The sequence below is a fragment of the Paenibacillus sp. GM2FR genome, assembly GCF_002803325.1.
In the GTDB taxonomy this organism is placed as follows: domain Bacteria; phylum Bacillota; class Bacilli; order Paenibacillales; family Paenibacillaceae; genus Paenibacillus_AQ; species Paenibacillus_AQ lautus.
Genome location: NZ_MKZM01000008.1, coordinates 2939435 through 3170120 on the forward strand (window position 1 = coordinate 2939435; position 230686 = coordinate 3170120).

Below are 230686 nucleotides of genomic sequence, written 5' to 3' on the forward strand. Positions count from 1 at the left end.
GTGAACGCTGCTTCATCGCCCGATTGATGGTCGGAACCACGAGAGCGATAATGACGATGATCGCGGTGATCAGTTTTAAATCCGAAGCTTCCAGCCATTCAATCTCGTACGCAGCAGCAACAACAATCCGATAGATAATCGAACCGCAGACTACAGCCAGCGTTGTCCTGAATACCGAACCGGTCCCAAGCACGGCTTCGCCAATAATTACGGATGCTAAACCAATAACAATCATCCCGATACCGGAGCTAATGTCGGCAAAACTGGATTGCTGGGCAACAACTGCGCCAGATAAGGCGACTAGACCGTTTGAAATGCTGAGCCCCAGAATGGTTGTGGTGTCCGTGTTCGCACCAAAGCTGCGGATCATCCGCTTGTTGTCCCCTGTCGCGCGCAGTGCAAGACCCAGATCCGTGCGGAAGAATGCATCGAGCAGCAGCTTGCCGATGATCACAATCACTAACATAATATAGATCGGATCAATCGATCCGAAGATATTCGCTTCCTGGCTCAACGAAATATTCGGCTTACCCATAATCCTCATATTAATCGAATACAGGGCAATCATCATAATAATGCCTGACAGCAAACCGTTGATCTTACCTTTGGTATGCAGCAGGCCTGTACAGATACCGGCTAACATACCTCCGGCAAACGCAGCCAGCGTAGCAAGCCATGGATTCACACCGTTGGTAATCAGAATCGCTGCAATCGCTGCGCCTGTCGTAAAACTTCCATCCACTGTTAAGTCCGGAAAATCCAAAATTCGGAACGTGATATATACGCCGAGTGCCATTAGCGCATACAGCAGCCCCAATTCAATCGGACCATCCAGCCTCATCACGAAATCCAGCATGTCATTGACCTCCTTAAGGATTAAGAAGTAAGGCGCGGGCTGTTATCTCCGCGCCTTACAGTTACTCGATGATGTTGTTGTCCGGGTCTTTGACTTCCTGTTTCATGGCGTCGGTCACTTCAATACCATAGTCAGCCGCAACCTTCGTGTTCAAGATCAGATCCAGCTTATCCGGCTTCGTCACTTCCATGTCCGCCGGATTCTTGCCGTTTTTCAGGATCTCTACAGCCATCTGTCCAACCTGATAGCCGTGGTCGTAATACTTGAATCCGACGGTTGCAAAAGCCCCCTTCTCCACCGTATCGCGGTCACTGGAGAAGAACGGAATTTTATTCTTTTGTGCCGTTTGGATAATCGCGTCAACGCCGCTGACCACAACGTTATCCAACGTGATATAGTACGCATCTACCTTCCCGACTAACGACTCTGCCGCCTGTTTCACTTCCGAAGTGTTTGTAACAGCCGCCTTAACCAGCTCGATGCCATGCTCGGCAAGCGCCTCTTCAGCCGTCTTTGCCATAACTACTGCATTGGCTTCCCCTTCATTAATAACAAGACCGATTTTCTTCACGTCCGGGAAGTTCGTGCTGATGAAATCCATCAGCTGTTTAGCTGCCTCCGGATTCGTATCCGATGCCCCGGTGACGTTGCCACCTGGCTTCTGCAAGTCGCTCACCAGCTTCGCGTCTAGCGGATCGGTCACCGCTGCGAACAGCACCGGCTTTTCCTTCACGTTCTCAGCCACTGCCTGCGCAGACGGGGTTGCGATAGCGACCACCAGATCCGACTTCGTATCCTTCAGCTTCTGGCCAATCGACAGGTTGTTCGCTTGATCGCCTTGCGCATTGTTGTAATCGATTTTCAGCGTATTGTCTTCCTCGGAAATTCCGGCTTCCTTTAAAGCTGCCAGAATGCCTTCCCGCGTTGCATCCAAGGATGGATGCTCTACGATCTGCGAAATAGCGATGCTATAGGATTTCTTCTCCGCTTCTCCGCCGCTTCCCGTTTGACTCGTACCGCCGCCTTCCGGCTTGTCCCCGCATCCTACAGCCGTAACCAGCAGTGCGGAGAGTGTAAGTGATAACCACATTTTTCTCTTCATCATGATTCCCCTCTCATTTGTTAACCGCTTCAATAATTTTCTACATAAAGCGACAACGCTTCCCCGCTTTCATAGACGAAAGCATTAAAGTTAAAAAATAAGTCGTTCCTATTGAACAACGGTCTATTATGAACATTTTATATGTACCCAATTGTTTTCGTCAATCAAGATTTTATAAAGCATGTAATGGTTTACATAAAGAACATCCCCGGACGTTACACGCTTCCGGGGATGTCAGCTAAACGAAATATGATATATATAGTAGAAAAAATCCGGAGCGTCTACAAAATGGACCGGCCCTGCATCGTCGCTAGCCACGCTTCAGCCATGAGCGCATGACCTGCCGGGGAAGGATGAACACCGTCAGATGCCCAATAACTCATCTCTATCTTGGAGCTGGCTGCAGCAAAAATGCCGTCGAGCGGAACGTACAGCGTCTCAAATTCTCGCGATAATTCGCGAACGGCCTGAATTTTGGGATCCAGATCCTCCCGCCATTCCTTCTTCGCTTCCGTAACAGGCAGCAAGAACGGCTCCATGAGAATAAAATTCGCGCCGGTTAACTCGCGGGTTTGGATAAGCAGCTCACGATACCCTTCATAGTAGGCTTCCACGGACGTTGCTTCACCACGGTTATACTTCCTGCCGGTCTCATTAATACCGACCAGAATGGATACCCATGTCGGATCCAGGTCAATGCAATCTTCCTCCCAGCGCCCCCGTAAATCGACAACCCGGTTACCGCTGATTCCGCGGTTTACAAAACGCAGCCTTTTCAAAGGCAGCTCCATACCAAGCCGGGCAGCAGCCATCAGCGCATATCCATGCCCCAAACTGTCCGACTCCTCGTAATTTCGCCCGCAATCGGTAATACTGTCGCCTTGAAACAATACGAGTGCATTTTGCTCGATATGTACCATGCTGTTCAACGCCTCCAATAATTGAAAGTGTTCTCAAGCTCACCCCTTCATCATAACCGCTTTCCTGCAATCGTGAAACCCCTTAAATTCACATATCATGGCAAACTTTCTATACATTTAAGTTGACTATGTGGAGTGAATTCACTACAATTCTATAGGTACACGTATGGCTGAATATATAAAAGAACAGGTGATTAAATCATGTCAGAGCAACAGAACTATCAGATCCTTCTCTATTATAAATTTGTTCAAATCCCGGACCCTGAAGCGTTCAAAGACGAGCATCTGCAATACTGCAAAGATCTTGGGCTCAAAGGACGTATCCTGGTTGCCTCCGAAGGCATCAATGGTACGGTATCCGGAACGATTGAACAAACTGAGCAATATATGCAGGATATGCACGCCAACCCGCTATTTGCGGACATGGTGTTTAAGATTGACCCATCCGAAGGGCACGCATTCAAGAAGATGTTTGTCCGTCACCGCGAAGAACTCGTTACCTTCCGGGTGGAGGATGAGCTGGACCCTAATGAAATCAGCGGAACCCGTTTGTCGCCTCAAGAATTCTATGAATACTTGCAGCGTGATGATGTGATCGTCATCGACGGTCGGAATGACTACGAATACGATATCGGCCACTTCCGCAATGCGATACGTCCAGAGGTTCAATCCTTCCGTGAGTTTCCGGAGTGGATTCGCGAGAACCTGAGCGAGCACAAGGATAAAACCATCCTGACTTACTGCACAGGGGGCATTCGCTGCGAGAAGCTGACCGGTTTCATGCTGAAGGAAGGCTTCAAAGACGTTGCCCAGCTTGAGGGCGGCATTGTCACCTACGGTAAAGACCCTGAAGTACAAGGCCGTCTGTTCGACGGGAAATGTTATGTATTTGATGAGCGTATTGCCGTACCGATCAATCAAACGGACGAGGATATCATCGTTGGTAAATGCCACCATTGCGGAAAGCCGGAAGACCGGTATATCAACTGCGATAATGACGCTTGCCATCTGCAGCATGTATGCTGCGAAGAGTGCGAGGAGCTTCATCATGGCTGCTGCTCTGCAGAGTGTGAAGAGATTGTTGCTGCAAGCCACAATGCTTCCTGAGCCAAACCCAGCCATAAATAGTTATCCCAAACGAAAGGGCAAGGTGCGATTCACTCGCACCTTGCCCTTTTACTATACGATCTCGTCTGCATTCAGACGTATTAAATATCATGGAAAACAGCCAATTCAGCTTCGATAGCAGCTTTGATCTTCTCGACGCATTCTTCCGTCGTTGCCGCGAATACACGTTTACCATTCACCAGTGCATATGGCCGCAGCTTGCACAGACCGCAAAGATTCATGCAATCCGCCCGCAGGACAGCGATTTCGGGATACAATTCCTCAAGATGCTCAAGCTCCAAAGCACTCATCAAGTTGCTGTCGCATATTTCCACAACGACAATCCCCATCCCCATCTTCATCACCACTATTCAATTTGACAATACGTTCATTCATTATGAGGAAAACGCCCGGTTTTGTCAAATCGGTCTTTGTTGAAGGTTAGTGAATGAGGGATTCCGCTCCGTCGATATAAATTTCAGTGCCGGTAATATGGGAAGCATCATCGGAGGCCAGAAATGCTACAAGCTGGGCAACCTGTGATGGCTGTCCCGGCCCGTCCGCCAACGGCTGGTCACCTTCCGGATATTCAATCGGGATCGTCACCTCGTCGAGCTCTGGCTTCTCGATGGTGCTCTCATCAATGTTGGTTGAAATCGCGCCGGGACAAATGGCATTTACCCGAATTTTATAACGTGCGAGCTCCAGAGCCGCCATCTTCATGAAAGCAACCTGTCCGGCCTTCGTGGTGCTGTATGCTGAAAAACCAAAGCCGGTAAACACCCGGTTACCGTTGATGGAGCTGGTAATGATGATGCTGCCTCCATGCTCCTTCAAATAGGGAATGGCGTATTTTACCGTGGCAAACGTTCCTCTTAGATTGGTATTGATCGTAGCATCCCATTCATCAAGCTCCATGATTTCGATTGGAGCCTTGGTCCCATTGATGCCGGCATTCGCAAACACGATATCCATCTTTCCCCACTTCTCGGCAGCTTGGCTGAAGCAATCCTTCAGCGATTCCGCCTTGGAAATATCGCAGTTGCCGGTCAGCGCTTCGCCCCCGCCTTGTTCAATCGTTTGTTTCACCTTCTCTACGCGTTCACGATCAATATCGATCAACAGCAGTTTAGCTCCTTGCTCCGCCAATAGAAGGGCTGCGGCCTGGCCGATTCCGGAACCAGCACCGGTAATGATGGCTACTTTACCATCCAAACGTTGATTTGTTGACATTGCCACAACCTCCTCGTTTAAGTTTTCCTGATTATAGATAACCCAACGAGTCCGTGTCTGAATCTTGGCTGCCTCGAGCTGTGTATGATGCGTATACGTAATTAATCTCCTCTCTGCCCAAAATCTTCAGTCCATAAAAAAGAAATCGCTCCCCGACTCATCATGGTAAACATACCAAGAGTCCGTGGGAACGATTTCTGAAATCATCCGCTATCGATGACTTGCATTTCCGATCCTATAGCTGGAATACCGCTGGTTTTACACACACCGGTTTGGATTGCGAGACTGTATATCCCGTAAAGGCAAGCTTGCCGTCTTCCGGATTCACATCAAACAATACAAGATTATTCCCGTCCCTATTGGCGACAACCAGGAACTTGCCCCCAGGCATGAGAGCAAAATGACGCGGGTGTCCGCCTTCTGTCGAAATATATTGAACCGGACTTAAGCGACCGGTATCTTCATGCACGGAGAATACAACAATGCTGTCATGTCCGCGGTTAGACCCGTATACCGTTTTGCCGTCCGCAGACACGGCAATCTCGGCGCAGTAACTCTCCCCGTCAAAATCCGCAGGCAGTGTCGATATCGTTTCCAGTATTTCTAAACGCCCCTCGTTCGGGATGTAGCGAAGCACCGTGACACTGGAATTCAACTCGTTGATGACATAAGCGTATGCACCGCTTGGATGGAACGCTAAATGACGGGGGCCTACGCCAGCTTCCAGCTGGGTTTCGCCATGAAAGCTCAATTCTTGGGTATTCTCATTTACCGTGTAAGCGAGAATTTTATCCAGTCCCAAGTCCTGTACGAACACGAATCTACCATCTGGACTGTAAAACGCCGAATGCGCTCTGCATTGCTGATCTTCCCGTACAGAAACGAGATCCGCGTGTTTCTTCTCATCCAGAAGTTCACCGGCTTGTCCATCCGTACCGATTGCATGAAGGCCTACCAAACCTCCATGATAACTCGAAACAATCAGATGCTTACTCGCTTCATCTCGCTGGATATGGCAAGTAGAGCTGCTCACACTGCGAACCCGGTTCCGTTCGGTCAGCTTGCCGGCAATAGGGTCTATCTCAAAGCTGATGACCTCGCCTGTCTTTCCGCCTTCCTCTGTAATTTCGCCAATGGCATATAAACGTCTGGCTTCCGGGTCTACGTTCAGAAAGGTCGGATTCTTAATGCCGGATACCTCATCAAGCAGCTTCAGTTCGCCGCTATTCCCGTTAAATTCATATACGCATACTCCGCTTTGGTTGTTTTCCGCATACGCACCTGTAAACAGCAGCGTACGTTGTGATGGATTCGCCATAATGCCTATCTCTCCTCTCATTTATCTATAATTTTCATGTTTTATGTAATGTACTTTCAGTTACCATGTTAACTTCAACCCTCATGAAAATCAAATGACTTGACGTCGTATGCCTGTTTGTCTTTTGTCATACCGGGTATGTATTATATCGACTGAAGGAGGTATTCCCATGAAACAACCGAACAGCGAGGAAGTACGCAATCAGCAGGACACGGAGAATGACTCTCAGGAACAAAGGGACAAGGTGAAGAAACATCAGGATGTGGAGCCTCAGGCTGAGAATTGGAACCCTCGGGATCTCCCCGATCCAAACGATAACCATAAATCAAAATCATAATCGCTTATATAAGAAGGCCGCATGGCAATGTCCATGCGGCCTTCTTATTATGAATATGTCGCAAAGCTGGGATGATTAACCTTCCAACAGCAGCGACTCTGGATCTTCAAGGAGCTCTTTAACCGTTACCAGGAAGCGAACCGCTTCGGAACCATCAACGATCCGATGATCATAGGACAGTGCGATATACATCATAGGACGATTCTCCATACGCTCTGCATCAATAGCTACCGGACGAAGCTGGATTTTGTGCATGCCGAGGATACCCACCTGAGGCGTATTCAGGATCGGCGTAGACAACAGCGAACCGAAGACACCGCCATTCGTGATCGTAAATGTACCGCCTTGCAGCTCAGACAAGGACAGCGCATTATTGCGAGCCTTCGCAGCAAGGTTGCCGATTTCTTTCTCAATCTCGGCAAAGCCAAGACGATCAGCATCGCGAACGACCGGAACAACAAGTCCTTCTTTCGCGGATACCGCAATACCGATATCATAGAATTTCTTCACAACAATATCATCGCCATCGATCTCGGCATTCAGATGCGGGAACCTCTTCAACGCACCTACAACCGCTTTGGTGAAGAAGGACATGAAACCGAGGCCTACGTCATGCTTCTCCTGGAAAGCTTGCTTACGACGTTTGCGCACATCCAGGATTGCTGTCATATCCACTTCATTGAAGGTCGTCAGCATGGCAGCCGTATGCTGCGCTTCGACCAAACGATTCGCAATCGTTTGACGACGGCGGGACATGCGTGTGCGTTCTACCGGCTTTCCATACTCAGCGGCCGGAGCTTGTGCTGCCGGTGCAGCTGTGGAAGCTGCTGGCTTGCTTGGTGCTGCAGGCTGCTTGGCTTCATTATGATTCTTCACATCATCATGGTAAATCCGACCGATCGGGTCGCGGCCCTGTACCTGGTCCAGATCAATCCCGCGTTCACGAGCCAGTTTGCGTGCGGATGGCGATGCAGTCAGACCCGCTCCTTCCTCGTTCTGAGCCGGTACCGGAGCTTGCGGCTTCGGTGCTTCTGCCGCCGGTGCCGGAGCAGCCGCCGTTTGCGCGGATGCAGGAGCTTCAGCTGCCTTCGGTGCCGGTGCGCTTGCAACGCCTTCCTGCGGAGAAATTTGACCGATCACTTCACCGATCGTTACATTCTCCCCTTCTTGACGAAGGATTTTTTCCACAACGCCTTCTGACTCTGCGCTAATTTCAAGATTAACCTTATCCGTTTCTAACTCGAGCAGCACATCACCGATGTTAACGCTATCCCCTTCTTTAACGTGCCATTTGAATATCGTTCCTTCGGTGATGGATTCGCCCATAGCTGGTACAGTAATTTCGCTCACAGCCGCTACCTCCCCAATGAGATCTCTTGATTTATAGTTTTACGATTAAGGGCAAAAGAAATGATGGTCTGTTGCTCATAAGCATGAACATCCTGATAGCCGCTAGCAGGGCTCGAACGCTCAGGACGTCCGCTGTAACGGACCTCTGTGCCTTTAGGTGCAATTTCACGAATTCTTGGTTCCATGAAGCTCCAGCTGCCCATGTTCTGAGGTTCTTCCTGAACCCACAGAATCTCTTTCAGGTTCGGATACTTCTGCAATACACGGGAAATTTCTTCTTTCGGGAACGGATACAGCTGTTCCACACGAAGAATATGAATCCAGGACTGATCCTGATCCTTCTGTTTATCCAGTGCGTCCTCCAAATCGATCGCAACTTTCCCCGAGCATAGCACCAGGCGTTCCACCTTCTTCGGTGATTGGCCAAGACCCGGCTGTTCCATCACTTTCTGGAAACCGCCCTCACTGAACGCGTTCACAGGCGATGCCACGCGTGGATTTCGGATCAAGCTCTTCGGAGCCATGATCACCAGCGGTCTAGCATCTTCCGTTTCGGTCAATGAAGCCTGTTTGCGCAGCAGATGGAAATACTGGGCAGCGGAAGTCAGATTCGCAACCGTCCAGTTGTCTTCTCCACTCAGCTGGAGGAAGCGTTCCAATCTTGCACTGGAGTGCTCAGGACCATTCCCTTCATACCCGTGAGGAAGCAGCATCACCAAGCTGGACTTCTGTCTCCATTTCGAGCGGCCGGCTGTGATGAACTGGTCAATGATGACCTGGGCACAGTTAACGAAATCGCCATACTGCGCTTCCCAGATAACCAAGGTCTCAGGAGAGTACACATTGTAGCCATATTCAAATCCAACAACGGCTGCTTCGGTTAACGGGCTGTTATGGATCGCGAACGAAGCCTTAGCTTGCGGCAACCGGTGCAGCGGGCAGAAGGTCTCCCCATTAACCGCATCATGAAGCACGAGGTTACGATGGGCAAATGTTGCACGTTCAGCATCCTGTCCCGTAATCCGGATCGGCTTGCCGTCTGCAAGAATCGTAGCGAATGCCAGCGTTTCGGCATGGCCCCAGTCCACCTTCTCGCCTTCGTCGAGCGAGTTGCTGCGGCGCTCGAGGATACGTTGAAGCTTCGGATATACCGTAAAGCCTTCCGGCCACTGCAGGAGCTCGCGATTAATCCCGCGCAGCACTTCTGCAGATACATTCGTAGCTGCTTCGGTCTTGGATTTACCGTCCGTAGCGTTCAATCCAAGCAGGATCTGATCAACAGGATCCTTCAACTTCACGCTCTCGTAAGAATTCTTCAGGACCTCCAGGACGCTATTCTTCAGACCATCCACTTGTTCTTGGGTCAGAATGTTTCCATCCACCAGCTTCTTCATATAAATCGTGCTGACGGTTGGATGATTCTTCACCTTCTGATAGATCAGCGGCTGGGTTGTTTCCGGATCATCGGTTTCGTTGTGGCCATATTTCCGGTAGCCCACAAGATCGATCAGAATGCTCTTCTTGAACTTGTTGCGATAATCGCTCGCAAGACGAGCAACCGCGATACATGCTTCCGGATCATCCGCGTTCACGTGGATAATCGGAATCTCATATCCTTTCGCCAAATCACTCGCATAATGAGTCGATCTGGAATCTCTGCCTTCCGTCGTGAATCCGATACGGTTATTCACGATAATGTGAATCGATCCGCCCGTACGGAACGCCGGCAGTTTATTAAAGTTCAAGGTTTCCGGCACGATCCCTTCGCCAGGGAACGCGGAATCACCATGAATCTGAATGCTAAGCGCTTTGTTTACATCCTGCTTCGGATATCCCGCTTCACTGCGATCCTCCTGAGCAGCACGAGCAAAGCCCTCTACCACCGGATTGACATATTCCAGGTGACTCGGATTGTTCGCGAGGGTAATGCGAACCTGCCGTGCTTCATCCTTCTTCAGATAACGGTCCGCACCCAAGTGATACTTCACGTCACCTGTCCAGCCGTAGTTAATGCCCATGGAGCCTTCGGATGGAACGAGATGTTTATTCGGAGAGTGCATGAACTCCGAGAAAATCTTGCTGTAATCCTTGCCCAGCACATGAGCCAGGACGTTCAAACGACCGCGGTGCGCCATTCCCACGAGGATGGAGTTAACATCCACTTCGGCCATTTGACGAACGATCTCGTCAAGCAGCGGAACGAGTGCTTCGTTGCCCTCAACCGAGAAGCGTTTCGCACCTACGAACGTACGGTGCAGGAATTCCTCGAATTGCTCGGCCTCAAGCAGCTTCTTCAAAAGCCCTTTGCGCTCGTCTACGCTCATGCCGGACAAATAACGTCCCGATTCGGCCTGCTGATTGAGCCATTTGCGTTCTTCTTCATCGTGAACGTGGCTAAATTCATAGGCAATGGAGCCTGTATATAGTTGTAACAGCCGCTGGATTGCCTCTAAGCCATTCTTGATATCGCTAGGAGCCTCCTCCCAGACGATCTCTGCAGGCAGGGCTGCCAAATCCGCTTGGCTGAGTTGGTAGCTTTCTGGTTGAAGCAGACGCGTGTCAGCTTCGTTTCCAATTCCAATCGGATCAATGTCGGCGGCCAGATGACCGTAGGTTCTAATGTTCCATACCAGTTTGCCGGCAGCTACCCCTTTTTTCAGTAATTGCGGGTCGTAGCTAACACCTTGTCCCTGCGAATCCGCTTTCTTTTCATTGTTTTCCAAAGATGGAGGCGGTCCCCAGCTGGAGAACAGCTCACGGTATCCTGGCTCCACAGATTGCGGGTCTTGCAAAAACTTCTCATACTGATCTTGAATGTACCCCAAGTTCGGACCGTGATATTTCTGCCAAGGTCCCTCTGTCATTCTGTCAAGGGTCTTCATCGCTGACTCCCTCCGTCAGATTATTTTGATTGCTCAAGGACGGAATTTCTAATTTTACATTTTACATTAAATAAACGTTTTCTTACGATTACATTATAATACACTTGGCCTCAATACCGAAAATACCCTTTATATATAATAATGATCTCAGAAACAGATGAATTTGCGTCAATTTTTTGACGATTTGTCCGTGACCCTCCCATTTCCCTGTACATGATTCCAATTAAAGTCATTTATCTGAAAAAATATCCACTTCCAGCCAGTCCATCTGCCGCAGCGGTTCGGGGCCGGTATCCATCCCCAGCAGCTGGAGAAGCTGTTTGGCGTTGTCGGAAGCATCGCCCCCCGAATTGTTGTTGAATATAATCCAGCACTGCTTCGACTTCTCAAGCAATTGCTCTATCCATTCCTTCCACTGCTCCAATTCCTCTAAGCTGTAACGATATAAATATCGCACCTCGCGCCAGTTGGGCTGACCGCTGGAGTGCCACCCTTCGGCGTTACGTCCATGCATCCGGATCATCACAGCCTCTGTACCCGATGTCTCAAGCACGACCGGTACGGATCCAATGCCTGCTTGCGGCTCGTCGGCAATGCTGTGGATCCAGCCCTCGCTTCGCATAAACTCAAGCGTCTTCTCCCGAAACTCCGGCGCATACCAGCTCTGATGCCGAAATTCCAGCGCTATCGGAACATCCTTCATCCACTCCCGCGTACGCTTCAGAATGTCCACATGTTTGCGTTCGCAACCGAACCATGGCGGATATTGAAAAAGAACGGTTCTTAATTTGCCCGCAGCCCGCAATTCCTCGACTGACGTGAGCAAATGATCAAACATCGTTTTGACGCTCGGGTATCTGTCCTTGCCCTGGCCGCGTGCATGACCCGTCATGCCTTGATAAGCTTTAACAATAAAACCAAAGTGGTCTGGGACGGCAGCTGCCCACTTATTCATTTGTTCCGGTGAAGGTATGGCATAGAACGAGTTGTCCATCTCCACGATGGGAAAATGTCGGCTGTACATTTCCAGCCTGTCCGAAGGCCTCGCCCCTTCATCATACAGCTTGTCATGATCTCCCCATCCGGACAGCCCAACCTGAATCACATGCTCATGCTTTTCTTCCTTTAACATAACAATCCTCTCATCCACATGATTTACCATATCGGGGACTTCTATTAATTAACCTCATACGGGATCTTTCAAAAGCAGGCAACCCCTTACTGATTTTACCAACGCCTTCATAAACGTTACTTCTGATCGTAAAAAATATGATGCGCCTCCAACGCTCCGTTTAGGATGAGAATCCTCCCATAGGAGTACCTGGGCTGGCGCCTTTTATCCGTGGCGGAACCGGGATTGAAGAGCAGCACCCCTTGTTCATGTTCTTTAAACGGGATATGGGAGTGACCGAACAAGATACAGTCCACCTCCGTGTCAGCAAAAGCTTTCCTTGCCCGGGAGGGGGTTGTTCCTCCTTGTCCGTGCCCATGCACAATACCGATGCGTTTGCCTTCGATTTCGACCAGCTTCTTGTAACCTAACCGTTCTATGATCCGCTCGTCGTCAACGTTTCCGGCTACTCCTTCCACCGGAGCGTATTGACTAAGCTGTTCATAGAGCTCCCAATTGGACCAGTCTCCTGCATGAAGAATAAGATCCGAATGTCTTACATCTTCAAGCAGCGAGGCTGGGAGCTCTTTCGCTTTTCTTGGCATATGGGTGTCTGACAATACCGTAATCCGAAATGGATGACTCATCTTGATTGACCCCTTCTTCATGATTTGAAATGCTGGGATATCTGCCTTCTGACACTAATTTATATCCTACCAAATAAACGAATTCAAATAAAACCGCGCAGGTGAACTGCGCGGTTTTGTTGGTCTGTTGCAGACAGAAAAAATTTCCAATCATAAGTTTTAGTTTGTCCTGGTGCTGAATACAATGTACGAGCATGAAGGTACAAGCTTTCTTATCTATGTTCATGACGAGAGGTGGAAGTCAATGAGTATTTTTATAAGCTACATGATTCTGGGACTTTCTCTATCAGCCCCCGTAGGCCCGGTCAATGCAGCGCAGCTCGACAAGGGGATCAAAAAAGGTTTTTGGCATGCATGGCTGTTCGGAATCGGTGCGGTCCTGGCGGACATCCTTTATATGATCCTGGTCTACCTGGGCGTTGTTCACTTTCTGAATACACCGTTCATGCAGACCTTCCTGTGGCTGTTCGGCGCCTTTGTTCTTATCTATTCCGGGCTGGAAAGCATCCTGAATGCCAATAAAGTGACGATCAGTCAAGACAGCAATGAAGATTCGTTGTGGAAAAGCATGCTCTCCGGGTTTCTCATGTCCGTGTCCAATCCGATGACGATCCTGTTCTGGCTGGGCATCTATGGCTCAATTCTCGTTAAAACCGCAGCGGACGACGGATCCGCCAATCTGTTTCTCTACAGCGTGGCCGTCATCGCCGGGGTTGTGATATGGGATTTGTTCATGGCTGCCCTCGGCAGTGTATTCCGCCGATATTTAAGCAATAGAGCGCTCTCCCTGGTCTCCATTCTTTCCGGAATCTCGTTGATCATCTTTGGCGTCTATTTTGGAATTCGGGCTCTCGCCCTGCTATATCCGCTCATATTCTAACGGGCTGGTTTGGGACGAAACTTGGGCTTGTCCGCCTCCCTGGCGTGGCCTTGGCCGGATTTCTTCCACACGGCGCGCATGCATAGGACAACCAGACCGATTACCAGGATAAACCCCAGACTGATCCAGAGCCCCGGGCGACTTGTGGGGTGCAGTGCGGTTCCACTGACCGCTCCCGCGATTAAAAGCATCCCGATGTATCTTTTGATCTTGCCCCAAACCGTAAGCTCTATGAGTCGGCCTGCCGATATGAGGATGAAGAACCAGTTATACAGCAGCATTAGTCCTGCACCCGTGGTCAGATACTCATAAATCTTGCCTGGCATGAGCAGAGACAACACAATCGATACAATCAATCCGATAGCTGTAAGGGATAGTGCGTATATGGGCGTATCCCGCTTAAATTTTTTCCTGGAAAAAAGCTTGGGAGCGTCCTTATCTTCAGATAACGTAACGAGCATCGTGGTCACAGCATACAGCGAAGCCACCATGGTTGAGAAACCGGCTATAATCAATACAGCATTAAATATATGCGGGATAAAAGGAAGCTGGTAGGAGCTTAGCGCCACAACAAAGGGACTTTTCGTCGTGGAGAATTGGTTCCAAGCCACCATAATCACCGCCATGCCAATCGAAAGTACGTATACGATGGATAGCAGCAGAATCATCACTCTACCCGCTTTGGGCGCTTCCTTCGGATTCTTCAAGCGAATCGCCATGACCCCCATGACTTCAATTCCGCCAAAGGCATAAAATGCAAAAATTAGAGACGACCACATGCCCATGCCACCTGCCGGAAAAAAGGCATTGAAACTGCCTGGAACGTGCGGCTTCGTCCCTCCTTTTAACCACCCCATCAAAGCGGCAGCAGCAATAACGAGAAACATGACAATCGCGGCGACTTTAATCACGGCCAATACATTCTCCAACCGGTCGAAGCCTTTGTTCCCGATCCATATGACAAACAGTCCCAATACGGCAAAACCTGACGCAAATATCCACATCGGAACGCCTGGAAACCAAAAACGCGAGAATATCGCAAGCGCCGTCATCTGGCTCCCCATAATCAACACTTCGGAACACCAGTACATCCACCCTGTAGAAAAGCCTGCCCATCGGCCATAGGCTTTTTTGGCATAGGTTCGGAACGAGCCCTTCTGCGGATCGTCGGCCGTCATTCGTGACAGCACATCAAACACAAAGAAGGTGGCTGTCGCCGCCAATATAATCGAAAGAAGAAAAGCCGGTCCTCCAAGCCGGATACCTAATGCGGATCCAAGAAAATAGCCTGTGCCGATCGTTGATGCAACCCCCAGCAGCGATAGCTGCCACCATCTCAAGTTCCCTGCCTCCGTCTTCGCCCCTTTGTTCACGGTTCAGTCCTCCAGATTATTGTTATGGGTTCGTTCAAAACTTTCCTTATTATGAAGGGAACCTTCGTGATTTATGTACCGCGGATCCCAACCTAAAAATGCCTTATGGCAAAGAGAAGCAATGGAATTAAGCACATATCCAGCCTGTGGCTGGGTGCTCTCGCATATTTTGGTTGTTCCCCGAGAAACCTAAACGAAAGAAAGCTGAATTGGGGGATCACAGATGTCAGGAGCTCGCGGTATTCCAACAAATCAGGCGTTTATGATTATGATGCTTACGGCCGGCTTGACCAATCATGTCATGATCATACCTGTGCTTCTGGAGAAATCCGGACGGGATGCCTGGATCACCATTATCGTGTCAGCCGTATTATTCATGCCCTGGATTCTGCTTATTTACCGGATCATTCAAAAGGTCGGCAATCGTTCTATCACGCAAGCGTTGGACGAAAGCAGCGGCAGAGGCGCTCGAATACTGGCGATGAGTATGTCCGGTCTGTATTTTTTCACCTTTGCCTTTTATACCTTAAAGGAAGTTATCGATTGGACAAAGTCGACCTATATGATCCAAACTCCCGTTATTGCTACCGCGTTGTTACTCGTGGTGTTATGTCTTGTCAGCGTAAATCACGGCATAAAGACCATCGGCGTTTCAGCCGGAATCTTGCTTCCTTTCGTTGTAATGCTAGGCATATTCGTATCCTTGTCCAACCTGAAAGTGAAAAATTACAGTTACTTGCTCCCTGTACTTGAGGGCGGCTTTATGCCGGTGCTGAGCGGAATCCCGACCATGTTGGGGGGGCTGTCCCAATTTATCTTGATCTTGTTTCTGCGGCCTCACCTGCAGAAAAAGCCCGGTTTCCTTACCATCCTGCTCATCCATCTTGTTCTCGTATTCCTCACGTTTGGACCCACGATCGGCGGCATTGCCGAATTTGGACCCGAAGAAATGAAGCTTCAGCGTTATCCTGCCTATGAACAGTGGCGTCTCGTAAAGTTAGGAAAATTCGTGGAGCATGTCGATTTTTTATCGATTTTCCAATGGCTTAGCGGAGCTTATGTCTCGATTTCGATTTCGATTTTTTTGCTCTGCGAAACCGTTCTTCCCAAGTCCAGGCAAAGTGTTGGCGTATTAGCCGTCTCCACGCTGCTGATCATTCTGTGTGCCTCACCGATCAGCAATTTGAAAATGTACTATGCCATGGCCGACTACTTCTTGCCCGCATCCGCTGTCTATATCACCGTCTTAAGTCTGCTCTTGTTCTTCTTGATCCGCAAGCCACAACAACAACAACAACAACAACAACAGACTTCAGCGAAAGGAGAATCTCAACAATGACCATAACAGAACAACAACTCCGAGAGCGTTATGCCGATTCCGATGACATCTATATCACGTCTTATCCGGGTGCGGAAGGCGATACGCTGCCATGGGCGATCATGGTTTACAATCCGATGATGTGCGATCCGCAGATGATGTCCAAGATTCTGCTGCCTGTTATCAGCAAAGAATGGAATTTATCCGTTCCCCAGAAGCAGCCGTTCGATCCAAATCTTCTGGATTATCATCTTACCCTGGACTCTTCGGAGTCCAACATGGAATCGTTCGATGATATTGTTTACTCTGGCTATGTTGCGTTGTATTTTCCTAAGGAGAACAAGCTGTATTCTTACAGCGCTAGTAAAAGTATTACACGTGCACCGGAAGAGAGTGCCTCCGTAACCTCTGTCAAAGGACCTCGCGACGGATTTGTCGAGGAATTGGATATCAATGTATCGCTTATACGGAAACGGTTGAAATCTCCCGAGCTTGTCTACTCCTCCTTTAAGCTGGGCGACAAGAGCAAAACCTCCGTCGGCATCATGTATTTAAAGGACAAGGTGATACCGGAGACCGTCAAGGAGGTCGTGGATAAACTAAATCATTTCACTGGGGACCCTCCCGTGGGCATCGGCGAGCTTGCAGAACATTTATCGCCTTATCGCTTCACGGTCCTCCCGATGTTCGATTATACGGGCAGAACGGATTTAGCATACGATTCTTTAACGCGCGGACGTTTAATCATTATTATGCAGGGAAGTCCCGTGATATTGATTGCGCCTGCCAGCTTCATGCAGCTGGTGTTTGCCGCGGAAGATCCCCAAATGCCGTTTTATTTCGTCATGCCTTGGAGAATTTTAAGGCTGGTTGGATTCTTGCTCTCCGTTCTGCTCCCAGGATTTTATATTACTTTGATGTCGTTTCATCAGGATCAAATTCCTTTTCCCTTGCTCGCAACCATTGCCAACACCCGGCTAGGAATGCCCATACCGACCGGAATCGAAATGCTGGTCATTCTGTTCCTGCTCACCTTGCTGCGGGAAGCTGGCATGCAAATGCCCTCACCCATTGCATCCACCATTACGGTTGTTTCGGGTATCATCATCGGTGACGCTGCGATTCGGGGCGGCTTTTTCTCGCCGACGATGACGGTAGTCGCTGCACTTGCCTTTGTTGCGGGCTCCACTCACTCCAATCAGGATTTTGTTGTCTCTCAGACGATTCTTCGCTTTTTTGTCCTTACCCTGTCCTCCCTGTTCGGGTTATTCGGCTTCTTCATATCGGTCTTCATCATCGTTCAGTATGCAGCCCACCATAACCCTTTCGGACAGCCATACCTTGCCCCCTTCTCCCCCTTCTCTAAATCCAAAATCTTGGGCAATCTCATGCGAGTCCCGGGGAAACGAAAAAAAGGCGGCGCGCTATGAAACGGGCATGGATTCTCGTATGTATAGTATCTTTGCTGCTCTCAGGCTGCTGGGACAACAAAGAAGTTCAGGATATCAACTATATTACGGCTATGGGCGTCGATTATAAGGACGACAAGTATATTATCTATGTGCAGATGCTGGACTTCGCAACGATTGCCAAACAAGAAAGCAGCAAGCCAACGGAGAAAGCGCCGATTTGGGTCGGCCGAGGAACCGGCACCACTTTGACTGAAGCCCTGATCGATTTATATACATCGAGTCAGCAGCGGATCTCTTGGGGCCATGTCACGGCCTTGGTCCTTTCGGAATCGGTGTTAAAACCTAAGCAGTTGTCCCAAGTGTTCGATTTGACCAACCGTTCGCAGGAAATCCGTTACACGAAATGGATTTATGGCACCCAGGATAAAATGGAGGATCTCTTTACGGTGTCGCCGTTCTTCCAGCTCTCACCCCTGCATTCGCTGCTTCATGAACCCAGAGAAAGCTATATCCAGTTCTCGTTTATACGTCCGATTCAATTCGTGAACTTTATTCGTCTCTACCGGGAAAAAGCCGCTACCGTCGTATTGCCCTCCCTTCATATTTCGGCTCAAAATTGGTCGGAAAATTTGAAGCAGCATCCGATTTTAGAAGTGAACGGCGGCTTTCTTATCAAGAACAAGGAATTGATGGGTTGGCTCAAACGATCCGATCTGCTGGGCATCCGCTGGTTAGCATCGCCTCAATCCCACGCTGCCATCATTGTTCGGGGCAACGACGAAGCCGTCGGGAGCATACGGCTGGAGAAGCCCCAATCCTCGATTGAAGTTATCCGTAAACCAAATGATGCGTCGTATCGGATCAAGCTGAATATCATCGGGACGGTACAGAATATGTACAAAAAGGTGGGAATTAAGGAGATGAAGCGCCTAACGGAAGATACTCTGCGAAAAGAATTGTATAATACCTTCCATAAAGCAGCATTGATCCACGCGGATCCCTACGAGCTATGTCTCCAATTGTACCGGATCGATCCGAAGCTCTGGAAGAAATTAGAGAAAGAGAAAAAGGATATCTACGACGAAACGTCGCTCGAGTTTGACATCGATGTCAATATCCGATACTGGGGACAACGCAAAAGCCTGAACCGATAAGGGGCTTCCTGGACTAGCTGCTGTTCCCCGAAATGTGATAACAACCAAAAGAAGCAGACCTTTATCGGCCTGCTTCTTTTGGTTGTTCATTTATTTCTTCATAATTTCCTTGATGTCGTCCTTAATGGATTCAGCCTGCGGTCCGAATACGACCTGAACCGCGCCTTGACCCAGACGCATGACACCGGATGCGCCTAATTTCTTTAACTCCGAATCCTTAACAGCCTTCTCGTCCTTAACCACGAGGCGCAGGCGTGTGATACAAGCATCGATGCTGGTAATATTATCCGCACCGCCGATGTTTTGCAGAACCTTGGCCGCCTTGGACTCATTGGATACTACGCCAGATGGGGACGGCGCTGCTGTATCAGCATCGTCAGAAACCGGATCCAAGTCGTCGTCATCCTCGCGTCCAGGCGTTTTCAAGTTCAGCTTGACGATCAGGATTCTGAACAGCAGATAGTAAACGACACCGAAAGCCAAGCCTACCGGCAAGAGCAGCCAAGCATTGGTAGACAGCTTCAGATTCACCAGGTAGTCGATCAGGCCTGCCGAGAACGAGAAGCCCAAATGCACATCAAGGACATACATGATCAATCCGGAAAGGCCTGTCAAAATCGCATGCACCACATACAATACCGGAGCAATGAACATGAACGCGAATTCAAGTGGTTCCGTGATCCCCGTCAGGAACGATGCCACTGCCGAACCGATAAAGATGGAGCCGACAAGCTTGCGTTTGGACGGCTTGGCGGTATGCATAAACGCCAGCGCCGCAGCCGGCATCGCAAACATCATGATCGGGAAGAAACCGGACATGAACATACCAGCCGTCGGGTCTCCCGCAAAGAAACGCCACAGGTCGCCGTGAACGACTTCGCCCGCGGCATTCGTGTAATCGCCGATCTGGAACCATGCGATGGAGTTTAATACGTGATGCAGACCCAGAGGGATCAGCAAGCGGTTGGCCGTACCGAAAATGAACGATCCGATGCCTCCAAGACCGACAACCCAGTTGCCGAAGGCGGAAATGCCGTCCTGGACTGGGCTCCAAATCATGCCGATCAGCACCGCGAGCACCATCGTGGAGGCTGCTGTGATAATTGGAACGAAGCGTTTACCCGCGAAGAAGCCCAACCAATCCGGCATTTTAATGTTGTGGAATTTGTTATACAGGTAGGCGGACCACAGACCGACAAAGAACCCGCCAAGAACGCCCATATTCAGCTTCACATCATCCGGTATAAACGGCATTTGCAGCGGCACTTGCTCCAGAACTCTTGTAAGCACCATGTACCCAATAAGGGCGGATAGACCCGCAACGGCGTCCCCGGCGAATCCGATCGCGACGCCGATCGCAAAGATAATCGGCAAATTATCCAGAATGGCAAGGGCGCCGGAAGTCATGAACGGAGTTACATATTGATTCAGAAAAGCTCCGAGAGCTCCCAAAGGTATATCCTTTTGATAGTCGATCAATCCAAGCCCCTGCAAGATTCCCGCCGCAGGCAAGGTGGCCACCGGCAGCATAAGGGACTTACCCAGCTTTTGCAATTTAGCCAGCATGTCAATCATCCTTTCAACTTCAATAATTTAGCTTTTACTGAAACCGTTTACATAATGCGTCGAATGAATAACCATTTATTCCCTTCCATCAAGGAACAAAAAGACTCAGAAAATCCTCCTCCTTGGTAGTACATGTATTCACCATTTTAAGGCGGCATGGATGCCATGAATGATTCTATACCAACAAAAAAAGCCAAGAAGCACGGTGACTATAAAAGTAATAGTCCGTTTCTTCTTGGCTCATGCCCATGTTTATGGTAACACGCCTTAAAACGTATTCTTTTGATGTTGTTATCTTAATTCACGTCTTCCTGTTTTGTCAATAACCAATATTTCAATCAATCGCCTATGGAATTGAACTACTTCAATTCAATGGTCATGACAGGATCCTGGCCGGACACGACACTGCCGGTCTGACCGTCAACCTTGGAAGCCACCTCATCCGCATTGGTCACAATAATCGGGGTAATCGTCGGATAACCTGCGGCTTGGATTGCAGCCATGTCGAATTCGATGAGCGTCTGACCCGACTTCACCTGATCGCCTGCTTGAACATGGCTTGTGAAACCTTCACCTTTCAAACCGACTGTATTAATCCCGATGTGGAATAAATACTGCAAACCGGTCGCCGGATCCTCCAGCATCACGGCATGCTTGGATTTGATGACATGCGCAACCGTCCCGTCAAAAGGCGCAATTAATTTGCCCTCGGAAGGCTCGATGGCAATGCCTTGGCCCATATGACCAGCAGCAAATGCCTCATCGGGCACTTGTGATAAAGGCACCGCTTTACCCGACAATGGTGCTGTAAGTTGAATGGCAGTAGCTGTTTTTTTCTTTTTCCAACGATCAAACATATTAAGATTCCTCCCTGGGTTGATTCTTTTGCTGTAGCCGGCCTGTGAAGAGCCGATATAGATGCATCGCTAGAAAGCAAACCTCCGCTTCAGGTACTTTCTTGCCGAGTTCTTTCTCCATCATGCCTGCGAGGCGTGTAGCCAGACCATACTCATTTGTGAACTTGGAGCGGATCTGGTCCGCGAACGGATTATCCACATGGATTTCTTGATTCAACATACGGTCTACCGAGAACCTCAAATGCATCAGAAGACGGACATAATCCATGCTTCCCCGGTCAAAAGCAACCTGCCGTTCCTCTTCAATATACCTTACCAGGCTTCCCACCACATTCGATGCCTTCACCAGATGGCCTACGGGCACATGGCTGACAGCAGAATACACATGATAGGTCAAAAAGCCGATCTCATCCTCCGGAACTTCGATATCGAAGGTCTGGCCGATCAATTCCGCTGCCTTGGCTGCGATATCATATTCTTTTGGGAAGCTGATCCGGGTTTCTTCAAGGAAAGGATTAATAATATCCATGCCTTTACGGATTCTGTATATCGTAAACTGGATATGGCTTGGAAGTGCCAGGTACACCTTGTCATTTAATGTGCCCGGAAATTCCTGTCCAATGATATTGAGTATCTGATCCGTGATCTCCATCACCTGTGGATCAAATTCTTCCAGCAGATGGTGAGCTTGACTCCACTGCTCCCGATCCTCCAGCCTGAAGAGCTTCTCAATCCGCTTATCATCCGAAGCGATCGTTCCGCCTGCTTTGGCGCCGAAGCCAATGCCTTTGCCTAAGATGACGTATTCCGATTCTTTCTTACCGCCGGTGACCATCACGACATTGTTACCAATAACACGTACGACTGTAAACAACTCGATCCCGCTCATAAACTTCCCCCTTTCCTTTAAGTTTAATCAGTGAAACGGCGAAGGATTCATGTCCAAAGAAATGCTGCTATACTTATTCCCCAAAACATTAAAAAAACCAAGAAAAGACCCCATGTGAAAGCTGTCTCTTCTTGGCTCATGCCCTGTTAAGGTAACACGCCGCTTTATGTTGCTGCTATGAATCCATCATAAAACAATTGTCTTGCATTCGTCAACATACGACATCACGACATCATCTTAAGCTACGCCACAGGAATAATATTCGGTCGATTTCCTTAAATCCCGATCCATTGTTGAAGCGTATGGATCACTTCTTGGATATGAATGGGTTTGTGAAGATATCCATTCGCGCCGTCTGCAAGAAACTGATCCGTATCCCTCATCGTGTTGGAGCTCATCACGATAATGGGAAGTTCCGCCCATTCCGGGTTCTCGCGAATCCGCTTCATCGTTTCGACTCCGTCCATTTCCGGCATGACCATATCCAGCAGCACCGCATCAATGGTTTGATGTTTGTATAACATCTCCAAGCATTCGAACCCGTTCTGGGCAGTATGCACGGTCATCTGGAGTTTCTCCAGCACATTGGTCAAACCGTACACGTTCCGAATATCATCATCAACAATCAATACGGTTTTGTACTCCAGACGGCTAGGTACTTCCATGTCGAACGCCTCCATTCGGAGATCACTCCAACTGGCACTGCTCGAAGTGGCAGCTACTTCAGGCAGCAAAAACAGACTTTCGCTGGTGCCATTTTCCGTAATGAGCGGTAAATATAAAACAAAGGTACTCCCGATTCCTTCCTCGCTCTCCACGGTAATATACCCGCCCAGCAGCTTCGCTAAATGCAGCGATATGGATAAGCCGAGGCCCGTTCCCCCGAATCTTCTGGCCGTGGTCTCTTCGCCTTGCTGGAACGCTTCGAAGATCGGTTGAAGATGTTCTGCGGCAATCCCGATGCCGGTATCCTCAACGGAAAAAGCAATAACGTCGCCACTGATCGCAAAATCCGAGGTTACAATCGAATTCATCTTCTTCACCCGTAATTTAACGCTGCCGCTCTCCGTGAACTTAATCGCATTCGAGAGCAAATTACGCAGAATTTGATGAAGCCGCATCCCGTCGCTGTACATCATGTCAGGTAAATCGTCGGCCATCTCAATTTCAAATTCCAGATTTTTGGATTCCGCGCTTTTGGAGAAGTATCCTTCCATCAGTTCTGGGAGCTCCGTCAAATTCACCAAGTCCATTTCGATCTGCATCTTTCCGGCCTCGACCTTGGACAGATCCAGAATATCATTGATTAAATTCAGCAATTCACTGCCTGAATTATGAATGACGGAAGCGTAATGCTGCTCTTCCTCTGTCAGGTTCCCCTGCTTGTTCTCAGCTAAAATCTGGGAAAGAATTAACATGCTGTTCAGCGGTGTCCGCAGTTCATGGGACATATTGGCCAGAAATTGAGACTTATATTTCGAACTCTTCTCCAGCTCTTTCGCATATTTTTCCAATTCGCCGGCTGCAATTAATGCGGCCTCCTTCTGGGCCCCTAATCGTTCGTTCAGCATATGCATTTCTGCGGAATGGGTTTGCAGCTCCTCGGTCTGTGCCTGCAGTTCTTCGGTCTGACTCTGAAGCTCCTCATTCAGCGTTTGGGATTCATGATACAATTGCTGGATTTCCATTTTGCTTTGAATCGAGTTCAAGGTTACCCCAAGCTGGAAATTCAGTTGTTCGATCAGCTGAATTTCCAGTTCATCGAAGGGCTTGAACTTGGCTAATTCAATCACACCAAGCACTTGTCCTTCAAACATAACGGGCGCCAGCAGCAGCGTGGTAGGCTCAGCATCACCCAGCCCTGATTCAATCCGCACATAGTTAGGTGGGATATCGTCCAGAATAATTATCCGCTGTTCCAGCATGCACTGTCCCACCAAACCTTCACCAGGCAAAAAGCGATCTCTGACCTTGTTCCAAGGCTCGCCATCCGGATCGGCAAAAGCAGCTGCCTTTACCAGTTCCGATCCCCCCCGGTTAATAAAAACAGCACCGTACGGCAGCTTCATGATCAATGCCAGCTTATGAATGAAAAACTGTACGGCCGTCTCCACGCGATCAGACGATTGAAGGAGCGTTGACATAACCGAAATATGATCCTTAGCCCAGTTCTGTCTGCCGACTTGTTCAAGAAGCTCGTTGGTTGTGTCCGCCAACTGGCGGACCTCATCATTGGATCGCACATGAATCCGTTGGGAGAGGTTACCGCCTTTGACAATATCGGAGATGATATGAGTTACCTGAGTGATCGGCCTTACGATGCTCTTCGATATCACCAAAGCCCCACATATGGTAATCAGCGCTGCTCCAGCCCACAGGAGATACATCGTATACAATAAATGGGTATTGCTATCCTTCATCTCTTCGATCCTGCTGGTTGTCAGTTCACGTTCCTTGCTTCTAAACGAAAGGAACAGCTCATGAATGGAGTTCATGGCTTGCTGGCCGGGATCGTTAATAAAGAAATGAAGAGCCTCCTCATCCTGTCCGAGCTGCTTCAATTGGACCGCAGGCTGACCGGCGTTGGTGATCCACTCCTTGATATTCTCCTTGATATTTTCCAGATGATTGGCTTGCTCCGAATTATCGCTAACAAGCTTGTACAGCTTGTTATAGTTAATCTGCCAAGACGACAGCGCTTGGTTGAACGGCTCCAGATAGGTATCATCCCCCGTAATGACATAACCCCTTTGGCCAGTTTCCATTTCAAGTAAATTCTTCTCGATTTCGTGCGTAAGATTATGTACTTCGATATCATGCTTCTCTATAAAATCCGCCTCTTGCTGCAGTGAAGAGATGCGGTCTGATACAATCCAGAGAAAAGCTCCAAGACATAATAATATCATTAAATATCCGACTACAATCTTGCTGCGGATGTTGAATTTCAGGTTGTTAGACAAATGGCTAACCTCCCTTGTCATCTATCAGTCTAAGTCTGCTCCTATCCTCATAGTAATTGTTATGAAAATGGTTTACAAGCAAAACCAGTTTGGATGACATCAATGATTCTTTAGTCGTAGGCAGTCAGATTTATACACGTTTGGGCATATATTATAGAGGATCAAGCATGGACAACATTATAGATCTCATTCTTAAAAAAGGAGGAGTCACTCATATGATGACCTTTAAAGCGCTTGCGGAGATACTGCATTGACGAGGCATGTTTATCATCCCAGGAAACAGGCTGAGCGTATAGCGGGCCTCGGAGTTGCGAATGTGTCGTCACTGGAGCTGCCCCTTCTTCAAGGCATGATGATGTCAGAAATTCACCTTGAACGCGGCAAGGGCCTCTCTCCCCATAGCCACCCGGACACGGACGAATTATGTTATGTCATTCACGGAGAAATCAGCTATTTCCTGGTTGATCCGCATACTCATCAGAATCTCGTGTATCAGTTAGTACCCGGTCAGGTGATACACGCCCCGATCGATTGGTGTCACTGGATAACAGCGTTAACCCCTGGAACGATCTTACTATTGATCTATAACACCGAGCGTCCACACCAAATGGACATTGCCCCGGTCTGGGCTTATACCCTCACGGGTCCAGAAGCGCTGCAATGTAATAGCACGATCGCGAAACCTCATTCGAAGGCGCTTATTGCACCTGTCCCGCTACACAAAAAGATGGAGAGTGACGCTTCGGACGAGCCTATGCCGGCGCCACCCTTACTCATGACCGGGTACCCAAACAACAAAACCACACGCAGCCGGTGATCGGCCATGTGTGGTTATTGTTATAGGGACGCTTCTTATGTAATGATTTCGCTCGCAACGTATAACATCAATCAATATAAAATCTTTGTTCAGGACGGATCTGCTTCTTAAGCAAACGCAAGTCAGCTTCCAGCTTCGCCACCGTCTCTTCAATCTCTTCCGGATTCAGTGCCGGGCGTTCTGCTTCCGGCTTAACGCCAGCTCTAAGATCGCGAATCGTGATTTGCTGCTCCTGCCATTTATCCATAAGATCGGAGATGGTGGCATAAAACCGCTCATAATCCTGAATCACTTCATCCAGAAAGGAATCCACTTCCTCCTGATCGTAACCCCGCAGTTTATTCGAAAAATTCTTTTCATGGATAGACAAAGCGTCCAGTTGAATGCCTAGTTGCCGAAATAGCTTTTTCTGTTTATCCAATCGGCGTTTCATGTGTTCATCCATAATGATTTACCTCCAAATATTGGTGCAGCCCTACTTTTTTAGCCTTCTCTCTCTATCTTTGTTTATATCATATTAAGCACCGGGATTAAAACACTCCGGGGCTTTTTTGGAGAATGTTCCAAAAACGATAGGCTGCCGTTCCCATGATTCATGTGATTGTTACCAATCGATTTCGGGTATTGATTTTACATAAGAAGCTTTATTTTGTACTTAGCGAAAGAGAGGAGCGACTTTTATATGACGACGATGACGAAACAACAATACAGTGAACTTAAACGACGGTTGCTCAGTGATAAAGAACGATTGGAAGAACAATTGAAGTCACGCGAAGAAACCAACAGGGACCATTCCCTTCGGGACTCCACGGGAGAACTAAGCGCAGCAGATAACCATCCCGCAGACGTAGGGACCGAGGTTTTCGAACGCGGACGGGACCTGGCCATTCAGGAAACGCTTGATCATGAATTGGAGCAGATCGTGTCAGCCTTGCAACGAATGGACCAGGGCGAATACGGAACCTGTGCCGAGTGCGGCCTAGAAATTCCGTACGAGCGGCTGGAAGCTTTGCCTTATACGGCCTATTGTCTCGAACATACGCCGCGGAAAGATATCAACGACAACCGGCCGGTTGAAGAAGATGTCATGACCCCGCCCCCTTCCGGAGCTGGCGTCAACCGCCAGGCGGCAGACGGTAAATTTGATGACGCTGGCGCGTGGGACGCCGTTGAGGATTACGGAACGTCGACTTCGCCCGGCATGTCCATTAAACCCGGACAAGACGATTATAAGAAGAATGTATGAATTGATTTTGCAAAATAGACGGGAAAGCTGGTACCTGACCTTGAGGTACCAGCTTTCTTTGCGTGATCAAGATTCTCTATGAGTCCGAACATTGGAAGCAAAAAACTCATATTCATCGTAACCTTCCCCGCGTTTCTTTTTATAAGGGGTCAGCATTTTATCCAGCTCAACAAAAAACTCACGCGCTTCATCTTCGCTCATATACAAGGTGGTATTGGTTAACATGGACGTTGTTTCGCCATCTTGACTCATATTTTTGAAGAAACGGTCTCTATTCTGGTCAAACAGCTCGGATAATAATTTGTTCGTTTCAGATCGAATTAATTCCTTGATGACCGGCTCGTCGGAATCTGCCCCGCGTTTGATCTTTACCGTCCCGACAAAAGGCTCATAATATTTAGCAATGATACCGTTGATCTCCTTCGTGGATACGATCTTGACCAATCCGATTCGCTCCAGCTTTTTCATATGATAATGAACTTTAGCAGGCACATCCCCGATCTTGTCCGCGACTTCCTTTACCGTTGCCGGACGGTCCATCTTATTCAATACATTCAAAATCTGGAGCCGATATGGATCTGAATATATTTTGATCTCTTCCAGTGTAGTCAGTTCCTTCGTTTCCACACCGTACACCTCAGCTTCATGTTATTTTTCGCTTCTTTCCATTATAGGCCGACAATGCCGAAATTACAAAACGCGAAGGATTTAAATGGCACGGAAACTCTTCTTCCGAATCAGGAATATCACGGGTAACATCATGATAATTCCCATGATCGAGAAGAGCAAAGGAGGGGATTGATGCTCCGCCACAAGTCCCGTTATCAAGCTCCCGACAGGAATGGCAGCCGTGCATACTACCGACATAAGGGCGCCAATTCTCCCCAGCATGTGCCTCGGCGTTACTTCCATCAGATACGTCGAGATAGGGGCACTAAGCAAAGAGACGGCAAATCCGGCAACAAACATGCAGACCGCTGCAGACTCCACGCGCCATGCCGGCAGATGCCCCGGAATCCCTAATGCAAAATATCCGATCCCGAGCATGATCGACCCTGACATGATCAAGGTGCTTTTTTTGAAGCTCTTGCCGTAACGTCCAATCCATAGCCCGCTGCAAATCATGCCGATCAGGAGGGCCGTTCCTAATACGCTCAAACCTCCGGCTCCGGCACCCAAGGTCTCCTTGACATAGACCGGCTGCAGTACATTCAGGGGAGCCAAACAGAAATTATTGATCATGGCGAGCATCGTTGTTATGAGGAGCAGCGTATGCTGCTTCACAAATAGCAGAGCCTCTTTAATGTCGCCCAGCACCGTTTTAGTCATCTCTGTCTGTGTGGAGGCATCCTTGGCCTCAGCCTGTTCGGCTGCCTCTGGATTCGGCATAAAAGCGATAATCGTGGAGGCAATGAGAAACGTTATGGCATCCATCAGGATCGTTCCCGAAATTCCGATCAGAGCGATAAGGGCTCCGGCGATGGATAAACCGATTAATTCTGCGCTCCGACTTACGGAAGTTGAGAAAGAATTGCCTGCAAGCAGTTTATCCTTGGGCAGCAACCGGGGGACGATGGAGGTCTCGGCGGGTCTGGAGAAGCATTCCAGGGTTGAATTTAGAAACGTGAACAGGAACAAATGCCAGACTTCAAGGGAACCCACAGCGTACAGAAAAGCTGTTATCGAAACCACAATACCGCGGCTAAGATAGGTTAAGGCAAGCACTAGTTTCTTCGGCCAGCGGTCTACATAGGCCCCGGTAAACAAACTAAAAAGTAACCCAGGCAAAAAATTAAAGGCGAACAATGTACCCATTAATAGTTCTGAACCTGTGAGCATATAGACCATCCAGCTGTAAGCGATGGAATCCAGGGAATCCCCGAATCGGGTAATGGCCTGGGCAGATAAATAAATCAGGTAGGGGCGGATTTTCAAGAGCTGACCAAATCCTTGCTTTTCTAAAACAGCGGCATTTTGCATGGTTTCCTACTCCTCTTCGTTAAATGGATAACAACATTAAACTTTTTCAACTCATTAAAATAATATTTACGTTAAAATTATTTTATCGTTAAGTTTATTTTAATGATTTCGAAGAGGAATGCAATAGGTAAAAAAAAAATAAACCGCCATGTTGGCGATTTATTGGGTCTAACGGATATTTTAACCGTGTTGCTTCTTTATTTAATGACCACTCGCGATGAGGATCTGGCTGCTTGAAGACACGCTTCAATGGCTCTGACATTGCTGATGGCATCTTCCGGACCATACGGCAGCGGCGTGCCGTCCATCACGGCTGCTGCCATAGCATCCGCTTGCAGTGCAAAGTGGTTGTATATCCCTACCTTCTCCTCACGGGATCCCTTAGCCGTATGAACGCAGATCTGGGCCATGTCCTCCATCCTCTCCCATCCAAAGGCTGAAGGTAGCTCAATCCTGCCATCGGTTCCCGCGATCTCTAAAGAGCATCGGGAATAAGTCCACATCCCGCACTCAAAGGTAAGCCCCAGTCCATCTTCAAATTCCACCATTCCGTGGACCATCATGTCCACTCCGTCATGCTCCTCAGAAAAAAAAGCATGGGCCGTTACAGCCTTGGGCTCCTGCCCATAAATCATTCGCGCCGCCGAGATGGGATAGCATCCCACGTCATAAATTGAGCCTCCGCCCATATCCTTGCTGTAACGAACATTGCTTTTATCCTCCGCATTGTTGAAGGTGAACGATCCGTGAATTCCGCGAAGCTGGCCGATTTCGCCGCTTTCGATAATTTCGCGTACACGTGCGTGTTTCGGATGATATCGGTACATAAAGGCTTCGGCAAACAGCACATTGTGTGCTTTAGCAGCCTCAGCCATTTCACGGACATCCGCTTCGGTCAGGGCTGCCGGTTTTTCGCATAGGATATGCTTGCCGGCCTGTGCCGCTTTGATGGTCCAAGGCTTATGCAGGTGATTCGGCAATGGAATATATACCGCATCGATGTCGGGGTCCTCCAGAAGCTCGTCATAGGATCCATAGTATTTCCCGATATGATATCGCTCGGCAAGCTCACTAGCTTTTTCTGCATTGCGGCTAGCGACCGCCCCGACTTCACAGCGTTCCGATTTCAATATGCCTGGTATCATTGAATTTCTTGCAATCCGAGCAGTACTCATAATTCCAAAGCGCAGTTTCTTGCTCACGAGGTCATTCCTCCTTTGGCTGCATTCCATTCCGATGGTTTTTTAAAAATTATCGTTTACCGCTTTATGAAGGATCCCCAAACATCGATCCAAATCTGTTTTAACCTGTTTTTTGTAGAGTTTAGCTTTCTCGGCACCGTCATCGGTAAAATGATAAAGAACGATTTCTTGAAAATCGACCCGCGGATCATTCCCTTTCAGCTGCTTGGTACGGTATAGTACACCCTCCTGCACCAATTCATGCAGCGCCCGGTAAATTTCGCTTTGCGGCGGTGAATACCCATGGCTCTTGAATTCTTGCCGCAGTTCTTCCAGCATCTGATATCCGTATCCGCGCTGCTGCTCCACCATGGTAATGAGATATACTTTGATAAAAGCACGCTGGGCGATCATAAATGCCATCTGGACGCCTCCTCCTTCACGAGCTACTTGTCCCATAATATACCTAATTATAACCCACAGTTTCCCAGTTTGCACAATAGGAAGCATTCCCCTCTTTTTAAACCAAGAAGGCGTAGCTTGAAACGTTGTCGGGTATTGGGTGAATAAAAGTGATGCGATGGCGTCTATATTTTTATTGTTGTGAATTTTTCATATGTTGAAATTATATAGTATGTGATTTTTCATCTGTTGCTTTTTGGGCTGTTGGCGTGGATCGAAGGGTTGGTATCACAAAAAACCCACCCTCAAGGGTGGGTTTAATTCTTCACATCCCGGTGGATGTACCGGTTGTGGGGTGTGATTTGCCGTATGGGCGAACACCGCCATTTTTTCTTGTTCCAGCGATTCCCACAAGCCACTTCCCGAACGGCAGCTTGGCGAGCAAGCGTGTGGCACCGTAAGCCAAGCCCACGCTGATGATCCATGAAGAGAGTATCCGAACCAGAGGGTGCATGCTGATCAGCAAAGATTCATCGACTGCATAGCTTATACGCAGTGTCAAAAGATGCATCAGGTAGGCACCATACGAATAGAGGCCAATGGAGGCAAGAAGCGCATTCGCTCCCGCCCCGGCATGACGACATATCCAGCCGGCCACATCGTACATGACCAATATAGAGATAATCAGGAAAAGTGCCATCATCGGACGAAGCAGTGATAAGGAATAGAACGTGATTGTGCCATTCGCAGTGGAACGAAGTTCATTAACGGCCTGCATGAGCATCCATCCGAACAAAAATGCGAAGATGAGCCATATAGCCGGCCGTGCCTTTTGAATCCATTTTTTCCAAGAGTCATGGTATAAACCGGCTGCCGCCCCCAGTGCAAAATAGAAGAAATAATAAAGTGCGTTCCGATCTGCGTAGGTTGTGAACAGCTCACTCCATACCGGGATATTCAAGCTCCCCATCCATTGGCCAATATCGCTAATCATTCCTGTCAAACCCACGTACAATAGTCCGGATAAGACCAATATCTTAAGCTGCGTCTTCCAGCCCCATCTTTCTTTGATTCCTAGTATAGCGGAGCGGAACAGCGGGTACAGCAGATAGAATTGAAACAGCATAATGATGTACCAAAAATGCGAGCTCGATTTCCCGGTTAGCCATACTTCTCCAAGATACTTCCAGTCCTCAATGACAGCAGGATGGAACCTATGATTGATCAATAAAGTAATCAAGGTCCAAACCGCAAACGGAACGTAGATGTCACCAAAACGCCTCTTGATGAACCTTCCGTAATGCAGCTGACCTTTATCGTTATAGAACAGCACCATGCCGGTAATAAAAATAAAGACGGGCACAGCATATTTCGTCGCCATCAGAAGAACTGCCATCATCAAACCATCACCTGTCGTCATTCCCGGCGCGACAGAATAATGCGCAATGGAGTGCTGTAAGACCACGGCTAGAAAAGCAATTCCCCGCAGGCGCTCGATTTCCGGTATTCTTTCTTTGGGCATACTGCTCCCCCTTCGTCTGACTTCGTGTGAACCCCCCTCATTGTAAGGGAGACTGCCCTTGATCGGGTAATCCAATTATTTACTGATCCTAATGTTATAAGCAAAACGAAGGTTGATCTATATGGTTATGTATCTTAAGAAACACATCGATCGAAGTACCTTAACAGAAGACAGAACGTTGTTGATAACTATATAAAAACCGGCTCCATTCGGAACCGGTTAATGTTTCCTTACAGCAGCGTTGTCCCTCGCGGCGGAAGCCTGTCGTCCCGATCCAGATCTACCGCTCCGGCACGGCCCTCGTTTCTGTAATCATAATCGCGGAATATATCGTAGATGCCTGTATTTTCTTGATCAGCATCAACCAATACCAGAATCCGTCCTTGCTCGATATGAGACTCGTACTCTTTCGCCTCGTCTTCCGGAATGCCAAGGCCGATAAAACCACCGACCAACCCGCCGGCTCCCGCACCGACTGCTGCGCCGGTAAGCGTCGCTGCTATAGGTCCTGCGGCAAGAATCGGGCCGATGCCGGGAATAGCCAAAGCCCCGAGTCCTGCCAGCAAACCTGCCGTACCTCCGAGTATGCCGCCTGTTGCTGCACCTGCAGCTACCCCTTCAGGTGCCATCGTCCCCGTCTGCTCGGCAATCATATCTGCTTCGCGTTGATCCTTCGCTATAATGGAAATGGCATCGTTCGGAATCCCATGCCGTTGAAGCTGCTCGATGGCTTGAGCCGCTTCCTGTTCCGAACGGAATACTCCAACAATTTTCTTCTCCATGATAAACCCTCCTTATCGGTGGTCGTTCATATTTAACATTACCCGACGGAGGGGGAAATTAAACGTGACACTGCTGTGTTAAGCCTTGGGCCGGGTCCGATGGGTTGCAGTCGCCTCCATGGGATCATCAGGCCAATAATGTTTAGGGTATCTCCCCTTTAAGTCTTTTTTCACCTCGAAATAGCCGCTGCGCCAGAAACTGGATAGATCCGAGGTCACCTGAACGGGCCTTTGGGCGGGTGACAATAAATGCAAGGTCAACGCAACCCGACCCTCGGCAATCCGCGGCGTATCCTGGAGTCCGAACATCTCCTGCAGGCGGACTGCCAGGAACGGTTGTTCAGGGTCACTGTAGTTAACTGGGATCAAGGACCCGCTCGGCACCCTGATATGAGTCGGCGCTTCCTTCTGAAGCTGCTGCTTTTGCTCCCAGCTAAGCATATGCTCCAAGAGCGTTCCCGGAGCAAGACGTCTTATATCATTTCGATTCCGCAGCCCTTCCAAATAAGGGAGCAGCCACTCCTCCGCTTGATTCAGCAGGCCCTCGTCCGAAACATCCGGCCAATTTCCCTCGGGATCATGCCGGAACATAAAGGCCAGCCGCTCTCTCAGCTGCAGTGCTGGCTTGCTCCACTGCAACAATCCAAGGCCCTCCTGCCTGATTCCTTGCAGCAGGGCTAGCGCTATTTCCTCCCCAGTCGGATTCGAATAGGCTTGTTCCTTGATAACGAGGGCTCCAAGCATCAGCTTCTGCCTCGCCCTGATGCTGCCGGAAGCAGAATCCCATACGACCTCTTTACGCTGTTCCATCTCGTCATAATAATACTTATCAAGCCATAATTCATCCATTTCAGAAGCAAGCTGAATATTCCCGTCTGCGCCTTGATCATCAACGGCAGCGACCACAATATACTGGGCACGGCTCATAGGCTGAACCGACACCAATTTCACACCTCTGCCGCTGCGCATCAGAAACCCGCTTCCTCCCCTGTTCTTCGCAATCCGTTCCGGGTAGGCAAACGACAGTAATAGGCCGCAGAAATTCAGGTTCCCGCTTATCGTATATGCGACATTTAGCTGTGTATGCAGTTTCCTGATCTCTTGTTTCATCCGCTGGAGCACGGCTTCACTTGTCATGTCTTGCTCAGCCGATCGCTGACCCTGGCGCTCAAACAACAGAAGACGCTCCACACGCGATCGCAAATCCTGATCCCGTATGGCCTTACCTCTGCTCATGATATCACGCTCCTGAAGCAGTACAGCGATTCGGATGGCCAGTGACGCCTCACCTATTTCCTGTGCCCTTATCAGCATATGAGCCAGCCTCGGATGGAGCCCAAGCAGCGCCATCTCACGGCCATGCTGGGTGATACTTCCCGAATCATCCAGAGCCGACAGCTGCCTCAATAAAGCTTGTCCTTGCGCAAGAGCTGGTCGCGGCGGCGCATCCAGCCAGGCAAGCTGCTCCGGATCACGCGTCCCCCATACCGCCAATTCCAAGGCCAGCGGCGTCAGGTCGGATTCACGGATCGCCGGAATGGTGCTTTCCGGCAGATGTCGATGCTCTTCCTCACTCCATAAGCGATAACATACACCAGCCGATACGCGCCCGGCCCTTCCCCTTCTCTGATCCGCGGATGCCCGGGATAACCGTCTCGTAATCAATTGCGGCAGTCCCGTTCTCGGCGAGAACACCTCTGTGCGCATATAACCGCTGTCAACGACGGTCTTGATTCCCTCGATCGTAATACTGCTCTCGGCAATGCTGGTAGAGAGTACAATTTTACGCCTGCCGTTCGAATCGCGTCTGATTGCTTCATCCTGCTTCTCGGCTGGAAGCGCGCTGTATAACTCCCGAATGACGACATCTTGGCTTAAACCCGTTCTTACTAATTCGTTAGCGGTTTTCCTGATTTCACGGGCGCCCGGTAAAAATACAAGGATATCGCCTTGCTGTTCGGAGAGTGCCCGCAAGATGGCATTCGCCGCACCTTTATGCAACTCGTCGAGAGAGAATGAGCGTACATAGTGAGTAGATACTGGAAAAGCACGCCCTTCGCTAACGATGACCGGTGCGTCGCCAAGAAGCCTCGCGACTGGCTCAGCCTCAAGGGTAGCGGACATGACGAGCAGCCTTAAATCTTCCCGCAGCACCGACTGGGATTCCATCGCAAAAGCCAGGCCGGTATCGGCCTGTAAATTTCGTTCATGGAATTCGTCGAATATAATCATACCGATGCCGGTCAATTCCGGATCATCCTGCAGCATGCGCGTCAGGATGCCTTCCGTCACGACTTCGATCCGAGTGTTCTGACCGATCTTGCTGTCCATTCGGACGCGATAACCGATCGTCTCACCAACTGCCTCTCCCAAAGAGGATGCCATATAACTCGCGGCCGAGCGCGCTGCAATTCTTCTGGGCTCCAGCATGATGATCCGCTTGCCTTCCAGCCAGCTTTCATTCAAAAATGCTAAGGGCACCTGGGTCGTCTTCCCTGCACCCGGTTCAGCAATCAAAACCGCATGGGTTCCAGTAGATAATGCCATTTTCAATTGTGGAAGTATGCGGTGAATCGGTAATTCAGTCATGGATACATCTCCGTTATCCTATCAAATATCAATATAATCCCTTAATTATATAAAACAGCCGATGTACGTCAAGGGGAGCTGCTTGTGCCACGGCTGGAAAGTATCGATATAATTGCGATACAATATGAATATCATTCCCATGTAAACATAAACATCAAGATTCATGTAATCGGAAGGTGAAATGTATGGAGTTGCATGCCACATTTCGCGGCCGCTTTGCCCCTACGCCATCAGGAAAGATGCACATCGGCAATGCGTTGACCGCTTTACTTGGATGGCTGCAAATCAGGAGTATGGACGGACAATATATACTTCGTATAGAAGATATCGATGTGCAGCGTTCTCGCCAGGAGCTTGCCGTGGAGATGATGAGAGATCTGGAATGGCTCGGCTTGGATTGGGATGAAGGTCCCGGTCTTGCCGAGGCCTACGGACCTTATCATCAGGCGGCACGCCAAGCGTTATACGAGCGGGAAATCACAAGGCTGAAGGAATCGAATAAACTGTACCCCTGCTATTGCAGTCGGGCCGACATAACGGCTGCAGCCAGCGCACCGCACGGCATTGCTTCGGAAGGCCTCCGCTACCCGGGAACCTGTAGAGATTTATCTCGGGAGGAAGCGGCGCTTAGAGCGCTTCATAAGAAGCCTTCGCTGCGGATGAAGGTACCGCAAACCATCGTTTCCTTTGTTGATGGCATCGCCGGAGAGCAGTCCTATTGGCTATCCGATGGGGGAGACTTTGTGGTTCGCAGAGCAGACGATATCATCTCCTATCAACTCGCGGTGGTCGTTGATGATGCGTTAATGGGCATAACCCATGTACTTCGAGGAGCCGATCTACTAGACTCCACCCCACGTCAGCTTCTCTTATACCAAGCGTTAGGCTACAAGCCGCCACAGTTTGCGCATACCCCATTGATGGTAGATGCGGAAGGCAGAAGGCTCGCCAAGAGAACCCGCGGACTTAGCCTCTCATTTCTTCGCGGCCAGGGCATCATGCCCGAGCGCATCATCGGCTGGCTGGCTTGGACCGCCGGTCTCCTGGAACATCCGGAATCCGTTCGCCCTGCGGATTTAATTCCTGTTTTTGACTTATCGAAAGTATCTTCTGCCCCGATAAAAATAACGGAACATGTCAAACGTCAGCTGTTTGAATCCTGATTGCGATTCATCGAAATCAGGGATTCATGAGCAATATTCAAATTACGTTCCTTCATATCCTGATAAACAATCAGCGCCAGCACTTTCATCCTCAATAAGAGAAGAAAGGCTGGCGCTGTTCTGTTATTCCTCATGGGTTAATCGTTCCCTGACCTTGGACTCATACTGCGTAAACGCGCTATTCCCGCTAAACCCCCGCTGTTCCATCAGCAATTGCAATCTAAGATGCTTTTCATTCAGCTTGCGTTGAAGCTGCTCCTGCTCACCGTCGTTCCGGGCAGCACCGAGCAAGTCATACAGCTGAACGCATTCCTTGCGAAGCGTAACTTCTTCAGGGACATAACCCGCATTTTTCATGATGCGGTAGGACATTCTCAGATCCTCCGGAATGTGCGAAAGATCGTCGATCGGAAGTTTCTTCCCGGCAAGAGGCAAATGATCGAGCTCTCCGTTGCGGATCGCTTCTTCGATCTTCTGCTCAGCCAATCTGGAAAAGATGCTCATGATTCCCCAGCCTCCTCCTTTTTTCCTTCGTCCTCCTCATCATATAGCAGCGCCTTGTATATTCCAAGTTCTAAACGCAGGGAACCCTCAGGGTGTTGCTCCTGATCCATTTACAAGAGCGATTCGGCTCCATCTATGAAGATTTGCGCCCCGGTAATGTGTCTGGATTGATCGGAAGCGAGAAACGCCACCAAATCCGCCACCTCTTCAGGTGTACCCGGACCGTCAGACAGCGGCTGACTCCCCTCGGGATATTCCACCGGAATCACGATCTCCTCCAAATCTCCCTGTTTCTTCGTGCTTTGATCAATGTTGGTGGATATCGCGCCGGGGCAGATGACATTCACCCTGATTTTGAATTTCGCCAGCTCCAGCGCGGCCATCTTCGCAAAAGCCACCTGTCCTGCTTTAGTTGTGCTGTAGGCGCTCATCCCAAAGTTAGAGAAGGTTCGGGTGCCATTGACGGAGCTGGTAATGATAATGCTGCCCTGTCCCCGTTTCTTGAGGTGCGGAATCGCATATTTGACCGTCAGAAACGTACCGTTCAAATTCACGTTCAGCGTCTTGGTCCATTCCTCCAGCTTCATTTCATCAATGGGCGTCATCACGCCGTTAATCCCTGCATTGGCGAATACGATATCGACGCCGCCAAAAATCTCCACCGTTTCGAGGACTGCCTTCTCTACCCGGTCAGGATCTGTGGTATCCACGTCAAAGGCTCTGGCGGAACCATCGCGAATCAAGTTGATCTCCGATTCCGCTTTATTCGTTCGGTCATCCAACAGATCGAATAAGGCAACATTTGCGCCTTCCTTTGCCAGCTGGATGGCCGCAGCCTTCCCAATGCCTGATCCGGCTCCGGTAATGATAGCTGTTCTCCCATGAAAACGTCCGTGTCCTTCATTCATTATTCACACGCTCCTTTTAATCGTAATCCGTTATGCATTCATCTGTCACAAGATTACCCAAAAGGAGTTGTTTTATAATCATGATTTCTAATTTTTTGCACAAAAAAGCCGGACCTTTGGGTCCGACTCAGCGTTTATTCTAAAAAACATTCTTAGAAACCTACCAAACAATCTCCAGAAAGGAAGCATCATCTTCCAGGCCGTCGGTATGGCGAGCATTCATTAATACTTGCACTTCCTCATCGGGAATCGGCTCCTTCATGGGATCTAGGTCGTTGAGCCCATCGCTGTACAGCTGAAGCCGATATTCGGTCTCCGGGTCTAATTTGCACGAAAACACATGAGGGCTGCCTCCGATCGGACCACTTCGGGAAGACCAGCGTTCCGACGTTCGGAAACGATCTCCGAATACCGAGGTGATCTCGTCTTCCTTGCGCCACAAGCGTACCCTGGAGTCACCCTGCCAGGCGAGCCACAACCTCCCTTTGCGACGAAAACCCGAAGAAAGCTCGATGCGACCGCAAATGTACATGGCTTCGCTTCCCTTGCGCTGCTTCTCTTCCAGTACTTCTCGAAGCAGCTTGGGCGTTTCGGAGCTCAGGGAATGAGTCCGCATTTCACGATCAGCTTCATGCGTAAGTTCTTTCAGTTTGCGTTCAAGCGATGCGGATGTGAGTTCCTCAACCGTTTCCAGCCAGTTCATCAACCCCTGACCTAACAGACGTGAGGCCACATCGCCTCGATAACTCAATCCGACACCATCACACAATACAAAATGGCACACATTTTCATTCATCTTTAATGCAATGAAATCCTGCCCCATCTCGGAGAGCATGACAGACTCCGCCGCTCTGCCATACGCATAACGACATGTGAACAAATCTTTAATCTTCGTAATCGGTTCTTCCACGGTCTGCTTGCTCTCATAATAAAACGATGCGGCTTGAGCCTTCCGCTTACGAATTCCCAACGATTCCATGCTTCTTGCGTATGATCGCTTCATCTGTGACCTCTTACCTTACCGGCGTGGCAGCTGACATCTGAAACCCGATGGACACCAGCTCAGAGCAAGTGCCTGGGAGCATCATCAAGGCTCCCGGGCTCAGTTGATAATCTGCCTCAAGCAGCATTTCTCGATAACTTTCGGGAAGAACCGAAGACATCATTTTAAGTTTACGCGCGTGTTCATCCTCAAGCGAAGTATCAGTCAAAATCCCTTTCCAGCGGCGCGGTTCCGATATCGGCTGATTCATCAGATGATCGGAAATGAAGATATTCTCCACAAGCACGTTGCCGTCCGGAACGCTCATGTTCATGATGCGGCGGGCAATCGGTTCCGGATCCTCTCCCGTTGCCACACCATCCGTCATGTGGCACACGAGCGGCGCAGGACAATCCTGCATATTCGGAATCTCCGATTGCAGGATTTTCTCGGCCTGAAGGAACGCTTTCGCCGAATCGGAGAACCGCTTAGGGGTCAAATCCGGAAGCGAGCCGATCGCCGCAATTTCATCAATGCCCTTAATCCCGTTTAACAAATCATAGACATCATCGCTGTATGCAAGGATTGCAATCCGGTACCGGGGCGTCAGGCGATTGCCTTTGGTGGAGCGAAATACCATTTGCCGAATGGCCAAGGACAATGCTTCGTAAACTACGTCGATCCGCCTGCGGTCCTCCATCAGCATATTCATGGACGCGCTGATATCAATCAGATATATAATGAGCGCTGGCGTGCGCTGTGATGCTTGAATGGTATAGTTCATCGTGAATAACATTCACCCCTGCATTTCGTCATGTTTAATTCTTTACAGTTTTGGTATCCAGTGGCTGTCGTCACTTATGAATTGCTGCAGATTGTTAAGGCGGGTGCTCATTTTACCAACCGTCTTATAATAAGCCTTATCCTTGTTAAACAGCTCTATGAATTCACGTGCGGCATTCTTAGCACGGTCTTTGTTGCCGGCTACCTGCGCATTATACGCCTTATTATATAGGGCAACCAGTTCTACAACGTTTTGGGAACGCTGCTTCTGGAGCATTGCGGCTTGGGCTTCTTGGGCCGCTCTTGCTTTCGCCTGGCGCTCTGCCTCAGCTTTGGCAGCCGCTGCTTCCTGGGCCGCTCTTTTCTTCTTCTCTTCCAGCTGAGCTAAGTACGCTTCATACTTGGCTTGATTGTCATATTTCTCTTGCAATGCCTGCTTCTTTTTTTTCTCTTCAAGCGATGCCAGATAAGCTTCATACTTCGCCTGCTTCTCATACTTCGTCTGAAGCTCGGCTTTCTCCTGTTCCTTCAGAGCCTGTTCGGCTTCTTCAGCCTTCTTGGCCTCTTCTGCCTTCAAGCGCTCCTCTTCCGCTTTCTTAGCCTCTGCTTCTTTCCGGGCAGCCTCTTCCTGCTGCTTCCGCGCTTCTTCCTCTTGCTTACGCGCAGCTTCCTCTTTCTCCTGCGCTTGCTGCTCGGCTAATCGCTGGGAATCCAACTGACGGTTCTCTGCTTTCTCCGCCAAAATCTGATTCACCGTAATCGCAGAACCTGCCAATATGACGATAGCCGCAGCGGTCGAGAGCATGAATTTACGGGATAATAACAGTGCTTTAAAGCCTTTGTTGGATGATTCTTCAGCCGGACGAAGCTGCTCCTCCAGCCCCTGTATAGCGGCGGCAAGCTCCACTTCAAGCGGACTGTCCTTCTTTACGAAATGATACGCGGAGCGGAATATTTCCAAAGCACCGGAAAGATTACCCGCATCCTCCAGATCACGCGCCTGATGAAACAAGCGTCCAACCACATTATCGTTGACCTCCCGGGTGCCTGGCTCAATTCCGAGCGATGCCATAATTTCGGCCGGCACCTCCTGGGGAGTTTCAGAACGGACTTCATCCGAATTGCCGTCATGGGCGGCGGCAGCGGCTATAACGGCTGGGACTTCCTCCACCACTTCTTCCTCACTTAAAGATGATAATGCAATCAGCCACTCACCAAAGGTAGGGCAGCTGCTCAAATCCTGACTGTCCCAGGTTCTGCCGAACAGATCCGAAATCCGTGTACCCCAACGCTGACCCAGCGACTTTTTCAGTAAAAAATAACGCTCGCACGGGGTCTGCATTTCATGCTGATCAAAATAGCTTTCACCCCATGCCCGATTAACGATTGCCGGATCGCTCCATCCCAGCATTTCCGCAATGATAACAGCACCTGCGAAACGATCGGCATAAGAACTCCATAACCCGCTATGCACCGTTCGATGAGCCGCATACCCAGGAGAGCCAGCAAGCAAAACATCAGGTCGATCCATTTTGGGGCTGTACATCTGCTCCACATCGACAAGCTCAACGGCGGCAGCGCCTTCCGGCAGCTTCACTTCCGAAAAAAACGGAAGCATGACATTAGGCGCAGACAGGTCACAGTGGGCTAATCCGCGCTGCTCCATGCTTGAGCCGATGGCTGCCAATGCCTTGGCAAGCATCAGACTTTCAGAACGTCCCAGATTACGCTGATCGCTTATAACGTCAAACCAAGTACATCCATGAATCCATGGCATGATGACCGCGTAGAGCAAATCCGGATATTCCGCTATCAAATCTCCGTTTCTTTCGGGAGTGAGCACCTCTCGACTGCTTACCTGCAAACCCGGTATCTCGCGATAATTCCCCATATGTTCGGATTGATACACCATAGCCGGAATTCTGAACTTAGGAAAAAAGACTTTTAGTGCTTTGGCTTCATGCAGCTCCCCATCCACAGGGATCAACTGGTAGACGATTCCCTGCCTCCCAGCTTGGGCATAGGCTACGCCTGGCGCTGCGGGATGCTGCCCTACTGTATAAGCCGTTCCATTTACAACAATCCCATCGCCCGGGTTTGGCTGAAATGTCATGAACGTCATCCTCTCTTAACTCCGTTACCTAACTCTATAACTCTATTAACCAGATTGTTATATTCTAAACATCCAAAATTGCAAGAAAACCGGGTTATCTTCCACCCGGTTTATTCTGCCTATTAAACTATTATAAAGCAAAAGTCTCCGAATGGATATTAACGGGATTCGTCAGCCATACGGAATTTCTGAGCGATCGCTTTCAGCTCATTGCTGATGCTGTCAAGCGTTTGTACGAAGGAGTTCATCAAGCGACTTGCTTCCTGGAATTCCTGGAAAAAGCGCTGCTTCGTCATACCATCCCATTGACCTTCCATTCCGTTGATCGATTGAGTCAGGCTGTTAACGATTTGCTGACTTTGATCACCGCTTTGTTTAAATTGGTTCGCTACTTGCTCGACTTGCTCTGGCGTAATTAAAATACGTCCTGCCATTTATGTAACCTCCTAGAAATTCGTTTTCTGGTGACACTTGACATCTTAGCCCAAGAGCCTCAGTTTATCAAAATGTCCTCAGACCTAATTTCCAGGTACCCTATACGTCCCAATTTGAAACATTTACCATCCCGATTATCCCGAAAGGAATAGGGTTTTAGTTGGCAATTCCAAACGAAGACGGATCGGTAAAGGTCCAGCCTTGCCCGGATAATGCGGCTTGTTTAGCCGAATCCCCGTTATCTCCACTGGTCATGCCCACGGCAGCGGCCACCGAACTCGGGTTCGATATAACCGTGGTGGAGTTTCCATATTCCGGAAGTATGGACGAGCGCCCATCCATTCCGGAAGCTGCAAACAGAGCCGTCGGTGATACGGTACTTACGATTGCATGCTCCAAAATCGTATGGTACTGATGATCCGTTTCTTGAAATTGGTCGGCTTTGCTTTGAAGATGCTTGCCCAGCTGAGCAAGAAGAGCTCCCAGATGCTCTCCAAGACTCCGGGCAGACTGCCACTCATCAATAACCGCCGCTTTGAGAGACGTCTCCCAAACGAGTGATTCCATAGCTTGGTTGAGCGTTCTCGTAATCGCTAAATATTCATCGCCACTATGCTGCAGCTGACGGCTTAACGTCCGGAGAGACTCCGGCTCGACAGAAATACGCATTGGTCCTCACCTTTCATACAGGCTCTGTTACTGTTTCAGCCACATGAGTAGCATATGACGAAACTGCTCTTTGGTCGCTGGCGCTGCGGTTAGCCAGTCCTGGTCTCCCTCCAGGCTCATACGCAGCAGCCAATTCATGGACTCGTTCACTATAAATGCTGCATTTTGACTTTCCCAGCTGATTCCGTTCCATATCGACAGCTGGAGTTCCCCCGAAGACACCTTGTTTTTCATACATTTCGCTAAAGCGATGGAACCCTCCGCATCATCCGTCAACCTGGCCAAGCGATCACCGATATCATCGCTGTTCTGTTCGGAAACGGAGGTGTAAATATCCCCGAACTCCTTCCGGCTAAGCAATAAAGCCGGAATATCCCCCCAGTTTTGATCGCTTAGGGCCAGATCCTGCACCAGCTGATCGCAGGTTTGTTCAATGGTACCGAGTTCGCTAAGCATGTAACACCGGTTGTCATCGCCGCTTCTGCATACTTGTATTACCCGTTCGTCAGTAACATGCAGATATCCTTCAAACGCCGAATCCTGATTTTCATATTTCAACCAGCACGCTCGTTCCGCAAGTCCGGCAATAGCCACTCGTGAGAAGACTTCGGGTGGAATCGACAATTCCCCGCCTTCCTCTTGAATCAAATATTGCTTGCTTAGGAGCGATTGTTTGGTTTTCTCCCACTCAACCGCGATTTCTTCCGTTAAATATCCTACAAAAGGATCTTCAACACCAAGTAATCGGTCCGATCCGATAATTCCAGCCAAGAAGAAAAATTCCTTGTCATTCAGCGTGATCGTTTCTTGTTTGGAAGCATGAATTGTCAACATTATGAGCCACCTCCCCTCAAACTACAACATGCCATCGGTCGCGAATTTCTGTGACCCATCTCTGGGCGTTCCATTCATCATCAAAAGGAACTGCGCCTTTTATTCTGGAAAATTTACGTTTTACGTAGTACCCCTGTCCTGGCGGAAGTATTTTTAGTCCTCCAGGACTATTAGAAGATTCGGAAAAAGGAATCCGGAAGAACGATAAATCGTTCGAATCCAATGTTCCGAATAAAAATCCGTTTTGTGCAGCCTTGATATCGGTAAACCAATCGACGCCATACGTCGGGAAATCCGCAGGCACGCCGGCAATGACCACATGTACCCTGCGGTCCCTTCCCTGTCTGACGATGGCTGACAGCTGGTCCTTCAAGGTGAAATCCGAAAGCTGCTTGCTGAGCACGTCAGCGTCATCAATCATAAGCAGGATAGCCGGATCCTCACTGTCCTTCGATCGGGTCTGAACCCGTTCATAAAGGCCTGAAATGAGCGGAGCCAGGTCTTCCTCATTCTCCGCATGCCCACGGACATGCGGAAGATGGTTCATCCGACTCAGACCGCTGCTTCCATAGCGCGTATCTACCGTATAGATTTCCAGCTCATCCGGCGATGTATGATATGCAAGTGATAACATCCAGCTTAGGAGGAATGACGTTTTACCGCCTTCCATCGGACTCGCAACGATAAAATGCGGCCCATCCTCCAGATTGATCGCAAAAGGAGTTAAATCATCCGTAGCCACACCGACAGGAACCTGATACTTCACCGTTACTGCCGCTTCATAAGGCTTTTGCACCTTAAGCAGCTGATGGAGCGGAATCTTATCCGGCAATGATTCGATCCGCGGCGCTTCTTCGCCATGCCATGATTCCCGGTATACGCGAATCATATCGCGAAGCGCGGCCGAACGGTCCCCCTCTTCCTGGCCGGAAGCCGGCAAGGCCGTTTGAAATTCAAGCGGCGGCACCTGGCCTTTGACCAGTCCTCTTCCTGGCGGAAGCTGGCTTGGGGCTCTTGTAGGACGACCCACCGCATAATAATAATCGGCCGGATCGGCAAGTTCGTACGATACCGCTTGTGAGATATTGCTCCGGACCTTTTCGAACATATCCGATATCCGGTTTGCCGTAATGATAAACGTGATCCCCAGACTGCCGCCTTCTCGCAGCAAGTATTCAAGCATATCGTTCTCATCCGGATAGGAATTCCTGAAATTCAGATAACCGTCAATAACGACAACCAGCTGCGGAACCGTCTCCGTGCTGCCACGGCGGTAGGATGCAACGGTCTTCACGCCAGCCTCGGCTATCATGTCCTTGCGAACCGCAGCCGTTTTCGTAAGAAAACGGAACAGGCGCTTGATACGGTCATCTTCCTCTGCCGTCATGACCCCACCGATGTGAGGCAATCCTGCGAAGTCCCGCATCATTCGGCCCATATCCACGATGTACCCATGCCAAAAGTCCGGGGTGTGCCGGCTGGCCAGCGACATCAGCATCGTTTGAATAAAGGTAGTCTTACCGAGTCCCGGCATCCCATATACGGCCCAGTGACCTTGCTCCAGATTGAGCACCAGTGGCTTCTGGCATTGGTTTGGCAAATCGTCAACCATCCCGACATAGGACACAAGTGCCGAATCGCCGTACGACACCGGCTGTTCGATGCCGGACTGTACTCCGTCCAGATCCAGACTCTCCGGAAGCGGTGGAAGCCAAGGACCCTGCAGCCGTTCGATCCCTTGCTCCTTGGCCACTTCCGCTACATGGTCAATAAACACCTGCAGCTGTTTGGGCACTTCCAGATGTGCCCCCAGGGATGGAGTGGACGCAAGCAGCGGCTCCGTCTTCCCATTGATCCGGACCTCGCGGATCGAGATTGCGCCAGGCGTATCCTTCTCTTCAACGTAAGGAGCGCCGCTCCAAGCAAACTGCATTTCTTCAAACACTTCATCGCTGCCCACCTGGAAGTAGCCTCGTCCGGGCTTGTTAATCCAGGCTGCATTCGGAATCTTCAGCATATCACGGCTGTCGCCCTCGCTTTGTACCCGAAGACAGATCCGGAAGCGCGAGTTACTCCAAATTTTATCGTCCACGACGCCTGCCGGTTTCTGAGTCGCAAGAATCAGATGGACACCCAGCGTTCGCCCGATTGCGGCAATGCTGATCAATTCATCCATAAATTCCGGCTGGTCTTTCTTCAGCTGTGCAAATTCATCAATGATAATCACGAGATGCGGGAGCGGTTCGCCATGCCGATTGCGCAGCAGCTTGTAATACTCGTCGATGTGCTGCAGGTTTCCCGCATCGTTCAATATTTTCTGGCGGCGGACCAGCTCGGCTTTCAGCGACACCTTCGCCCGCTCGATCAGATTGTTGTCCAAATTCGTTATGGTGCCTACGACGTGGGGAAGGTTGACAAACGTATTGGACATGCCGCCGCCCTTATAGTCGATAAGCATAAATGCCAGGTCATGAGGGTGAAACTCCGAAGCCAGGGAAGCAACGATGGATTGGATAACCTCACTTTTCCCCGAACCGGTCGTTCCCGCGATCAGACCATGCGGTCCATGACCTTGACGCTCTATTTTATCATGAAGATTCAAATTAATCTTCTTTCCGCCCGCCCGGACACCCATGGGAACGGGTAATGAATCCGGATATCGGTTCTGCTGCCAGCGTTTGGATACATCCAAATCGTTGATTTTCTGAATATCCATCATCTCGAAAAGCGCCAAAACGCTAGGGATGTCAGATGCAGAGGATCGCTTCAGCCGAATCGGCGCCATATACCGGGCCAATGCTTCGATCTGTTCTCTGCTGACGTGATGGGATTGGAAGGATTGCTTGGAGACGGTGCCGTCCGGTTTCTTAATCGTGTACGCCGCCTGCTCCCGATCAACCTCAACGATAAGCTGGCAGTGCATCGGCAAGCTTTCTTTCCGGTCGGACAAGATGATGGTGACGGCATCAGCCGCATCGGCATCTTCCATCAACAGAGGCAGCAGCGGTTCTTCCTCAATTAATTGGGCAGCGGATAGGATCACGACATAAGCCGGCGTCTCAATCGATTTTTTTCCATGTTCGGAACGATTGTTTTTACGCCGGTATAAATGGGTAAATATTTCATCAGCAAGCTGATGCGCATTGCTCCGTCGATCCGCAAGATAGCGGCTGGAACGGTCATCATCCCAAGTATGGGGCAGCCAGCGCAGCCACTGCCATTCGCTCGCTTCCTTCTCCTCGTAGAAAGCGGCGATTTTCACTTCGTCAGGCGAGTGCCTTACGGCGGTTTGGGCCATCATGACGCGAAGCATATTTAATACGCGTTCTCTTCCGCCGACGATCCCTATGACCTTGGATTCGAATAACGGCAATGCAATGGATGCATCGTCGACCGTCTGGAACTCGGCTGACAGCAATTCGGCTGCTTCGATTAACGGGTCCTTATCATACCCATCCGCACGAGGCGGCTTCACATTAATGTGAAACGGCACTTCCCCCTTGCCCACGCAAATTTCCAGAAAGTCCTTATCTTCCGGGGAACGTTCCCACAAGCTGCTGCTCCGGTTCTTCACAACGTTGTAGCAGACGTCCGGATCCCCATGGATATCAAACAGAATATGGACCTGATCCTCCTGCCGCTCCTTCAGCTCTTCCCGATGCAGATCAAGCTGAGCCCGGTACTTCTGATTGCGTTCGGCCAGATTCTTCTGATAGGTTTTCTTGTTGCTTAAATACATGAAGAATGGCAGCGTGTAGGATGTCAGCATCATAAAGATGGAGATCATCTGGAACATCATGTAATTGGAATTCCCCATCTTACCGCTCACGTTCATATAGACATAGAAACCGATCGTCACCGCCGTCATAATAATCGGGATAATGATGGCAATCATCGAAAACGACGGCTTGCTTGGCTCGGACGGCGGTCTCAGAATCTCCAAGTCTTCATTTGGTAAAGCCGGTCTAATACGCGGCGAACGTTGGTACAACACGTTCATGTGTCACTTCCTCCTAATCCAGAGCATCTGAAATGTACAATTATGTATTTTGCTGTTTCAATCAAAACCAATCGGTTATTTACCCAATCTTAGCTTTCTTGAAACAACGATCTTCTGCCGTAGACAGGAGCTTCCTCGGTTGTTGTTGAGAATGCCCGTTGTAAACGGATATAGGAGCCTTCCCTAAGTCCTGCTTCAACCAGATTAGAATGGCCCCCCACCGTAAACCACAAGCCTTCCGGGAACTTTGCTTCTAATATATATTGAATCCCTTCACCCGAGGGTTCACGAAAAAGACGTAGCCCCAGCAGCTCATTCAACCGTTCAATGGAGCACTCATCGGGTACGTCGATATCAAACCAATCCTCTTCATTTCGCCCGCTGATCACGGTGAGTATCATCTAAGTCGACCTACTTTCCCAAAAATGGTAATCCTTATGTTTATTCCATATGCGAAGTCCAATCACCTATTTCAATAGTTACAAAAAATAGTTACATTATTGTAATAATATCATTCCAAGGTTAGTTCTGTCAATTTGTGTCATATTTCCTATTTCCTATTTTTCACGCGGGTTTGTTTAGTCCGGAGGGACTATTTATGTATTGATTATAGGGTAAATCCGGGTTTTTCGTCGGTAAAATATCGTCGTTCACAAAAATGTCACGCTCAGAAAAATGATGCTGATTAATTCTATGAATTTAAGGTTATTTTAAGATTGGCAATTTATAATGCAAATATCATGAAAAATCTTTCGTGAGGTGATTGATATGAAAACACTAATCATGTTCCAAAATAAGCCGGTTCCCGTATACTTTACAACGGATAGCAAGCAGCCGGTACAGAAGGTACTAAAACTGCTAACCAGCGCGCTTGACCATAAAATTCAAACCGGCAAAAAGGCGCTGCAAAAATGCCTCAATTCCCTGATCAGCATTGAAATCGAGGGATCCGAGGCAATTCTTCACAGCAAAAGCGAAAACGACTCTCTTGCGCTATCTCTCTTTTAAAAGAGGGGTAGCCCTTTTTTTGTTTAACTCCATTATAACCCGTAATGACGATCCTCGGCTATCTGCGCTCTCTGAATTCGGATTTGAAACAACTTTACGAGATTTCTCCGCGTTGTGATCTCCTGGCAACTGTTCAATTTTTTTAATATAAACCGATCGATGGACATACTGTTCATCCCTCCATTCTTATCTTGGAAAAACGACCCTATGTTCTGATAACTTCTATTAACCGTGCCTTTTGAAGATTAAACGAGACTTCCTTTCGTTTAACAAAGCTTCTTATCATTCGACGATTTTCTGGCAACAACCCATTTTATAATCAGTACCTTGCATTATTCAGTACTAAATGATATCTTATTGTAGACCACTACTGAATATTAATCACTACCTCGTGATGAACAGCATGATCAAGGACTTATGAAAGGAGGTATTTGCCGTATGAATGTCAGTATTCAATTCAAAAAAGGCGTTCTCGAACTCTGCGTTCTGGTGTTAATCCATCGCAAGGACCAATATGGGTACGAGTTGGCTCAAGCGGTATCGAGGCATATTGAAGTTGCCGAAGGGGCATTGTACCCTCTCCTTCGCCGCCTCGTAAATGAAGGCTATTGTACGACGTACCTCCAGGAATCGACCGAGGGTCCGCCCCGTAAATATTATAAGCTGACGCCCAGCGGAGTAATCTATATGAAAGCCATGGTAAAGGAATGGCAAGCTTTTGTGGGCAATGTGACCAATCTGATAGAGGAAGGGAATTTGTATGACTAAAAAACAGTTTATTTCGATTTTGGAATCGCGGCTTGCCGCGCTTCCTCCCAACGAACGACAGGAATTCATTCAAGACGTGGAGTCCCATTTTATCATTGGCATGCAGAATGGACGAACCGAAGAGGAAATCGCCCGTGAGCTGGGAGATCCTTTTGAAATGGCAAAGGAAGCGTTAGGCGACCGGTATGTGGATATGGATAGGCCTGCTCCCGCAGCGATCCGAAGACCGTCTTCTTTTGGAAAATATGCGGCAGGAGTCGGTTTGTTCTTCTGTGCATTGGTGGCAGTCCCCTTCCTTGCGGCATTATGGTCCGGAGGCGTCGCTATTGCTCTCGGAGCCCTGGCAACCTTGCTGAGCCCGGTGCTCGTTCTGCTTGACTATATCGTAAACGGAACGTTTTATCCGGCCAAATTATTCTTATCCATCTCTTTGCTCGGAATCGGCATCTTCCTCGGATATGCCACACGCTCCGCCATGGTTGGATTGTTATCGTTAACCTTGAGGTACTCCAGATGGAATACGCGTTTGTTGAAGGGACGTGACGCACAGTGAACAGAAAATGGTTGTTCAGTTTAGCAATCGCACTTATATTGGTGGGAATCGTCGGCATGGCTGCGAACAAGTTTAAATTCGGTGAAGAGCTTGTCAGCTATCAGAATCGATGGGATCTGCAGGATGCCGAAAAACTGAAGAAATTAAAAATCAGCAGCAACATCGATATCAGCTTTTCTTTCGAGGAGAGCGGAGATTCAAGCGGGTACATCGCTTTTGACGGCAAATTAAAGCCGGAGTATGTCGATGTTCTCAAAAGTTTTAATCCATCGGGTCCTGAGGTGGGATTGGATCTGACCACACCTTCCACTTTACAGTTGATGAGTGTGGACTTTCGTTCACCGAAAGGAAAACTGACCATCGTGCTTCCATCAAGCACGCAACTGGAGGAACTCGATTTGTCGACGCTCTCCGATAATATCCAGGTAAGCGGAGCTTCCTCCAAGATGGTTGACATCTCCGTGAAGTCAGGCAACATCATCATGAGCGACATACGAGCCGATCAGTTGAACGTAGAGAATATTTCAGGCAATATTCGCGGCTCCGTCATTCAGGCCTCCACGCGAATCGTCAATCATTCGGGAAATGTCGTATTGAAAGATATGGAAGGCCCCGTGGACATCGAGGTCACTTCCGGCAATGTAAACGTAGGATTACTCGGCGTTTCATCGGTTAATATCCTGTGCAGATCCGGCAATGTGAAAGTACAGCCTGACCCGTCATTCCGGGGTTTCTATGACCTTAAGGCACTGTCGGGATCCGTCTCGGCGCCGGAGTCACGGAAAGAAACAACCGATACCATCCAAGTGGAAACGTACTCCGGTAATATCGATATCGTACATTAAGACGTTGTTGACAAACGATAAAAATGAAATATACTATACTTTATAAAGTAAACTATACAACAAGGAGAGTTTTCATACATGTCTAATGTACTATTCATCAAAGCAAACAACAGAGCGATCGAACAATCGGTAAGCGTCAAAATGTACCATGCGTTTTTGGAGTCCTTCAAAGCAAGCCATCCGGAAGACCAAATCACGGAGCTTGACCTTTTTGCAGAGAATCTTCCTTATTACGATAGCACTGCTATCAACGGTATGTTCAAAGCTGCCCAAGGATTGGAAGCTACACCGGAAGAGCAGGCGGCTGCTGCGAATGTGAGCAAATATCTTGACCAGTTTCTTGCTGCAGACAAAATCGTGCTTGCTTTCCCATTGTGGAACATGACCGTACCTGCCGTTCTTCATACCTATATCGATTACCTGAACCAAGCAGGCAAAACGTTCAAATATACCCCTCAAGGCGTTGTAGGTCTCGTGACTGGCAAAAAAGTCGTCATCCTGAATGCGCGCGGCGGTAACTATTCCGAGGGACCTATGGCTGCGGCTGAGATGGCTGTTAACTTCGTGATGGGCAATCTTCGTCAATGGGGCGTACAGGATATCGAAACCCTGATCATCGAAGGCCACAACCAATTCCCTAATGAAGCGGAAATGATCGTTCAAAACGGTCTTGAGCTTGTTAAAAAGGCTGCTGCCAGTTTCTAATCGAACTTATACGCAATAATAACACTGAACGTTATACACAAAAGCCACCTTCCACTGTCTTAGGCAGTGAAAGGTGGCTTTTTGTGATACTCCCATTTAAACCTTTTCCCATTGGGTCCATAACTCGCGCGGGTTACGTATATAGATTTCATGATCACGGCTCATATATTGATGAATGATAAATTCCCGCCGAATGGTCGCATAATCCGCATGATAACGCTTGATAAACGCATTGATATCCTTTTCCGGATATTCCTTCCCTGCTTCAAGCTGCTCTACCAGATATTCCAATATGACGAGTTTCTTCTTGTACTGGGCCGGAATGGAACGCAGCGTTCCGTCTTTCGTTATAAAATTCCGGAGAACGGATGTTTTATAGGCTTCAGTAGCAGTCGGTTCCATCATTTTTCTTCCTCCCTTCTACCATAATTTCGCAAACATCTAATTTAATATTCATCTAATTAGATGTTAATCGAATTTGAAATGTTTGTCAAACCCTTTCTGTTTTAGGTCAAGTCAGCCGGGCTCCATACCGTCAAATCTGGATTTATCCTTTTATTTGCTGTAGGATTATTATGCTGATCGATAACGCAAGGTTAATACATAAGGAGGTTCACCATGCTCGACGTCTTAATTATCGGCGCAGGCCCATGCGGTCTCTCAGCTGCCATTGAATGCCGCAACCAGGGCCTCAGCTGCGAGATCATCGATAAACACAATGTAGTTCATTCCATTTATCTCTATCCGACGCATATGCAGTTTTTCAGTACGGCTGAAATGCTTGAAATCGGAGATGTTCCGTTCGCGATATCGAATGATAAACCGTTTCGGCACGAGGCTCTGGCCTATTATCGCAGAGTTGCCAGTCACTTTAATCTGAAAATCTCTCCATACGAAGAAGCGCTCACCATAACCAAGCAGCCTGACGGCAGCTTCCAGGTAAAAACCCAGCGCCGCGGTGGTGTAGAGTCCATGCGAGAAGCCAAACACGTAGTCATTGCTACGGGTTATTTTGATCATCCGAATTATATTGGCATTCCTGGTGAAGACTTGGAGAAAGTAACCCATTATTTCCGGGAAGCCCATCCGTATGCAGGGATGAAAACCGCGATCATCGGCGGCAGTAATTCCGCTGTGGATGCTGCCATGGAGCTTATCCGTGTCGGAGCCGAGGTGACGATGGTATACCGGGGTGAGGAAGTTTCACAGAACATCAAACCTTGGGTACGTCCTCTGTTCGACAGCATGGTGCAGAAGGGACATATCCAGCTTCACCTGAACTCGCGTGTCGTCCAAATCGCGGAGTCTTCCATTACCGTTCTGTCGAATCAAGGCCAGGAAACGATCATTGAAAATGATTTTGTACTGGCATTGACCGGATTCCGTCCTGACCGCAAACTGCTCGCCTCCTCCGGCGTCGAACTGGATGAAGACATGGAGAAGCCCCTCTATCAACCGGAGACGATGGAGACCAACGTTCCGGGACTCTATGTCGCTGGCGTCATTGCATCCGGTCGGAATGCCAATGAGGTGTTCATTGAAACAGGCAGACTACACGGGCGTTTGATTGCCAAGCATCTGGTCTCGAACGCTTAACCAAAAAGTCTATCGACCTATATTCTTAGAAGACAGACTGCGTTTAGATGGAGTTTTTCTTGCGATATCAGGCAGGTTTACGCTTCGACGTTTATACTTTCTGATATCTTAAACATAAGGAGTGATTCCCCATGGACGTAACTTCACTCATCCTGCTGGCGATGGCGGGACTTGGTATTATCAGCAGCAATTCTGCAGTGACGATTGCGATGCTGGCACTGCTGCTCATCCGCGTAACCGGCTTTCAGCAAGCATTCCCATGGCTGGAGAAATACGGACTGACTCTCGGCATTATCATTCTCACCATAGGTGTCATGTCACCGCTGGCCAGCGGCAAAATGAGTCTGCAAACGATCGGCGAATCATTCCTGAACTGGAAATCGCTTTTGGCCATCGCCGTCGGCATGCTTGTCGCTTATCTGGGCGGTCGTGGTGCCACACTGATGGGAAGCAATCCTACCGTGGTTGCCGGTCTTCTCGTTGGCACGGTGCTTGGGGTCGCCCTGTTCCGCGGCGTACCCGTCGGGCCGCTCATTGCTGCCGGTCTATTGTCCCTGCTCATCGGCAAATCGTAAGGAACAGATGCAGCTCTTTTTTATCCATAACATAAATAGAACAATAACCTCCCTGCCGGTTCATGAACGTTTGGGGAGGTTTATTTGTTCTATATTCAAGCCTTGTATCAGACGGCTCATTACCATATATAGTCTATTTTATGGTATGATAGCTATCGTGTTTTAGCGTTTTTTTCCGTAATCCCTTATGAAATATGATGTATCAGGAGGTAACACACTTGTCTTCAACGAATACCGAATCGGCTGCTGCTCCCCTTAGGCAGCTTCCCATGCTGCTCTTCAGGCAGCTGCGGCCGAAGCAATGGACCAAAAACCTGCTCATATTTGCAGCCCCCCTCTTCTCGTTTGAAGGGGTAAATCCCGGCGTGCTCTTCGACACCTTGATCGGTTTTTTCCTGTTATCCTTCGTATCCGGCTGCGTCTATATTGTGAACGATTATGCCGATCGCGAAGCGGATCGCAACCATCCGGTGAAAAAATACCGTCCCATGGCCTCGGGTGCGCTGCCGCCTAAGCTGGCTATTGTATTCGGCGCGTTGCTGCTGATAGCTTCGCTGGCCGTATCTTATTTACTCAATCCGCTGTTTACCGTGTTATTGGTGCTCTATTTTGCCATGAACGTTGCCTACTCCTTCAGGCTGAAGCATGTTGTCATCATTGACATCATGATTATCGCGGCCGGGTTTGTGCTGCGCGCCATCGCAGGCGGACTGGTCATCCACGTCCCGTTCACGCCATGGTTCCTTCTCTGTACGATGCTGCTATCGCTCTTCCTGGCCATCGGCAAGAGACGGCATGAGCTTCATCTGCTGCAGCATGACAAGGGCTCGCACCGCAAGGTGCTCGATCAATATTCGTTCGATCTGCTGGACCAGATGAGCAGCATTGTCACCACAGCAACGATCATCAGTTATTCGCTGTTTACCTTTACCTCCGGCAGAACCGTTCACCTCATGTGGACCATACCATTCGTCATTTACGGAATGTTCCGCTATCTTTATCTGATTCATATCGAGAAAAAAGGCGGGGCTCCGGACCGGGTGCTCCTGGAGGACACACACATCCTGGTCACCGTGATCCTCTATGTCATCAGCGTTATCGGAATTTTGGTATACTTTGAATAATACAGAATGGGTAAATTGAGGGACATGATATGAATCAGAAATTCGCAATCTTTGACATCGACAAAACGGTCATCCATACGGACTCTATGTTTCGATTTTTAAAATATGGCATACGGAAAAAACCGTCCACGGCACCCATCATTCTGAAAGTCGTGCTGCATTCCGTACTGTACAAGCTCCGTCTTCTGGACGCTGAAAAGGCAAAGAGCGCTTATTTCCATGCGATGCGCCATATGGATGATGCCGACCTGAAACATTTTTATGAAACGGAATTGAAACCTGCCATCTTCCCGGCTGCGATGAAGGAAATGCAGCGAAAAAAAAGCGAGGGCTGCCATGTGCTGCTCGTAACGGCGTCCCCTGACGCTTACATGAGATACTTTGCAGAGCTTCCTTGCGTCGACACGGTGATCGCTACGAAACTTTCCGTACGGAACGGACGCTTTACGTCGATGATCGAAGGAAACAATTGTAAGGGGGAGGAAAAAGTGCACCGGATTCAGCAGTACTTGAACGAGCGGCAACTGACCATTGACTATGCTGCTTCCTGCGCTTACTCCGATTCCTTGTCCGACCTCCCGATGTTCGGGCTCGTCAAACACAAATATTTGATCAATCACAAATCCGCTCAGGGATGCGAGGGATTAACATGGAACAGATAAAAGCGCAGAGCGCCCCGCGCCATCTGGGCAAGCTGTTCATGGTCTTATCGGCTTTTTTGACGGCTACCGGCCAGCTGTTCTGGAAATGGGGCCACGCCAACTTGCTGTACATGGGAATCGGTTTTCTCTGCTACGGCCTCGGGGCCATTCTCATGATCAAATCATTTTCCCTGGAGAAGCTGTCCGTGGCCTATCCCCTGATGTGCATCAGCTATATTGTGGCTCTGTTTTATGGTGATTTTTTCCTGGATGAACCATTGACCCTGCAAAAACTGGCAGCCGTAGCCCTGCTTGGAATCGGGGTGACATTAACTTCCTATGAAAAATGACGGGTTCCTATACTTGCTCCTGCTCCTGATGACTTTGCTTGGCTCGCTGGGCAGCGTATTCTTCAAGGGGTATACCGCAAACAAACAAATCAAGCTGCTGCTGATCGGCTTTTTTAGTTACGGACTAGGTGCATTATTAAACATATACCTTCTGGGGGAGCTGCCCTACACGCTGGTTATGCCTGCCAATGCACTGACGTTCCTGTGGGCCTTGCTGTTTGCCAAATGGGTATTCAAGGAAACCATCGGGATCCGTAAAATCGCCGGCATCGCTTTTATTATATCCGGATTGCTTCTGCTGATCTGGTAAGCGAATGCAGCTAAAACCTACTCAGAGTACATATAATGGAAAGATTGGTGGAACGAAAAACATGACTTTTTTCAGTTATTTATTTCGACATAAAAAAGATAATTACACGGCGATCGGCCTAAGTATCTGTCTTGCCCTATGGTATGTTTTCATGAACCTTCCGTTCGTAGCCTACATCAAGGATCATGCAGCCGAGTTAATGCCGCACAGCCCGTTTTATGGTGCGCCTTTCACATTGAATCTGTTCAACTTCGATCCTTCGATGGAATATGGACCGGAAAATATCTCAATCATCCATCCGTTCATTAATTTCCTGACCAGTCCGTTAACGACGATGATCGGGAGCTCCAACCTCCCTTATCTTCTGATTCAATCGGTCTTGAATGCCTTTAGTGCAGCGCTGGTCTATTACATCGTCCGAAGAAGCGGCGCCGGCTGGCTGTTGTCCTTCGTAACGGCGGCTTTTTTCGGTATCAGCTCTTATACGCTGTTCACGGCGTTTATACCGGATTCCTACGCTTATGCGCAGTTTATGATCATTTTATCAGCCGCTTACTTGCACTATTGCCGATTGGAGAATCGGTTTGCCGTCATGCCGAATGCCTCCCTGGCCCTGATTAATTTCGGCATCACGTCTACGAATGTTGCAACGTTCGCAGGAGCGCTGCTGATCAGCCAGTTCGATAAAAGACAGAAGGGCACGTTTAAACGGTTTATCATGATCATGCTGGTTTTTCTGGGGATGGCAGTGATCGTAACCCTGCTTCAACACTTGCTGTTCTCAGGCAAATCGTGGATCACTAACGTGTTTTCAAGCGTGCAGAACGGTGCACTCAGCTACGTTTCTCCTTTTTCATTCGAGCACCATTCACGAGTCTTCTACATGCTGTTTGTAAGTCCCATCCTGTCGCCTGAGCTTGCCATGATCGATCCGGGAATCGCGGCATTTGTGACGAATTTGGCCAAGCCGTATCCGATTCATGTCCATATCGTCGGTATCGGGATGCTTGTCCTTGCGGTTCTATCCTTCATTAAGGGTATCCGCTCCCGCGATACCTGGGCATTTGGCATCTATATCCTGTTCGCGATTCTGCTGCACATCATCGTCGGGTTTGGATTGGCTACCTATGCTTACGATCTATACTTGTACGCAGGACATTATCTGTTTGCTCTGTTTGTGCTTGCAGCACGGTTTATTGCCAAAACGAAGAACCACCGGATTCAACAAGCTCTGACCGGCATCATGGTACTGTTCCTGCTGATCACCTTGGTCAACAATATCGTATTGCATGGACAGACGCTGGACTATATTCAGATGACCTATGACACGGTGTTCAAAAATATCGAGAAATAAGCCTTTAAACACATCAAAAGACCCGTCCCACTGAAGCATGGCTGAACACCATGCCTTGGAAGGACGGGTCTTTAATATTAATTCTCCAAATGCTGCACGTTGTATAGTCTGGCATAACTTCCATCCAGATTCATCAGCTCGCCGTGCGTGCCTTGCTCTGTAATTCTCCCATTCTCCAGCACCACGATTTGATCGGCATGCGTAATGGTTGAGAGGCGATGAGCCACGATCAAAGTGGTGCGGTTGTTGGACAAGGACTGCAGCGCCTGCTGTATCAGATGCTCGGACTCCAGGTCCAGCGCCGAAGTCGCCTCATCCAGTACCAGAATGTCCGGATCCTTGAGGAAGACACGGGCGATCGCAAGTCTCTGCTTCTGCCCACCCGAGAGCTTGACGCCACGTTCACCCACTTCCGTCTCATAGCCCTGCGGCAGCTGGGTGATGAAATCATGCGCATTGGCGGCTTTGGCAGCAGCGACGATTGCATCTTCATCCGCTTCCGGGTTGCCAAACAGAATATTTTCACGAACGGATCCGCTAAACAGGAAGTTGTCCTGCAGTACCATGCCAATCGATCCGCGCAAGCTGTCCAGCGTCAAATCCCTGACATCGTGACCATCCACCTTCACTGCTCCCTGCTGTACATCGTAAAATCTCGGTATCAATCCGATCAGGGACGATTTGCCGCCGCCGCTCATGCCGACAAATGCGACCGTTTGCCCCTGCTTGATGGTCAGGTTAATATCTTGCAGCACCCAGCCCGCGGCATCATTGTACTTGAAGCATACGCGGTCAAACTCGATCTGTCCCGCTGTCTTGAGCGTTTTGGCATCCGGACGGTCCACGATGTCATATGGCTCGTCCATGAGCTCCTTGACCCGCTCCAGCGACGCTGAGGCCTGCGTCAGCACCGTTGATGAGTTGATCAGGCGGCGCAGGGGTGCATACAGCCTGTCGAGATAGCCAAAGAAGGCAACAAACGTACCCAAGGTCAGATCTCCCTGAATCACCCGGTATCCCCCATAACCGATAACCAGAATAGGCGCAATATCGGTGAGCGTGTTGATAATGGAGAAGGTGAGCGCATTCCAGCGGGTTTGCGCCATCGCTTTTTTCAGAAAATTACCGTTGATGCCTTCGAACTTCTTCTGATCGTAACGCTCAAGGGTGAAACTCCGGATGACCGAGATCCCTTGAATTCGCTCATGCAGGTACGCTTGAATGCCGGCAAGAGCCTGCGACCGGTCCTTGGTCAGACGCTTAAGCCGCTTATACAGCAAATTCACCGCTAACCCGTAGAGAGGAAGGATCGAGATGGCAACCAGCGTCAGAACGGGATTCATGAAGAACATAACGATTAATACGAACAGCAATGTAAACATATCCAGCCAGATGTTCATCATACCGACTTCTACCAGGTTCTTGGATTGTTCCACATCATTGATAAAGCGCGATATCGCCTCGCCTACCTTGGTATTCTGATAGTAACGAAGGGATAGACGCTGCAGATGGGCATATAGCCGATTACGCATATCAAATAAAATACGGCTGGTAATGAATTGGGCAAAATACTGCCGCAAATATTCCACCGGACCACGCACAACGACAAACAGCACCAGTGTCCCGGCAAGAATCCACATCAGATCCTGGATTTTCTGTTCGATGGTCATCTGCTGGTTGATCAGCAGATCGTCCACGACATATTTCATGATCATGGGCAGCAATAACGGGATTGCAAATTTGATCATGCCGATAATAAGGGTCAGAATGATCCACTTCATATAGGGCTTAACGAATGGATAATAGATTTTCCATGATTTCAAAGGTGAGCACAGCCCCTTTCTTAAGCAACTTCCACGCGGATGTTAGGCGACGGGCAGTTGACATTTATGAACTTCAATGCTTTATTAGTTCTAAACTTATGAATTGTATCATGTCTTGCAGGAGGATTTAGTCATGACCAGAATTTTCGTGACGGAGGCCGTCATGCTGGCCATTTACGGTCAGCTGTTAGTACCACCTAAACCCGTCGAGTATATCATTCCGTACACTACCATTTTGGAATTATATGAGCTTCATACCACCGAAGAACATCTCATGAATAGCAGTGCTGATGACCAGCACGTCAAGATAAAGATCGGCGAATTGATTTCCTATTTTGAAGAGCCGCTGAACAAAAAGAAAATCGAGCGCGCCCTGCAGGTTCCCTGGTCCAAGAGCCCTACCATTCCCGTGAGTGAAAGTACCCGGGTCTCGGTCATGAACACCATGGACACCGCACCCTATGGGGAATCCTTCGATCCTGTCGAAACCGAGCTGCTGCTGGCATCCCAAAGAGCCGAGGCTCCCATACTGACTGATCAATACGAATTGATTCAGCGTATCGTCGAAAGCGCTCTTCCCGTTCAGGTATATGATATCGACGATTTTGACTTTGCTTTGGAGGTCCCGCTGTCCGAGCAGCCATAATGAATCATAGGTACACACCTTCGCATGGCAAAAGGAGTCCCTTCCCCCCGGTTTGAATGGGGCAGGGACTCCTCATGTTGACCGAAAAAAATTCCCCGTGCGGGGAATTTAAGGCGTATAAAACTGCCACCACTAACTTAGCCTCAGCTGTTCTTATTTATCTTGTCCAGCAGGCGGACCGTGATCGCATCCATAACGGGCAATGCTTGAAAATCAAAATATTTAAGAGACACTTCCGTATTAGGGGACAAATGAATGGCACTGTGCAGACCGGTTGCCGCGTACACACCTATCACATAATACACTTCATCTCCACCAATTTGCTTCTTCATATACTCCGGACCAGACACAAGGTCCAAGAGTCGCATATCATCCGCTGTCAGGCCGCTCTCCTCCCACAGCTCTCTGGACGCTGTGTCTTCAAGAGCTTCGCCGGGCTTCAGGTTTCCGATTGGAAGTCCCCACTCGTCCTTGTTCTGCCGCTTCAGGAGCAGGATCTCTCCATTATCGTTCAGCACAAGCACCGCCGCTTTTACGCGGACCACCGAACGTTTGCCGATGTATTGGCGAATATCACGGTGATATACGCTCATCTTGGGAACCTCCTTTCCCTAGATGGCGCTGCAGTCTCTCATCAGGTTAATTTACTGCGCCCTCTTCTTCATAAATATACGAAATGTCATCCAAGGATTCCTCATATTTCACGCGGAGCGTATACCCCTTCAAATACCATAAATCCTGTTCTTCCATAAAGAATGTTACCTCTTCGGAACGCTCCGTCAGTCCCGCTTCTCTTGGTTCTTCTACCGAGATACCGAGCGAAAAGCCGGGATGGAGGCCTCCGCCTGAGCTATATCGTGGAAAGAAGCGAACGAACGTGCCTGCCTGAAGGTCAAGTTCCTTCTTGTACCACCGTGCCGCCTGATCGCTGACTTGAATTTGCATGTGTCGTACACCCTCCTTAGACGTCATATGATGTTGACCCCTATCTGTTAGCAGACCGGAGATCTTAGGGACGGTATCCATATTTAGTTGCAATATTATCATAACGCATACGTACGTTAGGATACAAATCATTTTGATAATAAAATAGTGACATAAGGTTCTAACCTACCTTCACTATCGAATATCTTACGATGATCCTGAAAAATAAGTTTGACACATTCCAGTTCATGGTGATAAAATTCAGTAGATCGATTTGAATAAAATGTAAATTACGAAGAAAGGGTGAGTGACATGTTTAAATTGTTTGCGATGGATCAAGATCATCAGGATCATTATTTCCTACAATTAAATATGGATCGACTCCCCAATGGTGCTGTCTCATCATCATCAAGCCTCGTTCATTTATTGCCAGAATGATCAGAACGAAGCTGCTAACCGTTGCACGGAAGTCATGATCACCGTGCGTATGATAAGTTCAAAATTAATGAAGCATATCGTCCGTCGCCGGATGATGTGCTTTTTTTGGTTTTTACGGATGATATGATGCCAGAACGACCTACGAAAGGAAGGGATAATGTGTTTGCTGTACTTAAAAATTTAGGCTGGTTTTTCAAGCAAGAGAAAAAGCGTTACTTGATCGGCCTTGCGCTTCTCATCTTTTGCGGACTGGTAGAGCTACTGCCGCCGCTTCTGCTCGGAAACGCGATTGACGATATCGTCAGCAGTTCTATAACGTGGGCCTCCCTCGTCCAATATCTGCTCATGATTCTCGGTATCGTTGCTGTCGTGTACTGTGCCACTTACATATGGATGCACCGTTTATTCGGAGGAGCGAACCTCGTGGAACGCCTGCTCCGTACCCGGTACATGAACCATTTGCTGCGGATGCTTCCGCCGTTTTTCGAACGTAACCGTACCGGAGATCTTATGGCAAAAGCCACGAATGATCTTCGCTCCGTGGCAGCAACTGCCGGCTTCGGGATGCTCGTCATGACCGACTCCACCATCTACTTGATAGTCGTTCTCTTCGCTATGGGCTTCATTGTCAGCTGGCAGCTGACGCTGGCGGCCATTCTGCCCATGCCGATCATCGCCATTGGCATGGTCATCTACGGAAGAGCCATTCACAAACGCTACACACTGGCACAGGATGCCTTCGGTGACATGAACGACCAGGTTCTGGAGTCCGTAGCCGGTGTGCGTGTCGTCCGCGCTTATGTACAAGAACGCGCCGATCAGCAGCGCTTCCAGGACATTACGGATGACGTATATCGTAAAAATCTGGCGGTAGCCAAAGTGGACGCCTTATTTGAACCAACCATCAATTTCTCCATCGGTCTCAGTTACGTCATCGGTTTAGCCTACGGTGTGTACCTGGTGTTCCAGAATCAAATCACACTCGGAGATCTCGTATCGTTCAACATGTACCTCGGGATGATGATTTGGCCGATGTTCGCCATCGGGGAATTGATTAACATTATGCAGCGCGGAAACGCTTCGCTGGATCGGGTCAACGAAACCTTAAAGACCCCGCCGGATGTTACCGACGCCGCAAATCCTGCAGACGTGAAGGTACCGGATACGATTCAATTTAAGGATGTCACTTTCCGTTACCCGACCTCTACGATTGATAATTTGAAAAATATTAACTTTACGCTGCAAAAAGGCCAGACGCTCGGCGTCGTAGGACGCACGGGCAGCGGCAAATCGACGCTGCTGAAGCAGCTTCTTCATGAGTACCCTACCGGGACCGGCGATATCCTCATTTCCGATATCCCCATGGAGATGCTGGCAACCGACCAGCTCCACAGCTGGATCGGATATGTGCCGCAGGAGCAGATCTTGTTCTCCAAGACGGTACGTCAGAACATCCAATTCGGCAAAAAGGATGCCAGCGACGAACGGATTATGGAAGCCATCACCACCGCCGCCTTTGACCGCGATTTGGTTACCCTGTCCGATGGCCTTGATACCCTTGTAGGCGAAAAAGGCGTTGCGCTGTCCGGCGGGCAAAAACAAAGGGTCTCACTGGCCCGAGCTTTTATCGGCGACCCTGAAATCTTAATATTGGACGATTCCTTGTCCGCTGTGGACGCCCGGACGGAAGCCAGAATCATCGATAATATCCGGAGCAAACGCGCCGGTAAAACGACCCTGATCTCCACGCATCGACTCTCGGCCGTTCAGCATGCCGATATGATCGTGGTGCTGGAGGACGGTCGAATCACGGAGCAAGGAACCCATGATGAACTGCTGGAGCTCGGCGGCTGGTACCGTGAGCAATTCGAACGCCAGCAGGTAGAAAACAATCTGACCTCGGAGGAGGTGTCTTAATTGACTCCAAGCGATACAACCATATCGAATGAATCCGGAATTGCCAAACGGCTGTTCCGCTATGCTTTAACGGCCAAGGGCACCTTCATTACCGCCTTGATTCTGCTGGCCATCGGCGTTGCCGCAGAGCTTGCTGGCCCCTTCATCGCAAAAACGATGATCGATGAGCATATTCTGGGCATCGAGCGGCCTTATTACGAGACGACGAACGCCCAGGGCGCCGCATCCTATAACGGGACTTATTATAAACGCGAGGATCGCTTTCAAGAAGGCGAGACGCGAGGACAGGAAGTACGCCTGGTTCAGGCTGGCCGCAGCTTCTATTTCATTGATGAGCCGGTAACCCGAACCGAAGGAAACCGTTCCTTCCAGGATGGTGTATTGACAATTTCCTATGCCTCGGAAGAACTGCAATATCCGGCCATCAAATTAACCAAAGAACAGCTGTTTGAATTTTATAAACCCGAGCTGCCCAGCATTTACAAGCTCGTCGGCCTGTTCCTGATCTGTCTGCTGATCTCCATGATTACGGTATTCGGCAGAACCTACTGGCTGCAATCGGCAGCCAATCGGGTCATTCAAAAGCTGCGTACCGATGTATATGCCCATATTCAGCGGCTGCCCGTCAACTTCTTTGATAATCTGCCGGCAGGCAAAGTCGTTTCCCGGGTAACCAATGATACCGAAGCGGTAAAGGATCTGTTTGTTGCGGTATTATCCAACTTCAGCTCCGGTGCCGTGTATATTACGGGTGTCTATGTTGCCTTGTTCCTTCTGGACGTCAGACTGGGCTTGATCAGTTTGTTTGTTATCCCGATGTTGATTGTATGGACCATCCTGTACCGCAAATTTGCAACCAAATACAATACGGTCATCCGCTCCCGGCTGAGCGAGATCAACGCCATCATTAATGAATCCATTCAGGGTATGGCCATCATCCGTGTATTCCGCCGCCAAAAAGCGACCCAAGAAGAGTTCGAAGCGCTGAATGCGGACTATATGGCTCATCAGAACAAAATGCTCAATCTGAACTCCTTCACCACGCACAACCTGGTGAATGTGCTGCGTAACGTTTCCTTTGTGGTTGTTCTCTGGTATTTCGGTTCTGCATCATTGAACGGTGCCGGCATCGTCTCGATCGGCGTCCTCTACGCCTTCGTTGATCTGCTTGGCCGCATGTTCCAGCCGATAACGGGCATGGTTAACCAGCTGGCCGCGCTCGATACCTCCATCGTCTCCGCCAAACGGGTATTTGAGCTGATGGATGAAACAGGCGAGAAAGTAACGGACGGCAGCATGCCGCGATATTTAGGGAATGTGGAGTTCCAAAACGTATCCTTCGCGTACAAGAAGGACTATGTGCTTAAAGACATTTCATTTGAAGCGAGGCAGGGCCAAACCGTGGCGCTTGTGGGTCATACCGGCTCCGGCAAAAGCTCCATCATCAATCTGCTGTTCCGCTTCTATGATCCGCAGAAAGGCACGATTACCATTGATGGGCAGCCCGTTACCGATATTCCAAAGCAATGGCTCCGCAAGCATATGGGCATCGTGCTGCAAGACCCCTACCTGTTCACTGGCACGATTGCTTCGAATGTTAGCCTGGGTGATCCGGGCATTACACGGGACCAGGTGGAGCAGGCGCTGCGCGACGTAGGGGCCGACCGGCTGCTCGCTCATCTTCCTCAAGGCTTTGATGAGCCAGTGCTAGAGAAAGGCAGCACACTGTCCGCCGGGCAGCGCCAGTTAATCTCCTTTGCCCGGGCTCTTGCGTTCAATCCGGCCATACTGATTCTCGATGAAGCCACCGCTAACATCGATACGGAGACGGAAGCCTTAATTCAGGAAGCCCTTGAGGTGCTAAAGCGAGGACGCACGACCTTTATCATCGCCCACCGCTTATCCACGATCCGCAGCGCCGATCAGATTCTGGTCCTTCACCGCGGAGAAATTGTGGAACAAGGTTCCCATGACGAGTTGATGGCCCTGGGCGGAAGATATTTTAAAATGTACCAACTTCAGCAAGGAAGCTCGGCTTCGGTTCCAGAGACGAAGGAAACGGTGCTTACCGCTTCCAACAGCAAGCTGGCCGGGGGCCACGTGTAGACCAAGTTAGGTGAAACTAACGTAGTAGTATTAGAAAAACGTCTATCGACGTGCACAGAAGACAGACCTCTGCTTGAGGTAGTTTTCCTACGATATCAGGAAGGTCCCTGCTTCGAAGTTTATTCTTTCTGCATCTAAAAAAGGCTGTCCCCTATCGAATGTAACATTCGCTTGGGAACAGCCTTCTTTTTTACATTGTATTCTGGCGGTACATGACAAGCATCACTTTGCCGAATCAAGGGCAATTTCAGCTTTGACCGTGAATTTGGTGTACTTGGAAGGCACGAGCACGTCATCCGAAGATTTGGAGATGACTTGCGGGTACATTTTGTCCGGATCGGGTTGAAGAACTTTGTAGTAGATCACGGCTTCGGTATCGCTAACATAGTCGACCGACGTAATTTTAATGCCGTACCCCGGATTCGGTAGGTCTTCCTTAGTTACCGTGACCTTGTTCTGCGCATCATCCACCTTAACGACGCTTGTACTCACAGACGGGTCAGATTGTCCCGGCTCCTCGGGTATCATGTTCTTCTGATGCTCCTCAATGAATCGGATGGAATTGTACGCAAGCTCTGCCGCTTCAATTCGCGTTAAACTCTTCGTTGGGTGGAACTTGGCGTTAGCGTCGAGCTTAGCAATCTTCGTTAACAGCAGGAACTGCACCGCTCCTCTGCTCTCCTCTTTCATCAGATCCTCGTCGGCCACATGCAGATACATCATGACCACGGGATAATTTCCGGTCTTCTGAATCGCTTCCGAGAGCAATGTCGCAAACCCTTCACGGGTTATCGGCTCGTTCCATTTCATGTCTGCCGATACGGACAATCCGTTCTGAGCCGCTATATTCACAGCATCAGCGAACCAGGCATCCTTCGGCACACTGTCAAACGAACGGCCCGTAAAATTTGGTTGTACCTTCAGATCGGCAACATTCACAATCATCTGCACCGCTTGGGCAGTCGTTATTGTTTTGGCCGGAGCGAATTTGTCGGCACTAACTCCTTGAATAATTCCTTTCGATTGCAGCTCCTTCACCATTTGCAATGGCTTCTCCTCTTGAATATCGCTGAATGCAGAGGCGGCGCCGGCACCGAGCAATGACGAAGTGACAAGCATTGCAGTTAACAATTTCGTAGTTTTTTTCATAATTACACCTCCTAATCTTTCTGACGCAGAGGTGCTGGAATATGTTTCATCTCAGCCCTAATTTATTTTACACGCTTTTTTCGCTGTCCAGGCCAAGCTTTACATACATTTCACGGGAATAACCCTGCAGCTTCTGCTCCAGCGCCTGAGCCTGGTCCTTAAATGCGGTCAGCTCCCGAATCATTCGGGAACGGCCAGCCGGGCTGAACGTCTCATGAATCCGCTCTTTGAAATAATCATGAACGATATAGTTACGCTGCTTCCAGACCTCTTTTAACTGAACCGTTTCTTCTTCGGAGAATGGAAAGTAATGCTGGATCTCGTGTACCAGTTGGCCCAGAGAGCTGCTTAATTTCCGCTGATATAATTGGGTGAAATCTTCTTCTGAAGGCACATTCCCTTGGGAAAGCTTAATCAGCATCAACAGATTCGCGAGCTGCTGCTCCAGCGCTTGTGAATAATACACCGCTAATCCGAAATAGGCAAACAGCTCTTTGGAGTGGTCACTGTCCATCAGTCGAGATTGTTTCATGGTATCCTCCTCTAGTATTGGCTGTCTTTACCGTTTCTATTTGTGTATATCCCTATGGTAAAGGAAGATTACTCCTACTTCAACCTACTTTTCGGATCATGCTTGCCGCATCCTTACGGCAGGCGTTCCATAGATAAACAGCCAGCAAAATGAAGCTGTATATGAACGTATATGCAATCGTCATGAATAATACGGACCGGGAACGCTCGTCAGCATGAATGAGCATATCAATCATAACAGAGACAGGCGGCAGCACATAAGGAACCATTCTCAAATAGACAATATCATCCTGAACGATGGACTGCCCGGCTAATGAAATAACGATAACGATTAACAGCAAACCTGCCGCTCTTCCCTGATTCTCCATAAAGCCAAGCTGAAAAAATACGGAAAGTGAAATGCCGAGCAAGGACAATGCAGCATGGCCCAGAAAACCCAGAGCAAACTGAGATAATGTCATCGGCTTATCAAACATTCCAAATACGATCGGATAAAAGACAGCCAATAAACTGAATAGAATCGATAGAAGACTTACGGTTAAATATTGGGCGGCATAATATCGTATGGCCTTCCCGCTATGAACGATGAGGAGCATCGTTTGACGCCCTTGATCATGATTGAGAAAGTTCAAACCAAGCCAAGCTGAGCCGACAAACAGAAATGCAGCCGTTACGGCATAACTGTCCATGATCGGGTTGGGCCGGTAGGAGTAGATAAACACCACCGATATCAATATAAAAGCAATCGGCGCAAAATATCGATAGGATCTCGTGTAGCTGGCAAGCATGTAATGAATCAATGATCCCATTATGCTCCCTCCCCTTGCATTGATTGACCGGGGGTTGAGTGCACTTGCTCTGCCCTCTCTCCGCTCCAGGGCTCCAGCCGTGTCAGCGAACCGCCTGACTGTAAAATATCCAGCAGCATTTCATCCGCGACCTGCCGTGAGACTACCATCGATGCAGGATTACCTCTCGATATCCAATAGTGAAATCCTGAACGGCGTTCCAGTTCCAGCATTTTGTCCTGGGTAACACGCGTGAATTCCAACTTCATCCGTCCCGTCTCCGAACCGGTTTCCAGCATTCCGTCCCGTTCGATCCGCCCCCGGCGGAGTTGCGTTACCCGGTCGGCCAGCGAAGCAATAAGCAGCGGCTCGTGTACGGACATTACGATCGCTGTCCCTTGTCTTTTGATTTCACTTAGTATGCCAATCATCTCCATTTGGGAAGGCTCGTCCAATCCCGATAGTGGCTCATCCAGAACCAATAGATCGGGCTGACGAAGCAGGGCCTGCATGATATTGACTTTTTGCAGCATACCCTTGGAACATAATGTCATCTTCATGTCCTGCAGCTGAAACACATTCAGCATCGCATCAATTCGCTTCCCCGCTTCTTGCTTGTTCATGCCCTGAATGTTGGCCATATGACGCAAATATTCGGAAGGATGAAACCGAAGCGCAGGAAAGCGCTCCGGAACATACCCGACGCGGAGCGAGGATTCGTACTCGACCCGGGATCCTTCCGATGGGATAGCAAGCCCGGCTATTATGTGCAGCAGGGTGCTCTTTCCCGCACCATTGCTTCCCGTAATAGCGACGCATTCGGCTGGGGAAATGCTCCAATTGATGTTATGTAAGACGGCGAATTTGCCGAAACGCTTGTTTATTCCGTTCAATTCCAATAGCTCCTGCAAACATTTCAACTCCTGTTCACGTATTCTGGTGCTGTATGTATTGTAGATCTATTTTACCTGTAAACACAACATCGCAAGCTCGGTAGACAAAGGACTCATCCTGACATGACAGTAACACGACATATATGTACTTCAAGACGGCTCTATCTTCCGAAACTTGACATAAATCCAGAAGATTAGCGTTAGGTTGCCATGTTCAAAATGGCATTCGAAGCACCGATCAGGAAAGACGATAAAACATAGCGAAGACGGCCCAGAAGGCCGCCTTTTTGTTTATTCGCTCTTAAGTTTAACTTGCTAGAACTCAGCTTGCCTAGAACGAGGGTCTCCGGCTGCCCCCATCCGTTTTTCTTGCCATTACCGCAGCCGACCAGTGCAGCAGACATCCAAAGCGTAGAGATTAACAGCATCATGCCAAACCTGATCCTCTTCATCATCACATTGCCCCCTGTATTTGGTAGTAGTAAACATTTTAGACTCCTGCAATTATTAAACGATATTCAATAATTAATGAGTGATAATGAAATTATCAGCGCTTACACAATTAAAGGTCTATACTTTTTTGATATTTTACACAAGATTCTTGAACTAGATTCAATATTAATCCGGGTGAGGGTCTCTTTATCCCCTCTACTCACTCATTTCATTCAGGTATTTTTCAAGCACGATCGTTCCGGCCCCAATGATACCGGCATGCTCTCCCAACTCGGATGGCTGAAGCACGATTTTATTATGGAAGCTGGACAGGCTTCTGTTATAGGATGTTTCTTTTACATATTCGAAGAAATCCGGATACCGGTTAGCGAGAACCCCGCCAATGATGATGGTCTCCGGCGTCAGCAGATTAATGACATTAGCCAGCGAAATGCCAACATAGCGTGCCGATTCGTTCAGCATATTGGCAGCTAATTGATCTCCATCCAGACCGGCCGTAATCACATCGGTGACGTCCAAACCGCGTTCATTGCCATCATACGAGGATTTAAGAGAACTGGCAGCTCCGCGCCGCAGCTCCTCTCCGACTCTGCGGACAATAGCAATACCCGATGCAATCGCTTCAAGGCAGCCGTAATTGCCGCAATTGCAGCGCGGACCGTCAATATCGATCGTACAGTGCCCGATCTCACCCGCTCCAAAAGGGTAACCCTGATATATTTTTTGATTGAAGATCAGTCCGCTCCCGATCCCGGTATCGGCATCCACATACACCAAATTGTTGAAATGCCTGCCGTTACCGTACCATAACTCACCGAGTGCCATAACGTTAGCGTCCTTCTCGATTTGGGTTGAAAGCTCCGTATTCTCCTCGATCAGTCCCTTTAATCGTACCTGATGCAGCCCGGGAAGGTTGGGCGGTGTCAATATCCTGCCTTGTTCCGGATCGAGCGGTCCCGGAGCTCCCACGCCAATACCAATGATTTGGGACTTCAGGCCCGACTCGCCCAATACGGCTTGGATCGTGGAGATAATCATATTCACAACGCTTCCGCGATTGGTATTATCTTCGAAGGAGCAGCGTTTCTCCGTCATCGCTTTTCCCTGCAAATTAATGACGGCCGCCCTTACGGAGGATGCGCTGATATGTACTCCGACCGTGTAAATATCGCCGGGATTCAAGGAGATGAGTTTGGGCTTCCTGCCGCGGCTGGAATCGTCATAAAATCCGGCTTCAATAATCAATCGATCCTTCATCAGCTCTTCCACCAGATTATTAACGGCAGTAAACGTTAAATTCATCTTGGCCGCGATTTCCGCTTTCGTTAAACTGCCGTAGTCACGAAGCAGCCCGATAATGCCGATACGATTCAGGTTCCGGACATGCCGATTGTTCTTACCAACTGAATTGTTCATGTTAAAACCTCATTCTTTTACCAATAATTGTACTTGCTTTCTCACACATCTATCATAGGGGAAAATTCAGAGTTAGTAAAATCCATTCCCTCAGGCTCCAACTAAAAAGCCTGATTTCCTCTTCGGAAATCAGGCTTTGTTATATCAACCGATGGTGACTTGTTGACTTACATGTGATTTAGCATTTCGCGGCATGCTTCGGCACATTTCCGGCACGCCTCGGCACATTGTTTGCAATGCTCGTGATCATGCTTTCCGCACTCTTCGGCGCAAGCAAGACACGCCTTCATGCACAGCTCGCAAATTTCCTTAACGTATGGGCTTTTTCGTGACATGGCTTGAGCCGCAAACGCGCATATATCGGCACACTCTCTGTCGAGTGATATACAATCGCGAAGCTTGGCCAGTTCGTATTCTTTCAGACAGGACACATAGCATACATTGCAAGCGTTCATACATTGGAGACATGCTTCGATGCATTCTTTATATTTGAGTTCATTTAACATTGGATAGATCCTCCTTGTAGTTATTACGCTATGCCTTTGTATTAAACGCTCGACTGCCCTCTGAATCAAACATTGGCCAGAAAGACCCAAGGTACAATTGCCCAATATGATCAAGAGATTGTTGACTTATGCCCGACTTGCCTTCCCCTCCAGCATTTCAAGCTGCTCCCGCAGCAGTGATTTCTGAAAATGCTCCCCGATAAACACCACCACATCCGGTACTTGGCCCTGGGGCGTTATTTTCATAAAATCGGATTCGCGGAACGCGTACTGGAACAAAAAACGGCTGTTGGTATCGCTAAAGGTGAGAATCCCTTTGGCCCGGTATACATCCCTTGGCAGCCCGGCTATCAATCGTTCAAACTCCACGCTGTTTACCGGATGGCTGAAATAGTATGTGTACGACATGACATGATCATGAGAACCATGATCATGTGCATGGTCGTGGCTGTGGAGATGCTCATGGCTGTGGGTATGTTCATGGCTGTGGTCATGCTCATCCCTGTGGGTATGTTCATGGTGGTTGGCATGTTCGTGCTTATCTGCATGCTCTCGGGCTTCCCTGCCCTCTCGATCATGCGCGTGCGAATGCTCATCCTGGCCATGTGGACCGCTCTGCAGCAGTTCTTCAAGATTCAAGTCGCAGCGCACCGCGGGCATAATCGGAGCATACGGATTCCAGCGCTCGACCAGCTGCTGAATCGTCTCTTTGTCTTGATCGTTCACCTGGTCCATCTTATTGAGGACGAGCGCCGAGGCTGCACGAATCTGCTCTTGCATCAAACGATAGGTCTTCCCCTTCTGCTCTATGTTCAAATGCAGCAGATGCGCGGCATCCACGACGGTGATTAGTTTTTTCACGTCAATCCTCATGTATAAAGCAGCTTCCGCGGCCGCGTCCAGAATTTCCATCGGATTGGCGATCCCCGTCGCTTCAATGACGATGACATCCGGCTGTTCCCGCTGGATGAGCATTGCGATTTCAGATGATAAATCGGATCGAATGGTACAACAGATACAGCCGCTCAGCATTTCTGCCGTCGGTACCTCTTCATCGGCGACAAGCCCTTCAATGTTAACCTCGCCGATCTCGTTCATGACAATGGCCGGCCGCAAACCCTGCTGCTTGAAAGAGGCAATGAGGCGGCTAAGCAATGTCGTTTTTCCACTGCCGAGAAAACCTGATAAAATATAAATGGGTGTTACGTGCTCCACGTTCCATACTCCTTTGCGCGCATCGTTTATTATGCTAGCGAGTGTACTACATTTCATCCATCTACTGCAAGCGTCCCGCCATTAACTTAACAGGAGTTGTCATCGCCATGAATTCAGCGCAAGAACATAAACAGCAATCCCCCGCTTCCGTGAACTGTATGGTGATTACGGTCTCGGACACGCGGACCAAGGACACGGACAAGAGTGGTAAACTTATGATCGGCTTGCTCGAAGAAGCCGGGCATGCCGTTGTGGCCTACAGCATTGTACAGGACGACTATGAAACGATCCGTGAAACGATCTATTCCGCGGTTAGCCATCCGGAGATTGATGTCGTCCTCTTAACAGGCGGTACAGGCATATCCAGCCGGGATACCACCTATGAAGCGGTATCTTCACTGCTCGATAAGGAACTCCCCGGATTCGGCGAAATCTTCCGCTTCCTCAGCTTTACTGAGGATATTGGGTCTGCGGCTATTTTAAGCCGCGCGATCGGTGGCACGTTAAGCAACACCGCAGTCTTCTCGATGCCGGGTTCTACTGGAGCTGTGAAGCTTGCGATGAACCGTATTCTGCTGCCTGAGCTGCGGCACATCAAATATGAGCTGGATAAACACAGATCATAACAAAAGCCGGGCACCATGCGAAAGGCCGGATGCATACGTGCATCCGGCCTTTTCTCCACTCTAACTGCTGGCGCGTCGTTGATGTTTGGCGAGCAGGGAGGGCGCTATTTTTTTGACCTGGTCATAATAGTTATCCGTTTTGTCGCCCGTCGACGTATATACGATGGACGTTTCCTGGTCGCTCACGATCAGGTTATGCCCGCCGGCCGCATTGGCATCCCCTTCTGCAACGCCGTATATCTCCTTGATCCCTTTTTCCCTGGCCGCTTGATCCTGATAGACATACACGGTAATAAACTGGCTTGCATCATAATTGATCCGGTATTGATACGTGATATTGCCGACGTTGTCCTCCGCATAGGTTTCGTTGGTCAACGGCATGCCCACCTGGTTGAACGAGGCTTGGAGATCCTCAAGGAATTTTCCGTTCAAGCCCCGCCCCGATATGCGGGCCTCCCTGGAACCTTCCTCGTAAGCCCTCATGTTATATAGGCGCATCTCGTCCCTGGCCACCTGCCGGGAACAACCGACCGATATGACAAGAATGGAACAAAGCAATAAAGCGGTAACGATTCTGCGGTAATTCATGTTCACTCACCCTTCCTTAGGTGTCAAAGGTTGCCTTCCCTTAGGATGCCTGCGGGTGAGGAACATTATGCGAATTTCAAGCCAATTATTATAGAGCGATGACGCTTCTTCCAACCGCCCCGCCCTGCAGGATGGTGTTCAGCACTTCAGGCAGATCGGTTAGTCTGTATTCCGTAATTCCTTCTTGAAGCACGGATGCCGGCTTCCATTCACCGGCCAGCTTCGACCATACCGAGCGGCGGTAGGCCATAGGGCAGTATACCGAATCGATTCCGAGGAGATTGATGCCTCTAAGGATAAACGGAAACACCGTCGCATCAAAAGCACCGCCGCCTGTCATACCGGAAACAGCGACACTTCCTCCATATTTTACGCTTTTCAGAAGTGAACCCAGTTGGTTGCCTCCGACCGGATCTACCACTGCTGCCCATCGCTCGGCAGAGATGGCGCCCTTGGAGGCTGCCGCAGCTTCTGCCCTTGATATCACTTCATGGGCTCCCAGCTGTAAGAGCCAGTCCCTCTGACTGGATTTCCCTGTGGATGCCGTCACGCGATAGCCTAACTGACTGAGGATGGACACTGCGAAGCTGCCCACTCCCCCCGTCGCGCCCGTAACCAGGACGGGACCCTGCTCCTGCTGCAGGCCATTCCGTAACAAGGCCTCTATCGATAATGCAGCCGTAAAACCTGCGGTTCCGATGGCCATCGCATCACGCGGGGACAAACCCTGCGGCAGCGGGACAAGCCATTCTCCTTTAACCCGTGCGTACTGGCTGAACCCGCCTTCGTGAGATACCCCTAATTCATAACCGGTACAGAGGACGGAATCGCCTTCCTTGTAATTTGCATGAGTGGAATGCACAACTGTTCCTGCCAGATCAATGCCCGGAATGAACGGGTACCGGCGAACAATTTTTCCTTCCGGTATGCTGGCCAGCCCGTCTTTATAGTTAACCCCGCTGTATAACACCCGGACAATAACGTCACCTTCGGGCAGTTGCTTCAAACTCAGGTTCTCCACGCTGCCGCGAACCCCTTGCTCATCTTGACGCAGCACGTAGGCCTGAAATTCGGTTTCGTTGTACATATGTATCACTCCTTAGGTTAGTGGTGGTATTACTGGTCTATCCATCAGGATCTGCACCATGAATGTCGAAGCGTCATCCATACACTCGGAATATGGCGACTTGTGCGCATTCCCGAGAAATGATCCAGCATCGTCCTTTATAATCAGAATTATGTTATTATGGAAAAAGAATACTTTCATAAAAAAATGATCAGCAGGAGTTGAAATCCACGTTATGACTCATTTTGATGATGGATCTAAACGTAGATCCTACCGCTTCTCGTACTTACTCACTTTGGTGACGTTAATTCTGTTATCGGTCGTTTATAAACCGATCAGCCAGTTTTTTGAAGCCCTTGGTATTCCTATACAATCAGGAGGCATTACCGGCTCGTTTCTCGTGTTCTTCCTGAGCTTGGGGCTCATTCTAACACTGTATCGGCTAATCTTCAGAGTATTCCCCATCATTACCCGGCCTGGTCTCAAAGTATACGTATTAATCAGTCTACTCTTCCTATTGTTTACCGGGTTCTACGAATACAGGAGCACACACCGCACAGTTGAAGCGGCCGTGTTCAATGGGAAGCATGCTTTTCTTGAGGCATCTTTCAGGGTTGATCATGCTGAAATCATACAACCAGAATCATCGCCGAACAAGGCGTATGCTCTCTTGGTTACACCTGGAACAGGATTGCATTTATCAACCTATACCAAGGGATGGTTCGGATGGAACACTTCATTTGCAACAATAGTGTACCCTCCTGCTGAAGATTCCTCTTCTCCCTCCGTATTCTCGAAGACAGACAAGTATTCATCACTCGTCCTTGGCATATATAGAAGCCTGGAACCCTTTCAGGTCCAAGTAAATGGTCAGCCGGTCCATACCATACATTATCAGCAACTCAAGCCATATGTCAGTGAAGATTTGTACATTTGGTACTACGAATACCCGCCGGGCATGCTCGAGAACATGGATAAGGTTCATCTCACTGCCCATGACGTCAATGGAATTATGGTGGATCGACTTGACTTATAGCAGGATACAAAAAGACGCTCCTTCATCTGCCAAGCGGCAAGACAGAAAAGCGTCTTTTTAATTTCTGTATTCTAAAACCTAATCCTCATGCTGTTCCATGAACTCGGCCATCATCCGCTGTTTCACTTCCCAGACCTCTTCACTCAGATTAACACGGTAAATTTCCGGATTCAGCTTCCGCAGATACTCCGGCCAGAACTGATCCAGCTGCGCATCATGATAGCTGCGAATCTCTTCGAGCTTCGGCAGCTCATACACCAGCTCGCCATTCATGAATACCGGTTCAAGCATGGACACCGCTTCAAAATTCTTCACGTTCTTGCGCATGTAAGGATGCAGCGGATTAAACAGCTTCAGCTTACCGCTTTCCGGGGGCATCTCCTCTTCCGGGAAGCAGATGTAATCGGCGATTGCTTTGCCGCTGCCCTTGGATATGATGCGGTACACTTCCTTTTTGCCTGGCGTGGATACTTTTTCAGGGTTGCCGGAGATTTTGATGGTTGGTACCATCTTGCCGTCAACCTCCCGCTCCACCAGCTTGTAGACGCCTCCGAGCGCAGGCTGGTCGGCCGCCGTAATCAACTGAGTACCGACGCCCCAAGTATCGACCTTGGCACCCTGTGCCTTCAGATCCAGAATCGTACCTTCATCCAGATCGTTGGACGCCACGATGCCGACATAGTGAAGACCGGCCTCATCCAGCATCTTCCTCGCCTGAATCGACAGGTAAGCCAAATCCCCGCTGTCGAGACGAATGGCATTCATACGCTTCCCTTGGGCCTCCAGCTTCTTCGCCGTTACAATGGCATGGGGAATCCCGCTTTTCAACGTATCAAAGGTATCCACCAGCAGCGTCACTTGATCCGGCATAACCTCGGCAAAGATATCAAATGCCTCCTGCTCGCTCCGGAAGGTCTGCACCCAGGAATGCGCATGCGTACCTTTTGTCGGGATTCCGAACTTTTCGCCTGCCAGCATATTCGATGTCGCATGGAAACCGGCCAGATACGCAGCACGCGCGCCCCAAACCGCCGCATCCGCTTCCTGTGCACGTCTTGTGCCAAACTCCAGCAAGGTATCCCCGCTGGCAACCTGACGGATACGGGATGCTTTCGTTGCGATCAAGGTTTGAAAGTTCATGAAGTTCAAGAGTGCCGTTTCAACCAGCTGTGTTTCAAAAATGGTGCCTTCCACTCGAATGAGCGGCTCATTCGGGAATACCAGCGCCCCCTCTTTCATGGAATGAATATTCCCTTGAAAACGGAACCGGCGAAGCTCCTCCAGAAATTCAGGTTTATACTTCTCTTCCTGTTTAGCCAAATACGCTATATCATCCTCCGAGAATCGCAAGGACTCAATATAATGTACAATCCGCTCAAGACCGGCAAAAACCGCGTATCCGTTGCCGAATGGCAGCTTCCGGAAATACCCCTCAAACACCGCACGCGTATGGTGAGAGCCATTAATCCAGTGAGCGTACATCATATTGATCTGGTATTTGTCCGTATGCAGTGCTAATCCTGCTGTCAGCATCACGATCATCCTCCACTGTTCCCCGGTTCAACTCTGCTTCCGGGTGTTCAAGCTGTCTATTGATTAAGAACTTCCTCACTTCGTACTACCGATGCCCCGAGACTTCCTTGAAAGTGGGATAACGCCCACTTGTGTCCTTCCGGATTGAAGCTTGCGACGGCATCTTCATAAACCGTAATCCGATATCCGTCATTATAAGCATCCACTGCAGTATGCAGCACGCAGATGTCCGTGCAAACGCCGACGAGATCGACTTCGGTAATCCCACGTTCCCGCAGCTTCTGATTCAGATCCGTACCGCAAAATGCGCTGTATCTCGTTTTATCCATCCAGTAGACGGCATCCTTGCGTTCCTCATATACCTGCTGAAGTTCACCGTATAATTCCCGCCCACGGGTTCCCCGAATGTTATGCGGAGGAAACAGTTTGGTTTCGGGATGATAAGCGTCATTGTGCTCATGCAGGTCGACGGCCATTACAACAAAATCACCACGGTCGCTGTATAGCTTAGTCAGCTGAGCGATTGTGCTTTGAATGTTGATGGCCGGTTCGCCTACGGGCAGATTGCCATCCACGAAATCATTCGTGAAATCTATCACGATCAAGGCTTTCATCTGACACACTCCTCTACAACATGATTAATGTGATCGATAAAATAACAGCGGGTGAATCCATCCTACGTATAAATGGATAGCAGTGGTGCATGATCCGTAAATCGATACAACTGGGCAGGCCGTTGGGAGTATTGATTGGAGTTTAGCGGCTTGCCGTTCTCATCCCGGGCTTCTTCCAGTATCCCCTGCCTGCTGCGGGTCGAGGTGATTTTGCGGATAAAATTGGGCTCGTTGAACTCGGGCACAACGGTCTGGATGACCTGATATAACTCACTCAGTGTAAAATGCTCCGGTAAAAACTGCCGCGCAATCGTCGTTTGCAGCATTTGCTGCTGAATCTTGCGGTATGCATCCAACATGATATCCCTGTGGTCAAAAGCAAGCTCCAGCTCCTCCAAAGCTTCCGCAACCGTAAACAGCCCCACCTCTTCGGCATCATCGGCAGCCTGGCGGTGCTCCAGCATCCATTCCTCTACAAGCGCGTAGAATGCATGGCTAATAATCCAGCCCCTTGGATCCCGTCCCGGTGCGCTGTACACGCCCAAGTACTCCAAATGGCCGCCGTCCACCCCGGTCTCTTCTTTCAGTTCCCGTTTGGCGGCATCGTAAATAGACTCACTCTCACGGCAAAACCCGCCGGGGAGTGCCCACATACCCGCACATGGCCATGATCTGCGCCTGATCAGCATCACCTTAAGCTCACGCAGGGGCAATGTCTTGGTGAAGGTTTTTCGTTCCCGCTTCGTCAAGGTAAACATGACGATATCGGCGGGCACACCATCCGGTGTTCTGTATTTCTTGGCACTGCTCTTTGGCGTCTGTTCGCGATCCGTCATTTCCATCACCATAACTATTATTTTGATAATTTCATTATGACATATTTAAAGATGATGTCAAGGATTTCCTGACATCATCCTTTTTATAAGTTTACTATGCCCTATTCATTCCCATTCTGTGCATGATGTAACAAGAATAGAAAAGGTGCGGAACCATTCCGCACCTCGTTTCATCTATCCGCAGCTGCTTGGCGGCGTATCTTTTCCTGTTTCCACATTCACTTTTTCCGAAACGGTATCATGAATCACGGATACGACCAGCTGAAGAAGATAATTAATGTCGCTTTGACTTTGCTGGAACTCCATCACGAGCGGAATACCGTCAATCTCCTCTTGCAGTTCTTCGATCTCCCGTTCGATTTTGGCGACCATATCCTTGTTCTGGAACGTTTCAAAAGCTACGATTTCTTTTTGCTTTTTCTTAATGGTTTTAATGAGGTTTTGGACACGTTCGTGATTCTGGATCTTCTCTTCCGCTTGCTTAAACATCTGAACTTCCTCGCTAGTGGATATTAAATCCGCCAGCTCGCCGGCTTTTGCCAAAATATCGTCGCGTATAATCAATTCACGTGTATTGTAAGTTGACATACCGTATGTGTTGGTACGAACATGATCATGTGCCAAGGTTCATCGCTCCAATTCTTCATCATCTATATGGGAATATGCAGCACCGACCGGATTCAATTCGCGGCCCTATGCTGCATTTGAATGCTGCCTGCTCCTCTATTATACCGCATCCGAGGCAGGAATCGTGTCCGGGATCATATCCCCCTTGATATACCAGGTCTTCGTATCCGTAATTCGGACATTCACGAAGCTGCCTACGAGGTCCGTTGAGCCTTCGAAATGCACCAGCTTGTTCGTTCGCGTGCGTCCCGACAGCATGGAGTCATTGTTCTTGCTGACTCCTTCTACCAGCACTTCCACCGTAGATCCAAGCAGCCTGTCGTTGCTCTTGCGGCTGTACTCATTAATGGCGGCATTCAAACGCTGAAGACGCTCGCTTTTGACCTCCATCGGTACGTTATCCTCCATCACCGCCGCTGGCGTTCCTTGGCGTGGAGAATATATGAACGTGTAAGCGGAGTCGTAGCCCACCTCCCGAACCAGGGACAGCGTCTCCTCAAACTGCTCATCGGTCTCACCGGGGAATCCGACAATGATGTCGGTGGTAAACGCGACATTGGGAATCGCCTTCTTAATCTTATGGGCCAGCTCCAAATATGTCTCGCGCGTATATTTGCGGCTCATTTTTTTGAGCACTTCCGAGCTTCCCGACTGCACCGGCAGATGAATATGCTCGACTAGGTTACCACCCTTCGCCAGCACCTCAATCAGATGATCATCAAAATCCCTTGGATGGGATGTCGTGAAGCGAACACGCGGGATATCGATCTTGTGAATATCATCCATCAGATCGCCGAAACGATACTTGATATCTTCAAAATCCTTGCCGTATGCGTTCACGTTCTGACCGAGCAGCGTAATTTCCTTATACCCTTGCCGGGCTAATTCGCGAACCTCAGCAATGACATCCTCCGGACGCCGGCTGCGTTCCTTGCCGCGGGTGTAAGGGACGATGCAATATGTACAGAATTTATCACAGCCGTACATAATGTTGACCCAGCCGCGGAGACCTTCTCTCTTTTTCGGAAGATTCTCAACAATGTCGCCCTCCTTGGACCACACTTCAACCACCATTTCCTTGCTGAAGAGCGCTTCCTGAATAAGGTGAGGCAGACGATGTACGTTGTGCGTACCAAAGATCAAGTCCACGAAGCCGTGCTTTTGGAGAATTCGATTCACGACCGATTCTTCCTGCGACATACAGCCGCAAACCCCAAGCAGCATATCCGGCTTCTCCGTCTTCAAATGCTTCAGGTGACCGAGTTCGCCGAACACTTTGTCCTCCGCGTTCTCACGAATGGCACACGTATTGAGCAAAATGATGTCCGCTTGCTTCCGATCCTCGGTTGCCCGGTAGCCCATCTGCTCCAGCAGTCCCTTAATCGTCTCGGAATCATGCTCATTCATCTGACATCCGTACGTATACACGATATAATGCTTGCCAGCCCCGATGGTTCGAAACGCTTCCGGCAGCTCGGTATCATACAATACTTCGACACTCTGCTTGCCGCGCTGTTTTTCCTGTCTATGATTAGGCTCCGAAAGTATGTTAATTTCCCGGCCATTGATGCGAATTCTCTTCCCGTGTTCGTCTTCCGAGAGAACTTTGGCTCCTGAAAAATCAAAATACTTGGAGTAGTCCTTACTTTCTTTGGACATGCTAGGTCACTCCTTAGATCCACAAAATCTCTGGTTTAACATGACAAAATATCATAATTAGTACGTGTTCAAAAAGTCAGGTTTTCAGCACCGAGAAGGTTGGATGAAGCTAGGGACTGAGGAGCGGAGCGTAGGCAAAACCTACGTGAGCACCGGAAGGCCCGGCTGAATTCAATATTCGATGTCGATTAAGCTTCATGTGCTGCTTCGTGATCAAAAGATGACTTTTTGAACTACCTCTAATTAGGCACTGTTTTAAATTATATCATGATCTTATTGCCTAAGCTACCACCTTGGCGTTATTGAGGCCAAACCCTAAACAGATGATCTCTTTCTTTCAAAGAGGCTCCCCGAAACATGGAACCCTTGGGACATTTCAAAAAAGAGCCTGAGATCGAAATGAATCGACTCAGGCTCTTCCAGCTGCGAACGCTTAACAGCAGCACATGCGTGACACATACAGTATGTTCATGAAGGTTTACTGAAGCTATAGATTAATCAATAATTTCAGCAGTGTCTCCGGTTTTGGCGCCAGCAGCGTTAGCTTCATCGGTATCGATGTGCATGTCGAGCGCAAAATTGTCGGATACGCGGGCAATGACGTTCTCCAGAACAAGACCGCGTTCGCCGCCTAAGCGTACCTTCAGCAGGTCCTTGTCTTTAATCCCCCATTGATCCGCATCGGATGTATGGAAGTGAATGTGACGAGCGGCTACGATGACGCCTTCATCCACCGTTACTTCACCAGCCGGGCCTTTAATCGTGATACCCGGGGTTCCGGCGATGTTTCCGGATTCGCGCACGGGTGCTTTCACACCGATCGCAAAGGAATCCGTGCGGGAAATCTCCAGCTGGGTTGCAGGACGTGCAGGTCCCAAAATTCTTACTTTATCGAATTGTCCCTTCGTTCCAATGACCGCCACCGTTTCGTTGGCTGCGAATTGTCCTGGTTGGGACAATGGTTTGAACTCTGTAAGCTGATATCCAGGGCCGAACAATGCCTCAATATGCGCTTGGGTTAAATGAATATGGCGGGCGGATACACCCACAGGTACAGTTTTACTCATCTGTCTCACTCCTTGTTTTTCTCTATATGCTGTACATGCCATCACCTATTATACTCTCTATTACCCAAAAATAAAAAGGCAACCCGGGTGATTCAGGCCGCCTTCTTCCGTTTCTTGAGCAATCTGCAACAGGATTGTCAAAGTTATCCTCGAATCATGGTCGTTATGCGAAATTATTATGCTTGGGCTGACAATGAAGGCAAATTCTGCTCTAGAAAATGGAGGGCACCCTCCGACATCCAGCCCTTTACCATCGATTCCGGATAATGTTTAAGCAGCAGCTCTTGAAAAACCGGATACCGGCCCGGATGCTCGAGTCCGGCGACCCATTGATCAATCCCGTCGAAATCCGAACCAAACATGATGTGCTTCTCACCGCCCAGCTCACAAATTTTCTCGATGTGCGACAATACGTCCTCCGGCTTCACGCGATCTACTCCGCTGCGGATAAACCAGGGCACAAACGTGATGCCGATCATTCCGTTCAGCGCGATTAATGCCCGTATCTGTTCATCATTCAAATTCCGGGGATGCTGGCAGACGGAGAACGCATTGGAATGCGAGGCTATGATGGGGCGCTTGGTTAGCTCCGCGAGCTCCCAGAAGCCAGCTTGGGACAGATGGGACACATCCAGAATGATGCCTATCGAATGGCATAGCTCTACCAGCTGACGCCCCCGTTCCGTGAATCCCCCATTTCGCTGCTCCAATGCTCCATCTGCAGCCCAGTTCGCATAATTCCAGGTAACCCCCATAAAACGCACGCCCAGCTCAAACAAAAGCTGGACATAATACAAATTCCCCTCCAGCCCGTCAGCGCCTTCCAGCGACAGAACGCCGAACCGTCCCTGCTGCCCTTGTCTGATCTCTTGAAGTTGTTCCTGCCAGAGCAGGGGCTTAAGATGACCCGGTTTGACGATGCGGCTGCGATAAGTATCGATTTGTGCCAGCACCCGTTCAAAGGACGGTCTCCCCCAGTTCTCCGATAAAAAAACAGCAAACACCTGAAGGGCCAGATCCCCCTCCTCCATGCGCTGTTTCGTTACATCCAATTGCGGGTCATCCACAAAGGAGGCTTGTGGATCTTCCCACATTTTGCTCAAAACGTCACAGTGAAAATCAACCGTCCGCATCGCGCCGTTCATCTCCTTTCTAAACTTGCCACAGCAAAAAGCCTGTTTACACCACGGAGAGTAAACAGGCTAATACCTCAACATTCGAAATTTATCTAGGTTCTACGATCAATTTAATTGCCGTCCGGTCTTCGCCATCAATCACAATATCCGTAAAAGCAGGGATGCAAATCAAATCCACCCCGCTCGGTGCTACAAATCCCCGGGCAATCGCTACCGCTTTAATGGCCTGGTTCAGTGCTCCCGCCCCAATCGCTTGCAGTTCCGCTCCGCCCCGCTCCCTAAGAACTCCAGCGAGCGCCCCTGCAACTGAATTAGGATTGGATTTTGCTGAAACTTTTAATACTTCCATGGTAAGTACCTCCCCTGGGAATGTTGAGTGATGGTTTGCTTCCGCTTACTAGATGTTATTCGTGAGAGGGGAAAAAATTCCTGCTTTTTACCATCCGTTCCTAATTTAATTAAACGGATTCCGCCTTTTTTAATCCATCCGCCATTCGTCTTCGTACATGCGGATTTTCTGTATTTTCCGGGCTCTTCCCGTTTCCTCATCCATATCCACGCATACGGCATGGAACTGCCATTTGCCTTCGTCGACCTGGAAACGAGCAGGAAGCTGGGTTTTGAACTTATACATCACCGCATCGCGCTGCATGCCAAGGATGCCTTCCTTGGAGCCCACCATGCCGGTATCCGTAATGTATGCTGTTCCTCCCGGCAGTATGGTATCATCATTGCTTTGCACGTGGGTGTGCGTTCCGACCACCATCGAGGCGCGGCCTTCCAGATGCCATCCCATGGCAATCTTCTCCGAGGTGGCTTCGGCATGGAAGTCCACCAGAATGCACTTCGTCTTCTGGCGCAGCTCATCCACAATGTCATCGGCGGCGCGAAATGGGCAATCGATCGCTGGCAGGAATGTTCGTCCCTGTAAATTCACGATCGCCAGCTGTTTGCCGTTCGCTTTGATGATCGTGTATCCGCGGCCCGGGGTGCCGGGCGGAAAGTTTGCCGGACGTATCATGCGAGGCTCATCATCGATAAACTCAAAAATATCCTTATTATCCCACGTGTGGTTTCCCAAGGTGATGCCATGAATGCCCCAATTGAAAAATTCATTGGCGATGGCCGAGGTAATGCCGCGTCCTGAAGCTGCATTCTCCCCATTAGCAATAATGATGTTAGGATTATATTTGGACTTCAGCTCCGGAAGGGAAGCCTTCAGAGCTTTACGTCCTGTGCTGCCGACAATGTCTCCGATGAATAATACTTTGATGTCAATCACTCCTTCAGGGATGCTTGTCCTGATTCCCGGCAGGACCGTTCCCGATTCATAAATATCCGAAACTGTATTTTCGGATTTCTTAAAGATAAAAAGTGGCCGGATTGCGGCCACTTTTTAAGGTCCAAACTCTATTTCGCGTAATCCACCGCTCGGGTTTCCCGGATAACGGTGACTTTGATATGACCCGGATAATCCAGCTCATTCTCAATCGTTTTGGTAATGTCGCGTGCCAAGCGGAATGCTTCGGCATCATCGATTTTCTCAGGCTGTACCATGACACGAACTTCACGTCCCGCTTGAATGGCATAGGATTTCTCAACGCCTTCAAAGGATTCGGAAATTTCTTCGAGCTTCTCAAGACGACGGATATACGTCTCAAGCGTCTCTCTGCGCGCTCCCGGTCTGGCAGCGGACAATGCGTCGGCTGCGCCCACCAGCATGGCAATAACCGAAGTTGCTTCACAATCACCGTGATGAGAGGCAATGCTGTTGATAACCACCGGATGTTCCTTATACTTCTTCGCCAGCTCCACGCCGATTTCAACGTGCGATCCTTCCACTTCATGATCCAGCGCTTTACCGATGTCATGCAACAGTCCTGCCCGTTTCGCAAGCACGATGTCTTCGCCCAATTCGCCGGCCATCAGGCCAGTCAAATAGGCCACTTCCATGGAGTGTTTCAACACATTTTGTCCATAGCTCGTACGGAATTTCAGTCGACCCAGAATTTTGATCAAATCTGGATGCAAACCATGAACGCCAACCTCGAAAGTGGCTTGTTCTCCATACTCGCGAATGCGTTCGTCCACTTCCTTGCGGGATTTCTCCACCATTTCTTCGATACGAGCCGGATGAATCCGTCCGTCCGCCACGAGCTTTTCCAAAGCTGTACGGGCAATTTCACGGCGAATCGGATCAAAACCGGAGAGAATAACAGCTTCCGGAGTATCATCGATAATAAGGTCAATCCCTGTAAGGGTCTCAAGCGCACGAATATTCCGGCCTTCACGTCCGATAATCCGGCCCTTCATTTCTTCATTCGGCAAGGTGACAACAGATACCGTGGTCTCAGCTACGTGATCAGCCGCACAGCGTTGAATAGCCAGCGTGATGATCTCGCGTGATTTCTTATCTGCCTCTTCCTTCGCCTGCTGCTCGATTTCTTTAATCATCTGAGCGGTTTCATGACGAACTTCCTGCTCAACATTACTGAGAATAATGCTGCGGGCATCCTCCATCGTCAAGTTGGAGATGCGCTCCAGTTCTGTCGTTTGTTTCTTGTAAATGGCATCGATTTGCTGCTGGGTTTCCTCTATTCGTTTCTCTTTGTTCGCCACTTGTTCTTCTTTACGTTCCAAAGATTCTATTTTTTTATCCAGCGACTCTTCCTTTTGCAACAATCTGCGCTCCTGCCGTTGAATTTCATTCCGGCGCTCGCGAGTGTCTTTTTCAGCTTCGGCTCTGATTTTATGAACTTCATCTTTTGCTTCGAGAACCGTTTCTTTCTTCAATGCTTCTGCTTCCTTCTTCGCACTTTCGACGATCTGCAAAGCGGCATGCTCGGCACTGGAAATTTTAGCTTCTGCAAGGGATTTGCGAATAAAATAACCGAACCCAAAGAATATAGCGGCTACAACGAGAACGATTATGATCCACCAAATTGGATGCATCTGATCACCTCCTCGTTGGTTCCTCCAAGGCATTCCTTGGGAAATTGTTCAATTGTCAGGTTACTCATTCATACATAAAATTTTCCGGCAGTGGAAGCTGCCGTCCATACTGCGCACGCCATATCACGTACGCAAATTCCGCCTTAACCAGCGGAATACATTTCACTATGAATTGGCGATTTAAGAATCTTTCACAAAGTAGTCACTTTTTTGGAAGGAAAAAGGATTCTAATTTATGATAAAAAGATTCATATTTATTTTAGTATTTATAAAAAGATATTGTCAAGGGAAAGCAATGGGTAAACGTCAGTTTCATCCAATGAAACCATTTCTTTCACGAAAAAGTAGCCAAATTGCCCTTTATTCGAAATCTTCCAGCTCGTCGTCCCACTCGCCCTTTTCCTGATCCTCATCAGCCAGACGTTTGAGTACCTGACGCACCTGATCCCCGCCGAAGCCCCTACGCATTAAATATGCTCCCGTTTTACGTTTGCGATCCAGTATCTCCCCATGAGTTTGCTGCCATTTTTTCCGTCCTACGGCGAGCGCGCTCTCCAATTCGGCATCTGCACTGATCTCGCCCAATGCCTCGGTGATCAGCTCCGTGCCGATTCCCTTTTGCCTCAGCTCCTGTTTGACCCACAGCCGTCCCTTCTTATGGCTCGTCATGCGCTGCTCCGTCCACATCTTGGCGTATAACGCGTCATCAATCAGCTTGTCCTTCTCCAGGCGCTCCAGCGTTGTCTCTACGCTGCTCGGCTCGAAACCTTTTTGCTGCAGACGCTGGGTGATCTCCTTGGCTGTTCTTGGTTTCCTGGCCAGATGATTCAGCGCCTCTACGTAAGCCCGCTGTCGCTCATCGGACACGATAATTTCTTCCAGCTCTTCCTTGCGAAAAACATTTCCCTTGAACATCCGGTATTTCAGCATCACATCTTCATGAACAGTCATGAGGTACGGACCAAACGCGATTTGGTATCGGTGTTTGGGCTTTTTCAGCATTTCCACTGACGTTACAACCAAATCCTCGTGATCCGGAAAATGCCCAATACCTGATGATTCTGCCTGCTCCGACATTTCTCTATTCTCTTTTTCCATATGTCGCTCCTCTCACTACCGCACCATTCTGAATATAACCAAGACTGCATCTCAAGTCAGAATTAAATGCAAAGAAGACCGTCTGGCGTTACAAACACCGGACGGTCCTCAACACTGTCATCGTTAACCAGCAAATTATTACTCTACTTTAAACAACTCTTGCTCTTCTATTTCCTCTTGTTCCTTATCCTTCTCAGAAGGCTCAGGAACAGCCGTGGTCAGATTGCTCGCTTCACGGATTTTGTTCTCGATAACACTAGCAATCTCCGGATTCTCCTTCAAGAATTGCTTCGCATTCTCACGTCCTTGGCCAAGACGGTCACCTGCATAAGAATACCATGCACCGCTCTTATCCACGATATCCAGATCCGTACCGATATCGATCAGGCTTCCCTCTCTAGAGATGCCTTCGCCGTACATAATATCAAGCTCAGCCTGTTTGAAAGGTGGAGCTACCTTGTTCTTAACAACCTTAATCCGTGTGCGGTTACCCACCACATCGTTGCCCATCTTAATGCTCTCAATTCGACGCACGTCCAAACGAACAGTGGAATAGAACTTCAGAGCACGTCCGCCAGGCGTCGTCTCAGGGTTACCAAACATAACGCCAACCTTCTCACGAAGCTGGTTGATAAAGATGGCAATCGTTTTCGATTTGTTAATAGCACCCGACAATTTACGAAGAGCCTGAGACATCAGACGAGCTTGCAGACCCACGTGGGAATCGCCCATGTCGCCTTCAATCTCGGCTTTCGGTACAAGCGCGGCAACTGAGTCAATAACGATGACATCGACGGCACCACTCCGTACCAGAGCTTCAGCAATTTCCAGCGCCTGCTCACCCGTGTCCGGTTGGGAGAGCAGCAATTCATCGATATTAACGCCCAGTTTGTTTGCATACGATGGATCCAGAGCATGCTCGGCATCGATAAATGCAGCCTGTCCACCAGCCTTCTGAACTTCCGCAATAGCATGGAGGGCTACTGTTGTTTTACCGGAGGATTCCGGTCCGTACACTTCAATAATCCGGCCTCTAGGCAAGCCGCCGGTTCCTAAAGCTATATCCAATGCCAATGATCCGCTCGGCACAATCTCTACTTGCATGTGGGTGGATTCACCCAGTTTCATGATGGAACCTTTTCCGAACTGTTTCTCTATCTGACGAAGCGCCATTTCCAGCGCAGCACGACGATCTGACAATTGTTCCACAACCCTTCACTGTTGATAGTCATATCATACCTTGTTTTGACACGTTTGCCAAGCTTTTTTTCGAACATACATTCGTTTTTTTTTATTCAGCTCCCCTTCCCGTATATGCTCCATGCCTTATGTATAAACAACAAGAACCGTGGCAACATCATTCGATATGCCACGGTTCTTCCGTATTTCCCATTATACTTGGAACCGTTCGTTAATTCAAGAAGAGGTACCAAGCAAGGTGTAAATTATTTACTTTTCTTGAAAAGCGGGTTTCTCTATTCAGCAATACTAAACCTGTTTGGAGGCAACAAGACGCTGCCAGAGCCGGTAGAGCAGCGCCTTCGTTGCACGGAGCCGGATCGTCTCACGGTTCCCCTGGAGGTGCAGCTCGTGCACTTCCGTTTCTTTTCCCCGTTGTGACAATCCGATGTAAACAAGACCTATAGGCTTGCGTTCAGCGTACCCTGGACCTGCCACACCCGTTACCGATAAACCAAAGTCGCTGTCGGTCACCATTCGGACATGATCCGCAAGCGCTTCAGCAACCTCCGCACTGACGGCTCCCGGCGCATCATCCCCCTCAAGCAGCGCATGCGGGATATGAACAAGCTTCTCCTTGATCTGATTGGTATAACAGATGATCCCGCCAAGGAACATCGATGCGCTGCCGGGGATGGAGGTCAGCGTCTCCGCTACAAGGCCTCCCGTGCAGCTCTCCGCGGCGCTCAGCGTCCAGTTATGATCCGCCATCATATCCACGATAACCTTCTCTATGGGCACATCCTCATTAGCATACATAAATTCAGGGCCTCTCTCCTGGATCCGGGCTTCCAGTTCATTCAGCCGGACCATCGCCTCAGCCTCGCTGGCGGCCTTCGTGGAGATTCGGACGGTGACCTCCCCTTCCTTGGCATACAAGGCGATCGTCGGATCGGTCTGGGCCGTAATCAGGTCTTCCAGGCGCTTATCAAGCGCGGACTCCCCGATGCCTGCGAATTTGAGCATCTTCGAATAGATGGGAAGCTCTCCCGTAAGCACATGCTGCAGAAGCCAAGGCTTGGCCTCCTGCTCAAACATCGGCATCAGTTCTTTCGGCGGTCCCGGCAACACAATATAATGAGTGCCTTCATACGATACCGCGTTCCCGACGGCGAGGCCTGTTTCATTCGGAAGCGGTGTCCCTCCCTCAATGGCCAGGGCCTGGCGCCGATTGTTCTCGGTCATAACGGACCCCCGTTCATGGAAGAAACGTTCAATCCGGTCCATCGCCATCCGATCAATATGCAATGAACGATTCAGAAAGGATGCGAGCGCATCCTTCGTCAGGTCATCTTGTGTGGGGCCTAGGCCGCCGGACAGAAGCACGATATCAGCTCTGCCGCTGGACAGCCGCAAGGCCTCCTTGAGCCGCTCCAGGTTATCCCCGACAACGGTTTGATAGTATACATCGATTCCCATTGAAGCAAGCTGTCTGGACAAATACTGTGCATTGGTATTCACAATCTGTCCAAGCAAAAGTTCGGTTCCAACTGCAATGATTTCTGCTTTCATGATTCGTCGATCCTCCTGTATCTTCTATATCTTCTATCTCTTCACCAGTACTCGCCTTCACTATGTTCTTACCCTGCGGAAGAAAAAAGCAATAGGATAGCTCCTATTGCCGTTATGCCCCGGTACCTTTGAGCAGGTGCCTGTTCTGGACAAAATATTCGATTCCCGAATAGATCGTAATCATCGCGGCAGCCCAGATTGCAATGACATCAAACGGAATTCCCAAGAATACAAACGGGAAATTATTGATCAAAAGCGCGACAATCGCCACGATCTGAATCACCGTCTTGATTTTTCCTGATTGACCTGCTGCAACGACGGAACCTTCCAGGAGCGCAATTTGTCTCAATCCAGTAACCGCGAATTCTCTGCTAATGATGACAACAGCAATCCAGGATTCGCATTTCCCCATCTCCACAAGCGATATGAGGATCGCTGCCACCAGCAGTTTGTCCGCGAGCGGATCCAGAAGTTTACCCAGGTTCGTCACCATATTGTTTTTCCGGGCCAAATACCCGTCAATCCCGTCCGTGCTTGCAGCAAGTATGAATATCAATGCCGCAACCAATTGGTTGTAAGGAAGGACAAAATCATTCCACACAATAGGGGCCGGATAAAAATCAAAATCCACCAGCAGAAAAATCATCATGACAGGGATCAAGCAAATGCGGGCCAACGTGATACGATTGGGTAAATTCATGGGGCAACCTCCCTTGCAACGGGTTGTCTTGAAATTTTCGCAGACCCCGCGACTGTTATCCGACTGTAATTCAATAGGGTCGCTCTTCCCAAGAGCCTAAAGGGTTCGAAGCGTGAAGCGCTGTCTGTCATATTCATCCCCCAGTAATCTATGTATACGTTAATCCTTATATATCGTTTTTTAGTATAATATTTCCGTTGACACCCTGTCAAAAGAAACGAACCTGTCCATCCAATCCTATATGAGCCGTACGGCGGCGTTTATTTAAAATTGGTGAACTGCAGGTCCAGCGAAAGATCCGCTTTGCGAAGCAGCTGCATGATTTGTTGGAGATCATCCTTGTTTTTTCCGGTTACCCGAATTTGGTCACCTTGAATCTGACTCTTGACCTTCAGCTTGGAATCACGGATCAATATATTGATCTTTTTCGAATTTTCCTGATCGATCCCTTGCTTTAAGGTCAAACGCTGGCGGACGGTGCCCATGGAAGCCGGCTCGATCTTGCCGTACTCCACATTTTTCAGCGACAAGCCCCGTTTCACCATCTTCGTTTGCAAAATATCAATAACGGCGTTGAGTTTATACTCGTCATCGGATGCAATGACCAGCGCGTCCTTGTCCAGCTTCAAGCTGCTCTTGCTGCCCTTGAAGTCAAAACGGTTCTCGATCTCCCGCTCCGCCTGATTAACTGCATTGCTAAGTTCCTGCATATCCATTTTGGATACGATATCAAATGAATTTTCTGAAGCCATGGTGAATCCTTCCTTTCATTTGGCGATAATGCTTCTATTATAGGTAAAACCATGAGCCAAGTCTAATCCTGTACCCGATCAGCAGATGAATGTGGAACGAAAAAGACTCCGCTTATCGCAAACATCCTGCGAAAACGAAGCCTGTTCCGTCAACTGCTAGCTTTCTCATCATGCACCGGACGGCGGAACATGCTAAGTATACCGAGCAAAATATGTGCCAGTCCAAAGCCTAATATGCCATATCCCCAGTCACTTGGAATCAAGTAATAGCCCAAGAGGCTGACGATAACGCCTAATCCGAATATAATCCAGTTGACCGTCACGAAAGCATCACCTCTTCCAGGAAGTGAAATAACAGCATGCAGCTGCATGCTGTTATGATGGCCCGGAGGAGAGACAATTATTCTACATCCGTGGTGCCTGTCGTGTCTGTAGTCCCTGTAGTGTCCGTAGTACTGGTGTCCGTAGTCCCTGTGGAACCATCTGCCGGCTCCAGCAAGATACGCGACGTTGATTTTCCATCCGTTACGGGCTGGCCGCCAACCGTAATGGTGGTTGCAGCGGAATTCCCCGATTTCACGTAGAGTCCCTGGCTATCCAGATCAAAGCTGAGCGAAGCACCATTCTCAAGCATTTGGAAAGCCAGCTTCTCTCCGGAGGTATTGTAACCACGATACACTTCTACCCAGCTCTTTCCATCGCTGGTTGCCACAATCTCAACCTTCACAGACGAGCCTGTTACCTTAAATACGGTGTTCTTGCCTTCCGTCCGGTCCTGCGTCACCGTAGTTTCTCCAGGCGTTGTATTTCCCGGTTCATCGATGTCCGTGCCATCTGTTCCGTCCGTTGCGTCTGTACCTTCACCGTCTGTGCCTTCGTTACCATTGCCGGTATCATCCGTGGAGTTGTCGCCGCCCTGCGCTCCGTCGCCTGGCGTGGCGGGATCCGTATTGCCTGTGTCTTCCGGCTTCTGCGCTTGATCCGTCTGCGTCTGATCATTATTGCTAACCGGAGGTTCATCCTTAGGTTCATTCGAATTGATTGCCACCAAATAAATGACAACAACGATCAGAATCGGGAATGTCCACATCAGCAGTGTAGGCAGCCATTTCATGTTCCGTTCGGCTGAAGGTCTGGTGGCACGTTTTTGAATAACCGGTTCCATGGTCGCTTCCGGTTCGGATTTAGGCACATCCTGTTTATGGCCTTCAAGCAGTTCGTCCGGGTCAATCCCCACCGCTTCCGCATAGGTTTTGATGAATGCCCGCACGTAAAAACTGCCGGGAAGTACTTTGTAATCCCCTGCCTCGATGGCTTCCAAGTATCGCTTGCGTATTTTTGTCATTTCCTGCACATCATCAAGGCTCATCCCTTTTTGTAGACGCGCCTCCCTTAATTGCTGTCCCAGTTCGGACATGCCATCACCTCCTACTTTAGAATTTCGTGGTCAAAGTCAAAAAAATATTATAAATCGTCACTATAAGAGCCCGTGAACGTATCATAAACGATTTCCTCTTCCGGATTGTTTCGCAATTCGATTATAATGTCGAAATCCTCATAGGAATATTCGGATTCACGAACAAAAATATCCGGATGCTCGATCACCTTCGTGCTCTCCATCCCCATAATATCCTGCAGGAGCTGATAGTGGCGCTCATTCGATCGGATTGTGCTGACAATCCCGTCAATGATAAAAATGTTGTTCGAATTCATCTCGTCCTCGGAGAGTTGACTGCGAATGGTTTGGCGAAGCAGCGTAGAGGAAACAAACGTCCAGCGCTTCATCGCACAGACACTGCCCGCAATAATGGACTCGGTTTTGCCGACACGCGGCATTCCGCGAAGACCGATGACCTGATTACCTTCCCTTTTGAACAATTCACCCAAAAAATCAACAAGTAAACCGAGCTCATCACGCGTAAAACGAAACGTTTTACGATCATCCGAGTCCCGGTCAATATATCGTCCATGTCGGACAGCCAAAATATCCACCAGTTTCGGGGGTCTCAAGGCTGTTACCGTAATATTTTTCATTTTGTTTAACATTTTGCCCATCAGGATAATTTTTTCTTCATCATCCGTTTCCAGCAGCATTCCGCGAGTTTGGCCTTCCACGCCGTTAATTGTCAGTATGTTCACTTCGAGCATACCTAACACGGATGCAATATCACCGAGCAAACCAGGCCGGTTCTTATGTATCTTGTATTCCATGTACCATTGGTTCGATTCCACAAAGACACCTCTTTGCACTTCTTTTCCATCAATATTCGACAAATTCCAGCGAAAATTGCACGCAAAAACTGGTCAAATTAAAAATGGGTCACGTTAATGATATATAAAATAAAAATGAAAGGCAAGTATTAACGATGACATGAAAATTACATTCTTTTTTCTTGACAAAAAGCCCCCGTTGGCGGGGGGCTTTTTGCAAGAAGATTATGCGTTGTTCTTGGCCAGTTTCACCATCAGGCGCGCGATAACGTGGCGTTCTTCCTCGTTACCTACATCCCACAATTCTTTCAGTGCCCGGTTGGATGAGTTTTGCGGATCAATCTTCTCATCGAGGAAATCACCGATCTCATAAGCCAGCTGAGAAATGGTGTCTTCACTCATACCCGCTTTCTCGGCTTGAACGACGCGCTCGCCCAGAAATTTCTTCCAGGAATCAAAGTTTTTGATTACGGATGACATGAATTAAATCCTCCTTTTGCGTGGTGGCAATTCAGATTTAAAGTAACAATAGTAATATGTCCCCGTAACCAATACCTTATGAGTGGTGAATTGCACCACGAATGACGATCAGGTTACCCACCCGCCATTCGGGCTGATCACTTGCCCGGTAATGTAGCCTGACTCGGGCAGCGCCAGAAAATACACCAAAGAAGAAATCTCATCGGGCTGCGCCAATCTGCCGACCGGAATTTCATCCTCCAGCATGCGAATCTCATCCGATTCCAGATGCCCCAGCATAGACGTATCCACCGCACCGGGTGCAACGGCGTTCACCGTCACGCCTGATGGAGCAAGCTCCTTCGCAAGGGCCTTCGTAAAGGCGTTAACGCCGCCCTTGCTTGTTGAATACAATACCTCGCAGGAGGCACCCGATAAACCCCAAATCGAGGAAACATTGATAATCCTGCCAAAACGCTGCGAGATCATACGCCCCATAAACGCCTGGGAACATAGAAACATCCCTCTCAGGTTAATGGACATCAAAGTATCCCACTCTTCTTCCGTCACGTCGGACAGAAGCCCGTAATGGGATACCCCGGCGTTGTTTACCAGGATATCCGGCTCCATATCATGACTCTGAAGCTTCTCTTTCATGCGCAATATTTGCTCTTTGTCGCGAAGGTCTGCGGATACAGTTAATACCTTAGCCCCATAGGCCATACAGCGGCGGGCAACTTCATTAGCCGCTTCATGCGAATTCATATAGTGAATAACCACATTCATGCGTACTGAGGCAAAGCGCTCGGCAACTGCCGCTCCAATGCCTCTGCTCGCACCCGTGATCAGTACCGTCATTTCCCCGATCGGTTTCAATTCTCTTCCCATGTCTTGCTTCATTACGGACTCACAACGATCGATACGGCCAATTGCTCCCAATCGACATGCTCCTGCAGTCGGCGGTTTACATCCTCTAGGGTAATGGATTCATAAACCGGAAGAACCTTGAAGAAATCCGCCCCGCGGAATTGGTAGCGTGTGAATTCATGAGCAATGTTTTCCGGGGAATTGAGCATGCGCAAGTATCCGCCCATTTTCTTTTTGCGGGCACGTTCAAAGTCGGAAGCCTGAAACCCGGTTCCCTTGAGCTTATCCACCTCAGTGCGGATGCGTGCCAGAAGTTGATCCGGATCCTTCGTATCTCCGCCAACCGCAGAGAATGCATACTGGGGTGAACTATTATACTCATGGCCGAAGCTGTCGGAAATTAAATCTTCGTCATATAACTGCTGATACAATTCCGTGCTGGATCCGAAGAGGAGGTCCATCATCAGCTTCGTTGTCAAATCGCGGCGCAGCTGCTCCTCGGCTGTTAAGCCGACCAACTTCTCCTTGAAGCCGAACAGGCATTTCGGCAGCGATACGGCCAGGCGGCTCTCTCTTCGCTTCTCTTCGACTCCCTGCGGCTCCGGATCGAATAAACGCTCAATGGAACCTTGCTTCTCATATGATTTCCCGGCTTGATTCGAACGGATCAGGTTCATCGTTTCCTCGGGATCGACGCCACCCACCACGAATAGCAGCATGTTGCTCGGGTGATAAAATGCGTTGTAGCACGTATACAGATCTTCCTTCGTAATCGTCCCGATGGATTCTACCGTACCGGCAATATCGATATGCACCGGATGCACCTTGTACATCGCTTCGATAAGACCGAAGTACACGCGCCAATCCGGATTGTCCTGATACATATTGATTTCCTGCCCGATAATCCCCTTTTCCTTCTCTACGTTCTGATCGGTAAAGTAAGGGTTCTGCACGAAATTGATCAGCGTCTCCAAATTTTCATGGATGTTCTCCGTAGCCGAAAAGAGATACACGGTCTGGTCAAAGCTTGTAAAGGCATTCGCGGAGGCGCCGTTGGAGGCAAACTTGGCAAATATATCGCCTTCCGGCTCCTCAAACATTTTGTGCTCAAGAAAATGCGCAATGCCGTCAGGAACGCGAGTTTCGGACTCGCCTTCGACCTTGAAATGGTTATCCACCGAGCCGTATTTGGTTGCGAAGGTCGCATAGGTTTTCTGGAAGCCGGGTTTAGGCAGCACATACACGTGCAGACCGTTATCCATCACTTCGTAATACAGCGTTTCCTGCAGGTTGTCATAATGAATGCTCTCCACCGGCTATTCCTCCTTTTGACCTTTCAGGAAATAGATCGTATCCAGCGAGAATGCCGCAGCGGCCTGCTTCACATCAGCCACTGTAATGCCTTCCACCTGCTGCAGCAGCTCATCCGGCGTACGTTCCCGACCCGATAACGTGCGATTAAAATCATAAGCGATCATCTCAAAGGCTGAATCCTGCATTTCCTTAATTACGTTGCGGATCATCGCTTTCGTTTGGGTCATTTCGATATCCGTAATGGTACCCTTCGCCATGTCTTCGAGCTGCTGGCGAATAATTTGGACGGCCTTCTCAAAATTTTGAACCTCGATGCCGGACTGGATGGTAGCAATCCCTTTATGGCCGTCATATCGGGAAGACGCGTAATACGCCAGGCTTTCCTTCTCCCTCACATTAACGAACAGCTTTGAATGCGGGTAACCGCCCAATATCCCGTTATACAAGAGTGCGGCGGCATACTCATCATCTCCGTAAGTAATCGTGCTTCTCAGACCCATGTTGAGCTTGCCTTGATTAATGTCCAGCTTCTCCACGACCGTCTGCGTCTCGTTTGCGGCCGTTCGTGTGGAGGAAGGAACATAATCCTTACTTCCTGTTCTGTTCAGTTTAAAATGCTCCTCTACGAGCTTCTTCACCTCATCCAAACTCGTATCGCCTACCACATATAAATCCAGAACGGATTCATTAAGCCAATTCTGATAGACTCCGTACAAGCCTTCCGGCGTGATACCGTCAAGATCCTTCCGTTCTCCTAGCGGATGCAACCGATACGGTTCGTTCTTGCACATGACCTCAATGCAGCGCTCCGCAGCGTAACGAATCTTATCATTGACGATGGACTCCAGCTTCTTGCGGACTGTGTCACGCTCGGTCTGTACATAAGATTTGCGGAATGCTCCATTCTCTAACACAGGCTGGGTGAAAGCCTCGCCCAAAAAAGCAAATGAAGAGCGCAGCAGGCTCTCCGGACTCTTAACAAAAGAGTCATTGATCGTATCCATGCGAAAGTGCACGATCTGATAATCGCCGCGCTTATACACGTCAAATCCAAATCCGGCGCCGTACAGCTGCTCCAGCTGTTCTCGGAAAGCTCGCGTTTCCGGGTAGGAAACGGTCCCTCTGCGCAGCACAAAAGGTGTGAGCGCGGTCGAGGTCACGGTTTCTTCCGCTAACGGACTTCCGGCGTAAAGCGATATCGCAAATGTCTTGAATCGGTTGGTCGGCAATACGTGAATCCGTATTCCTCCGACTGTACCGTGTTCAAATTCCGTTTTCGTCAAGGTCCATATCCCCTTACATCATGGATTGTCGTTGCCAAAATTTACTTCATAGATAACTTTCATTCTAACCCATTGCAAAGTGAAGAAGCAACCGAAGACAGGCCCCGGTTGCTGTTGTTTACGGCTTACATACAGAAGATATGTTGACCGATGGTTTTGACTTGAGGACGGGTCCATATCCATGGCGAGGTGGCCGTTTTCGGATTAAAATAGTACAGACAGCCCCCTGTCGGATCCCAGCCGCTCAGCGCCTGCTGTACCGCTTTCTTCGCCTGCTCGTTCGGTTCAAGCCATATTTGACCGTCGGCTACTGCGGTAAAGGCTCTCGGCTCAAATATAACCCCATGCGGCGTGTTCGGGAAGCTTGGTGATTTTACCCGATTGAGAATAACCGCCGCTACGGCAACCTGGCCTTCAAACGGCTCTCCGCGCGCTTCGCCATAAACGGCATTGGCCATGATTCTCAAATCGTTCTCTGAAAGGCCCATTGAATCAGATGATGCTAGGTTGTTATTGCCGCTTTCTTTGTTTGCTGAATCGCCACCACCGGCTCCGGCCGCTGCACCGCCACCGCCTTCATGAAGCTTCGGAGCGGTTGGACGAAAGTCCTTGGTAGCATTATACAGTTTAAGCTTGACCTTCGGACCTACGATACCGTCGACCTTCATGCCAAACTCCGATTGGAACCATTTAACGGCTCCTTGGGTTTTGGAACCAAATACGCTGTCGATTTTACCATGATAAAAGCCCAGGTGTTTCAGACGGCCTTGGAGCTCATACACATCTTCGCCAGTAGAACCGAATTTGATGGTCTGCTGGCTAAACGTTGGCAAAGCTTCCTGAAGATTCGAATGATCTGCTTTAAGGCCTCCCTGAGCGAAGACAACGGCAGATAACAGAATCGCAATGCTTATCAGAATCCAGATTCTTGAGTTTTTCATGCTGCGCTCTACCTTTCTCTTGTGGTTTAACAAGCCTCGCTACGGTTATTATGACAAGCCTGCCAGTTTCCTATGCACCTGTTCCCGAGAGGAGCTGATGAAGACAGCACATCATCGCAGCACAAAGAGAGCTGTCCCTCAAAGGAACAGCTCCTGATGTTTGGAATTGGATTTCATTGATCATACAAGGATTTATCCATATGTTCTGCCAAGCTCTACACACGCCATAACCAACGCGCCAACCCCATGAAGATCATTCTCGCATTGCTGCCTTTCCACATAGTGCTTATAATCGCCGACACCTGTCCCGATGCAGATCTTGGGCATAACCAGATGTCCTTGTCCATTCATATATACGGATTGAGCCAGGCCGTTAAATCCGTGTCTTGCATGCGAGATCAAGGAAGAATCCAGATAACCGAGACGGATTCCTTTGGCCAAGGTATATATGAAGAGACTGGAGCACGAAGTTTCCAGCCAATTGTCCTCACGGTCCCCTTTATCTATAACCTGATGCCACAGCCCGGTAAGCGGATCCTGATAACGCACCAGCGCCTCACTTAATTCACGGAGCACGACAGCCAGTTCTTCCCTCGCCGGATGATCCTCAGGCAGTAAATCAAGGAACTCCACGATCGACAGCGCATACCAGCCTAACGCGCGTCCCCAAAATTCCGGGGATTGTCCGCTAACCGGATCAGCCCAAGGCATCGTTCTGCTCTCGTCCCAAGCATGATAAAATAACCCGGTTGCCTGATCCTTGGTATGGGAACGCATCAACCTCTCCTGGAACAGCACCTCATCAAATAAATGCGGCTCGTTATACTGCTGTGCATATTTCATCGTGAACACGCCGCCCATATACAAGCCGTCCAGCCACATCTGGTAAGGATAGCGATCCTTATGCCAGTATCCTCCTTCCGTGGTCCGATTCAGCGTAGATAACAGACGGAGCAGCTTATCCGCGGCAGCCCTGTACCGATGTTCGGGAAATACAGCATCCAGCTCCATCAAGAGCAGGCCCGCTTGCACGGAATCCAGCTCCCCCCGCTCCAACAGCAGATTCCCGTTGGAATCCACCAGATGATCGACATAAGCCTTTACGTAATCCAAAAACCTTGACTCCCCGCTAAATTTCCACATTTGAGACATACCCACCAGAAATACGCCCTGGTGGTAATGCCACCGCCCTGCGGGCGGCAGCTGCTCGGGCGAATACGTTTCCATGATCGATTGGCAAGCCTTGGTGCCGAGTTCTAAGGGTGACAAGGTCCGATGTTCCTGCTGCTGAGTGGGATTGGACATAGGTGCGCCTCCTCTTTTTTTCTAAACATGTTCCAACAACTCACGCTATAAAATGACGCCATCCTTAAAAATGGATATTTCCCGGAAGCCGTTGCGTTCATTTCTCGTCTGTTCAACGCCCGAGGCTAATTGGACAATATGATTCATGAGTTCCTCATGAAGCTCATCCATGCCTTTACCTTCCAGCAAAGCACCTGCATTAAAATCAATCCAATGTTTTTTGCGAGCGGCCAGCTCGGAATTGGTCGCGATTTTGACGGTTGGGACCGGGCCACCAAACGGCGTCCCCCTCCCTGTCGTGAACAGCACGAGGTGGGCGCCCGCTGCAGCCAAGGCCGTAACCGATACGAGATCATTGCCTGGCGCTTCGATCAGGTTTAACCCCGGCTTTGTTGATCTCACGCCGTAACGGAGAACAGCGGATACGGTGGCATTTCCCCCTTTTTGCGTGCACCCCAGCGATTTCTCTTCCAGGGTTGTGATGCCGCCGTCTTTATTCCCGGGCGAAGGATTTTCATAGATTTCCTGTCCGTGCGATACGAAATATTGCTTGAAATTGTTAATCAGCATCGTAATATCCTTGAACACCTGTTCGTCGGCGGCCCGGTCCATCAGGATCGTTTCAGCTCCAAACATCTCCGGCACCTCCGTCAGTAAAGCGGTGCCACCGTGAGCGGTGATGGTATCCGCAATACGACCCGCCAGCGGATTGGCTGTAATGCCCGACAGACCGTCCGAGCCGCCGCATTTCAGTCCGATCTTCAGCTTGGATAGTGGAACCGCCGACCTTTTGAAAGTCTCTGCATATTGTACGAGCTCCGAGATGAGGGACAACCCCTCCTCCAATTCATCCTCCATGTCCTGAGCACGCATATATTTGATCCGTTTCCCATCCTGCTCCCCAATCATGGCCTGCATTTGATCAATCTGATTATTCTCGCAGCCGAGCCCGATAATAAGCACGCCTGCCGCATTGCCATGCTGGGCCAGGGACGAGAGCAGACGCTGGGTATGGTTTAGATCATCCCCAAGCTGCGAGCAGCCGTAGGGATGCGGGAAGTGATAAACCCCGTCAATGCCTCTCCCTTGAAACTGCTGCCCGGCCATGCGCGCTAACAGCTCGCAAGTTTTGTTAATGCAGCCAACGGTGTTGATGATCCAAATTTCGTTGCGGATCCCAACCTCACCGCTCGGTCTGATATACCCCTGGAACGTGGGAGATTCCCCCATAACAGTCGCCGAATCTTCAAGTGCTGCTTTTGCACCAGGCTTATACTGATACTCCACTTCACCGGAAAGTCCAGTCTTCAAATTATGAGTATGGATCCATCTCCCCGGCAAAATGACTTCCTTCGCCAGTCCTATCGAATAGCCGAATTTTAGTACATGGCTGCCCGGCTGTATCAAGCGAAGAGCCACCTTATGACCTTTTGGCACATTCTCGGTTAACTCGATCGCATGCTCCTTCCCGTTCAAAAGCCCGATGGCATGTTCTCCTGCCGACAAAGGACGAAGCGCAACACCGACATCATCCTTGTTGTGAAGTATAACGATGTCGCTCATGTCTCGATCAGCTCCATTTCTTCGATATAACGGCTTACCACTTCATGAAGATGGGATATCCGGTTCAAATCCTCGCCCCATAAAGCCTGATTGCCAAGAATGGATGCCACAAGCTGACGTATACTCCATTCCCCGTCTTCTACCTTTTGCCACGCTTGATAAAATGTCATCAGGCTGTCCGGATCATCTCTCAACAGCATCTGTTCACCATCAAGACGCATTCCGTACCACTGCCCCTCTATCGATTTGGCATGATACAGACGGATCAAGGAGGCCAATCCCCGTGTCATGAGGCTTGGGAGCGTACTGTGCGAACTGACATATTCCTTTAAGCTTGGCAAAAGCCTCACCTTGAACTTGGAGATGCTGTTCATGCCAATATCCTGGAGCTTGTGCCGAAGAAAGGGATTGCGGAATCGCTCCCATACGGTGTCGGCATATGCCTTGACCTCTTCCGGCGGGAGAGGCACCAAGGGGACGATCTCTTGCAGCATTGCGCTGCGAATGTCTTCTCCCCATTCCGTGCTCTCTGCGATCTCTTTCACTTCAGTGAAACCGTGAAGCAAGCCGATGGAAGCCATTAGGGTATGGGTTCCATTCAAGATCCTTACCTTTCTCACCTGGTACGGGGTCAGATCGGATACCCACCTTACCTGGAGACCCGCTGACTGTAGTGGCAGCCTGGACTCCAATGACGGGTCGCCCTCAATAGCCCAGAAATAATAGGGCTCCGCCGTGTTCAACAATCGGTCTTCATAACCCCATTTGTCAAAATAGCGCTCGGCCTCTTCCGGATAACCGGTTACGATCCGGTCCACAAGCGAGTTCAGAAACAGGTTGCTCTCCTCGACCCAGCTCCGAAAAGCTAACGAAAGCTCCCAATCCTCAGCATGCCGCAGCACAATCGATCGCAGGATATCCCCGTTTCGTTCCAGCAGCTCGCAGGGCAGGATCAACAGCCCCTTATGCGGCGAGCCCTCATAATGCTCATAACGCCGATATAAAAGCATGGTCAGCTTGGCGGGGAATGACATCGGCGGTTCCGGCGGATTCCAGTCACTGCGCTGATAAGCGAGACCAGCTTCCGTGGTATTGGAGACTACGATCTCCAGGGAATCCAGCTCGGCGACGCTCAAGAAATGCTCCCATTCGGCATAGGGGTCAATCATCTCGGAGAACACCGTGATCCATAACTCATCCTCAAACTTCCGGCCATCCTGCAGCCCTCGGGTCAGCAAGCCGTAAATCCCTTCCTGCTCCCGCAGCTGCTCCAGCTTGCGCCGTCCCCCGGGTCTTGGCTGACTGACGGCAACGCTCCCTTGGAACAACCCCTGCCGGTTGCATTCATAGATCATCCAATCGAAGAAACCTCTTAGAAAATTACCCTCGCCTATTTGAAGCACTTTAACGGGGTAGTTCAACATATCCAACTGATGCTGCTGTTGTAATGGTAAGGAATCCCTTCCTATCAGCTTTAACGCTCGGCCGCGGTCTGTGTTTGCATCCATGCTCTATCTCCCTTCCGTCCGGCCAAATCGGAAATAACGCTCAGCGTTGTTGTAACAAATATCCTGTACGATCCCCCCGAGCCATGGAAGATCATCCGGCGCCTCTCCCCGTGTAACCCACTCTCCGAGGAGATTGCATAGAATCCGCCGGAAATACTCATGCCGGGTATAGGATAAGAAACTTCTGGAGTCGGTCAGCATGCCGACAAATCGGCTTAACAGCCCCATATTGCCGAGTTTGCTCATCTGGTCGACCATGCCGTCCTTGGTATCGTTGAACCACCACGCGGATCCGAACTGGATTTTGCCCGGAATGCCGTCGCCTTGAAAACTGCCGATCAGTGCTGCGAGAATATCGTTATCGCTTGGGTTAAGCGAATAGAGAATCGTTCTCGGAAGTGCCCGCTCTTGATCAAGCCGATCCAACAGCTTCACGAGTGGTACCGCGATTGGACTATCATGAATCGAATCATAGCCGGTATCCGGGCCTAGTTCTCGGAACATCCGGGTGTTATTGTTGCGCTGGGCGTTAATATGAAATTGCATGACCCAGCCGAGTTTCGCGTAAACTTGGCCCAGATAAAGCAGCGTATACGTTTTGAATTGCTCCTCTTCCTGACGGGAAACCCGCTCCCCTTTAAGCGCTTTCAGGAATATGTCAGCCGCTTGTGTCTCCGTAACCTCCTGATAAGGCACGTAATCCAGCGCATGATCGGATACCCGACCACCAACGGAATGGAAAAACTCAGCCCGCTGCTCAAGTGCCTTCAGGAATGCCGAATACTCCGTAATCTCCATCCGGCTTCGCTCCGCCAACAATTTCACCCACGGAAGGAATGTCTCCCGGTTAATCTCCAGCCCTTTATCCGGACGGAATGATGGGAGCATCTGAAATCCGGCATCGCCTTCCTCCGCCAGCTTGATATGATATTCCAAGCTATCCGTTGGATCATCTGTCGTACAGACCACTTTGACGCGGCTTGAAACGATCAATCCCCTGGTTGTCAAATCATGTTCCTGCAGACGCTTGTTTGCCGCTTCCCATATCTGCGGAGCGTTCTGTTCATTAATGATATCCTTAATGCCGAACAGTCTTTGCAGCTCCAGATGAGACCAATGGAATAACGGATTGCCGATCGTCATCGGAACGGTGCGCGTCCAAGCCAAGAAGCGGTCATAATCGCTCACACCCGGTCCGCCCGTAATGTATGCCTCTTCCACTCCAGCGGCTCGCATCGCCCGCCATTTATAGTGATCGCCGTTAATCCACGCTTCGGTCAAGTTCTCAAACCGGTGATTGTCAACGATCATTTGCGGACTCAGATGACAGTGGTAGTCGATGATGGGCATGTCTTTTGCATAATCGTGGTACAAGGTACGTGCAGTCTCGTTGTTAAGCAAAAAATGTTCATCCATAAAAGGTCTCATGTTAACACCGCCCGTTTCTGTAGATTTATCTACTATGTTACGGCATCATCAGTTGGATTTCTTCACGTTTATTGCGAATTTGAGGGATTATTCAACATATCTTGCTTTGTTTTAGTCAGTAGAAGTTGTTACAATATAACTAATGAGTTGAAATATACCTCACCATGAAGGCATTGAAACGAAGCGGGGGCGATTATGATATCCAGCGATACCCATACCGTAACCTACGGGGAAGAAGAAGGGGAATTTTACTACCATCGCATTCATCGCACAAAGCCCTTTGAACGAAATAACCATTACCACGGAACCTATGAAATCTACTATTTGGTTTCTGGCGAGCGCAATTATTTTATAAAAGAAAAATTGTACACCATTCGGGCGGGTGACCTCATTCTCATCAATAAATTCGACGTTCATAAAACGTCGGGTCAAGGCGATCCGGAGCATGAACGTATCGTCATTAATTTTAGCGATTCTTTTCTCGGGAAAGGCCACCCGTTGCTGGTATCCGGATTGCTGGGCATGTTTAATCAGGATCGGCCGCTGCTGCGTTTAACCGTTCCAGAGCAAGCGATCATCATGCAAATTTTGAACAAAATGGCCGATGAGATCAGAGAAGGTTCCGCTTCGTACGAGTACATGCTGCAGGTGCTGCTTACGGAGTTATTAATCAAAACCTCTCGGTTAACCCATTCCGCCTCGCTGCCTGCCCACACTTCCTTGAATCCGCTCCATCAGAAAATCACGGACGTCGTTAAGTTTATTCACGCCCATTATGCAGACAAAATCACGCTGCAGCAATTATCCGAAACCTTCTACATCAGTCCGTTCTACCTGTCGCGGATATTCAAAGAAATTACGGGCTTTACAATCATTAATTATCTGAACCTGACCCGCATTCGCGAGGCGCAGCGCCTTCTGACGGATACGGACCTAAAAATCGTGGACATCGCCGAATCGATCGGTTTTGAAAGCCTTACGCATTTTGACCGAACCTTTAAGAAAATAATGAAGATGACGGCAAGTAAATACCGCAAAATGAATAGCATCCCGTGAACCAACAAAAAAGGAAGCGATCAACCCAAAATTTGGGATTGCTCGCTTCCTTTTTACGAAGTTAGGGGATTGGCTCCCTTAACTGATTCGATTCTGCTGTTGTTGGTATTGCTCCATGGACATCAGCACTTCCCGCGGTTTGCTTCCCTCATAGGGTCCGATAACCCCGCGTGCCTCCATGGAATCAATGAGACGCGCTGCACGGGTATAACCTACCCGCATTCTCCGCTGCAGCAGCGATACGGACGCTTGTTTGGCTTCCAATACGATGGTCACCGCCTGCTCATACAGCTCATCCAATTCTTCTTCATCTGAATTCGAAGATTCCTCAATTTCAGGCACCAACGACTCATCATACTCCGCTTGCCCTTGATCCCGGACAAAATCCACGATGTTCTCGACTTCATGATCACTCATGAAGGCTCCCTGCACCCGGATCGGCTTGGAGGAGCCCATCGGCATAAACAGCATATCCCCGCGGCCGAGCAGCTTCTCAGCGCCCGCCATATCCAGAATCGTTCGGGAATCGACCTGCGAAGACACGCCAAAGGCGATACGCGACGGGATGTTTGCTTTAATGACCCCGGTAATAACGTCGACCGACGGACGCTGCGTCGCGATGATCAAGTGGATCCCGGCAGCACGGGCCATTTGGGCCAGCCGCGTAATCGCGTCTTCCACATCGTTGGCTGCAACCATCATCAAATCGGCCAACTCGTCCACGATAACGACGATATAAGGCAATACTGCAGGCAAATTATCCTTCATCAGATTGTTGTAGCCCTCAATATTTCGCGTCCCGGATTTGGAGAACAGCTCATACCGTTTCTCCATCTCTACTACGATTTTCTTAAGTGCCAAGGATGCCCGTTTCGGATCGGTTACCACCGGTGCCATCAAATGCGGAATCCCGTTGTAGACATTAAGCTCAACCATCTTCGGATCGACCATCAGGAACTTAACCTCATCCGGCTTGGCTTTATACAAAATGCTGGTAATAATGCCGTTGATACATACGGATTTACCCGAACCCGTTGCACCTGCAACAAGAAGATGGGGCATGCGTGCCAAATTACCGACAATCGTCTGACCTGAAATATCACGGCCAAATGCAATCGACAGCTTCGATTCCGATTCCTGGAACGTTGGCGTCTCCATAACCTCTCTCATCGTAACAAGTGAAACTTCGTTGTTCGGCACTTCGATCCCGATGGCTGATTTGCCGGGAATCGGCGCTTCCATCCGAATATCCTTGGCCGCAAGCGCGAGTGCAATATCATCGGTCAAATTGACAATCCGGCTAACCTTAACCCCGATGTCCGGCTGAATTTCATAGCGGGTGACCGACGGCCCCCGGACAACCTCCAGCACCTTGGCTCGAACGCCGAAACTTTCCAGCGTCGCCTCCAGCTTACGGGCTACCTGCATATAATCGTTCTGGTCTCCACCCTTGCCGCCATTGTTCGGTTTGGACAGCAGCCGGAATGGAGGCAGCTTATACGGCTTGGGAGGCGGAGCGGGAGGCGCTGCCGGTGCCGTTCCCTCTTGCGCCCCATCTTCCATAATGGCTGCATTCGACTCGCCATTCGACGTCTCAGGATCTCCCATGGGCTCCGGACTCGCTGCCGTGTTCCCCAGAGGTTCCTCTTGTGCCGAAGGTATCATCGCTTCGTGATCGTCGTACTCGTCATCCAGACGCCCTTCTTGTTTCACTTGCTCAAAGAAATCGCGAATAATCGGCGATGAAGGCACAGATTCTGCTGCAGGAGAGATAATCTCCGCTTCCTCCTCCGGTTGAACCGGACTGTTGAACAAGACGACCTCCTCTTTCTCCTTAGCACCATGCCCGTTACCAACCGTAAATACCGGAGATGCCTCATCCGCATCATCCCGGGCCTCTTCCACTGCTTCGTCCCGCTTGTTGCCTTTGGAACCGAACAGCTGGAAGAATTGCGGCGCTTTGCGGCGCGGCAGCCTCATGCCCTCCATATCATCCAGATCATCATCCTCATCCAGATCCTCCGGCAGCTGCATGCGTTGTTCCTTCGCGCTTGATTTCGCCGCCGCTTTGGATTTCGTCTGCTGGCTGTTAACTTTTTTCTGAATCCGTTCTCCGGCCTTCACAACCCTTACGCGGAACATCCGCATTAAATCAACATAGGACAGGTTGGTAATCAGCATGAAGCTGATCACTAGCATGACAATCATAATCAACTTTGCCCCGATGCTGCCGAACAGCATTAACAGAAAGGCAAACTGCAGCGCTCCAACGTAACCGCCGCTGATGTCTCTACCCATGACGGGATGATGTCCATCATCTGCGCCGGCATGAAGGAGCTCGCCTTGCAAATCACTATGTATCTGGCTCATCGCATTTGACGCATTCAATTGTCCAATCGGGGCCAGCTTCGACTCCAAACCTGCAATACTGCTCATTAAGGTGAGCGATAATACCAAGAGAAGGACACCGGTGCGTCTGCTGTTCCACCGTTTGGGCCATTTCCGGTGAATCATCACCATTAACCCGTAATAGATGCCGATTAGGGGGATGATAAAATAATACTTGCCCAGCAGATATCCAGACATCTTGGACAGGGAACGCCCCACCGGTGCTTCTCCGGATAATGCGATGACCGAAAGTGTCATCAATACAATCCCATAAATTTCATACTTCAATACGGCTGCAAAGGCTGCCTTCTTCTTTCTTTTCCGCTTTGCCAAAAGTGTCACCCCCGAATCCATATTATAGCATAATATTCGGTGGCGTACCTATGTTCTGTTTTCAGCCTTTAGCCTCATTTTCTACCGTCGGAATATAGCGAATTATTGCCCCCGGAGCGTAGCGTGGATTCAAGTAATCTTGAAGCCCGCAGTCCAATAAACGGACAATTTTCGCCTGATCCTCTGCCATGGGTTCAACTTCCATCAGTATTCCTTCCACCCGAACTTCCCTGGACGTAACGGCTGCCTGCTCCCCTTGCAGCATCCCGATCGGATCCAATGGCATGACGCTGTACCATATCATTGCGTAATCCCCCCGGGGCTTATCGTTTTACGTTCTGCAATCATGCTGTTCAACCGGCTTAATGCCTGCCCGATTCCCCCCACTTCGTTCATCAGGCCATATTTTACGGCGTCCGTACCCGAAACCGCGGTGCCGATATCCCTGTTCAATTCACCGGTTTTGAACATCAGATCCTTAAACTGTTCCTCCGTGATCCTCGAATGGCTCGTCACAAAGCGCACGACGCGTTCCTGCATTTTCTCCATGTATTCAAAGGTCTGCGGCACGCCAATGACTAACCCGCTCATACGTATCGGGTGAATGGTCATCGTCGCGCTCTCCGCGATGATCGAGTGGTCTGCTGCTACAGCGATAGGGACGCCGATACTGTGCCCCCCTCCAATGACAACCGTTACGGTCGGTTTGCTGAGCGATGCAATCATCTCGGCAATGGCAAGTCCGGCTTCGACGTCACCGCCAACGGTATTGAGGATGATCAAGAGCCCTTCGATCCGCGGATTTTGTTCAGCTGCCACAAGCTGTGGAATCATATGCTCGTATTTGGTGGTTTTGTTTTGCGGTGGAAGCACGAGATGTCCCTCGATTTGTCCAATGATCGTCATGCAAAAAACGTTGGATTCCCCGCCGCTCGGCAGTCCCGTCTGTCCCAGCTGCTGTATGGTTTCCGTTACGGCTGCTTTCTTGCCTTCCTCGGTGGGGAGAACCGGAGGCGCTTCCGTCTCACCAGTCCATCCTGCTTTTCTGTTGCCGGTAGTCCATTGATCGTTGTCCACTGCGCATCCCTGCCTTTATCTTAATGTCTAGCTGCTGCAACCAACACATAGCTAACCCTTAGTATGGCAAATGACGGGACTATTTTATGCTTATCGGGTGCATTCAGCAAGAGATCGTAATTGCAGCAGCCACAAAAAAAACTCCTGCCGAAATGACTCGGGAGAAGTTTTGGGATCAACCTATAAAAAGCCCCTCTTTCGCGGGAACCGTCCAATTATTACCTGCGAAAAAGGGGCGACTGTGTGCCTGATTTATTTTGTTATCTTGTATCAGACTTCCATAATGATCGGCAAGATCATCGGTCTGCGACGTGTTTGTTCATACAAGAAGCGTCCCAATGCGTCTTTTACACTGGTTTTCAGTGACGCCCATTCATTCACGTTTTCACTCATCAGCTTCTGAAGCGTGCTGGAAACGATACGATTGGCTTCATCCAGAAGCCCTTCGGATTCCCGTACGTATACGAATCCACGCGAAATAATATCAGGACCGGATACGATGGAACCGTTTTGCTTGCTCAAGGTAACAACAACGACCAGAATTCCGTCCTGGGACAGAAGCTTGCGATCGCGGAGTACGATGTTTCCTACGTCACCAACGCCAAGTCCGTCAATCAGAACATTGCCAGCGGTTACTTTGCCGGCTTTGCGGGCAGAGCCGCCTTGAATTTCCACGATTTCACCGATATCTGTAATAAAAATGTTATCCGGATCAACACCAACGGACTCTGCAAGCAGAGCGTGACGGCGCTGCATCCGGTATTCACCATGGACAGGGATGAAAAATTGCGGTTTCATCAGATTCAGCATCAGCTTGAGTTCTTCTTGGCTGCCGTGACCCGATACGTGGACACCCGAATTGGATCCGCTATAAATCACGTCTGCTCCAAGACGGAACAACTCATCAATTGTACGTCCCACATATTTTTCATTGCCTGGAACCGGTGTCGCTGCAATGATGACCGTATCCCCTGGCAGAATGTCCACCTTGCGGTGAGTAGAACGCGCCATGCGTGTGAGCGCTGACATCGGCTCTCCCTGACTGCCTGTACACAATACGACAACGCGGTCGGCTGCCATTTTGTTAACCTCTTCAGGTTCGATCAGCATGCCGTCCGGAATGTGCAAGTATCCAAGCTCAGCGGCAATGGACACCACGTTGACCATGCTTCTTCCGATAACCGTTATTTTGCGGCCAGTGGATTCGGCTGCGTTGACAACCTGTTGAATGCGGTGCACATTGGATGCAAACGTTGCAACAACAACCCGCTGCTCGGCCTTACGGAAAATATCTTCCAGCACGATACCCACGTTTTTCTCGGAAGGCGTGAAGCCTGGTCTCTCTGCGTTCGTACTATCTGACAGAAGAGCCAATACTCCCTTGCTTCCGATCTCAGCCATACGCTGCAGATCCGCATACTGGTCATTTACCGGAGTATGGTCGAACTTAAAATCCCCCGTATGCACAACATTGCCTTCCGGTGTTTCGATACAGATCCCTACGGAATCCGGAATACTGTGATTGGTCTTGAAGAAGGTCGCTTTCAATGTGTTTCCGAGTTGTACTTCCGAATCCGCATGGATCAGAATCCGTTTCGTCTCACCAAGCAAATTCGCTTCTCTGAGCTTGTTTTCCACCAATCCGAGCGTCAATTTCGTTCCGTATACAGGAACATTCAAGTGTTTCAATACGTATGGGAGGCCGCCGATATGGTCCTCGTGACCGTGAGTCAGCAAAATCCCTCTCACTTTGTCGCGATTCTCCGTTAAATAGCTAATATCAGGAATAACAATATCAATCCCAAGCATATCTTCTTCTGGGAACTTCAATCCCGCATCCACGACAACGATGTCATTGGCATATTGAATGACATACATGTTCTTCCCGATCTCACCGACGCCGCCCAAGGCAAAAATCGATAGTTTATCGTTGCTTATTTTCTTAGACAAATGTATCTAACCCTCCTATAGTTTTGGACGTCGTACCATTGTTATATTAAATTTCAAAAAAATACCGCACCCAGTCACTTGAATTCATTATACATGATGAAAAAGTGAAAACACAAGTCAACCACCTTCGTGAGCCATAGGATACCCAGAAACAGAAGGGTTTAAAACGAAGAAAGCCACTGCCTTCATTGAAGGCAATGGCTTGGATATGGTAGGTGTGCAGGTTACAAGGAAGACAGCATCTTACGGATAAATGCAGCCTCATTCTCACTAGGAGAAACAAGCGGCAGACGAACGCCGCCGACCTGATAGCCCCGCTCAATCAAAGCGAATTTAACTGCCGCCGGGTTCGGAAGCGGGTCAGGACATTCAAACAGGCCCTTAAACAGCGGGAACAAGGATTGATGCAGCTTGGCGGCTTCCTTCACGTTTCCTTCCACATAGGCTTGGATCATATCCTTCATGCGGGCCCCAGCGATATGACTGGCCACGCTTACGATTCCGTAAGCACCTACGGCCAGAGCAGGAAGTGCCGCGGAATCGTCGCCGGAATAAACGATGAACCCTTCCGGAGCTCCTGCGGCAATGCCGGTGACCTGGTCAATCGAAGCACATTCCTTGGTCGCAACGATGTTCGTTATTTGAGCCAGACGCAAGGTTGTGGCCGTGCTTAGGCTGATGCCCGTCCGTCCAGGCACATTGTACAGCATGACAGGCAAGGAAGTGGCCTCAGCGACCGCCTTAAAGTGCTGGTAGAGCCCTTCCTGGTTCGGCTTATTGTAGTATGGAGCGACAAGCAGAATACCGTCGACGCCGCAGCTTTCCGCTTTTTTCGTCAATTCTGCAGAATGTGCCGTATCGTTGCTGCCTGTACCTGCGATGATCTTGCTCCGTCCACCTGCCTGCTTCACTGCGAACTTAAACAGTTCAAGCTTCTCGTTTTCGCTAAGCGTTGGCGATTCGCCCGTCGTTCCTGCAATGACCAGGGAGTCCGACTTTTGTTCCACAATCAGGTGCTCGATCAATCTCGCAGTCTCGTCCCAATTGATCTCACCATTCTGATCAAATGGGGTTACCATAGCCGTAATCAATCTTCCGAAATCCACAATGATTCCTCCTTAAAGCTGTCCCAAACGGGCAAGCTTCCTTCGTAAGTAATCTTATATATAGTATTTCCTATCAAACGTTTAACGAACAGATTCATCTTATGTGCTTATCGGTGAAGTTCGAATTTGTGATGCAAAGCACGCAGCGCTTGAGCCATATCTTCCTTCTTCACAAGCACCCAGATCGTTGTGTTCGAATCTGCCGATTGCAGAATCGGGATATCGTGCTCGCTCAACGATTCCACGATTTTGGCCATGATCCCCGGAACCCCGTTGATCCCGCCGCCAATGACGGACACCTTCGCACAACCGGACAAGCTTTTTGGTTTCAAATCCAGGCTCTGCAGCACTTCAATCGCCTTCTCCGAATCGCTGTCAAACACCGTATAAAGGACTCCTGTAGGGGTAACATTAATAAAGTCCACGCTGATGGAATGTTCCGCCATCGATTTGAAAACCTTCAGTTGAAGACCTTCCGTGCGATCGCACTCCACTGAGATTTGCGTAATATTGCTTACATAAGCAACTCCCGTCACAAAGCGGTCCACGATTCCGGATTGTATATCTCTGAAACCTTCCGGCTGGGTAACCAGTGTTCCCTCATTATCCGAGAAGGTTGACCGCACTCTGACCGGAATTTGGGATTGCATGGCAATCTCAACTGCTCTAGGATGAATAACCTTGGCACCTTGATGAGCCATATTGCAAATCTCCGTATAGCTTACATAGCTGAGCGGCTTCGCATCCTCGACGATGCGGGGATCCGCCGTAAGGATGCCGTTGACATCCGTGTAGATATCAACCATTTCAGCCCGAAGCGCGGCTCCAAGTGCTGTAGCCGAGGTGTCGCTTCCGCCCCTGCCCAGCGTCGTAAAGTCACCCGAATCGGTCTGCCCCTGGAAACCGGTCACGATAACAACCTGATAAGACTCCAACTCTTTCAAAACCCGTTCAGGTTTTACGTCCTTAATGCGTGCATTTCCGAAGTGATCGTCTGTAAGAAATCCGGCTTGGGCACCCGTCAACACCGTCGCAGTTATGCCTTCATGCTGAAGCAGGCTGCACAGCGTTGTGGCTGAGATAATCTCACCACAGCAGAGCAGCAAATCCCGCTCTCTGTCAGGAAGCGCGTTTCCGTTATGACCGATCCAGTCCAGGAGAGTATCTGTTGCGTAAGGCTCCCCGCGGCGTCCCATAGCCGATACAACCACAACCAATTGGTAGTGATTAGCCAGTTCGCGCTGGATGTGTCCAATAACATGGGTTCTTGCTTGCGGTGATGATAATGAGGTGCCGCCGAATTTTTGAACTAAGATGCGCATAAAATATTCCTCCGTTTATATATGCCCAGGAGACGTAAATTTCGGGCCGACCGACTGAAACGGCCGGCTACTAAGCCTGGCCGTTCCGTTTGTTGACGATGATTTCCGCGATTTGCACGGCATTCCATGCAGCACCCTTCAGAAGATTATCTGAAACGATCCACATGTTAAGTCCACGCTTATGTCCCAGATCGCGGCGAAGCCTTCCTACGAATACATCCGGTTTCCCCACGGCATCCGTAGCAAGCGGATACGATTGTGCCGATGGATCGTCAACCAGCGTAACACCGGGTGCATTCGACAGAAGCCGATGAACTTCTTCCAGATCATAGTCATTCTTGAATTCAACGTACACGGATTCCGAATGCCCGCTAACGACCGGGATACGTACACAAGTAGCCGTCACTTCGATGGATTCGTCGCCCATAATTTTTTTGGTCTCGCGGACCATCTTCATTTCTTCCAAGGTATAACCATTCTCTGTAAATTTATCGATCTGCGGAATCGCGTTAAAGGCGATTTGATGCTTCACAGGCAGCGATCCAACAGGTAAAATGTCAGGCTGCACCTTTTGGCCGTCAAGAATCTCCTTGCTCTGGCGCAGCATTTCATCAATGGCTTGATGTCCGGCGCCAGAAACGGCTTGATAGGTTGAAACGATAATGCGGGATATGCCGTATGCGTCATGAAGCGGCTTCAACGCGGCTACCATCTGAATCGTCGAGCAATTCGGATTCGCAATAATACCGTTATGTTCATCAATCTTCTCGGCGTTTACCTCCGGCACGACCAGCACTTTATCCGGATCCATGCGGAAAGCGTTGGTGTTATCGATGCATACCGCTCCATGGCGTACCGCATGTGGCGCCAGTGCCTTACTTACATCGCCGCCCGCACTGAACAGCGCAATATCGATTCCCGCAAAACTGTCAGGGGTTGCTTCTTCCACAAGGATCGCTTGGCCGTTGAAGTTCAATACTTTACCGGCGGATCTTACAGAGGACAACAGCTTTAACTCCGCAATCGGAAAATGACGCGACTCCAACAGCTTGAGAATCTGTTGCCCGACTGCACCGGTTGCTCCAACAACGGCCACATTATAATGATGCTCAGTCATCTGGCTAAACTCCCCTTCATGAATGGAACTGCGGCTGTCACTTTTCTATGTTGCCCTTGTTGTTCAAAAGGCTTAATCGCGGTTAATGCGAATATTCAACGATCATCGGCTGCAGCTGTTTCCCTTCCAGTGCCGCATAACAGGCTTCCGGAATCAAATTCATTTTGGCGACAAGCGAGTTCGGCTTCTGCTGTGGATTATCCTGTCCGTACGGGACAAAATATATGTTTTTTGTTACAAGCAGCTTAGCGATATTCGCCGCATTCAGTCCAAGGCCATCATTCGTTGAAATTGCCAGAACCAGCGGTCTGCAATTTCTCATCTGCGCCTTGGCTGCCATTAAAACAGGGCTGTCAGTCATCGCATTGGCCAGCTTGCTGGTCGTGTTTCCCGTGCATGGGGCGATAACCAGAACGTCAAGAAGCTTGGATGGACCTAGTGGTTCCGCCTCCACAATTGTAGAAATAATATCATTCCCGGTTATATCTTTCAACTGTTTCTGCCAATTCTCCGATGTGCCGAATCGGGTATCGGTTGTCATGATGGTGCTGGACACAATCGGCACCACGTTCGCTCCACCATCTTTGAACCGCTGGATCTGCGGCATCACTTCTTCAAGCGTGCAGTGCGATCCTGTCAGGGCATAACCCACTGTTATTCCATTCCAATTCATCTACGCATCCCCCCGAATCTTGATTTCTTCAGAAATCAGCTCCACCAGCGTGTTGGCCATAATGATGCCGGCTGTTTTAGGAGCCACGATTCCGGGTAGTCCGGGTGCGAGCATAGCTTTGATACCCCGTTTTTCGGCATAGCGAAAATCGCATCCGCCGGGTGCAGAGGCAAGGTCGATGATGACAGCCTCCCGAGGCATTTTCGAGATGATTTGTGCTGTGACTATCATAGTAGGAATCGTGTTAAAAAGCAAGTCAATATCCGACACATAAGAGCTCAGATCCCTTACCAGGAAGGGCTTCCAGCCCATTTCCTCAGCTCTGGCATAGTGTTCCGATTTGCGTACGCCCATCCGAATTTTGGCACCCAGGCCTTGCAGGCTGCGTGCCATTGTGAACCCTGTCCGTCCCATGCCAAGCACCATGCTAGTTGATCCGTGAATCGTAAAATCCGTGTTTTGGATCGCCATCATCAGTGCCCCTTCCGCTGTCGGAATGGAATTATAGATGGCTACATCGTCCCTCTCCAAAATCTCTACCAGCTTGATCTTATATTTGTCGCATAGCGAGCGTAAATAGGGTTTCGCCATGCCTGTATAGATCACTCCATGTCCGGGCATCGCTGCGATATGTTCCTCCTGCAGTCGCAATGGCCCTTCTGAGAACAGCGCGCTGACACGTCCCTCATCATCACATCCCACGACAGGCAGGATCAGAGCATCGGCATTTGATAACAGCTCTGGCGTGAGCGGCTCGCGAGTCACTCCCTGAAAAGAATCCTGCAGCTTCTCAAACCCGGCGATCATGACGGAGGCATCCATCTCAGCGCATTTTCTTATGACCTCAATTTGCCTTGCGTCTCCTCCAACAAAGACGGTCCGGACTCCAGTCAGCATGGAAGGCCTCGCTCCTTTCTTCTAACCAATGTATAAACCATCTTATGCCGCCGCCTATATGGTGGTGAGCGCATTTCAATTAAACTACCGCCTTAACGCAATAAATACCGCTATAAACGACGAGGCCGGGACCGAATCCATTTCGCATGATGGCTAATGTAAAAAAAACACCGCCCGGCATAAGCCGGAGCGGTGTGCGTGGTAAAACCATGATGATAATACCCCTTACTTGTACATGATACGGTTTACTTGCCGGTGTGACCGAATCCGCCTGCACCCCGTACGGTGCCCGACAACTCATCAACTTCCATGAATTCTACGGCAGGGACGGTTTTAAACACCATCTGGGCGATGCGTTCATTACGCTCAATTGCAAACGGTTCTTGTCCCAAATTCACCAGCAGCACCTTTACTTCCCCGCGATAATCAGCATCAATCGTACCCGGAGAATTCAGGCAGGTAATGCCATGCTTGTAGGCCAGTCCGCTGCGCGGACGGATTTGAGCTTCAAGCTCGGCCGGCATGGCAATCGCAAAACCGGTCGGGATTAGTTTGCGCTCACCGGGGTTCAATACCACCGGCTCGTGAACCGCCGCATGCAGATCAAAACCTGCGGCTAGTTCGGACATTTTTACGGGAAGTTTCACATCTTCATTACCTGGCAATCTATTGATTTGAACGTAGTGCAACAAATTCATTCCTCCTAAGTACATTCAGTGCTTTATCTGAAGTTCCTACCATCGCTAGTGCATATGGAGTCCCAAACATACGGTCAAGAACCGCGTCGACATCCTTCATCTCCACCTGTTCAATCCGCTTAATGATTTCATCCAGGCTGAAATGGCGACCCAGCATCAGTTCGTTCTTACCCAAGCGATTCATGCGGCTGCTCGTGCTCTCCAAACTCAGGATGAGACTGCCCTTCAGTTGTTCCTTCCCTTTGCGCAGCTCTTCCTCCGTCATCCCGTTCTGTGCCAGATCTTGCAGCATTTCCGTGGTCAGCTGAAGGACTTCCTTTGTCTGCTTGGGCGCTGTGCCTGCATAAATGGTGAACATCCCGTTATCTGCGTGCGAACTATGATAGGAGTATACCGAATAAGCCAATCCGCGTTTCTCCCGGATTTCCTGAAACAAGCGTGAACTCATGCCGCCGCCAATGGCATTATTCAACAATACCATTGCATACTGAAGCTCGTCTCCGATGGAGCAGCCGGGAAACGACATGCAGATATGATTCTGCTCTGTTTTCTTCTTACGGAATTGAACACCGTCCAAAAAGGCGGGCACGTCTAGCAGCTCGGAGCTGCCGTGATTGGAAAAGCTGCCAAAATGACGTTCTAACAGCTCGATCACTTCATCATTAATGTTGCCTGCCAAGGCAATCACCGTGTTCTCAATGGTATAGTGTTTGTCCATGTAAGCTCTCAGCGCTTGCGAATCCATCGATTCAAGCCGTTCCTTCGTGCCGAGAATCGGATAAGCCAGCGGATGATCGCCGTACGCCGATAACGACATCAGGTCATGAACCAGATCATCCGGCGTATCCTCATACATCGCGATCTCTTCCAGAATGACATTCTTCTCCTTGGCTAACTCGCCCGCATCCAGCTTCGAGTTGAAGAACATGTCGGACAATACGTCAACCGCAATCGGAAAATGCTCATCCAGCACCTTTGCGTAATAACACGTATATTCCTTGGACGTAAAAGCGTTGACGTTTCCGCCGATAGCATCAAATTCTTCAGCAATGGCACGGGCGTCAAAGCGCTCCGTCCCTTTGAACATCATGTGCTCTATAAAATGCGTAATCCCGTTGATGTCCTCCGATTCATTGCGGGATCCGGTCTTTACCCAAATACCGAATGAAACCGAACGACTTGTCGGGATTTGCTCCATAACCACTCTCAGGCCGTTAGACAATTGTATTTTTTTCACGAGGGCCCCCCTAACTGTTCCATCCAGGATCACTTTAGCTGATTACCAGCCTCATGCCATCCATTCATTCTATCAAACTTTACCATACGGCTCAACTTCCCTTCGGCATGATTCGCTCAGGAGAAAGCGTCTGGCTGACGGTTCCAATTTCCAGCCCTTTGGCCCGTATTCCGTCAATCATTCCCTTTAATGCTTGGGACGAGGAATCGGTGGGGTGCATCAAAATTAGGAAACCCGGCTCCACCTTCGTAGAGATCTTCTGTACGACTGCATCCGGTGCAGGATGCTTCCAATCCACCGTATCGAGCGTCCATAGGACCGTCTTCAATCCCCTTGCCTGGGCGATGGATACGGTCTGCTGATTAAAATCACCGGAAGGCGGCGCAAACCATTTGTTCTCTACCCCGAGGCTTTCTTTAAGCAGCTCCTGCGTCTTCGCAATTTCCAGCTCCGCCCGATCCCTGCTGAGACGACTCATATTCGGATGCGTATAGGCATGATTCTCCACCTCATGACCTCGTTTCAGAATTTCACCGGCCAGCTCCGGGTTCTTCTTCAGCCAGCTCCCATCCAGGAAAAAGGTCGTCTTCACATTCTCCGCATCCAGCGTGTCCAGCATCGGCACCAGAAATTCATTCCCCCAGGCCACGTTAATCATCAGCGACACCATTGGCTTGTTGGGGTTGCCCCGATAGATCGGTTGGTCTCCAAGATCATGAAGCGTCACTTTGGCCGGAATTTGCCGGTATACATAAGGGATGGCCTCTCCGGCTTTTCGCTTTTTCGACGATGCTGCTTGGTATGTAGCTTCAATATCGATTTCGAGTCCATTATAACCGGGAATCGCCTTCCACACGGAGTCCACCCTGGCATCCACCGGCTCAATGCGTGATTTTGCCGCGGCGGCTTCGATTTGACTCAATAAATCCAGGTCTACTGCCGTCTCTGAACCGCTAACGAGTTGCCCCTCGGGTTTAATCTGCAGTCCCGAAACATATCCCCAGGCCCCGCTGAACACAGCAACAGCCGACACCATTGCGGCACCGGTTAGCAGCACAACCATCTTTTTTCCATTCATGGGCATATCCACCCTCCCCTTGAGAAGCTTTGTCCCATTTTATGTAGGTTCAGGAGGAAATATGTGCCGCAAAGTGGGCTTACGCTGTGAAGCCTGTTTCAGATGCTTGTCCAAGAGCTTACGAATCCCATGAGCCGTAATGATTAAAAAAAGAGCCAGAATGATAGGTTCTGCCTCTTTTTGCTTCTATCTATATGCTGTTAAACAAACAAAGCGCGGATTAAGATCCGCTCTTGTTTGTTTCCGCAGTCAAAACCGCTTTGCGAGACAGGTTAATCCGTCCCTGCTGGTCGATTTCGGTAACCTTCACGGTAATGACGTCACCGATGGCAACCACGTCCTCTACCTTCGCTACGCGCTCAGTTGAGAGCTGGGAGATATGAACAAGCCCGTCTTTGTTAGGCAGGATTTCAACGAACGCGCCGAATTTCTCAATTCGTTTTACAGTACCTGTATAGATTTCGCCAACAGCTACCTCACGCACGATGCCTTCGATAATCGAAAGAGCCTTTTTGTTCATCTCATCGTTGGAAGAGGCAATAAACACGCGGCCGTCTTGTTCGATATCGATCTTCACGCCGGTTTCTTCGATGATTTTGTTGATGATCTTGCCGCCGGCGCCGATCACGTCGCGAATTTTGTCCGGATTGATCTGCATCGTAATAATCTTAGGCGCATATTGGGACAACGTTTCTCTTGGCTTTTGAATGGCTTCTGCCATTTTTCCAAGGATATGCATGCGTCCTTCTTTTGCCTGCTGCAGGGCTTCCTGCAAAATCGCGCGGTCGATACCGTCAATCTTGATATCCATTTGAATGGCGGTAACTCCGTCAGGTGTCCCTGCAACCTTGAAGTCCATGTCGCCGAGATGGTCTTCCATCCCTTGAATATCCGTCAAGATGGAAACATGATCTCCGTCTTTAATCAAGCCCATCGCTACGCCGGCTACAGGTGCTTTAATCGGTACCCCTGCATCCATCATAGCAAGTGTGCTTGCACAAATACTTGCTTGGGAGGTCGAACCGTTCGATTCAATAACTTCAGATACGAGACGAATCGTGTACGGGAATTCCACTTCATTCGGAATGACCTTCGACAACGCACGTTCACCGAGTGCACCATGACCAATTTCACGACGGCCCGGAGCGCGAAGCGGACGTGCTTCCCCTACGCTGAACGGCGGGAAGTTGTAATGGTGCATGAAACGCTTGGTCTCTTCCAGATCGATTCCATCGAGAATCTGTACATCACCTAGAGCACCGAGTGTACACACGCTAAGAGCCTGGGTTTGTCCACGTGTAAACAGACCGGAACCATGCGTTCTAGGCAGCAGGCTGGTATCGCAATCGATAGGACGGATCTCAGACAGACCACGACCGTCCGGACGAACCTTGTCATGCGTGATCAAACGTCGAACTTCTTCCTTCACGATATCGTGAAGCACTTCTTTAACATCCTTCAACAACTCAGGTGTCTCGATATACTTCTCTTCAAATACGGTATATGCTTCATCATTGATAGCGTCAATCGCATCCTGGCGGGCATGCTTCTCCTCAATGCGAACAGCTTCAACAAGACGAGCTTCGGCAAAATCACGCACTTCACGATTCACCGTTTCATTGACCGCATGAAGTTTAACCGCCATTTTCTCTTTACCGCAAGCGGCCACGAGTTCTTCGATCTTGGCTACGATTTTCTTGATTTCCTCATGCCCGAACATGATGGCTTCCAGCATGACTTCCTCAGGAACTTCGTTTGCTTCAGCTTCAACCATCATGATTGCATCTTTGGTACCTGAAACAACAAGATAGATGTCACTTGCTTCCTGCTGCGCAATATCCGGATTCACCACAAAATTGCCATCAACACGCCCTACGGCTACGCCGCCGATCGGGCCGTTAAAAGGCACATCCGAGATGCTCAAGGCAGCGGAAGTACCGATCATTGCCGCGATTTCCGGCTCGCAATCCTGATCGACGCTCATGACGAGATTCAGAACCTGTACATCATTACGGAATCCTTCTGGGAACAACGGACGAATCGGACGGTCTGTCAGACGGCTGGCAAGAATCGCTTTCTCGCTTGGTCTGCCTTCGCGTTTGATGAATCCACCCGGAATTTTACCGACTGCGTACAAACGCTCCTCGTAGTTGACCGTCAATGGAAAGAAATCCAAATCCTTCGGTTCACTGGAAGCTGTCACTGTACACAGGACTGCCGTTTCGCCGTAACGAACCATCACAGCCGCATTTGCCTGCTTCGCAAGGCGCCCTGTTTCGAACACGAGGGGTCTTCCGCCAAGCTGCATTTCAACACGTGTTTCCATGTAATCCCTCCTCATGGGGATAAATTTTTTTTGAAATCTTCTACCATCAGCATGTCTTTTGCAAAACGCTGTCCACATTTCCTAACCAGAGCCATCCAAACGGTCGAAATCGCAAACCTATGTACAGGAACAACCCGAACCGTATAGAACATTCTCCGTATAGATTGCCCCTGGTTATACTAATTAAGCGAAAATTAGCGAACAGACCACGCCTACAATCTATAAAGAATCTATATTAAGATAACCCCACAAAGTGGAGTTTAGGCTATGAAGCGTACGCAGTACTTTGTGGGGAAGCTCGAAAACGGTAAATTGTACAATACTTAGAAAAGAGCCCGGCTGTGCCGCTGTCGTTCCAAGAAGGACAGTGGACAACCAGGCTGTTTTCGGCACATCTTATGGATGATTAGCGACGCAATCCAAGCTTCTCGATCAAAGCACTGTAACGTTTAACATCCTTGTTTTTCAAGTATGCAAGCAACTTACGGCGTTGGCCGACCATTTTCAACAATCCGCGACGGGAATGATGATCCTTCTTGTGTGTACGCAAGTGGTCAGTCAAGTTCGTAATGTTTTCCGTTAGGATAGCGATTTGCACCTCTGGAGATCCTGTATCGGACTCATGAGTTTTGTGCTCGTCAATCAGTTGTTGTTTACGTTCTTGAGTTAATGCCATCCTGTTCACCTCCCTCATTATAATCGCCGTTGGCCCAGGTACCGACGGTGAGATCGAACATCCAAGCCAAGGTTAGAATTGCCCAATCTTCGGGCAACCTCTAAGAGTATAGCATACTTTACCTAAAAAAGAAAATCCGTTTGCGGACAATTTGTCCCAAAACGTTTATTCACTGACTTTCAAAATTTTGCGGGCCTCGACGGCATCTCGCTGAATCCATTCCACAAGTTCCTGAACCGATTCGAATTTATGCTCCTTGCGGATATATTGAACGATATCCACCGTCATGATCTGATCATACAGATCCCCTTCAAAATCAAACAAGTGCACCTCAAAGATAGGCTCTGTGATCCCTTCATGGAACGTTGGCTTCACGCCGATGTTCATCACGCCCGGAATCCAATTGTGATGCTGATCCGTCCGTGCCCGAACGGCATAGACACCTAGTGCCGGTACCACGAACGGATCCGTCAATTCCAGGTTAGCGGTAGGAAAACCGATCTTCCTCCCCCGCTTCTCCCCATGAATGACCGTGCCGCGGATATGGTAATTCCGTCCGAGCCAGCGGTTTGCATCCGACAGCTGTCCTGTTTTCAAGGCAATTCGTATGGATGAACTCCCCACCTTCTCGCCATCGACCAAGAACGGCGGAACCGTAACGACAGACATCCTGCCTTCACCAAGTTCCTGAAGTTTGACAGCATCTCCGGCGCCTTTATGGCCGAACCGGAAATCAAATCCGACAACCGCCGTTTGAAGATTCAAGGGAAACAGCATCTCATCAACAAACGTTTCCGGACTCACCTGGGAGAACTCTTTATTAAACTCGACAACGTACAAAATATCGATGCCCATCTCCTCAAGCAGGTGCTGCTTGTCAGGCTGAGGTGTCAGATAACCCTCATAGCTCCCTTTACCAATCACGTCTTTCGGATGAGGATAAAAGGTAATGAGTGCGGCCGGCACTCCATTCTCCCGCGCGATATTGACAGCCGTTGAAAGCACGCTGGCATGTCCCAGGTGAAGACCGTCGAACTGGCCGATTGCAGCTACCTTCGGCTCGGCAGCTTCTCGTACGATATCGGAAGATACAGGATAAGATAAAGAAACAACCCTCATAAAATACTCACCTCCACTCACTAAATCCAGTCGTGCTTAGGAAAATACTTTCACAGGAACGATAGCCCCTGTCTCCTCTTGCCGCTTATAGATTCCCAGAAAGTTTTCCTTTATATCATACAAGCGAATAGGCTCCGAGCTGTCAACAGGCGGTTCCACCGCTCTTGAGGACAAGCGCTGTCCCTGCAGGGCAGCATCCGTTTTCTCTTCAGAAACCGTATGCTTCGGCAGATAATCAATCGCTTGATCCACGGGAATAAGCCGGGTGTGCAGCGTTTCATCCTTCATGAACTGCTCAATTTGCTCCAGGGTTAAGCACAGCTCCTCTGAGATTCCCGCCGATACCGTGCGTACCAGCTTAACCATGACAGATGGCACGCCGAGCTTCCTCCCGATATCCACACAAAGCGTGCGGATGTATGTACCTTTGGAGCACAATACCCGAAAAGAAATTTCCGTATAATCCCCTTCAGCATCAAAATCCGTCATCTCGATTTCATGGATCGTTACAGTCCGGCTCTTGCGTTCCACTGTTTTACCTTCTCTGGCAAGCTCGTATAACCGTTTACCATTGATTTTAACAGCGGAAAACATGGGTGGGATCTGAGAGATCTGGCCTGTAAAAGATTGAAGCGCTTCAAGCGCCTCCTCCCTGGTCACACGAACTTCATCTGCCGTCTCCACCACACTCCCGGTAATATCCTCGGTATCCGTCGAATATCCGAGGCGTAGGACCGCATGATACTCTTTAGGCAGTTCCTGCAGGTATTCCACAACTCGGGTAGCTCTCCCCAGGCATAACGGCAGCACGCCCGTGACTTCGGGGTCCAGCGTACCCGTATGTCCGATTCGCTTCAAACGAACCATTCCCCGAACCTTCGCTACCACGTCGTGGGATGTCCAGCCTGCTGGTTTGTGAACAGCCAAGATGCCTTCTAATTGCGTCATAGCTTTAATCTCACCTGCTCTACTACTTTAGGGATGATGTCGTGCAGGGAGCCTTCAATGCTGCAACCTGCTGCCCGAACATGGCCGCCTCCTCCAAATATTTGGGCTAATGCCGCAACATCCACTTTTCCGGCTGAACGCAAACTCGCCTTAACCATTCCGGACTTCAGCGACTTGAACAGAATCCCGACTTCAACTCCCTGAATGTTTCGGGGGTAATTGACTATCCCTTCCAGATCCTCGCTCACGGCGCCGCATGATTCCATAAACTCAGGCGTTACGTATACCCAGGCTATTTTACCGTCATCCGACACGCTTAACGTATTTAACGCCTGAACCAGCACCTTCATCTGTGGAAGCGTCATTTCCTCTAGTAACGTTTCCGCAATTTCGGGTCCGTTCACGCCGTAGGACAACAAATTGGAAGCGATGCTCATGACCTTGGGCGATGTATTCGAATAACGAAAACCGCCGGTATCCGTTAGCAACCCCGTATAAATCGCCGTTGCAATTTCGGCATCCCAGTTCACTTCAAACAAATTCAGCAAATCATAAAGGATTTCTGCGGTTGCTGCCGCTTCCGGCACGACCAGGTTGACGGCTCCATATCGATCATTCGTTGGATGATGATCAATATTAACAATGCTTGCATGATCGGCAAATACCTGCTTCGTATAGCCTACTCTAGCAAAATCTGCACAATCGACACAAATGACGTGTGAGAACGTTCTTCCTGGCTGCTGTTCAGACAGATTGAGAATGTCTTCTGCATGCCACAACATTTTCATGCGTTTTGGAATGGGCCCTTCATTAATCATCGTGAATTTCTTGCCCAGACATGAGAGAAGCCAGCCCACCGCAAGGGTGGAACTGACTGCATCTCCATCGGGCTGAACATGCGACACAACCAAATAATCATCGTGCTCCAGCAGGAATGATTTCACCTGCTGCAGCTCTTGTTCATAGGTCTGCATTCGCCCTCTCCTTTATAAAAACGAACTACTCTATTTCTCTTCGCGATCCACGATTTCGGTCAGCAACTTCTCGATATGGCTGCCATACGCAATGGAATCATCGAATTTGAAGATCAGCTCCGGCACATGCCGGAGTCGAATCCGCTTGCCCAGCTCGGAGCGGAGAAAGCCGCTTGCCTTATCCAACCCTTTCAAGGAGGCTGCCTTCTGCTCGTCGTCGCCGAGCACACTCAGGTATACCTTCGCTTGAGACAGGTCATTTGTAACGTCAACACCGGTCACTGTAATGAAACCGATTCTTGGGTCTTTCATCTCCGTTTGGATCAGTTGGCTGAGCTCTTTTTTAATCTGCTCGCCTACGCGCCCAGTTCTGATTTTTGCCATGGTCTGATCACCTCATTCGTTAGCGCTCTACCGTCTCCATGATGAAGGCTTCGATTACGTCCCCTTCTTTGACGTCGCTATAGCTTACCAAGGTAATACCGCACTCATAACCCTGTGCCACTTCTTTAGCGTCATCTTTAAAACGCTTGAGGGAATCGATCTTGCCTTCATGAACGACAATGCCGTCACGGATCAAGCGAGCTTCTGCGTTACGCGTAATTTTACCGGATGTCACCATACATCCTGCAATCGTACCCACTTTGCTCACTTTAAAGGTGCTGCGGACTTCCGCATGACCGATCACGGTTTCTTTGTACTCCGGATCGAGCATCCCCTTCATAGCTTGCTCAATTTCCTCGATTACATTATATATTACACGGTGCAGACGAATATCAACCTTTTCCTGCTCGGCGGTTTGCTTCGCTTGAACGTCCGGACGAACGTTAAAGCCGATAACAATCGCGTTGGAGGCAGCTGCCAAAATAATGTCGGATTCCGTGATCGCCCCGGCACCGCTGTGGATAATTTTGACGCGAACGCCTTCCACCTCGATTTTGTTCAAGGAACCTTTCAGCGCCTCAACAGAACCTTGTACGTCACCTTTGATAATCACGTTAAGATCCTTGATCTCACCGTCTTTAATGTGTTGGAACAGATCATCCAGCGTCACGCGGGTATTCGTGTTCAACTCGGATTGACGATGGGTAATCGCACGCTTATCAGCGATATTACGCGCTTTACGCTCATCCTCAAACACCATAAACGGATCGCCGGCGCCCGGAACTTCAGTCAAACCGGTAATTTCAACCGGTGTTGAAGGACCCGCTTCTTTTAATCGACGGCCCTTATCGTTCACCATCGCACGAATACGTCCAAAGCAGTTGCCCGCTACGAAGGCGTCGCCCACTTTCAATGTGCCATGCTGAACGAGAATACGTGCTACCGGACCTCTGCCTTTATCCAGCTCAGCCTCAATAACGGTACCGCGTGCGCGTTTGTCAGGGTTTGCTTTATATTCATTCACTTCTGCTACCAGAAGGATCATTTCAAGCAAGTCTTCCAGACCCATCCGCTGTTTCGCCGAAACGTTAACAAAGATGGTATCTCCGCCCCACTCTTCGGGCACTAGCTCGTATTCCGTCAATTCTTGTTTGACTTTATCCGGATTAGCGTCCGGTTTATCGATTTTGTTCACGGCAACGATGATCGGCAAACCTGCTGCTTTCGCATGGTTAATGGCTTCGACCGTCTGTGGCATCACGCCGTCGTCAGCCGCAACCACGATGATTGTCATATCCGTTACTTGTGCACCACGGGCACGCATGGCCGTAAACGCTTCGTGACCCGGTGTATCCAGGAACGTAATCTTCTTGTTATTGATCTCGACTTGGTAAGCACCGATATGCTGCGTAATACCGCCAGCTTCGCCACTGGATACGTTCGTGGAACGGATCGCATCAAGCAGCGTCGTTTTACCGTGGTCGACGTGACCCATAATGGTAACGACCGGTGGACGTTCTTTCAGTTCTTCCGGAGCATCGTTTTCTTCAACGGTCTCAAAACGATCTTCCTCTACCGGAATTTTCACTTCGACTTCTACACCGAATTCGCCAGCAAGCAATAGAATCGTATCGATATCCAGCTCCTGGTTAATGGTGGCCATCACGCCGAGGAAAATCAGCTTCTTGATGACTTCGGAAGCGTCCTTATGAAGCAGCTTCGCCGTTTCACCGACGGTCATGTTGCCACGGACGATAATTTTCTTCGGCGTGTTGTCGATTTTCTCACGAGGCGGCTGCTGATTATGTTGATTCCGGCCGCGGTTGTTCTTTCCACCGCGATTGTTGCCACGGAATCCTCCCTGACGGTTGTCATCAAAACGCTTGGAGTCTGAACGATTGTTATTGTTGTTTCTGGAACCGCGGTTCTGGCCGTTGCTATTATTGTTATTGCTATTAGCTCCTGAGAATCCGCCTCCGGTTCCACCCGGCTTGCTCTGCGGACGAGCCCCGCCTTGGTTGTTGCTGCCCTGAGGACGCGCTCCACCTTGATTACTACCTTGCGGACGTGATCCGCCTTGATTATTGCCTTGCGGACGTGCGCCGCCTTGACCTCCGCCCTGAGGACGTGATCCGGTCTGCGTGCTGCCGCCTGGTCGGGATGCTTGGCTACGATTGTTCTGCTGACTTCCTTGTGCGGAGCCAGACTGATTTCTTCGGGTATCCTGCCCTCCTTGGGGACGCTGGGAACCTGAAGCATTCTGAGTGTTTTGATTCGTTCTACTATTCATACCTACCTGCTTTTCCTGTTGTTTTTTGGGCTGGCTTTGACCTTGTTGTTCTGGTGCTTTCTGTCCTGAATGACGCATACCGTCCTGCCCATTACGGTTGCCTTCGGCACTCACGCTAGCGGAAGTACCTTCTGTTTTTGCATTGGATACAGTTGCAGCCGCATTGGCTCCGGAAACCGCTGGTTTACGATTCTCGGTACGGGAAGCGTCTCCACTATCCCGCTTGGCTGCTGCATTCGATTTGATATCTTTGAAAAACTGCTCTACCTTGGACACCGTATCGTTTTCCATTACGCTCATATGGTTATTGACCGGAATGTTCAAACGTTTAAGGATCGTGATGATTTCTTTACTGCTCATGTTCAACGATTTAGCATATTCGTATACTCGAAGTTTATTGTCTTTGTTTTCCTGTTTACTCAATATACTCCACCTCCGACATTGTCTCCAGTTTCTTGGAGATCATTTCTGCGAATCCTTGATCCGTAACTGCCAGCACAACCCGCTCGGGTTTACCTACACTTGTGCCCAGACTTTCCCGGTCAAATCCGATTACCAGAGGGATATTGTAAGAACCGCATTTATCGCGGAACTTCTTTGTTGTATTAACTGAGGCGTCACCCGCCAGAATAACCAATTTTGCTTCAGAAGACCGGATGGCTTTGAGCACGATCTCATCCCCGGTAACCACCTTACCTGCCCTCATGGCCAGGCCGAGCTGAGAAAGCGCCCTATTCATCATCGGCAGCACTCTCTTTTGCAGCGAGGAATTCATCTTCCACCTTGATGAAATCCTGTGCCAACTGTTCATAGATCTCAGGTTTCACATGTTGTTTCAACGCTCGATCCAGTGCTTTATTTTTGTGTGCCAGCTTGAAGCAGGAAACTTTGCCGCATAAATACGCTCCCCGTCCCGACTTTTTGCCGGTGAGATCAATCAGAACAGCATCCTCGGGAGTCCTAACAATCCGGATAAGCTCTTTTTTCGGCATCATTTCCTGACACGCTACACATTTACGCAGCGGTATCTTTCTCTGTTTCAAGACGACAACCCCCTGTCATTTGGAATTAATCGACAGAGACGGAATCCTGGTGCATTTCACCTGATTGGGACTTCGGTCTGCCAAATTCCTGCTCCGCCTGACTTTCGCTCTTAATATCGATCTTCCAGCCTGTCAGCTTCGCCGCGAGACGAGCATTCTGGCCTTTGATCCCAATCGCAAGCGAGAGTTGATAATCCGGAACAATTACGCGCGCCATCTTCTCATCTTCAAATACTTGAACTTCAAGTACTTTGGATGGGCTCAGCGCATTGGCCACGTATTCTTCAACCTGATCGGAATAACGCACGATGTCAATTTTTTCGCCGCGAAGTTCATTGACAATCGTCTGTACGCGCATGCCCTTAGGTCCGACGCAAGAACCAACCGGATCGACTTCATCGTTACGGGAAAATACCGCAATTTTGGAGCGGAATCCAGCTTCGCGCGCAACCGAGCGGATTTCAACAACGCCGTCAAAGATTTCCGGCACTTCAAGCTCGAACAGGCGCTTCAAAAGGCCCGGATGCGTACGGGACAGCATAATTTGCGGACCCTTGGTTGTGTTCTCAACCTTGGTAATGTACGCTTTGATCCGGTCGCCATGCTTGAACTTCTCGTTAGGCATAAGCTCGGTAAGCGGCAAGGCTGCTTCGATCTTGCCAAGGTCGATATAAATGTTACGCAAATCTTGACGCTGCAGCGTACCCGTTACGATATCATCTTCCTTGTCAATAAAAGCGCTGTAGATCAGGCCGCGCTCGGCTTCTCTAATGCGCTGGGTAACAACTTGCTTTGCCGTTTGAGCTGCAATCCGTCCAAAATCACGCGGCGTAACCTCGATTTCCGCTATATCTTCAATCTGAAAATGCGGATTGATTTCCCGGGCCGCATGCAGCGAAATTTCAGTCCGCGGATCCAGCACCTCGTCCACAATCAGCTTCCGCGCGAACACCTTGATGACACCCGTATTGCGATTCATGTCTACCCGTACATTTTGCGCCGTGTTGAAATTGCGCTTGTAACTCGAGATCAGTGCCGCTTCAATGGCTTCAAACAGCACATCCTTGCTGATGCCCTTTTCTCTTTCCAACTCATTCATCGCTTCAATAAAATCCATACTCATTGAAAATCGGTTCCCCCTTTCAAAACTTCCGTTTAAAAAATGATGGCCAATCTGGCACTGGCTACTTTTGCATATGGAATCACGTGCTGCTTCTTGACGGTTTGAATGACTAGCTCCTCATTATCAAAGGATTCCAGCTTGCCTTCAAACTCTTTCAACCCGTTAATCGGCTCGTATACCGTAACAAACACGTTCTTGCCGACCGACTTCGCAACATCCTCTTTTTTCTTAAGGGGACGTTCCGCGCCAGGAGAAGAGACTTCAAGAAAATAAGCTGTCGGGATCGGATCGTTCTCGTCCAGCTTCTGGCTCAGGTATTCACTGATTAAACCGCAATCGTCAATGTCAATGCCGCCGTCTTTATCAACAAACACGCGCAAGAACCAGTTGCTTCCTTCCTTAACGTATTCCACATCTACCAGTTCAAAGCCGTGTTCGTCCAAATACGGCTGCACCATTTCTTCCACAGTCGTTTTAATCTTTGATGTGCTCAAAGAACATAACCTCCAAGTTGATTTCCTATATACCAAAGAGTAAAGAGTGGGTTGCCCCACTCTTTACACAACGGTTTTATCTCCATGATTACCAAAAAAATTATAACATAGTCTGGTAATAGTGACAAGTATGACTCCTTGACTGTCAAGGCGTCACGGCAATGACGGGATGACAAGAATCAGAACAATGATAACTGATTGCTCTCCGGCAGACCGCGGAAGCACCCCATTTGGGTCAACAGCTCCACGGCGGTTTTGCTTGCCTTCGATTTTTGCTGGAAATCCTCTATGGAGAGGAATTCACCGAATTCACGTGCGGCAGCAATATTGCGGGCGGCATTATCACCGATCCCCTGCAGTGCGGAGAACGGCGGAATGAGCGAATCTCCATCCACCTTAAATCGGAGCGCATCCGATTCATACAGATCGATGTTCTTGAACGAGAAGCCCCTTGCCGTCATTTCCAGCGCCATCTCCAGAATCGGCAGCATTCCTTTTTCCTTCGGGCTTGCTCCGAAGCCCAGCTGCTCGATTTCTTCAATTCGGCGATAAATCGCCTCATAGCCCTGACAGCATAATTCGATATCGAAATCCTCGGCTCGCACCGAGAAGTACGTTGCATAATATTCGATCGGATAATAAAGCTTGAAGTAAGCCGTCCGCACCGCTGAGATAACATACGCGGCGGCGTGGGCTTTCGGGAACATGTACTGGATTTTGAGACAGGAATCAATGTACCACTGCGGCACTTTGCATTTCTTCATCTCGTCAATCCATTCCTGCGACAACCCCCGGCCTTTACGCACGCTTTCCGTAATCTTAAATGCGAGGCTCGCGTCCATGCCAGCCTTATAAATCAGGAACAACATGATATCGTCGCGGCAACCAATAACGGTTTTGATGTTGCATGTACCATTCTTGATGAGCTCTTGAGCGTTGCCGAGCCAAACGCCGGTTCCGTGTGACAGACCCGAGATTTGCAACAAGTCGGCAAAACTCGACGGCTGCGATTCCACCAGCATCTGGCGGACGAATTTGGTGCCCATCTCCGGCACGCCGAAGGTGGCCACCGGCGAGCGTATTTGCTCCGGCTTGACGCCCAGCGCCTCCGTTGAGTTGAACATGCTCATTACTTTCGGATCGTTCATCGGAATGGTCGTTGGATCCACGCCGGTCAAATCCTGAAGCATCCTCATCATGGTCGGATCATCGTGCCCGAGAATATCAAGCTTGAGCAGGTTCGCTTCAAAGGCGTGATAATCAAAATGCGTCGTTTTCCACTCTGCGTTGACATCGTCCGCGGGAAATTGCACCGGCGTGATCTCTTCCACTTCGATGTAATCCGGCACAACGACAATACCGCCGGGATGCTGCCCTGTGCTCCGCTTGACACCGGTACAGCCTGATGCCAGCCGGTTCAATTCCGCGCCCCGCCAGCGCTTGTTGTTATGTTCCTCATATTTTTTGGCGAAGCCAAACGCCGTCTTCTCTGCCACGGTGCCGATGGTACCGGCACGGAATACGTTCTCCTCGCCAAACATCTCTTTGGTGAAATTATGGGCATGCGGCTGATATTCACCGGAGAAGTTCAAGTCAATATCGGGAACCTTATCCCCTTTAAAACCCAGGAAGGTTTCGAATGGTATATCCTGTCCCTCGCCTTTCATCATGTTTCCGCATTCCGGACAAGCCTTGTCCGGCAAGTCGAATCCACTCGGCACGCTGCCGTCCAGGAACCATTCGCTGTGCTTGCAGTCGCTGTTCAAGCAAATGTAATGGGCCGGAAGCGGGTTAACCTCGGATATGCCGAGGAATGTGGCAACGACGGATGAGCCTACGGAACCCCGTGAACCAACCAAATAGCCGTCCCGGTTCGATTTTTTAACCAGTTTCTCGGAAATCAAATAGTTCGCTGAGAAACCGTATTTAATGATCGGCTCAAGCTCTTTCTCCAACCGGGCCACTACGACTTCCGGCAAGTTCTCGCCATAAATGGACTTGGCCGTGTCGTAACAGGTGTTGCGGATTTCTTCATCCGCGCCATCCAGAATCGGCGTAAACAGCTTATCCGGGAACAATTCCAACTCTTCAAAGCGGTCGGCCAGCTCGCTAGTGTTCGTTACTACAACTTCATAACATTTGTTTTGTCCCAAAAACTCGAACTCTTCGAGCATCTCTTCCGTAGTCCGAAAATGCGCGTCAGGCTTACGCATATCCTTAAGCGGGCTGAAACCGGTAATCCCATGGATGGTAATGTCCCGGAACAGCTTATCCCGCGGTTCAAGATAGTGCACGTTTCCTGTGGCGATGACCGGCTTGTTCAGCTTTTCGCCGATGCGCACGACTTTGGAAATTGCGGTTTTGATCTCTTCGGGACTGCCCACCAAGCCTTTGTCCACCAAATGCATATACATCGTCAACGGCTGAATCTCCAAAACATCGTAGAAGTCCGCAATCTCTTCGGCTTCCTCCTCCGTTTTGTTCAGCACCGTTTCGAAGAACTCCCCTTTTTCGCAGCCGGAAAGTACCAATAATCCATCCCGCATCTCTTGGAGCTTGGATTTAGGAATACACGGCACCCGCTTGAAATATTCGGTATGCGACATGGAGATCAGCTTGTACAGATTTTTCTTGCCTGTCATATTCAAAGCATAAATACCGCAGTGGAAAGGGCGGGTGTTGGACAGATCCGTACCGACGTAATCATTAAGGCGGTCCAGCATCTTGACGCCTTTCGTTTTGTCCACATCGCTAAGGAGCCCGTTCAGGATTCCAGCCAGCGCAATCGTATCGTCAATCGCGCGGTGATGGCTTTCGAGCAGCACCTTATACTTATCTGCCAATGTGTTCAGACGATGATTCTTAAGGCCCGGATGCACCAGACGTGCCAGCTCCAGCGTATCCAGATAGGGATTGTCGAGCGTGTCCATGCCGGCATTCTTGAGTGCTGCCTGGATGAACCCCATGTCAAATCGTGCATTGTGAGCCACGAGCACGGCATCCCCGACGAATTCAACAAACTCTTTCAGTACCGGCTCCAGTTCAGGAGCATCCTTAACCATATCGTCATTGATGTTCGTCAATTGCTGAATATGGTACGGGATTCTCTCGTGTGGATTAACGAAGGTAGCGTATCGATCAATCTCTTTGCCATCGTTCATCTTCACGGCAGCAAGCTCGATGATTTTGTTCGCGGTGATGGACAAACCTGTTGTCTCAATATCAAATACAACATAAGTCGCACTGCTGAGCTCGATCGGCTGTGCTTGCTCCACAATATTGACGGCATCATTCACGACGTTGGCCTCAACGCCGTACATCATTTTAATGCCATGTTTCTTGGCGTTCTTTGCTGCATCAGGATAACACTGTACGCCACCATGATCACTTACGGCGATGGCTTTATGTCCCCAGCTCGCCGCTGTTTTGATATAACGGTCAATCGGTGTGACCGCGTCCATCGTGCTCATCGTTGTATGCAGGTGGAATTCAACCCGCTTCTCGGCGGCATTATCCTTGCGTGATGGCGGCGACGGCACTTCATTGAGATCGGACGGGATCATCACCAGCTCCGGCACCTGCATAAACCGGTCATATTCCACGCGCCCGCGCGCCTTCACCCATTTGCCGTTCTCAAGAAGGCTCAGGACCTTCAAGTCGTCCTTCGTCTTGCCAAACATTTTCATTTGCAAGGAATCGCTGAAATCCGTCAGATAGAATGTGAATAACGTACTTCCGTTCCGGAGCTCCTTACGATCCAATCCGAAGATGGTTCCCTGAATCGTAATTTTCTTCTCTTCGTCTTGGATCTCCTGAAGCGGAACCGGCTGTTCCTTGATATCATACCCAACCTGCAGCCGAACCGCGCCCTCTTCCTCATCGTCGGCATCCAGCTCAGCTTCCATGCTGCTCATGATCTGCTCGATGACCTCGCGCTCTTCTTCTCGTTTCCTCTGCTCGAACTCCTCATAAGCCGCCTGGCCATTATCGCCGACCTGCATTTTCACGCGCAGCGTCAGATCAAAATACTGCCCGAAAAAGCGGGTAATGGCGGAATCGATCTGTTTCTTACGGGCAAGCTCAAGCGACATGCCATCCGACATGGAGAGAAGGACTTGCCCATCATCCACCTCGTATTTAGCCCTTGTCATCCATCCATTGACCGAAGGGATCTCCCGATGTGCCCACTCTAGGAACAAGCCCCAGTATTCTTGCACGATATCTGCTTCGGGAACGCCGCTTCCATATCGGAACACAAATTTAATCTTCGCAATATGCCCCATCTTCTCCTGAATTCTCAGACAAAATGTGCGATAGACCTCAGCTGGAACCAAGGTCTCCTTCAGGACGGTTATTCTCCAGTCCTTACTGGCCTTGCTTGTCTCTACCTGCTCAATCACGCCGTCCAAAAAATAGGGTTCCACCAGATTGGCCGGAACTTCTCCCTGCTTGATCAGCAGTTCAAATCGCTTCCTTTTATCTTCTGTTGTGCCCATGGTTCCCTCCCCCTGCAATGCATAAAGCTATAAGAAAAACTTCTAACTTCTATCGACGAACATCCACAAAAGACAAACCGCGTTTAGTGGACGTTTTTCTTCCGATTGTCGAATTCGTTCCGCTTCGCTGAAAACTTATAAATTCTATACTCTTAAATAAATAGAATAAAGCCTCCGCCGGCAGCACCCATTCGTCCTGCCCCAAAAAGAAGAGCGTCCGCCATACTGCCATCCGGAAGCTTCCTCCAGATGATGAATTCCGGTTCTGGACGAAGGACTCTCCCCTCGCCCAAACTTGCCGGAAATTCATAATATCGATTTACTAGTACGCTCTCGCGAACAGCACCGTATGTTTTGCATCTTCACCGCATACAAGGCACTTGGTTTTCTTCTCGGCCGGCTCAAACGGAATGTTTCTGCTCGTAGCGCCGGTTTCTTGCTTGACGGTATCTTCGCAAGCTTCCGAACCGCACCATCCTGCCAACGTAAACCCGCGTTTTTCCTCCATGCTTTCCTTCATTTCATCCAGCGTTTCCACCGAATAGAAATGATCCTCACGGAACTGCTTCGCGCGCTCGAACATTTCCTGGTGCACCTGCTCCAGCATATTCTGTACTTCCTGGGTCAGATTGGCTTGCTCTACGATTTTCTTCTCGCCTGTAATGCGGGAGACAAGCACGCACACGCCATTCTCCATGTCCCGCGGCCCGATCTCCAGACGCACCGGAACTCCGCGCATTTCATACTCATTGAATTTCCAGCCTGGGCGCACATCCGGATTGTCGTCAACGCGTACACGGATGCCTGCGGATTTCAGTTCACGGAACAGCTCGTCCGTACGACCCACAACCGCGTCTCTCGTCTTCGGTGGACCGATTGGAATCATAATCACTTGCGTCGGTGCGACTTTAGGAGGAAGCACCAATCCGCGGTCATCCCCGTGGACCATAATCAAGGAACCAATGAGGCGCGTGCTGACGCCCCAGGATGTCGTATGAGCGTATTCCAGCGTATTTTCACGGTTCAAATATTGAATGTCGAAAGCTTGCGAGAAGTTGGTCCCCATATAATGCGAAGTACCTGCCTGTACCGCTCGTCCGTCTTTCATCATCGCTTCGATCGAGAACGTATCCACGGCGCCCGCAAATTTCTCCGAAGGTGTCTTCTGCCCTTTGATTACCGGAATCGCGAGATAGTCCTCCACGAACTGCTGATAGATATCCAGCATTTGCATGGTTTCCCCTCTAGCCTCAACTTCCGTTTCATGGGCGGTATGGCCTTCTTGCCATAAAAACTCGCTCGTGCGAAGGAACGGCAGCGTGCGTTTTTCCCAGCGCACCACGTTGGCCCACTGGTTGATCAGCACAGGGAGATCACGATAGGATTGGATCCATTTGGAATACATGTGCCCGAACATCGTTTCAGAAGTCGGACGGATCGCCAGACGTTCTTCCAGCTTCTCTCCAGCCGCTTCCGTTACCCATGGAAGCTCAGGATTAAATCCTTCGACATGCTCCTTCTCCTTCTGGAAAAAGCTCTCGGGAATGAAGAGCGGGAAATACGCATTCCGATGGCCCGTCGCCTTAAAGCGCCGATCCAACTCTGCCTGGATATGCTCCCAAATTTCATAACCGTCCGGTTTGAAGACGATGCAGCCTCTGACTGGAGAATAATCCATCAGGTCCGCTTTTTTGATGACATCGATATACCAGCGCGAGAAATCTTCCGCTTGCGGCGTAATCTCCGTCACGAATTGTTTATCCTTCGATTCCTTAGACATATAAATCGTGTGCCTCCCATTAATAAAACGCATGGTCAAAGCCCCTGATTCAAGCGGCTTGGACTGGCGTTATTGGCGATATGTGTGAACGAGCTGCGGCTATGAAGCCCGCCCTTATTATAGCAACTCCATTTGCTAGATATCGTTATGCGTGAAACTCTGCTAACAATAGAAAAGGTACGGCTTTCGTTGCGGCTGGCGCACCGAGCCGTACCTTAGGGTTTATCCGTTGATCAAACGCAAAATATCGTTATAGGTGACGGCAATCATTAACAGGAACAGCATCGCAAACCCGATAAAATGAACCATGCCTTCTCTGTTCGGGTCAACTGGCTTGCCCCTTAAGGCTTCGATCCCTAAGAATACGAGCCGGCTTCCATCCAGTGCCGGTATCGGCAGCAGATTGAATATGCCCAGATATAAGCTTAGAATGGCTGCCCAATAGGTCAGCTGTTCGATACCCTGTTTGGCGATTTGTCCCGTTACTTCAAACGTCCGCACAGGACCGCCAAGATCATCCATGGAGAACTTCTGAATCAACTGTCTGAAGCCCTGGAAGATAATATTCGTTGTATCTACCATCGCGGTCCCGGACCCGGCAATCGTCTCCCCAATCCCTGCGGATCGGGTCGGAAGCTCAGGAACAATCCCGACCTTGCCGCCTTCCTGGCCCTCCATCGTCCGCGGAGTTAAGGTCAGATCAAATGATTCCTCACCCCGGCGTACGGTCCATTCCATCGGCTTGTCCTTGGAAGCTGCAATCAATTCGATCATCTTCTGATAATCGGCACCAATAGCGGTTCCGTTAATGCTCTCGATGATGTCTCCCTCTTTCAGATCGGCTTCATCGGCAGGCATGCCTTTTGTAATCTCGCCAATCTGCACATAAGTTGGATTCTCAACCGGTATGCCGGCCATTTGAATGTGAAGGGCAAACAGCACGAAGGCCAGAATGAAGTTCATGACAGGACCGGCAAAAATCGCAAGCGCTCTTTGTCCAACAGTTTTGCTGCCGAATTGGCGGTCTCTCGGTGCGATCTGCGTCTCGACACCTTTGGCTACCGTTAAGGCTTGCGGATGGATTTCAAATTGTTGGAATTCACCATCCACATCAAGTCTAACCGACAAACGATCCACCATATCCATAAACTGGACTTCGCCGCGAATGACATTTTTACGGTTGTCGAGTTGATCCAGATAAATCTTTTTCACTTGATTCTCTGCATTCAATCGAACCGCAATCGTCTGACCGGGCTGAATCTCGACAAGTTCCGGATCTTCCCCCGCCATACGGGCATAACCGCCGAATGGAAGAAGACGAAGCGTAAACTGCGTTTCATTGCGTTTATATGAGAACAGCTTTGGACCAAATCCAATCGCGAACTCGCGCACCAATATTCCGGCACGCCGGGCAAAATAATAGTGACCCCATTCGTGCACGGTAACGATCACAAAAAACATGAGCACCGTTAGAAAAACGACCCGAACCATTTCCAATTCTTTACATCCCCCTTTTCCTCTGAGAACGCAGTATGTCCCTATAGATTATCATTATTCTCCTGTCGTCCACAAGAGAATCACAAGCTGTCCGCTTTTTTTCAAGGGAGATTTCAAAAACACTTCAATCCTATAGTCGGGAAGCTAATTCACGTGCGATTCGATCATTCTCTTCAATCGTCTCCAGTGCCGGTTCCGGCGCAACACGATGGCTTTGCAGCACTTCCTCAATGATCTCTTCGATTCGCAGAAAAGAGATTTCGCCGCGGAGAAACCGGGCGACCGCAATTTCATTGGCAGCGTTGAATACCGTTGGCGCTGTCCCACCCATTTTACCACATTCATAAGCAAGCCTTAAACAAGGAAAACGTTCAAGATCCATCTCCCGGAAATGCAGCTTGCCCGCTTCTGCCAAAGATAGCCTCGGCGCAGGCGAAGACCACCGCTCCGGATAGGTGAGCGCATATTGAATCGGAACCCGCATATCCGGGTTGCCGAGCTGGGCAATGATACTTGAATCACGGAATTCCACAAAAGAGTGAATAATGCTTTCCGGGTGCAGAAGCACAGAAATGTTGTCATAAGGAATTCCATACAGCCAATGGGCCTCAATCACCTCAAGCCCTTTATTGACCATGGTGGCCGAATCAATCGTGATTTTGGCACCCATGGACCAGTTTGGATGTTTAAGCGCATCCTCCACCGTAACGTTCACCAGCTGCTCCCGGGTGTAATCCCGGAATGAGCCTCCGGAAGCCGTCAACGTGATCCGTTCAATATCTTCATGCCGCTCTCCGTTCAGGCATTGGAATATGGCGGAATGCTCGCTATCGATCGGCAAGAGTTTTACCCCTTTGGCAGCCGCTCGAGCCGTAACCAGGTGACCTGCGGTTACCAACGTTTCCTTATTGGCAAGCCCGATTGTCTTCCCCTCATCGATTGCTGCAAGCGTAGAGGACAGGCCCAAACTTCCAACGACCGCTGTAACCACCATTTCCGCGTCTGTCGCGGCCGCAATCTCGATCAATCCTTCATGACCATGGAACACTTCGGTTCTGGCAGGAAGATCATGCCTTATGCTGTCAGCAAGCTCTTTCGTGGCAACGGACACTTTACGCGGAGAAAACTCCTTGACCTGCTGAAGCAGCACTTCCTTATTACTCCCTGCAGCAAGGCCCTCAATCTGAAAATGTTCCCGGTGTTTCCTCACGACATCCAAGGTCTGGGTACCTATGGAGCCAGTGGAGCCGAGTACGCTGATCTTCTTCATGCACATCTTTCCTTTCATCAGTAAGGCAGGAGACTCAATATATGTACAAACGGAAATACGACGATCCAACTGTCACATCGATCCAGTATCCCTCCATGGCCCGGCAGCAGCTTGCCCGAATCCTTGATGTCATACACCCGTTTATAAGCGGATTGCACCAAATCGCCGAGCTGACCGATAACAGCGCAGGAAAGTCCGATTAGAATCGCTTGTCCAGCCGTCAGGAATCCATCTGAGAAGAATGAAAAGAGCAGTGATGTGAACACGGCAATGACCACACCGCCGAGCGCACCCTCAACCGTTTTGTTCGGGCTTATGGAAGGCCATAATTTATGGCGCCCCATGGCGCGTCCGACAAAATACGCTCCCGCATCGCTTGCCCAGATCGAGGCCAGAAGCAGAAAAGTCCAGAATACGCCATGGCCGTCAGGAGCATGTCGTGATTCGGCGATAAAGGAAAATCCGATTCCGATATACACCGATGCCAAAAACAATAAAGAAACCCGTTTGATATCTATTACATTCTTCGTCGTCACGGTCGCCAGCAAAAATAAAAGCAGCAGGAGCCAAAGCACATGTTCCCACGGGATCTGAATATTCAAATTAAGCGGACCCCATGGAAATACAAGTAACAGCACCCCCGCATACCCAATCCAAGCCGTTCCCCCGAATGCTGCCGTATTGGTCATGCGCACAAACTCATAATAACCGATTAGCGCCATCGCCAGAATAAGAAGATGGTACCACAGACCGCCTATGAAACATAATCCTAAAAAGACCGCTCCCGCTATAATTCCGGTAATCAATCGCTGTTTCAAAACGTTCCATCCTCCATCGGCTACGAAAGTCCACCGTAGCGCCTTGTTCTTTGTTGATAATCGGCTACGGCCTCCACCAAATGCTCTTTGGTAAATTCCGGCCAATAGGCATCCGTAAACCATAGCTCACTATACGCGAGCTGCCACAGCATAAAATTACTCAGTCGCAGCTCGCCGCTTGTGCGGATCAGTAAATCCGGATCCGGCAATTCGCCTGTGAGGAGCCGCTGGCCGATCAGTTCCTCTGTAATATCCTCAGGACGAAGAATCCCGTCGCGCACTTCTCGTCCGAGCGCCTTGACACTTTCGGTGATCTCTTTCCGGCTGCCGTAATTGAGTGCAAAGTTAAGCACAAGCCCGTCATTGCCGGCTGTCTTCGCAACTGCTTCTTCCATCGCAGACACGGTATGGGACGGAAGGTCTTCCGGATGCCCCATCATGCGGACCTGGACATTTTTCTCGATCAGCTCCTCCAGCTCAATAGCCAGGAACTCTTGCGGAAGCTTCATCAGAAAATCGACCTCATCCTTCGGACGCGTCCAATTTTCTGTCGAAAAAGCATACATCGTCAATATTTTGATTCCCAAATCATCGGCGGCAATGGCCGCTCTTTTGACAGCCTTCATGCCATTCTGATGGCCAACGATTCGCGGCATACCGCGCCGTTTCGCCCAGCGTCCATTACCATCCATGATGATGGCGACATGATGTGGGATGTTGTCCGGAGAGAGCTGATGCGTCTGCTGACTGTCCTCCTGATTCAACCACGATCGAACCCGTTTGATCATTCCATTTCCTCCAGGCATCTTTCTGCAAAAAAAGAGACAAACCCCACCATTGACAGGAGGGGCCACAAGTCTCTTATACTTCCATAATCTCTTTTTCTTTAGCAACGAGGACTTTGTCGACTTCTGCGATAAATTTATCCGTCGCTTTTTGGATATCTTCCTGATGTCTCCGGGACTCGTCCTCGGAAATATCTGTTTTCTCCAATTTTTTGATGTCGTCGTTGGCATCACGGCGAATGTTGCGGATGGCCACTTTCGCTTCCTCGCCGAATTTCTTCGTCATTTTCACCAGTTCGGTTCTGCGTTCTTCCGTCAGTGCAGGTACGACGAGACGAATTTGATTACCATCATTCGCCGGCGTCAAACCGATATCCGATTTCATGATCGCTTTCTCGATATCGGCCAAGGACGACTTGTCCCAAGGCTGGATCATGAGCGTTCTTGAATCCGGCGTGCTGATGTTAGCCAGCTGATTCAGCGGAGTTGGTGCCCCGTAGTATTCAACCGTGATCCGGTCGAGTAGCGCTGGCGCTGCCCGTCCTGCGCGCAGCGTTGCCAGGTCACGTTTCAAAGACAGGATCGCTTTTTCCATGCGTTCTTCTGCATTCTTTTTCACCGATTGCGGCATTAGTCTACACTCCCTTTGACGATCGTTCCGATTTTCTCGCCCAGAACGACGCGCTTGATATTACCTTGCTCCGTAATAGCGAAGACGATGAGCGGGATGTTGTTGTCCATACATAACGATGAAGCTGTAGAGTCCATTACCCCAAGGTTTTTGTTCAATACGTCTAGATACGTCAGCTGCTCGTACTTCTCGGCAGTTTCATCCTTAAATGGATCAGCGGAGTACACTCCGTCCACCTTGTTCTTCGCCATGAGAATCACTTCTGCTTCGATTTCCGCTGCGCGAAGCGCTGCAGTCGTATCGGTGGAGAAGTATGGGTTACCCGTTCCTGCCGCAAAAATAACGACACGACCTTTTTCCAAATGCCGAATGGCTCTGCGGCGAATATACGGCTCCGCAATTTGCTGCATTGAGATAGAGGTTTGCACCCGAGTCGGCACATCGATCTGCTCCAAAGCATCCTGAAGAGCCAAAGAGTTCATCACCGTTGCGAGCATTCCCATATAATCTGCTGTCGCACGGTCTATTCCGTTCGCGCTGCCAGCGATACCGCGCCAGATGTTTCCGCCGCCGCACACGATCGCGACCTCCACACCAAGCTCGACAACCTCGCGAACCTGCTCAGCGATCGATGAGATCGTCTCAGCATCAATACCATATCCATTCTGCCCTGAAAGGGATTCCCCACTGACTTTCAATATCACTCGTTTATATACAGGCTGTTCCAAATGATAACCCTCCACTTTAAGACGGCGCCTAAGTATACGACGCCCGTTTGAAAAACGACAGACAGACACACCGGCACTGCTTGACGGTTTATAAAAATCGGGTAAAAACATCCGTCTCAAGTAGAAACTTCTGGTCGTCTAATCAAGACTCGAGTCCATTCTTTCTTGTGAGATAAGGGGTGCCTTTACTCCGAATTTATAACAATCTTATCTCTCTTATGCCTTATATCTCTTAAAAAAGAAGGAACACAGGTGTGTTCCACTCTTTTCTATAACTTATATTAGCCTATTCGGCTTATTTATTCACCTGGGACATAACTTCTTCAACGAAGTTGTCTTGTTTTTTCTCCAAGCCTTCGCCCAATTCAAAACGAGCAAAACGACGGATGGAAATGTTCTCACCGATCGTGCTGATTTTTTCATTAAGCAGCGTGTTGATTGTTTTGTCAGGATCTTTGATGAAGGCTTGCTCAAGCAAGCAATATTCTTCATAGTATTTGTTGATGCGGCCTTCAACCATTTTCTCAACGATTTTTTCAGGCTTGCCTTCGTTCAGAGCTTGGTTTTTCAAAATTTCTTTTTCTTTCTCAAGGTCTTCCGTTGGCACTTCTTCACGACGAACATATTTAGGATTTGCAGCGGCAATATGCATTGCGATATCGCGAGCAAACTCTTTGAATTGATCTGTTTTACCTACGAAGTCGGTTTCACAGTTGATTTCAACGAGAACGCCGATGCGTCCGCCGCCGTGAATATAAGACTCTACAACGCCTTCAGTTGCAATACGACCCGCTTTGTTTGCTGCTGCAGACAAGCCTTTTTCGCGAAGTACTGCGATCGCTTTGTCGATATCACCATTTGTTTCATCCAGCGCTTTTTTGCAATCCAGCATGCCCGCGCCTGTTCTTTCGCGAAGTTCTTTTACCGCACTAGCTGTTACTGCCATTAGAATTCCCTCCAAATTGGTATGATGAAGTTTTGCGTTTGGACCTCAAGAAGACCGTCATTCTGTTGTTCTCTCCAGGATTCCAGACCGCATTAAGTAGTTGTTCTTCCCCTGCGATGCCAGGCTCCGAATGCCATACGTTATACGCACGTTATCCGTTCTAACATCTTAAAAAAAGGGCAGTGAGAGGTTATCCACCTACCAACCACCCTTTTCATTTAATTCATGGTTTATACGTTTAATCCCGATTAAGCAGTTGTTTCTTCACCTTGGTGAGCTTCAACAACGGCATCGGCCATTTTACCAGTCAACAATTTGACAGCGCGGATCGCGTCATCGTTACCTGGGATTACATAGTCGATTTCATCCGGATCACAGTTCGTATCAACGATACCAACGATTGGGATACCCAATTTGCGAGCTTCCGCTACTGCGATACGCTCTTTGCGAGGATCGATAACGAACAATGCGCTTGGAAGACCCTTCATGTTCTTGATACCGCCCAAGAATTTCTCAAGACGATCTTTCTCTTTGCGGAGAAGGATAACCTCTTTCTTAGGCAATACTTGGAACGTGCCGTCCTCTTCCCAAGTTTCGAGCTGCTTCAAGCGGTTGATACGCTTTTGGATCGTTTCGAAGTTAGTCAAAGTTCCGCCGAGCCAACGTTGGTTGATGTAGTACATGCCGCAACGCTCTGCTTCTTCCTTCACGGAATCTTGAGCTTGTTTTTTCGTGCCGACGAACAGGATTGTACCGTTCTCTCCAGCTACGCTTTTCACGAAGTTGAATGCTTCTTCAACTTTCTTGACCGTTTTTTGCAGGTCGATAATGTAGATACCGTTTCTTTCAGTGAAGATAAATTTATCCATTTTCGGGTTCCAGCGACGAGTCTGGTGACCGAAGTGAACGCCAGCTTCCAAAAGCTGTTTCATGGAAATTACTGCCATCTTCACGCACCTCCTAAGTTTGGTTTTTGTGTGTCCCTCCGCCAAGATCATTTTTCATTAAGACTCCCAGTCCTGGAAGCACCCTTAACGAAATCACTCTAGCGTGTGTTTTAACACCGTCAATTACTATAACATAACCATGGGCAGGTTGCAATGTCTTTTGTGTGCTTGATCAGGTCCATTCTATCAACGGCTGCACGCAGATCCCGCAAAGAAAAAAACCACTCTCAACCGAAGTGCTAGTTGGAGGGTTTTGTAGTGATCTTCGTGATGATCGAAGTGTAGCTCTCGCCTGCCGTGAACGAGTATGTACCGCTCAGGATCTTGGTATTGATTTTATTCTCGGTAGCTTTAGTGATGAATGCCTGTTTGTTGTCAATGACGCCGGCATTCAAAAGACTGTTTGCCACATCACTGAGATTGTTTCCGGATTGAATGTTTACTTTAATATGCGCTTCCGCTTTGGCCGGTGTTTTCGGCTCCGCCGGATTCGTCACACGGGGAGATTCCTGTTTCTTATCCACGCCTGTTTCAGGTTTCTCCGGCTGCTGCGGTGCTTCCGGCTTTTCCGTCCCCGTCTTCAGTGCAGGATCGGCTCCTTCGGACTCACCTGCGCCATCAGAAAGCCGTTTTTCTTCCCACTGCTCCGCTGTCAACAGTTCTTCCGAGCCTTCGAAAACTTGCATATCCATGGCTTCCGCTGCAGCCATCAGCTGCTCCTTCGTTATTTCCTCCGTCGTTGCTGCGGTGGTGCCTTGACCGATCCACATCAGCTGAAGCAGCACCGCGCCGATCACGAGACCGCTCCCCAGGCCCATCATAAATGTACGGTTCTTGATCACACGGATTCCTCCTGTTTGGCCAACTGGATAATAAGTTGAACTTCGCCTCGCTGAAGACCCGTGGTCTTGGCAATCATATCGATGGACTTTCCTTGTTCATATAGATCAAACAGCTCCGTGTATCTGGATTTGATGGAATGGACAGGAGGTGCAGGTTCAACCTCGGAAGCCGCTGCAGCCGCTCCTGCAGACAAAGAAGCGGCATCGGCGGCTTGCGCCAGCTTCTCTTCCGCCGTTCGAATTCGCGTTTGCGAATCGGTCATTTTCTGCTCCATGGCCAGCATGCGCTGCCGCAAATCACTGACCTGCTCTTGATGTGCTTGCTGCTTGGCATCAAGTTCTTTCTTCATCTGACTAACCAGTTCCACCAGCTGTTCGTTCTCGTTCTGGATTTCCGCCATATATCCTTCAAGCGTGTTCTCCACTTCTTTGACAACCCGCTCGCTGGACACGGTCTCTTCACGGCGTTTCGGCAGCATAAAAGCATACAGCACGGCGGCAATGCCAAGCAGCACGATATATATCCATGGTTTCAAATCCATTAACTCCTTTGTGCCTATAAATTATCTAGAGCGAAACATCGAAATTTTTGCCTTTATAGGGATGCTCTGCCGGCTGCTCCACGATCTCGCCCGATTCCGCCGTTCCCCGGCCTTGCTGCTGCTCAGAGGATTGACGACTCCCGTCATCGCGCACGGCTGTTTCCGCCGTCTCACTCACTTCCGTGCTTCGCTGGGCTTCCGCACGGCTGTTCTTGTTTAACTCACCCGCAAGCAGCGTCTGATCATTCATCGGGCGCTGCTGGGTTTCATTATGCATCTTGCCCGCTTCATTGGTTCTGGGGACCGCAATTTGCATCTCAACCGATTTCAAACTCAATGGAATCACCTCATGATATAGGATCATGTCCACAAGCATTTAACACGTATGTTCTATCCCTACAAGAGCGGCACCATGGTGATATCCCCTTCATGATAGTAAAAAGAAACCCGCTGCGTGGGGTCCTTAACAAAGCGGGTATACCGCCCTATGACAATTTTGGCTCCGCCGTAGATCGTCTTTACCACATTCACTCTTGCTTTGCCGGTATCCTCAAGCATCTTCTCGATTTCCAGCATTCTATCCTTTATATCGGCTTGTTCTGCCATGTTGGATTTCTTGGTCGCATTCAGCTTGATTCGCAGCGCCAACTTGTCTGGAGACAATTGACCCGAGGATGCTAACTGATTCAGAAGATAAAGCGCTTTATCGGTTTTGTCCATACTTTCTAATGACTGCTTCAATTGAGCTCTAAGATCTGCCAGTTCATTCCGCAGCTCGGGCAGCACACCAACTTCAACTACGGTAGCCGTCGACATGCTGTTTCCGATCGTTCGGGCAACCACTTTTTCCCCCGCCTGCAAAATGCCGCCTACCACAAGGCCCTTCATACCGTTGCATTCGATATTCTGAACCGCCCGGATATTGGAGTGCATGATGCTCTGCGAGACGAATACGCTAGCTCCGGCTATGACGTTTCCATCCTGGATGAACGAGCTTTTGACATCCTGACCCGCCTTTACATAACCCTTGTTGTACCCGATGATTCCGCCGGATATATCGATCGAACCTTCAGCCTCCAGCTCGGCTCCCTCCACAAAGCCAGTGACTCGGATATCTCCTGCTGCCTTGATTCTGAAACCGGTAAGCACATTGCCGCGAATGACCACCGTCCCGACAAAGTCGATATTGCCTATACTGTAATCAACATCCCCGTTAATCTCATATACCGGAAACACATTGATTTTTCCCTTTTCCGTTTTGGTGAGGAGTCCGTCAAGCGCAGCGTACATTGCGGTTTTCTCCGCGTTAACAACAACGTTCTTCCCAACCTTGAAATGAGCTTCCTTTCCCGGTTTGCTCGGAATCTCCTCTCCGGTTACCGCTGTTCCGGGGACTCCCTTCGTTGGGGGGATTCGGTTGGCAAGCAGCTGCCCCTTCTTTACATTATTTAAACGAATCACTTCTTTATAATCCACTTTGCCATCTTCGATCTCCAGCGGCTTCAGATTCGTCTCATTCCCAAAACTGACGGTAAATTCGATTCTGCCGTTCTGTCCGTGCACAGGTTCCGTTCCCATGGCAATCGGCGTTCTACTATATTGATATTCCTCCGCATGATCTGCGATTCGCCGCAACGTATCATGTTGAAGTCCATATCGTACATCATGACTTCTCAGAAATTGCTCAAGAGCTTCTACAGAGCAAGAGAAATCCTTCTCCCACTTGGTGAACTGTATATAGGCGACGACCTTGTCATCCGATAGCGTAACGCTAAAGTACTGATCCAATGCATAATCTACAGACAATCCAGGAACCCCCTTCATAAATGGCAAGCGTCAATCGTTTTGCATCAGCAAATCCCGATCTTTATCGAGCGCGCCCCGAAGTCTCAATATCGCTTTGGAATGAAGCTGAGATATTCGTGAAGGTGATAGCGACATCACTTCAGCAATTTCACTGAGTGATAAATCCTCATAATATAATAAGGAAACTACGGTCCGCTCTTTCGGGGTTAATTTACCGATACCCTTCATCAGGGCTTCTCGCAGGTAAAATTCATGGACCTTGTGATCCGGATTCTTCGCTTTCTCATCAACCAGGAGCGACATTCGGGTCTCAGACTCCTCCTCGCGGATCGGATCCTCCAGAGATGTCAATGTCATGACCGCTACTTCCTGCAGCATGTGCCGGAATTCCTTCTCAGTCACGTCAAGGTAATCACTCATCTCGGAATCACTGACGCTGCGTAAATACTTCTGTTCCAACTGCTGATATGCAGTTTCAATCTTCTTCGCCTTCTCGCGGACGGAACGAGGCACCCAGTCCCCTTGACGCAGCGAGTCCAGAATGGCCCCACGCACACGCCAAGAAGCATAGGTTTCGAATTGCAGCCCTCGCTTGTAATCAAACTTCTCGATAGCGTCAATCAGACCCATTACCCCATTGCTGGCCAAATCTCCCTTAGAAACGTTCTTCGGAAGACCGATGGCCAAACGGCTTGAAACATAGTCAACGATGTGCAAATGATATTCGATTAGTTTCTTCTTCGCTTCATGGTCTCCATCTTCCTTCCATGCGCTCCATAAATCCGCATGATTTAGCACAGAAGCTTTACGTTCGTCCAATTGCCTTCACCCTCCTTATTCTTCCGTAAGGTGACGAACGGCCTTGGCCAGTTCTTCGGGTTCTTTCGTTGAAACCAGCTTAGGAGGATTTAGCGGTACAAAGTCTCCATTCTCTTTGCTGCTGGATTCGGAATGGATTAAATCCATCAATTCCCGATCCTCATCAGGCGTGGATAAATCAAGAACAGTTCCTCGGTTTTGCTCCCGCTGCGTGTCGGCGTCCCCTTGAACAGCGGCTCGCGGACCCGTAATGGCAGCAAACATCCAATTCAACAGGAACGCCAGGAGAAACCAAATCGCACATGCAATGAGAGCCCGATACATGCTAGTCATCCACAGATTGTTACGTATGGAGAAAATAAATGTGAACACAAACCCGGCAATTCCAGTCATCAGATAAAAACGGAGTTTTCCCATTAGCTACAATTCCTTTATGCCCTTTTGTACGCTTCGTATTGTAAACTTACCCGTTGTACAGTCCAACTCAACGGTTCTTCCATAATTTCCTCCGGTATCCTCGGCAATTAGCGCAATCCCCATCTGCTCGAGCCCAGCCTTGCAAGACTCCACATTACGAGGTCCAATGCGCATGGTGTCACCGGATCCGGCAAAAGCAAACATTTGAGCTCCCCCTGCCATTTTGGCTACCATACGTGCCGGAGAAGCACCCAAATTCCTCATCTTGTTCAACAGGATCGGAAGAGCCGTATCGGCGTATTTTGCCAGATTCAGCTGCCCTTCTCTGGCGATCGCCGAAGATGGAAGCATCACATGCGCCATTCCACCAATCTTCGTCACCGGATCATACAACGTCAGTCCGACGCACGAGCCGAGTCCCGTTGTTCGCAAAATACCGTTTGGACCTGCGACGTTCAGATCCGCCATGGCTACTTTCACTATGCTTTGTTCTTCAATCATGCTCTAAAGGCACTCCTAAAGCTTCGAAAATTTGAGCAAATGATTGTGGATCAGGTATCAGGAAGAACTGGCCTTCCACCTCGTTCTGCCCTTCTAGGAACGTCGTGTTGATTAAGAGGGCATCGTCTCCCATTTCTCCGAACTGCAGCAGCCCATAACTTAAGATGGCGCCAGCCATATCCATTGCGAGAGCCGGCACCGTAGGTGTCATGGACAGATTGGTCAAATCCGCGAGCGACGATAAGTACGAGCCTGACAATATGTTTCCGATCTCGCATAATGCGGACTGCTCCATCTCGGAGAATTGCTCCTCATCCGAAACTTCAAATCCCGCCAGATTCTGCAGCAAATTCTTCCCGGCTTCCGGACTCATAATAAAGAAGAGATTGCCCGGCGCACTGCCTTCGACCCTTAAAAATACGGCAAGAACGAGTTGTTCGCTCCCCCCTACACTTTCAGCAATCTGTTCAAACGGCAGGAGTTGAACTTTTGGAACAGCCATATCAATAGGTTTGTTAAGCAAGCGGGAGAGGGCGGTTGCCGCATTGCCCGCTCCGATGTTTCCTACTTCCTTCAAAACATCCATTTTGATTTCCTTGCCATGCTTAAACAGCTCCACTGTCTACTCCTCAAGGCCTTCCAGCTGAATAATCTCACTCTTGTTCAGCACTTCGGACAGATTCAGCATAACGAGAAGGCGCTCCTCTCCTACCTTCGCGACACCGCGAAGATATTTCGCTTTAATTCCGCCGACCACCTCAGGTGGAGAGTCAATGCTGTCCGTATTCAGATCGATTACATCACTGGCGGAATCCACGATAAAGCCTACCTGCATGTCATTGACCGATACGATGATAACCCGCGTTTGATCGGTTGCTTCAACCTCGTCCAATCCAAAACGGCCGCGCAAATTAATGACGGGGATGACAACGCCTCGAAGATTAATAACCCCTTTTACGAAAGCATAGGTCTTGGGAACACGCGTAATGGGCATCATTCGCTCAATGGTCTGAACCTTGTCTACCTCGATCCCGTATTCTTCCTCGCCAAGTTTAAAGACAATAACCTTGATTTCTTCTCCCATGATAAGTCCTCCTTCAAAATGTGTGGCCTGCCGTGCGTAATAGCAACCCTTTATTTGATAAATGCATTTGCGTCAATGATAAGAGCGACTTGTCCATCCCCTAGGATGGTTGCTCCGGATACCCCCTGAATGGCAGGCAGATATTTACCCAGATTTTTAATGACGATTTCACTCTGTCCGATAAAATCATCGATGGTGAGTGCCGCCAAACGATCCCCCTTGCGGATTACAACGATCTCTGTTTCTTCTTCCAGCTCTTCGTCAAAATCCGGAACTTCAAACAGACGGCTGAGCGAGATGACCGGAATCAGCGATTCCCGGAACTGGATCATGCGGCTGCCGTGAACATGTTTGATTTGTCCACGCTTGATGATGCCCGTTTCAACAATGGAGGAAAGCGGAATTGCATATTTTTCGGATCCCATCCGAATCAGCATAGCTGCAATGATAGACAGCGTTAATGGAAGCTGAACGGAAAAGTTCGTGCCTTTTCCCGGTGTCGAGTAGATGGTGACGTTACCGCCCAGAGTAACGATTTTGGATTTAACAACGTCAAGCCCAACGCCTCGGCCTGATACATCCGAGATTTTCTCTGCGGTGCTGAATCCCGGTGCAAATAGCAGTTGATTGACCTCGTCATCGGTCATGGTCGCTGCTTCAGCCTCCGTAACAACGCCCTTTGCCAATGCGTTCTTCAGAATTTTGTCACGGTAGATACCGCGTCCATCATCCTCAATCTCAATGAAAACATTGTTGCCGCTATGGAACGCACGCAGGTGCACGGTACCAGTCTCCGGTTTACCGGCAGCGATACGGTCGGCTACAGGTTCGACGCCATGGTCTGCCGAGTTCCGCAGCAAGTGGACCAGCGGGTCCCCGATCTCATCAATAACCGTACGATCCAGCTCCGTTTCAGCCCCGGTAATAATCAAATCAATCTTTTTGTCCAATGTTTTGGCAAGGTCCCGTACCATCCTAGGAAAACGATTAAACACCGTATCCACAGGGACCATGCGCAGCTTCAGGACGATATTCTGCAAATCGCTGCTCACGCGGCTCATATGCTCAACGGTGTCCGTCAATTCCTGATTCTTGGACTCACTGGCCAATTGTTCTAGCCGTACCCGGTCAATCAGCAGTTCACTGAACAGATTCATTAATACATCCAGCCGCTCAATATCCACCCGTATCGTTCTCGAAGGATTACCTCCCCCTGCATTTCGGGCAGGTGCCTTGGACTCTTTGGCAGGTGCAGAAGTACTCTTGGCTTCCGGCGAAGCCGTTGCCGCTGGAGCTGCCTCTGAAACTTGCGGTTTAACAGCTTCTGCTGTAGCCGCGCTCTCCTGAACCATTTGCTGCAAAGATTCATGATCGAGCGCCACAACCGTAGTAGTCTCGATCTCCGAAACGCCAAGAATCTGGCTTTCAATGTCTTGCGTTTCTCTTTGTGTTATGTAATACAACGAAAATACGCGATCGAATTCACCTTGTTCAATCTCTTGAACGTCCGGATACGTCTTGACAATTTCTCCGGATCTTTCCAGCGTTTCGAATACCATGTAGGCACGAACCGCCTTGAGTTGGCAATCCTCTCGCAATGTCACTTGTATATATAGAACCTTATGTCCTTCCGAAATCGATTGATCAAGCACGGAGAATTGAAACTCATCCAATTCAATTCCCTGGACGGCCACAACGGAGTTATCCCCTTCGGCAGCACCACCGCCAGTCGAAGCTCCTTCTCCACGTACAATCGACTGCAAGGAAGCCACGATAGAGGAAACATCCGCTTTCCCGTCCCCGCCTTCGGTAATATCCTGCACCATCGATTCAAGAGCGTCCAAGCTTTTGAAGAGCGTGTCAAAGATAAAATCCTGCATCTTTAGCTTTTCGTTCCGGACAAGATCCAGCACGTTTTCCATCTGGTGGGTAAGCGAAGCCAAATCTTCGTATCCCATCGTTGCTGCCATACCCTTGAGCGTATGAGCCGATCGGAAAATAATCTGTACGATCCCGATATCGTCCGGGTTGCTTTCTAATTGAAGCATGTTTTCATTTAATGATTGCAGATGATCATTTGACTCATCAATAAACATTGTCAAATATTGATTCATGTCCATTGAGAGACACCTCCTCTTCAAGTTCACTTTCCGTTATTTACAGCTTGAACCATTCTAGGTGCAATATCATGAAGTGGCAGAACGTGGCTTACGCATCCGAGCTCAACAGCTGATCTCGGCATCCCGTATACGACGCAGGTTTGCTCGCTCTCCGCATAGGTCGATGTCACCCCTGTATCGTAAAGCTTCTTCATCATTCTCGCTCCATCGCTTCCCATGCCGGTCATCAGTACCGCATGACGCTTGATCATGGTCAACGGCAGCAGGGATTCGAACAGCACATCTACAGATGGACGGTGACCGTTGCGGGTCTCATCCTCACTTATCCTAATTTGGTAAGTGCCGCTGTCCGAGCGGTAAACCCTCATATGGCTGCCTCCCGGGGCAATGTAGGCTTTGCCTGGTTCCAATACCATCCCTTGTTCTGCTTCCATGACCTCCAGCTGGCTGAATGAATTCAGGCGCTGTGCAAGCGATTTGGTAAAACTCGGCGGCATATGTTGAACGATGACAATCGGGGCACAGAAGTCACCGGGAATGGGCTCGAGAAAAGCCTTCAATGCTCTTGGCCCGCCGGTCGAACAGCCCACCGCAACCAAATCCGTCAATTCCGTTGACTGCGGTATCTTTGCTTCATGGCGCTGACGACTCTCGTTCTCTGGAAGCACGACTGGAGCTAAGTCCGTAACTGGCTTACGATCTGCCCTTTTTCTCTTTGATCCAGAGGGCTCTGCTCCTTCCGTAGCAGTAGACACCTTCTTCTCAACAGTCCGTGATGACGGCATACGAGGTGAATCCTTTAGTTTGCTCCGTTGGTCAGTCTCGTTGACCGTTGTTTTAGTCTCATTCACCTGCGGTTTCTTGTTCAGCGTTTTGTCAGAAGGCTTTGGCGAAAGAGGAACCGTTATGTCCGCGCTCCGTCGTCTCTGCTCTTCTTCTTCCCACAATGCCCTCCGCTGTTTAGCCTGCATCGCCGCATTCAGTTGCTTCATTAGTTCTGAACGCACCTGCTCAATATCAAGCGCATTAGAAATGGAAGGCTTTCGTATAAAATCAAATGCTCCTGCCTCAAGGGCAAGAATGGTCTCTTTCATGCCTTGCTCATTAATGCCGGACAACATAATGACCGGACGGGGGCCCGAATCCATAATTAATTTCAGAGCATCCAGGCCGTTCATTTCCGGCATTTCTACATCCAGTGTAATGACGTCCGGATTCAATTCCTTTACTTTCCGAACGGCATCAAGCCCGTTATCAGCTGTTCCGACAACCTGAAAAGAGGGGTCGCGCTCGATGAAATCGGAAAAGATTTTCCTCATGAATGCGGAATCGTCAACGACAAGCACACGAAAAGGCTTCATAGATGTCCACCTCAGTTTCCATTAATCCAAGCAAAGAATCATTTCGTACGTTTGAGCCACCGATGCATAAATCCTTTGATTCCCTTCGGAGCTTCCGGCTCCGTGGCAGCAGGAACGGTCATGTAGCGGAGCGCGATCCGTCTGATATCACTAGAAGCGTTACATCGCGGATAAGCTGCTGTGAACGGGACCTGCCGCTTAACCGCCTGGACAACATGTGTATCATCGGCAATCGAACCGAGCAGCTTGATGTCGATATCCAGAAAACGCTGGGCCGTCAAAATGATTTTGTTAGCAGCTTCCCGAGCCTCCTGTTCATCACCCGCACGATTGACAATCAGGCTGAACGGAACCTGGCATTCCGTGCCGTGCACCACCTTGATTAAGGCATAGGCATCCGTAATGGATGTCGGTTCCGGCGTCGTGACGACAAGGCATTGATCAGCGGACGTAATGAATTTCATATTTTCCTTGGATAAGCCGGCTCCTGTATCAAAGATGATATAGTCCATCTCGGAAGCAATACGCTCAATCTGGGATATAAAATAATCCATCTCGTCTTCCGATAGGGACATCATGTCCGCCAAACCGGAACCTCCAGCAATGTAGGGAAGCCTGTCCGGCCCGTACTGAATCACTTCTTCAATGCTCTTCTCCCGGCGAATGAGATGATATAGGCTGTACCGGGAGCTTACGCCCATAAGAACGTCAATGTTTGCCATCCCGATGTCGGCATCAAACACCAATACCTTTTTGCCCATCGACTGCAAAGTCAGCGCAAAATTCAGTGTGAAATTGGATTTGCCAACCCCGCCTTTTCCGCTGCTGACCGTTATAATCTTGGCAGTTCTTGGAGATGTTGCCATACCGCTGTTCCCTGACTGCTGGGAATAAACCAGCTGGCGAAGCGAATGAGCTTGATCCGTCATGTACGAATCTCTCCCAGCAGCAGATGGCATAACCGCTCACTGTCGGCCATCAACAGATCATCCGGCACATTTTGACCATTGGTCATATAGGACAAGCGAAGGTTATGGGCATCAATCAGATTAAACAAGGAGCCGTAGCTTCCGGTTTCATCCATCTTCGTGAAAATGACCTTATCGAGTTCGTATTTGCTGAAATGATCCGCGATTTCGATCATATCGCTGCTCTTGGAAGTCAGGCTGAGCACCAGATAGGTTTCGCTTTGATCGGAATGGGAGAACAAACTTTGAAGCTCGGAAACGAGCAGCTCATTCCGGTAGTTCCGACCCGCTGTATCCATTAACACCAAATCACAATCCTGCAGCTTCTGAAGGGCCCGCTGCATATCACCAGGCGATTGCACGACTTCCATCGGCACATTGAGAATGGATGCGTAGGTACGCAGCTGTTCAACGGCAGATATCCGATACGTATCGGAAGTGATCAGACCTACCTTGCGTTGGTTACGGAACAGCTGCTCTGCAGCGATCTTCGCGATCGTGGTTGTCTTGCCGACCCCTGTCGGTCCGGCGATATACACAATCCGCGTCTCGGGCTGAACTCCGCCGCCTATACGACCCTCAAGGAACGCCTCGGCTTGCTTGTAAATCACGTTCTGGAGCTCGGCCTCGCTCATCTGCATATGATTAGCTTTCCAGGCTTCCTCCGCGGCTGTGAGCCACTCTTCCGTCAGCTTGGCCGAAAGATCCTGCTTGAGCAGCTGATCCCGAATGCTTTGCAGCGGCTCGGGAAGATGCTGCGCTTCAAGATTTTGCCTGGATAATCGCGCAATCCATTCCTTCATTTCCTTAAGCTCTTCAAGGACTCTTTGTTCGGATTCGCTAATTCCCAGACGGAAACTTAAAGGCTCCTCCTGTCTCCCACGGGATGACTTAACAGATTCAACAGACACTGCTGTTTCCGTTTGATCGCTTCGCATCGCTGCTTTTGCAGCTGCAGCAGGCTGTTGCGCGTGGTCCAATTCGTCCTTTTTCCTGTCAACCGTCTCCTCGGAAGCTGCAACCTGGCTGAGAATCTCTGCAAAACGACTATAGTCGTCCTCATGCTGTACGCCGGAAGCTGTATCCGTGTTATTCACAGAACTCGTGGAAGTCTGTGAACCTGGCTTCGAAATTTCTGCTGTTCGTTGATATGCCTTGGGTACGGCACCAGAAGGTACAGAAGGCGTAACTTTGGACTTTATCGGAGCAGAACCTTTGGATTTCTCCGCTTGTTCTACTGCCGCGATCACCTCGATCTTCTTACTGGTAAACATACCTAGGAATCCGCCTACCTTGGTTTCCTTCGTACTCAGTATGACGGCATCCGCACCCAAATCGGTCCGAATGTGCTGCATCGCCTCAGGCATCGTGTCGACGATATACCTCTTCACTCTCATAAGTTCACCACTCCGACACTTTGAATTTCGACGTTCGGCTCCAGCTCACTATAGGACAACACCGGAATATCCTGCATGCTTCGTTCAATGACCTGCCTTAAATACATTCTTATGGCCGGTGAGGTAAGCAGAACAGGCTGCTGTCCCATCTGAATGATCCGGTTAACCTGTTCACTGAGCTTCTGAAACACACTCTGTGTCGATGCCGGGTCCATGGCAAGATAGCTTCCTTGGTCGCTCTGCTGGACGCTTTCGGCGATCTTCTTCTCCAGCTGTGGTCCAACCGTGATGACCCGCATGGCCTCTCCCTCTTGAGCATATTGCTGGGTAATCTGGCGCGAGAGGGCTTGTCTTACATATTCGGTAAGGACATCGGGATCTTTCGAGTAATGTCCATAGTCCGCAAGCGTCTCAAGAATCGTGACCATGTCCCGGATCGAGATTTTTTCGCGGAGAAGCTTAGCCAATACCTTCTGCACTTCTCCAATGGTCAGCACGGAAGGAATGAGCTCATCCACAAGGACCGGATAGCTTTCTCTAATGTTGTCAACCAATGCCTTGGTCTCCTGGCGTCCAATCAGCTCATGGGCATGTCTCTTAATTAACTCGGTCAAATGGGTAGCCACAACGGACGGTGGATCGACAACGGTATAGCCCGCAAGATCCGCTCGCTCTTTCATGGCTTCATCTATCCAAAGAGCAGGTAGCCCAAAAGCCGGTTCGGTCGTTTCGATCCCCGTTACGGAATCATCCTCGTACCCAGGGCTCATGGCAAGATAGTGATTTAATAATAATTCACCGCCGCCGACAGCATTCCCTTTTATTTTTATGACATATTCGTTCGGTTTTAGTTGAATATTGTCGCGAATTCGGATAACCGGTACGACGAGTCCCAGCTCAAGTGCGCATTGTCTACGAATCATAATGATCCGGTCCAATAAGTCTCCACCCTGCTGCGCATCTGCGAGCGGAATCAACCCATACCCGAATTCGAATTCGATCGGGTCAACCTGCAGCAGGTTGATCACGCTTTCCGGACTTCGAACCTCTTCGATTTGCTGTTCCTCCTCCAGCTGCTCCACCTCGACCTGCTTGCGGTCCAGATTGTTCTGCATCCTCCTCGCCGCAATAAATAAAACGAGTGCAATCGGTGCGGTCGTAATCAGATGAATGGGTGTGAAAATCCCTAGCAACAGAACGGTACCTGAAACAATGTACAATAGATGAGGGTATGAGAAGAGCTGCCCTGTCAGATCCTCCGCCAGGTTCCCTTCCGAAGAAGCTCTTGTAACAATCAGCCCCGCTGCAGTGGAAATTAGAAGCGCCGGAATCTGACTGACCAATCCGTCCCCGATTGTCAGGATGGAATATGTGCTCATCGCGTCTCCAAATGACATTCCATGAATCGAGATCCCGATGATAAATCCGCCGATCAGGTTGATCAGCATGATGACAATCGTGGCGATGGCATCACCCTTAACGAATTTACTTGCACCATCCATAGCCCCGTAAAAGTCGGCTTCCCGCTCGATTTTTCTTCTGCGCTCCCTGGCTTGCTGCTCATTGATCAAACCTGCGTTCAGATCCGCATCGATACTCATCTGTTTACCAGGCATCGCATCGAGCGTAAATCTTGCCGCAACCTCGGCAACCCGCTCCGAGCCTTTGGTAATGACGATGAACTGTACGACAACGAGGATCAAAAAGACGATGAATCCAACCGCAATTTCGCCATTCGCTATCCATTTACCGAACGTGGCTACAACCTCACCCGCATTAGCTTCCGACAGGATCAGCTTCGTTGTCGAAATGTTAAGCGCTACACGAAACAGTGTCGTGATGAGCAGTAAGGAAGGGAAGATGGAGAAGTCCAAGGCTTCCTTCGTATTCATGGCCACCAGCAAAATAATAAGCGCCAGCGAGATATTGATAATCAGGAGTACATCGAGCAGCCATACCGGGATCGGAAGAATCATCATGAGTACGATGCCAATGACACCCGCAAGGACAGATAGATCTTTTATTTTCACTGCACTGACGCCTCCGGTCCCTAATTATTTCACTTTACCTTTTAGTTTATATACATAGGCCAGCACTTCCGCTACGGCCTGGAACAGGTCTCCCGGAATCGAATCCCCGATTTCCGACCGTTGGTACAAAGCGCGTGCCAGCGGCTTGTTTTCCATCGTTATAATTCCGTGTTCCTTCGCTATTTCTTTAATCCGCAAGGCCATGAAGTCCTGGCCCTTCGCAATGATCTGCGGTGCTTCCATCATGGACCCGTCATATTTGATCGCCACTGCAAAGTGGGTCGGGTTCGTGATGATAACGTCGGCATTCGGGACTTCCTGCATCATCCGCTGAAGTGCCATCCGACGCTGGCGTTCCCTGATCTTTCCTTTGATCAGCGGATCGCCCTCCATCTTCTTGTACTCGTCTTTGATGTCCTGTTTGGACATTCGAATGTTTTTTTCGTAATCATATTTCTGATACATGTAATCCAAAACGGCCAGAATGATCAGCCCGATGGCAATCTTGAAACCCAGTGACATGGTGATATCGGCCACAAAATGAAAAATGGTATCGGGCCCCATCGTCGACAAGGACGATAATCCTTCCCTGGCAGCCCATAAGGTGGTGTACACGAGGTAACCGATGATGGTCAGTTTAATGACCGATTTCAAAAACTCGACCAAGGAGCGCATCGAAAATATGTTTTTGAACCCTTTGATAGGATCGATTTTACTGAATTTCATTTTCAAAGTTTCGCCCGTCAGCATAAACCCGACCTGTAAATAATTAGCGACCAGCGCAACAACGAACACCGAGATAAACAATGGAGCCAGCAGAAGCAGGATTTGAATACCGTACTCCCCGAATAACTGCATCACATTGTCTTTCGTTACGTCCATGGAGAGCCGATTAATATAAACGTCGGTAAACAGTCGAACGGTGCGGTCTCTCATATAACCGCCGAAAATCAACAAGCAAAAGAATGCGGCCAGCAAAACCGATGCACCCGATACCTCCATACTTTTGGCAACTTGGCCTTTCTTACGTGTATCCTGGCGTTTCTTCGGCGTGGCTTTCTCCGTCTTTTCGCCAGCGAACAGCTGTAAGTCGACCGGATACCGGTATGACATCCGCTTCACCTCCATCCTCCTTAAGTCGGCCCGTCGCCAATAACGCCGAGCAGCTGCCGGAGCGCTTCAAACATTTTGGCAAACAGATGATCAAATAGTGACACCAGCATCGGCATGAGCAGCATCAGCAGTACGAGTCCAACGATGATTTTGAGGATAATCCCGATCACAAACACATTGAACTGCGGTGCCGTCCTTGCCAGAAAGCCAAGCCCGACATCCGTCAGGAACAAGGCTGCTACCAGCGGGGCCGCCATTTGAAGTGCCAGTACAAATGAGTGCGAGAAGGTCCGGACGAGGAAATCCGTCACATTGCCGTTATGGATCTTCCCAAACACATCTCCCGTTATCGGGATCCAGTCATAGCTGTACATAATCGCATCGAACAGATAATGGTGACCATTCATGCTCAGGAATACCAGTAGAGCGAGATAATACTTGAAGTTGCCGATTAATGGGGAGGAAGCCCCTGTAAAAGGATCGATAACATTTGCCATGCTGAACCCGATCTGAATGTCAATTAACGCTCCTGCCGTTTGGACGACGGCCATAATAAGATAAGCAGTGAAACCAAGCAGCAGCCCCACCAATACTTCCTGGACAATTAATATGACGTAAGACAGATCTTGCGGAACCGTTTCTCCGAGCCCGAACGAAAAATATACGATCAGGGCGATGATGGCCGAAAGGCCAATTTTGTAAGAAGGAGGTATACCGCGTGAAGTAAACACTGGCGATATTACAAAAAAAGCTGTTATTCGACAAAAAATAAGCATGAAAACAGGTAAACTTTGCTGCAACCATTCCATGGACACTCAGCCTATCCGATATATTTGTAGAGATTGTCCAAAATGCCGTGGGTAAAATCCACTAACGTCGTTAATATCCAAGGACCAAACAGCAATAATGCTATAAGAACGATAATGATTTTTGGTACGAAAGCCAGTGTCTGTTCCTGGATTTGTGTTGTCGCTTGAAAAATACTGATGATAAGTCCGACAACCAGTGCGAGAACCAGCATCGGTGCGCTCACCTGGAGCACAATATAAACCGCTTGTCCTGCCAGACCGATAATAAATTCAGCGCTCACGGCGAGTCCCCCTGTATTCGAATTACTTGCCGCTTATTGCTACGTGTTAAAGCTCATCAGCATGGATTTCACGACCAGATACCAGCCGTCTACCAAAACGAAGAGCAAAATCTTGAATGGCAGCGAGATCATGACCGGCGGCAGCATCATCATACCCATGGCCATCAGCACGCTGGCGACCACGATATCGATGACCAGAAACGGAATGAATATCATAAAGCCCATTTGGAAGCCCGTCTTCAGCTCACTAATGGCAAATGCCGGAACCAAAACCGTTAATGGAATATCCTCGTAAGATTCGGGCTTCTCTGCGCCTGTGTAATTCATGAACAACAATAGATCCTTTTCCCGCGTGTGCGCGAACATGAACTTCTTCATTGGATCTTGAGCCTTATCCAGCGCTTCCGCTTGGGTAATCTCACCTTTAAGATAGGGCTGCAGCGCTACATCATTTATCGACGACAACGTTGGAGCCATTACGAATAAGGTAAGGAACAGAGCCAGGCCGATCAACACTTGGTTTGGCGGTGTTTGCTGTGTGCCTAGCGAAGTACGGACAAAGCCAAGCACGATAACAATCCTTGTAAAACTCGTCATCAGCACTAGGATCGCCGGTGCAATGCTAAGAATGGTGATCAGGAGTATCAAGGACAAGGAGCTTGTCCCCGGTGTGTCTCCCTCATTGCCGATTTGAATATCGATGTTTGGAATCGGATCCGCAAATGCCGTATGGGAAAACAGAAATCCAAACAATATGAAAATCGCGATAGCGTACGAGATCTTTTTATTCATGAATCTTTATGATCCTCCCGCAGCAATTCTTCGACCTTTTCTTTCCGGTTCGGTACGCTGCGCAGCTTGGATTCGAACACTTCATGGAAAGAAGATGTATCGTCCAATTCCATTTCTTCCGGTGGTTTACCTTTACGGAGTTTTGCCGCCAGTTTCGTTACAAAAGGCGGCAGTGCCCCATTATGTATTCCAGAATCCTGTTCAAATGCAGCTTGGATAAGCGCAACTTCAGCTGGATCAGAAATTTTGTCCACCAACCGGACGTCTTCGCCAACTCCGATCACATAGATACTGCCCCCAATTTCGACGAGCTGAAGGGATTTGTTAGGGCCCATCCCAACCGCACCCAAAGTACGAATGGAGCGGCCCTGCATCCAGCTCTGATTCTTTCTGCTGAGAAAGCGAATCAGGAACACGATCAACGCAACGATGATGGCAAGTACGATAAAGACATAAAACAACTGTAAATAATACCCGGTAGTACTACTTGAGCCTAATCCATCAGAAGCTGCCATCATCATAAGAAGAATCCTTATACGCCAAGCGTCTTATTGATGGCTTCAATGACTCTGTCCGATTGGAACGGTTTAACGATAAAGTCCTTGGCTCCAGCCTGGATCGCATCAATCACCATCGCTTGCTGGCCCATGGCAGAGCACATAATCACTTTTGCGTTTGCGTCGACTTTTTTAATCTCTTTCAGCGCAGCGATACCATCCATTTCCGGCATCGTAATATCCATCGTAATCAGATCTGGACGAAGTTCTTTAAATTTCTCGATTGCTTGCGCACCGTCCTGTGCCTCTCCCACAACCTCGAATCCGTTCTTGACCAATATGTCACGGATCATCATTCTCATAAATGCAGCATCGTCCACAATCAGAATTCGGTTAGCCATTGATAAAAATCCTCCCTAAAATGTTTGTGCTATTGTAATTTTTGAATCCGGTCCCATTGGCTTACGATATCCGTCACGCGTACACCAAAGTTCTCATCGATGACAACGACCTCGCCTTTGGCGATCAGTTTATGGTTGACAAGGATGTCTACAGGCTCGCCGGCCAGCTTGTCCAGCTCGATGATCGAACCTTGCGACATTTCCAGGATATCCTTAATTTGCTTTTGAGTCCTCCCTAATTCTACGGTGACTTTAAGGGGAATGTCCATCAGTAAGTTCAGATTGTTTTCATCCACCTGGGTGTAAGGCGCCGATTGCAGATTCGCGAACTGTACGGGCTGTACATTCACATTACGATTCGGCATGCCGCCATACTGTTGCGGCTGCGCTTGGTAAGGCATCTGCGGCTGTCCATATGGCATGGATTGCGGGATCGGTCCTCCCTGTCCTTGCACTGGCTGGTTGTAGCCTTGTCCGTAGTCGTATCCTTGGCCCATATCATTGCTATTAACAGGGTTAGCCGGTGCTTGAGCCGGTTCCTGTGTATTAACAGGTGCTTCCACTGCCGGGGCGGCTTCCTGCTTCGCGGGCTGCGGCTCTTCCGTTCCGTTGATCAGCATGTGAACCATATCCTTGGAAAAATGAACGGGAAGCAGCTGCATAATGGTTGAATCAATAAGGTCACCGATAATTAACCGGAATGAAATCTTAATCAGTGTTTCATCCTGCGGAAGGTTGTTGACCCCTTCACCATTCGCCATGTTCAGAATGTCAATGCCTGGCGGCGAGATATTGACAAATCGGTTAAAAATCGTCGACATGCTCGTTGCCGAAGAACCCATCATCTGGTTCATCGCTTCCTGAACGGCACTGATATGAATCTCGTTTAGTTCCTCTTCCACGGGGTTGCCTTCCCCGCCTAACATCAGATCGGCAATGACCTGAGCATCACGTGTTTTAATAACTAGAGAGTTGATTCCTTCAAATCCATCCACATAAGTAACATGTACCGCTACATGCGGCTTCGGAAATTCTTCCTCAAACTCGCTTCGCTTAATGATCGACACTTTCGGTGTCGTGATATCCACTTTTTTGCCCAGCAAGGTAGACAGAGCGGTTGCAGCACTGCCAAAGGTAATGTTACCAATCTCTCCAAGCGCATCCTGCTCTAGAGGTGTTAATACATCATCGACAGTCGCCGCCGAAGGAATTGATGCTGGTGATGCCATTTCCGACTGTTTTAACAAAGCGTCGATTTCTTCCTGGGATAAATAGTCTTTACTCGTCAAATTCTTCAGCTCCTTCGATGACAATTTCATCGATTTGTACAGCAACCCGGTCTTTTATCGTTCCGGGACTGCCAATAAACTTTAATCTGTCCCCAACCTTAATGGAGAGTCCATCATGCATCGGCTTGTTTAATGAGATGACGTCACCGACACTCAGTCCTAAAAATTCGGACACGGTAAGCTGGGAAACGCCAAGCTCGGCAACAATCGGAAGTTTGGCTTTACTTACACGCTGCTTAAGAGCATCTACTTCCTCTGGAACACTCGCTTTTTTCTCCGAGATAAACCATTGATGCGCGGATAGCTTGGACATGATCGGTTCCAGCACCACATGCGGGATACACAGATTAATCATCCCCGTGGTATCGCCGATTTTGGTGCTAAGGGAAATTAGCGCAATGGTTTCGTTTGGAGAAACGATCTGCATAAATTGCGGATTCGTCTCCAATGCTTCAAGGCGCGGCGATATGTCGAGCACCGTTTTCCATGCTTCCTGCAGACTATCGAATGCCCGGCTGAAAATGCGTTCCATGATGATCGTCTCGATTTCGGTCATCGAGCTGATTGAAGAAGGAGCAATGCCCGTTCCTCCCAGCAAACGGTCCAGCATCGCGTAAGCAATGTTCGGATGGACCTCGAGCACCATGCGTCCGACAAGCGGTTCCGCCTCGAATATATTAAGCACTGTCATTTTGGGTATGGAGCGAATAAATTCATCATATGGAAGCTGTTCAACCTGCACCACGTTGATTTGCACAAAAGTACGTAATTGTGCTGAGAAATAAGTGGTCAAATATCGTGCAAAGTTCTCGTGAATGCGGGTCAAGCTCCGAATATGATCCTTGGAAAACCGGAGTGCCCTCTTAAAATCATAAGAACGAATTTTCTTTTGCGTTTCCTCTTTTTTCAGTTCTTCAGCATCCATTTCCCCTGAAGAGAGAGCGGCCAATAAGGCATCGATCTCATTCTGCGATAAAACATCAACCATCTACTCACCCCCTTACAGGTCGTCCGACGAACAGTCTAGATTTCAGTGACGATAACATCTGTCATTTCAATTTGAATTAAACGTCCAGACGTTAACGACTTATTAACCAGATTCACCAGTTTAGCGTTAAATTGTTCGCGCCCCTTCGAATCATTCAGTAATTCGGGCTTCGTATCGGCTAACGTCTTGATAATAATCGGTTTAATCTTGATATTCTTGATTTTTTCGAATTCTTCCTTAGCTTTTTTATCACTAAGCTGAAAAGCAAAGGACATCTGGGCGATATAGTTTGGATCGGCTAAATTCGTCTTGATCCCGGCGATTTCCGATGTCATCGCCACGATCTCATCGGCAGACAACTTGGGTAAGGCCGCCGCATTGGCTGAAGCCTGACTTTTACCGTTATCGCCAAGCAGCTTGTCCGACAATAGGAATATAGCCAGAACAATCAACGTAATGGATAACAGGATCGTAATTAACCAGGGGAGCATCTTTTTCATGAAGGTTCCTCCAATTGCTGCACTTTAATGGTAGCTTGATGAATGCCTACCTCGTGATGATACGCCTTAACGGAAGCGATGATTTCATTTGCACTTTCAAGCACAATCATGCGTTTTCCATTAATCAATGTAATGTAGGTGTCAGGAGTCTCCTCAACCATTTCTATCAACAGCGCGTTAAGCCACAGCTGCGAACCATTTAACCTCGTTACCGATATCATGGACAGCCTCCTTGTTTAATCAGGGAGGGGATTACCCCTCCCTATCCATCCTTATCGTTTCAGATTGACAACTTCTTGAAGCACCTCGTCCGAAGTCGTGATAATCCGGGAGTTGGCTTGGAAGCCCCGCTGAGCGACAATCATTTCCGAAAATTCACCGGTCAGGTCAACGTTGGACATTTCGAGCTGACCTGAAATGATAGCACCGGTTCCTTCTTCGGCATTGTTCGCTTCAAACATAACGGCATCCAGGTCGCCATCAGGGACTGCATTAAGCGTCACGCGATACATATTGCCGCCGATTTTCTCCAGGCCTTCCGGATTCGGAATTTTCGCAACGCCGATGATGGCTCCCTCTTCTGTCGTTCCGTCACTCATCTTCTGAATGATGGCGCCATTCTGCGCAATCGTAAATGCCGTTACATCATCGTCCAACTGGATTGGTTCACCCGCCGAATCAAGAACGAGCATACCATCCGAAGTGACCAGGTTTCGCGCTACGTCTACATGAAAATCACCTGCGCGGGTCAAGAAAGCCATCTCTTGATCCTCGCTAAGCTTCACCATGAAAAACCCGTCGCCGTCAATTCTCAGATCCGTCGGATTGTTAGTTATCATCGCGCTACCTGGCGTATGCAAAGTATCGACCGATCCGATCGATACACCAAGACCGATCTGCTTCGCGTTTACACCACCGGATGGATCGTCGGTTCCCGGCGTAACACCGGACATCGTTTGACTTAGTACGTCTTTAAACATCACTCTTCCCGCTTTAAACCCAACCGTGTTTACGTTGGCAATGTTATTACCAATGACATCAAGCTTGGTTTGGAAACCTCTCATTCCGGAAATACCGGAATACATGGATCTTAACATCGATTTTCCTCCTTTTGTTATGGACCGCTTCTGTCGATCAGCGGCCGCCTGGCTTCCTCACGGGCCAGCCAGATTCATGAAATAATTACTGCACTATCAATTTGCGTAAAAACGTTATCCTTCATCGCGTTGCCATCCATTGCAGTGACCACGGTCCGATTCGGAATATTCACAATGAGAGCCATATCCTTCATCAGAATGAGTGATTCCTTGCTTCCCTTCGCTGCAGCTTTATCCACAGCGCTCTGAATCTGCGCAAGCTGATCACTCTTTAATTCAATGCCGCGCTGCTGAAGTCTCTTCGCCGCATGATTGCTGATTTTTAGAAGATTCTCATTCAAAAGTTCCTGGAACGTCCCGGCGGGTGGATTCGTCTGAGCTTGTGCTGTTTTTCGTTCATTATGAAGTGCTGCGGGATGTATTTTCCCAGGGTATAAATGCCCTATCATCATACGGTCATTCATGACGCTGTTCCCCCAGGCTCTTCTCCCCCTTGTCCGGAATCTCCGGCTTCAGGTTCTGACGGATCGGGATTACCTGTTTCAGGTACGGAAGGATCCGGATGGTTTGTTGCAGGATCTGTCGGACCTGGATTCGATGCTTCTGGATCATTCTCGGTTAAGGCGTTCTCGATTTTCACAATCTGGTCAAGCGATACTTCACTGTCGCCGACTTTCGCATAATGGACGCCTTCACGAACCATGATGGAATCTACGATACCGCTCTTCATGACCGACTCCGAACCATCCTCCGGCTTGAACATCCAGCTGATCTGTTTACCGATCAAACTTGAAGCTGCACCCAGAGACTGACTCATCGCTGTTAATTGAGTGTTGATATTCATCAACTGCTCCAGGGAAGTAAACTGGGCCATTTGGGCAATAAACTCCCGGTCCTGCATCGGCTGAAGCGGATCCTGATGCCTTAATTGCGTAATCAGGATGCTCAAGAACTGGTCTTTTCCAAGCTCCTGGCCGTTTCCGCTTTTACTGCTGACATTCCCTTTAGCATAATTGGGCCACATATTATTCGTAGATACCGGATTTGTTGCCATCCAAGCTCACCTCCTCACTGTTAGGCTTTTGCGGTAAATGTTCCTGCTTGCATCTGTTCATCGTCGGCTTGATGCTCAGCAATCCAATCGTTTAATTCTTCTGTCAAATTTGCTGCCAGCACGGCATCATCGGATGGTCTATCCTTCTCCTTTGAGCGATGCTGTGACTGCTGCTGGCCTGATCCAGGCTGACGGCCGTCTTGATAAAGATTCGCATTGGAAGGCTGGCTGCTCTGCGTAACTTCAATTTTCTCGACCTGCAGTCCCTGTGCAATCAATGCGCTTCGAAGCTGTGCCATTTGCTGGTCAATCAGCTCTTTAGCATCCGTCGACCTTGTCATGAACTGGGCGATTAATTGGCCATTCTGCATCGTAAGTTTGATATCTACTTGACCTAGATGTTCCGGATTCAAGGAGATTCTCGCTTCCGTAAAACCGGTTTGTTTCACGATTTCGAGCTTATTAATAATGAAGGAAGTCATTTCGCTTGCGAAATTCTCAACAGGCACCGGTGGAGCTGCAGGTTTTACTGCAACTTGCGTTCCCGAACGCAGGGCAAGCTGACCGGCAGTGACCGTTCCTTGCTCCAACAGCGAATCTCCTTCGTTCATCACGAACTCGGATGCTGTACCCTCAACGTGGGTACTTGTCGTCAGTGATGACCACTTGGCATTTGCTTGACCCGTTGATTGAGATGAAGCCGACTGTCCCGAGGTATTCGTGGATACGTTAGGCTGAACGGCATCCGGCTGTTTTTGGGTTAGGATGTTATCAAAACTGCCGCTTGTTTTACTCTCCCCGGTCCCTGTTCCTTGACCAAGCAGACTATGGAAAGATTGGACAAGCTGTTTGACTGCAGCTTCGGTATTCAGATCCACCTGACTCGATTTGGATAGCATCGACGCTAGCTGGCTGATCGTATCCTGTACCGCAAATCGAATGGTCTCCGGTCTGGAAGCCAATGGAGACATCGCATTCCCATCCGTGTTTTCATGTGCTTGGGGAGCAGCTCCGCTCAACATAAGATTCGCTTGCGACAGCCAGTTCTGCAGCTCTTGCAATAGGGATGGATCCTCCATTAATGCCTGGTCCATGGTGTCCAGTTCCTGCAGCAAACCTTGAAGCAATTCCATCAAGCCTTCAAGCGATCCATCGGTTTCCGAAGAATACTGCGTTAGCAAGGACTCCAGCTTGGCAGCGACTTCCGTCGAAGAGGTTGAAGCGCTGTTCCCGCTGCTGCTCATCTGGTATGCCAGTGTCGCATCAAAGGAAACACCGGTTGTCGTTTGACCCGCCGCGCTTGTCTTTCCGCTTCCCGAGGGAGTGCTTACGGATGAAGACATGTTTTGTACCGTTATTGTCATCGTCTTATTTCACCTCCTTTCCTGAGGATGGAGATTCATTTCAGAGCTTATTTAGAGCCCATCAGGCGATTCAATATCTTTGCTGCCAGCTCCGCATCTTTTGAAGACATCGCATTTAAAATACGTGAACGAGTAGCATCATCCACTGTATTCAGAATGGTCATGGTCTTAGCGGGGCTGATCTTATACGTCTGCATCAGCAGCTCGGCAGCGTTGGCAGGTGTCATTCCGGCAAAGGTCTGATTCAACTGGTTTTTATCCAGGTTGTCGGATGTCTTCTTCTGCGCCGCTTCCGTTTCGTTCTTCTTGAGCCTGGATTGCAAAGCCGCAATGGCCATATCTTCAGAAGTCTCAGCATCCTTAAGCATCATGGTTGCCTCCGCGGCCGTTTTCGGATCCATTTTCTGCAAAATGGCAACCCGGTTGCTGCTCTTCATCTGGCTAAGCATCAGCACCATTTCTTCCAGCGTAAGGTTTTGCATAATCGGTGCGGCTTTGCTTGGACTCATGTCGGCGTAGAGCTTGGACAGTTCACGAATCTGCTTGGTATACGCGTCCTCCTCTTCTGCCTCACCGCTTGTCGATGTGCTTTGCATCGAATCAATTTGGGTTTCCAGCTCTTTCACCTTGTTTTCCTGCGCCGCTTTTTGCTCCGTTACTTCATTTAATGTTTCTTCGCGTTCCGCAAGCTGCTTCTTGAGTTCAACAATCGTTGCTTCCGCGCTTTCTTCCTGCTGCTTCGCTTCTTTGAGTTTCTGCTCTTCCGGGGTCAGCACCGGATCCGGGACCCAGTTCTTGACGACCGGAATTTTATTGGCTACATCGATTAGTCCATCCCGCACATCGGCTCTAAAAAATACGGCGAGCGCCCCGAGCAGAACGATCGTAAATATAGCAGGTACCAAAATCAACAGTATCCGTTCAAATCCTCCGCCTGATTCTTCCTTATCAAGCGGCATGTCTTTTCGTGCCACTCTCATTCCTCCTTCGCGGTCATAACCCTTCGGTGTTTGCAAACCTTATCGGGCTTTGATCGCAAAACGTACCGTCGCCATTTCGTCCAGCTCGTTTTGTTCCCGAAGGAGACTTTCATGCCGGAACTTTTCTTGGGATTTGTCTCTTGCTTTCAGCCACACTTTTTCGTCAAGCATCTTGTCTGACAATACCTTTTGTTTTTTCGTTACATTGACATGAGCGATCCTTATGTCATCCCGCTTCCGCTCAATGCATTCTTCCAAGTGCTCTGCATATACCTGAATGTTTCGGATCTCAGCGACCGGCACGCACCGCGATGCCGCCTCCTGCTGAGCATGATACATTTGATCCCGCATCTCATACAGCTCATTCAGACTTTTCTCTTCCGCCTGCAGCTTCCCGATGGCACTTGACAGCATCCATTCGGCCTGCGTTTTCTCGTTGCTCTTCAGGTCTACGATTTTCTGGAATGCATAATGAAATTTCATTCTTCAAAGTCATCTCCTTGAAAACTCGGAAATCAAACGTTCCTGAACCTCATTCAATGTTGTCTTCTCATTCACTTTTTGCTTCGTAAAATCCCATATTCGCCCGATATATTCAATCGACTCATCGATATCGGCATTCGAGCCCTGTTGATATGCCCCAATATTAATCAAATCCTCCGAGTCCTTATATATCGCCATCAGTCGCTTTACGTTCTCGGAAGCATCGATTTGTTCCTCTGGAGAAATATCTTTCATCACCCGGCTAATGCTAGCCAGCACATCGATAGCCGGAAAATGCCCTTTGTTTGCGATATTTCGGTTTAGAACGATATGACCATCGAGTATCCCCCTGACCGCATCCGCGATCGGTTCATTCATGTCGTCACCGTCTACCAGCACCGTGTAAAAAGCTGTAATCGAGCCCGTTGGCCCTGTGCCTGCGCGTTCCAGAAGCTTCGGCAGACTAGCAAAAACAGACGGAGTATAACCGCGCATGGCCGGCGGTTCTCCTACGGCAAGCCCTACTTCTCGCTGCGCCATCGCATAGCGGGTAACGGAATCCATCATCAGCATCACATTCAGGCCGCGATCCCGGAAATACTCAGCGATCGTTGTAGCGATCAAGGCCCCCTTAATACGGATGAGTGCCGGTTGATCCGAGGTCGCGACAATCACGACGGACCTCTTTAACCCTTCGGGACCCAAGTCCCGTTCAATGAAGTCCAGCACCTCTCGTCCACGTTCCCCGATCAAGGCAATGACATTGACGTCGGCAGAAGTGTTTCTGGCGATCATTCCCATCAGGGTACTCTTCCCGACACCAGATCCGGCGAATATACCGACCCGCTGGCCTTTGCCGATGGAGAGCAATCCGTCAATCGCGCGGACGCCGATGCTGATCGGCTCCTGAACCCTCGGCCTATTCAGCGGGTTCTGTGGAACATTATGGGTTGAATAATGCGGCATACGCGCCGGAATGATAGATCCGTCCAGCGGTTGCCCCAATCCGTCCAGCACTTTGCCAAGCAGTTCCGAACCTACCTGAACGCTCAGCGGTTTGCCGGTCCCGACTACATCACAGCCGGGTCCGATGGAGTGAAGCTCGCCAAGAGGCATCAGCAACACTTTGTTGTCTCTGAAACCCACGACTTCCGCCTTGAGCGGCTTGGACTGCTTCGTGGGATAGATATAACAAACATCGCCGATGCTCGCATCCGGTCCCTCGGACTCCACCATCAGTCCGATTACCTGTGTAACTTTGCCGTTGATGCGAACGGGGTCCAGATGTTTCAGATGATCCAAGTACCGTGCGCTATTCAGCTTCTTCATCTTGATTTCTCCGTTCCTCGTCATCAAGAGCGAACCGCACGAGTTCTTTTTTGATCTCGGATAGCTGTGTATCGATGCGGGCATCCACGCTTCCGAAGGAAGACCGGATCACGCAGCCGTGATCCTTAACCGTGGAATCCGGCAAAATTTGAAGTTCGGCCTGGGAATCGATCGATAATCCCAGCTCTTCCCGTGCCGCGTATACAAATTCAAATTGTTCAGGAGCAACGCAGAGGGAGATGACTCCTTTTTCCCGTTTGCGTGCCAGATTCTTTCGAATCAGCTCCAGCGTGAAATCAGGTTCAATCGTAAGCTGACGATCCAGTACTTTCTCCGCTATGCTGCAGCTGAGCTCCACCAAAAACGGCTCCGCTTCCTGAATCAAATCATCCTTCGCTTGATGGGCCAGCTGAAGCAATTCACTCGCTTGTAATGTCGCTTGCTCCATCAGTTCCTTCATTTCAAGTTCTGCCTTGGCCGAGCCCTCGGCGTATCCTTGGTTAAATCCTTCCATCTTCAGCGTTTCGGACAAATCCTCGTCCTGAAGCCTTCTTTCGGTCCACCACGCTTCAATCTGCTGCTGTGCTTCAGTCAACAGCCGCTCCGCCTCTTCCGAAGCCTCACGGATTTGTCGTTCGGCAAACTCCTGAGCATCCTTCAGCATCTCGTGCTTTAAGCGTTCAGCTTCAGCCAGCGTCTGTACGACGGCCGGCTCGGCAGTCGGCGGAGTATATTCCTCTACCGTTTCCTGGGTCGGTGAAGCGTAACGACGAGCAAGATCCAACTCTTTCAACACATCCATCGGTTTATAGTGGGACGATTTGATCAAGTTAGACAATGATGTCATCTCCTCCGCCACGGGCAATAATGACCTCGCCCGCTTCTTCGAGTCTTCGGATCGTGCTTACAATCCGAGTCTGAGCTTCCTCTACATCACGCAGCCGCACCGGTCCCATGTATTCCATTTCTTCACGGAAGGTTTCCGCCATACGCTTGGACATGTTGCGGAAAATGACATCCCGTACCTCTTCGCTTGCCACCTTGAGTGCAAGCTGTAAATCGGCGTTCTCGACATCGCGGATAATACGCTGTATCGAACGGTTGTCCACGTTGACGATATCTTCGAATACGAACATCCGCTTCTTGATTTCTTCAGCGAGCTCGGGATCCTGGATTTCCAGGGAGTCGAGGATCGTTCGTTCCGTTCCGCGGTCCACACCATTCAGAATTTGCACGATGGATTCAATGCCACCCGCACTGGTGTAATCCTGGGTAACCGTCGCCGACAGCTTCTGTTCCAGCACGCGCTCCACCTGGGCAATGACTTCCGGTGAAGTACTGTCCATGACTGCAACCCTACGAGCTACTTCGGCCTGCTTCTCTTGCGGAAGCGAAGAGAGGATCGCGGATGCCTGCTCGTATTGAAGATATGACAAGACAAGTGCAATGGTCTGCGCATTTTCGTTCTGGATAAAGTTCAGAATTTGGCTTGGGTCCGCTTTGCGGGCAAAGTCAAACGGTCTTACTTGAAGCGTTGCCGTCAGTCTGTTGATCACTTCCATCGCTTTTTGCTGTCCAAGCGCCTTCTCCAAAATCTCTTTGGCGTAATTAATACCGCCTTGGGAGATGTATTCCTGAGCCAGACAAATTTGATGGAATTCCTGAATAATGCTATCTTTCTCATCACTGTCGACTTTGCGAACATTCGCAATCTCCAGCGTTAATTGTTCAATTTCTTCATCTCGAAGATGCTTAAATATTTGAGCAGACACTTCCGGGCCAAGTGTAATGAGCAGTATAGCCGCTTTTTGACGTCCGCTTAACAGTTGGTTATTTCCCTTAGCCAATGCTTCCACCTCTATTCCTCAGCTAGCCATGTGCGAAGTAAATTCACGAATTCATCTGGCTTCTTCTTCGCCAAGGTTTCGAGCTGCTTACGAACCTGGCTTTCATTGGTTATACTTTCGAGATTAATCGATGGGAATTCCGTAACCGGCGGAAGTTGAATGTCATCTTCAAATTCTTCCTGCTGCTGTCTGCGTCTGCGGATAATGAAATAGGTTCCTCCGGCAATTAACGCCAACGCAGCGATACCAATTCCCCATAATACAGGCTGTGAAAATACGGTTTTCGGGTTTTCATCCGCATTTACATTAAATACCTGTGAAATAACCGAAACTTTTTTGGACAAATCAGCGTCTGTATAAGTAGAGCCTGTATCCGAGAGCGATGCTCGTACGATATTAACCAGAATGTTCTGTATTGCCGTTCTTGTTGCGTCATCCAAAGTTTGTTGTCCGGCAGGTGGTTCAACCGAGACATTAATGGTTAAATCTTTAACAGTATATGGACTTGCTATGATATCCTTCGTAATCCGGTTAACTTCATAGTTAACGGTTTTGGAGAGCTCTTCCGAATTCGTTTCCCCGCTTCCAGAATCGCTTGGATATCCCGGAACAGCTTCTTCGCCTACACCGGCCACTCCGCCGGTTGGACTACTGGTTCCCGAATAGTTCTTCTGGATCTCCTGAACACTGAGCTCAATCCCCTTCATTTCTTCTTCATCAACAGGGGTTACGATGTTTTCCTTGCTTTGCACCTGATCAAAGTTCAGTTTGGAAGCAACCAGAACATTGACTTTATTCGATCCCATGTATTGCGAGAGGAACTGCTGAACATTTTGCCTAACGTCGCTTTCGAATTTTTTCTGAAGCGCGAAGTTTTCTTCCACCTTACCAATCAATCCGCCTTGACCGCCTTTAGCTGTTGCGAGCAGCTCGACTTCGTCATTGGTGATTGTAATGTTCTCAACCGGTAAGTTCGGAATGGCCGTCATCACGAGGTTGTAATACCCGTCAATGACTTCTTGATTAGGACGATAGCCCGGTTTGAATTGCACAACTACAGAAGCGCTGGCTTGATCTTCGTTTCCGTTTTTTGCAAATACACTTTCTTTAGGCAGATTTAATAATACCGTTGCATCTTGAACGCCCTGCATCTTCTCAAGCAGTCGTTCTACTTCGCCATTCAGTGCATTTACATATTTCACTTCGAATTCGTTATCTGTCATCCCGATGGCTGATGCGTTCTTCTCGAAGGTTTCGAATCCGATCGTACCATTCTGTACAAGTCCTTGAGACCCTACATCAATCTGGACTTTAGCTGCGCTCGTACTCGGAACCAGGATGCTTCTGCCATCCTCGCTCAGCTTGTAGGAAATCCCTTGGGTCTCCAGGTGGCTGATGATTCCTGCGGCGTCGCTGGAATTTAGATCCCGGAATGCTACTTCGTACTTCGTCTTAGAGAACTGCATCGTTAGTACGATTAGAGCAATCAAAACAAATGCTATTGTAGCGATTAACATTATTTTTTGTTTGTTGCTGAATTGGTTCCAATACTGGGTCATTCTCTCCCGATATTGGGTAATTCTCTCGTTCACATTGTCACCCCATCCGAAACTTTGCTAGAAACATTTAGATTTGCGTGCGCATGATCTCTTGATAGGCTTCTACCACTTTGTTTCGGACCTGTGTTGTGAGCTGAATGCTCAACAGAGCCTGTTGGGCGGATATCATCGCCTGATCTACGTTTACTTGTCCAATCATTAATTTATCGCTCATGACATGTGCATTTTGTTCCTGTGCTGCCACAGAGTTCAGTGCTTCATTCAGGTAAGAGCCAAAATCGCGAATCGATTCGGATGGAGTCGCTCCATTTTTCACTTGCTCCTGCATTTGAAGCGGCTGTACGCCCTGAACACTGAACATTGCATTTTGAATCATCTCTCTCTCCTCCTACAATATGGGCTTATGTATTTACCGCTGTGCTATCTACCGATCTCCAACGCCTTCATAATCATCGCTTTCGAAGCATTTATCGCAGTAACGTTAGCTTCGTAAGAACGGGTAGCTGCCAGCATATCCACCATTTCCTTCGTAATGTCCACGTTAGGCATAAAGACATAGCCTTCCGCATTCGCATCCGGATGTGTAGGGTTATATACCTGTTTCAGCGGGGTTTGATCTTCCCGTACCTGCGCAACCTTTACCCCTTGTCCCACATTCTGACCATTCATCTGAGCTCTGAGAAGCCCTTCAAATGATTCTTGCTGCGGCTGTAACACAACCGTTTTTCGACGATACGGTACGGCTTGGCCGTTCTCGATTCGCGCGCGAGTAGTTTCCGCATTGGCAATGTTGGAGGATATGACATCCATTCGAAGCCGTTGTGCTGTTAGAGCTGATGCATTAATACCGAAGCTATTGCTAATATTCATGAACCCTATCTCCCTTCAATAGCTGTACGCATCATTCGAATCTGCTCATTGACAGCTTGTATGTATGAATTATAACGGAGCTGATTCTCTGCAAGCAGCGACATTTCTCTGTCTGCATCGACATTATTCTGGTTGTTATTCATGGAGCTGCTGCCATCCTTCATGACCGAAGCCTCAGGAATCCCCCCGGTTGAACCAATGACAAAATGCCTGGGATCCGTTCTTCTGCCCTGAAGCGACAATTGGGCCCCATCCATTTCTTTTTTCAGAAGACTCTCAAAGGATACCTCGGATCTCTTAAAATGAGGAGTATCCACGTTGGCGATGTTGTTTGCAATCACATTGTTTCTGAGATTCGCTGCATCCAAACCGCTTTGAAGCCGTTGAAAAGAACTATTGTTCAACAGATTCACTAGCTCATTCCTCCTGACTGGACTTTGCAGAAAGGTATTCCACTCTTCCTAGCTAAATCCTCTTTTTTCGACAAATCATATAATCCGTATGAACTAACCTAGGTCTTAAGTAGAAAAAGACAACATGATGTCACATAAACTAAGTTTCTTAAAGATTGGGACTTTTTACAATAAGAAAAAAGCCCTATCTTTTACCAAAAAGAAGGGCTTTGTGTTCATTTTTATCCGGTTTTTTTCTATATTATTGCAAATCGTATCACTAAATCTGTAAAATTTAAGCGATTTTTCCCGAAGGGTAGGTCCTGATAGGGACCATAAAATTCACAAAAAATTACGAAATCCGTCCCGATCCCTTCCAACATGCGAAAGCGCTTCGACAACTTGCTGCAAGGGTCGGGATGAATATCGACAATTATTTCCTTTCGCATACCCCGGCAGATAGACCTATATGGATGCAACTACAGAATATACTGGCTCAGGTCCCGGTCCTGGGCGATCCCGGCCAGTTTCTCCCGGACATACTGCGGCGTGATCACCATGCGATCCAGCGTCAACTCAGGCGCTTCAAATGACAGGTCTTCGAGGAGCTTCTCCAATATCGTATGAAGTCTCCGCGCACCTATATTCTCCGTGTTCTGGTTAACCGAAGCAGCAATTTGGGCGATCTCCCGTATCGCTTCCGGAGAAAACTCAACCTCAAGATCTTCAGTACGCAGCAGATTGACGTATTGCTTGGTCAGCGCATTTTTCGGCTCGGTCAAAATGGATACAAAATCGTCGAGTGACAAGCTGCTGAGCTCCACCCGAATCGGAAAACGCCCCTGAAGCTCGGGAATCAAATCCGATGGCTTCGCAATATGAAAAGCACCTGCAGCGATGAAAAGGACAAAATCCGTTTTGACCGGCCCATATTTGGTCATAATGGTTGAGCCTTCCACGATAGGCAAAATATCGCGCTGCACGCCTTCTCTGGACACATCCGGACCCGATTGACGGCCCTGGCTGGCAACCTTGTCGATCTCGTCGATAAAGATAATGCCGGATTGCTCTGCCCGACGAATGGACTCCTGAATGACATCATCCATATCGATGAGCTTGCCCGCTTCCTCTTGCGTCAGCACTTTCCTGGCTTCCTTGACGGACAGCTTGCGGCGCTTTGTGCGCTTTGGCATCAGGTTGCCGAACATTTCCTGCATGTTCATACCCATTTGATCATTGCCCTGCCCCGCAAACATATCAAACATGTTCGGAGCAGCATCCTCAACATCAATCTCAATCGTTTCGTCTTCAAGCTTACCGGACAGCAGGTTAAAGCGCACCTGTCTCCGTTTCTCTTTGAGACTAACGTCCTTTTCGTCCGCATCCTCATCTTCGGCCTGGGTCTCGTTATTAGAACCGCCAAACAGCATCTCAAAGGGATTTCGCTGGCTCTTCTGGCCTTTGGTTGAAGGCGCCAACAGCTGAACGATCCGCTCGTTCGCCATTTCCTCGGCTTTGTCCTTTACCTTCTCGGTACGTTCCAGCTTCACCATCCGGATCGCGGTTTCCACCAGATCCCGGACCATGGATTCCACATCACGGCCGACATATCCAACCTCGGTAAACTTTGTCGCCTCGACCTTGACGAACGGTGCATGGACCAGCTTGGCAAGCCTTCTCGCAATCTCCGTTTTGCCGACACCGGTAGGACCGATCATCAGAATGTTCTTCGGTACGATTTCATCCCGCTCGTCATCCGTAAGCAAACTCCGGCGATAGCGGTTCCGAAGTGCTACAGCGACCGATTTTTTAGCGTCCTTTTGGCCTACGATGTATTTATCCAGCTCGGATACAATCTGTCTTGGCGTCATCGATTCTTTACTCATCGCGAATACCTCCACCCCTGATATGGCTATATGTTGCTGTATGGCATCCTTACAGCTCTTCGACAATAATATTGCTGTTGGTATAGACACACACCTCAGAAGCGATCTGAAGCGCTTCTCTGGCTATGTCTTTCGCTTCCATATGTCCGGCATGACGCTTAAGCGCCCGACCTGCCGACAAGGCAAAATTGCCGCCTGACCCAATGGCCAGCACATCATCATCGGGCTCGATGATTTCGCCGCCGCCTGAAATCAGCAGCATCCCTGTTTTATCCATAACAATCATCAAAGCTTCAAGTTTGCGAAGCACGCGGTCTTGACGCCAGTCCTTCGCGAGCTCAACAGCGGCACGCTGCAGGTTGCCATGGTGTTCTTCCAGCTTGCCTTCGAATTTCTCAAATAACGTGATTGCATCCGCCACAGAACCGGCAAAACCGGCGACAACTTGTCCCCGGTAAAGACGGCGCACTTTCTTGGCGGTCTGCTTCATCACTACACTTTCACCAAATGTAACTTGGCCATCGCCGGCAATAGCTGCTGTGCCATTATGCCGTACCGCGCAAATCGTAGTGGCGTGAAAAGTCATTTCCATGATGGCAAGACCTCCCTAAGAAAATAAGATTAGATTGTATTTAGTTCGTTAGCATTAATAAATACTCGTACTCCGTTAAGAGCTCGGCTCGCAAGCGCTTCATTTTTTTCCTTTTTGTTGCGAATGCGCTTCTCGAGACTTGGAAGAAGACCAAAGTTCGCATTCATCGGCTGGAAGTTATCAGGATCTGCATGGGTTATGTAGTAGGCCATACTCCCGATGGTTGATTCCTGAGGGAATACGATCCCTTCCTGTCCCTGAGCTGCTCTTGCTGCATTGATCCCTGCAATCAATCCGGATGCCGCTGATTCTACATAGCCTTCGACACCCGTCATTTGTCCCGCCAGATACAGATTAGGCCGTGTTTTCACCTGATAGGTTTGTTCCAGCAGTTTAGGCGAATTGACAAACGTATTGCGGTGCATGACACCGTAACGCACAATTTCGGCATTCTCGAGTCCCGGAATCATGGAAATGATCCGCTTCTGTTCGCCCCATTTCAAATGAGTCTGGAAACCGACAAGGTTGTAAAGCGTACCTGCCGCATTATCCTGACGGAGCTGCACCACAGCGTGCGGCAGCTTGCCTGTATGCGGGTTCACCAATCCAACAGGCTTCATCGGGCCAAACAAGGCGGTTTGTTTACCGCGCTTCATCATGACCTCGATCGGCATGCAGCCTTCGAAATAAATCTCCTTCTCAAACTCTTTCAATTGAGCAACTTCGGCATTGATAAGAGCGTCATAGAAAGCGTCAAACTCTTCTTCCGTCATGGGACAATTTAGATAAGCCGCTTCGCCTTTATCATAACGGGATGCCAGATAGACCTTACTCATATCGATGGAATCCTTTTCCACGATTGGAGCAGCCGCATCGTAAAAATAGAAATAGTCCTCACCCATCAGCTCACGAATCTGTGATGACAACGCGGGCGAAGTCAGCGGCCCTGTGGCAATAACAACGATGCCTTCTTCAGGTATATGCTGAATTTCTTCATTTACAACCTCAATTAAAGGATGCTGATGCAGGGTTTCCGTAATTTCTCCCGAAAAACCGTCGCGGTCAACGGCCAATGCGCCCCCAGCCGGGACGGAATTGCGATCTGCCGAACCGATGACAAGCGAGTTTAGCATCCGCATCTCTTCCTTCAATACCCCGACTGCGTTGGTTAAACCGTTCGCCCGAAGCGAATTACTGCATACAAGCTCAGCGAACTTGTCCGTATGATGAGCCGGCGTCTTAACGACCGGCCGCATCTCATATAATGTAACGGGTACGCCACGGCTAGCGATCTGCCAGGCAGCTTCACTGCCTGCAAGCCCTGCACCGATAACCGTAACCCTTTGTGAATCTGTCAACGTCATTACCCCCTGTATGCCTTACAAATCTGCTGCATCGTCCTGTTCCTCGACCATTTCGGAATAATCACAAGAAGTACATTGAAGCTTGATGCCTTGCTTGCTTTTCTTCTCTACCATTAAACTGCTGCAATTCGGACACGGCTTCGTTGATGGTTTATCCCATGATACAAAATCACATTCGGGATAACGATCACACCCAAAGAAGATGCGCCCCTTCTTGCTCCGGCGTTCCACCACATGGCCTTCCTTGCATTTCGGGCACGCCACGCCGATATCTTTCACGATCGGCTTGGTATTCCGGCAATCCGGGAAACCCGAGCAGGCAAGAAACTTGCCGAAACGGCCCAGCTTATACACCAACGGCTTACCGCATTTTTCGCAGATCTCATCGGAAACCTCATCTTCGATTTCGATTTCCTTCATTTCTTCCTCTGCTACTTCAAGGCGCTTTTCAAAGGATTCATAGAACTCTGCCAATACTTTGACCCAATCTTCGGAGCCCTCCTCCACATGGTCGAGGTCCTCTTCCATGTTCGCCGTAAACTCTACATTGAGAATTTCCGGGAAGAACTGCTCCATCTGTTCGATGACAAGTTCACCGAGCTCGGTTGGCATGAATTTTTTCTCTTCGATGGCAACGTAGCCTCTCTTCTGGATCGTCTCCAGCGTCGGTGCATACGTACTCGGACGTCCTATGCCGAGCTCCTCCAGCGTTCGGACAAGCCGTGCTTCCGTATAACGCGGAGGCGGCTGCGTGAAGTGCTGCTTCGGCTCAATATCCTGCTTCTCCAGAATGTCGCCACTGTGAAGCTCTGGCAGGTATTTGTCTTCCTCCGTCGTCCCATCGTCATTTCCTTCAACATAGACCTTCATGAATCCAGGGAAACGAACCTTCGAACCGGTTGCGCGGAAGACCGTTTTACCAGCGGTGATATCAACAGAAAGCGTATCCAGCACAGCAGAAGACATCTGACTCGCCACAAAACGCTCCCAGACCAGTTTGTACAGGCGAAGCTGATCACGGCTCATAAACGGCTTCATGGATTCAGGATCCCGCAGCACCGAAGTAGGACGGATCGCTTCATGCGCATCCTGAGCGTTGGCTGCTTTTTTCGAGTATTGTCTCGGGCTCTCCGGAACGAACGGATCACCATACTTCTCGGTGATATATTCTTTTGCTTCTTCTTGAGCCGTACCTGAAATGCGTGTGGAATCCGTACGCATATAGGTAATCAAACCGACGGTGCCTTCCTTGCCAAGCTCGACGCCCTCGTACAACTGCTGGGCAACGGACATAGTCTTGGCAGCACGGAAACCAAGTTTACGTGCAGCTTCCTGCTGCAAGGAGCTCGTCGTAAACGGTGGAGACGGGTGGCGCTGACGCTCGCGCTCTTTTACTTCGCCGACTTGGAAGGAAGCATCCCGAATCGCTTCGAGAATTTCATTCACTTCCTGTTCATTGGTCAGCTCCTTCTTCGCGCCGTTAAGCTGCGTAAATTTGGCTTCGAATGCGGTTCCTTTAATGGCCAGTTTGGCCGTAATGGTCCAATATTCTTCCGGAACGAAAGCGCTTATCTCATTCTCGCGGTCGAGAATGATTTTGACGGCTACCGACTGAACGCGGCCGGCAGAAAGTCCCTTTTTTACTTTCTTCCATAGAATAGGGCTGATCTTATAACCAACCAAGCGGTCCAGGATACGTCTTGCCTGCTGCGCGTTAACCAAATCCATGTTAATTTTGCGCGGCGTTTTGAAGGCATCCTTCACGGCCGTTTTTGTTATTTCATTAAATACAACCCGCAGGCTTTGAGTATCATCCAGCTCCAACGCATGCGCAAGATGCCATGCAATGGCTTCCCCTTCGCGATCGGGGTCAGCTGCGAGGTACACTTTTTTCACCTTTTTGCTAGCATCCTTAAGTTCCTTTAAGACAGAACCTTTTCCGCGGATCGTAATGTATTTCGGATTGAAGTCGTTTTCCACTTCAACCCCGATTTGGCTCTTCGGCAAATCGCGAACATGACCCATCGAAGCCTTCACGATATACTTGCTGCCGAGATATTTGCCAATCGTTTTCGCCTTAGCAGGCGACTCTACGATGACGAGTGAATCCGCCACAGGTTCATCCTCCTCTCCAACATTCAAACTTTCCCATTAAATGATCTTATATATAGCACCGGGTAATTGGGTAATCTGCTTTTTTATGATTAAAGATAACAGAACTGAATGCAAATGTCCAAAATCCCACCGGGTTCGCTCGATCATCTCATCCAGCGACCCGGGACCCTGTTCGAGCATATGGTATATTTGTCGTTCGTCATTTGTCAACCCGGCTAGTACATCCGGTTGCTCCTGACAAGGGGCCTGCCGCTCCTTATTGTATGTATCCGAGGCCACTTTTGGCAACCAGGAATCATATTCTTCTATTATATCCCTAGCTTCCGTAACCATCTTGGCCCCTTGCTTAATCAAATCCAGGGTCCCTCTGCTCTTGGGTGAAGTGAGAGGTCCCGGAACGGAAAACACGTCCCTTCCCGCCTCCAAAGCTAAATCCGCCGTGATCAACGATCCGCTGCGGGCATCCGCCTCCACCACCACGGTACCTAGCGTGAGTCCCGCGATAATGCGGTTTCGCTGCGGGAAGAATCCCGGGAGCGCCTTGGTGCCGGGCGGGTATTCCGAAATGATAAGTCCCTTAGCCGCGATCTCTTCATAGAGCGATCGGTTCTCCGGTGGATATATAACGTCAATGCCGGCTCCAAGAACTGCCAAGGTCGGTCCCCCGCTTCGCAAAGCCGTATCGTGGACAACGCTATCAATGCCTCTGGCCATGCCGCTGACAACCATGAACCCTGCCCTTGCCAACTCCTCGGATAACATCGTTGCAATCTTGCGCCCATATGCCGTAGGCATTCTTGTACCTACCATCGCAATCCCCGGCCTGGACAGCAGATGAGGATCGCCTATGCAATACAGCACCCAGGGTGCCTGTGGCGAAGATTTTAACGTGTCCGGGTAGATATCATCAAGGGCTGTTATAATACGTATTTTTGAACGGTTTGTCAAATTCCATACCCCGGCCTCATATTGTCGAAACCCGGCATGATCCGCACTCGACAGATCGACCTGCTTACTTTCGACAACGGAAGGAAAGTCTTTGGCCAGCTTATTCGCTTTTTCGACAGGTAGACCACAGGCTCTCCAATCATTCGCATCATATGACAGCAGCCCCTCATGCAGCTCGCCATTCGATATGATTCGGTTAATGGTCTTCCATCCGATACCTTCGCTTTCATGCAATGCAATCAGCAGTAAGCTGTCCACCTTCATAACGGGACCTCCTTAAAATATAAAATCGAAAACAAAAAAGCAACCCTTCATTTCCTGTTTAGGAAATAAAAGGTTGCTTACCTCAAGTAAAAACCATTGACTTAGTCTAATCATGCATCAGAATCTTGTTCTAGTGAGTCGTGCAAGACTCCAAAAGACCTTTCTCCTCAAGCACGCTAACCAGGGTTGAGCCCATTTCAGCAGGTGTAGGAGCTACTTTGATACCACAAGCTTCAAGTACAGAGATTTTCTCCTTGGCTGTTCCTTTACCGCCAGAAATAATCGCGCCTGCGTGGCCCATACGTTTTCCTGGAGGCGCCGTTGCGCCGCCAATGAAGCCTACCACTGGTTTGGTCATGTTCGCTTTGATCCATTCAGCCGCTTCTTCCTCCGCTGTACCGCCGATCTCACCGATCATAATAACCGCTTTGGTGTTAGGATCTTCATTAAAGAGTCTCAATACATCGATAAACTCCGTCCCTTTAACCGGGTCGCCGCCAATCCCTACGGCGGAGGATTGTCCGATGCCGCGAGCTGTCAGCTGATGAACGGCTTCATATGTCAGGGTACCGCTGCGGGATACAACGCCGACATGTCCTGGCGTGTGGATGTAACCAGGCATGATGCCGATTTTGCATTCGCCCGGTGTAATGACACCCGGACAGTTAGGTCCGATCAAACGAGTCTTCTTGCCTTCCATATAGCGGGATACTTTCACCATATCCAGCACCGGAATGCCTTCCGTAATACAGATAACCAGATCCATCTCGGCATCAACAGCCTCCAGAATGGAATCGGCTGCAAAAGCCGGAGGCACATAAATTACGCTAGCGGTTGCGCCTGTTTTGGCTTTGGCTTCCTCAACGGTGTTGTAAACCGGCAATTTGACGGTTTCGCCGTTCTCAAGCGTAATTTCGACTTCGGTTCCACCTTTGCCAGGGGAAGTTCCCCCGACCATCTGTGTACCGTAATCCAGGGCGCCTTTTGCATGGAAAAGGGCTGTTTTACCTGTAATCCCTTGCGTGATAACTTTTGTATTTTTATCGATCAAAATACTCACGATTGATTCACATCCCCTATTGTTATTTGAAAATGAAAGCAACCGCACGGCAAGGCTAAGAAGCCCATCGTGCCATGCCCCTTCAGGAATGAAATATTACTGAACGAGGGAGACGATCTTCTGTGCTCCGTCGGCCATGGAATCAGCAGGTACGATATTAAGACCGGACTCAGCCAAAATCTGCTTGCCGAGGTCTACGTTTGTTCCTTCCAAACGTACAACAAGCGGACGAGTCAGTCCTAACTGTTTCGCTGCTTCGACAACACCGGTAGCAATAACGTCACAGCGCATAATACCACCGAAAATATTGACAAAAATTCCTTTTACTTGAGGATCGGACAAAATAATCTTGAAGGCTTCCGTTACCTTCTCCGTTGTTGCACCGCCCCCAACATCAAGGAAGTTAGCAGGGTCGCCGCCATAGTACTTAATGATGTCCATCGTAGCCATGGCAAGACCGGCACCATTAACCATACAGCCGATGTTGCCATCCAGAGCTATGTAACTCAAGTCGTATTTGGATGCTTCGATCTCCTTCTCATCTTCTTCGTCCAGGTCACGCAGTTCAAGGATGTCTTTATGACGGAACAGCGCATTGGAATCAAAGTTGAGTTTGGCATCCAGAGCCATGACGTTTCCGTCACCGGTTACGACAAGCGGATTGATTTCAGCGATAGAGCAATCCTTCTCTACGAATGCCTTATACAAGGCCAGCATGAACTGAACGGCTTTCCCTACCAGTTCATTCGGAATATTAATGGAATACGCTAATTTCCGTGCTTGGAATGTTTGAAGTCCGATCGCTGGATCTACGACCTCTTTGAAAATCTTCTCGGGAGTTGCTGCTGCAACCTCTTCGATCTCGGTACCGCCTTCTTCGGACGCCATCAAAACGACACGGCCGGTAGCACGGTCAACGACCACACCGATATAATACTCTTTGCGAATATCGCAGCCCTCTTCAATGAGGAGACGCTTGACTTCCTTGCCTTCCGGACCCGTTTGGTGAGTCACCAACACCTTGCCCAGAATTTCTTCAGCATAAGCACGAACCTCATCCAGGTTCTTCGCCACTTTAACGCCGCCGGCTTTACCCCGACCGCCTGCGTGGATTTGTGCTTTGACAACGGTTACGGGACTGCCCAAAGATTGTGCAGCTTCAACTGCTTCTTCTACCGTAAACGCTACCTTGCCGTTCGGAACAGCTACTCCATATTGCTTCAGTACTTGTTTTCCTTGATATTCATGGATATTCATTCTCGAATCCTCCTATCAACATGACTGGAACAAGGCTGGCTAACACGGAACGAATCTATGAAAGATTTCCCTGTCAACCTTTATATATTAAACCCAAGCTATTGTAACATGTTTTTAAAACGCTTACCTTAAAAAGTTCACCGTTTATCCACTCGATTTGGCATGGGTATGATTCCTTCCAGATATAAATTGGAGAAATATGTAAAATTATTTGTTTTTTCGTGCAAAGCTTATCAATCCGATAATCCCCAATACGACAACGGCAATGCCTAACAATCCTGCAACTAGTGTAGTGATGATATTTCCCCATAATATGGTCATCCGATTCCCCTCTCCCATCCCCATAATATTTGGTACATTCATTACTATTATACCATTAAATCCCTTTTTGTTTAAGATAAACTTGTGACGCAAAATAAAACTCTTTATCCTTTTTCTGCTATCCGTTAGAATGATTGAAAGATTAGTGAACGCATTCATAAGGAGATTCAGCATGAGTTGGTTGAAGTCATTTTTCCCGCTGCATTCATTATTTGTCAAAATGCTGGTGTATTTTCTCGTCGTGATTTTTCTGCTCTCCTCCTACAACCTATGGTCGATGACATTCTACTCCCGTCATGTTCACAATGAAATTGTCAAATACAATCTGACCCTGATTCGAAATACGGTAGATCATTTTGAGAAACAATACTCCACTTGGAAGAATCTCCTCCTCAACCTTCAGCACGATGAATTTGTCGGCAATATCAGCAGGCAGGCCGATTCCGGCGGAAAGAAAGGCATCGATTATCTGCAGGTGGATATGGTGATGGATCAGATCCGGACCCTGGTAAGCCAGCCCTATTATCACTTGAACAATGTCATGATCTACTACCAGAATCAGTCCTTCCTGCTTGAACGGGATGGCATCGTCGATGATGACCGCATGTTTAACCATTACTACATAAGCGACGCCTATCCGTACGAGTTCTGGAAACGGAGCGATCACACAAACGGCTTTCTGCAAATGTTCCCCAGCAGCACTTTCTCCATCGGGACAGAGAAGAATGAGCTTCAGTTGATGCCTCTACTTACGAACGTACAGGGCAGCCCCTGGAAGATTATAGCTTTCGTAAATATGAAAAGCTGGTATGTATCCTATAAAGGCATGGCCGGTTCCCGTTTTCTGCTGGTGGACTCGGAGGGAGCAACCCTGTACGAATCCGCCCCGGATGAGAAATCCCAGCCACTGCCGGAATGGGACGGCCACTCGGAATGGATGATCGAGAAGGGATCCTATTACTTTTTCGAAAAGGGCTCCCGTTCCGGCCTTACCTACATCTCCATTATTCCGCATAACGAACTCAACCAAAGCATCAGCCGTATGAACTGGATAGCCGTACTGTTATTTGCAGCTACCCTGCTCATTGGTATTATGGCATCCTGGATATTTTCCCGAACAATCAATCGGCCGCTCAAGAGAATGGTAACGGGACTGGGGCAGGCGGAGGTGGAGCTATATCAAGGGAGCATTGCCGAATTCAGCGCCATCTCCAACCACTTGAAGGGTTTGCAGCATGAACGGAAGATCATCAAGGAATGGATGGACCATACCAAACCGTTGTTGACCAGCTACCATTATTTGGCCCAGTTCAAAAACATTGCCCTTGATACCTCCGCTTCCAAAGAGCTTTGGGTCGGCGAGGGTGCATTCATGGTTCTCGTATATCAGTTGAGGTACCGGCACGTCCCTTCTCGTCAGCTTGATGCCTTAATGACACGGGCAACCGGCAAGATCAAAGATATGATCACGCTGCAGATACAAGCATCGTTTCCCCTATCGCACACCCTTCAGATGGAGGGGAAGCAAATTTTATCCATTGTGTATACACAAGAAAAAACGGACATGCTGCAGCAGTGTCTCAGTCAGCTCAAACAGATTTTTGATCAAGATCAAAGCACCTATCTCGTGAATATTGCGGTTTCGTCCGTATTCCAGCAAACCTCTGATTTTGACCGGGCTTATGCAGAAGCCATGTCGCTCCTGCAACAAGCCATGCCGATTGAGGAAACCCAGATTATCTGGGAGAAAGAACGCCGTGAAGATGTAACAGGATTCACTGCCGAGCAGGAACATGAGTTTTACGTGAATTTACAGGCCGGCAACGAGAGCAGCTGCCAATCACTCATTGAGCGCGCCTTGGATCGTTTGCAGAGACAAGAGGCCACGGCCGATCAACTAAGCCACTTTGCCAAATCGGTCTCGGTCCGCATGAGAAGAACAGTAGAACTGCTGAAAATCAACACCGACGCGCTTCCGGATTACGCCGAAAGGCTTGCGTACAGCGTAACCCCCGAGCAATACCGGGAAGCCCTTCTCGACGAGCTTGCCCATGCAACCCATGCGATCCGTCTGAAACGGGAGGAACATTACGATATTATTCAATATGTCATTCATTATCTGGAGTCCCATTACGCTGAAGAAATATCACTTGAGCAGCTTGCCTATAAACTCAACATGTCGCCTACTTATCTGTCCGGGTATATTAAAGAGAAGACGGGGAGCAATTTCAGCGACCAATTGAATGCGATTCGAATAGCAAAAGCGAAAGTACTTCTGGAGACGACGAACATGCCGATTCAGGAAGTAGGCAACCGGATCGGGTACCGTAATGTCACTTCTTTTATCCGCATGTTCAAAAAAATAACCGGCCAAACACCGGGTGATTACCGGAAAACCAACTGGGTCCGATAAAGCACAGGTGAGCGGCCGGCCGCTTTAACCTTTAACAGAGCCAATCAAAGCCCCTTTTACAAAATACTTCTGTATAAACGGATAGACAAGCAGGATCGGCAAGGTGGACACCATAATGGTAGCGAATTTCAAGCCATCCTCCACCACCACGATATCACCCACGACCGGACCGTCCGTTCCCGTCAATTGCCCTGACAGCACGATGTTTCTTAAAATCACCTGGAGGGGCTGCATATCGGCATCCCGCAAATACAGCAGCGGCCCCATGAAGTTATTCCACATTCCGACGGCATAATACAAGCCGATGGTGGCCAGCACCGGCTTGGAGAGCGGGAGCACAATCCGGAAGAAAATCCCGATCTCAGACAGTCCATCAATTTTTCCGGATTCCTCGAGCTCTTGAGGCATACCCATGAAAAAAGTTCGCATGATGAGCAGATTCCAGGTGCCTACCGCTCCGGGCAGCACCATGCCCCAGAGGGTGTTGACAAAGCCAAGCTCCTTCACGACCAGAAACGTCGGGATCATCCCGCCGTTAAAAAACATCGTAAAGACGATCAGCATCAGGATCGGTTTGCCCATGACCATCTTGGTCTTGGACAGCGCATAAGCCCCAAGTGCCGTGACAATCAAAGAAATGGCGGTCCCTGTAATCACATAAATCAGCGTGTTCTTATATCCTTTCAGCACCCGTCCGTCCTCGAACACATACTGATACATATCCAGGTTGAAGCCCTTCGGCCATAACCACACTTCCCCGGAGGCGATCGATGCGGAATCGCTAAGGGACACGGCCAGCATATAAACAAACGGGTATAGACACGCCATCACAATTCCGGAAAGAATCAAGGCATTGAGCGCGTCAAACCAATTCCATTTCGGTTTCATCACGTTCCTCCTTTACCAGATGCTGCTTCCGCTAACTCGCCGGCTAAACGAATTGGCCGCAATAATGAAAATAAAGCTGATGATGCCGGTAAACAGATCAATCGCCGTGGCATAACTGTAGTTGCCTTGCGTTAAGCCGACCCTGTACACATAGGTGGATATAATATCGGCTGTCTCGTAGGTGGCCGGAGTCGCGAGCAGATATACTTTCTCAAAGCCGATCTCCAGTATTTTTCCGATATCAAGTATCAAGATGATCACAATTGCCGGCGCGATGCCGGGAAGTGTAATGTTCAGCGCCTGCTTCCACCGATTAGCCCCATCTATCCGTGCCGCTTCGTATAATTGCGGATCGATTGCCGTCAAAGCAGCCAAATAGATAATGGTCCCCCATCCAATATGCTGCCATACGTCGGTCGTTACATAAATCGACCTGAACCAGGCGGACTCAACCAAAAAGTTGATTCGTTCGAGTCCGATGGCACTCAGCAGCTGGTTGACCACCCCGCTTGTCGGAGATAGGAACATAACCGCGATCCCCGCTACAACCACGTTAGATATAAAGTGTGGAAGATAGCTGACCGTCTGGACAAACCGTTTTAAAAACGATTTGCTCACTTCATTGATGAGTAACGCAAGTATGATGGGGGCTGGAAAGCCGAAGATCAGCTTGTATAAGCCCAGCAGGAATGTATTTCTGAGAACAGGCCAGAAGTCAGGCGTACTAAAAAACATGCTGAAATATTTAAAACCCACCCAGTCACTCTCCGTGATCCCCTTAAATAAGTTGTAGTCCATAAAGGCGATCGAAATGCCGAATATGGGAACATACTTAAAGATGATGTAATAAAGAGCACAGGGCAGAAGCAGCAGCAGCAGGTATTTGTCCCGCTTCACTTTCGTCAAGAAACCCGGATTCTGTGCTTGCAAAAAACGATTCCTCCTTTTGCAGCGAAATCCATGCTGTATCTGCAAGCCGCTCCCCTTGCGGACCGGGACCGGGCTTGAAACGCATCCGAAGAGCCGGTCCGTAACAGAGAGCCACTGCGTTCATCCAACGGCATGGCGTTCCGTATAAATTACTTAGCTTCATTCAAGAACTTTTGCGTCCGCTCATAAGCACTTTTATGAACATCCAGCACCTGCTGCACGCCAAGCTTGTTTATTTCATTAACGTAAGCATCCCAATCACCCATTGGTTTCTGTCCTAGAATGAACTTGGCAATCTGCTCCTCATGAAACTTTTTCACGGTTTCGCCGACCATGCTCAGCACTTCATTTTCTTCATTCGTATAGGCAAGCCTTGGCTGCGGTTTCGTTTCATGGTCCGGCGCGATTTTCATCGCTTCCCGCATTTTTGGGGAATACATGGACTCGTAAGCCGTCATATCCAATACCGTATGTGCTCCGATTGTTGCGATCCCCGTCTTGGTTCTCAAATCGCCGAACTCTTTGTAATCCGTATTGAATTTGCGAACCCCGTTCTCGGTTGTAAATGTCTCCCCTTCCCTGCCCCAGGTTGCCAGCTCAATTCCTTCGGGAGAGAACAAGAAATCCAGGTACTGCAGCAGCCGATCCCGCTCCTTGGAATTTGCCGCCACCGCAAAGCCGTCGGACTGCAATCCGGCAAATACATTGTGCGACTTGCCATCCGGGATTCCAACAGGAGGAACCATATAATCGAGACTAAACTCGGATGCCTTATCCCCAAGCATTAACGGAAGTTCGTCCATGATGCCGATATAATCGCTGGCAATAAACGATTTGTTCTGAAGCAGCAGATCATTAAATTGCTTACGTTTATGCGCCATGAAGTCAGGCGCAACCAATCCCTCCGTGTAAAATTTATTCATATACTCAACCATTTTCTTGTAGTTGTCCTCTGTCGGACCGTAGCGCCATTCATTCTTCTCGAAGTCGTAATAGTAGCTGCTATTGGTATTAAACGCAGGTGCCATATTGACCAGCGGACTCAAACCGTTAAACACGGCAATCGGAAAGCTGTCCGGGTACAATTCCTTTAATTTTTTCGCGACCGTATACAGCTCGTCGTAAGTCGTCGGCGGTGTCAGATTGTGTTTCTTGAATACGTCGTCCCGGTAAAGCCATGACCGCCTGGATTGCTGCTCAAGTCCATACAACGGCATAAAATAGTTCTGACCCTCAGGAGACAGAATAGCTGCTTTCACTTCCGGATGATCATCGAGAAACTTCTTATAGTTTGGCATCTGATCCAGATGCTCGAAATAGTCGACAAACGCCCCGCTGGCCCCGTGCGTATTGGCGGCATTCAAGCTGTTAACCATCATAAGATCCGGTATCTCGCCCGAGGATATTGCCAGGTTCATCGTTGTGGTGTAATCGCTCATTACGGGTTGTACCTTGAAGGAGATGCCGGTTTCTTCTTTTAAGTACTTATAAATCGGCCAGTTTTCCTTATAGGGCCAATTCGTATGAGAGAAGGTCATCATTTCTAGTGCGACTTCCTTGCCTAAGGCGGCGCTTTCAGGATTCTCCTCTTTTACCGCGTTCTCTTTTGAGCAGCCGCTCAATACTGTACCGGTTATAACGGCGGCCAATGCCACCAACCCGAGCTTTCGGTTCCAAACTTTCACGCAACCCTCTCCCTTATGTATTGATGATGTTACGCCAGCCGCTCTTAAGGCAGCATGTCGTTTATGATTTTGATTCTACTTGCCGGACCCGTGTTTTGACTATTTACATTCCTTCCCGTTATTGCCTGAAGCTACGATTCTGAAAAAGTGACAACTTTCTGAACCATGGTACATTCACCGTTCAAATCCCGCGCCGTGGCTGGGTCTTAACCTATTGAATGAAAGCAATCAATCATATTGCCCAGCAACCCCATCTTCGTCTCTAATAAGAAAGAAAATTGGTAGAAATCTCATAAGTATTTGAAAAAAAAGTCAAGATCCGAAAACGGATCTTGACTTATGAGGTGCACTGAAACGTTCACTTTATCTAACACAAATAAGACCTTGATTGACTGGGCAATACATTCTTTAATTTAAATTGACTGATGAACATCGAGTTACGATCGCCCCTTTTTGGATAAATGGACTTGAGACTATTAATTCCTTAGGTAGCCATCTATTCATTCTCAGGTTATGTGACATATCCTGCAAGTACATCCTAAGGAGGTGCTCATATTGAAAAGTTCTATTGGAAAATTACACAAAAAACCACTAAAAAGAAATCTCTCGTGTTGTAAAGGGAAAAAGAAAAAAGAAATCGTGTGTAAAAAGAGAAAGGTTATCAATCTTTCCTGCCCGCCACCTAGAATCAATGTAACACCTGTGCCTGGACCTCAAGGGCCTCAAGGGCCTCAAGGACCTGCCGGAGCACAAGGTATTCCAGGACCTCAAGGACCGGTCGGAGCACAAGGACTTCCTGGAGCTCAAGGAATTCAAGGGCCTGTTGGACCCGCTGGAGCCCCTGGAGCAACTGGAGCAACTGGAGCGACAGGGCCGGCCGGCGTTTCAGCATTTGCTTTTGTATGTAGTACGGAAACGCAATCTCCCGCCGCTGCTCCAGCACCTGGTGCTCAAGGAGGCGCAGTAACCTTCAACAATCCTCCTATAATTGGAGGAACAGCCCTTACGTTCACTGCTCCTTCAACATTTACTGTCAATGAAACAGGCGTATATAATATAAGTTGGGAGGTATTCCCAACCCCGGGTGTGAATGCATTTGGTTTGTTCTTTGATCCAGATGCAGCCGGTCCGGCAGTTCCAGCCCTGGTTCCTTGCAGCAATTATGGAACGAATGCAGGCAATCAGCCATACCAAGGCCAGGTAGTTGCCTTTTTAACAGCTGGCGGGGTCTTGACCCTGAACCGTATGGACAATATGGGGGCATTAACTTTACAAAGCGCTATCGGTGGAGGTACGCCAACCGTGAGTGCATCTATTGTTATTGAGCGTTTGGCTTAACAATAATTCAACTATTTAACTTAAGGAAAGAATCCGTAGATATTGGGTTCTTTTCTTTTTTTTCATAAATTCCCATCCAACTGAAATAATTTCATCGATCTTGATCCAATATGCGGCTTAATGACATCAAGACTGGGCTCTTACCTGCTCGACGAGGTTTTGGTATATGATCATGAATTGACATGCGGGAGGTAAACTTTTACAATACGGACTAGAGTTACCCAGCGAAAATGAGGAAGCACCCTTTTCGAATCTTGGATGTTCTATTTCGACTCAATCCACTGATATCTGAAGAGAGGTGCTTTCATTTATGTACGGAAAACTTCATAGCGCTTGCTTGCACGGCATTGACGGCGTTGTCATCCAGGTGGAGGTGGACCTGGCGAACGGGCTGCCCCAAACCTCTATCATCGGTCTGCCCGATTCCTCCATTCGCGAATCGATTGAGCGGGTACGGGCAGCAATTAAGAACTGCGGTTTTACCTATCCCTTAAAACGGGTAACCGTCAATCTTGCACCGGCAGATCTGCGCAAAGAGGGCTCTTCCTTCGATCTGGCGATCGCCGTCGGCATATTGCTAACAAGCGAGCAATGGACCTTTGCGAATGCCGGACAAATGTTGATCCTGGGCGAACTTGCTCTGGATGGTACGCTTAGGCCCATTACAGGGGTATTGCCCATGGTAGAGCAAGCGAAAAAGGAAGGGTATGCCGGAGTTCTTCTTCCGCGCGAAAATGCTCCGGAAGCCGCATTGATCGGGGGAATCGAGGTTTATGAGCTCCAGCATTTAAAGGAGCTTGTCCAGGAAGGACCCGATGATCACAGCCATAATAGTGAAACTGGGGGAGCTACAAGCTATACCGTTTCGCTGTCCAAGCTCAAATATGATCGGTCAACGCATTTAAGCAAAACACAAGGGGACGGCCTGCAGGACAAGCAGCTGGAAGACTATAGAGATGTAATCGGTCAGCAGCATATCAAACGCGCCTTGACCATCGCAGCTGCAGGCATGCACAACATTCTGCTTATTGGGCCCCCGGGTACTGGAAAAACGATGCTTATGAAGCGCCTCCCTACCATACTGCCGCCGCTGGCGGATCAAGAAGCGTTGACTACAACGAAAATCTTCAGCGCTGCCGGAAAGCTAAAGCCATCCGATGGGTTGATGACAAGACGTCCCTTCCGGTCTCCTCACCATACCATTTCGGCCGGCGGGCTCATCGGAGGCGGCACCATTCCGAAGCCGGGGGAAGTCAGTCTGGCCCATAAAGGCATTCTGTTCCTGGACGAGCTTCCTGAGTTCTCGAGGCATGTGCTGGAGGTGCTGCGACAGCCCCTGGAGGATCGTGAAGTAACCATCAGCCGGGCACGGGCGGTATTTACCTTCCCGGCGCATTTCATGCTCGCTTGTTCGATGAATCCCTGTCCGTGCAGAGAACACCTCAGGCATTTATATAATGAAGAAAAAAAGTCTGCCTCTTAACAAAACGCCCTCGTCTCCAGATACTCCTGGCTTAAGAATCCGGGCAGCACGAAATGAAGCCAATTTAACAATCAGAGAACTAGCAGCATTATCTGGACTAACACCGGAGACAATTTCAATGATGGAAAATGGTGTCCATCCTCCTTCACTAAAAAGCCTCAAAAAGATATCAGCTTGCCTTGTTCAACCAATTCATTATCTTGGGTGCTACGAGAACCTTCCTGAGGGCACGTTCGGTGAACGCTTAAAGAAGGCGCGTCTTTATCATGGACTTACTAAAGAGGAAGCTGCTACGAAACTTGGGGTTGATTCTAAATCAATAACGAGCTGGGAAACTGATAGAGTAGAGCCATCAAATAAGCATCTTTCCAAAGTGGACCTGTTTCTTAGAATAAATGAATAATAAAAATACGACCCGCGTTTAGAACGCGGGTTTTTAATAATATTATAAACCATTCCATAATTAATTTTTCAACAAAAAAAAGGATCCATTGAGATATGGATCCCCTACTCCATAAGAAGTAAATTGAAAAGTTCTAATCACAATTTATTCAAATATTCAGTTTGTGTTCGGGCAAAAAATCTACATTTTTAAAATATGCTTTTATCCCAATCAATTAGCCCCTTTTCCCTATAAACAGACAGGTGTCTATTAAACCTTAGGTGCATATCCATGCGCTTACAGGCATTTCAACATATCATGCAATTAAATAACAAGGAGGTGCTTCTATTGCATCGTTCTATTGGAAAATTACACAAAAAACCACTAAAGAGAAATCTCACCTGTTGTAAAGGGAAGAAGAAAAAAGAGATCGTATGTAAAAAGAGAAAGGTAATAAATCTTTCCTGTCCACCACCTAGAATCAATGTAACACCTGTGCCTGGACCTCAAGGACCTCAAGGACCTCAAGGACCTCAAGGACCTGCCGGAGCTCAAGGTATTCCAGGACCTCAAGGACCTGTCGGAGCACAAGGACTTCCTGGAGCTCAAGGAATTCAAGGGCCTGTTGGACCCGCTGGAGCCCCTGGAGCAACTGGAGCAACTGGAGCGACAGGGCCGGCCGGCGTTTCAGCATTTGCTTTTGTATGTAGCACGGAAGCGCAATCTCCCGCCGCTGCTCCAGCACCTGGTGCTCAAGGAGGCGCAGTAACCTTCAACAATCCTCCTATAATTGGTGGAACAGCACTTACGTTCACTGCTCCTTCAACATTTACTGTCAATGAAACAGGCGTTTACAATATAAGTTGGGAGGTATTCCCAGTAGCAGGTAACAGTGCTTTCGCATTGTTCTTTGACCCTGACGGTGCTGGTCCTGCCGTTCCTGCACTGGTCCCATGCAGTAACTATGGCTCAGGAGCTGGTAACCAGCCATATCAAGGTCAGGTAGTTGCCTTTTTAACAGCAGGTGGTGTCTTGACGTTAAATCGTATTGATAATATGGGTGCTCAGACCTTACTGAATGCCATCGGTGGAGGTACACCAACCGTAAGTGCATCTATTGTTATAGAACGATTGGCGTAACAATAGTTGATATAAAGCATAAGAAAAGAACCCGAGAATATAAGGGTTCTTTTCTTTCATTATCTATGTACTCATCCAACTGAAACAATTCCATCAATCTTAATCCATTGCCATTCTCCTTCATCAATGGACAATTTGATCTCCCGTCTGAACGTGTGAATCAGTACAACAATACCTGTTAACTCTATATCATCATATTCATCAAACAGCCTCACTGTAATAGTGCGATGTTCATGAAAAGACTCAGCTAGCGCTTGTTCGATCAATTCCATTTCCTGCGGATCGAGCGTTGGACGGTCTTTCCTCCCCTCTTCTAGTTGTCGGCGAATGATTGTTTCTTTGTGTTCTGGGAGCATCATACGACTGGATTCCCACAGCCCATTACCCTCCAGCTTTTTTCTTGTTGTCATTTTAGTGCCCCCTTGTCTTCAATTTTTAGCCCCAGGTAAGTGTACGATCTCTGTTCAATCTCTGCCTCAATTAGCCCCCAAAGCATGGACAGCTTGTGGTGATACCCTCTGCAGATGAATTCAACCTCAATACCTAGTTTCGTTTTTCGATCCTCATAAACCTTGATTGCGTATTCACGCATTTTCCTGCGAGCCTGAGCTAAATCCGATAAAGCAGCTGCCTGTAAACGGTCGATTATTACATTAGTTAGCTCTTGGGACTTTAAATCTGCCCTACTCAGGACCGAACGATCATGCTCTAACACATCAAGTAAAAGGGGTAACAAAATATAATCCTTCACTAATTTTGATTCATCTGGCTTCAGTCCAATACTCAACCAACTTTCACCACCTTGTAACGGGAACGTTTGTTTGTATTATATGCGAACATTAGTTCTTTTATCAATGTAAATTTAATCCTTATGTAATGACATAACTTACCGCCTGATCAACATAACCTTGAACGTTATAATTAGTTCGAGGTGTTTTTATGTTTATTGAACCGATGTTACTTGCTACCGCGCCAACTTCTTTCTCAGATTCGCACTATATATTCGAACCAAAGATTGACGGGCACAGACTCCTGTTTTCCCAACAGTCCGGCCGGATCCGGCTTTATACTCGTCACGAGACGGAATGTACCCAACAATACCCCGAATTGTTGGTTCCGTTTGATGATGACATCCTTCTGGATGGAGAAGTAGCGTGTGCCGGTCCCGACGGTGTGGACTTTGAGGAAGTCATGATTCGGTTTAAAGCTAGTAAGGACCAACGCATCAAGCAGCTGACCATATCTTCACCAGTTACTTTTGTTGTGTTCGACATATTGCAATACAAAGGGCAAGACCTTCGGAAGCTGCCGCTGATGCAGCGAAAAGAGATTCTTGCCGGAATAAGTATGCCGAATCAGCACTTCGGCGTCATACCCTTCGTGGAAGGTGCGGGAGAAGCATTGTTTGATCAAATGGTGAACCGAAAACTTGAAGGGATGGTCGGCAAGCGGAAGAATAGTCTTTATGTAAGCCGCCGATCACCGGCCTGGCAGAAGATCATCAATTGGTCGTATGCTGACGTATTCATCACAGGGTATCGCAAGGACGAATTCGGATTGCTTGCCGCTATCCCTGATGAGTCTGGTCGGCTCCGTCCCGCTGGAATTGTGGAGTACGTAACACAGGCGGGTCGAAAAGAATTTTATTCGAGAAGTCGAGCCCTTGTAACAGGCGATGACAAAAATTTTGTGCATTTGAATCCAACGATCCGAGGCCGGGTGAAATTTCGAAACTGGACCAAATCGGGGATGTTGCGGACGCCAGTATTAACGGAACTCATAAAATGAGTTGAAATAAAAAAAGAACCCTGCATGCAATTAAGCTGCAGGGTTCTTTACCAATGCTAAACGATTATTTATAATGGGAAGTTGGATAAATTACAACATTACCACCGTTAGCTTCAACTATAACTTCAACCTCTTTCATTCCACTGATATTCAACTCAATTTGTTCTTGTGTTTCTTTGGAAACAAACAAGGACTTTAATTCCTCTTTTTTATCTCTGTTTTTTATTATTATCGTTGAGTCTTTGTCAATAGCACTAACATCCAAGACTAGCGATTGATAGATTGCTCCTGGTTTCAAATATATGCTTGATGAGTATGCTTTTTTTGCAAGGATCACTTCTTTAAAATCCCCAGTGTATGCATCGTCCCTGGTTAATGCAGCGTTGTAGTAGTTTACCTCTTCATTCAAAATAGGCGTTTCCTTTAATTTCTCACCAATATGTACAGTGCCTTTTGCTTTGTCGATCGTTATGTTTGTTTTTGTTGCTTCTTTAACAGTGTTCACCGGCAGATAATACTGACCATTTACCAGTATAGGCTTGCCCGAATTACTCCAAGCTTTTCCATTCAAAACATATTTGAAGTTCTGAATCGTGCCCTTGATTTGTGGGGCTGCTGCATACACGGCAGTACCACCCAACATCAATAGTGCAGTCATAGCTATAACAATTTTCCGTTTCTTCATTCTTTCTTCCTCCTTTTTACTAATTTCCCCTAATCTATTAATTTATCGGACAAAAGACCGAATAAATTAATAGATAGATACTAAAGGAGGAAATACATATGCTTAAAGAACTAAAAATAGCTATAGATAAACAGCAACAGGTAAGTGTCCGCACTAAAGATGGGGAAATAACAGTGGGACTACCAAAACATTCAACAGATCCGGAAAGAGTGAAAATATATACACCAAATGAGGTCGTTTCTGTACCATTAAATGAAATAAATCACGTTATGAGAATTATTGGTCTTCCTGTAAAATAAGACTAATGATAAGAAGAAAACCCTGCCGACTAAGCCGGTAGGGTTTCTTAATACATTCAATAATCAAGATTACTTTACGTTGCATCGGATCGTTATCGTTTTTAATACGAATATACCGGCAATTGTTGATTTGTCCAACCACTGGATATAACTGTGAGCCTTCAGATGTTGATGTATCCTTTCAGTATTTCCGGACTCCTCCGTCCGGTCATCATCTCCACCGTTTCAAAATCCAGGCACACGGCTTTTATGTACTAGGCTCGGAGGGCTCCTTCATTGACGTATTCGATCAATTCGTATTTTTATATTGGGTATTCATTCAACCAAGTCAATGCTTGTTCATAATTATCAAAAAATTTTACGGATTCTTTTGTATTGGATTGTTGTAAATAATTCATTATCTCCCCTTCTTCAAGGAGAAACGCAATTGCCTTACTGTTATTCAAAATGATTTCATTAAAGAACTTATCTTTCCATGCTTTTTGAACAGAAAAATGATCTGGCGTGTATCCTTTTCTATCCACCAACAATTTGTATTTTCGACCCTCAGAAATGAATTGCTGACAAACCTGCTCGAATCCATTAAACCATTCATTAACATCAGCTGTTTTAATCTTGCCAATTAAATGGGTAACAATTAAATCTTCTGAAACTGTTGTACTAATATTCTGCTTTTTCAACTTGGAATCATCTCCCTTAGTTACAATTATGCGTAAAAATCTCATATAATCAATAAGGATAAAATTCCTATGCAATTAAGAACATAATTTTTGAAAGAGCCTAAAAAGAACCCCGCCGGCTTAAGCCAACAGGGTTCTTATATAGAGGGAGTGAATTGGGGAAACATCACTCATAATACGAGTATAGCCGTTCAACGACGATTTATACCTTCGTGTCGAGCGTGGCTGTCTTGGTACCTTTATTCCATCCAATCTTTGCACCAAGCGCATCACCCACTGCCCGCAGAGGAACATAGGTTACACCATTTTCAAGCTTACCGTCTTTGATTTGCTTTCCGTTCACGATGACATTTACCTTTTCGCTATCTTGTTTCACGTTGTCAGCCCCCTTTCTTGATAGTCCTTGTTTAAGTTCGTCCATCCGGAAATATCGACCAGGGCAAGCTGTCGATGCAAGTTCCTCATGGCCGACGATTTTCGCCGAGGGATATTTCCCCAATAGCCAAGCATTTAAAGCGATCCCTGAAGCAATCTGTGCATCGGTCATCTGCTGTTGAGTAAAATCGCCTTGGTACCCGATATGAAATGAATCGTGATTGTGACCATTTACGCCTGCCCCATAATGGAAGCCGCGGCCTTCATAAATCGTTCCATCAAACCCAATCCACCAGTTATAACCGATCCCGTTCCAACCTCGGGAGTTTTTATGAAAATCATGGACCTCATGAATACCCCAAGTCTTATGAGCCATATGGTGCTGAACTAAATAAACCACCTTTGACGGCGGCGGATCTAAGGCATATTTAAATTTCAGGCTGGGTTTAACGATGTTCAGCTTTGTCATTCCCCTTCAGCTCCCTTTTTTCCCTGTTTAACAAGCTGATTGCCATACACAGACACAGCACCACAGAGAATACCTTGAATGACTGCTTGGACCGTGAAACTCAGCAACATGCAGGAGAACACAATAGCAATGATAGTAACCAAATAAACAATCGACCAATCAGGGATAAGCGGTGTTCGTTTTAAAACGTACCCGATAATCCAACAAGCAATGACGACCCCAATCAGTTCAGCATTGATATAATCCAAAATCATGTTCCATTCCATATTTCACACAACCTCTCAAATTTTTATTTATCAGTGCCTTGGGAATCGATCTTTGATGTCTCGAAGTTCTCCGATAATCACGTCATATTTGTCACTAAACTTGTCCAACAAATCCTGTAATCTACCCTCTCGTTCCTTGTTGGCTCGCATCACATAAATTAGCAGCCATACAAACAGCAAGGCAAATGGCCCTTGTGTTAGAAAGTATTTAACGACTTCATTCTCCATCGCCCTTCCCCCTGTATCTCTAATAGAAATAGCCCCCTGACCACCCAGAGGCACCTAACTATTCTTCATTCTCAGATTTGTCGGACTTCTGCAATTTAGCGAGTGCATCTCCGACATTGTGATCAACTGCTTGTAAGATTTCGATCTGTTGGTCCGGATATGCTTGGAGCATAATGTTTATCACTGCAGCGATTTCTTCAACCGGGGTTGTCAGATCGATAAGCAGCTCAACCTTCGTCATCCTTGCCATATGACACCTCCCTTCAGGCAAAATAAAAGAGCCCGGGGGTACCGGACTCTTTCGTATTACATTATTTAATTGCGGCTAATGCAGCTTCTACCTTCGCGAGATCAGCCGTATACTTTGCAATATCATTATCATAAACGGCAATTTGCTTCTCCAGAGTCTCAATTAGCACTTCTGATTCGTCAGCTTTAGCTTGCTCAAGTTCCTTTAATAGTGACTGCCGCTCAGCTTGTGTCGGAGCAAGTATATTGTCTCTCAAAGTGGTTTGTCTGTTTTCAAGATCGGCTTTGCTCCAACTTGCGTACTGATTATTACTGTTCACCGATGAGTTCGCGGTGCCGTTCGATGGTTCAGTAGTAACCGTAATTGTTTTACCACTCACTTTGATTTCCGCCCCCAATGACTCGGATATAGCTCGAACAGGAACGTTGGCTTTACCGTCAATAATAGCACCCTTGTCCGTCAATCTCTCACCGTTAACAGTGATATTGTATTCACCAGTGACCTTTTTACCTATAAGGCTCTTTACTCCGTCTGCCATTGCACTTGAAGATGTTGCGACTACAACCCCAATCAAAACCCCGCCTAGAACGTATAATGACTTTTTCATAAGTACCTCCAATGGATTGTTTATCCAAATAGTATCATTAGGTAGGTGATGTTGGGAAGGTTCCACCCCAGTTTTGGTTCTGACTGTTTCCATGGTTGTGAGTAGGAAGTGTAACCGTGTGTGTATGCCCTCTATCGGACTTCCGATCTATAGCGTCCCTCAATGAATTCAATTCCGAACGTAGCCCCGCAATTTCACCTATTCCCAATGAAAGGCCACTGACGGAGCTATTAAACCGGACTGGTCCTTGGAGATGTATAGTCCCTGCATTAGCCCCAAGACGCAAGCTATTCGCCCCTATTACGTGCAATTCATTGTCATTCGCGTAGACAAGCCCTTGTGACTGACTCCAAGAATTGTAATAAGTATGCCCTGAAATATTCGCTGAAGGGTTGGTCCCGAGAGTTACACGTCTTACATTATAACCATCGTAAAAAACAAACCCGTCTGGATCAAGTTCAATGCGCTCTCCATAGGAAGCTGTCCGGATTCGGCTACCTAAGATATCCGCACCGGTGATATTGGTACCGTTAATAGTCCCACCATCAATGGTAGAGGCTCTGATGTTGCCCCTAAACTCCCCGCTCTCTGCAACCATGTGTCCATATTGAGATACGGTAAATACTCCGTTCCCCACATTTATAGACGATCCAACGATTGCCCCATTCGTGAAGTTGGACGAATAGATGTTGGCCGAGTTCGCCGTCAACCGATTGGCAACAACATTCCCCTGCATGTCCACCCGAAACGGCGCGCTGCCAAAATTGGCATGACCTGCAGCAATGCCGTTCGTGTTGATCTGAGTTATGTTATTGCCGCTGCCGATCAGCATGGATACGAAGCTTCCGAGTTGGCCGATTATCGTTTCAGCAACAACACCGCGGGCTGTGATTGCTGATCTGATGGTTTGCCATCCATCCGTCGAGATTCCTATACCTGCAGCAGTGAACCTAACTTGATTATTTGGGTTATTTTTTTCCCTGGCCAGAATACCGCCTTCCAGCGGATATACCAGTTCCGTCTTACTGTTGTTAATGTCCACGATCGCCTGTTTCGCTGCAGCTTCGAATACTTCTGTCCGGATCTTCCCTCCGGAAAGTAGATTGTCCATTACCTTCCTGGATCGCTCAAGGTCTGCAAGCAGGTCAATGTCATCTTTCAAAGCAAAATTAGCTAGGGTCACCCGCGAATGTTGATCAATGGAATACGGAAATTCCGTCAGCTCCACGATCCGCATCGCAATCCGGTTCATTTCCATCTTCGGATCATACGCTGAAGAAGCATCCCCCAAGTCTGGTGGGTGTTCCTCCCTATCGATCTTGTACAGGTCCGCTGCTGTTATCGTGATTTCAAGCTCCGGCATTTCCTTCTTCCGCAGCTCGTCCCGGGTGGACTTTAAGAGTTCCATGGGATCTTCGATTTCTTGCTGGATGTTCTCGCCGTCAAAGTACGGAACGCTGTCGCTGCCCCAATAGTTCACGTAAGGGGAAAGCAGGTAGTTCACCATGACCTTCCCGTTCACTATGGCCCCCGGTACCGATTGCAGGAGGCTACGTTCTTCCGCTGTGAGGTTATCTGCAGACATCCCAACCCACGTCCTGCCGTCTTTCATGTGGGCATACATCCGGGTTACAAGGTTTGTGCTGTCGTCCTTAAACGAATCGGAAATGATGTTCTTCTTCGTCCGGTATTCGTACCGATCATTCTGAGAACCAATTTTCTTATGGATGTGAATGACAAAATTGTCCGGGCGGATCTCCGCTTTGTATGTGTTTATTACCTGATTCAGCGCGGCGAGTGCAGTCGTCCGGCCGAAGTCTTTAATGTCCCACATATCAAATGTGTCGTGAATCTGGAACGTAAAACGACCGCCAGTCCACGCGCTGATTTTATTCAACAGTGTCGAGATGTGGATTCCGTAAGCCTCATCGATGTATTCATCATACGGTACCTTGTAATCGTTCAGCTTGAACATCACATGGGTGCAGGTGATTTGTGCCGTCAGCTTCTTCTTATCCCGCTGCCGCTGCCGGGTATTGATCACGTAATATTGTCCGCGTTCATCCCTGACATGACCCTTGATCTGGATTTTTTCAAGATAGTCTTCGCTGGTCATAGGAACTAAAAAAGACAACTCATAATCACTATTGAGCCGTCTTCGTCGTTCAATGTTATAGGCATCGATCAGCGTTCCGGTACGCTTCAAATTCTTATCAAATACCTGCAGTGTTGGATTAGGCAATGTATCGCCTCCCTAATACAAAAACTTATCGCGGTGAGTAATTCGGAAGAGGATCGTCCGCCCAGTGGCCGGGTCTGTCCAGGTAAGATTATTTCTCCCGAGGTTCAGGTCAAAGAAGTCTCCCTTGTACAGATGCGAGACGTTTTCCCCGTTCCGCGTGATCTTGAACTTCTCGCTATCAATCACAATGATGTCCCCGGGAACGAACGGCCCGGTAAACTCGATCTCGTCAACATGGTACCGGCTTGCCTTCCCCTGCAGGGATGAAATGCCGTGCATGATGGCTCGCTGCAGCCGCTCCCGGACAAAACCGACGCTCATCCCGCTGTCCGCATCCATTTGGGCAGCAAAGGAGATTTCACGAATAAAGTCGGCCGTCATCCCGCCTTCTCCATTCATGTTGGCCTGACCGGTCATCTCGACCACCGAAGCAGCTATAACGCCAGCGCACCCGCTGAGGACAGCCCGGCCATACACGAACATTGTTACGGGACGATTAAACGGCAGCCTATTGAATGGTCCTCCGAACATACGCCCCCTCCTCTCCGGTCAAGGATCAACCTTTATAGTCTTTTCCGGTGATCACCTTAAACTCTGCTGCCGAGATGACGCCGAATTGAACGTAAAGCCGAAGCTGAACATCGGACACCCATTTCTTCTCGTAGTAATAGGACAATCTTTCGAAATCACTGTTGAACATTCGATTCTCCTCCTGTTCCATTGTTGGCTAATAATTTCAATTCCAGCGCCGCCAGCATTTGCCCGAGCACTTGGCCTTGCATGTATAGATCAAGAATTGAAATATCCTTCCTGACCAGCTCCGCACCGATTACATTGTTCTGTTGCTTGAGGTCCAGCGTCGAAAGGTCTTGCTTTACCTGTTCTGAACCGAGGGCGCTTAACGTCAACTGCTGTTCAGTGCTCGCTGTTTTTACCGCGGATAACTCTTCCCCGGAAGAAACGACTACCTCCTGCAGTTGTGCGTTCTGCTGCTGGATCCCCTCAACTACCTCCGCAAGCAATTCCAACTCGGTCGGCTCATGCGGCTGTGGCCGTGTGAGCTCCTCGATCTCTTCCGGTGTTAACCCTTCGATCCATAGCGTCGGTAGTTCAGGGGGAACGTATGTCGGCGGCTCCCCTCGTTCTTCCTCGGGTAATGCTGACCACCGATCATATTCCGCTTGAAACGCTTCTTTCGCGGCGCTTTCCGCGTCCTGGTAAGCCTCCCACGCCGCCAAGTCGAAGCGTGGCCGGAACAGTCCGGGCTTAACCGGCACGCCGACGATGTATCCAGCGAGGACAGGTTCCGGCGTTTCCGCTGGCTGCTCTACTTCTGGCGCTGGATCCTGCTCGGCTTCGCCTGGATCGGTGGGCGGCTTCGGTTCCATATCCACATAAAAAGGGACGACACCGGAAAAGGCATCGTCCACTAGCGCATCCTCTAAATAGAGGCCGTCTATATTTACTTTAGGTACAGCTTTCATTGGCTACCTCCTTATTGTTCTGCTGGAAACGGATCTACACTTTCAAGCGACAGATGGTAGAACGAACCAACGTCAAGTAGTACGCTACCATCGGGATAGACCCTAACCGCAGACGGTATATAAGTTGTGTTATTGTGCGATATAGCACCAAGGATAACCATCTTTGATGGACGGAATCCGGCGGGCAGTACGAATATATTCTGTCCGACTGCGCCGTTCCTAATAATTCCTCTAAAATGCACCCACCCATTGGATGTTTTCGTGTAGCCAGCCTCATTGTATACAGTGCTGAAATTAACCCACCCGTTCAACAACGTCGGCATAATCCATCCCGGGGCGTCCTTATCCGCCTTCTTATTCATCAGCACGGATACAGCCGTTGCATTCTGCTGCACGGCGTCGGTCAGCTCTTGGAGCATCCCCTTTTCGTTAGCAGCGTACGATCCGCTGAATGGGACTATTGGCGACGTGTCCAACATCAGGTAAGTGACGGAATAGGCAGCGGAAGCATTAAACAAGCCTCTAGGCAATGCGATTGCGGCTCCATTATGAGTTGTCCTCAGCGTCTTTGTATACCCACTTATCGGGCGACTGGACTCATAAACGTTAAGGAAATCCCTTACTTTGTATTTCGCTTGTCCAGCTCCGGGAACAACAGCATTGTATGAGTATCCGCTAGTAGGCGTCTCAGCAGCGAAAACTGCACCTTCCCGAACCACAATCCCCGTTCCAACCTCGATCTGGTTATCGCCTTCATTAAACGTCAGCACACCTTCGGAAACGATAGGCTCGACCGTTGGCGTTGCGAGCTGGTATACGAGTTGGTACAGCGTCCAGTCTGCAGCCATAGTAGTTGGTAAAGTTGCTGTCCAATTAGAAGCACCTCCACTTGCTGCAGTCCCCCACGCCTTTTCTCCTGTACCATTGTACGGCAATAGATCGTTCCAATTTCGCATCCTCCAGCCCATAAAATACGCCTTAATCTCGTCGGCTGTCGGCGTGTAGTTGTCGCCCCATCCGCTATCTGTGTTGGATACGGTTAGAAACAGGAAACTTTCTCCTGGCCCTTGTCTAAATTGATCCGCTCCGGTAACAGCATTGTATGAATATGTGAGATGCTTGCCGTCATACTTAGTGATATAAAACCCTGCTGAAAAATCGCGATCAACTTTAGGCAGCCTAATCGTCTTATATCCCGAAGCGCTACTACCGTATGAAACATCCTCAGAACCATTTATGATAGTTTTCTTCCACTTCGCCAGCTTGAAATACTGCCCGTCCTTCTCGAAAACTTCGTCAGCATTCGCACCTGTCAGCGGATCGGCGAATAAGTCCGTTTGCAACGCGAGCATCGAGTCTTCGCGTGGTTTGAACGTTTTGGCTTCGGTGCCGAGAGTGAGCATAGGTTCAGATAGCGTATACTCCCCTTCAATGGTCGAGTTTAAAATAACCGTTAATTTCACAGTGTTTTCTGGCGTAGTAAAAGTAAGCGTGTCGCTGTCATCAGTGACGTTAGTAACGTTGCTAATGAGAGTGTCAGTACTATCAAAAAACCGTACATTGATACGATTTACTGTTCCCTTTTTGTGGATCGTATACATAATTCCCGCTTTGCTCGGAAGAGTATACGAAAGTTGTTCATACTGACCTGCGACACCAGCGGCAGTTACTGAAAAAGCATATGGAGATATAAACTTTACTTTTCCCGAGGCGTACGAGTTAAGTGTCCACTCATTAAACGGCGGCAACAGATTCTCCCCATACCGGATGGCATATGGATTTCGTACAGGCTGGACGCTATTAACGTACGGATACAACTTTAACAATTCATCGACATTTGCTGAGCTATCAGACGGTATTTTGTAGACTGCCAATTGACTAAATTTAGAAATAGCACCAGTGACTGTAGACGGATAATACGAAGCAACACGTATACTAATAGCTGACCAATTATCAATCATTTCTTGTGTTATTGTTACAATACATCCAATATCGTAATATTTATTTATATCAGGGTTAAGTATGTCCGAGACACCCACATGTTTTTTATTGTTACCATCATATAGCGTTAGCCTAAAATAATTTAACGGCGTATCACTTAACGCTTTAGCCCGGAAGAATAATTTATCTCCAACACTTGGCGCTAAACCGATGTTAAAATTGTATATTTGCGGATTTGAAGCTGTACCATTACTAGTCAATATCGCCTCATTAGATGCAACTTGAATAGTACCACCGTAAGCTATCCACTGATTAATTGAATTAAGTTCCCCATGACGACCCATTCTATTTACAATAGTTCTGCCCTTAATCCCACTCAAAGAAAAAGCCGCGCGCCGCTGTGCGTTAAGAGTCTGTATCCCGGCGTTAAGTACGACATCTTTCCGTTCCTCGATATCCAATCGGTCCTTGGCTGCAGTCAGTCCAGTTGAAAGCTCACTGATGTTGCTAACGGCCACATCGTGATCATAGGCCGTAAAATACCGGGCGACCTTGGTTCCTGCCGCCCAGCTCTGCGCCGTGCCTTGAAACCCCCGTGTGACCCCTGTCAGTTCATCCCCGGTCTTTCCGGTATACAGAATCGTTTCGGCAGCTTCGTCCGTGCCGATCGTGAGCAAATTCGGACCATCCGGAAGGAATGAACCATCCGCGACCTGAATCGTATCCTGCGCCGCATCGATCGCGCCGGCCAGCTCTGTCCCCGGGCTATTTACCTGTGCCGGATACATGGTTTTCATCTCAATCCCTCCTTACGCCAGTGTGCATACAATTTGTCCGGTCAGCATCTTAAAGATGTCATTCGATAGGATGCTACGCGGGGTTTCCAGCGCACCAAAGTACAGCAGATTCCCGCCGGTGGCCGCGTCTCGGATCCCGATATGCGATACTTGCCCCCAATCGGCTGTTGCCGTCGGCATGGCAATGTCTGCACTATTCTTGATCGTCGGTTTGGAAACCGTCACCTGTTGGCCCGTGGTCGGGTGATAAATCGTGTAATTCTCGTTCGCCGGCGCGCCAAAGGTCACTTCTTGGCGGACGTATCCGCCGCCGGTTACCTCCTGCCCGGTGTCGGCTCCCGTAGGATTGCTGGTATACAGCGCCAAGTAAACCTTGGATGGCCGGGTGTAGGCTGTATTTCGGAACACCTGATTCAGCAATGCCGCGGCTAAATAATTGGACATGTTCATCAATCAATCATCCTTCCATAAGGTATTCGTTGCGGATTTTAAAGCTCTGCAATGTGGTTGTGCCGATGTTGGTCAGCACAATAACGGGGCTGGCCCGCTCATCCCCAAGAGATTGGACGGACACCACTTGTGAAGACCGAGTGATATTTAATTCCGTAATCTTTTCATCACTCTCCGGAAACGGATCATACATCTTGAGCGGAATGTCGATCACCCGGTTCCCTGTCGATTCGTCCCAGCTCATGGTACTGCGGTACTGAGCAAAATAGTGTTTGCCAGGGCGGTCTGAAAACACCAGATCCAGTACGCCGCGTCGGGTGTTAAATTGGCGCATAAGCAGGGAAACGGTTGGGTCATAATCGCCGGTAATAAAAAAGCCCAGGCCAACTGGCCGGGCTCCATACGTACTTCCGAAATCAATTTCTCCGTCTCGCTCGGCGATCTGAACGGTATTCTCCTTCGCTTCTGGCAAACCGGGTATATTCCGGTATACCAGCACTGCCCCCGTTCTGGAAACCCATTCCCCATTCACAGAAACGTCCATCTACTTCCCACCTCCTGTTGTCGCCAAGCGCCGGAATGTCCGCTCGCGTTCGGTGTAAAGGATCTCCGCATCCGTTGGATCCTGCACCTCCACACGTTCGATAGACATGTCAATATGATTAACCGTCTGCATAATCACCGGCTCCGCTTTGCTGGCCGTCGGAGCTGCAGCCTGCCCGCTGACCAACTTCCAAAGCGTGTTTTGTTGCTCCGGATTCAAATACATCTCACCAGCATGAGCAATGACCGGTACCGCCTCACCAGGACTTCCTTGTACGATTCCTCCATCTTTGAACGCCTGAAGTTTGCCAGTGTCCTTATCCACGCCGTACAGCCTGCGCAACTCTTCATTCCGAGCAGTGAGACGTGCCATCTCGTCGGTGTCTCCCCGCGCCTTGGCAGCCGACCATGCGTCCTTGTTGGCGTTATACTCATCCAGATCAGCGTTAGCAGCAATTGAGGGATCTGACACCTTGGCGATATTGGACAGTTTCGCATTATACGCCGAAACGAATTGATCCAGATCGCTCAAGATTTGCTGATTAGCCGTTTCGTTGGCGCCAATCCTGAAATCCTTGATTGCATTCTCGATGAATTGAATATCGTCTTTATGGCTATCAAAAGCATCCTTCAAGGCGTTGTAACGATCTTCCGTATCCCTCCGCTCGTCATCGTATGCCTTCTCCTTTTCATCCTTTTCATCAACCAGTTTCTGTTTCTGGTCTTCCAAATCGCGCTTGCGGAGTTCCCGGCTGCGCTCGAGCTGCATCCGCTCGATCTCCTCCGTAATGTCTGCCAGCGCCTTACGACCTTCTGGTGAAACCGCGGTACTTAGTTCTTGCTGGCGGGCCAACTTCTTGGCGAGCTGGGTTTCATAGTCCTCGTCGACGTTCAGTTCCTGCTCTTTCGCGATCAGATCGTCGATGGCTTTGATCTTCTCATTCTGAGCATCGACGTATGCCTTCTTGCGAGCTTCAATCCCGTCCAGCTCAGCCTTAAGAGACTCATCCAGTTTCTTTTTCTGAGCATTGTAGAAGTCATCCGTCTCTTTCTTCATATCCTGAATGAGTGCCTTGCGGGCTCGATATACTTCCTCATCCGCACGCTTGTATTCATCCGAGTCTTTATGGTAACGATCCCGGACCCTAGTCCATGCGGCCAGCTTCATCTGGGTGATCTCGTTCTCTGTTTTGCCAGCTTCCTCCATACGGCGTTCTTCCTTCGCGATCCATTCCTCTGAATCAGCGAATTGGGATTTTAATAATGACTTACGAGCCCGGTACACTTCTTCGTCGGCCTTCTTGTACTCTTCACTATCCTTGTGATATCGATCTCGCACTCGAGTCCAGCTGTCTATTTTCATTTGAGCAATCTGAGTTTCGCTCTTATAAGAATCCTGCATCCGTCGTTCTTCTTTACTGATCCATTCAGAGGATGCAGCATACTGCGCTTTATTGAGTTCGTCACGAGCTCGCTTTAATTCTTCATCAGCTGCCTTGTAATACTCACTGTCTTTTTTGTAGCGATCGCGAACCTTCGTCCACATATCCACCTTCATCTGCGCAATCTGGACTTCGCTTTTATATGACTCTTCCATCTTCCGCTCTTGGCGCTCGATCCACGTGGCAGAAGCCTCATAATTCGATTTGGCACTATCCTCCTGCAGGCGTTTCATCTGCAGGTTGAGTTCGCGCTGATCCTCAAGTGTTTCTTTCAAGTGCTGCTTGTGATTCGCTTGAATCTTTTTGAGGGCCTTCAGCTGCTGATCAGCTGTTTGGTCATAATATTCAGCGTTATATCGTGCCGTGGCCATCGCAGCGTCATAAGCAGCCTGACGTTGTTCCTTAGCAAGTTCAGCTGCAGACTTGCCTGATTTCTCTTTCTTCCCTTTCTTCTTTTTTTTCTTTTCATCATCAGTCCCCCCACCGCTAAGATCACGCGGTTGGTAGGCAAAAGCATCGAGATTGCCGGACGTGAGATTAGAAAGGGCTCTGTCCGCTTCCAGTTCAGCAGCAGCATATTTGTTTTGCTCTTCTGCCATCTTGGCTGCAGCCGCATTGGCTTGGGCTTTTACGCCTGCGCTAACGATGCCGCCAAGCATTCCCCCAACTCGGGCCAAGGACCCCTTACCTTCCGTCATGCCGATGTCCAGTGCCTTGCCGGAAATCGCACCCATCACCTTGGCAAGGGCTTGGTAGTTTTTGATCTGAGCTTCCACGGCTGCCTTTTGTGCCTTTGTTGTTTCCTTAAGATTGGTAATCTGAGCCTTAGCCGACTCCACCGAAGCCGTGATCATGTTTTTCTCGACACCGATCTGATCTTCGATGTAACCAATGTTTTCGATCCGGAGTCGGCCCTCCTTGTCCATATGCGCTTGCAATCCGGGATATTGGTTCTTAAGGGTATTGGTAACGGATACGAGTTCTGCTTTCTGAGCTTCATCCAGCTTTTGAACTGCTGAAAGTTCCTTATAACGTTTCAGCGTTTTTTCCATTTCAATGACCTTACTATTCTTCGCAGCGACATCTTGCATTTCAGCTTTGGCCATTTCAATCAAAGCAGGTGTCGATTGTTCAACCTCTGCCTTCATATTTTTAAGAGCAATAGCAGCATCTTCTGCATTGCTAAAATCCATATCCTTGAGCTGTCCGTTCAGTTTTTCATACTCCGTGTTGAGGGTCTTAAATTCCTCGGCTACTTTCCTAACCTCAAGGGGGGCAAATCCAGTTCCATGTTCAAGATAAGATGCGTGATCAGCATATTTTGTGCGCATCTCATTGAGCTGTTCTTCTAGTTCTTTACGTCTTTCAAGGATCTCATTAAGGGTCTCAATATCGCCCTGAAGCTTTTTGACATCCTCGGCTGTCCGGTTGACGGGTGACTCTGCAAGCTTTTGATTTAATTGTTCCTGGTTCGCTGCAAACTTCAACACAGATTCGGATGCAGCATCTGAAGCAAGCTTGTATGCCCCTACCCCTGCAGCAACCAAAGACAGTGCAGTTATGACCCATCCAATCGGACCCATGGCTAAATTCATAGCCCGCAGCGCCGCTGTTACGGCACCGATGCTAACAACCAAGGTGCCTAGGACGGTGATCAATCCCAGCACCGCAATGCTCCCGGCGGCCAGGCCAGCAACAACTTCTTTGTTCGCTTCTGCCCACTGGACAAAGTCCTTAATCATCGGCGTGATGCGCTGCATGATCTCGCCCATGACAGGCAAGAAGGATTCCCCTAGTTCTACTCGAGCCATTTCTATAGTTTGGTTAAAAGTCGCTTGGGTGCCGGTATACCCTGTCATGGCAGAATCAGCATTCCCTGCAAACATTGCGGACTCTGCCATGATACCGTTATAAGCAGCCTGAAGCTTCTGGGCTTCGGTCAGCTTGGCCGCTGTCGTGCCGATCGTCTTCGCATAGCGATCGTACATAACGGATAGGTTCGTCGTGATGCCGGCCGCGTCTGTCAGCTCAGAGTTTCCCATTTTAACACCTTGGGCCACCTGTTTGATGGCTTCATCCCAAGTCAGGTGCGCTTCCCGGTTGTAAACTGCGGCATCCGCCGTTGCCGTCATAATCTCTTTGGTCTGTTCTAAGGTTAAGCCGGCGGTAAGATAGGTCTTTACGGTGTCTGCCATAGCTGTGCGGCTAAGTCCCCAGCGATCCGAAAGTTCTTCGGCAAGGCTGATTGTTTTTTCCGTGTCGACGTGAAGTGCTTTGGAGACTTCTGACAAACCTAGATATGAGGTTGCAAGCCCTTGTGCTTCCTTAGCCAACGTATTGAAGGTTTGAATGAGCTGCCTGGTCGCCATGCCGGCACCGAGGGCTGTCAATCCCGAAGCGAGACCATCAATTCCTTTTTTTGTGTTTTGCACCTCGACATTCGCTTGTTTCAGTTCCTGCTCGATCTTTTCGATATGCTTGGCGTCTAAACCGATCATTCGGAGCTGTTCCCGCACCTGCCGTAACTGTTCCTCCAGCAGTTCCGGGTTCGCGTTCTGGATCGACTTGTTGATCATGTCAATCTGGCCTGAGCTCAAACCGATTTCTTTCAGGGAATTGTTCAGAACTTCAAAGCCGTTTCCGGCTTTTTGCGCTTGATCCTCCAGCTCCCAAATTTTCTGAGCCGTTTGATCCGACGATTGAGTGAGCTTTAAAAGTGCAGCCTCAGTATTCAAAATCTGCTCCTGCAGCTTACTTTTCTTCTGATCGTTGAAGGTATTATCATACGATTCCTTCAGCTCGCTAAGCTTTTTCCGCTGGAGTTCGATTTTCGCATTGACGTTATCAAGAAACGACGTGAGCCGGCCGATTTTATCTTTGGAAGCCCCTAAATGATCAAAGGCTGTATCCATGCTTTTGATATCACTTGCCGTCTTCTTCCCTTGATCTCCAAGCCCTGAAATTTCTTGTTTAACAGCTTTAATTTCAGCTTTAAGACCTTGCGCTTCAGCAGTCATCCGGGCACGCAGTTCTCCAATCTCCACAGCCATAATCTCACCGTCCCCTCATACGCGCTAGCCGCGCTTGATATTGTTCTTCTGCCGTCTTTGGAGGTTCTGCTGGCGGCTTCGGCAGCATGCTGTTGATTCGCTTAATAATGTTTTCCCTTGCCTTCTTGTCCATCATGTGTGGATACGAGACGATGTCAATCTGCAACAGCAGCTCCTTCGCCCAAACCTCGTCTTTCATCACGAGCATTTTCGGAAGGTCCACGAAATAGTATCCGTTCTCGATCTCATGTTGGGTCTTACCCAGCACTGCACAACAACGCAAGACAAAATCATCATAGGTGACTACACGTCGGCCCGATCCATCCGTTTGACGATGCTTTGAATGAATTGCTGTGCTACTGGAGGAATCAGGCCGTTCAAGTTTTTTAAAGCTTCATTCATGTCGTTCTTCTCCCACGTCAGCCGCAGGAACTCTGTACATTCGCCGAAGGCGGCGTGCTCGTCCAAGTAATCTATAGGTAGGTCACTAAGAAGCGAAGTCAATTCATAAATCTCATCTATGGAAACGTCAGCGGCAGCCACAATGAACACCGCACGGTCACTTTCAGGTGTCAGGAATAGCTTAATGAGATAATCACCGATCGATCCGATATGGTCGGTTAGCTTCTTTAATCGGTTTCGGGTCAATTTGGGAACCGTAACCCGCTTACTGCCGAGCGTGACATAATCCTTTTTACTACCCAGGTTAAACATCCTTGATCATCCCTCTCATAGGAAATAAGAAAAGAGGAGAAGGCCGTAGCCCTCTCCTTGTACATGAATCGTTATGCTGTTGCCGTGATGTCGCCCCAAGTATAAAGCAGACCTTTCGGGATTGCATAAAGGGACGGGTAAGCCATTGCCGAGACGGTCAGACGCAGGTTATTATCCAACACGAAGGCGGCGTTCATATCGAACTTAATACCAACGGACTCGACATAAATGAAGCGTGCTGGATCCACGACTCCTTGAGGCTCTATCACCGCACGTCGCCGCGGCAGTTCTTTCCCCGCTAGTCCCGTGACCTGGTATTTCACCTTGTCCGGATCGGTTGCGTCAACTACCTTCAATGAATTCGGGTTATATTTTGTGACCTTTTCGAAATCCATATCCGGTGTCTCGAAATTGATGGACCCAGTCGTACCGGTAGAAATAGACTTTACTGGAGCTGTGCCTGTCTGGTCTGTCGTCGGTTCGAAATAGGTTGTTGTTGTCGTGAAGGTAATGCCGCCTTGGGTCAGGTCGATAATGATACCATCAGGCTCCAGCACACCTTTTTCATCTATACCCCATTTAAAGATGCCTGGGCCCGCATAAATTTGATCTACATCACTCATGATTATTGCTCCTCCTTCGTATAAAACATAAAATTGGTCGAATACATCGGTCGATCCTTATCGTCGAGCCCGAGCGGTATCGGACTGGACTGGATGGCCGTGCTTGAAAAGACATGCGCGTTGCCGGCAATATAGTTGCTCCGCCGATGAAGGTGCTTGATCAACTGTTTGGCAAGTGACTCGGTTCCCGCCATGTTCGCAGGCATCGCCTTGTATGACTTACCTTTCACGATCACTTGGAACGTGGGCCTCTCGGTCGGTACATACTCATGCGGTGCATATCCACCGGTACCGAAAACAAACAAGCATGGAAACTTCGTTTCCGGCAGCTCAACCGGAATGAAGTTTGGATCCGGATAAACGGTGAAGCCGGCATCCGTCAGATGTGCAATCAAGTCGCTAGCGAGCATATTTATCCTCCCTCCAGGACGCTCTTCAGTTCCTGCAGAATGAGATCTTCGTTCATTTTCAAAGCGTTCTCCAGAAACTTCTTCCCAGGCATGTATCCGCCATGTGAAGGCTTGCTCCGAGTTTTCTCTCCTGGGGTCATCTCCACGATTGCACCGTTTTTGGTTTTTCGGAAACCCTCATGTTGGACCACAGCGTACCCATCGACTTCCGGGCTTGTCCCGATATCAATGTACATGCCAGCAATCGTTTGCTTGACCTCGCCCACGTCAAGTGCAGTCTCAAGATCGCCCTCATCGATCGGCGCGAGACGTTTAGCATCTGCGATGACTTTAAGGGCTAGACGGGTGAGCTTCTCCTCCAGCCGACGGTCCAAGTCGTTCTCCATCCTCGTCAGTCGGTCGACCATTGCGTCAATGCCTTCCAAGCTAAAACTAAAGACTTTGTGGTCGGCTATAAATGATCACCTTCTTTACGTCGTCGGTTCCCATAAACTTGCGGACCTCATAATGAGCAACGTCGCAGCGCACCTCGAAATCAAGAGCATTTATATACATGAAGTAATCATCGAAACTGATAGGGATTGCACCTTCGATCTGAATCTCATATGCGATTTGTACTTCCTCGCCCCGAGAATTCCTGATCAAGCGTTGCTCTTCAATTACTTTGGCCGATCGTTCCGTCTCTGATGGCGGCAATGGACGGTCCCAATCATCCTTTAAGGAATGAAAATGCCGTACGGTTGCCGGGTATCCAAATAGACTCATACCAATGCACCGCCATACTGCCGCTGTGCCGCTTCTGCAGCTTCCTTCTCTGCCAACTCATCAGCGGTAGGTCCAAGCAGGGCACGGACGTCTGGGGCAACGTCAGGGCGTTCCCCGTCTTTGTAGCTGATCGATTCGCCGTTGTCCGATACCGTCTTCACGTTGTGTTTCTGATACTTAAGTGCCGGATCGATACCCTGCAGCTCCCATACCGTTTGAAACGCAACGATTGAGACGGCCATCGGACTAATGTTTGGATACCATCGAGCCAGATTCCTCTCTGCCTGGACGACAGCGACGGCTTGCTTCTGATCCGTGGCCCGGTCCCAAGCTTCCGTATCCAGCATGTTGGCCGTGATCCAGGCACCAACTTCTTGAGGGTCCATACCATCACCTACTTCTGCTCGGCTGCTTCAATTTCTTTGGCAAGCGTCGCCGCGCCTTTTTCGTAGGCATCTTCAATGCCGAGCTCAAAGGCTTTTTCTTGGAGCTCCTTGAGCTCAGCTTCCTTTTCAGCGATGCCTTCCTTCAGCTTGGCCTCTCCGAGTCGGCCAGCGTTCGGGACACCTAACTCCTTCGCCCGCTCGCGTAGCGCCTGCAGCTCGGTATCGGAATCATCCTGCAGTGCCTCGATTTCTTTGCCAACTCCAGCATCAATTATTGATTTACCGACTGAATCATTAACGTTGCGAATAATATCGTTCGGCTGTTTCCACTCACCTTCGTATTTCACAACGCCTGTCAGTTTCAAATCCACTTCCATCACCCTTTCTGGTTTTAAATATAAAGAAAGGAGCCCTCTAAGGAGCTCCTTATAACACTGTTGCGGAAACAACACTATTTGCCCAAGCGAATGCAGGGAAGGACAGTGCAACCCCAGCAGTACGCAAGCGAATCGGGTTCTTTGTCCAGTCACGAAATACGTAAATGCCCATGTCGCCGGTTTGAACAGCTTCAATCTCGGACATCATTTCTTCCGTCGTCTTAGCCCACAGATAGTTACCTAGTGGACCATCCGGCAGCATAACGAAACGATTTTGTGGCAACATTCGAACCGTAGTGAAATTCAGTTTCCCATTGTTTAGCTTACGATCTTCAGTGCGTGCTTGCGTGTCATAAGCGATCAGTGCTGGAAATTCCAATTCGTCGAACACTGACTGTAATTGTGCACGTGTAAGCTGGGGCGGCTGAGCACTACCACTCGGGTCACCATGGTAATGTTTACGGATGGACAAGTTGCGACGCAACAGGGTGATAATTTTCTTACTCGTCATTGCGCGGGTAAGTTTAATTCCCTTATCAGAAAAAGCATCCACCCATTCCTGAATGTCATCCAATGGTTTAGAATTCACAACGTCATCCCACTTGTCTGTACCCGTAAGTACTGGTTTCTGCTCAGGAGTGTATCCCCAACTCACATCAACCCGTACATTATCCTCTGCATAGTGCACCTCTCCCTGCCATAAAGCCGTCATGGCAATCCACTCCCGCCGAGCTCTGATAGCATCGACGGCATACTGAGCGTCATTTAATTGCTCTGTACGAAGCTTGTTCCGTTCAGCATCCCGCAAGCCATAACTTTGCGACGCCTGAAGAGCCATCCGGACCAGTTTTTCATCCATAGCCCGTCCACGTTGAATCTTTGGAATGTTGACACGATCACCTGTCAAGCCTTCACGGGAACCATATTGGACTTCGGTACCCAATTCGGCAATCTGTGCCATTACAGGAAGACTCGAACCGCTGTTTCGAATGACATCTACAGTCAATTCATCAGTTTCCTCCGGCGGGAACAACAAAGGGTGAAGATAGTTATTATCGACCTCAAGGTTTCGAGAATAAATGAGCAAGTCCTCGCCGCTCAATGCTTCTTCGAGTGTCATTTCAATCGGTTCTTCAGCAAAAGTCTGGAGGTCCAATTTTAAACGCAAGTTGTATTGCTTGGTCATTATGCTTTCATTCCTTTCATGGATAAGTGTTTGGGATTAAGCAAAGACGATGTGCGGCATCTTCTTACGGAGTTCGTCGTCTACTGAAACCGGGATCCGCTCGGTGATAAACTTACCGACCTCATATCCGCCGACAACATGGTCGCCGTCCTTGACGTTGACTGTACGCTTTAGGATCACAGTCGGGTTCTGGCTGCCGTCGGTTCCGGCTGGATCATAAGGAGCGAATTTGCCCGATGCAGTGAGCTTCGCCATCGGCATGCCTTTCTTAATAATCTTGTCGCCATTGGCATCCGCAGTAACGGCTGTCGAATCAATAGTGATACCGTTGGTCACTTCCCGGATCACTTCAAAGGATGCCAGGATCTCATACTCATCCTGAACAGTTACACGTGGTCTAGGTTGCAGTCTCATGGATAATCCCTCCTTATTTTTGGGCCCATGGGTTATACACGGCTTGTTGACCGGGTACCCCGCGGCTCTTTGCTAAATTGACCATTTCCTCTTGTCGTTTCTTTTTGTCGTCTGGAGTCCCGCTACCGATGTCAGCACCGATCCGGCCGCCCCCCTGCTTCGTTTTAATCAGGTGCGGTTTCTTCTTGCCTAAAGCCTCGAGTGCTTCCTTCACGCCTTCCAGCTCGCCCTTCTCGTTCTCCTTTACGGTGGACAGGTCTGCAAGTGCAGCTGCGTCCTCCCAATCGGCGAACCCGAGTTCATTCGCCATCACCTTAACCTCGGCATTTAGCAATCGCTTGAAGGTCTTGTCGTTCTGTTCCTTCTCACGTGCCTTGATTTTCTCATCGACCAGACGGTCGACTTCCGCGGGATCAAGTTTCCCTTCTTTGTCTTCCTTCTCCTTCGGCTTAATGGCAGCTTGCATTGCCTCAACGGAGTCGAAGCCCAAGTCCTTAGCAAGTTGCTTCTGTGCGGCTTTCTCAGCTCGGGAAAGGCGTGACTGGACGTGTTGGTCAAGCTCAGCCTGGGTGAAAGTCTTCTCAGACCCGTTTGAACCGGAACCGCCCTCGCCGCCTGCTCCTCCTTCTTCACCACCTGCGCCACCTTCAGCGAACAGCTGCAAATCCAACTTCAACGGCAAACGTTTTGCAATATCTTCGTACATTTTTGACCTCCTGTTTTATGCCCGGGTAGGCTTCCTCGAATAGCAGTTTTGCGTCATGCCACGGTTTGGACAAAAGAAAAAACCACTTATTTAAGTGGCTTGAGGAAAATAATAACGCCCTCGCTACAACTGCGAAGACGTTTCAGTATTTATATGTTTGACCTTCGTATACGACAGCTCGCTTCGTCAAATCGACTGACATCTGGCCGGATGCAATGCGGGCGATGTGCCACCACCAATTTTCTGGAGGCTTGTCGCTAAAGATTTTTTCAGGATCAGCATTTTTAGAAAAAAAGCGTGCGAATTCGCCGGCTCGTCTGAGCAGTGTCGCGTCATACCTTGAAAGCAATTCCGATTCTTCTTTGGTCAGTTTGGCTCCAGCCAACTCATCTCTAATTTTGAATCCTTCCATTGTTTCGAAAATACTTAGGAGTGTATCCGAAACCTCAATACCATATGCTTCGATGTCATCCTTCAAATTCACGCACCTCCTTCACTGTTCCCATATAATTATATCCATCATCTACGTTTAAATAGTTTCGATACTTCTGTTCAGATTTGAAAGGAAATGACGTTGTCATGGTTCCATCCTCCTCGACCATAACGATCCATAGTTCCCCGTCACCGAATACAAATGTATCTTGTTTGAATTCTGGCTTCGAATACCGATACACTTCGCTATCAAGATTCGAAACGATCTCCTTAATCTTGCTCTCATAATCCGAAGTTGTCCAGTCCTCAGGTATGTGCTTTCGTTTCTTTCTTTTCACAAGATGATCATCCAGTTTCCCCTCGTTCCAGACGAGTCCTTTGCCGAGAACCTGCTTCCGTATCCTAATGACATTTTCACCATATTGTTTTATCAATCCAGAATTTTTAGGCAACTCCGTCTTTTTATTTATTACGTTGGCTTTACGATAAAGTTCCTGCAGGTCTTTGTACGCAGTTGCCCCGCGTGCCTTCATACTGGCAAACGTCCGTAAATCTGGCGTATCGTTTGGCAACACGGCCTTGTACCGCATCCATTGCTTACGCGTCTCATTCTTCCGGGATTTCTCTAACTGGATCTCATTATAGCGCCGAATGTTCGCCTCGATACGATTATCCGTAAATGGACGGTTTGATACAGCAATCATACGCTCGATCTCGTCGGTGGTTTGGTATTCCTCAATCCAAGCGCTTATAGAATGGACGCAATGTGCGTGGTATGGCGGGCGGATCTCCAGTTTCGGGAAACGCGAGTCTTTGCCGCTGATACTGTAAACGCGGCCCTGATATTTTGCACAATATTCACAGGTTATCCCCACGTAGTTCACATAGACCAGGTCAAGACCGTTCTGAACGATCGTGTTCTCAGCCCCAGTGACGTGTGCCTTCCGGAGATTGTATTGGACAACGCCGTTCATGTACTTATCCGCTGGGATCCGTGCGCCGTTCTTGGCTACTATTCCTCTGATACCTTGATCCGTCATTTTGGCGACGGCTTCTTTGGTTGCCTCTCGCCGGCGGATCCCTTCGGTAAGCATACGCTCCGTCGCCGTTCGGACAACCTCCTCCACCCGATGCTTCGCGTCCTGGGACATGTTGTCGGTCGCCTCGAGGATCCGGAAGAAGGCGTCGTCCATGATCGCTTGAACAGCTTGCTGATGAATGATCGGTTCCAGTACGGTATTGACTTGATTCTCCGCCATTCCCTGAGCCAGCATGCTGTCAGAAGCTTCGCGAGATCCCGCTTTATATGCCTCTGCCAACAGTTCAGACATACTTTGAGCAGATCCGTCGGTCAGCTCGGCAAGGATCTCATCGATCTGCTTCAGCAGTCGCTCTTTCCTCTGCTGGGTGTAGCTGCCAGTCTCAAGGGACCTGATCAGTTGGATCAGCCGCTCCCCCGCCTGCGTATAAAGAGCTATAAGCTTATCAGCATCAGCCATTAGCTACCACCCAAGTTCACCCGCGGCGGTTGCGTATAGGTCGGATTCATCGAGTCAGCGGTCTGCTCGTCCTGAATCTTCTGGATTTCGGCCATGATTGCTTCTTCAGACCAGTCCGGATGCATACGACGGACTGTCGTCTCCAGCGATTGCACACCGCCGGCATACTTCTCGATTTCTTCTGTGTCCTTCTCGCTGTCTGCCTTCGGCAGTAGTTCCCCCCACTCGACTACGGGGTCACTAATCTTAAGATTCTGATTACCAATCGCATTTTCGAGAATCATGCATTTCCTGACGGCATCTTTGATCGCCGCGTCAAACTTGTCCTTTATCGCCTCAGCCTTAATCACCGATTGGATCCAGAGGTAAAGGAGAGCAACGCCCGAGTCACCTTTACCGTCTTCCAATCCGGCAGCCTGCGGGGAAGTTTTGCTGATGGCCAGCATGTACTTGATCAGTCGTGTGACGTGTTCGAAGCTCTGCTGTGTCTTGGCATCCCAAGTGATATACATAGGAACGGCCCCGGACTTCTCGTCATAAGAGACGACTTCCAAATCGGCGTTCCGGACGAAGCGACCGCCATAGTCCCGATGATTTTGAAGTGCGACTGTATCCCATAAACCCTTAGGAATCGCCAGCTTCGGCTTCCCATGTTTATCAAAGACGATGCTGTCACGAGTGATAGTCCAATTGATTTCTTCCTGCAGGCCATCAATGTTTCGGAGTGCGGACCGTCCCCTGGGACTTGTGAGCGTTTCGTCGTTTGTAATCATGCCACAAAGCAGCTCGTTTACGCCTAGAAGCTCAACATCTTCCGGGATATCCAGATCATATGTCGAAGCATACTGGGCAATTTCCACCTCATCGCCTACATTGTCGCCTTCCATCTTGAAAACCAGCTGCTGAATGGCGAGCCCACCGGTCTCCAGCCGCTGCCGTTCAACACGAAGGAACCGATCCTTGCGGTCACCATTTCCCCATTCTTCGAACCACACGATGTCTGATCCCTGACCGTCATCATGTGGTAGATACTGATCCCCCAAGACCCACTCGAACCATACCGTCCCAGCCTCACTCCGGCGAATTCGATAAGCGACCCTGCCGTCAACCTGATGCTGGGTTATGGCTGACCAAACCTTCTCATTAGGCTTGCTGGTAGTCACGACAGTAGACACGAATTCCAGCTCCGGCCCTTCCTCCGTATCAGCCGAAATGTTCCCGAGCGACCGATTCAGCAGATCCGCCGGCACCTCAGCGACAAGGCTACTGAAGTTGGCCACAATGTATTGGCGGTCCGCACTGAACACCTTTTCGACTTGCTGCCATGATCGAATACCATTTCTTCTGCGGACGACGCGGGTTTCCTTCACAACAGCCTTTGCCCTTGGAAAGATCGTCGCGTGCTCACCCTCATAAAGCAATCGGTAATACATCATCATGCCGATTTCCTGATCGTATGGGGGCGGTGGGAACGTCTTCTTTCTGTAAACGATCGTCATTGTATTCACCTTCTTTCTACCAGCCTGCCGGCCGTTGATTAGTGTAATGGAGTGCGTTATCGGTCACGAATGACAGAATGACAGCATCCGCTCGGTCAGGCGAATCAAGCCCGCGCTTCTTCATGTCTTCCTTGCGTTCAAGAGCAAGCTTCCCTTTACTGGTCATTCTGTACTTCCGCTGTGTCAGCTGAGTGATTAGCCGCTCATCGTTCGGCAGCTCAACACTGATAGGTTCACCTTGCATGTGTTTTGAGAAGGATTCTTGAAGTACATCCCGAACAATAGCCCAAGCTTCGGTTCCGCGATTCTCGTAATGTTCGACTTCATCATCAGTGGGCTTGCCGCCGTTATTAACAGGGATCACTCGCCACCCATACATTCCTTCCTCAGCGATCACCTCGTTCAGTCGGTCAGTGACGCCGCCACCAACCCCGCTATCATCGACCTTAATCTCGACAAACTCCAGTTGCGGAAAGGATCTAAGCATTTCCCTCCCGATACTCAGTACTTGACCCGCTGTCACCATGGTGTCCTGCTTGTTGTACCATTTGAGATCGAATACCTTCATCCCAATCCGTGGTGCGATAACCGTTTCGTCGTCGCCAAAGCGTGCTACGTCTACACCCAGGTGAAGCGTGTCGCCTATTGGATCGACGGCTGCACCTGTAGCCAGTTCGGCAAGCTCTAGAGGAATAAATGCATCCGCCTCTGCCTTCGGGAATTCTCCATATACGCGGACACGGACAACATCACTTTCAGCACCATATTTATCGATAAGCATCTGAATATTTTCTTTGCTGGCCCGCTTACTGCTGCGGCTATCCACCTTATGAGAGCAAAAACGGCTACGGTCCCGATTGTGAGAATCATAAAAAACCCCACTCGTACGAGTCGGGTTTCCGCACATTAATAATTTGTTTTCAGCGCCGGACAAGGTACCAAGGATGGCTTCCATGATGGGATCGGACACACCAGATGCTTCATCCACGACGAAAAGCATGTAATCCTCGTGGAAACCCTGCATGTTCTCGGGTTTGTTAGCCGTCCTGGCCGTTGCAAACCACCGCTGTTCATGGCCGATCATATAGACTTTTGTCTTGGTCCACTTCAAGAGATTCTTGACCATGGAGTTCTCCAGCCATTTGGATACCTCGGCCCAAAGAACGTCATGTAGCTGCTGTTTGGTAGGCGCCGTACATACCACTTTGGGATTCGGTCGGCAGCACAGAAACCAAATGACCAATGCGGCCTCAAGACCTGTCTTCCCGACACCCTGACCAGACCGGACACTGGTCCTGGGGAATTGAGCGACATCCATCATGACATCTCGCTGCCAATCGTCCGGATCAAAGCCCATCATGTCCTCAGCAAAAGCAACCGGGTCATCCCAATATAGATCAAGCAGATCAGTGACAACATTATACGGCTTACTCATCGACTAACGCCTCCGCCTGCTTCGCCCTACGCCGCCGTGCAATTTCTTTCAGTGCGTCGGTCCAGCTTTGCGTTGCACCTGCAGCGCCTTGTTGCTTGTTCAATTCGATCTGCAGGAGAGCGGTACGGATCTGCTTCTCGTCATCAATCAGGCGATTCTTCAATTCCACCGCTTTGAGCTTTTGTGCCTGAACACGGGTCAATGCATCTTCGATCTTCAGGATGTCGTCAATGGCCCGATACTCCGTCTCTTCAACTTGAGATTCAACCATCTCGGTCCGGGTAACAGGGATTGTCTTGGTCAGGCCGGATTTCTCGTCATGTACCGTCATGGCTTCCTTGACAGACTTGAGCTCGTACAGGACCCGTCGTTCCTTCTCAGTCAGGCCGTCGATCAGCCTCTTGATTCGAAGTAGCATACGCCGCTCGCGAATCTCAAATTTGAGAATCGATTCATCCACCTGTAGGATTGGGTCCGTATCGATACGACCTACTAGATCTAGCTCGTCATCTTCCAATGCGTCGAGCCAGATGGACTCATATTCGCCAGTGGTGACAGCCTTCTTGTTTCTCAGTGGCCCACCTGGACCGCCTTTATTACCTACTGCTCGTTTATTACCAGGGGGAGCACCACTACGATTACCGACAGCGTTCTTATTCCCCTTGGGAGCACCTCGTTTAGTAACGTTACCTTTCGATTCATTGGTAACGTTACTATTCAAATCAGCAGCCCACTTGTCCTGAGATTTCCACTTTCGAACTTGTGTCTCGCCAATTGAAAGAGCAGCGGCGATGTCTTTAAACTTCATCGTTCCGCCGCTCTTTAGCCACATCTTTTTTGCCTTATCCCGCTCGGGACTTCTTTCTCTGGCCACTACACTATCACCACCCCCAACTAAAAAAGGATAGGCTAAAAGAGCCTACCCATATCAATTTTAGAATCCGACTAACTATGTTCGTGTTTACCATTCCGTATTGGAATGACCGGCCCGTTCCTAATTTTCTGATCATGGAAATGATTTGCAATATCAGTTGTTTTCCAATTAAATGTCATGAACGTGACGATTTCTTAAACGATTATCTTGTCGTGTTACATCTAAAACTGATGATAGTCGATCTGCTTCCATCTACTTGTCTCTGACCCCGGACATATCGTTTTACCTTTTTTGAACCTATTCTAACCTTCTTTACTGCACTCCGTTTCTTCCGCATCCGTTGTATCCCTCCTTAAAATCAAGCGACATACAACATCCTATTTAGGCATACATCGAAATGTGCAAGGCCATTAGTAAGGCTAATTTTTTTATTATAGGAACGGACAGTTTATTAAAGTTCATCCTTTTGCAACTCAATATCTATTTCAATCAGCTTTTTCAGGTCGTCCACCGTATTGATTTCAATCCGGCCATCTTGGAAGTCCTTGACCCACTTGGCTATGCCAGCCTTAACGATCTTCCTGTATTGTTCCTTGCTCTCGAGGATACCTTCCATGACTTGAAGCTCGTGCTGCAGAAGCAAATCTTTATTCTCAGGTGTTCCCATTGTCGTTCCCCTCGGCTTTCCGTTATGATGGAATGCGAGATAGCGGATGTCAGCTAAATGCCGCGCGCGGCGGGCCGCTATCTCAGCCGGGGGATACCCTGGACTAAGGGGAGGACGTTACCGCGTCCTCCTTTATTATGGACAAAGAAAAGACCGCCCCTTGGCGGTCTTTATCCTGCGTTCACAAATTGGATTATCCCAATAAGAACTAACAATAGATAAACGACAATTATAATTAAAAAGCCTAAGTTCAAACCCTTCGAACCACCATGTGGTCTCTTCCCAACTTTCCGCTCCACTGAATCAAGTCGATCTTTAAGTTCTTGTATTTCTTTCTCTAGATCCATTCTAGCCTCCTTAAAGCGTTCTTCAACCCATATATATCCATTCAATAGATACGAACTATATCCTCTTTCTATACTAAGGATTGATACGAGAAATGAGGACTGGCTCTATGCCGGTAGCTTCCTTGTACCGTTTTTTAATGACGTCGCAGAACTTCGGATCAATCTCCATGGTACGGCAGGGCCGGTCCAGTTGGTCACAAGTCATCAAAGTAGACCCGCTTCCGCCGAAGAAATCGACCACCATGTCTCCCTTCTGACTGCTGTTCTTGATCGGTATGGCCAGCAGCTCCAGCGGCTTTTGTGTCGGATGAACGTATTTGCCAACATCACCGCGGGACACTTCCCAAACAGTGGATGGATCCGATTCTTCCACAGGCAAGCCAGCGCGCCATACTGTGGTTTGTCGGCGGTCGCCATACCAAGTTGGGGCCTTCCCTTTTATATGAGCGTAAAATACCGGTTCATGCTGCCAGCGGTACTGTGACCAACCAAATGAAGCTGCGTTCTTTACCCATACGCATTGACTCCGGATGACAATGCCTGCTGCGTTCATGGCGTCCTCGAACTGGCGCTGGTAAGAAGATGGGTGAAAGACGTATATCGCGGCCGTCGGCGCCATATGTTCGGAATACCTCTCGAATACGGAATGCAAAAAGCCCGCAAATTCCTCTGCGGGCATGTCGTCGTTCATTATTGTCCCCCGGCCGTCGGCGGTCAGACGGGAAGAATCACTTTCAACAGCCACGTTATATGGCGGGTCCGTCACAACAAGCGCTGCCAGTTCGCCGTCCATCAAGGATCTTACATCGTCCTGGCTGGTTGAATCACCACACATTAATCGGTGAGGTCCAAGTTGCCAAATATCTCCCCGTTGCGTCTCCGGCTCCCGGATGTCATCAAGCGCCTCTTGAACGTCGAAATCATCCTCCACAACAGGCTCCTCAATCTCCGTATCAGGCATAGTACCGAACTCGGCTATCAGGTCACTGAGCTCTTCCTGATCAAAACCCGATAACGTCAAATCTGCCCCGCTCATTTGTAGATCAGCCAATAGCCTGGCCAAAGCTTCATCATCCCAGCGACCGGATACTTTGTTCAACGCAATGTTCAGAAGCCGTTCCTGCTGATCGTCCAGGTCGACGACACTGACGGCCAACTCCGTATGTCCTTGTTCATGAACCATGATCTTATAACGTTGATGCCCGCCGACCATGTTGCCGGTACGCTCATTCCAAACGATCGGCTCCACATAGCCGAATTCCTCAATGCTACGCTTTAGCTTTTCATATTCCGGATCTCCCGGCTGTAAATCTGCTCTTGGGTTGTAGGCTGCTGCATTGATTCGATCTATTGATATAACTCTGATATCCATTGGTATGACCCCTTTGTTTAATCATAAAAATAAAAATGCCGCTTTATTTGGGCAGCGGCAGCCCCTGCAATCCACTCTTTAACCGCTACAGTCACGGTGGGAAAGGAGGACAGAAGAAAATAACAAGAGCAGAGTAATATATTCATATGATTTAAAAATCTTTTTGACTAAGGCAGATATCTCCGAGTAAGAAATAAATTGAGTTGAGTTGGTTTCTAATATGGATGCACGACAAATAGGAGCACACGCCAACGCTATGCCCCTTCTCTGCTGTTTTCTAAGCATCTTCCGATATTCGTGCCAAAACTACCTGACAGGCTTTAAAATAGATTAGATTTCTTCATTTCAACTAATATTTATACTTTTTCAACAGTTTTTCTAGTTCTTTAGATTTCTCTTCACCAAATGACGATATTTTTTCACGGTACTTATCAAAGAAACCAGCAAGTTGGCCAGGTTCAAAAACAGCTCTACCGTTACCTTCATTCTGATCAAGATGCCAAATATTTAAGTCCAGCCAAGACTTTACCGCTAGGAAATCCCTGTAAATTTCTTGAGGAATGTAATCATCGTTGATATTATTTAAGCTGGCTAGGCATAGCCGTAAGGAGCTGAGTTGCTCATTTATCTGTTTCTCCTTATACTCCCCCTCCTCCATATCCATTAACTTTAAAACAATCCCCAATAGCGCAGCGGCGTTTGATAATTGAATATCAATAACATAATAGCTTTTTACGAAGTTCTGTAATTCATTTATTCTGTTTCGTTTAGCATCAAGTATTGCTTGTCTTTTGAATAGATAAATAGCTATTCCACCGGCAAGCAAACCACCTGCTATTCCACCAAATGTCTGTATCCATGCATTAGCATCTATGCTGTTGAAGAATTTTTCCAAAATTTATCCCCCCTATCGAATCTTTTCGACGGTTATGATTAATTCCCCTTCTTCACATATCGCTGCCTGCTGCAGAACTGCTTCGTGCCAGTCCACTCGCCCCATTCACACCTCTTGCACTTGCCCGGCTGCTTTGGTTTATAACGTGGTCGCTGCAGCTTATTACGTTTTACTGCCATGTCGTCGTTCCTTTCTATTTCTGGGCGGGCTGCCTGCTGTCAGTCTAACCAACCATTGAATCCATTTCATATAAACGTCACGCTCCTATTAGAAAATAAAAAAAGCCGCCCAGGGATGGACGACTACTATCAATTTATGTACTCATTTCTGCGATTTTATTAAGCTTTGAAGCATTCACATACCGCTTTTGAAAGAATGGCGACCGTGCCGGCCGCAGCAAAAACGCTGCGCTCTTTGCTTTAAAAGAATCTGTACTTAGTAACTAGAGAGGAAGAACAAGACCATTTTATCTTGATATAAAAAGTTGTGTCAAAACACCAATCTATCAAACTAATCGAATAACCCGAAAATATCTTACGAATACTTCGTATTTCTCAGTATTAACTAGCCTGCTTTTTCCTTCTTATCTTTCTTCACTTCTTTACTTATTCTCCTCAAAACATTTAAAAATTCATGCGTATCTAAAAAATAGTTCGGATATGCTTTTTTAAGTGATTCAACTGATGATGCTTTTACAAGTACAACTTGTCTTTTGTTATCTCCATCGCTTATTTGCTCTTCTTTCAAGTAATGTTCCGTAGCCTCCTCAAGTCTATCTCTTCCATATGCTGTGTATGTTAATTTCTTCTCATCTGGTTCTAAAACCAATAAATAATAACTGCCTGTTCTTCCATCACTACTTATAGTTTTTAAAGCGTTTCTAAATACATTCAATTTTTCAGTAATCTTCAATCTTTTTTCTTCTAGCACTAGAGTCCGGAATGTTTCTTCTCTCGATAAGTGTTCGTACCCTGGGATCAAACTCTTTCCTTCTAAATAAGCAAATGCAGAGCTGGCCAGTGCAAAAAATGATAACCATTCATCAGGCCCTTCGCTAGATTTTAATGAGGAATTGAGAAATGTCCCCATAGTTTCTACAGCTGTTGCCCACGCATGTTGCAAACGAGTTCGTATTTGCAATTCAATCATAAGGCCATTATAAATCTCAGGATTATTTTTATAGTAACGATAAACCAAATGAATCCCTCTATATCCGGATGGTTTAGGATTATCTATGTAATTTTTCTCATTCACAAGCTGGTGTTTCCACTTGCTATTACTATTCTTGTAGTAATTATAAAGTTCCTCTACTTGACTTAGATCCTCTACAACAGCCCTCAAACCACCTATGTCTTGCATCCTTGATAATTTCATTCCCTTAAACCTGGCTAGTTTACTGATAATTGAGGGTGTTCTTTTTAATCTCTGAGCCACAACTGCGTTTTGATCAATACTCTTCAACTTATTTCTTAAAGTCGCTTGAAAAGTATTGATTGGATATCCATGAACAGCTCTCCAATTATTAAGTGTTTCGTAGGCTTCTATTACCTCTTGGGAGCTTACTTCTGTGTCGTCATTGAAAAATTCTTCACTAAGTATTCTAGAAAAATAATCACCAGCTCTGTCTACTGCTTTTTTTGAATATCTTAATTCAACTTTTTTCATTTTTTTTCGACCCACTTTCATTGCATCCTTTCGTTTAATTTATCACACCATGTAATATTTTGGATACACAATCGAAAAAATAAGAAAAAGCGAGAAGATGTACGCCCCGGTCATATGCCACATTCATGCGGCCGTGCGTGTCATTCTCGCCTTCTTGTTCTCCTAATTAATGTATCATGGAAAATTTCATATGGTGTTTATCTTCAGGTTAGCAGTTCCCGGACAGTTGCATTTATTACATTCCTATTTTATTCAGTTAATTCAATACCAACCAGTTCTTTTG

General features: G+C 48.9%; 229 protein-coding genes and 1 pseudogene (2 of these 230 cut by a window edge). 35 read left to right on the forward strand and 195 right to left on the reverse strand.

Annotated features, from left to right (window positions below):
• From PAEVO_RS13080 to PAEVO_RS13090, 3 genes are all read right to left on the reverse strand, one after another.
• Positions 1 to 856 carry the 5' portion of an ABC transporter permease gene (locus PAEVO_RS13080; protein WP_100537945.1) on the reverse strand. The gene continues 65 nt to the left of window position 1, outside the view, so only the first 856 of its 921 coding nucleotides appear in the window; it begins with the start codon at positions 854 to 856; its stop codon lies beyond the left edge, outside the window.
• A 61-nt stretch (positions 857 to 917) separates the two neighbouring features.
• Positions 918 to 1958, reverse strand: coding sequence for an ABC transporter substrate-binding protein (locus PAEVO_RS13085; RefSeq protein ID WP_100537946.1), 1041 nt, complete (start codon positions 1956 to 1958; stop codon positions 918 to 920).
• Positions 1959 to 2239: 281 nt separating this feature from the next.
• Positions 2240 to 2878, reverse strand: coding sequence for an SGNH/GDSL hydrolase family protein (locus PAEVO_RS13090; protein WP_076322084.1), 639 nt, complete (start codon positions 2876 to 2878; stop codon positions 2240 to 2242).
• Positions 2879 to 3079: 201 nt separating this feature from the next.
• On the opposite strand from PAEVO_RS13090, the gene trhO reads away from it, so the two are divergent.
• Entirely contained in the window at positions 3080 to 3985 is a 906-nt protein-coding gene (gene trhO / locus PAEVO_RS13095) for an oxygen-dependent tRNA uridine(34) hydroxylase TrhO (protein WP_100537947.1), read from the forward strand.
• Positions 3986 to 4086: 101 nt separating this feature from the next.
• Here trhO and PAEVO_RS13100 read toward each other — a convergent pair whose 3' ends face one another.
• The 3 genes from PAEVO_RS13100 to PAEVO_RS13110 all read right to left on the reverse strand — a co-directional run bounded on the left by PAEVO_RS13100 (position 4087) and on the right by PAEVO_RS13110 (position 6536).
• On the reverse strand, positions 4087 to 4341 hold the full coding sequence (locus PAEVO_RS13100; protein WP_009590675.1) for a YuzB family protein: 255 nt from the start codon (positions 4339 to 4341) through the stop codon (positions 4087 to 4089).
• An 85-nt stretch (positions 4342 to 4426) separates the two neighbouring features.
• The gene (locus PAEVO_RS13105; RefSeq protein ID WP_100537948.1) at positions 4427 to 5218 is read right to left on the reverse strand and encodes an SDR family oxidoreductase; all 792 of its coding nucleotides are present in this window, start codon (positions 5216 to 5218) and stop codon (positions 4427 to 4429) included.
• A gap of 235 nt (positions 5219 to 5453) precedes the next feature.
• Positions 5454 to 6536 (reverse strand): lactonase family protein, encoded by a 1083-nt coding sequence (locus PAEVO_RS13110; RefSeq protein ID WP_100537949.1) that lies wholly within the window; start codon positions 6534 to 6536, stop codon positions 5454 to 5456.
• A gap of 169 nt (positions 6537 to 6705) precedes the next feature.
• Between PAEVO_RS13110 and PAEVO_RS33790 the strand changes: the two genes are divergently transcribed.
• Positions 6706 to 6873 (forward strand): hypothetical protein, encoded by a 168-nt coding sequence (locus PAEVO_RS33790; protein WP_165789659.1) that lies wholly within the window; start codon positions 6706 to 6708, stop codon positions 6871 to 6873.
• 75 nt (positions 6874 to 6948) lie between these two features.
• On the opposite strand, the gene odhB is transcribed toward PAEVO_RS33790, so the two are convergent.
• The 4 genes from odhB to PAEVO_RS13130 all read right to left on the reverse strand — a co-directional run bounded on the left by odhB (position 6949) and on the right by PAEVO_RS13130 (position 12863).
• Positions 6949 to 8223 carry a 2-oxoglutarate dehydrogenase complex dihydrolipoyllysine-residue succinyltransferase gene (gene odhB / locus PAEVO_RS13115; RefSeq protein WP_100537950.1) on the reverse strand — a complete coding sequence of 425 codons (1275 nt, stop codon included), beginning with the start codon at positions 8221 to 8223 and terminating at the stop codon, positions 6949 to 6951.
• A 5-nt stretch (positions 8224 to 8228) separates the two neighbouring features.
• Positions 8229 to 11105 carry a 2-oxoglutarate dehydrogenase E1 component gene (locus tag PAEVO_RS13120; protein ID WP_100537951.1) on the reverse strand — a complete coding sequence of 959 codons (2877 nt, stop codon included), beginning with the start codon at positions 11103 to 11105 and terminating at the stop codon, positions 8229 to 8231.
• A 229-nt stretch (positions 11106 to 11334) separates the two neighbouring features.
• A complete protein-coding gene (locus PAEVO_RS13125) occupies positions 11335 to 12237 on the reverse strand; it encodes a DUF72 domain-containing protein (protein WP_243390758.1) in 903 nt (300 codons plus the stop codon).
• Between the two features lie 116 nt (positions 12238 to 12353).
• Entirely contained in the window at positions 12354 to 12863 is a 510-nt protein-coding gene (locus PAEVO_RS13130; protein WP_100537953.1) for a metallophosphoesterase family protein, read from the reverse strand.
• Between the two features lie 244 nt (positions 12864 to 13107).
• Here PAEVO_RS13130 and PAEVO_RS13135 point away from each other — a divergent pair, with 244 nt between their 5' ends.
• Positions 13108 to 13743: a LysE family transporter gene (locus tag PAEVO_RS13135; protein WP_100537954.1), complete on the forward strand. Its 636-nt coding sequence runs from the start codon at positions 13108 to 13110 to the stop codon at positions 13741 to 13743.
• On the opposite strand, the gene PAEVO_RS13140 is transcribed toward PAEVO_RS13135, so the two are convergent.
• Complete coding sequence (locus tag PAEVO_RS13140; RefSeq protein WP_100537955.1) at positions 13740 to 15116, reverse strand: amino acid permease; 1377 nt, start codon at positions 15114 to 15116, stop codon at positions 13740 to 13742. The genes PAEVO_RS13135 and PAEVO_RS13140 overlap by 4 nt on opposite strands.
• Before the next feature lie 223 nt (positions 15117 to 15339).
• Between PAEVO_RS13140 and PAEVO_RS13145 the strand changes: the two genes are divergently transcribed.
• The 3 genes from PAEVO_RS13145 to PAEVO_RS13155 are packed head-to-tail and all read left to right on the forward strand — an operon-like array spanning position 15340 to position 19000.
• Positions 15340 to 16455: a GerAB/ArcD/ProY family transporter gene (locus PAEVO_RS13145; protein WP_100537956.1), complete on the forward strand. Its 1116-nt coding sequence runs from the start codon at positions 15340 to 15342 to the stop codon at positions 16453 to 16455.
• The gene (locus PAEVO_RS13150) at positions 16452 to 17864 is read left to right on the forward strand and encodes a spore germination protein (RefSeq protein WP_100537957.1); all 1413 of its coding nucleotides are present in this window, start codon (positions 16452 to 16454) and stop codon (positions 17862 to 17864) included. The genes PAEVO_RS13145 and PAEVO_RS13150 overlap by 4 nt, the downstream gene beginning before the upstream one ends.
• A complete protein-coding gene (locus tag PAEVO_RS13155; protein WP_100537958.1) occupies positions 17861 to 19000 on the forward strand; it encodes a Ger(x)C family spore germination protein in 1140 nt (379 codons plus the stop codon). The genes PAEVO_RS13150 and PAEVO_RS13155 overlap by 4 nt, the downstream gene beginning before the upstream one ends.
• Positions 19001 to 19090: 90 nt before the next feature.
• Here the strand turns inward: PAEVO_RS13155 and nagE are convergent, their stop codons facing one another.
• The 4 genes from nagE to PAEVO_RS13175 all read right to left on the reverse strand — a co-directional run bounded on the left by nagE (position 19091) and on the right by PAEVO_RS13175 (position 25272).
• Positions 19091 to 20566 (reverse strand): N-acetylglucosamine-specific PTS transporter subunit IIBC, encoded by a 1476-nt coding sequence (gene nagE, locus PAEVO_RS13160; protein WP_100537959.1) that lies wholly within the window; start codon positions 20564 to 20566, stop codon positions 19091 to 19093.
• A gap of 359 nt (positions 20567 to 20925) precedes the next feature.
• Positions 20926 to 21423 (reverse strand): PTS sugar transporter subunit IIA, encoded by a 498-nt coding sequence (locus PAEVO_RS13165; RefSeq protein WP_100537960.1) that lies wholly within the window; start codon positions 21421 to 21423, stop codon positions 20926 to 20928.
• 1 nt (position 21424) lies between these two features.
• Entirely contained in the window at positions 21425 to 22312 is an 888-nt protein-coding gene (locus PAEVO_RS13170; RefSeq protein ID WP_100537961.1) for a BglG family transcription antiterminator, read from the reverse strand.
• A gap of 275 nt (positions 22313 to 22587) precedes the next feature.
• Positions 22588 to 25272: a CHASE3 domain-containing protein gene (locus tag PAEVO_RS13175; protein ID WP_100537962.1), complete on the reverse strand. Its 2685-nt coding sequence runs from the start codon at positions 25270 to 25272 to the stop codon at positions 22588 to 22590.
• 250 nt (positions 25273 to 25522) lie between these two features.
• On the opposite strand from PAEVO_RS13175, the gene PAEVO_RS13180 reads away from it, so the two are divergent.
• The gene (locus PAEVO_RS13180; protein WP_243390759.1) at positions 25523 to 26089 is read left to right on the forward strand and encodes a cupin domain-containing protein; all 567 of its coding nucleotides are present in this window, start codon (positions 25523 to 25525) and stop codon (positions 26087 to 26089) included.
• A 67-nt stretch (positions 26090 to 26156) separates the two neighbouring features.
• Here the strand turns inward: PAEVO_RS13180 and PAEVO_RS13185 are convergent, their stop codons facing one another.
• Positions 26157 to 26534 carry a DivIVA domain-containing protein gene (locus PAEVO_RS13185; protein WP_009590687.1) on the reverse strand — a complete coding sequence of 126 codons (378 nt, stop codon included), beginning with the start codon at positions 26532 to 26534 and terminating at the stop codon, positions 26157 to 26159.
• 237 nt (positions 26535 to 26771) lie between these two features.
• Between PAEVO_RS13185 and PAEVO_RS13190 the strand changes: the two genes are divergently transcribed.
• Positions 26772 to 27335, forward strand: coding sequence for a TraR/DksA C4-type zinc finger protein (locus PAEVO_RS13190; protein WP_100537963.1), 564 nt, complete (start codon positions 26772 to 26774; stop codon positions 27333 to 27335).
• Positions 27336 to 27401: 66 nt separating this feature from the next.
• On the opposite strand, the gene PAEVO_RS13195 is transcribed toward PAEVO_RS13190, so the two are convergent.
• From PAEVO_RS13195 to hrpB, 7 genes are all read right to left on the reverse strand, one after another.
• On the reverse strand, positions 27402 to 27962 hold the full coding sequence (locus PAEVO_RS13195) for a winged helix-turn-helix domain-containing protein (protein WP_100537964.1): 561 nt from the start codon (positions 27960 to 27962) through the stop codon (positions 27402 to 27404).
• An 81-nt stretch (positions 27963 to 28043) separates the two neighbouring features.
• Positions 28044 to 29315: an MFS transporter gene (locus PAEVO_RS13200; RefSeq protein ID WP_100537965.1), complete on the reverse strand. Its 1272-nt coding sequence runs from the start codon at positions 29313 to 29315 to the stop codon at positions 28044 to 28046.
• Between the two features lie 197 nt (positions 29316 to 29512).
• A complete protein-coding gene (locus PAEVO_RS13205) occupies positions 29513 to 30517 on the reverse strand; it encodes a Gfo/Idh/MocA family protein (RefSeq protein ID WP_100537966.1) in 1005 nt (334 codons plus the stop codon).
• A 42-nt stretch (positions 30518 to 30559) separates the two neighbouring features.
• Positions 30560 to 30919, reverse strand: a complete 360-nt coding sequence (locus tag PAEVO_RS13210; RefSeq protein WP_071220214.1) for a replication termination protein — start codon at positions 30917 to 30919, stop codon at positions 30560 to 30562.
• A gap of 304 nt (positions 30920 to 31223) precedes the next feature.
• Positions 31224 to 32420 (reverse strand): acyltransferase, encoded by a 1197-nt coding sequence (locus tag PAEVO_RS13215; RefSeq protein ID WP_100537967.1) that lies wholly within the window; start codon positions 32418 to 32420, stop codon positions 31224 to 31226.
• 230 nt (positions 32421 to 32650) lie between these two features.
• A complete protein-coding gene (locus PAEVO_RS13220) occupies positions 32651 to 33202 on the reverse strand; it encodes a general stress protein (protein WP_100537968.1) in 552 nt (183 codons plus the stop codon).
• A 78-nt stretch (positions 33203 to 33280) separates the two neighbouring features.
• On the reverse strand, positions 33281 to 35791 hold the full coding sequence (hrpB, locus tag PAEVO_RS13225) for an ATP-dependent helicase HrpB (protein ID WP_100537969.1): 2511 nt from the start codon (positions 35789 to 35791) through the stop codon (positions 33281 to 33283).
• 185 nt (positions 35792 to 35976) lie between these two features.
• On the opposite strand from hrpB, the gene gluQRS reads away from it, so the two are divergent.
• Positions 35977 to 36954, forward strand: coding sequence for a tRNA glutamyl-Q(34) synthetase GluQRS (gene gluQRS / locus PAEVO_RS13230; RefSeq protein WP_100537970.1), 978 nt, complete (start codon positions 35977 to 35979; stop codon positions 36952 to 36954).
• 123 nt (positions 36955 to 37077) lie between these two features.
• Here the strand turns inward: gluQRS and PAEVO_RS13235 are convergent, their stop codons facing one another.
• The 10 genes from PAEVO_RS13235 to PAEVO_RS13280 form a co-directional block, all read right to left on the reverse strand.
• Complete coding sequence (locus tag PAEVO_RS13235; protein WP_100537971.1) at positions 37078 to 37458, reverse strand: DnaJ family domain-containing protein; 381 nt, start codon at positions 37456 to 37458, stop codon at positions 37078 to 37080.
• A gap of 110 nt (positions 37459 to 37568) precedes the next feature.
• Positions 37569 to 38366 carry an SDR family oxidoreductase gene (locus tag PAEVO_RS13240; RefSeq protein ID WP_100537972.1) on the reverse strand — a complete coding sequence of 266 codons (798 nt, stop codon included), beginning with the start codon at positions 38364 to 38366 and terminating at the stop codon, positions 37569 to 37571.
• 160 nt (positions 38367 to 38526) lie between these two features.
• The gene (locus PAEVO_RS13245) at positions 38527 to 39369 is read right to left on the reverse strand and encodes a hypothetical protein (protein ID WP_100537973.1); all 843 of its coding nucleotides are present in this window, start codon (positions 39367 to 39369) and stop codon (positions 38527 to 38529) included.
• A gap of 10 nt (positions 39370 to 39379) precedes the next feature.
• Positions 39380 to 40132, reverse strand: coding sequence for a vWA domain-containing protein (locus tag PAEVO_RS13250; protein ID WP_100539444.1), 753 nt, complete (start codon positions 40130 to 40132; stop codon positions 39380 to 39382).
• Positions 40133 to 40174: 42 nt separating this feature from the next.
• Positions 40175 to 42244, reverse strand: a complete 2070-nt coding sequence (locus PAEVO_RS13255; RefSeq protein ID WP_100539445.1) for a hypothetical protein — start codon at positions 42242 to 42244, stop codon at positions 40175 to 40177.
• Between the two features lie 158 nt (positions 42245 to 42402).
• On the reverse strand, positions 42403 to 42678 hold the full coding sequence (locus tag PAEVO_RS13260) for a WXG100 family type VII secretion target (protein ID WP_006211202.1): 276 nt from the start codon (positions 42676 to 42678) through the stop codon (positions 42403 to 42405).
• Between the two features lie 157 nt (positions 42679 to 42835).
• The gene (locus tag PAEVO_RS13265; protein WP_100537974.1) at positions 42836 to 43348 is read right to left on the reverse strand and encodes a WXG100 family type VII secretion target; all 513 of its coding nucleotides are present in this window, start codon (positions 43346 to 43348) and stop codon (positions 42836 to 42838) included.
• Positions 43349 to 43375: 27 nt separating this feature from the next.
• Positions 43376 to 44182, reverse strand: coding sequence for a hypothetical protein (locus tag PAEVO_RS13270; protein WP_100537975.1), 807 nt, complete (start codon positions 44180 to 44182; stop codon positions 43376 to 43378).
• Positions 44183 to 44198: 16 nt separating this feature from the next.
• A complete protein-coding gene (essC, locus tag PAEVO_RS13275) occupies positions 44199 to 48182 on the reverse strand; it encodes a type VII secretion protein EssC (RefSeq protein ID WP_100537976.1) in 3984 nt (1327 codons plus the stop codon).
• Positions 48183 to 48271: 89 nt separating this feature from the next.
• Positions 48272 to 48583 (reverse strand): hypothetical protein, encoded by a 312-nt coding sequence (locus PAEVO_RS13280; RefSeq protein ID WP_100537977.1) that lies wholly within the window; start codon positions 48581 to 48583, stop codon positions 48272 to 48274.
• Between the two features lie 367 nt (positions 48584 to 48950).
• Here PAEVO_RS13280 and PAEVO_RS13285 point away from each other — a divergent pair, with 367 nt between their 5' ends.
• The 5 genes from PAEVO_RS13285 (at position 48951) to PAEVO_RS13305 (ending at position 52061) form a co-directional block, all read left to right on the forward strand.
• On the forward strand, positions 48951 to 49190 hold the full coding sequence (locus PAEVO_RS13285) for a hypothetical protein (RefSeq protein WP_006211206.1): 240 nt from the start codon (positions 48951 to 48953) through the stop codon (positions 49188 to 49190).
• A gap of 438 nt (positions 49191 to 49628) precedes the next feature.
• The gene (locus PAEVO_RS13290; RefSeq protein WP_100537978.1) at positions 49629 to 49958 is read left to right on the forward strand and encodes a PadR family transcriptional regulator; all 330 of its coding nucleotides are present in this window, start codon (positions 49629 to 49631) and stop codon (positions 49956 to 49958) included.
• A complete protein-coding gene (locus PAEVO_RS13295; RefSeq protein ID WP_100537979.1) occupies positions 49951 to 50511 on the forward strand; it encodes a DUF1700 domain-containing protein in 561 nt (186 codons plus the stop codon). The genes PAEVO_RS13290 and PAEVO_RS13295 overlap by 8 nt, the downstream gene beginning before the upstream one ends.
• Positions 50508 to 51356, forward strand: a complete 849-nt coding sequence (locus PAEVO_RS13300; protein WP_165789660.1) for a DUF4097 family beta strand repeat-containing protein — start codon at positions 50508 to 50510, stop codon at positions 51354 to 51356. The genes PAEVO_RS13295 and PAEVO_RS13300 overlap by 4 nt, the downstream gene beginning before the upstream one ends.
• Positions 51357 to 51434: 78 nt before the next feature.
• On the forward strand, positions 51435 to 52061 hold the full coding sequence (locus PAEVO_RS13305; protein WP_100537980.1) for an FMN-dependent NADH-azoreductase: 627 nt from the start codon (positions 51435 to 51437) through the stop codon (positions 52059 to 52061).
• Positions 52062 to 52157: 96 nt separating this feature from the next.
• On the opposite strand, the gene PAEVO_RS13310 is transcribed toward PAEVO_RS13305, so the two are convergent.
• On the reverse strand, positions 52158 to 52466 hold the full coding sequence (locus PAEVO_RS13310) for a DUF2087 domain-containing protein (RefSeq protein WP_243390761.1): 309 nt from the start codon (positions 52464 to 52466) through the stop codon (positions 52158 to 52160).
• Between the two features lie 213 nt (positions 52467 to 52679).
• Between PAEVO_RS13310 and PAEVO_RS13315 the strand changes: the two genes are divergently transcribed.
• The 7 genes from PAEVO_RS13315 (at position 52680) to PAEVO_RS13345 (ending at position 58011) form a co-directional block, all read left to right on the forward strand.
• Complete coding sequence (locus PAEVO_RS13315) at positions 52680 to 53657, forward strand: YpdA family putative bacillithiol disulfide reductase (protein WP_100537981.1); 978 nt, start codon at positions 52680 to 52682, stop codon at positions 53655 to 53657.
• A gap of 131 nt (positions 53658 to 53788) precedes the next feature.
• Complete coding sequence (locus PAEVO_RS13320; protein ID WP_015736251.1) at positions 53789 to 54232, forward strand: DUF441 domain-containing protein; 444 nt, start codon at positions 53789 to 53791, stop codon at positions 54230 to 54232.
• A 197-nt stretch (positions 54233 to 54429) separates the two neighbouring features.
• A complete protein-coding gene (locus tag PAEVO_RS13325; RefSeq protein ID WP_207797473.1) occupies positions 54430 to 55356 on the forward strand; it encodes a decaprenyl-phosphate phosphoribosyltransferase in 927 nt (308 codons plus the stop codon).
• 29 nt (positions 55357 to 55385) lie between these two features.
• Complete coding sequence (locus tag PAEVO_RS13330; RefSeq protein ID WP_100537983.1) at positions 55386 to 56018, forward strand: HAD family hydrolase; 633 nt, start codon at positions 55386 to 55388, stop codon at positions 56016 to 56018.
• Positions 56006 to 56347 (forward strand): EamA family transporter, encoded by a 342-nt coding sequence (locus PAEVO_RS13335; RefSeq protein ID WP_100537984.1) that lies wholly within the window; start codon positions 56006 to 56008, stop codon positions 56345 to 56347. Before PAEVO_RS13330 ends, PAEVO_RS13335 begins: the two co-directional genes overlap by 13 nt.
• Positions 56337 to 56657, forward strand: coding sequence for an EamA family transporter (locus PAEVO_RS13340; protein WP_100537985.1), 321 nt, complete (start codon positions 56337 to 56339; stop codon positions 56655 to 56657). The genes PAEVO_RS13335 and PAEVO_RS13340 overlap by 11 nt, the downstream gene beginning before the upstream one ends.
• A 61-nt stretch (positions 56658 to 56718) precedes the next feature.
• Positions 56719 to 58011, forward strand: a complete 1293-nt coding sequence (locus tag PAEVO_RS13345) for a DUF6080 domain-containing protein (RefSeq protein ID WP_100537986.1) — start codon at positions 56719 to 56721, stop codon at positions 58009 to 58011.
• 77 nt (positions 58012 to 58088) lie between these two features.
• Here the strand turns inward: PAEVO_RS13345 and PAEVO_RS13350 are convergent, their stop codons facing one another.
• Positions 58089 to 59834 (reverse strand): ABC transporter ATP-binding protein, encoded by a 1746-nt coding sequence (locus tag PAEVO_RS13350; protein WP_100537987.1) that lies wholly within the window; start codon positions 59832 to 59834, stop codon positions 58089 to 58091.
• A gap of 133 nt (positions 59835 to 59967) precedes the next feature.
• Between PAEVO_RS13350 and PAEVO_RS13355 the strand changes: the two genes are divergently transcribed.
• Positions 59968 to 60480, forward strand: coding sequence for an ADP-heptose synthase (locus PAEVO_RS13355; protein ID WP_100537988.1), 513 nt, complete (start codon positions 59968 to 59970; stop codon positions 60478 to 60480).
• Between the two features lie 143 nt (positions 60481 to 60623).
• On the opposite strand, the gene PAEVO_RS13360 is transcribed toward PAEVO_RS13355, so the two are convergent.
• Together PAEVO_RS13360 and PAEVO_RS13365 are read right to left on the reverse strand one after the other, a co-directional pair.
• Complete coding sequence (locus PAEVO_RS13360; RefSeq protein WP_100537989.1) at positions 60624 to 61073, reverse strand: NUDIX domain-containing protein; 450 nt, start codon at positions 61071 to 61073, stop codon at positions 60624 to 60626.
• 46 nt (positions 61074 to 61119) lie between these two features.
• Positions 61120 to 61425 (reverse strand): HesB/YadR/YfhF family protein, encoded by a 306-nt coding sequence (locus tag PAEVO_RS13365; RefSeq protein ID WP_100537990.1) that lies wholly within the window; start codon positions 61423 to 61425, stop codon positions 61120 to 61122.
• 576 nt (positions 61426 to 62001) lie between these two features.
• Between PAEVO_RS13365 and PAEVO_RS13375 the strand changes: the two genes are divergently transcribed.
• The gene (locus PAEVO_RS13375; protein WP_100539448.1) at positions 62002 to 63759 is read left to right on the forward strand and encodes an ABC transporter ATP-binding protein; all 1758 of its coding nucleotides are present in this window, start codon (positions 62002 to 62004) and stop codon (positions 63757 to 63759) included.
• Positions 63760 to 65865, forward strand: a complete 2106-nt coding sequence (locus PAEVO_RS13380) for an ABC transporter ATP-binding protein (protein ID WP_100537991.1) — start codon at positions 63760 to 63762, stop codon at positions 65863 to 65865.
• A 222-nt stretch (positions 65866 to 66087) separates the two neighbouring features.
• On the opposite strand, the gene PAEVO_RS13385 is transcribed toward PAEVO_RS13380, so the two are convergent.
• The 8 genes from PAEVO_RS13385 to PAEVO_RS13420 all read right to left on the reverse strand — a co-directional run bounded on the left by PAEVO_RS13385 (position 66088) and on the right by PAEVO_RS13420 (position 72816).
• Positions 66088 to 67014: an S-layer homology domain-containing protein gene (locus PAEVO_RS13385; protein ID WP_100537992.1), complete on the reverse strand. Its 927-nt coding sequence runs from the start codon at positions 67012 to 67014 to the stop codon at positions 66088 to 66090.
• 67 nt (positions 67015 to 67081) lie between these two features.
• Positions 67082 to 67546 carry a hypothetical protein gene (locus PAEVO_RS13390; RefSeq protein WP_100537993.1) on the reverse strand — a complete coding sequence of 155 codons (465 nt, stop codon included), beginning with the start codon at positions 67544 to 67546 and terminating at the stop codon, positions 67082 to 67084.
• Positions 67547 to 67625: 79 nt separating this feature from the next.
• On the reverse strand, positions 67626 to 68354 hold the full coding sequence (locus PAEVO_RS13395) for a hypothetical protein (RefSeq protein WP_243390762.1): 729 nt from the start codon (positions 68352 to 68354) through the stop codon (positions 67626 to 67628).
• Positions 68354 to 69244, reverse strand: a complete 891-nt coding sequence (locus tag PAEVO_RS13400) for an ABC transporter ATP-binding protein (protein WP_100537995.1) — start codon at positions 69242 to 69244, stop codon at positions 68354 to 68356. Before PAEVO_RS13400 ends, PAEVO_RS13395 begins: the two co-directional genes overlap by 1 nt.
• 182 nt (positions 69245 to 69426) lie before the next feature.
• Positions 69427 to 69678, reverse strand: coding sequence for a hypothetical protein (locus tag PAEVO_RS13405; RefSeq protein ID WP_165789661.1), 252 nt, complete (start codon positions 69676 to 69678; stop codon positions 69427 to 69429).
• Between the two features lie 196 nt (positions 69679 to 69874).
• Positions 69875 to 71095 carry an ROK family protein gene (locus tag PAEVO_RS13410; protein ID WP_100537997.1) on the reverse strand — a complete coding sequence of 407 codons (1221 nt, stop codon included), beginning with the start codon at positions 71093 to 71095 and terminating at the stop codon, positions 69875 to 69877.
• Positions 71096 to 71262: 167 nt separating this feature from the next.
• Positions 71263 to 71601 carry a four-helix bundle copper-binding protein gene (locus PAEVO_RS13415; protein ID WP_100537998.1) on the reverse strand — a complete coding sequence of 113 codons (339 nt, stop codon included), beginning with the start codon at positions 71599 to 71601 and terminating at the stop codon, positions 71263 to 71265.
• 126 nt (positions 71602 to 71727) lie between these two features.
• Positions 71728 to 72816 carry a CobW family GTP-binding protein gene (locus PAEVO_RS13420; RefSeq protein ID WP_100537999.1) on the reverse strand — a complete coding sequence of 363 codons (1089 nt, stop codon included), beginning with the start codon at positions 72814 to 72816 and terminating at the stop codon, positions 71728 to 71730.
• A gap of 107 nt (positions 72817 to 72923) precedes the next feature.
• On the opposite strand from PAEVO_RS13420, the gene PAEVO_RS13425 reads away from it, so the two are divergent.
• Positions 72924 to 73442, forward strand: coding sequence for a MogA/MoaB family molybdenum cofactor biosynthesis protein (locus PAEVO_RS13425; protein ID WP_100538000.1), 519 nt, complete (start codon positions 72924 to 72926; stop codon positions 73440 to 73442).
• Between the two features lie 60 nt (positions 73443 to 73502).
• Here PAEVO_RS13425 and PAEVO_RS13430 read toward each other — a convergent pair whose 3' ends face one another.
• Positions 73503 to 74030, reverse strand: coding sequence for a hypothetical protein (locus PAEVO_RS13430; RefSeq protein ID WP_100538001.1), 528 nt, complete (start codon positions 74028 to 74030; stop codon positions 73503 to 73505).
• A gap of 88 nt (positions 74031 to 74118) precedes the next feature.
• Complete coding sequence (locus PAEVO_RS13435; RefSeq protein ID WP_100538002.1) at positions 74119 to 75117, reverse strand: NADPH:quinone oxidoreductase family protein; 999 nt, start codon at positions 75115 to 75117, stop codon at positions 74119 to 74121.
• Positions 75118 to 75331: 214 nt separating this feature from the next.
• Between PAEVO_RS13435 and PAEVO_RS13440 the strand changes: the two genes are divergently transcribed.
• Positions 75332 to 76132, forward strand: coding sequence for a hypothetical protein (locus tag PAEVO_RS13440; protein WP_100538003.1), 801 nt, complete (start codon positions 75332 to 75334; stop codon positions 76130 to 76132).
• A 78-nt stretch (positions 76133 to 76210) separates the two neighbouring features.
• Here PAEVO_RS13440 and PAEVO_RS13445 read toward each other — a convergent pair whose 3' ends face one another.
• From PAEVO_RS13445 to uxaC, 27 genes are all read right to left on the reverse strand, one after another.
• Positions 76211 to 77665, reverse strand: a complete 1455-nt coding sequence (locus tag PAEVO_RS13445) for a nicotinate phosphoribosyltransferase (RefSeq protein WP_100538004.1) — start codon at positions 77663 to 77665, stop codon at positions 76211 to 76213.
• 56 nt (positions 77666 to 77721) lie between these two features.
• On the reverse strand, positions 77722 to 78279 hold the full coding sequence (locus PAEVO_RS13450; protein ID WP_100538005.1) for a cysteine hydrolase family protein: 558 nt from the start codon (positions 78277 to 78279) through the stop codon (positions 77722 to 77724).
• A 62-nt stretch (positions 78280 to 78341) separates the two neighbouring features.
• Complete coding sequence (locus tag PAEVO_RS13455; RefSeq protein WP_100538006.1) at positions 78342 to 79127, reverse strand: NUDIX hydrolase; 786 nt, start codon at positions 79125 to 79127, stop codon at positions 78342 to 78344.
• A gap of 162 nt (positions 79128 to 79289) precedes the next feature.
• Positions 79290 to 79739: a YlbF/YmcA family competence regulator gene (locus PAEVO_RS13460; RefSeq protein ID WP_009590459.1), complete on the reverse strand. Its 450-nt coding sequence runs from the start codon at positions 79737 to 79739 to the stop codon at positions 79290 to 79292.
• Between the two features lie 102 nt (positions 79740 to 79841).
• Positions 79842 to 81401 (reverse strand): tRNA (N6-isopentenyl adenosine(37)-C2)-methylthiotransferase MiaB, encoded by a 1560-nt coding sequence (gene miaB / locus PAEVO_RS13465; RefSeq protein WP_100538007.1) that lies wholly within the window; start codon positions 81399 to 81401, stop codon positions 79842 to 79844.
• Positions 81402 to 81895: 494 nt separating this feature from the next.
• Positions 81896 to 82468, reverse strand: coding sequence for a phosphate propanoyltransferase (pduL, locus tag PAEVO_RS13470; protein WP_100538008.1), 573 nt, complete (start codon positions 82466 to 82468; stop codon positions 81896 to 81898).
• Positions 82469 to 82644: 176 nt separating this feature from the next.
• Positions 82645 to 83601, reverse strand: a complete 957-nt coding sequence (locus PAEVO_RS13475) for a dipeptidase (protein ID WP_100538009.1) — start codon at positions 83599 to 83601, stop codon at positions 82645 to 82647.
• A gap of 91 nt (positions 83602 to 83692) precedes the next feature.
• The gene (locus PAEVO_RS13480; RefSeq protein ID WP_006211249.1) at positions 83693 to 83953 is read right to left on the reverse strand and encodes a stage V sporulation protein S; all 261 of its coding nucleotides are present in this window, start codon (positions 83951 to 83953) and stop codon (positions 83693 to 83695) included.
• Between the two features lie 129 nt (positions 83954 to 84082).
• Positions 84083 to 84886 (reverse strand): TIGR00282 family metallophosphoesterase, encoded by an 804-nt coding sequence (locus PAEVO_RS13485; protein ID WP_100539449.1) that lies wholly within the window; start codon positions 84884 to 84886, stop codon positions 84083 to 84085.
• A gap of 128 nt (positions 84887 to 85014) precedes the next feature.
• Positions 85015 to 86556, reverse strand: a complete 1542-nt coding sequence (gene rny / locus PAEVO_RS13490; RefSeq protein ID WP_096774480.1) for a ribonuclease Y — start codon at positions 86554 to 86556, stop codon at positions 85015 to 85017.
• A gap of 360 nt (positions 86557 to 86916) precedes the next feature.
• Entirely contained in the window at positions 86917 to 87654 is a 738-nt protein-coding gene (locus PAEVO_RS13495; protein WP_100538010.1) for a regulatory protein RecX, read from the reverse strand.
• Positions 87655 to 87792: 138 nt separating this feature from the next.
• Positions 87793 to 88854 carry a recombinase RecA gene (gene recA / locus PAEVO_RS13500; protein ID WP_100538011.1) on the reverse strand — a complete coding sequence of 354 codons (1062 nt, stop codon included), beginning with the start codon at positions 88852 to 88854 and terminating at the stop codon, positions 87793 to 87795.
• A 288-nt stretch (positions 88855 to 89142) separates the two neighbouring features.
• On the reverse strand, positions 89143 to 90405 hold the full coding sequence (locus PAEVO_RS13505; RefSeq protein ID WP_100538012.1) for a competence/damage-inducible protein A: 1263 nt from the start codon (positions 90403 to 90405) through the stop codon (positions 89143 to 89145).
• A gap of 112 nt (positions 90406 to 90517) precedes the next feature.
• The gene (pgsA, locus tag PAEVO_RS13510) at positions 90518 to 91105 is read right to left on the reverse strand and encodes a CDP-diacylglycerol--glycerol-3-phosphate 3-phosphatidyltransferase (protein WP_100538013.1); all 588 of its coding nucleotides are present in this window, start codon (positions 91103 to 91105) and stop codon (positions 90518 to 90520) included.
• 260 nt (positions 91106 to 91365) lie between these two features.
• Positions 91366 to 91857 carry a YajQ family cyclic di-GMP-binding protein gene (locus tag PAEVO_RS13515; RefSeq protein WP_100538014.1) on the reverse strand — a complete coding sequence of 164 codons (492 nt, stop codon included), beginning with the start codon at positions 91855 to 91857 and terminating at the stop codon, positions 91366 to 91368.
• A gap of 149 nt (positions 91858 to 92006) precedes the next feature.
• A complete protein-coding gene (locus PAEVO_RS33795) occupies positions 92007 to 92180 on the reverse strand; it encodes a DUF4175 domain-containing protein (protein WP_146746999.1) in 174 nt (57 codons plus the stop codon).
• Positions 92181 to 92257: 77 nt separating this feature from the next.
• Positions 92258 to 93274, reverse strand: coding sequence for a helix-turn-helix domain-containing protein (locus tag PAEVO_RS13520; RefSeq protein ID WP_100538015.1), 1017 nt, complete (start codon positions 93272 to 93274; stop codon positions 92258 to 92260).
• 47 nt (positions 93275 to 93321) lie between these two features.
• Positions 93322 to 94089, reverse strand: a complete 768-nt coding sequence (locus tag PAEVO_RS13525; protein WP_100538016.1) for a DUF3388 domain-containing protein — start codon at positions 94087 to 94089, stop codon at positions 93322 to 93324.
• A 204-nt stretch (positions 94090 to 94293) separates the two neighbouring features.
• The gene (locus PAEVO_RS13530) at positions 94294 to 94548 is read right to left on the reverse strand and encodes a DUF3243 domain-containing protein (RefSeq protein ID WP_100538017.1); all 255 of its coding nucleotides are present in this window, start codon (positions 94546 to 94548) and stop codon (positions 94294 to 94296) included.
• Positions 94549 to 94656: 108 nt separating this feature from the next.
• Positions 94657 to 95427: an elongation factor P 5-aminopentanone reductase gene (ymfI, locus tag PAEVO_RS13535; RefSeq protein ID WP_071220144.1), complete on the reverse strand. Its 771-nt coding sequence runs from the start codon at positions 95425 to 95427 to the stop codon at positions 94657 to 94659.
• Entirely contained in the window at positions 95427 to 96707 is a 1281-nt protein-coding gene (yfmH, locus tag PAEVO_RS13540) for an EF-P 5-aminopentanol modification-associated protein YfmH (RefSeq protein ID WP_100538018.1), read from the reverse strand. Before yfmH ends, ymfI begins: the two co-directional genes overlap by 1 nt.
• 3 nt (positions 96708 to 96710) lie before the next feature.
• Positions 96711 to 97991 (reverse strand): EF-P 5-aminopentanol modification-associated protein YfmF, encoded by a 1281-nt coding sequence (gene yfmF, locus PAEVO_RS13545; protein ID WP_100538019.1) that lies wholly within the window; start codon positions 97989 to 97991, stop codon positions 96711 to 96713.
• Between the two features lie 125 nt (positions 97992 to 98116).
• Positions 98117 to 98932: a spore cortex-lytic enzyme gene (gene sleB / locus PAEVO_RS13550; protein ID WP_100538020.1), complete on the reverse strand. Its 816-nt coding sequence runs from the start codon at positions 98930 to 98932 to the stop codon at positions 98117 to 98119.
• Between the two features lie 192 nt (positions 98933 to 99124).
• Positions 99125 to 100237, reverse strand: a complete 1113-nt coding sequence (locus PAEVO_RS13555) for a glycoside hydrolase family 88/105 protein (RefSeq protein WP_100538021.1) — start codon at positions 100235 to 100237, stop codon at positions 99125 to 99127.
• A gap of 45 nt (positions 100238 to 100282) precedes the next feature.
• A complete protein-coding gene (locus tag PAEVO_RS13560) occupies positions 100283 to 101800 on the reverse strand; it encodes a UxaA family hydrolase (RefSeq protein WP_100538022.1) in 1518 nt (505 codons plus the stop codon).
• Complete coding sequence (locus PAEVO_RS13565; RefSeq protein ID WP_100538023.1) at positions 101797 to 103308, reverse strand: tagaturonate reductase; 1512 nt, start codon at positions 103306 to 103308, stop codon at positions 101797 to 101799. Before PAEVO_RS13565 ends, PAEVO_RS13560 begins: the two co-directional genes overlap by 4 nt.
• Before the next feature lie 3 nt (positions 103309 to 103311).
• On the reverse strand, positions 103312 to 104736 hold the full coding sequence (uxaC, locus tag PAEVO_RS13570; RefSeq protein WP_100538024.1) for a glucuronate isomerase: 1425 nt from the start codon (positions 104734 to 104736) through the stop codon (positions 103312 to 103314).
• Positions 104737 to 104931: 195 nt separating this feature from the next.
• Between uxaC and PAEVO_RS13575 the strand changes: the two genes are divergently transcribed.
• Entirely contained in the window at positions 104932 to 105792 is an 861-nt protein-coding gene (locus tag PAEVO_RS13575; protein ID WP_100538025.1) for a helix-turn-helix transcriptional regulator, read from the forward strand.
• Positions 105793 to 105870: 78 nt separating this feature from the next.
• Here the strand turns inward: PAEVO_RS13575 and PAEVO_RS13580 are convergent, their stop codons facing one another.
• From PAEVO_RS13580 to dpsA, 9 genes are all read right to left on the reverse strand, one after another.
• Positions 105871 to 108534, reverse strand: coding sequence for an FtsK/SpoIIIE family DNA translocase (locus tag PAEVO_RS13580; RefSeq protein WP_207797475.1), 2664 nt, complete (start codon positions 108532 to 108534; stop codon positions 105871 to 105873).
• A gap of 40 nt (positions 108535 to 108574) precedes the next feature.
• Positions 108575 to 108817 (reverse strand): YlzJ-like family protein, encoded by a 243-nt coding sequence (locus PAEVO_RS13585; protein WP_100538027.1) that lies wholly within the window; start codon positions 108815 to 108817, stop codon positions 108575 to 108577.
• On the reverse strand, positions 108814 to 109590 hold the full coding sequence (locus PAEVO_RS13590) for a ClpP family protease (protein WP_100538028.1): 777 nt from the start codon (positions 109588 to 109590) through the stop codon (positions 108814 to 108816). Before PAEVO_RS13590 ends, PAEVO_RS13585 begins: the two co-directional genes overlap by 4 nt.
• A 270-nt stretch (positions 109591 to 109860) precedes the next feature.
• Positions 109861 to 111540: a ribonuclease J gene (locus PAEVO_RS13595; protein WP_100538029.1), complete on the reverse strand. Its 1680-nt coding sequence runs from the start codon at positions 111538 to 111540 to the stop codon at positions 109861 to 109863.
• A 224-nt stretch (positions 111541 to 111764) separates the two neighbouring features.
• A complete protein-coding gene (dapA, locus tag PAEVO_RS13600; protein ID WP_100538030.1) occupies positions 111765 to 112646 on the reverse strand; it encodes a 4-hydroxy-tetrahydrodipicolinate synthase in 882 nt (293 codons plus the stop codon).
• 107 nt (positions 112647 to 112753) lie between these two features.
• Positions 112754 to 113968 (reverse strand): aspartate kinase, encoded by a 1215-nt coding sequence (dapG, locus tag PAEVO_RS13605; protein ID WP_100538031.1) that lies wholly within the window; start codon positions 113966 to 113968, stop codon positions 112754 to 112756.
• A gap of 70 nt (positions 113969 to 114038) precedes the next feature.
• Complete coding sequence (locus PAEVO_RS13610; protein WP_100538032.1) at positions 114039 to 115085, reverse strand: aspartate-semialdehyde dehydrogenase; 1047 nt, start codon at positions 115083 to 115085, stop codon at positions 114039 to 114041.
• A gap of 82 nt (positions 115086 to 115167) precedes the next feature.
• On the reverse strand, positions 115168 to 115758 hold the full coding sequence (locus tag PAEVO_RS13615) for a dipicolinate synthase subunit B (protein WP_100538033.1): 591 nt from the start codon (positions 115756 to 115758) through the stop codon (positions 115168 to 115170).
• Positions 115759 to 116655 carry a dipicolinate synthase subunit DpsA gene (gene dpsA, locus PAEVO_RS13620; RefSeq protein WP_098746977.1) on the reverse strand — a complete coding sequence of 299 codons (897 nt, stop codon included), beginning with the start codon at positions 116653 to 116655 and terminating at the stop codon, positions 115759 to 115761.
• A gap of 28 nt (positions 116656 to 116683) precedes the next feature.
• Here dpsA and PAEVO_RS34635 point away from each other — a divergent pair, with 28 nt between their 5' ends.
• The gene (locus PAEVO_RS34635) at positions 116684 to 116812 is read left to right on the forward strand and encodes a hypothetical protein (protein ID WP_279300450.1); all 129 of its coding nucleotides are present in this window, start codon (positions 116684 to 116686) and stop codon (positions 116810 to 116812) included.
• 88 nt (positions 116813 to 116900) lie between these two features.
• Here PAEVO_RS34635 and dut read toward each other — a convergent pair whose 3' ends face one another.
• The 70 genes from dut to PAEVO_RS33800 all read right to left on the reverse strand — a co-directional run bounded on the left by dut (position 116901) and on the right by PAEVO_RS33800 (position 186324).
• Entirely contained in the window at positions 116901 to 117347 is a 447-nt protein-coding gene (dut, locus tag PAEVO_RS13625; protein ID WP_207797476.1) for a dUTP diphosphatase, read from the reverse strand.
• On the reverse strand, positions 117322 to 118590 hold the full coding sequence (locus tag PAEVO_RS13630; RefSeq protein WP_100538034.1) for a M16 family metallopeptidase: 1269 nt from the start codon (positions 118588 to 118590) through the stop codon (positions 117322 to 117324). The genes dut and PAEVO_RS13630 overlap by 26 nt, the downstream gene beginning before the upstream one ends.
• Positions 118591 to 118681: 91 nt before the next feature.
• Positions 118682 to 119674, reverse strand: coding sequence for a polysaccharide deacetylase family protein (locus PAEVO_RS13635; RefSeq protein ID WP_100538035.1), 993 nt, complete (start codon positions 119672 to 119674; stop codon positions 118682 to 118684).
• Between the two features lie 214 nt (positions 119675 to 119888).
• Complete coding sequence (pnp, locus tag PAEVO_RS13640) at positions 119889 to 121994, reverse strand: polyribonucleotide nucleotidyltransferase (protein ID WP_100538036.1); 2106 nt, start codon at positions 121992 to 121994, stop codon at positions 119889 to 119891.
• 406 nt (positions 121995 to 122400) lie between these two features.
• Positions 122401 to 122670, reverse strand: a complete 270-nt coding sequence (gene rpsO, locus PAEVO_RS13645; RefSeq protein ID WP_006211281.1) for a 30S ribosomal protein S15 — start codon at positions 122668 to 122670, stop codon at positions 122401 to 122403.
• Between the two features lie 165 nt (positions 122671 to 122835).
• Entirely contained in the window at positions 122836 to 123789 is a 954-nt protein-coding gene (locus tag PAEVO_RS13650; RefSeq protein ID WP_100538037.1) for a bifunctional riboflavin kinase/FAD synthetase, read from the reverse strand.
• Positions 123790 to 123825: 36 nt separating this feature from the next.
• Entirely contained in the window at positions 123826 to 124737 is a 912-nt protein-coding gene (truB, locus tag PAEVO_RS13655; RefSeq protein ID WP_100538038.1) for a tRNA pseudouridine(55) synthase TruB, read from the reverse strand.
• Complete coding sequence (locus PAEVO_RS13660; protein ID WP_100538039.1) at positions 124734 to 125711, reverse strand: DHH family phosphoesterase; 978 nt, start codon at positions 125709 to 125711, stop codon at positions 124734 to 124736. Before PAEVO_RS13660 ends, truB begins: the two co-directional genes overlap by 4 nt.
• 30 nt (positions 125712 to 125741) lie before the next feature.
• Complete coding sequence (gene rbfA, locus PAEVO_RS13665) at positions 125742 to 126095, reverse strand: 30S ribosome-binding factor RbfA (RefSeq protein ID WP_100538040.1); 354 nt, start codon at positions 126093 to 126095, stop codon at positions 125742 to 125744.
• 19 nt (positions 126096 to 126114) lie between these two features.
• Positions 126115 to 128808 (reverse strand): translation initiation factor IF-2, encoded by a 2694-nt coding sequence (gene infB, locus PAEVO_RS13670; protein ID WP_100538041.1) that lies wholly within the window; start codon positions 128806 to 128808, stop codon positions 126115 to 126117.
• Positions 128801 to 129124, reverse strand: a complete 324-nt coding sequence (locus PAEVO_RS13675; RefSeq protein ID WP_174819209.1) for a YlxQ family RNA-binding protein — start codon at positions 129122 to 129124, stop codon at positions 128801 to 128803. The genes infB and PAEVO_RS13675 overlap by 8 nt, the downstream gene beginning before the upstream one ends.
• Complete coding sequence (gene rnpM / locus PAEVO_RS13680) at positions 129117 to 129428, reverse strand: RNase P modulator RnpM (protein ID WP_053492673.1); 312 nt, start codon at positions 129426 to 129428, stop codon at positions 129117 to 129119. The genes PAEVO_RS13675 and rnpM overlap by 8 nt, the downstream gene beginning before the upstream one ends.
• A gap of 25 nt (positions 129429 to 129453) precedes the next feature.
• Positions 129454 to 130551 (reverse strand): transcription termination factor NusA, encoded by a 1098-nt coding sequence (gene nusA / locus PAEVO_RS13685; RefSeq protein WP_076324961.1) that lies wholly within the window; start codon positions 130549 to 130551, stop codon positions 129454 to 129456.
• 32 nt (positions 130552 to 130583) lie between these two features.
• Positions 130584 to 131045, reverse strand: a complete 462-nt coding sequence (rimP, locus tag PAEVO_RS13690) for a ribosome maturation factor RimP (RefSeq protein WP_076324962.1) — start codon at positions 131043 to 131045, stop codon at positions 130584 to 130586.
• Between the two features lie 179 nt (positions 131046 to 131224).
• Positions 131225 to 135541, reverse strand: a complete 4317-nt coding sequence (locus PAEVO_RS13695; protein WP_100538043.1) for a PolC-type DNA polymerase III — start codon at positions 135539 to 135541, stop codon at positions 131225 to 131227.
• 49 nt (positions 135542 to 135590) lie between these two features.
• The gene (locus PAEVO_RS13700; RefSeq protein WP_100538044.1) at positions 135591 to 135773 is read right to left on the reverse strand and encodes a hypothetical protein; all 183 of its coding nucleotides are present in this window, start codon (positions 135771 to 135773) and stop codon (positions 135591 to 135593) included.
• 90 nt (positions 135774 to 135863) lie between these two features.
• Positions 135864 to 137321 carry a proline--tRNA ligase gene (proS, locus tag PAEVO_RS13705; RefSeq protein WP_100538045.1) on the reverse strand — a complete coding sequence of 486 codons (1458 nt, stop codon included), beginning with the start codon at positions 137319 to 137321 and terminating at the stop codon, positions 135864 to 135866.
• Between the two features lie 222 nt (positions 137322 to 137543).
• Positions 137544 to 138812: an RIP metalloprotease RseP gene (rseP, locus tag PAEVO_RS13710; RefSeq protein ID WP_371860414.1), complete on the reverse strand. Its 1269-nt coding sequence runs from the start codon at positions 138810 to 138812 to the stop codon at positions 137544 to 137546.
• A gap of 136 nt (positions 138813 to 138948) precedes the next feature.
• Positions 138949 to 140088, reverse strand: coding sequence for a 1-deoxy-D-xylulose-5-phosphate reductoisomerase (locus PAEVO_RS13715; protein ID WP_100538047.1), 1140 nt, complete (start codon positions 140086 to 140088; stop codon positions 138949 to 138951).
• 17 nt (positions 140089 to 140105) lie between these two features.
• Positions 140106 to 140906, reverse strand: coding sequence for a phosphatidate cytidylyltransferase (locus tag PAEVO_RS13720; RefSeq protein ID WP_100538048.1), 801 nt, complete (start codon positions 140904 to 140906; stop codon positions 140106 to 140108).
• A gap of 20 nt (positions 140907 to 140926) precedes the next feature.
• Positions 140927 to 141694 carry an isoprenyl transferase gene (locus PAEVO_RS13725; protein ID WP_100538049.1) on the reverse strand — a complete coding sequence of 256 codons (768 nt, stop codon included), beginning with the start codon at positions 141692 to 141694 and terminating at the stop codon, positions 140927 to 140929.
• Between the two features lie 73 nt (positions 141695 to 141767).
• Complete coding sequence (gene frr, locus PAEVO_RS13730) at positions 141768 to 142322, reverse strand: ribosome recycling factor (protein ID WP_006211296.1); 555 nt, start codon at positions 142320 to 142322, stop codon at positions 141768 to 141770.
• Positions 142322 to 143050: a UMP kinase gene (gene pyrH, locus PAEVO_RS13735; RefSeq protein ID WP_006211297.1), complete on the reverse strand. Its 729-nt coding sequence runs from the start codon at positions 143048 to 143050 to the stop codon at positions 142322 to 142324. The genes frr and pyrH overlap by 1 nt, the downstream gene beginning before the upstream one ends.
• Positions 143051 to 143345: 295 nt before the next feature.
• Positions 143346 to 143996: a translation elongation factor Ts gene (gene tsf, locus PAEVO_RS13740; protein WP_100538050.1), complete on the reverse strand. Its 651-nt coding sequence runs from the start codon at positions 143994 to 143996 to the stop codon at positions 143346 to 143348.
• Positions 143997 to 144244: 248 nt separating this feature from the next.
• Entirely contained in the window at positions 144245 to 144943 is a 699-nt protein-coding gene (rpsB, locus tag PAEVO_RS13745) for a 30S ribosomal protein S2 (RefSeq protein WP_071220108.1), read from the reverse strand.
• 239 nt (positions 144944 to 145182) lie between these two features.
• A complete protein-coding gene (locus tag PAEVO_RS13750; RefSeq protein ID WP_100538051.1) occupies positions 145183 to 145785 on the reverse strand; it encodes an endolytic transglycosylase MltG in 603 nt (200 codons plus the stop codon).
• Positions 145782 to 146327, reverse strand: coding sequence for a DUF6115 domain-containing protein (locus PAEVO_RS13755; RefSeq protein ID WP_100538052.1), 546 nt, complete (start codon positions 146325 to 146327; stop codon positions 145782 to 145784). Before PAEVO_RS13755 ends, PAEVO_RS13750 begins: the two co-directional genes overlap by 4 nt.
• A gap of 25 nt (positions 146328 to 146352) precedes the next feature.
• Positions 146353 to 146664, reverse strand: a complete 312-nt coding sequence (locus PAEVO_RS13760) for a hypothetical protein (protein WP_100539451.1) — start codon at positions 146662 to 146664, stop codon at positions 146353 to 146355.
• A 59-nt stretch (positions 146665 to 146723) separates the two neighbouring features.
• Positions 146724 to 148133: a DUF342 domain-containing protein gene (locus PAEVO_RS13765; RefSeq protein ID WP_100538053.1), complete on the reverse strand. Its 1410-nt coding sequence runs from the start codon at positions 148131 to 148133 to the stop codon at positions 146724 to 146726.
• 30 nt (positions 148134 to 148163) lie between these two features.
• Complete coding sequence (locus PAEVO_RS13770) at positions 148164 to 148952, reverse strand: FliA/WhiG family RNA polymerase sigma factor (RefSeq protein WP_071220103.1); 789 nt, start codon at positions 148950 to 148952, stop codon at positions 148164 to 148166.
• 15 nt (positions 148953 to 148967) lie between these two features.
• On the reverse strand, positions 148968 to 149369 hold the full coding sequence (locus tag PAEVO_RS13775) for a hypothetical protein (RefSeq protein ID WP_100538054.1): 402 nt from the start codon (positions 149367 to 149369) through the stop codon (positions 148968 to 148970).
• Positions 149370 to 149372: 3 nt separating this feature from the next.
• Positions 149373 to 149870 (reverse strand): chemotaxis protein CheD, encoded by a 498-nt coding sequence (locus PAEVO_RS13780; protein ID WP_100538055.1) that lies wholly within the window; start codon positions 149868 to 149870, stop codon positions 149373 to 149375.
• The gene (locus PAEVO_RS13785; RefSeq protein ID WP_251035541.1) at positions 149863 to 150456 is read right to left on the reverse strand and encodes a chemotaxis protein CheC; all 594 of its coding nucleotides are present in this window, start codon (positions 150454 to 150456) and stop codon (positions 149863 to 149865) included. The genes PAEVO_RS13780 and PAEVO_RS13785 overlap by 8 nt, the downstream gene beginning before the upstream one ends.
• A 36-nt stretch (positions 150457 to 150492) precedes the next feature.
• Positions 150493 to 150954, reverse strand: a complete 462-nt coding sequence (locus PAEVO_RS13790; protein ID WP_100538056.1) for a chemotaxis protein CheW — start codon at positions 150952 to 150954, stop codon at positions 150493 to 150495.
• Positions 150955 to 151004: 50 nt separating this feature from the next.
• Positions 151005 to 153074 carry a chemotaxis protein CheA gene (locus tag PAEVO_RS13795; protein WP_100538057.1) on the reverse strand — a complete coding sequence of 690 codons (2070 nt, stop codon included), beginning with the start codon at positions 153072 to 153074 and terminating at the stop codon, positions 151005 to 151007.
• Between the two features lie 23 nt (positions 153075 to 153097).
• A complete protein-coding gene (locus tag PAEVO_RS13800; protein ID WP_100538058.1) occupies positions 153098 to 154435 on the reverse strand; it encodes a protein-glutamate methylesterase/protein-glutamine glutaminase in 1338 nt (445 codons plus the stop codon).
• Positions 154436 to 154473: 38 nt separating this feature from the next.
• Positions 154474 to 155364 (reverse strand): MinD/ParA family protein, encoded by an 891-nt coding sequence (locus PAEVO_RS13805; protein WP_100538059.1) that lies wholly within the window; start codon positions 155362 to 155364, stop codon positions 154474 to 154476.
• Entirely contained in the window at positions 155361 to 156800 is a 1440-nt protein-coding gene (gene flhF, locus PAEVO_RS13810) for a flagellar biosynthesis GTPase FlhF (RefSeq protein ID WP_100538060.1), read from the reverse strand. The genes PAEVO_RS13805 and flhF overlap by 4 nt, the downstream gene beginning before the upstream one ends.
• On the reverse strand, positions 156797 to 158830 hold the full coding sequence (gene flhA, locus PAEVO_RS13815; protein ID WP_100538061.1) for a flagellar biosynthesis protein FlhA: 2034 nt from the start codon (positions 158828 to 158830) through the stop codon (positions 156797 to 156799). Before flhA ends, flhF begins: the two co-directional genes overlap by 4 nt.
• A 24-nt stretch (positions 158831 to 158854) precedes the next feature.
• Positions 158855 to 159943 carry a flagellar biosynthesis protein FlhB gene (gene flhB, locus PAEVO_RS13820; RefSeq protein WP_100538062.1) on the reverse strand — a complete coding sequence of 363 codons (1089 nt, stop codon included), beginning with the start codon at positions 159941 to 159943 and terminating at the stop codon, positions 158855 to 158857.
• Positions 159944 to 159963: 20 nt separating this feature from the next.
• On the reverse strand, positions 159964 to 160752 hold the full coding sequence (gene fliR / locus PAEVO_RS13825; protein WP_100538063.1) for a flagellar biosynthetic protein FliR: 789 nt from the start codon (positions 160750 to 160752) through the stop codon (positions 159964 to 159966).
• Positions 160753 to 160763: 11 nt separating this feature from the next.
• Complete coding sequence (gene fliQ / locus PAEVO_RS13830) at positions 160764 to 161033, reverse strand: flagellar biosynthesis protein FliQ (RefSeq protein WP_100538064.1); 270 nt, start codon at positions 161031 to 161033, stop codon at positions 160764 to 160766.
• A gap of 39 nt (positions 161034 to 161072) precedes the next feature.
• Complete coding sequence (gene fliP / locus PAEVO_RS13835; protein ID WP_100538065.1) at positions 161073 to 161825, reverse strand: flagellar type III secretion system pore protein FliP; 753 nt, start codon at positions 161823 to 161825, stop codon at positions 161073 to 161075.
• The gene (locus PAEVO_RS13840; RefSeq protein ID WP_100538066.1) at positions 161822 to 162346 is read right to left on the reverse strand and encodes a FliO/MopB family protein; all 525 of its coding nucleotides are present in this window, start codon (positions 162344 to 162346) and stop codon (positions 161822 to 161824) included. The genes fliP and PAEVO_RS13840 overlap by 4 nt, the downstream gene beginning before the upstream one ends.
• Positions 162347 to 162357: 11 nt before the next feature.
• Entirely contained in the window at positions 162358 to 162723 is a 366-nt protein-coding gene (locus tag PAEVO_RS13845) for a response regulator (protein WP_006211317.1), read from the reverse strand.
• 29 nt (positions 162724 to 162752) lie between these two features.
• Positions 162753 to 164012 carry a flagellar motor switch phosphatase FliY gene (gene fliY, locus PAEVO_RS13850; protein WP_100538067.1) on the reverse strand — a complete coding sequence of 420 codons (1260 nt, stop codon included), beginning with the start codon at positions 164010 to 164012 and terminating at the stop codon, positions 162753 to 162755.
• A complete protein-coding gene (gene fliM, locus PAEVO_RS13855) occupies positions 164002 to 165000 on the reverse strand; it encodes a flagellar motor switch protein FliM (RefSeq protein WP_100538068.1) in 999 nt (332 codons plus the stop codon). Before fliM ends, fliY begins: the two co-directional genes overlap by 11 nt.
• Before the next feature lie 35 nt (positions 165001 to 165035).
• Positions 165036 to 165500, reverse strand: coding sequence for a flagellar basal body-associated FliL family protein (locus tag PAEVO_RS13860; protein ID WP_100538069.1), 465 nt, complete (start codon positions 165498 to 165500; stop codon positions 165036 to 165038).
• Positions 165497 to 165721, reverse strand: a complete 225-nt coding sequence (locus PAEVO_RS13865) for a flagellar FlbD family protein (protein WP_009594749.1) — start codon at positions 165719 to 165721, stop codon at positions 165497 to 165499. Before PAEVO_RS13865 ends, PAEVO_RS13860 begins: the two co-directional genes overlap by 4 nt.
• 51 nt (positions 165722 to 165772) lie before the next feature.
• Complete coding sequence (locus PAEVO_RS13870) at positions 165773 to 166597, reverse strand: flagellar hook-basal body complex protein (protein ID WP_100538070.1); 825 nt, start codon at positions 166595 to 166597, stop codon at positions 165773 to 165775.
• A gap of 74 nt (positions 166598 to 166671) precedes the next feature.
• Positions 166672 to 167061 carry a TIGR02530 family flagellar biosynthesis protein gene (locus PAEVO_RS13875; RefSeq protein ID WP_100538071.1) on the reverse strand — a complete coding sequence of 130 codons (390 nt, stop codon included), beginning with the start codon at positions 167059 to 167061 and terminating at the stop codon, positions 166672 to 166674.
• On the reverse strand, positions 167058 to 167651 hold the full coding sequence (locus PAEVO_RS13880; protein WP_100538072.1) for a flagellar hook capping FlgD N-terminal domain-containing protein: 594 nt from the start codon (positions 167649 to 167651) through the stop codon (positions 167058 to 167060). Before PAEVO_RS13880 ends, PAEVO_RS13875 begins: the two co-directional genes overlap by 4 nt.
• Before the next feature lie 20 nt (positions 167652 to 167671).
• Entirely contained in the window at positions 167672 to 169015 is a 1344-nt protein-coding gene (locus PAEVO_RS13885; RefSeq protein WP_100538073.1) for a flagellar hook-length control protein FliK, read from the reverse strand.
• Between the two features lie 47 nt (positions 169016 to 169062).
• Complete coding sequence (locus tag PAEVO_RS13890; RefSeq protein WP_165789720.1) at positions 169063 to 169995, reverse strand: MotE family protein; 933 nt, start codon at positions 169993 to 169995, stop codon at positions 169063 to 169065.
• A 39-nt stretch (positions 169996 to 170034) separates the two neighbouring features.
• On the reverse strand, positions 170035 to 170478 hold the full coding sequence (gene fliJ / locus PAEVO_RS13895; protein ID WP_100538075.1) for a flagellar export protein FliJ: 444 nt from the start codon (positions 170476 to 170478) through the stop codon (positions 170035 to 170037).
• 9 nt (positions 170479 to 170487) lie between these two features.
• On the reverse strand, positions 170488 to 171807 hold the full coding sequence (gene fliI / locus PAEVO_RS13900) for a flagellar protein export ATPase FliI (RefSeq protein ID WP_100538076.1): 1320 nt from the start codon (positions 171805 to 171807) through the stop codon (positions 170488 to 170490).
• Complete coding sequence (locus PAEVO_RS13905) at positions 171791 to 172645, reverse strand: FliH/SctL family protein (RefSeq protein ID WP_100538077.1); 855 nt, start codon at positions 172643 to 172645, stop codon at positions 171791 to 171793. The genes fliI and PAEVO_RS13905 overlap by 17 nt, the downstream gene beginning before the upstream one ends.
• A complete protein-coding gene (fliG, locus tag PAEVO_RS13910) occupies positions 172638 to 173654 on the reverse strand; it encodes a flagellar motor switch protein FliG (protein WP_100539452.1) in 1017 nt (338 codons plus the stop codon). Before fliG ends, PAEVO_RS13905 begins: the two co-directional genes overlap by 8 nt.
• An 11-nt stretch (positions 173655 to 173665) precedes the next feature.
• Positions 173666 to 175246, reverse strand: coding sequence for a flagellar basal-body MS-ring/collar protein FliF (gene fliF, locus PAEVO_RS13915; RefSeq protein ID WP_100538078.1), 1581 nt, complete (start codon positions 175244 to 175246; stop codon positions 173666 to 173668).
• Between the two features lie 34 nt (positions 175247 to 175280).
• Positions 175281 to 175589: a flagellar hook-basal body complex protein FliE gene (gene fliE, locus PAEVO_RS13920; RefSeq protein ID WP_009594713.1), complete on the reverse strand. Its 309-nt coding sequence runs from the start codon at positions 175587 to 175589 to the stop codon at positions 175281 to 175283.
• 44 nt (positions 175590 to 175633) lie between these two features.
• Positions 175634 to 176083 (reverse strand): flagellar basal body rod protein FlgC, encoded by a 450-nt coding sequence (gene flgC / locus PAEVO_RS13925; protein ID WP_100538079.1) that lies wholly within the window; start codon positions 176081 to 176083, stop codon positions 175634 to 175636.
• A 5-nt stretch (positions 176084 to 176088) separates the two neighbouring features.
• On the reverse strand, positions 176089 to 176496 hold the full coding sequence (gene flgB, locus PAEVO_RS13930) for a flagellar basal body rod protein FlgB (RefSeq protein ID WP_071220075.1): 408 nt from the start codon (positions 176494 to 176496) through the stop codon (positions 176089 to 176091).
• A 458-nt stretch (positions 176497 to 176954) separates the two neighbouring features.
• Positions 176955 to 178361: an ATP-dependent protease ATPase subunit HslU gene (gene hslU, locus PAEVO_RS13935; RefSeq protein ID WP_100538080.1), complete on the reverse strand. Its 1407-nt coding sequence runs from the start codon at positions 178359 to 178361 to the stop codon at positions 176955 to 176957.
• Between the two features lie 49 nt (positions 178362 to 178410).
• Positions 178411 to 178953 (reverse strand): ATP-dependent protease subunit HslV, encoded by a 543-nt coding sequence (gene hslV / locus PAEVO_RS13940; RefSeq protein ID WP_006211334.1) that lies wholly within the window; start codon positions 178951 to 178953, stop codon positions 178411 to 178413.
• Between the two features lie 29 nt (positions 178954 to 178982).
• Entirely contained in the window at positions 178983 to 180317 is a 1335-nt protein-coding gene (gene trmFO / locus PAEVO_RS13945; protein WP_481856489.1) for an FADH(2)-oxidizing methylenetetrahydrofolate--tRNA-(uracil(54)-C(5))-methyltransferase TrmFO, read from the reverse strand.
• A 15-nt stretch (positions 180318 to 180332) separates the two neighbouring features.
• Entirely contained in the window at positions 180333 to 182432 is a 2100-nt protein-coding gene (topA, locus tag PAEVO_RS13950) for a type I DNA topoisomerase (RefSeq protein ID WP_100538082.1), read from the reverse strand.
• Between the two features lie 36 nt (positions 182433 to 182468).
• Positions 182469 to 183644: a DNA-processing protein DprA gene (gene dprA / locus PAEVO_RS13955; RefSeq protein WP_100538083.1), complete on the reverse strand. Its 1176-nt coding sequence runs from the start codon at positions 183642 to 183644 to the stop codon at positions 182469 to 182471.
• Between the two features lie 130 nt (positions 183645 to 183774).
• Positions 183775 to 184704: a succinate--CoA ligase subunit alpha gene (gene sucD / locus PAEVO_RS13960; RefSeq protein ID WP_071220478.1), complete on the reverse strand. Its 930-nt coding sequence runs from the start codon at positions 184702 to 184704 to the stop codon at positions 183775 to 183777.
• A 96-nt stretch (positions 184705 to 184800) separates the two neighbouring features.
• A complete protein-coding gene (gene sucC / locus PAEVO_RS13965; RefSeq protein ID WP_006211339.1) occupies positions 184801 to 185961 on the reverse strand; it encodes an ADP-forming succinate--CoA ligase subunit beta in 1161 nt (386 codons plus the stop codon).
• A 207-nt stretch (positions 185962 to 186168) separates the two neighbouring features.
• Complete coding sequence (locus PAEVO_RS33800) at positions 186169 to 186324, reverse strand: hypothetical protein (RefSeq protein ID WP_165789591.1); 156 nt, start codon at positions 186322 to 186324, stop codon at positions 186169 to 186171.
• A 130-nt stretch (positions 186325 to 186454) separates the two neighbouring features.
• Between PAEVO_RS33800 and PAEVO_RS13975 the strand changes: the two genes are divergently transcribed.
• Positions 186455 to 188695 carry a helix-turn-helix domain-containing protein gene (locus PAEVO_RS13975; RefSeq protein ID WP_100538085.1) on the forward strand — a complete coding sequence of 747 codons (2241 nt, stop codon included), beginning with the start codon at positions 186455 to 186457 and terminating at the stop codon, positions 188693 to 188695.
• A gap of 24 nt (positions 188696 to 188719) precedes the next feature.
• On the opposite strand, the gene PAEVO_RS13980 is transcribed toward PAEVO_RS13975, so the two are convergent.
• The 3 genes from PAEVO_RS13980 to PAEVO_RS13990 form a co-directional block, all read right to left on the reverse strand.
• A complete protein-coding gene (locus PAEVO_RS13980) occupies positions 188720 to 189583 on the reverse strand; it encodes a carbohydrate ABC transporter permease (RefSeq protein WP_100538086.1) in 864 nt (287 codons plus the stop codon).
• Between the two features lie 12 nt (positions 189584 to 189595).
• Complete coding sequence (locus tag PAEVO_RS13985; RefSeq protein ID WP_100538087.1) at positions 189596 to 190513, reverse strand: ABC transporter permease; 918 nt, start codon at positions 190511 to 190513, stop codon at positions 189596 to 189598.
• 149 nt (positions 190514 to 190662) lie between these two features.
• Positions 190663 to 192198, reverse strand: a complete 1536-nt coding sequence (locus PAEVO_RS13990; protein WP_100538088.1) for an ABC transporter substrate-binding protein — start codon at positions 192196 to 192198, stop codon at positions 190663 to 190665.
• Positions 192199 to 192753: 555 nt separating this feature from the next.
• On the opposite strand from PAEVO_RS13990, the gene PAEVO_RS34640 reads away from it, so the two are divergent.
• The 4 genes and pseudogenes from PAEVO_RS34640 to PAEVO_RS34645 all read left to right on the forward strand — a co-directional run bounded on the left by PAEVO_RS34640 (position 192754) and on the right by PAEVO_RS34645 (position 196541).
• Positions 192754 to 193536: a hypothetical protein gene (locus PAEVO_RS34640; protein WP_100538089.1), complete on the forward strand. Its 783-nt coding sequence runs from the start codon at positions 192754 to 192756 to the stop codon at positions 193534 to 193536.
• Positions 193537 to 193846: 310 nt separating this feature from the next.
• Positions 193847 to 194968 (forward strand): annotated as a pseudogene (locus PAEVO_RS14000) (YifB family Mg chelatase-like AAA ATPase); the annotation flags it as partial.
• A gap of 25 nt (positions 194969 to 194993) precedes the next feature.
• Positions 194994 to 195422, forward strand: coding sequence for a helix-turn-helix domain-containing protein (locus PAEVO_RS14005; RefSeq protein WP_100538091.1), 429 nt, complete (start codon positions 194994 to 194996; stop codon positions 195420 to 195422).
• 318 nt (positions 195423 to 195740) lie between these two features.
• The gene (locus PAEVO_RS34645; RefSeq protein WP_279300469.1) at positions 195741 to 196541 is read left to right on the forward strand and encodes a collagen-like protein; all 801 of its coding nucleotides are present in this window, start codon (positions 195741 to 195743) and stop codon (positions 196539 to 196541) included.
• 71 nt (positions 196542 to 196612) lie between these two features.
• On the opposite strand, the gene PAEVO_RS14015 is transcribed toward PAEVO_RS34645, so the two are convergent.
• Both PAEVO_RS14015 and PAEVO_RS14020 read right to left on the reverse strand, forming a co-directional pair.
• The gene (locus PAEVO_RS14015) at positions 196613 to 196951 is read right to left on the reverse strand and encodes a YolD-like family protein (RefSeq protein WP_100538092.1); all 339 of its coding nucleotides are present in this window, start codon (positions 196949 to 196951) and stop codon (positions 196613 to 196615) included.
• Positions 196948 to 197328 (reverse strand): YhjD family protein, encoded by a 381-nt coding sequence (locus PAEVO_RS14020; RefSeq protein ID WP_100538093.1) that lies wholly within the window; start codon positions 197326 to 197328, stop codon positions 196948 to 196950. Before PAEVO_RS14020 ends, PAEVO_RS14015 begins: the two co-directional genes overlap by 4 nt.
• Before the next feature lie 152 nt (positions 197329 to 197480).
• Between PAEVO_RS14020 and PAEVO_RS14025 the strand changes: the two genes are divergently transcribed.
• Positions 197481 to 198329: an ATP-dependent DNA ligase gene (locus PAEVO_RS14025; protein WP_100538094.1), complete on the forward strand. Its 849-nt coding sequence runs from the start codon at positions 197481 to 197483 to the stop codon at positions 198327 to 198329.
• Positions 198330 to 198393: 64 nt separating this feature from the next.
• Here PAEVO_RS14025 and PAEVO_RS14030 read toward each other — a convergent pair whose 3' ends face one another.
• Entirely contained in the window at positions 198394 to 199014 is a 621-nt protein-coding gene (locus tag PAEVO_RS14030) for a stalk domain-containing protein (RefSeq protein ID WP_100538095.1), read from the reverse strand.
• A 98-nt stretch (positions 199015 to 199112) separates the two neighbouring features.
• On the opposite strand from PAEVO_RS14030, the gene PAEVO_RS14035 reads away from it, so the two are divergent.
• Positions 199113 to 199313 carry a hypothetical protein gene (locus PAEVO_RS14035; RefSeq protein WP_100538096.1) on the forward strand — a complete coding sequence of 67 codons (201 nt, stop codon included), beginning with the start codon at positions 199113 to 199115 and terminating at the stop codon, positions 199311 to 199313.
• A gap of 302 nt (positions 199314 to 199615) precedes the next feature.
• Here the strand turns inward: PAEVO_RS14035 and PAEVO_RS14040 are convergent, their stop codons facing one another.
• From PAEVO_RS14040 to PAEVO_RS14210, 36 genes are all read right to left on the reverse strand, one after another.
• Positions 199616 to 200038, reverse strand: coding sequence for an STAS/SEC14 domain-containing protein (locus PAEVO_RS14040; RefSeq protein ID WP_100538097.1), 423 nt, complete (start codon positions 200036 to 200038; stop codon positions 199616 to 199618).
• Positions 200039 to 200195: 157 nt separating this feature from the next.
• Positions 200196 to 200837, reverse strand: a complete 642-nt coding sequence (locus PAEVO_RS34345) for an N-acetylmuramoyl-L-alanine amidase (RefSeq protein ID WP_243390763.1) — start codon at positions 200835 to 200837, stop codon at positions 200196 to 200198.
• The gene (locus PAEVO_RS14050; protein WP_100538098.1) at positions 200834 to 201103 is read right to left on the reverse strand and encodes a phage holin family protein; all 270 of its coding nucleotides are present in this window, start codon (positions 201101 to 201103) and stop codon (positions 200834 to 200836) included. The genes PAEVO_RS34345 and PAEVO_RS14050 overlap by 4 nt, the downstream gene beginning before the upstream one ends.
• A 30-nt stretch (positions 201104 to 201133) precedes the next feature.
• The gene (locus PAEVO_RS14055) at positions 201134 to 201331 is read right to left on the reverse strand and encodes a BhlA/UviB family holin-like peptide (protein ID WP_053489275.1); all 198 of its coding nucleotides are present in this window, start codon (positions 201329 to 201331) and stop codon (positions 201134 to 201136) included.
• Positions 201332 to 201389: 58 nt separating this feature from the next.
• The gene (locus PAEVO_RS14060; RefSeq protein WP_100538099.1) at positions 201390 to 201581 is read right to left on the reverse strand and encodes a hypothetical protein; all 192 of its coding nucleotides are present in this window, start codon (positions 201579 to 201581) and stop codon (positions 201390 to 201392) included.
• A gap of 61 nt (positions 201582 to 201642) precedes the next feature.
• Complete coding sequence (locus tag PAEVO_RS14065) at positions 201643 to 202188, reverse strand: stalk domain-containing protein (RefSeq protein WP_165789662.1); 546 nt, start codon at positions 202186 to 202188, stop codon at positions 201643 to 201645.
• A 37-nt stretch (positions 202189 to 202225) separates the two neighbouring features.
• On the reverse strand, positions 202226 to 204430 hold the full coding sequence (locus tag PAEVO_RS14070; RefSeq protein WP_100538101.1) for a prophage endopeptidase tail family protein: 2205 nt from the start codon (positions 204428 to 204430) through the stop codon (positions 202226 to 202228).
• Between the two features lie 12 nt (positions 204431 to 204442).
• Entirely contained in the window at positions 204443 to 204961 is a 519-nt protein-coding gene (locus tag PAEVO_RS14075) for a phage distal tail protein (protein ID WP_100538102.1), read from the reverse strand.
• Positions 204962 to 204986: 25 nt separating this feature from the next.
• A complete protein-coding gene (locus PAEVO_RS14080; protein ID WP_081742834.1) occupies positions 204987 to 205130 on the reverse strand; it encodes an XkdX family protein in 144 nt (47 codons plus the stop codon).
• A complete protein-coding gene (locus PAEVO_RS14085; RefSeq protein WP_207797478.1) occupies positions 205117 to 205914 on the reverse strand; it encodes a hypothetical protein in 798 nt (265 codons plus the stop codon). The genes PAEVO_RS14080 and PAEVO_RS14085 overlap by 14 nt, the downstream gene beginning before the upstream one ends.
• A gap of 11 nt (positions 205915 to 205925) precedes the next feature.
• Complete coding sequence (locus PAEVO_RS14090) at positions 205926 to 208652, reverse strand: hypothetical protein (protein WP_100538103.1); 2727 nt, start codon at positions 208650 to 208652, stop codon at positions 205926 to 205928.
• 12 nt (positions 208653 to 208664) lie between these two features.
• Entirely contained in the window at positions 208665 to 209102 is a 438-nt protein-coding gene (locus PAEVO_RS14095; protein WP_100538104.1) for a phage tail fiber protein, read from the reverse strand.
• Positions 209103 to 209109: 7 nt separating this feature from the next.
• Complete coding sequence (locus tag PAEVO_RS14100; protein WP_100538105.1) at positions 209110 to 209646, reverse strand: phage tail domain-containing protein; 537 nt, start codon at positions 209644 to 209646, stop codon at positions 209110 to 209112.
• Positions 209647 to 214137, reverse strand: coding sequence for a hypothetical protein (locus tag PAEVO_RS14105; RefSeq protein WP_100538106.1), 4491 nt, complete (start codon positions 214135 to 214137; stop codon positions 209647 to 209649).
• 4 nt (positions 214138 to 214141) lie between these two features.
• Positions 214142 to 214405: a hypothetical protein gene (locus tag PAEVO_RS14110; RefSeq protein WP_100538107.1), complete on the reverse strand. Its 264-nt coding sequence runs from the start codon at positions 214403 to 214405 to the stop codon at positions 214142 to 214144.
• 35 nt (positions 214406 to 214440) lie between these two features.
• The gene (locus PAEVO_RS14115) at positions 214441 to 214851 is read right to left on the reverse strand and encodes a hypothetical protein (protein WP_100538108.1); all 411 of its coding nucleotides are present in this window, start codon (positions 214849 to 214851) and stop codon (positions 214441 to 214443) included.
• 71 nt (positions 214852 to 214922) lie between these two features.
• Entirely contained in the window at positions 214923 to 215474 is a 552-nt protein-coding gene (locus PAEVO_RS14120) for a hypothetical protein (RefSeq protein ID WP_100538109.1), read from the reverse strand.
• A gap of 2 nt (positions 215475 to 215476) precedes the next feature.
• Positions 215477 to 215884, reverse strand: a complete 408-nt coding sequence (locus PAEVO_RS14125) for a minor capsid protein (RefSeq protein WP_100538110.1) — start codon at positions 215882 to 215884, stop codon at positions 215477 to 215479.
• Positions 215885 to 215886: 2 nt separating this feature from the next.
• The gene (locus PAEVO_RS14130; protein WP_243390764.1) at positions 215887 to 216270 is read right to left on the reverse strand and encodes a hypothetical protein; all 384 of its coding nucleotides are present in this window, start codon (positions 216268 to 216270) and stop codon (positions 215887 to 215889) included.
• 46 nt (positions 216271 to 216316) lie between these two features.
• Complete coding sequence (locus tag PAEVO_RS14135) at positions 216317 to 216649, reverse strand: hypothetical protein (protein ID WP_100538112.1); 333 nt, start codon at positions 216647 to 216649, stop codon at positions 216317 to 216319.
• Entirely contained in the window at positions 216646 to 217035 is a 390-nt protein-coding gene (locus PAEVO_RS14140; protein WP_100538113.1) for a hypothetical protein, read from the reverse strand. The genes PAEVO_RS14135 and PAEVO_RS14140 overlap by 4 nt, the downstream gene beginning before the upstream one ends.
• 8 nt (positions 217036 to 217043) lie before the next feature.
• Complete coding sequence (locus tag PAEVO_RS14145) at positions 217044 to 217406, reverse strand: hypothetical protein (protein WP_133120326.1); 363 nt, start codon at positions 217404 to 217406, stop codon at positions 217044 to 217046.
• Between the two features lie 55 nt (positions 217407 to 217461).
• Positions 217462 to 218598, reverse strand: coding sequence for a major capsid protein (locus PAEVO_RS14150; protein ID WP_100538115.1), 1137 nt, complete (start codon positions 218596 to 218598; stop codon positions 217462 to 217464).
• 36 nt (positions 218599 to 218634) lie between these two features.
• Positions 218635 to 219012 carry a head decoration protein gene (locus PAEVO_RS14155; protein ID WP_100538116.1) on the reverse strand — a complete coding sequence of 126 codons (378 nt, stop codon included), beginning with the start codon at positions 219010 to 219012 and terminating at the stop codon, positions 218635 to 218637.
• A gap of 13 nt (positions 219013 to 219025) precedes the next feature.
• A complete protein-coding gene (locus tag PAEVO_RS14160) occupies positions 219026 to 219718 on the reverse strand; it encodes a scaffolding protein (RefSeq protein ID WP_100538117.1) in 693 nt (230 codons plus the stop codon).
• Between the two features lie 142 nt (positions 219719 to 219860).
• Complete coding sequence (locus tag PAEVO_RS14165; RefSeq protein ID WP_100538118.1) at positions 219861 to 220196, reverse strand: hypothetical protein; 336 nt, start codon at positions 220194 to 220196, stop codon at positions 219861 to 219863.
• Positions 220186 to 221649 (reverse strand): phage minor capsid protein, encoded by a 1464-nt coding sequence (locus PAEVO_RS14170; protein ID WP_243390765.1) that lies wholly within the window; start codon positions 221647 to 221649, stop codon positions 220186 to 220188. The genes PAEVO_RS14165 and PAEVO_RS14170 overlap by 11 nt, the downstream gene beginning before the upstream one ends.
• Positions 221649 to 223148, reverse strand: a complete 1500-nt coding sequence (locus PAEVO_RS14175; RefSeq protein ID WP_100538119.1) for a hypothetical protein — start codon at positions 223146 to 223148, stop codon at positions 221649 to 221651. The genes PAEVO_RS14170 and PAEVO_RS14175 overlap by 1 nt, the downstream gene beginning before the upstream one ends.
• Before the next feature lie 16 nt (positions 223149 to 223164).
• Positions 223165 to 224583, reverse strand: a complete 1419-nt coding sequence (locus tag PAEVO_RS14180) for a DEAD/DEAH box helicase family protein (protein ID WP_100538120.1) — start codon at positions 224581 to 224583, stop codon at positions 223165 to 223167.
• A complete protein-coding gene (locus PAEVO_RS14185; protein WP_243390766.1) occupies positions 224576 to 225457 on the reverse strand; it encodes a phage terminase small subunit-related protein in 882 nt (293 codons plus the stop codon). The genes PAEVO_RS14180 and PAEVO_RS14185 overlap by 8 nt, the downstream gene beginning before the upstream one ends.
• A gap of 451 nt (positions 225458 to 225908) precedes the next feature.
• Entirely contained in the window at positions 225909 to 226124 is a 216-nt protein-coding gene (locus tag PAEVO_RS14190; protein ID WP_100538121.1) for a hypothetical protein, read from the reverse strand.
• Positions 226125 to 226544: 420 nt separating this feature from the next.
• Complete coding sequence (locus PAEVO_RS14195; protein ID WP_100538122.1) at positions 226545 to 227843, reverse strand: site-specific DNA-methyltransferase; 1299 nt, start codon at positions 227841 to 227843, stop codon at positions 226545 to 226547.
• Between the two features lie 349 nt (positions 227844 to 228192).
• On the reverse strand, positions 228193 to 228738 hold the full coding sequence (locus tag PAEVO_RS14200) for a hypothetical protein (protein ID WP_100538123.1): 546 nt from the start codon (positions 228736 to 228738) through the stop codon (positions 228193 to 228195).
• A gap of 38 nt (positions 228739 to 228776) precedes the next feature.
• Positions 228777 to 228917 carry a hypothetical protein gene (locus tag PAEVO_RS33805; protein ID WP_165789663.1) on the reverse strand — a complete coding sequence of 47 codons (141 nt, stop codon included), beginning with the start codon at positions 228915 to 228917 and terminating at the stop codon, positions 228777 to 228779.
• A 385-nt stretch (positions 228918 to 229302) separates the two neighbouring features.
• Positions 229303 to 230403 (reverse strand): RelA/SpoT domain-containing protein, encoded by a 1101-nt coding sequence (locus tag PAEVO_RS14205; RefSeq protein WP_100539456.1) that lies wholly within the window; start codon positions 230401 to 230403, stop codon positions 229303 to 229305.
• A 248-nt stretch (positions 230404 to 230651) separates the two neighbouring features.
• Positions 230652 to 230686, reverse strand: the final stretch of a protein-coding gene (locus PAEVO_RS14210; protein WP_100538124.1) for a hypothetical protein. It continues 739 nt past the right edge of the window; only the last 35 of its 774 coding nucleotides appear in the window; its start codon lies beyond the right edge, outside the window; its stop codon occupies positions 230652 to 230654.

Coding starts and splice junctions, on each gene's coding strand:
- PAEVO_RS13085 (WP_100537946.1), bottom strand. CDS start 1,958: ATGAAGAGAAAAATGTGGTTATCACTTACACTCTCCGCACTGCTGGTT.
- PAEVO_RS13090 (WP_076322084.1), bottom strand. CDS start 2,878: ATGGTACATATCGAGCAAAATGCACTCGTATTGTTTCAAGGCGACAGT.
- trhO (WP_100537947.1), top strand. CDS start 3,080: ATGTCAGAGCAACAGAACTATCAGATCCTTCTCTATTATAAATTTGTT.
- PAEVO_RS13100 (WP_009590675.1), bottom strand. CDS start 4,341: ATGGGGATGGGGATTGTCGTTGTGGAAATATGCGACAGCAACTTGATG.
- PAEVO_RS13105 (WP_100537948.1), bottom strand. CDS start 5,218: ATGTCAACAAATCAACGTTTGGATGGTAAAGTAGCCATCATTACCGGT.
- PAEVO_RS13110 (WP_100537949.1), bottom strand. CDS start 6,536: ATGGCGAATCCATCACAACGTACGCTGCTGTTTACAGGTGCGTATGCG.
- PAEVO_RS33790 (WP_165789659.1), top strand. CDS start 6,706: ATGAAACAACCGAACAGCGAGGAAGTACGCAATCAGCAGGACACGGAG.
- PAEVO_RS13120 (WP_100537951.1), bottom strand. CDS start 11,105: ATGAAGACCCTTGACAGAATGACAGAGGGACCTTGGCAGAAATATCAC.
- PAEVO_RS13125 (WP_243390758.1), bottom strand. CDS start 12,237: ATGTTAAAGGAAGAAAAGCATGAGCATGTGATTCAGGTTGGGCTGTCC.
- PAEVO_RS13130 (WP_100537953.1), bottom strand. CDS start 12,863: ATGAGTCATCCATTTCGGATTACGGTATTGTCAGACACCCATATGCCA.
- PAEVO_RS13135 (WP_100537954.1), top strand. CDS start 13,108: ATGAGTATTTTTATAAGCTACATGATTCTGGGACTTTCTCTATCAGCC.
- PAEVO_RS13145 (WP_100537956.1), top strand. CDS start 15,340: ATGTCAGGAGCTCGCGGTATTCCAACAAATCAGGCGTTTATGATTATG.
- PAEVO_RS13150 (WP_100537957.1), top strand. CDS start 16,452: ATGACCATAACAGAACAACAACTCCGAGAGCGTTATGCCGATTCCGAT.
- PAEVO_RS13155 (WP_100537958.1), top strand. CDS start 17,861: ATGAAACGGGCATGGATTCTCGTATGTATAGTATCTTTGCTGCTCTCA.
- nagE (WP_100537959.1), bottom strand. CDS start 20,566: ATGCTGGCTAAATTGCAAAAGCTGGGTAAGTCCCTTATGCTGCCGGTG.
- PAEVO_RS13165 (WP_100537960.1), bottom strand. CDS start 21,423: ATGTTTGATCGTTGGAAAAAGAAAAAAACAGCTACTGCCATTCAACTT.
- PAEVO_RS13170 (WP_100537961.1), bottom strand. CDS start 22,312: ATGAGCGGGATCGAGTTGTTTACAGTCGTACGTGTTATTGGTAACAAT.
- PAEVO_RS13185 (WP_009590687.1), bottom strand. CDS start 26,534: ATGGATGAACACATGAAACGCCGATTGGATAAACAGAAAAAGCTATTT.
- PAEVO_RS13190 (WP_100537963.1), top strand. CDS start 26,772: ATGACGACGATGACGAAACAACAATACAGTGAACTTAAACGACGGTTG.
- PAEVO_RS13200 (WP_100537965.1), bottom strand. CDS start 29,315: ATGCAAAATGCCGCTGTTTTAGAAAAGCAAGGATTTGGTCAGCTCTTG.
- PAEVO_RS13210 (WP_071220214.1), bottom strand. CDS start 30,919: ATGGCATTTATGATCGCCCAGCGTGCTTTTATCAAAGTATATCTCATT.
- PAEVO_RS13215 (WP_100537967.1), bottom strand. CDS start 32,420: ATGCCCAAAGAAAGAATACCGGAAATCGAGCGCCTGCGGGGAATTGCT.
- PAEVO_RS13220 (WP_100537968.1), bottom strand. CDS start 33,202: ATGGAGAAGAAAATTGTTGGAGTATTCCGTTCGGAACAGGAAGCGGCT.
- hrpB (WP_100537969.1), bottom strand. CDS start 35,791: ATGACTGAATTACCGATTCACCGCATACTTCCACAATTGAAAATGGCA.
- gluQRS (WP_100537970.1), top strand. CDS start 35,977: ATGGAGTTGCATGCCACATTTCGCGGCCGCTTTGCCCCTACGCCATCA.
- PAEVO_RS13235 (WP_100537971.1), bottom strand. CDS start 37,458: ATGAGCATCTTTTCCAGATTGGCTGAGCAGAAGATCGAAGAAGCGATC.
- PAEVO_RS13240 (WP_100537972.1), bottom strand. CDS start 38,366: ATGAATGAAGGACACGGACGTTTTCATGGGAGAACAGCTATCATTACC.
- PAEVO_RS13245 (WP_100537973.1), bottom strand. CDS start 39,369: ATGAAGCGATCATACGCAAGAAGCATGGAATCGTTGGGAATTCGTAAG.
- PAEVO_RS13250 (WP_100539444.1), bottom strand. CDS start 40,132: ATGAACTATACCATTCAAGCATCACAGCGCACGCCAGCGCTCATTATA.
- PAEVO_RS13255 (WP_100539445.1), bottom strand. CDS start 42,244: ATGACATTTCAGCCAAACCCGGGCGATGGGATTGTTGTAAATGGAACG.
- PAEVO_RS13260 (WP_006211202.1), bottom strand. CDS start 42,678: ATGGCAGGACGTATTTTAATTACGCCAGAGCAAGTCGAGCAAGTAGCG.
- PAEVO_RS13265 (WP_100537974.1), bottom strand. CDS start 43,348: ATGCGTATTTCTGTCGAGCCGGAGTCTCTCCGGACGTTAAGCCGTCAG.
- PAEVO_RS13270 (WP_100537975.1), bottom strand. CDS start 44,182: ATGTTGACAATTCATGCTTCCAAACAAGAAACGATCACGCTGAATGAC.
- essC (WP_100537976.1), bottom strand. CDS start 48,182: ATGAACGTGTTGTACCAACGTTCGCCGCGTATTAGACCGGCTTTACCA.
- PAEVO_RS13280 (WP_100537977.1), bottom strand. CDS start 48,583: ATGATACTCACCGTGATCAGCGGGCGAAATGAAGAGGATTGGTTTGAT.
- PAEVO_RS13285 (WP_006211206.1), top strand. CDS start 48,951: ATGAAAACACTAATCATGTTCCAAAATAAGCCGGTTCCCGTATACTTT.
- PAEVO_RS13290 (WP_100537978.1), top strand. CDS start 49,629: ATGAATGTCAGTATTCAATTCAAAAAAGGCGTTCTCGAACTCTGCGTT.
- PAEVO_RS13295 (WP_100537979.1), top strand. CDS start 49,951: ATGACTAAAAAACAGTTTATTTCGATTTTGGAATCGCGGCTTGCCGCG.
- PAEVO_RS13305 (WP_100537980.1), top strand. CDS start 51,435: ATGTCTAATGTACTATTCATCAAAGCAAACAACAGAGCGATCGAACAA.
- PAEVO_RS13310 (WP_243390761.1), bottom strand. CDS start 52,466: ATGATGGAACCGACTGCTACTGAAGCCTATAAAACATCCGTTCTCCGG.
- PAEVO_RS13315 (WP_100537981.1), top strand. CDS start 52,680: ATGCTCGACGTCTTAATTATCGGCGCAGGCCCATGCGGTCTCTCAGCT.
- PAEVO_RS13320 (WP_015736251.1), top strand. CDS start 53,789: ATGGACGTAACTTCACTCATCCTGCTGGCGATGGCGGGACTTGGTATT.
- PAEVO_RS13325 (WP_207797473.1), top strand. CDS start 54,430: ATGTATCAGGAGGTAACACACTTGTCTTCAACGAATACCGAATCGGCT.
- PAEVO_RS13330 (WP_100537983.1), top strand. CDS start 55,386: ATGAATCAGAAATTCGCAATCTTTGACATCGACAAAACGGTCATCCAT.
- PAEVO_RS13335 (WP_100537984.1), top strand. CDS start 56,006: ATGGAACAGATAAAAGCGCAGAGCGCCCCGCGCCATCTGGGCAAGCTG.
- PAEVO_RS13340 (WP_100537985.1), top strand. CDS start 56,337: ATGAAAAATGACGGGTTCCTATACTTGCTCCTGCTCCTGATGACTTTG.
- PAEVO_RS13345 (WP_100537986.1), top strand. CDS start 56,719: ATGACTTTTTTCAGTTATTTATTTCGACATAAAAAAGATAATTACACG.
- PAEVO_RS13355 (WP_100537988.1), top strand. CDS start 59,968: ATGACCAGAATTTTCGTGACGGAGGCCGTCATGCTGGCCATTTACGGT.
- PAEVO_RS13360 (WP_100537989.1), bottom strand. CDS start 61,073: ATGAGCGTATATCACCGTGATATTCGCCAATACATCGGCAAACGTTCG.
- PAEVO_RS13365 (WP_100537990.1), bottom strand. CDS start 61,425: ATGCAAATTCAAGTCAGCGATCAGGCGGCACGGTGGTACAAGAAGGAA.
- PAEVO_RS13385 (WP_100537992.1), bottom strand. CDS start 67,014: ATGAAAAAAACTACGAAATTGTTAACTGCAATGCTTGTCACTTCGTCA.
- PAEVO_RS13390 (WP_100537993.1), bottom strand. CDS start 67,546: ATGAAACAATCTCGACTGATGGACAGTGACCACTCCAAAGAGCTGTTT.
- PAEVO_RS13395 (WP_243390762.1), bottom strand. CDS start 68,354: ATGGGATCATTGATTCATTACATGCTTGCCAGCTACACGAGATCCTAT.
- PAEVO_RS13405 (WP_165789661.1), bottom strand. CDS start 69,678: ATGAAGAGGATCAGGTTTGGCATGATGCTGTTAATCTCTACGCTTTGG.
- PAEVO_RS13410 (WP_100537997.1), bottom strand. CDS start 71,095: ATGAACAATTCAGTTGGTAAGAACAATCGGCATGTCCGGAACCTGAAT.
- PAEVO_RS13415 (WP_100537998.1), bottom strand. CDS start 71,601: ATGTTAAATGAACTCAAATATAAAGAATGCATCGAAGCATGTCTCCAA.
- PAEVO_RS13425 (WP_100538000.1), top strand. CDS start 72,924: ATGAATTCAGCGCAAGAACATAAACAGCAATCCCCCGCTTCCGTGAAC.
- PAEVO_RS13430 (WP_100538001.1), bottom strand. CDS start 74,030: ATGAATTACCGCAGAATCGTTACCGCTTTATTGCTTTGTTCCATTCTT.
- PAEVO_RS13435 (WP_100538002.1), bottom strand. CDS start 75,117: ATGTACAACGAAACCGAATTTCAGGCCTACGTGCTGCGTCAAGATGAG.
- PAEVO_RS13440 (WP_100538003.1), top strand. CDS start 75,332: ATGACTCATTTTGATGATGGATCTAAACGTAGATCCTACCGCTTCTCG.
- PAEVO_RS13445 (WP_100538004.1), bottom strand. CDS start 77,665: ATGCTGACAGCAGGATTAGCACTGCATACGGACAAATACCAGATCAAT.
- PAEVO_RS13450 (WP_100538005.1), bottom strand. CDS start 78,279: ATGAAAGCCTTGATCGTGATAGATTTCACGAATGATTTCGTGGATGGC.
- PAEVO_RS13455 (WP_100538006.1), bottom strand. CDS start 79,127: ATGGTGATGGAAATGACGGATCGCGAACAGACGCCAAAGAGCAGTGCC.
- miaB (WP_100538007.1), bottom strand. CDS start 81,401: ATGTCCAAAGAAAGTAAGGACTACTCCAAGTATTTTGATTTTTCAGGA.
- pduL (WP_100538008.1), bottom strand. CDS start 82,468: ATGAGTAAAACTGTACCTGTGGGTGTATCCGCCCGCCATATTCATTTA.
- PAEVO_RS13475 (WP_100538009.1), bottom strand. CDS start 83,601: ATGCGGACGGTTGATTTTCACTGTGACGTTTTGAGCAAAATGTGGGAA.
- PAEVO_RS13480 (WP_006211249.1), bottom strand. CDS start 83,953: ATGGAAGTATTAAAAGTTTCAGCAAAATCCAATCCTAATTCAGTTGCA.
- rny (WP_096774480.1), bottom strand. CDS start 86,556: ATGCATCCAATTTGGTGGATCATAATCGTTCTCGTTGTAGCCGCTATA.
- PAEVO_RS13495 (WP_100538010.1), bottom strand. CDS start 87,654: ATGGAAAAAGAGAATAGAGAAATGTCGGAGCAGGCAGAATCATCAGGT.
- PAEVO_RS13505 (WP_100538012.1), bottom strand. CDS start 90,405: ATGAAAGCAGAAATCATTGCAGTTGGAACCGAACTTTTGCTTGGACAG.
- pgsA (WP_100538013.1), bottom strand. CDS start 91,105: ATGAATTTACCCAATCGTATCACGTTGGCCCGCATTTGCTTGATCCCT.
- PAEVO_RS13515 (WP_100538014.1), bottom strand. CDS start 91,857: ATGGCTTCAGAAAATTCATTTGATATCGTATCCAAAATGGATATGCAG.
- PAEVO_RS13520 (WP_100538015.1), bottom strand. CDS start 93,274: ATGTCCGAACTGGGACAGCAATTAAGGGAGGCGCGTCTACAAAAAGGG.
- PAEVO_RS13530 (WP_100538017.1), bottom strand. CDS start 94,548: ATGTCATCCGTAATCAAAAACTTTGATTCCTGGAAGAAATTTCTGGGC.
- ymfI (WP_071220144.1), bottom strand. CDS start 95,427: ATGAAGCAAGACATGGGAAGAGAATTGAAACCGATCGGGGAAATGACG.
- sleB (WP_100538020.1), bottom strand. CDS start 98,932: ATGAAAAACTCAAGAATCTGGATTCTGATAAGCATTGCGATTCTGTTA.
- PAEVO_RS13555 (WP_100538021.1), bottom strand. CDS start 100,237: ATGTCCAATCCCACTCAGCAGCAGGAACATCGGACCTTGTCACCCTTA.
- PAEVO_RS13560 (WP_100538022.1), bottom strand. CDS start 101,800: ATGAGCGACATCGTTATACTTCACAACAAGGATGATGTCGGTGTTGCG.
- PAEVO_RS13565 (WP_100538023.1), bottom strand. CDS start 103,308: ATGGATGCAAACACAGACCGCGGCCGAGCGTTAAAGCTGATAGGAAGG.
- uxaC (WP_100538024.1), bottom strand. CDS start 104,736: ATGAGACCTTTTATGGATGAACATTTTTTGCTTAACAACGAGACTGCA.
- PAEVO_RS13575 (WP_100538025.1), top strand. CDS start 104,932: ATGATATCCAGCGATACCCATACCGTAACCTACGGGGAAGAAGAAGGG.
- PAEVO_RS13580 (WP_207797475.1), bottom strand. CDS start 108,534: ATGGATTCGGGGGTGACACTTTTGGCAAAGCGGAAAAGAAAGAAGAAG.
- PAEVO_RS13585 (WP_100538027.1), bottom strand. CDS start 108,817: ATGATATGGTACAGCGTCATGCCATTGGATCCGATCGGGATGCTGCAA.
- dapG (WP_100538031.1), bottom strand. CDS start 113,968: ATGCGCATCTTAGTTCAAAAATTCGGCGGCACCTCATTATCATCACCG.
- PAEVO_RS13610 (WP_100538032.1), bottom strand. CDS start 115,085: ATGACTGAGCATCATTATAATGTGGCCGTTGTTGGAGCAACCGGTGCA.
- PAEVO_RS13615 (WP_100538033.1), bottom strand. CDS start 115,758: ATGAATTGGAATGGAATAACAGTGGGTTATGCCCTGACAGGATCGCAC.
- dpsA (WP_098746977.1), bottom strand. CDS start 116,655: ATGCTGACTGGAGTCCGGACCGTCTTTGTTGGAGGAGACGCAAGGCAA.
- PAEVO_RS34635 (WP_279300450.1), top strand. CDS start 116,684: ATGTATAAACCATCTTATGCCGCCGCCTATATGGTGGTGAGCGCATTT.
- PAEVO_RS13635 (WP_100538035.1), bottom strand. CDS start 119,674: ATGCCCATGAATGGAAAAAAGATGGTTGTGCTGCTAACCGGTGCCGCA.
- pnp (WP_100538036.1), bottom strand. CDS start 121,994: ATGGAAACACGTGTTGAAATGCAGCTTGGCGGAAGACCCCTCGTGTTC.
- rpsO (WP_006211281.1), bottom strand. CDS start 122,670: ATGGCATTAACTCAAGAACGTAAACAACAACTGATTGACGAGCACAAA.
- PAEVO_RS13650 (WP_100538037.1), bottom strand. CDS start 123,789: ATGAGGGTTGTTTCTTTATCTTATCCTGTATCTTCCGATATCGTACGA.
- truB (WP_100538038.1), bottom strand. CDS start 124,737: ATGACGCAATTAGAAGGCATCTTGGCTGTTCACAAACCAGCAGGCTGG.
- PAEVO_RS13660 (WP_100538039.1), bottom strand. CDS start 125,711: ATGCAGACCTATGAACAAGAGCTGCAGCAGGTGAAATCATTCCTGCTG.
- rbfA (WP_100538040.1), bottom strand. CDS start 126,095: ATGGCAAAAATCAGAACTGGGCGCGTAGGCGAGCAGATTAAAAAAGAG.
- PAEVO_RS13675 (WP_174819209.1), bottom strand. CDS start 129,124: ATGAATAGGGCGCTTTCTCAGCTCGGCCTGGCCATGAGGGCAGGTAAG.
- nusA (WP_076324961.1), bottom strand. CDS start 130,551: ATGAGTATGGATTTTATTGAAGCGATGAATGAGTTGGAAAGAGAAAAG.
- PAEVO_RS13695 (WP_100538043.1), bottom strand. CDS start 135,541: ATGGGCACAACAGAAGATAAAAGGAAGCGATTTGAACTGCTGATCAAG.
- PAEVO_RS13700 (WP_100538044.1), bottom strand. CDS start 135,773: ATGGCAGTATGGCGGACGCTCTTCTTTTTGGGGCAGGACGAATGGGTG.
- proS (WP_100538045.1), bottom strand. CDS start 137,321: ATGTCTAAGGAATCGAAGGATAAACAATTCGTGACGGAGATTACGCCG.
- rseP (WP_371860414.1), bottom strand. CDS start 138,812: ATGGTTCGGGTCGTTTTTCTAACGGTGCTCATGTTTTTTGTGATCGTT.
- PAEVO_RS13715 (WP_100538047.1), bottom strand. CDS start 140,088: ATGAAGAAGATCAGCGTACTCGGCTCCACTGGCTCCATAGGTACCCAG.
- PAEVO_RS13725 (WP_100538049.1), bottom strand. CDS start 141,694: ATGATCAAACGGGTTCGATCGTGGTTGAATCAGGAGGACAGTCAGCAG.
- frr (WP_006211296.1), bottom strand. CDS start 142,322: ATGCCGCAATCGGTGAAAAAGAATGCAGAAGAACGCATGGAAAAAGCG.
- tsf (WP_100538050.1), bottom strand. CDS start 143,996: ATGGCAGTAACAGCTAGTGCGGTAAAAGAACTTCGCGAAAGAACAGGC.
- rpsB (WP_071220108.1), bottom strand. CDS start 144,943: ATGGCAGTAATTTCCATGAAACAGCTTTTGGAAGCTGGCGTTCACTTC.
- PAEVO_RS13755 (WP_100538052.1), bottom strand. CDS start 146,327: ATGGATTTGAAACCATGGATATATATCGTGCTGCTTGGCATTGCCGCC.
- PAEVO_RS13775 (WP_100538054.1), bottom strand. CDS start 149,369: ATGGGAAAACTCCGTTTTTATCTGATGACTGGAATTGCCGGGTTTGTG.
- PAEVO_RS13780 (WP_100538055.1), bottom strand. CDS start 149,870: ATGATTGAAGAACAAAGCATAGTGAAAGTAGCCATGGCGGATCTGAAC.
- PAEVO_RS13785 (WP_251035541.1), bottom strand. CDS start 150,456: ATGGATGTTTTGAAGGAAGTAGGAAACATCGGAGCGGGCAATGCGGCA.
- PAEVO_RS13790 (WP_100538056.1), bottom strand. CDS start 150,954: ATGGGAGAAGAAATCAAGGTTATTGTCTTTAAACTTGGCGAGGAAGAA.
- PAEVO_RS13795 (WP_100538057.1), bottom strand. CDS start 153,074: ATGGACATGAATCAATATTTGACAATGTTTATTGATGAGTCAAATGAT.
- PAEVO_RS13800 (WP_100538058.1), bottom strand. CDS start 154,435: ATGAAGCCTTTTCGTGTGCTTGTCGTTGACGATTCCGCATTCATGAGG.
- PAEVO_RS13805 (WP_100538059.1), bottom strand. CDS start 155,364: ATGACGGATCAAGCTCATTCGCTTCGCCAGCTGGTTTATTCCCAGCAG.
- flhF (WP_100538060.1), bottom strand. CDS start 156,800: ATGAGAGTGAAGAGGTATATCGTCGACACGATGCCTGAGGCGATGCAG.
- flhB (WP_100538062.1), bottom strand. CDS start 159,943: ATGTCATACCGGTATCCGGTCGACTTACAGCTGTTCGCTGGCGAAAAG.
- fliR (WP_100538063.1), bottom strand. CDS start 160,752: ATGGAATGGTTGCAGCAAAGTTTACCTGTTTTCATGCTTATTTTTTGT.
- fliP (WP_100538065.1), bottom strand. CDS start 161,825: ATGAATAAAAAGATCTCGTACGCTATCGCGATTTTCATATTGTTTGGA.
- PAEVO_RS13840 (WP_100538066.1), bottom strand. CDS start 162,346: ATGATGATGGCAGCTTCTGATGGATTAGGCTCAAGTAGTACTACCGGG.
- PAEVO_RS13845 (WP_006211317.1), bottom strand. CDS start 162,723: ATGGCTAACCGAATTCTGATTGTGGACGATGCTGCATTTATGAGAATG.
- fliM (WP_100538068.1), bottom strand. CDS start 165,000: ATGGTTGATGTTTTATCGCAGAATGAGATCGATGCCTTATTGGCCGCT.
- PAEVO_RS13860 (WP_100538069.1), bottom strand. CDS start 165,500: ATGAAAAAGATGCTCCCCTGGTTAATTACGATCCTGTTATCCATTACG.
- PAEVO_RS13865 (WP_009594749.1), bottom strand. CDS start 165,721: ATGATATCGGTAACGAGGTTAAATGGTTCGCAGCTGTGGCTTAACGCG.
- PAEVO_RS13870 (WP_100538070.1), bottom strand. CDS start 166,597: ATGTTAAGATCCATGTATTCCGGTATTTCCGGAATGAGAGGTTTCCAA.
- PAEVO_RS13875 (WP_100538071.1), bottom strand. CDS start 167,061: ATGAATGACCGTATGATGATAGGGCATTTATACCCTGGGAAAATACAT.
- PAEVO_RS13880 (WP_100538072.1), bottom strand. CDS start 167,651: ATGGCAACAAATCCGGTATCTACGAATAATATGTGGCCCAATTATGCT.
- PAEVO_RS13885 (WP_100538073.1), bottom strand. CDS start 169,015: ATGACAATAACGGTACAAAACATGTCTTCATCCGTAAGCACTCCCTCG.
- PAEVO_RS13890 (WP_165789720.1), bottom strand. CDS start 169,995: ATGAGAGTGGCACGAAAAGACATGCCGCTTGATAAGGAAGAATCAGGC.
- fliJ (WP_100538075.1), bottom strand. CDS start 170,478: ATGAAATTTCATTATGCATTCCAGAAAATCGTAGACCTGAAGAGCAAC.
- fliI (WP_100538076.1), bottom strand. CDS start 171,807: ATGAAGAAGCTGAATAGCGCACGGTACTTGGATCATCTGAAACATCTG.
- fliE (WP_009594713.1), bottom strand. CDS start 175,589: ATGATTCAAAATGCAATGTTCAGTGTTCAGGGCGTACAGCCGCTTCAA.
- flgC (WP_100538079.1), bottom strand. CDS start 176,083: ATGAATATTAGCAATAGCTTCGGTATTAATGCATCAGCTCTAACAGCA.
- hslU (WP_100538080.1), bottom strand. CDS start 178,361: ATGAGTAAAGAATCGATGACGCCAAGACAGATTGTATCCGAGCTGGAT.
- hslV (WP_006211334.1), bottom strand. CDS start 178,953: ATGGAAATGACTTTTCACGCCACTACGATTTGCGCGGTACGGCATAAT.
- trmFO (WP_481856489.1), bottom strand. CDS start 180,317: ATGACGTTGACAGATTCACAAAGGGTTACGGTTATCGGTGCAGGGCTT.
- dprA (WP_100538083.1), bottom strand. CDS start 183,644: ATGAAGGTGGACAGCTTACTGCTGATTGCATTGCATGAAAGCGAAGGT.
- sucC (WP_006211339.1), bottom strand. CDS start 185,961: ATGAATATCCATGAATATCAAGGAAAACAAGTACTGAAGCAATATGGA.
- PAEVO_RS33800 (WP_165789591.1), bottom strand. CDS start 186,324: ATGAATGTACCAAATATTATGGGGATGGGAGAGGGGAATCGGATGACC.
- PAEVO_RS13975 (WP_100538085.1), top strand. CDS start 186,455: ATGAGTTGGTTGAAGTCATTTTTCCCGCTGCATTCATTATTTGTCAAA.
- PAEVO_RS13980 (WP_100538086.1), bottom strand. CDS start 189,583: ATGAAACCGAAATGGAATTGGTTTGACGCGCTCAATGCCTTGATTCTT.
- PAEVO_RS14005 (WP_100538091.1), top strand. CDS start 194,994: ATGAAGAAAAAAAGTCTGCCTCTTAACAAAACGCCCTCGTCTCCAGAT.
- PAEVO_RS14015 (WP_100538092.1), bottom strand. CDS start 196,951: ATGACAACAAGAAAAAAGCTGGAGGGTAATGGGCTGTGGGAATCCAGT.
- PAEVO_RS14025 (WP_100538094.1), top strand. CDS start 197,481: ATGTTTATTGAACCGATGTTACTTGCTACCGCGCCAACTTCTTTCTCA.
- PAEVO_RS14030 (WP_100538095.1), bottom strand. CDS start 199,014: ATGAAGAAACGGAAAATTGTTATAGCTATGACTGCACTATTGATGTTG.
- PAEVO_RS14035 (WP_100538096.1), top strand. CDS start 199,113: ATGCTTAAAGAACTAAAAATAGCTATAGATAAACAGCAACAGGTAAGT.
- PAEVO_RS14040 (WP_100538097.1), bottom strand. CDS start 200,038: ATGAGATTTTTACGCATAATTGTAACTAAGGGAGATGATTCCAAGTTG.
- PAEVO_RS34345 (WP_243390763.1), bottom strand. CDS start 200,837: ATGACAAAGCTGAACATCGTTAAACCCAGCCTGAAATTTAAATATGCC.
- PAEVO_RS14050 (WP_100538098.1), bottom strand. CDS start 201,103: ATGGAATGGAACATGATTTTGGATTATATCAATGCTGAACTGATTGGG.
- PAEVO_RS14055 (WP_053489275.1), bottom strand. CDS start 201,331: ATGGAGAATGAAGTCGTTAAATACTTTCTAACACAAGGGCCATTTGCC.
- PAEVO_RS14060 (WP_100538099.1), bottom strand. CDS start 201,581: ATGGCAAGGATGACGAAGGTTGAGCTGCTTATCGATCTGACAACCCCG.
- PAEVO_RS14065 (WP_165789662.1), bottom strand. CDS start 202,188: ATGAAAAAGTCATTATACGTTCTAGGCGGGGTTTTGATTGGGGTTGTA.
- PAEVO_RS14075 (WP_100538102.1), bottom strand. CDS start 204,961: ATGTTCGGAGGACCATTCAATAGGCTGCCGTTTAATCGTCCCGTAACA.
- PAEVO_RS14080 (WP_081742834.1), bottom strand. CDS start 205,130: ATGTTCAACAGTGATTTCGAAAGATTGTCCTATTACTACGAGAAGAAA.
- PAEVO_RS14085 (WP_207797478.1), bottom strand. CDS start 205,914: ATGAAAGCTGTACCTAAAGTAAATATAGACGGCCTCTATTTAGAGGAT.
- PAEVO_RS14090 (WP_100538103.1), bottom strand. CDS start 208,652: ATGAAAACCATGTATCCGGCACAGGTAAATAGCCCGGGGACAGAGCTG.
- PAEVO_RS14095 (WP_100538104.1), bottom strand. CDS start 209,102: ATGAACATGTCCAATTATTTAGCCGCGGCATTGCTGAATCAGGTGTTC.
- PAEVO_RS14100 (WP_100538105.1), bottom strand. CDS start 209,646: ATGGACGTTTCTGTGAATGGGGAATGGGTTTCCAGAACGGGGGCAGTG.
- PAEVO_RS14105 (WP_100538106.1), bottom strand. CDS start 214,137: ATGGCTGTGGAGATTGGAGAACTGCGTGCCCGGATGACTGCTGAAGCG.
- PAEVO_RS14115 (WP_100538108.1), bottom strand. CDS start 214,851: ATGTTTAACCTGGGTAGTAAAAAGGATTATGTCACGCTCGGCAGTAAG.
- PAEVO_RS14120 (WP_100538109.1), bottom strand. CDS start 215,474: ATGAGTGATGTAGATCAAATTTATGCGGGCCCAGGCATCTTTAAATGG.
- PAEVO_RS14125 (WP_100538110.1), bottom strand. CDS start 215,884: ATGCTCGCTAGCGACTTGATTGCACATCTGACGGATGCCGGCTTCACC.
- PAEVO_RS14130 (WP_243390764.1), bottom strand. CDS start 216,270: ATGGAGAACGACTTGGACCGTCGGCTGGAGGAGAAGCTCACCCGTCTA.
- PAEVO_RS14135 (WP_100538112.1), bottom strand. CDS start 216,649: ATGAGTCTATTTGGATACCCGGCAACCGTACGGCATTTTCATTCCTTA.
- PAEVO_RS14140 (WP_100538113.1), bottom strand. CDS start 217,035: ATGGACCCTCAAGAAGTTGGTGCCTGGATCACGGCCAACATGCTGGAT.
- PAEVO_RS14150 (WP_100538115.1), bottom strand. CDS start 218,598: ATGACCAAGCAATACAACTTGCGTTTAAAATTGGACCTCCAGACTTTT.
- PAEVO_RS14155 (WP_100538116.1), bottom strand. CDS start 219,012: ATGAGACTGCAACCTAGACCACGTGTAACTGTTCAGGATGAGTATGAG.
- PAEVO_RS14160 (WP_100538117.1), bottom strand. CDS start 219,718: ATGTACGAAGATATTGCAAAACGTTTGCCGTTGAAGTTGGATTTGCAG.
- PAEVO_RS14170 (WP_243390765.1), bottom strand. CDS start 221,649: ATGGCTGATGCTGATAAGCTTATAGCTCTTTATACGCAGGCGGGGGAG.
- PAEVO_RS14175 (WP_100538119.1), bottom strand. CDS start 223,148: ATGACGATCGTTTACAGAAAGAAGACGTTCCCACCGCCCCCATACGAT.
- PAEVO_RS14180 (WP_100538120.1), bottom strand. CDS start 224,583: ATGAGTAAGCCGTATAATGTTGTCACTGATCTGCTTGATCTATATTGG.
- PAEVO_RS14190 (WP_100538121.1), bottom strand. CDS start 226,124: ATGGGAACACCTGAGAATAAAGATTTGCTTCTGCAGCACGAGCTTCAA.
- PAEVO_RS14195 (WP_100538122.1), bottom strand. CDS start 227,843: ATGGATATCAGAGTTATATCAATAGATCGAATCAATGCAGCAGCCTAC.
- PAEVO_RS33805 (WP_165789663.1), bottom strand. CDS start 228,917: ATGGCAGTAAAACGTAATAAGCTGCAGCGACCACGTTATAAACCAAAG.
- PAEVO_RS14205 (WP_100539456.1), bottom strand. CDS start 230,403: ATGAAAAAAGTTGAATTAAGATATTCAAAAAAAGCAGTAGACAGAGCT.